The following is a 230,686-nucleotide window of genomic DNA, read 5'->3' as shown; positions in this document are numbered from 1 at the left end:
TGATGGTTCAGGTAATTCTAAGTATTCTCAGGTATTTGTAAATGGTACAAAGGATTGGGATAGGTATGAAACTACATTTACTCTTCCAGCTGATAGTACAAACAATAATGTATGGATAGGAGTTGCCATCACAGATAATACTGGTACTGCATACTTTGATGCGTTACAACTTGAGGAAGGAAGTGTTGCAAATAAATATAATTTAGTTGAAAACAACAGCTTTACCTATGGTGGAGATATGCCTGATTTCTGGGCTGGTGACAGCACTGATTCAAATGATAAGGCTATTTCTACAGAAGCAGCGCCTTATCCTGTTTCGCTTGGAGATAGAGCCTTTAAAATCAATGGAAATGCCAGTCTTTCAAAGAATATACATCAACTGATTAATGTTTCTGGAAAACAAGGCGATGCCTTTGTAGCTGGAGGATGGGCTAAAGGTCAGTCTGTTCCTGATAATGGAAACGGAAGGTTTTCTGTAATTGTAGGTTTTAAAAAGACTTCAGACAGTACCTTTGAGTGGCATCAAGTAGATTTTAATAGAAGTTTTACAGACTGGCAGTTTATTTCTCAGAAATTGATAGCCAATGCTGATTATTCGCAGATAAGAGTTGAAGTAAATTATTATACAAATGTTAATCAGGCTTACTTTGATGGAATTCAGCTTTATAAGGAAGAGTTTGGCACTAGCTATCAATATGATTCAAAAGGTAATGTTACATCAACTGTTGACCTAGTTAAACAGCAGTCTCAATTCCAATATAGTTCAAATAATGATTTGGTTAAGTTAATAGATGCTAAGGGTAGTGAGTTTAACTACGAGTATGATAACAATGATAGTAGTGCTAAAAAGCACAATATTACAAAGGCTACATCTGCTGGTAACGATGCTACCAATACTCTGCTAGAAGGAAGTAAGACATTTTCTGGAGCCACTTCCGATTATGTTAACTTAGGAGCAACGAATTATTCATATTCAAACGGGTTTGCTATTTCTTTTAAAGCTAGATGGGACTCTTTAAATGCTTGGTCAAGAATTCTTGATTTCGGTAACGGTGGAGGACAAGACAACATTATTATTTCTAATGAAGGCACAAGTACTACTTTGTCAATTAGGATTAGAAAAAGTGGAGTTGAGTATAAATTAGCCGTAGCTAATGCTATTACTATTGGAGAAAATGCTTTTTGGTCTATTGAGGTAGATAGTAAGGGCTATACTAAGATGTATAAAAACTACAATCTAGTTGGAGAGAATCAGCTTCAACTACCTGATAGTATACCTAGAGCTAACAGTTATGTAGCTAAGAGTAACTGGACTGCAGACGGGATGTATAAAGGATTAATACAAGACTTACAAATTCAATCTTTTACACCTATGGTATATGGTTTTGAATATGATTCCTATGGAAATCCTAAAACCTCAACTGTAGGACAAGGTTCCTTAACAAGCAGAACGTCTGCTGTTTATACTGCTAGCGGAAACTATTTAAACACCTTAACAGACAGTTCTGGAAACACTGTAACTTATAACTACAATGAAACAAAAGGTGTTCTTGATAACCTTGTTGATGCAAACGGGAAGGTTACAAACTACCAGTATGATGATAACGACAGACTTACAACTGTATCAAAGAGTGTAGATGGAAGAAGCATAACAAATGGTTATACTTATGAAAATGATAGGATAAAAGTTATCACTCATAATGGCTTTAGTTATAACTTTGGATATGATTCTCTAGGTAATAACAAAACTGTGGATGTTGGTAGTCAAAGACTTATAACAAATAATTATGATACTAGAACAGGACAACTTAATGATTCTACTTATGGAAATGGACAAAAAGTATCGAGTACCTATGATGATCTATATAGAGTTATAGCAAAAAGCTTTAATGATCAAGTAAGGTTTAGTTATCAATATGATGGATCAGGAAACCTTGGCTTTAAAGAAGATAAAGTTAATGGCGTGAAATATAGATACATATATGATCTGTCAGATAGACTTGTGAAGGTAAGTGATTCTACTGGAAATACAACAAAGTTTGATTTTGACTTAAACGATAATGTAAGCAAACTTACAGATATTATAGGAAGTAATAGTTATACAACCATGTACTCCTATGATCGTGATAGAAAACCAACAAAGGTTAATTTAAATAGTGGAAACTCCCTAAGTATCCAATATGATGCAATAGGAAGAATTTCAAGTAAAAGTATTAATACAACTACTGCGTATAACACAAACTATACTTATATACCTGGAACAGATGGAAATACTACCTTTAAGGTAGGGACAGTAAGCAACAACGGAAGTAATATAACCTATGCCTATGATAAGTCTGGGAATATAGATACTATCACTCAGTCTGGAGGTAATATAAAGTATTACTACAACGAACTTAATGAGCTTATAAGAGAAGATAATCAGAGTTCAGGTAAAACTATTGTATATAGCTATGATGATGGAGGAAACATAAAGAGTAAGACGGAATATGGATATACATCCCTTACTCCAGCAAACCCAGTAAATAGTATAAATTATAGCTATGACGATGCAAACTGGAAGGATAAGCTAACGTCCTATAATGGAAAAGCTATAACCTATGACGAGATAGGTAACCCATTAACTTATGATGGAAATACCTATACATGGGAAGAAGGACGCCAGTTAAGTACCATTTCAAACGGTAGCCAAACAATATCATACAAATATGATGATGCAGGGATACGTACAGAGAAAAAAGTAAATGGAGTAGTAACTAAGTATCATTTAGTAGGAGATAAGGTAACCTACGAAACTAATGGAACAGATAAAATCTACTACAGCTATGACAGCAGTAATGACCTAGTTAGCATGAACCTAAACGGTACAGAATACTTCTACATCCGAAACGGACAAGGAGATATAATAGGTCTTATTGACGGTAGCGGAACACAGGTAGTAAGCTATAGTTATGATTCTTGGGGAAAACTTTTATCTATAACGGGAACTTTAAAGGATACAATAGGAGTGAAGAATCCTTATAGATATAGAGGATATAGGTATGATACCGAGACAGGGTTATATTATCTACAATCAAGATATTATAGTCCTGAGTGGGGAAGATTTGTTAATGCTGATACCATAACAGGAAGCACTGGTGAGTTATTAACTGCTAATATGTTTGCTTACTGTCTTAATGACCCAATTAACAGAGAAGACCAAGATGGACTTTGGTCATTTAAGTCAGCTATAAAGCTCATAAAAGCTGTAGGAGAATTTACAGCTGGAGTTGCAATGGTCGCTGGTGCGGTTTCAACCGGAAACCCAATTATCATCGTTGGTGCTGCTATATATGGAGCAAATCATATAGTTTCAGGAGCTATGGATGCATATAACATAGTTAGAGGAAGAGAAAACAATGTTGGTAAAAATAATTTAATAAAAAATCAAATGCAAAAAGCTTATGGTAAAAAGGTTGGAGGAATAGTTTATGGAGTTTGTGATTTTTCTGTTGGTTTATCATCTGGTTTAGCTGCAGGAGATTATTCAGCTTCAAAGTTTATAAACAAACGAACATATACATATAAAAATGGTGTGCTTAATAAAAATCCTGTTACATGGAAAGGTATAAATGGTGTTAAGAATATATTCACCAAAGGATATAACATAAAAAAATATAAGACATTTAAGACCATAAAGAGCAATATAAGCGGAATAAAGGATATATTTTACTAAATAAAATAATAAAATATGTAAACTTATTTCAAGTTACTATGTAGGAGTGATAGAAATGGATTTACTCAAACGTCTAATGCAATTCTTATTATGTACAATTGGCTCGCTGATTTTTTTTGAGGGCTGGATGTATTTATTAAGCAGAAGTAATAATGAGCCTTTTAGTACAAATGTTCCAGTACTTATAGGGATATCATTGGGTATGGGATGGGCACTATTCCAAGTAGTATTTGTAAGATATCATGGGATAAGGGAGCAAGGCAGAATAGCATTTCTTGATCTAATAATATTATCGACCCAATCAACGTTGATTACAATTATAGTTATGCTCATACTAATGTTTGCGGAAAAAGGTTTTGATATTATTTAAATTTATTTATAAGAATATATTGGTAAAGATTGTATGGAAGCTCATTAATAGTGTGCTCAACAGATGTATTTACTATTTTTTAAATGGTATTAAAGTAAGAGCAAGACTACTAAATCCTAATAGACTAATTAATTTCAATATGTATATAACAGTCAAAGAAGCAAATGATGAATTTAATTTGGTGACTGAAAATGATACGTATGAGATTACATATTTGTACTCTTCAAAAAAATTAAATATATAATACTGTAGTAACATTTAGGGTTAACGTTCAAATCGTTACCCTTTTTCTTTTTCAAAAAGTAAGTAAAAGGAAGGAGAAAATATAAATAGAAAAAAGTTTTCATCTGCAATTATTTTTTAAAGTAAGCACTGTAAGCAACAACGGAAGTAATATAACCTATACCTATGATAAGTCTGGGAATATAGATACTATCACTCAATCTGGAAGCATTATAAAGTATTACTACAACGAACTTAATGAGCTTATAAGAGAAGATAATCAGCTTTCAAGCAAGACTATAGTATATAGCTATGATGATGGAGGAAACATAAAGAGTAAGACGGAATATGGATATACATCCCTTACTCCAGCAAACCCATTAAATACTATAAACTATGGCTATGACGATGCAAACTGGAAGGATAAGCTAACATCCTATAATGGAAAAGCTATAACCTATGACGAGATAGGTAACCCATTAACTTATGATGGAAATACCTATACATGGGAAGAAGGACGCCAGTTAAGTACCATTTCAAACGGCAGCCAAACTATATCCTATAAATACGATGATGCAGGGATACGTACAGAGAAAAAAGTAAATGGAGTAGTAACTAAGTATCATTTAGTTGGAGATAAGGTAACCTACGAAACTAATGGGACAGATAAAATCTACTACACATATGACAGCAGTAACGACTTAGTTAGTATGAACCTAAACGGTACAGAATACTTCTACATCCGAAACGGACAGGGAGATATAATAGGTATTGTTGACGGTAGCGGAACACAAGTAGTAAGCTATAGTTATGATACTTGGGGAAAACTAGTATCTATAACGGGAAGTCTTAAGGATACTGTAGGAGTGAAGAATCCTTATAGATATAGAGGCTATAGGTATGATAGTGAGACAGGACTTTATTATCTACAAAGTAGATACTATAATCCTGATTGGGGAAGGTTTGTTAATGCAGATACCATAACAGGAAGTACTGGTGAGTTATTAACTGCTAATATGTTTGCTTACTGTAGGAATAATCCTGTGAATCATGCTGATCTTGATGGGGACTGGATATTAGATGCTTTATTTATGGCAGCAGATGTAGCTGAATTTGTAGCATCTCCTTCAGTCGCTAAATTTGGATGGGTACTTCTGTATGCAGTTAGTTTTGCAGATCCAACTGGCATAGGTTCAACTGTAGCTCATGGAATTAAGGCTGCTCATGTTATGGAAGAAACTGTTCATGTTGTTCGAGAAGCTGCAAGAGCTGGAGAGTTAATTGGACGTTATCATAAGGTCAAGGCTGCGGTTAAAGGAATGGGATTGGAGACACATCATTTAGTTGAAAAAATATTTGCTAGGACGTTAGGTGTAAAACCAAGAAGAATGTTGTCAGTTGCGTTAACAAAAGAGCAACATAGAATTTATACAAATAGGTGGGCCCGTGAAATACCACATGGTTCTAGGTCTGTAGGTGTTCATCATATTGAAAAAGCTATTCATAATGTTTATCATGATAACGAAGTGTTAAAACATGCAACATTAAAGTGGTTACATGATGTTAAGAATACAATGAGATAATATTATAATCATTTAAGAGGTGATAATAAGTGAGAAATATTTCTAAGATTCATATATATATATTGCAAATTGGTTTCTACAATCTAACACATAGCCTGTCTATTGTTTGAGTAGGAACCTTATTTATGTTACTTATAAACTTTTGAATTGCAGTTCTAACTTGTGGCAGAGATTTATAAAAGACATTGTTAATAACAGATGCCTTTAGCCATCCCCATAACCCCTCTATAAGATTCATTTCTGGACTATACGGTGGTAAAAACATCAATTCAAGCCTATCTTTAACTCTATTAAGAAATGGCTGAATCAGCTTTGCATGATGAATCTTAGCATTGTCTAATACCACAACAATTTTTCCTTTTGGATACTGCTTAAGTACGTTTTCTAAAAAGTCATTAAATATCTTAGCGTCATATCTTTCATGTTCCTCGCAATATACGTTACCAGTCTCGTAATCCAATATTCCCATAAGTTTAACACCTGCATTTTTACCGAACGTAGGAATTTTCCTTTGTTGTCCTCTTATAAACCAGCTCTTTTGAATTGCTTGATAATCTCTAATCATTGATTCATCTTCAAATAAGATGGTATCAACTAAGCCATTGAGGCATTTTTTTAAAGCTTTAAAGTCACTTTTAAAAATTTCTTGCTTTTCTTTATCAGCTTTCGCTAAGACGTAAGTAGGTCTAGTATAACTTAAATTTAATCTATGAAGTACATATGCTATTCCTCTATGTGACATATTTATATTAAATTCTTTAATAACCCATTGCCTCACTAATTCAATAGTCCAATTCATTTTAGATTCGAAGCCTACATCTTCTGGAGTTTTTGTAGTTATAGTTTCTACAATGAGCTTCTCTTGAAGTGAATTGATTTTCTTTGCGCTCCGCCGCCGTGGCCAATATTTAATCCATCTATTCCTTTTGATTTATAATTTTTTATATATGTAGAAACAGTATGTTCTTCTAGATTCTCCATTTCAGCTATTTTTCTATTTGTAAATCCATCAAAATGCTTAAGTAAAACAGAATATCTTTTATATAACCTTGTGTTTTTAGTCTTTTTTAAAGCTGATTTTAACTCGTTTATATCATCTTCATGCCCAGCAATCTTATTAAGAATCAAAATATCCATATTTAAAACCTCGCTATAATTTTTATTTTATATTCTAGTTTGGATATTTTAGTTATCTTATATTAATGGATGTTCTTACCTAAATATCATATCGAAATTTTCATCTTGCAACATATATACCTCAGGAATTAAATTATTATGGTAAGAATTACATGGAAACTATAATTGATAAGTCCAAATCAGTGTTTAAGAAATTCGAAATAAAATTCGGATATTCATATATATATGTTTATACAGAGTCTCAAGCTTATAAAGAGGTCATTGAATACTTGGATAATAACTGTATATATTATTCGGAGATAATATCGGTTGAATACTCAAAAAAAGATTTGGATAACGCTGACTATTTACAGTTATGGCCTAAATTCGAATCGTTAAATCCATATGAAGGGGAATGGAATATGTATTTTGATGAGTATGCTCCATCCTGTGGATTTTATACAAAGCAACACTCGAATTTAATGATTAGAAAAAAAGAAATTGTAAATAAAGATATTATAAGATCTTATGAAGGTGAAATACTAGTTTCAACTAAATTAAAAAATATAATGGAAGATGAGAATCTTAGTGGAGTGATGTTTAGGCCTGTATTTACAAAACAAGAGGCTGAGCCAGTTGCATATCAGCTTGTAATTGAAAACAAGTTATCAAATATACATCCATCAACTCAGTTAACAGATGCTATTAAGTATAAACAGAATGAATTTCAAAGCTATACTGTAGATGATGATTCTATATTATACTACTCAAAAAACACTTTCTTGAGAGGTAAAGATTTTAATACAACTTTAGAGTATTTTGGTGATGGTGTTTATCCTAGACCTTTTGTAATTGTATCTCAAAGAGTTAGAGAGTTACTATTAAAAAATAAGATTAAAGGATTAAAGTTTTTTCCTATATATCTGGTAGAGTAAGACTTATTATTAGTTATAATTTAAATAATGTATTTAGCATTAGTTATAATGATTAAAAATGTGTACTAGTAATGAATATTGAGCACTAAAGATGGCGAAAAGGGCACCAAATAATATATTACTAATTTCTGAAAACACTGTAACTTATAATTATAATGAAACAAAAGATGTTCTTGATAACCTTGTTGATGCAAACGGGAAGACTACAAAATATCAATATGATGATAACGACAGACTATTTTGCAGAGTGCTTCGTAGGTGAGTTTAGTACAATTAAATGGGGATTTGTTTCAAAGCCAAATAGTCTGGCTTATGTAAATAAACCTGTACTGTTAGGATTCAAAACAGGAGTGGAACTCGATGCAACTAATATTGTAAGAAATCTTACTTTAAAGGTAGCGAGTGGAGAAAAGGATTATCAAGCACTACTAAAACTTTTTAGGGTTTGGGCGGAAAGTGTTTAGTTAATAATCTTACTCAATAATTTTGACTAAACCAAATAGTACATTAAGATTAGGCAACGCTAACACTTCGGCGAAGATATTTCAAAAACACCTACTATAGGATTAGAATTCAGAAGTTAGAGGAATTACCCTTTCGGCTGAATCAAAAGAAAAATCAAGCATATATTATAATCATAGTAACATTAAAGAGTTAACGTTCAGTTTAGAGTGTTAACTCTTTTCTTTTGTTGAAAAACAAGTAAAAGAAGAATAGAATTGGCAACAGATTTTGTTGAGAAATTCAAGAGATATTTGAATGAGGATGGAAAGAGCCAAAAGACTATTGAAAGCTATGTTGGAAATATTGCTGTGTTTGTAGCCTACTTTGAAAACATTGATGCAAAATTCTAAGGAGAACTCAGGAGGTTCTATGTCACAAGTTTGCATTTGGCTCTGAAAAGCAGGTGGAAGTGTTTTCGGGGAAGCAAGTGGATTGGATGCTATTCTATACCTAAGATGAGGACAAAGTAAACAGAAGGGATAGAATGATAATCCTGATGCTGATTTACACTGGTATAAGAGTTAGTGAACTTTGTGATATCAGATTGAGTAACATAGACTTTCTCACCAGCTATTTGAAAATCTACGGCAGGGGGAAAACAGAGGGAATTCACTAAAGCCGAAGTTGGTTGAAGCAATTAAGGAATATCTAGTGGAGCGTGTTGAAAGTCAATTCAGTGATTCAGTATATCTCATTCTTGGACAAAGAGGAGTATTAAAAAAAGAGGCCATAAACACACTTCTGGAGAAATACACGAAAGAACTGGAACTTGGAACCAAGTTGAAGCCACATACATTCAGGCATACCTTCTGTACAAGACTTATGGAAGTATCATAATCTATACCTATGATAAATCTGGGAATATAGACAGTATTACGCATCCTGGAGGTATAATAAAGTATTACTACAACGAACTGAATGAGCTTATAAGAGAAGATAATCAGCTTTCAAGCAAGACTATAGTATATAGCTATGATGATGCAAACTGGAAGGATAAGCTAACATCCTATAATGGAAAAGCTATAACCTATGATGAGATAGGTAACCCATTAACTTATGATGGAAGCACCTATACATGGGAAGAAGGACGTCAGTTAAGCAGTATTTCAAATGGCAGCCAAACCATATCTTATAAATATGATGATGCAGGGATACGTACAGAGAAAAAAGTAAATGGAGTAGTAACTAAGTATCATTTAGTTGGAGATAAGGTAACTTACGAAACTAATGGAACAGATAAAATCTACTACAGCTACGATAGCAGTAATGACCTAGTTAGCATGAATCTAAACGGTACAGAATACTTCTATATCCGAAACGGACAGGGAGATATAATAGGTATTGTTGACGGCAGCGGAACCCAAGTAGTAAGCTATAGTTATGATACTTGGGGAAAACTTGTATCTATAACGGGAAGTCTTAAAGATACAGTAGGAGTGAAGAATCCTTATAGATATAGAGGATATAGGTATGATACGGAGACAGGACTTTACTATCTACAAAGTAGATACTATAATCCTGATTGGGGCAGGTTTGTTAATGCAGATGCTACTTCCATATTACAATCGGCTAAGGGGGAGTTACTTGGACACAATCTTTTTGCATATTGCACTAATGACCCTGTAAATCACTCTGATGATAGTGGATATTGGAAGTTACCAAATTGGGCAAAAATTTCTATAGGAGTTGCTGCAATTGGAATAGCGGTAGTAGCAACAGTTGCTACTGGTGGTGCAGCAGCACCAGCATTAATAGGAGCTTTACAAGTTGCAGGTGCATCGGCAGCAATTGGTGCAGGTATAGGTGGAATTTCTGGATATATATCTGGTGGAAGAAGTGGTGCAATACATGGGGCAATAGATGGAGCCGCTGATGGATTTATGTGGGGCGGTATTGGAGCTGCTGGAAGTTCACTTGCTAGAGCCTCTACCAAATTCGTATTTAACGGAAGAGGTGGGTACGGGTACAAAATAGGCAAACATATAGAAGTAATGTATAAAAATCCAAATGTTGATGGTGGCACAATATCTTCATATAGTAATAAGGCTAAAAAGTTGAAGTTTAGGTTAGATTATGATGCTATTCATAGTTTGCATTATCATAAGGGAGTTGGAAAGGTTGGAAAAGTTCACAGAAGTCTAGCTCCATGGAAATTTGGAAAGCCATTATAAAATGAAGGAGTGATTCAATTGAACTTACTACAGAAAAATATTGATGATAATGTGAATATGCTAATAATAAATGATATAGATGTAGATGAATATAAAACTTTAGAGGATCTCAAACTTATAATAAGATATTTAACAAATGGAGATAAATTTTACTTTAAATTCAATAGAGAAGATAATGATTTCTTAACTGATGATGAAATTGTAAAATATAGAAATGATATACCTAAATATTTTATAGAGAATGGAGATTATAAAGTTAAAGAAAAGATTGATAATGAACGTTTTGAAAGTATTGGTTATCTTAAGGTAAAAGAAGATACATATGATGAGATTGGGGTATTGTGGAAATATTTTTATGCAATGATGTTTTTTAATCCTAATACGTTGTTAACATGGGAAAAATACAACAATATTTATAATAAGATTGAGCCTAAAAAATATGGAATTGGCATTATAAAGAATAAATACGCAAAGTCTATATTTATAAAAGGTCATGATGGAGATAACTTAATATTTGTGTATGACAATAGCATTAAGCAACCAGTTATAAATGAAGTTATTACAATGATAAAGAATTTATAAAACCATGTAATTGAGAAAATGTTGTTGTAAAAAGTTCTATATGTGTAAATTTAACTGATAAAATATATGTTCTAAATTAAAATGTTGCTTATTTATTGAGATAGTCTGAATAAAATTAGATTGATATATTTGACTTGTATTAAGAAATTTATAATCAAATTTAATAATGTAAGCAGATAAAATATGGTGAAAGTTTGGATTGTGACCTAAATTTCTATAATATAACTCCTAGAATTATGTTTATACGTCTTGTATGAATTGGTTAAAATACTGCTAATATAAGATTAAATTTTGAGCTAACGTTCACAACGTTAGCTTTTTTCTTTAAAAGTTACTGAGTGGACAAAACATAACCTATGATGCAATAGGAAATCCACTAACCTATAATGGATGCACATATACTTGGGAAGAAGGAAGACAACTTTCAGGAATAAGTGGAAATGGTGTAACTGCAGGCTATAAATATAATGATGCAGGTATAAGAACCTCTAAGACCGTAAATGGAGTTACAACAAATTATCACCTAGTAGGAGATAAGGTAACTTACGAAACAGATGGAACCAATAAAATATATTATACTTATGACGGATCAAACAAATTAATAAGTATGAACCTTAACGGAAGTGAGTATTACTATATAAGAAATGCTCAAGGAGACATTATTGGTTTAATTGATAACACAGGTACGCAAGTGGTAAGCTATACTTATGATACTTGGGGAAAAATTATATCCACAACAGGCATATTAGGAAGTACTGTTGGAGCTAAAAATCCTTATAGATATAGAGGGTATAGGTATGATACGGAGACAGGACTATATTATCTACAATCAAGATACTATAACCCTGATTGGGGAAGAGTTATAAATGCGGATGATACTGACCAGTTAAACAATACTAATGAAGATTTATTAGATTATAGCATGTTTGCTTATTGCAACAATAATCCAGTAAATAAAATTGATAGTGATGGGAGATTTGCATTTGCATTGGGTATATATGCTATTCCAGGAATAGGAGAGGTTGCATTAGGTATAACTGTAAGTGGCATGGCATTATATGGTGCTTATAGAGCAGGTACATGGGTCAGACATAAGATAAATTCTTATAGTATAAAGTATTCAAAGACAAAGGAGCCTGCTAGTTCTGGTAGTTTACAAAAAGAGGTTGAAAAATGGCAAGCACCAAGAGAGGTTGATAGGGTAGATAAACCTCATGTTTCAGGACAAAAACCACATGTTCATTTTAAGGATGGAACTTTCTTAAATAATGATGGAACAATACATGATGCTCATAAAGGAACGCCCAAACCAAATAATAAAACTAAAAAATGGTTAAATAAAAAAGGATGGCAAGTGAGGTAGTACTTTTGAAATTATTTGGATATGAAAAGGAAAGTGAAGATTTAATAGAGCTAGAAGAGGTCTCTTTTGAATGCAATATTGAAGAATTAGATAAAATAATTAAGTTTTTGCAGTATGTAAAATGTGAACATAGTAAAATAAGTTCTGAATCTGGACTTTGTCATTCACATTTTCGTGATTGGGATGTTGAATGGAAGCATGAATCAGCAGATATTATTATTGTAACAAATTATAATGATGAGCAATAAATTAAAGTGAAATTTAGTAGGAAAATAGATTGTTTAAATGCAAGTAACTGGAAGTTTAATTTAGGTGCAAACTACATAATTAAAATTCAGTAGTGAGAGGCAACAATGAGAAAGGTCAACTGGTATTATAAATACTTGTTGGCTTTTCTTTATATGAAAATCAGTGCTAAAATTAAGAAAGAAGTATAACCAGTAGCTCGACATTATAAAAATAAATGAGAGACAGTAGAGACATATCTCAAACGTTTGGGAAATACTAGAGATAATTAAAATCTAATGAAGCAACAAGCTTTGGAAATCATTGTAGATACTAATCTGATTTGACAACAGCTTTTGAAAGGGATGGTTCTAAGTTAATTAGTTTTAACAATGATGTACTGTATATAGTCTAGCTAAGTCGGTAATGTCAATGTATTTCAGGTTTGAGAAAATTCGATAGATATCAAGATTTAAGTGTTTAGGTATAGGGGTGTACTACTTAAATTCAGGATATTATAATACTGAGTGGGGAAGTTTTATCAATACCGATGATGTTGGTATATTAGAGGCAGATGGCGAACTCTTAGGAAACAATCTATTAGTATATCGTATGAATAACCATGTAAATCACTCTGATGATGATGGCATTTGGAAATTGCCAACCTGGGCAAAGGTTTCGGTTGGTGTTGTAGCTATTGGAGTATGTGTAACGGCAACAGTTGCAGATGTACCTGCTTTAATAGGCGCTTTACAAGTAGCTGGATCCTCTACAGCTATTAATTCAGGTATAGGAAAAAGAAATAAGAAAAAAGTTGAATTTTCTTTCGGTATTAAAGAAATTAATCTAGGTTATGTTAACGAATAGTGTTGATGATATAGCATATAATAATGGAACTCCTTTTGAAGAGTTCCATTGTTTCTTAATTTCTCAATATAGTGCAAGTAAATAAGATTTATTGTGTTTGCTTTTTATTAATAATCGATACAGCTATAATAACAAACCATAACACTAAAATCCAAAATTCGTTATACTCTATTAAAAAAACATATGAAGTCAGTGAGATAAACATAATAATTCTTACAAATATATATAAATTCTTATTCTTATAGTTTTCTTTAGTAGTTATAAGTCTATTAGAAAAAATACAATATGCAATGCAGAAAACAATTGTTAATAAAACAAATATAATTAGGGGGGCATTAGTAAATGGTAAATGCAAGTAAACAGACCAAGAAATATAAGTAAACATCAAGAGCGTTAAATAAAAACACACTTCACCTAAAAACTTTCTCAATTAAAATTTCCTCCATTCATTAATTTGCTTCGTTTTAATATACAATTGTCCATTTGTTTAAGTATATACTATATAACTACAAATATTCAAATATTTAGTATGATTATGTATAAGTTGCTTCTATAAATCTAAAGTCCTTCAAGTTTGTGTCAGAATGACATGTATGAGATTGTATTGGTAAATTATTACTTTTAAGAATATCTTTCTCTGTATTTAACATTTATAAAGCATTATCTTTTAAACAGAAATCACAGAATACACTATACTACCATAACTTTGAGGAGGAGTAAAATGAAATTAACTTTATATGATTTATGGAATCATTTAGAAGAGTATCATGAAGATAGTTATGAAGTAATATATAACATACTACAGTGCTTTATAGATAATAGCGAGAAGATATTATTCTCTGTACAAAAAGAATTTGTAGATGATAATTGCATAAATAAGAAGTTTATTCAAGATAAAACTGTTTGTGTAAGCAGTGAATGGATGTATAACTTTCCTATTTCTTCACTACCCGCACCTGAAATTGTATGGTTTGAAGTAAGTAATTTGGAAGAAATAGAAAAGTCATTAGAGATTGATTATTTATTTAATTGTGTGATTATAAAACATGGGGCGGAGATTAGAGATGCAGAATATATCATAAACTCTAATGAAGATTTGGAATACAATAGCCTAAGCATAAGGGAAAAATATAAAGGAAATTTTGCGAATAATGTTGTACCGAAGCTTAGGAAGATTCTTGTAAATGATTTAGAGATAGTAGACAAAAGAAATAATTAAAAATAAATTGGATGGGTTTATAGGCTTATTAGCTAATTAAAATATATTATACTTATTATAGTTTAATTAACTAACCTCAACTACATGAAGTCTAATAAGTGCAGTAGTAGCAAAGAATCCATACTTGTATAGAAGATGGAGTAGTATCATTTGTATGTATGGTTAGTGTAAATATGTATAGCTAACAACAAAATTCTTTGAAACTTCCATCTTTCCATTACCTCTTGCTATAGAATATATATCTTCAAAAATTACTCCTATAAATAAGAGGATTTTTGAAAATATATAGCTAAGTTATGCATCTTTAATTATTGCATTAAATTATACATTTTGGTAAATACTACTCTCAAATGTATAAGGGTGGTATTTATGATAAGAATGAAAGACTTTGAATATATGAATGCATACAATATTCAGGGCAAAAGGATAGGGGCAATTAAGGAAGTTTATCTGGACTTTTTTGGTGGAAAGCTTAGAGGGATTGAGGTTAGCAGGAAAGGTTTTAAAAAGGAGAACTTTATCAGCAGAGAAAGTATAATAACCATCAATAAAAGTTTGATATTTGATAAGTTTAGCAAAAGTGAAGGGTTACCTTTTTCAAAAATTAAAAGTATGGATGTAATTGATAAATGCGGCGCTATAATAGGGGTAGTGGAGGATATGCTTATAGACCTTACGGATTATAGCATTAAAGGCTTTATAATTTCCTCTGGCTTTATTCATAAAATATTAAAAGGGAAAAATATAATATTGATAAATCAGGTTATCCTTGGAGAGAAATTTATCCTTTATTATGGAAAGTATAATATAATGCTGAAATCAATGCCTCATAGGTTAACTAAAGGAGAATGTTATGAAGAAACCTAGTAAAAAGCACATTGTTAACCTGATTTTAGCTCTGCTATTTTTATCAGTAATTATACTATATATTAGGTCTAAAATAATAAGGGAAGTAGTTTATATAATAATATTTTCCTTTATAGTATCATATACATTGAAACCTTTGCTAACTTTATTAGTGGATAAAAGCAAAATAAATAAGAAGCTAGGATCAGCTTTAATAATCATAGCTGTTTTTAGTTTTGTCGTAATTATAGCAGTTGTTTTAATTCCATCTCTTTTTAATGAAAGCTCTAATATAGAAAATATAATGAACTCTCTAGACAGGCTAATGGGGTATCTTAACTCAAAGGCCAATATAAAAGGCTACGGGATCTTAGATACCTTAGGAGAGCAACTAAATGAGAAGTTTAACATAGCATTGAAAAACTTTTCGGAAAAAGCTTTTGATAGCTTGATAAATTTTAGTGAAAATCTTCTTTCGCTAGCAGTTGTCCCAGTGGTAAGTTATTACTTTTTAAGTGAAGGGGATATTATAGAAAATAAGCTTTTGCTTATGGTTCCAATCAATAAAAGATCAGTAATAAAAAAAATTTTAGCTGATATAGATAAAGCCTTAGGAAGATACATATTTAGTCAATTTATATTATGCCTTATAGTCGGCGTATTAACTTTTTTTGTATTAGTGTTTTTAAAAGTTCAGTTTCCCATTTTGCTTTCAATCTTTAATGCGGTTATCAATATCGTGCCCTACTTTGGTCCTCTTATAGGTGCTATTCCAGCCATAATTGTGGCACTACTTCAATCACCTACTAAAGCACTTTATACCACACTTTTTTTATTCTTGATTCAGCAGGTTGAAGGCAATTTGCTGTCACCTCAGATAACAGCTTCAAGTATAAAAATGCATCCACTACTAATAATAATTTTACTTTTGATTGGAGAAAAGATAGGTGGTTTCTTTGGAATGATTTTGGCTATACCTATTGGGGTAATAATTAAGGTTGTTTATGAAGATATTGATTATCACATGTACTAAAAGAATATACGAAGCTGTACCACTACTGCTTTTATGAGTATTTGTTTTTATTAAAAGGTGGTATATATAGGTATCCTTTACTAAAGCTTAATAGTTGAAGTTGGAAGCCTAAAATTGTGATTAATCACACTTTTAATTTATAAGATTATTGAGTAAATTAACACATATTTATATAAATATTGACATAAATAAAACATTATCTTATAATTTGCCTATATGATTAATATCGGTGTGATGATAAGAATAAGTAGATTATTTATGGCTATAAAGAGAAGAAGTGGTTGGTGAAAACTTCCTAGCATAGTAGTTGAAAGCTATCTTTGAGCACTTTTCTTAAGTGATGTATTTTAGCAAGTACATAATTAGGGTGGTACCGCGGAAGTATAGCTTTCGTCCCTTGCTAGGGATGGGGGCTTTTTTTATTCTTAAGCATATTATACCTCATATAAAGTTGAGGATAAGAATGCATAGGAAGCTTAAATACAGTTGTAGGCGTAAGAATAAAAAAATGTGTGCAAAGAAATGGAGGAAATAAACATGAAGTACATGGGAGCAAATGAATTAAGAGATGCTTATTTAAAGTTTTTTGAAAGTAAAGGACATCTAGTGATGCCTTCATTTTCATTAGTACCAAAGAATGACAAGAGTTTATTATTAATAAATGCTGGTATGGCACCGTTAAAGCCATATTTTACTGGGGTTGAAGAACCTCCAAGAAAAAGAGTGGCTACTTGCCAAAAGTGTATTAGAACTGGTGATATAGAGAACGTAGGAAAGACTTCTAGACATGGTACTTTCTTTGAGATGTTAGGAAACTTTTCTTTCGGAGATTATTTTAAGAATGAGATAATTCCATGGGCTTGGGAGTTCATAACTGAAACACTTTCAATTCCAAAGGATAAACTATATGTTACTATATATTTAGAAGATGATGAAGCTTTTGATATATGGACTTCAAAAACAGATGTAGACCCAAGCAGAATATTTAGACTTGGTAAGGATGACAACTTCTGGGAAATAGGTGTAGGACCATGTGGGCCTTGTACAGAAATTCACTTTGACAGAGGCGATGGAAAAATAACTACTGTTGAGGAATTTGTAAAGGCTGCTGATGAAGATAGAGTAGTAGAATTCTGGAATCTAGTATTTACTCAATTTGATAAAGATGAGGAAGGAAACTATAATAGATTAGCTAATCCAAACATAGATACAGGAATGGGTCTTGAAAGAATAACTACAATTATGCAAGGTGTAGAGAATATTTTCGAGATTGACACAGTAAAGAATATATTAGGAACAGTTAGTAAGATAGCTGGTGTTGAATATAAAACAGATGCAGATAAAGACGTTTCATTAAGAATTGTAACAGATCACGTAAAAGGCGTAACTATGCTTATATGTGATGGCGTTCAACCTTCAAATGAAGGAAGAGGATATGTTTTAAGAAGACTTCTAAGAAGAGCTGCAAGACATGGTAGACTTCTAGGAATTAAAGAGCTTTTCTTAACTAAAATAGTAGATTCAGTTATTGAAAACTATGGTTCAGCATATCCAGAACTTGTAGAAAAAGCAGCTTATATAAAGAAGGTTGTTTCTTTAGAAGAAGAAAGATTTAATGAGACTATAGACAGTGGTATGGATATATTAAAGTCATATATTAAAGAGTTAGAAGAGTCTAATTTAAATGTCCTTTCAGGAGAAAAAGTATTTAAGTTATATGATACTTATGGATTCCCTCTAGAATTGACAGAAGAAATATTAGAAGAAAAATCTATGAAGGTTGATCTTGAAGGCTTTAACAAAGAAATGAAAGAACAAAGAGAAAGAGCTAGAGCAGCAAGAGCAACTACAAGCTATATGGGTAGTGACGAAATTCCTGTAAACAAGATAGAAGCAACTCTAAATACAAGTTTTGATGGCTATGGAAATACAAAGCATGAAGCTACAGTGGTTATATTAGCTGACAGTGCAGAATTTAGAGAAGAGCTTTCAGAAGGCGAAGAAGGATTCCTAGTGGTTGACAATACACCATTCTATGCTGAAATGGGTGGTCAAGTAGGTGATACTGGTATAATTACAGGAGATAATTTTAAAGCTGAAGTTATAGACTGTAAGAAGAATCCAGGTGGTAAGATATATCATGTAATCAAAGTAGTTCAAGGAACTATAACAGCAAATGATATAGTTACCCTTGAAGTTGATAATATAAGAAGAAATAACATATGTAAGAATCACACTGCAACTCATATGCTTCACGAAGCTTTAAGAGAAGTTCTTGGAGAACATGTAAATCAGTCTGGTTCCTATGTTGACAGCGAAAGATTAAGATTTGACTTTACTCATTTCTCAGCATTATCTGCAGAAGAATTAGATAAGGTTGAAACTTTAGTAAATGAAAAGATCATGGAAGCTTATTCAGTTTGTACAGATATAATGACTATAGATGAGGCAAAAAATAGCGGTGCTATGGCTTTATTTGATGACAAGTACAGCGATGAAGTAAGAGTAGTTTCTATAGGTAACTTCTCAAAAGAACTTTGTGGAGGTACACATGTAAGTAATTCAGGACAAATAGGCTTGTTCAAGATAGTGAGTGAAACTGGTGTTGCAGCTGGAATAAGAAGAATAGAAGCTTTAACAGGGTTTAATGCAATAAAGCACTTTGAAAATAAAAATGAAATAATAAAAGAAGTTACGTCAACTTTAAAATGCAATGAAAAAGATATCTTAAGAAAACTTCATTCACAAACTGCAGAGCTTAAGGAAAAAGAAAAAGAAATTCAAGAACTTAAGATGAAGATGGTTCAGGGCTCAGAGGACGAGATACTAAACAGTGTTAAGGAAATCAAGGGCGTGAAGGTTATTGCATCCACAGTAGAAGGCCTTGATGGAAATGCTTTAAGAGACTTAGCAGATAAGCTAAGAGACAAGATTGGTAACGGTGTTGTTGTACTAGGAAGTGGATCAGAAGGAAAAGTTAATTTAGTAGCTATGGCAACTAGAGACTCTTTAGAAAAAGGAGTTCACTGTGGAAAGATCATTAAAGAGGTTGCTGCAATCACTGGAGGCGGTGGTGGTGGTAGACCAGACATGGCTCAAGCAGGTGGTAAAAACCCAGAAAAATTAGGGGATGCTTTAGAAAAAGTGTATGAATTAGTAGAATTGTTGGTAAAATAGTGTACATTTCCATAAATATCATTTATAATTATATTAATGATAAAACAGAATAAACAATTGTTAGTAGGTTAATACTAATTTTATATGATATTTAAATATTTTTTCATGTGAACCGGTAAGGGGGTGAAGCTGCGACTTTAAGCAGCAAACTTATGGCAAATAATTTAGATCATACAATGCAATTTGACTTTACAAAAAATAAAGAAGACTTGACAAAGGCAATTTTAAACGAGGTTTATAATTCCTTAAAGGAAAAAGGCTATAATCCTGTAAATCAACTTGTAGGATATTTAATTTCAGGAGACCCTACTTACATCACAAATTACAATGGTGCAAGGGCTTTGGTAAGAAAACTTGAAAGAGATGAAATTCTTGAAGAGGTAATAAAATCTTATCTAGAGATAAAATAAAGGGTGCCCATTTGGGTACCCTTTAATTCTTATAAGCATATTAGATCTTCTCTTAATGAAGGCATATTGATTAAAAAGGTTAGAAAAAATATTTTATCAGGACAGCGGACAAAAGGTTTAATTTAATAAGGCTATTATTTGTTTTATAGGGCAAAATAATATTTAAATAAGTATTATATAATCTAATATGTTTTAGGTTATACAAGGTACTTATAAACAGTAGCTATTGTATCGCTTTGATTTGAATAGTTAGGTAGTTATATCAGTTTAAAGTAAAATATTTATTTATAATAAAGCTTGGTAAATAGTTAGTGAAATTATAAACTTATTTATAAAGAGTATAAATGTGGTATATTTATCAAAGCAAATAAACTACTTTAAATTTACTGTAAAAGTAAATAACTTTACGAACCTAGGAAGCTTTACGTTGATAGCTTTCTTAAGATAGTTATTTATGATATGGTGAAAGTACGATTGAAGTTTAAAAATAGGACTATATCAGAGTAACAGTTGTGTTTTTATATTATTCTCCCTAATAAATAAATTTTATTTACACAATATATAGATAAGTAAAGAATATAAACTGGTAGTTTTGCAATCTTAAATTTAAGTATTGAGAATTCTGGTTGTTGATTTCAGAATTTTCACAGTTGTTTATAAAGATGAACTAGCTGCATATGAAACATGTTTTAAAAACTATCATGTAGCCTGGCAGTTAGTGCATCTATATGATTAATTAAATAAAACCCTGTAGGAGATTAGAATGCGTATAATTGGATTGGATTTAGGACAAAAAACTATTGGGGTGGCAGTTTCAGATCCGTTAGGATTTACTGCACAAGGTATTACAACCATTAAGAGAAAAAGCTTCAAGTATGATCTTGAAGAAGTTAAAAAAATCTTTGATGAGTACAATGCAGATCTCATCGTTATAGGACTACCTAAAAATATGAATGGAACAATAGGTCCTTCAGGTGAAATGGCTCAGGATTTTGGTAAAAGGCTTGTTGAGTTATTTAATCCAAAAATAGAATTTTGGGATGAAAGACTTACTACTGTTGCGGCTCATCGTGCAATGCTAGAAGCGGATTTATCGAGAAGTAAGAGAAAAAAGATAGTTGATAAAGTTGCGGCTACCTATATACTTCAAGGGTTTCTTGATAGATTGGCAAGCAATAATTGACTTTCATTATCAATGAAAACAAAATATAATTAAAAGGGAGTGTTTTTAATGGATAACAATATTGATACAATAGTGTTGCTGGATGAAGATGGAGTTGAAACTGAGTTTGAGGTTATAACAAAGCTTGATATTGAGGAAAATGAATATGTAATCGTAGCACCTGTAGATGGGTCAGAAGACGATGCGATTGCATTAAAAATTGTAACAGATGAAGAGGGAAATGATGCTCTAGTAACTGTGGAAGATGAGGAAGAATTTGCAATGGTTGCTGAAGCATATGAAACTCTTTTTGCTGATGACTTAAATTAATAAAGAGAGGTTTTAGCATGTCACAGGTATCATCAAAAGATTATAATCAATTAAAAGAAGATTTGAAAAAAAAAGGTTACAAATTGACTCCTCAAAGAAGAGCAATTGTGGACACTATTTTAATAAATAAAGGCAAGCATCTTACAGCAGAGGAAATTTACGATGAAGTAAAGGTAAGCTGTCCAGAGATAGGCTTGGCTACTGTATATAGAACTATTTTACTTTTAGAAGAAATGGGCATAATATACAGACTTGACCTAAATGATGGTAGTGCAAGATACGAAATGGCTCATGATGATGAGCATCATAGGCATCACCATTTAGTTTGTAACAACTGTGGCAAAGTTATAGAGGTTGAAGCAGATTTACTTGATGATTTGGAACACTTAATTGAGAATAAACATAGCTTCAAAATAATGGATCACAGTGTAAAATTCTATGGCTTATGTAGCGAATGTGTTGAAAAAGACATATAGAGCTTTATAAATAAAAATAAAATAAAATAAATCTAAAGGAGGGGAAGTATGAAACGTGAAAAACTAAAGGCGAAAATCATTCCTTTAGGTGGCACTAATGAAATTGGAAAAAACATGACTGCCATTGAATTTAAAGATGATATAATCGTCATAGACAGCGGATTAAAGTTTCCTGAAGAAGACATGTTTGGTATAGATATCGTAATTCCAGACATAACGTATTTGATAAAGAATAAAGAGAAGGTTAAGGGTATATTCCTAACCCATGGACATGAAGACCATATTGGTGCGTTACCGTACGTGCTTAAGCAGCTTAATGTGCCTATATATGGAACGAAATTAACCCTTGGAATAGTTGAAAGCAAGCTGAAAGAACATGGCCTTCTTAGTACTACAGAACGTATTATAGTTAAGCCTAAGGATGTTGTTAAGTTAGATTCTGTTTCAGTGGAGTTTATAAAAACTAATCACAGTATAGCGGATTCGGTAGCTATAGCAATTCATACTCCAATGGGAGTAATACTTCATACTGGTGATTTTAAAATTGACTATACTCCAATTGACGGAGAAGTAATTGATTTAGCTAGATTTGCAGAACTCGGCAAAAAAGGTGTACTTGCGATGATGGCTGATAGTACTAATGTTGAGAGACCAGGTTATACAATGTCTGAAAGCGTAGTAGGAGATAACTTTTTAAAGATGTTCTCTAAAGCTAAAGGGAGAATACTAGTTGCTACCTTCGCTTCAAATATACACAGAATCCAGCAAATAATCACTGCAGCACAAGAGTATGATAGAAAAGTTGCAGTATCAGGCAGAAGTATGGAAAATATAGTTCAAGTAGCAATAGAACTAGGATATTTGCAGATTGATAAGGAAGTATTAATAAGTTTAGATAATATAAATAAGTACCCTAATGATAAACTTGTTATAATAACTACTGGAAGCCAAGGCGAGCCAATGTCTGCACTAGCAAGAATGGCATCATCAGAGCATAAGAAGATTAATATAATAGAAGGGGACTTAGTTGTTATATCAGCTACTCCTATACCTGGTAATGAAAAGTTTGTATCAAGAATAGTTAACCAGCTATTTAAGAAGGGTGCAGAAGTAATATATGAGTCTGCAGCAGGAGTCCATGTGTCTGGTCATGCTTGTCAAGAAGAATTAAAGCTTATGCATACATTAGCAAAACCAAGATTCTTTATTCCTGTACATGGAGAATACAGACATCTTAAACAACATGGAGAGTTAGCTGTAAGACTTGGATTGCCACCTAAAAACTTTTTGATTCCTGAAAATGGTGACGTTATAGAAATTACTAGAGATAGTGTAAGAAAGAACGGTACAGTAATTTCAGGAAATGTATTTGTTGATGGTTTAGGTGTTGGTGATGTAGGAAACATTGTTCTTAGAGATAGAAAGCATTTATCTCAAGATGGTATACTAACAGTTGTGGTTACTATCGAAAAAGAAAGCGGTAATGTAATTGCTGGACCAGATATAATATCAAGAGGATTTGTCTATGTTAGAGAATCAGAAGATCTTATGGATCAAGCAAAGGAAATAGTAAAGTCAGTGCTTAGACAATGTGAAGAAAATAAAATCTCTGACTGGGCTACTATGAAGTCAAGCATGAAGAACGAGTTAAGAATGTTCTTATATGAAAAGACTAAGAGAAAGCCTATGATATTACCGATAATAATGGAAATATAATTCTGGGGGAGAAATTATGACTAATATATATGATAAAGCACATGAGTTTGCAGATGTGTTGAAAGATATTCCTGAAGTAGTAGCTTACAGGGAATCTTCAAAAAAAATATCTGAAAACCCAGAACTAAAGAAAATGGTTGCTGATTTTAGAAAGATTCAAATAGAAGCTTATAATGAACAAATGCAAACTGGCACTATAAGCGATGCAACCAAAGAAAAAATGCAGAAAGTTGGCGGAGTAGTAATGATAAATCCTACTGTAGCTGCATACCTTCAAAGTGAAGCTCAATTTGCAGTTATTTGGGAAGATTTGTTAAAAATATTAAATGAAGCAATTGGTGTGGATATAATTGCACCTAATTCCTAGTATTATAGTTGACTTTTTTGCTAAGTAAGATTAGAATTAACTTGTTGAAATTGGATACAACGGTATCCAATTTTATTTTGTGGTTAAACATAATGGAGGATGAATATGGAATTAATAACAAGAAATGATATAAGAAATATAGCAATAATTGCTCACGTTGACCATGGTAAGACTACTTTGGTTGATGCGCTATTAAGACAAAGTAATATATTCAGAGTAAATGAAAAAGTAGAAGAGAGAGTTATGGACTCCAATGACCTAGAAAAAGAAAGAGGAATAACTATACTTTCAAAAAATACTGCAGTTACATACAATGACATAAAGATTAATATTATAGATACTCCAGGACATGCTGACTTCGGTGGAGAAGTAGAAAGAGTTCTGAAGATGGTTGATAGCGTTCTTTTAGTAGTTGACTCTTATGAAGGACCTATGCCTCAGACTAAATTCGTTCTTAAAAAAGCTTTAGAGCTTGGTTTAAATCCTATAGTTGTAATAAATAAGATTGATAAACCAAATGCAAGACCAACAGAAGTTATAGACGAAGTTTTTGAACTGTTCTTAGAACTTGGAGCAAATGATAGACAACTTGATTTTCCAATAGTATATGCTTCTGCTAGAGAAGGAATTGCAAAGCTTGATGTTGAAGATGAAAGTTCAAATATGGAACCATTGTTCAATACAATCATTGAGCATGTAGAACCACCTAAGGGTTACTTAGATGCTCCTTTCCAGATGCTTGTAACTACAATAGACACAAGTGAATATGTAGGTAAGATTGTAATTGGTAAGGTTGTTCGTGGTACTGTAAACAAGAACCAAAATGTTGCTGTTGTAAGAAAAGATGGATCAACTTCAAACTATAAGGTTTCAAGTCTTTATACATACAATGGATTAAAGAGAGAAGAAGCAAATGAAGCTTCACTTGGAGATATAATTGCAATAAGTGGTATATTAGAAGCAAATATTGGAGAAACTATAGCAGATGCACAAAATCCAGAAGCATTACCATTTGTAGACATAGACGAGCCTACTTTAAACATGAACTTTATGGTAAATGATTCTCCATTTGCAGGACGTGAAGGAGATTTCGTTACTTCAAGACATTTAAGAGACAGACTTCTTAGAGAACTAGAAACTAACGTAAGTTTAAAGATTAAAGAACTTTCACCAGATTGTTTCGAAGTTAGTGGTAGAGGAGAATTACATCTTTCAATTCTTATAGAAACTATGAGAAGAGAAGGGTATGAATTCCAAGTTTCTAAGCCAAATGTTATATTTAAAGAAGAAAATGGTAAGAAGCTTGAACCAATAGAATACTTAACAATAGATGTTCCAGAAGAATTTATGGGACCAGTAATGGAAAAACTAGGACCTAGAAAAGCTGAGATGGTAAACATGACTTCTGCAGTAAATGGATATACAAGACTAGAATTCAAGGTTCCAGCTAGAGGACTTATAGGTTTCAGAAGTGAATTCATGACTGATACTAAGGGTAATGGTATAATGAACCATGTATTTGATGGATATGAACAATATAAGGGCGAAATACCAGGAAGAAGCAGAGGATCACTTGTTGCATTTGAAGCTGGTGACGCTATTGCTTATGGATTGTTCAATGCTCAAGAAAGAGGTACTTTATTCATAGAGCCAGGTACTGAGGTTTATTCAGGAATGGTTTGTGGAGTATGTTCTAGAGCAGAAGATATAGAAGTTAATGTTTGTAAGAAGAAACATCAGTCAAATACTAGAGCTTCAGGTTCAGATGATTCTTTAAGACTTGTTCCAGCTAAATTAATGTCCTTAGAAGAATGTTTAGAATTTATTAATCCTGACGAATTAGTAGAAGTTACACCTAAGAACATTAGAATGAGAAAGAGATTATTAGATTCTAATGAGAGAAAGAGAGCTGCAAGAAAATAATTTATTTACTTGTATAAAAATAGTATAATTTAGTAAATAGCCTTTTTGGCTATTTACTTTTGTATATAAAGGGGTTTTAATATTTATAGATCAAACTTAAATTATACTTGTTTGACAATTAAGCAGCACTGTTGTTGTGGGAAAAGTATAGTTTAATAATTGATTTTTGTGAACTTATATATAAATATAATATACATATAGAAAAAAATAGGGGGACTTTATGAGAAACTTTAAAAAGCCTTTAATTTTTATTTCTTCCTTTATAGTTATAGCTCTTATCGTTGCTACTTTTGTGTATATAAAATATTTAAGAGCTATCAATGCTCCGCTTCAAGGAAAGGGCAGTACTGTAACTGTTGTGGTAAAGCAAGGGGAAAGCCTTTACGACGTATTTGAAAGTCTTGATAAAGAAAACTCACTTAAGAGTTTATTTGCAACAAAGTACTACATAAAGAAAAATAAAATTGGTGGAGACATTCAACCTGGTACATATGAAATATTGATCGGAACTTCCTTAGATAAAATTATAAATTTGCTAAGAGAAGGTGGACATAACATAAAGTTGACGATCCCAGAAGGATTAAACGTAGAAGAAATCGCGGCAAGGGTTGAAAAAACAGGCTTAACCACTAAAGATGAATTTTTGGCGGAGTTGAAGAAGTATCCTTTACCTGATTTCGTAAAAGAAAATAAAGATAAGAGATATCAGTTAGAAGGTTTTTTATTTCCAGATACATACTTCTTTAAGAAAACTGACAAATCTGAGGATATAATATTAACTATGCTTATAAGATTCCAACAGGTGATGAATCAAATTAAAAAAGAAACCAACATTTCTTTTGATGATAGTCAGTACGAGGATATTATAAATAAGGCATCAATGATAGAGAAGGAAGCTAGGGTGGATTCTGATAGACCTTTAATTGCATCTGTTATTGAAAATAGACTGAAGATAAATAAAAAACTTGAGATTGATTCAACAGTATTATATGCAATAGGTCAACATAAGGATGTTGTGACTTATAAGGATTTAGAAGTTAAATCACCATATAATACCTATCAAATTAAGGGGCTACCAGTGGGGCCAATTTGTAATCCAGGTGAAAAATCAATAGTAGCAGCTGTAAAACCTGAAGAGACTAAATTTTTATACTATATTCTTCAAAAAAATAATGAGCATTATTTTACTGCTGATTACAATGATTTCTTAAAAATGAAAAAACAATTAGGATATTAAGTATTATCCAAAGCTATTGGAGGAAAATATGAGTGGAATTACACATGACTACATGGAGGAATATCTTAGAGGTCTCATTGGAGACAGAGAAGATGAACTATATGAGTTAGAGAAATATGCAGAAGAAAATGCTGTTCCTATAGTACAGAAAGAAGCTGGAAAGTTCTTAGAATTTATGGTTTCTATGAAGAAGCCTAAAAAAATATTAGAACTTGGTACAGCTATAGGTTATTCTGCTATTCTCATGAGTAAAGCTGCCAATGGAAATGCAGATATAACATCCATTGAACGTGACGAAAATATGGTATCTATTGCAGAGAATAATATTTCAAAGTATAATTTTAATGATAAAATTAAGGTCATCCAAGGTGATTGTTTAGAAATATTAGAAAAATTAGATGGCAAATTTGATTTGATTTTTATGGATGCAGGTAAAGGGCATTACAATCATTTTTTACCACACTGCCTAAGACTTTTAGCTGAGGAAGGAATAATTATTTCTGATAATGTTCTTTTTAGAGGTATGGTTGCTACAAATGATTTGGTTAAGAGAAGAAAGATAACTATAGTTAAGAGAATGAGAGATTATCTTGAGACAATATCTAAGGATAAAGATTTAATCACTACTATTATTCCTATGGGGGATGGAATAGCTGTGACAAAGAGGAGGTAATTTTAATGAGAAAACCAGAGATACTAGCTCCTGCAGGAAGTCTAGAAAAGTTAAAAACAGCTATTGATTTTGGGGCGGATGCTGTATATATAGGTGGAAGTAAGCTTAATTTGAGAGCTTTTGCTGATAATTTCACTAACGAAGAAATAAGTGAAGGTGTAAAGTATGCCCATGAAAGAGGAAAGAAAGTATATGTAACTATGAACGTGTTTCCTCACAACGGAGATTTAGTTGGGGTAGAAGATTATTTAAGAAATCTACAGGATTTAGGTATTGATGCTATTATAGTTGCTGACTTAGCCATATTCTCTATAGCTAGAGAGGTAGTTCCAGACATGGAAATACATATAAGTACTCAGGCTAACAATGTTAACTGGAGGTCTGCAAAGTTCTGGTATGATCAAGGTGCTAAAAGAGTGGTTCTAGCAAGAGAATTATCCATGCAAGAAATAGAAAGCATAACCTCAAAAATACCAGAAGATTGTGATATCGAGGCCTTTGTTCATGGATCAATGTGTATGTCTTATTCAGGAAGATGCTTAATTTCAAATTACATGACAGGTAGAGATTCTAATAGAGGAGCTTGCGCTCAGCCATGTAGATATAAATATTATTTGGTTGAAGAAAAGAGACCAGGAGAATACTTCCCTGTATTTGAAGATGAAAAAGGTACTTATATAATGAACTCTAAGGATTTATGTATGATAGAACATATTCCAGAGCTTGTAAAGAGCGGTATTTACTCCTTTAAAATAGAAGGAAGAATGAAGAGTTCTTATTATGTAGCTGCTGTTGTAAAAGCATATAGACAGGCGTTAGATGCATACTGGGCAGATCCAGAAAACTATGAATTTAAGCAAGAATGGCTTGACATTGTTACTAAGGTTAGCCATAGAAGCTATCATACTGGATTCTATTTTGGAGAAAAGAATAAGCAAGTATATGATACTTCTTCTTATGTAAGGGATTATGATATAGTTGGTGTAGTTAAAGCTTATGATAAGGAAACTAAGATAGCTACTATAGAACAAAAGAACAGGGTTTTTGAAAATGATGTAGTTGAAGTGCTTAGACCAGTAGGTGATGGTTTTGAAGTATCATTACTTGATATGAAGGATGAAGCAGGCAACAAGATTGAAGTTGCTCCTAGGGCACAAATGATATTTACCATAACTTCAGAAACAGAGCTAAAAGAAAAGGATATGCTTATAAAGAGTAAGGGGGCAAACTAATGTCTAAGCCGATTTTAATTGGAATTACAGGTGGAACAGGTTCTGGTAAAAGCACAATTGCTAAAGAAATTTACAACAAATTTGATCAAACCTGTATTGCGATGATAGAGCAAGACTCGTATTATAAAGATCAAAGTTATTTATCTATGGAAGATAGACAAAAAACTAACTATGATCATCCGGATGCTTTTGATAATGATTTACTAGTGGAACATCTAAAAGATCTTATTGAAGGAAAAAGCATAGAAAAACCTAGATATGATTTTTCTATTCATAATAGAGTAACAGAGACGGTTACTGTAGACTCAAAGGATATAATAATAGTCGAGGGGATTCTTGTTCTAGAAGATAGCAGAATAAGAGATCTATTAGATATTAAAATTTATGTAGATACGGATTCAGATGTTAGAATAATACGTAGACTTCAAAGGGATATAACTGAGAGAGAGAGAACTGTAGATTCAGTTATAAACCAATATTTAAGTGTTGTTAGACCTATGCATCTTCAGTTTACTGAACCTACGAAAAGATATGCAGATTTAATAATACCAGAAGGTGGACATAATAAGGTTGCTATAGATATACTTGTAGCAAAGATAAAACAAATTTTACTTAAATAAAAATATTATTGAATAAAACACCCCCCTAATGGCTAGAATTCAGCAGAGGGGTGTTTTTATGTTAAGTAAAAAAAGATTTATTGTAGTAGTAGATATTGTAATAGTTGCCTTTATAGTTTTAGTATTTAGACTTTTTTATGTAGGAAGCAAGTATAATCCTAGTGCTGTAGAAAATGATTATAATCATAATGTACAAGTTGATAGCACTTCCGATAGCAAATTCAATCTTCTTGATGAAAATAGTAAGAACTTACTTTCCTATAATAAAAAATATGTTGTAGTTATTGATGCAATGGTATTTAAGTTAAATAGTACTGAAAATAACCTTAGAAATCTTTTAGCCTTAAGTTATATTATGAAAAATGAAGTTAAGAATTTCTCTTATAAAGATATATTAAAGACTACTGGAAAGATATATTACACAGTAAGTGAAGATAGTTATAATAAAGTGAAAGAATTAAAATCAATGAAGGGTCTATATTGGTATACAACCTCCAGTGTAGATAGAACTGAGGCTTGGAAGATAGAGAATATAATATCAGATTTAAATAAAACTGATAGCAAACAGTTAAAGGATTCAGGTACTTTAGAGCATTTGATATATGATTATACCAAAAATAATAAGGTTCCATCTGTATATAATTTACTCAATAGTAATGGTATATATTCCTTAAAGAACTATGATGCACCAAGCACAAATGTAAATGTTAAACTCACCTTGAATAAGGATTGGCAGGATTCCATAAGAAAAGTTCTAAATAGTGATAAATATAAGGATGTGCCTAATATTGGTATAGCGCTTATAGAAGCTAAAACCGGAAAGGTTAAAGCTCTGGCTCAGAAAGATGAGTCTCAGCCTAATATTACTATAGGTATTCAAAATCAAAGTTTTGAACCAGGGTCTACTTTTAAAATCATAACCGAGGAATCTGGATATACTTACGGAGATCTAAAAAAAGATGATACTTTCTTATGTGATGGAAGATACTGCTTTAAAGAGGGGAAGAACTATCCTCATGGATTACTTACAGCCCATGATGCATTTTTAGAGTCTTGTAATACTGTTTTTAGAAAGATAGGTTTTAAGGTAGGCTTCATACCATTGATTGAAATGGCAAAAAAGCAAGGGTTGTTTTCCAAAGTATTAAACTTACAATATGAAGGTAAAGGAATAGAACCAAAAGAGGAAAATGGAATAGGTAATGTTTCCATGGGGCAGACCTTGAATGTAACTCCATTACAGATGGCAGCAGTAGTGGCTACAGCTGCTAATAATGGTACTTATAATAAACCATATATAGTAGATGAGTTTGTTCAAAACGATGGTACTATAGTTCAAAAATTTATGCCAGAGGGAACTCAGGTCATAAAACCAGATATAGCTAAAACTGTTTTGGCTGATATGAGAGGCGTAGTAACTGAAAATAAAGGAACAGGATCTAATGCTAGAATAGATGGAATTGAGACTGGTGGTAAGACAGGTACTGCAGAAGGTGAAAATGATAAGAATCATGGTTGGTTTGCAGGATATTTTAAACTTAATGGAAATTACTACTCATTAGTAGTTATGGTACCATATATAAATCAAAACAGCAGTATTGGAAAGAATGGTAATGCCAGTGCTGCACCAGTATTTAAGGACATAGTTTTAAGTTTAGCTAAAACTGATAAGTAGCATGTATATCGATAGTTGAGTATTCCTAGTATGTTATTTTATACAAGGAATACTTTTTTACTATATAGTAAGAATAAAAATTTTTTTTTAATCTATGATATCAAGAGTTTATAATAGCTTGTTAGAAAATACGTAAAAAAGTTGAATTTAGTCGCCTGCCAGAATTTCTTCACATACGTTCAGAAAAGGCAGATGCGCAAAAAAAAGCTCACTGAAGAAAGGCGCTTCAGTGACTTTTTTATACTATATAGTAAGAATAAAAATTTTTTTTAATCTATGATATCAAGAGTTTATAATAGCTTGTTAGAAAATACGTAAAAAAGTTGAATTTAGTCGCCTGCCAGAATTTCTTCACATACGTTCAGAAAAGGCAGATGCGCAAAAAAAAAGCTCACTGAAGAAAGGCGCTTCAGTGACTTTTTTATACTATATAGTAAGAATAAAAATTTTTTTTTAATCTATGATATCAAGAGTTTATAATAGCTTGTTAGAAAATACGTAAAAAAGTTGAATTTAGTCGCCTGCCAGAATTTCTTCACATACGTTCAGAAAAGGCAGATGCGCAAAAAAAAGCTCACTGAAGAAAGGCGCTTCAGTGAGCTTTTTTACTATTAAACATTTAATCAGGGGATAAATTATTCTTGAGTTTAATGATATAATAGATATTATAATTAGCAGGACAAGTAGTTTACTAGATTTGCCATATGTTAAGGTTTTGTTTAACAGAGGACTGATAGCATTGGCCTCAATAAATCCATTAAAGGAGAGATAATTATGTACAATGTTGATATAAATTGCGATATGGGAGAAAGTTTTGGCGCTTATAAGCTTGGAAATGATAAGGAAATTATTAAGTTTATTTCTTCTGCCAATATTGCTTGTGGCTTTCATGCTGGTGATCCATCTATAATGAGAAAAACAGTAGAAATGGCTCTTGAAAATAATGTAGCTATAGGTGCTCATCCAGGTTTTCAAGACTTATCAGGTTTTGGAAGAAGAAATATAATTATTTCTCCGGAAGAAGTTTACGATTTAATGGTTTATCAAATAGGAGCATTATATGGATTTGTAAAAGCCGAAGGAGGAAGAATGAATCACGTTAAGCCACATGGAGCATTATATAACATGGCTGCTAAGGATAGGGCTTTAGCTGAATCTATAGCTAAAGCAGTATATGACGTGGATTCGGAGCTTATACTATTTGGATTATCTGGTAGTGAGATGATAAAAGCAGGTCAAACCGTAGGGATTAGAACTGCCAGTGAAGTTTTTGCTGATAGAACTTATCAAAACGATGGTTCACTAACTCCAAGAAGTAACCCTAAGGCTCTAATTTCTTCAGATAAAAATGCTATAAAGCAGGTTATAAAAATGATAACTGAAGGTAAAGTTGCATCACTTCAAGGTGAAGAAATATCAATTGAGGCCCATACGGTTTGCATTCATGGAGATGGAGAAAAAGCTTTGATATTTGCAAAGGAAATTAACGAGGCTTTATCTATGTCAGGCGTACAGGTTAAAAGTCTAAGATAATAGGAGAAAATATTTTATGAGAAGAGAGTATATTGATTTTTCTACAGGAATACCGGTAAATGTAGAACTTGCCACTGTAGAGGAATACCCCCTTCATTGGCATAACTATATAGAAGTTTTATATGTACTTAAAGGAAGTATATCAGTAAATATAAATGCAGGAACTTATGAACTAGTAGAAAATGAAGTTGAGATTGTAAATGTTGATGAAGCTCACCGTATATTTTCAAAGGATAAAGATAATAGGGTTTTAATTTTTCATATAGATCCTTATTTTTTTGAAAAATATTATAATGATATTAAAAACATGTTCTTCTACACAAACTCTAGTGAAGAAGGCGCACAAGAAAGTGAGGAGTATGATGAACTTAGAACCTTCTTGAGTATACTGCTTTGTGAATTAGTTCAAAAAAGTGATAACTATGATGAAGAGATAGAAAATACATTGGTAGAACTTTTATATCATCTAATTAATAATTTCCACTACCTTATGCATGAGCAAGAAGAGCTAAGAGAGAATGACGAGCAATTGGATAGATATCATAGAATTTCAAAGTATATCTATAACAATTATATAAATTTCAATAATAAAAATTCATAGTAGAATATTACCAAATATATAAATCGCAAATAAGTGCAAAATAATTACAATAATATTTAAAAGGTTGTGATTTATATGGATAATATTTATTCAAATAATACATTAGAATTAAATGAAAAAATTAATGAATTAAAGTCAATTATGAAGGAAACTAAAAATGTACGAATGTATAAAAGATACCTAGTAATATTAAGGCACTTGGAAGGTGCTTCAAATGTTGATATTGCTAAAATGGTTTCTTTAGATCAACATACAGTCGGAGACTACATTAAAAACTACAAAGCTAAAGGATTGCTAGGCTTAGTAATGAAGCATAGTACAGGAGCTCCCAGAAAATTGAGTAAAGACCAAGAAGCCATGATAGTTGAAATTGTAACAAATAAAACTCCTGACGAAGTCGGGTTTGAATCTAGAAAAACTGGACTATTGAAATAATTAGGCAGTGGGTGATTAAAACATTTTGTATAACCATGAGTCACAGGGGAATCCATGAAATTTTGCATAGATTAAATCTAAGCTATACAAGACCAACCTACGTACTAAAAAAAGCTGATAAAGAAAAGCAAGAAGAATTTAAGGTAACTTTTGAAGACCTAAAAAAACTAATTAATGGGGAGCTAGCGCATCTTCTGTTCGAAGATGAATCCATGATAAGAGACTATCAAGCTATACAGAAAACTTGGTTTAAGAAAGGTCAGCGACGTAAAATCCCAACCTACGGTAAAAATGCTGGAGTAAAATTAATAGGGATATTGGATTATGGTACAGGAAAAGTATATTGTGAAGAGCATGAGAGGTATGATGCAGTTGTATTTGAAAGATTCTTAAAGTGTATACTAGAACAATACCCTACGGGTAAAATCGTAATGATACTAGATAATGCAAGAATACATCATGCAAAACTACTTGAGCCCTTTTTATATGAGAATAAAAATAGATTAGAGTTAGTATTTTTACCACCATATAGTCCAGAACTTAATTTGATAGAGGGGTTATGGGGGTGGCTTAAGTCAAGAATAATTAATAATGCATTCTATCCTACCTTATCTAGGGTAAGCGAAGCAGTGCAAAGGTTTATTACACATATAAATAAAACCCCTACAGAAATCATAGACAGGCTATGCATTAAAATGTAGAAGTTTTATTGAAATATATATACAATAATAATATAACTCTTCAAGATATAGCTGATAAGGAGTTTTTAAGTACCCATTATTTATCCCATGAAATAAAGTACTCTACTGGTTATAGCTTTACTGAATTAATAAATCTTACAAGGGTTGAGGAGTCTGTGAAGCTTCTTTTGGATAGTGATAAGACAATATCCGAAATATCAGAAGAAGTTGGTTTTTCTCATACTAGGTATTATAATAAAAACTTTAAATTGTATTATAAAACTACACCATTAAATTATCGAAAGAAGTATAAAGCCGATGAGGAGACCTTAGATAAGCATAAAAAAATAAAATATCATGATTTGAAAGATGCAATAGAATACGTTATGTATTACCTTGAAGATTATGATAGATTCAACTATGAAGATAAAATTAACAAAATTAATATAGATGTAAGTGAAGAAATTGGTGAGTTCGAGAAGGACTTTAAGAATGTAATAAATGTAGGAAATGCCTTTGAGCTCCTTTTAGAAGATAATAAGGATATTTTTGAAGAGATACAATATGAGATAGGATTTAAATATGCAAGATTGCAAAATATATTTTCTGCTGATATGGGTATTTTCCCAAAAGCAAAATTCTATAACTGGAGTAGAACTGTATCAGTGTTAGAATATTTAGATGGTATAGGTGTTAGACCGTTAATAGTGCTTGATGATAAGGAAGTCACAAAAGAGGAGTTTTTAGATGGGTTACACTCCTTCTTAGATTTTTTCTCAAAGTTTGAAGGTTTAAACCTTCAAGACTTTGCTTTTCAATTCGTCTCAAGTACCTTAATAGAGAACCTAGAAGAAGCTGAAAAAATATTGGTTGAAGAGTTTGAACTAGAGGTTATAAAAGAGCTATATAACGATGAAATGAGCGTTGACCCAATATATGATACGTCCTATATGCTCCCTTTCATAATACAAAATCAATTAAATAACAATAGTAAACAAAATAGTTTAAGAGCTTTTGATGTGTTGGATAGTCAACCTCACTTAACTAATGAGGTATTCTTTGGATATCCAGGAATGGTAAATGATAAAGGTATACGAAAGGCTTCCTTCTATTCCTACTATCTTCTTAACAAGCTTGGAGATACTATTGTGGCTAAGGATAATGGATATATAGTAACAAAAAAGGAAGGAGAGTATCAAATCCTATTATATAGTTATAACGAAGAGATATCTAACCTTATTCAATTAAAAAGATACTCAAAGCTTAGAGGACTAAAGAATTCAACGGAAAAGAAGTTTTCTTTAAACCTTATGAAGATACCTTCTGCAACTAGAATAACTTCTTATTTGATAGATGAAGAGGTTGGATCTTCATATAACTACTGGCTAGACATGGGAAAGCCGGTTAGACTTAATAAAGAAGAGAAGGAGATACTTTTAAAGACATCTTTTCCTCAAATTGAGTTTAAATTCGCTAAGAAAAGTGCAGTTTTAAATCTACAGGCTAAGCTTCAAGGTTATGGAGCTATACTAATAATGATAAAAGAAGTACAAAAACACCTTAAGTAAGGTGTTTTTGTGCTTTTCCTAGATAAAGTTCATTTTGTTATAAAACCTTAAATGTACCTTTAACCAAGCAGTTAAGTGAGTTAAAAAATCCCTGTAAATGGCTTATAATCTAAGTATAAAGAAAAAGAGGTGAGTCCATTGGGATAAATGAAAAGATCTATAATGACGGAAAAGTAAGTAAGGTGCTATTAAAGTTTGCACTTCCAGCGATTATTTCGCTACTAGTATTAGAGCTATATAATATGGTTGATACAGTGTTTGTTGGAAGATATGTTGGAGCTGATGCCATAGGTGGTTTAACCATAGCCTTTCCTATACAGAGACTTATGATAGCTATAGGCATGTTAATAGCTATAGGAGCTTCTACTTCAGTATCTAGAGGTTTAGGAGAAAAGAACCTTGAACACTTAAGACAAACAATAATAAATGCTATAGTTTTAACTACCGTATCTTTGACATTAGTTATACTAATAGTATTCCTATTTAAATCCTCCATAATAAATGCACTAGGTGCTAGCAGCAATACCTTTTCCTCAGCAGATCAATATATATCAATAATACTAATTGGCGGAATCTTTCAATGCCTTTCTACAGTGCTATGCTATATCATGAATGCTCTCGGAAATACGAGAATATCTCTATATTCTAACATTCTAGGTTCTTTAATCAATATAGCAATAAATTATCTTTTAGTAGTTTTACTAAACTATGGAGTAAAAGGAGCTGCTATAGCTACTGTTATATCTCAAATAGTTGCATTTGCTTTTACTTTATATAAATTTAGAAGTGTTAAAGAAAATTTTAAAATAGATTTTTCCTTTAAATATATAAAAAATTCTATAACAAAAGAAGTGATATTGAGCATAGTGACTATAGGTTTCTCCACATTTATAATAGAAATATCTGATGCAGTGGTATCAGTAATTTTAAACAATCTTCTGGTATCTCATGGTGGAGATAGTGCTATTATAATTGTTGGTGTCATAACTAAAATATCAATGTTTATGTTTATTACTATAATAGGTATAAGTTCTGCTATGCAACCAATAGTAGCCTATAATTACGGAGCTGGAAACCATAAGAAAATGAAAGAGGCACTTAAAACGGCCATAATAGCGGTAATAATAGCATCCATAAGTTTCTGGATTGTCTTAATGACTATGGCAAGTTCTCTAATAGGATTCTTTTTAAAGGACGGAGAACTATTAAAACAAGCGGTAATGGCTTTTAGAATATGCATATCCATAATACCAACCATAGGCATATATTATATATGTATATATTACTATCAAGCTATAGATGAAGCTAAAAGGTCTTTCTTACTATCTATATATAGACAATTAGTTATTTTTATACCTATATCAATACTATTTGTTCAATTATTTGGTATAGTAGGAGCGTGGATTGCGTATCCTGTTTCGGATATTATATCTGCAATTACTTCAATACACTTTATAAAGAAAGCAACTTCTGAAGAGCATAAGACTGTATTTGTTCCAGCAGCTTTACTAGTAACTTTGAAAAAATAAAATATATATAAATAATGTCTCTTATTGGTTAATAAAAAATGAATAACATTATAATGATATATTATTGGTGAATAGAAAAGATGAGCAAATAAGCTTATCTTTTTTTTATGTCTAGTAAATTTGAAAATTTTTCTTAGCTGAACCTAGCTATATCAATGTCCCTTCAGCGACTTTTTTATTTAATTTCGAATTAGTATATGTATGAGATTGCCTTGGAAATTAATGGAGTATAAAGGATAGCACATATATTTTAGAACTATTTTTGAATTAATTACAATAACAAAATATTATCTTCAGTAGGAAACAAGTACATACTTTTCTCATAATATATTAATAAGCACTAATAGGAGGAGCATCTGTGTTTATTTTTAGTTATTTCATTGATGTGATTGGCAACATAGTTCTGATGTCTGGTTATATAACCGGGAATACTACATTTCCACAACCGCTAGATGAAAAAGAAGAGGAAATGTATATAGAAAAGCTAAAAAGTGGAGATTCTAATGCTAAGAACATATTGGTAGAAAGAAATTTAAGGCTTGTTGCACACATTGTAAAAAAGTACTCATTTCAAAATAAAGATTTAGATGATCTAATTTCTATTGGAACAGTGGGACTCATTAAAGCTATAGATTCTTACGATTCTTCCAAGGGAACTAGACTTGCTACTTATGCAGCACGATGCATTGAGAATGAAATCTTAATGCTTTTTAGAAATAATAAGAAAGTAAAAGGAGAGGTTTTCTTGCAAGATCCCATAGGGGTTGATAAAGAAGGAAATGAAATATGCCTCATTGATGTCTTAAGTAGTGAAAATGATTCAGTTTTAGAAACTGTTGAAAGTAATCTGCAGATTAGATCACTTTATACCAAGATGAATTCTGTACTGTCTACAAGAGAAAAGGAAATAATCGAGATGAGGTATGGTCTTATCGACGGTCATTCAAAAACCCAGAGAGAGATTGCAGGATTGTTAGGGATATCGAGGTCTTATGTTTCAAGAATTGAAAAGAAAGCCCTTAAAAAACTATTTAAGGAACTTAATAGCAAAAAGTAGACATTTGGCTAAATTCTTCTGAAATATTTAGAGGAGTTTAGCCGATTTTATCGAATTAGTAAACTTATGATGAAACTAAAGATTTCAAAATTTATATGTTTTGATTTATACACGGTTAATTTGTATAATTAAAGATATACTTATTTATAAATGACATGAGGAGGATAAGCAGTGATAACATTAAAGGAATTATTATCAAAAACAATCGAGGAAGGCGCATCTGATCTTCATCTTACAGTAGGTATACCTCCGACTATAAGAGTAAATGGCAATTTGGTTAAGATAGCTCAAAACAAATTGATGCCAAATGACACAGAAGCTTATGCAAGAGAGATATTAGAAGATAGCTTTGATAGATATGATGAAGCTGGAGAATTTGATACTTCTTATTCAATTGCAGGCCTTGGGCGTTTTAGAGTAAATGTATTTAAGCAAAGAAATAGTCATGCTCTTGCAATCAGAGTTATTGCACTAAGAATTCCTACTCTAAATGAACTTGGGCACCCAGGTCTTCTAAAAGAACTTTGTCAAAGAAAAAGAGGTTTAGTTCTGGTTACTGGTCCAACTGGAAGCGGTAAGAGTACTACATTAGCAGCTATGATAAATGAAATAAATCAAACAAGAGAAGCGCACGTAATAACTTTAGAAGATCCAATAGAATTTTTACATAAACATAATAAGTGTATTATAAATCAAAGAGAAATAGGTAAAGATAGTAAATCATATGATAATGCACTTAGAGCTATTTTAAGAGAGGATCCAGATGTAATTCTTGTAGGAGAGATGAGAGATCTTGAGACTATTGCAATAGCAATAACTGCAGCAGAAACTGGTCATCTAGTTCTTTCGACTTTACATACCATAGGAGCTGCCAAAACAATTGATAGAATAGTTGATGTTTTTCCTCCACATCAACAGCAACAAATTAGAATACAGCTTTCGGCAGTATTACAGGGAATCGTTTCTCAACAGTTAGTTCCTACAAATCAAGGTGGAAGAACTGCAGCTTTAGAGACTATGGTGACAACTCCTGCTATCCAAAATCTAATAAGAGAAGGTAAGACTCATCAGATTGAATCTTCAGTTCAAACTGGTGGTAAGTACGGAATGAAGACTATGGATATGATGCTTGCAGAATTATATAGAAAAGGTGTTATAAGTGAAGAGACTGCTTTAAGTTTTTCAGTAGATAGGGAAATGATAAGTAGGTTAATGATGATGTAATCAAAGGCAACTCTCATAGAGTTGCCTTTGATTTTATTTTTTAAGAGATTATATCTACAGTGGATAAGTATGCAGAAAAAATATGCGGATGAACGGTTTATTAATTTGCCGAGATCATAAAAGAAAATAAAAAAAATATTTTCGGAAATGATAGAGTTAGAGTCTTGTATATGTTCAGTCTAATAAGACATATAATCAAGAAATTTTATACAATAATTATGCAGTTCTTGCTCATAATTATTCGAAATGGATTCTATTAATTTTAAAATTAAATCCCTTTTCATGATAAATCCTCCTTAATATACTAAGATTTTTAATAAAAATACTTAGCCAAAGGATTCATCAAATCTGTGAAATAGAGAGCTTTTAAATCCCTTTTCACAAGCTCACAACATATTAAGACCTCCTTGCTGAATTTTCTGATAATATTATATCATATTATTGTATAAATATAAAGTTTGTCTATAGGCCGCAAAGTGCCTCTATTAGCGATTAATGGCATTATATTGTAAAAAATATATAATTTTATTAATAAATGCTCAATATAATAAATAAATGAATGAATAGGCCTTGAATTACACTTCTTAGAAGTATAATATATGTATGGAAACTAGTGGTATCATTATGGATATTAAAAATAATTAAATTTAATGAGCACATATAGTATTTAAAGTTATTTTATGCTAAAATAACTATGAACTAGGGGGGAATATTAATGGATATTATAAAAAGTTCGTTTGAAGTATTTTTAGGAATCTTTTCAAATGTAGTATTTGTATTAACAATGTATTACTTAGTGCTCTCGTTATTTGGTATTATAAGAATTAAAAAGAAAGATAATATAAAACCCCAAAAAACTTTTGCATTAGTTGTTGCAGCACACAATGAAGAAACTGTAATAGGAGATATTATACAAAGTTTAAGTGAATTAAACTATCCAAAAGAGATGTATGATGTTTTCGTAATTGCAGATAATTGTACTGATAAAACAGCAGAAAAAGTAAGAAAACTTGGGGCAAATGTATTTGAGAGATTTGACAAAGAAAAAAGAGGAAAAGGCTACGCTTTAGAGTGGATGTTTGATAATATTTTTAAGATGGAAAAGAAATATGATGCTGTAGCGGTTTTTGATGCTGATAATTTAGTATCTAAAAATTTCTTGACTGAAATGAATAGGATGTTTTTAAAAGGATATAAAGTTGTTCAAGGATTCTTAGATAGTAAAAATCCTAAAGATACTTGGATAACAGGAAGTTACTCTATTTCATTCTGGTCTTCTAACAGAATGTTTCAGCTTTCAAGAAGTAATTTAGGGCTATCAAATCAATTAGGCGGTACAGGTTTTTGTATAGAAACAGAAGCTTTAAGAACTTTAGGTTGGGGGGCAACTTGTCTTACTGAAGACTTAGAATTTACTTGTAAGCTAGTGCTAAACGGACATAAGGTTGGTTGGGCTCACGAGGCAGTGGTTTATGATGAAAAACCATTAACCTTAGCGCAGTCTTGGGCTCAAAGAAAGAGATGGATGCAAGGTTTTGCAGATGTTTCTTCAAGATATTTCTGGAAACTTGTAAAGAAAGCTATAAAGGATCGTAGTTTTATTGCCTTTGATTGTGCTTTGTATAGTATACAGCCTATAGTGATTATACTTTTAGGTGTAGCTATGATAATTAATATAGTACCTAACATACTAGATTTTTCAAGTAAAGCAATAGACTTATTCCATACTATTAATTCAGTTAATGCAAGTTTACACTCTATATTACTTACTGTGGGAGCATTGCTTTTCATATTGATTCAATTTATATACACACCATTTTTATTATTGTTAGACGGTAAGTTATCGCCAAAGATATTCTTATATTACCTTATATACCCTATATTTAGCATAACTTGGCTACCTATATGTATTCAAGGAATTGCAAATAAAAACAATAAGGAATGGTCACATACCGTTCATACAAGAAGCATAAACATAAATGATCTAGAAAAAGCAAATTAAAACTCTGCGGCTGCAGAGTTTTTTTACTATATAAGGCGCAAATTAACGGCGAAAAACCCTTGCCATAATTTACTACTATTTTTTTTTATGAGATAAAAAGGAAAATATATATTTGTGTTGAATAAATAAATAGAAACCTATACTAAGGAGGGAAGACGGAAGATAAATGCAAAGGACAATCGTAGGTATTGATATTGGAAACGATAATATAAGTGCAAGTGTTGCTAAAGTAAATGGAGATGACTTTGAGGTAATAAGCAGTATATTTGTTCCATCAAAAGGTCTATCTAAAGGTAAAGTTGTAAACTTAAATCATTTGACTGAAAGTTTAAAAGATTGTATTGATCAGATTAAAAAGGATACTAACATAGATTTTAAATCAGTTTTTGTAGGTATAAGTTCTTTTGGTACTAGGCTCGTGAGAAGTAAAGGCCTGTCTGTAATGGATTCTAGACTAAATATAATAACTCCTTCAGAGGTAAAAGAAGCATTATCCGATGCTCAAAATATAAAATTGGATACTGATGAGATTATTGTTGATGTTGTACCAGAATCTTTTTTGATAGACGATAATGTTATTGTTGAAGATCCTCTAGCGATGAAAGCATCAAAGCTACAGGTAAATTGTGCTATTGTTGTTGGTAAGAGAGAATTAATAAATAGTTACAGGAATGCATTTAGCCTTTCAGGATTAGAAATAGAGGGTGTATACATTAATAGCTTGGAACTAAGAAAGATAATTTTAAATAAGAAGACTAAAGATGAGGGAATTCTTATAGTAGACGCAGGATCAGATACAACTGAAATCACACTCTATAAAGGAAATGAGCTAAGCTATATGGTAAGTTTACCTGTAGGTGGGTATAATATTACAAAAGATATTTCTATATGCTTACAAGTTCCTGAGGATCAAGCAGAAGTAGTAAAATATAGCTTTAGTGAAAATTACAAGACTTTATATAGAGAGCATAGTATAGGAACTCTTAAAGATAATACTCTAGGTATAGATATAAAGCTATTTAAGGACGTAATTGAGTCAAGAATTGATGAAATTGTTACATTAATTTATAAAGATATAAAGGAATCAGGGTATCTGGACGAAATTAGTAATATATATATTTTTGGAAATGGACTTTCTATGTTCCAAGATGTAAAATATTTTTTTGAAGACAGGATGCGTAAAAAAACAGTTATTGTGACAAAAAATCAACTTGAATTACAAAATTCTTGTATAATTAATTCAATTGGTATTGTGAAAGATGCCTCTGATAGGTTAAAATTAATCTATGAGCATCCATTGAACAATGAAAGTAATGCAAACCAAGATGATGAAATTAATAATAAAAAAAAGAAAAGTGGACTTATTCGTAATTTTAAAAGATTAATTGACGATTTTTTCTAAAGGAGGAATTATTTTGTTAGACTTTGATGTTGATATGCAGGAATTTGCAAATATAAAGGTAGTTGGTTGTGGCGGTGGCGGAAGCAACGCTGTAAATAGAATGATTGTTGAAGGATTAAAGAATGTTGAGTTTATAACAATAAATACTGATAAGCAAGCACTTATGCTTTCTCATGCGAACCAAAAAATTCAAATTGGTGAGAAGCTAACTAAGGGTTTAGGAGCAGGTGCCAATCCTGAAATAGGAAAAAAGGCTGCTGAGGAAAGTAAGGACGAGATAGCTGAATCTATAAAGGGTTCAGACATGGTATTTATCACTGCTGGAATGGGTGGTGGAACAGGAACAGGAGCAGCTCCAGTGGTTGCAGAAATCGCTAAATCTATGGGTATACTTACAGTAGGTGTAGTAACAAAACCTTTCCCTTTTGAAGGAAGGAGAAGAATGAAACATGCTGAAATGGGTATAGAAAGCTTGAAGCAAAGAGTTGATACTCTTGTAACTATACCTAATGAAAGACTACTTACTATGGTAGATAAGAAAACTACATTGTTAGATTCTTTCAAGTTAGCAGATGATGTTTTAAGACAAGGTGTACAAGGTATATCTGACTTAATAACAATCCCTGGTTTAGTTAACTTAGACTTTGCAGACGTCAGAGCTGTAATGGTAGATAAGGGATTAGCTCACATGGGCGTAGGACATGGTAGTGGCGATAATAGAGCTCAAGAGGCTGCAAAACAAGCTATATCATCACCTCTTCTTGAAACTTCTATAGTAGGTGCTACAGGAGTATTATTAAATGTTACTGGTGGCGCAGATTTAGGTTTGTTAGAAATTAATGAAGCTGCTGAAATTGTTCAAGAAGCTGCAGATCCAGATGCAAATATCATATTTGGTGCTGTAATAGATGAAAATCTTAAGGATGAAATAAGAATTACTGTTATTGCTACAGGTTTCGAAAAGATTTCTAGAGATGTTGAACCTCCAAAAGAGGATAATGCCACTGTAGCTGAAGCAAATCCTTCAAAGGAAGAAGCAGCAGCAACTGTTACTAACACTCAAAGTTTTGGTGATGAGCTAGACATACCAGCATTTTTAAGAAGAACAAAAAGATAGTATATATAATTAGTTTTGAGAGTTTCTTTTAGTGGTCTATTTATAGAACTTAGATAATTTAGATACATAATAAAGAAATACTTAAATAAGACATGCTTTGGCATGTCTTATTTTTTTTAGTTTTCATAAGTTAAATCTAAAATCTTGCAAAAGAATATTAACTAGCATGTCTTTTTTTATAAATCCATATGAAAGCTAAGCCTCTAGAAGGTTTAATAAAAAAGCTTGTATTTTCGTAGAAAATTATATTTTAGATAAAGTTGCGGATAATTATCAGTGGACTACTTGAAAGTATTATAGAAGAGAAAATGAAAAAATTATGATCAATATACTCATTATGATATAACTCATATGACTAAAAAACATATAATGCGATATTTATAGAAAAAATGACTTACGGTGGGAGTTCTTAACAGGTTTGAAAGAGTGCAGATTTCTAAGGAAAATCACTAGATAAATTTGATTTATAGGGGTATTTATGTATATGAATGATACTGTGAATCACTTGAAAAAGAAAAATAACAAAATATATGGAATAAATTGTAAAATATAACCATATAAAAAAAATTACTAGTCATTACATTATGACAAAATTTTAGAAAACTTAGTTTTATAATGTTTTTGAGGAGTGAGTTTATGAAGGTATATGTAGATGTGATCTTAGTTGAAAATTTTATAATCAATCTATTTCTCATTACAGTAACTTTCCAGACTATAAGAGTTAAATTTTCGTTTTCTAGAGCAGCATTAGGAAGTATTGTAGGTGCCTTCTATACATTACTATATTTCTTTCCGAGTCTAAGTTTAGCTGTTTCTTTGCCTATTAGAGTAGTATTTCCTTTAATTATGTTGTACATAACTTTAGGGAAATTTAGATTGTCAGTTTTAATAAAAAGTACGGGGATTTTTCTTCTTTGGTCAATTCTACTTTGTGGCTTTATATTTGCCTTTTCACTTATGAATAATCCATACGATTTTTCTTCAGCTTTTAAGCTTAATAATATCTATTTAAAGTATATGCTGATTGCCTTTATGATTATTTATGTTTTTGCTTACAGAGCCATAATTTTTATTAGGGATAGAAAGATAATAACTGATTTCTTTTATGAAATTGAATTCTCTGATAACTGTAACGACTATAGGATAAAAGCATTTTTAGATTCTGGAAATGAGCTTACAGAGCCAGCTACTACCTTACCAGTAATACTTATTAACAAAAATTATTTAGAAGGCTTTAATGAAGAAGGTAAGAATTCCTTTGTTGTACCATATAAGGTTATAAACGGAGGTAAGGGCAGTTTAGAAGGCTTTAGAATAAATCAAGTAAGATTATATAAGGATAACAAACTACTTTCCACTAAGGATGCAGTTATATGCTTATGTAAAGATCAGTTTAGTCCATATGATGATTATGGTGCGCTATTATCTAGAGGAGTATTATAGAGGGGTGTTATTTGCATGATTAATATTAGCGTTTTGATTAACAGAGTTTTAACTAAAATGAAGTTGTTTGTAAAGAATATATATTATGTTGGGGGGAACGATGCGCTTCCACCACCATTGACTAAAGAAGAAGAAGAAAACCTAGTTCTTAAACTTATTGCTGGAGACAATTCAATAAGAAGTATACTTATTGAAAGGAATCTTAGGTTAGTAGTGTATATAGCAAGAAAATTTGAAAATACAGGAGTTGGGGTCGAGGATTTAATCTCAGTTGGCACCATAGGACTTATAAAGGCTGTTAATACCTTCAATCCTGAAAAGAAGATTAAACTAGCTACATATGCATCTAGATGTATTGAAAATGAAATACTTATGTATTTAAGGCGTAATAGTAAAGTGAAAGCAGAGATTTCTTTTTATGAACCTCTAAATATTGATTGGGATGGAAATGAGCTTCTTCTATCTGATATTTTAGGGACTGACAATGATATAGTATATAATCTTATTGAAGATGAGGTTGATAAACAACTACTTTTTATGGCAATGAAAAACTTAAGTGAAAGAGAAAAAGAAATTGTAAAGCTAAGATTTGGACTCTATGGTGCAAGAGAAAAAACTCAAAAAGAAGTTGCAGATATGTTAGGCATATCACAGTCCTATATTTCTAGGCTTGAAAAGAAGATAATTAAAAGGCTTAAGAAGGAAATTAATAGGATGGTATAATGTTTTTGGTTAATCTTCTCTTAGTGTATAGAATAGTTATCTTAAATTATACTCCTATAAAAATAAAAAAAATTTTTTATTTTTGTAAGTCCGCAATCTTAGGATTATAGCAATTCTTGGTTAATTGACAGCTGCTTTGACTTGATTATAAATTATTACAATCGTATAAAAAAAGCCCCCATAGGAAATAATTTTTAATGCAGTAGTTTTTATTACTAATAAGGGGTTGATTACACATGATAATCAATAAAGTCGAAATATGCGGAGTCAATACCTCTAAACTTCCTGTCTTGAGGGAAAAAGAGATGAAGGCATTACTCATTCAGATGAAGGAAGGCCAAAAGGGAGCTAGAGAGAAATTTATTAATGGAAATCTAAGATTAGTTTTAAGTGTTATTCAAAGATTTAATAATAGAGGCGAAAATGTAGATGATTTGTTTCAGGTAGGATGTATTGGATTGATGAAAGCTATAGATAACTTTGATTTATCTCAAAACGTAAAGTTTTCTACATATGCAGTCCCAATGATAATAGGTGAGATAAGACGTTATTTGAGAGATAATAATGCTATAAGAGTAAGTAGATCATTGAGGGATATAGCATATCGAGCATTACTTGTAAGAGATAAACTAGTTAATGATAATAATAAAGAGCCTACTATATCGCAAATAGCAAAAGAATTAAAAATACCTAGAGAAGAAGTAGTATTTGCTTTGGATGCTATACAAGATCCGGTTTCCTTATTTGAACCAATTTATCATGATGGAGGGGATGCCATTTTCGTAATGGATCAAATCTCAGATAGCAAAAATCAAGATGATAATTGGTTAGAAAATATATCTATAAAGGAAGCTATGAAAAAACTAAATGATAGAGAAAAGCTCATACTTACACTTAGATTTTTTAATGGAAGAACTCAAATGGAAGTAGCTGATGAGATAGGAATATCACAAGCACAGGTATCAAGATTAGAGAAAACTGCATTGAAGCATATGAGAAAATATGTTTAGAGCTCATTTGAGCTCTATTTTTACTGTTAAAAATCTCTTACATAATGTAGATTACCAATATAGTATGACTTTTTACTCAGTAGTCATTTTTTTAGATACTAATCATTTTATCAAAGACTATTTCATATATTTTTATATGGAGGGATGTAAGATGGAGTTAAGTATGCATTCGTTAAACAATTTGAGGGTAATGGAGGTAGTTGATGTAAATCTTGGTGCCAAATTAGGGTATATAAGAGATTTAAAAATTGATTGTGATGAAAGTAGGATAGTATCAATACTTATACCGGTTCAGAAGAATAATTGGTTTGGAAAAATGGACATGCTAGAAATTCCATGGGAAGACGTTGTAAAGATAGGTGTAGATGTTATATTGGTTGATAGTAAAGAAAAAACAGTATCTGATATGTAGAAAAATTACTGATTAATGTGTATAATATAAATAATTATAAGTATTACAAGTTTTTCTATAAATCAATGAATATGTGAAAAAATTTAATTTAAGAAATCATACTAAGTAGATTAAGACAGTTGCGTTTAGGAAAGGACGTGAAAAATTTGAGATGTCCATACTGCTCATACGAAGAAAGTAAGGTTGTAGATTCAAGATCAACTGAAGACTATACTGCTATCAGACGTAGAAGGGAATGCTTAAAATGTGGTAAAAGATATACTACTTATGAGAAGGTTGAAGACATTCCAACTTTGGTTATAAAGAAGGATTCTACCAGAGAAAACTTTAACAAGGAAAAGTTAATAAATGGCTTAATAAAGGCATGTCAAAAAAGGCCAGTATCAAGAAGGCAAATAGAGGACATAGCTGATGATATAGAGAAGACTATAAGCAATAAGATGCTTACTGAAGTCAGCACTGACTACATAGGTGAGATGGTAATGGATAGATTGAAGAATATTGATGAAGTATCCTATGTTAGATTTGCATCAGTATATAGACAGTTTAAAGATATAAATACATTTATGGAAGAAATAAAAAATTTAATGGGATTATCAGAAGAACTACATAAAAAGTAGTTCTTTTTAACTGTATAGGAAAACTTATTAGCATATAGAGTAGAAAGAAAACTTATAAAACGGTCTGAGATTCTTCATATACCTTCAGAAAAGGCAGGTGCGCAAAAAAAGTTTGGAGAATCTGTGCTACATATTTAAAGACAAGATTAACCATTGGCATAAGTTTAGAAAGGAACGCATTGGCAACAAAATTATTAGCTAAATATGTAAAGTACTGTTATTTAACTGTTAAATGTTAGTTAAAATAACTTTGCTTTTGTTTGATTTATGTAATGTTAATGTTAAAATTATAATTGTATAAATGTTAAGTTTAAATATAGGTATATTATTTAAATAATTTATATTGTTAAAGCATGGCGTTGAAATTGTGGTTTTGCACATGCGATGCTTTGACTAGCTTATGTAAAGATATTTGTACATATTAATATAATAATGCAAAGGAATTGATTTATGAATAGAGTAATGTTAAATAATCTAGAAGTTATGATTCATGAAGATTCATTTATTAAGATGGGAGTAACTACTGCCTTAAATAAAACAAATTTTAAGTTTGATACAGAAGAAGGAAAAAGTAACTTAAAACTTCTTAAAGAAAGCTTAGGAGTAAACAGGATTTCCTATCTTAAGCAGATCCATAGTGACAAGATAATTGTTGCTGATAATAGTAACGAATTAAGTGGTCTGATTGAAGGTGATGCACTGATAACTTCTTGTGGGGACACATTAATTGGAGTTTTTACTGCAGATTGTGTTCCAGTATTAATATATGATATTAATATGAAAGTTATTGCCGCTGTTCATAGTGGTTGGAAGGGAACCTACAATTCTATAGTGATGAAGACCGTTGAAACCATGATAAATGATTTTCAGTGCACAGCTAATTCTATTAAAGTCTTCATAGGACCACACATTAAACAGTGCTGTTATGAAGTTAGTGAAGAGCTTATAGATAAATTTAAAGCGGAAAAGTTATATTCGGATAAAAACATAAATAGTGGCAGATATTTAAGTCTTGAAAAGTGTATAGAAGCACAATTAATTAACATAGGAGTTGATAAAGCTAATATATTAAGAAGTGATCTATGTACCTTATGCGAGGAAAAAGTAAATCTACATTCTTATAGAAAAGACGGGGAGCATTCTGGAAGAATGTTTACCTATATTTATTTTAAATAATGGAGGAACATTATGGCTGATGAAAAAATTCTTATAGTGGATGATGAAGAACATATAGTTGAACTTATAAAATTCAACTTAGAGAATGCAGGGTATAAAATAATAACTGCATACAATGGTATTGATGCAATAAAGCTGGCAAAGTCAGAACATCCACGTCTAGTACTTCTTGATTTAATGCTTCCTGGATTAGATGGATTTGATGTTTGCAAAGAAATAAGAAGAGACTCTTTAACTGCTAATATTCCAATAATAATGACTACAGCAAAGGGAGAAGAGTTAGATAAGATACTGGGGTTAGAATTAGGCGCAGATGATTATATAACAAAACCATTTTCCATCAGAGAGCTTGTAGCAAGAGTAAAAGCTGTGTTAAGAAGAACTGTGAGTACTCCATCCTTTGAAAAATCCTTTAATCTAGGTAATCTAACTATCGATTTTTTAAAGCATGATGTGTTAAGAAATGGTGAAAAGATTGACTTAACCTTAAAAGAATTTGAACTTTTGGAAACTTTGGTTCAAAACAGAGGTAAGGTACTTACTAGAGACATGCTTTTAGATAAGATTTGGGGGTACGAATATATTGGAGAAACAAGAACTGTTGACGTTCATATAAGACATCTTAGAAAGAAAATCGAAGATGATGACAAAAATCCTAGATATATAGAGACAATAAGAGGAATAGGATATAGATTTTCTAGCGGGGAATAAGATATGAAGAAAAAAATAATGTTTTCTGTAATTATTACAATAATATTTTCATTAGTTGTAGTAACATCTTCATTTATTGCCATATCTAATTATCAGTATTTGGAAAATTCAAAAGCAAACTTGAAGCATTATAATGATTTACTGGCTACGTTAATATTAAGTAATGATTCAGATAAGATAAGCAAGTTAAATCAAGTAAAAGCCTTAGATAGAGAAATTAGATTTACCTATATAAGCAAAACTGGAGTAGTGGAATTTGATACGGATAAAAAGTTAGAGGATCTTGACAATCATCTCACTAGAGTTGAGATAGCAGCAGCAATAAAGACTGGAGAGGGCTCCAGTGTTAGATATAGTAAAAGTTTAAATAAGAACTTGGTATATTATGCTACTAAACTTGATGATGGAAGTATTGTAAGAACTTCTATTCCTCTAGACAACGTTAAAATATTTCAAGATACCAATATCAAATACTATATAGTGACCTTAGTATTTGTATTGATTTTATCTGTAGTATTATCTTTAAAGCTTACAAGGTTTATAGTTGATCCTGTAAAAGAATTAGAGTTTATAACTGCTAGGATAGCAAGAGGTGAACTGGATCGTAGGGTAAGGGTAAGCTCAATAGATGAGCTTGGAAGTCTAGGTATGACATTTAATGAGATGGCAGATAAGCTGGAGTCTACAATGGATGAGTTAATTGATAAGCAAAACAGGCTTGAAGCTATTCTTAAGAGTATGGATAGTGGAGTTATAGCCGTGGATAGACTCCATAAGGTTATAATGATAAATCCATATGCAAAAAAGATTTTTGGTATCGATAAGGATATCATCGGAGAAACCCTTATGGACCATATAAGAGATTTTGAGTTTGACAATGTTTTTGAGAATGCAGATACCTATAAGGAAATCAAAATCATATGGCCAGAAGAGAAAGAGCTAAGGATAAGAACTGCTGAGATCATAAATGGAACTGAACACATAGGAACCGTTGCTGTGGTTCAGGATATTACAGATATAAAGAAGCTTGAGAATATGAGATCACAGTTTGTTGCTAATGTATCTCATGAGTTAAAAACACCGCTTACATCGATTAAGGGGTTTGCGGAAACTCTAAAGTATGTAGAAGATGAGAATAATAGAGAAAAATTCCTAAATATTATAAACGAAGAGGCTGAAAGACTAACAAGACTCATTAATGATATTCTTACATTATCCAATATTGAGCAAAATATAGAATGCATTAAGAAGAGGTTTAATGGTGACAGGATAATTGAAGATGTTTATACTCTTATGAGGATAGAAGCTGAAAAGAAAAATATAAATCTTACAGTGGATTTGAAAAATAAGCTTGATTTATTAGGTGATCCTGATAGATTTAAGCAGATGATGATAAATCTTATAGATAATGCTATAAAGTACTCTGAAGATGGAGATACGGTGTTAATAACTTCGAAAAATAAAGATGAGGTTGTTACCTATACCGTAGAAGATACTGGTATAGGAATTCCTAAGAAGGATATTAATAGGTTGTTTGAAAGATTCTATAGAGTAGATAAGGCAAGATCAAGATCTAAAGGCGGTACAGGGCTTGGGCTTGCTATAGTAAAGCATATAATAAAAACCTTCAACGGAACCATTGATGTAGATAGTCAGCTTGGCATAGGAACTAAGTTTACTATTAAGTTAAAAGGTATAAGAGAATAATTAGAGTAGGGAGCACACAAAAAGCTTACAGGTTAGCTTTTTGTGTGCTTTTTCGTTACACCTTCACAAGTTGTATTGGTGCCTCTTTAAATACTAAAATTCAAAGTTACATGATTTTACCTATACTTAACATAGCTTCATATTAGCTTAATAAAAATTAATCAGAGCTTAATATTGTTTATGTAAAATGTAGATTGTACTATTGAGCCTATAAGCTATTAAAGATGCACCGCTTCGATACAGAATCTATTATCAAAAGTACTCTGGTTTATGAGAGGAGAAATTGAAAATATAAATTTGATTACGAAGTAGTTCATCTTCACAATGCTTAAAAGACAAAAGAATAATCAATTAAAACTTGAAGGAGAGTATTTTCATGAAAAAGAGGAAGATATCAATCAAAATCGTAACAGCTATTAGTCTTTTCCTTATATTATTCACCGTAGTCACAAATTTCTGCATCTATAGGATAGAAAGTAATAAGATAATGAAATCAAATTATGACAATATGAAAATCATAACTAGTGAGATAGGTAATAGCTTTAGGTCTTCCATTGCATATCAGATTGAAAATTTAAAAAGTGTAAGTAAGGAGAGTGTAGTTGCTGACTACTACAGCAATAACTTAAGCGAAGAGAAGCAAAAGACTCTAAGTGATAGGTTAAAGAAGGTTTCTTCAAACTATGATGAGGCAATCTTTGTTACAGACAAGAATGGAGTAATAAAAGCAAGTTCAAATGATCAATATACAGGTCTATCACTATCTTCAAAAAGCTATTTTAAAGATACTACAGGAGGTAAAGAAGGAATAGGATCTGTAGAAAGCTCAGTAATAACAGGCAAATTTATTGTTTACTTTCTAGTACCAGTAGAAGATCAATATGGCACAATAGTAGGAGCAGTAGGTAAAGTATTGGATAGCAGCTATTTTTCAGAAAGATTTAATAGTTTTAAATTTTTAAATACAGGCTATGTATTTATGATAGATAGTTCAAAGAAATTAGTATATCATCCTGATTTACATAAAATAAACAAGCCTATAATGATAAAGGAAATTGCAAATCTGTTAAAAGATTCTCAATACATAACTAAGAGCAATAGCGATGTTAAGGCTTATGAGGAAAATGGAAAGTCAATGGTAGCTGAGACGCTTACTATACCAGAACTTAAGATGATGGTGGTACTTACCGCTGACAAAAGTGAAATCCTTGAGGCTTCAACTTACATGGGTAAACTACTAATAATATTTGGAATAGTTGAACAAGCTATTTTAATTCCTTTGATTTTAGTAATGATAAACTCAGTTTTAAAACCACTTAAGAGACTCACAAGCAATACAAAGCAGATATCGGAAGGTGATCTGACAGTTTTAAGTAAAGTTGATAGCAAGGATGAACTTGGAGAATTATCAAGAAATTTTGATTTTATGATAGGAAACATAAAAATATTGATAAATGAAATAAAAGGTTCTGCCAACGATCTTTTAAATATAAATGAATGTTTTTCAGTGGTTCAACAGGAAAATCATGAAGGTATGACTTTTATAAAAGAGTCATCACAGGTGATGGTGGATGAAACCAGAAACATAGATGAAGCAATTAAATGGTGTATTGAGGGTTTTGAAAGGTATGAGGAAAAATTAAATGCCATTAATGTTAAGTCAGAAAAGATGTTTAAGCATGCTAATTCAATAAGAACTGTTAATAGTGAGGGAATGGAATCAATTTATGAACTTAGAGATATAGGAAATAGCGCAGGCAAAAACTTTAATGCCATAAATGACAGCATTAAAAAACTAATAACAAATTTAAACAGTATAAATACTATTGCAAAAGGAGTAACTAATATATCAAATCAAACTAATATTCTTTCATTGAATGCATCTATAGAAGCAGCAAAGGCTGGGGAGTTTGGAAAAAGCTTTTCTGTTGTCGCAGAAGAAATAGGCAAGCTGTCTAACTCTATTGAAAGTGAAATGAAATCTATAAATAATCTTATAAAAGTTATCAATAATAATATAAATGAGACAACTGAAAGTATGGATGAATTAAATAAGTTCTTTAATTTGCAAGTAGATGTATTAAATGTAAGTGTAGATAAATTTAACACAATAATAAAGAGCACAGACAAGATTATAGGTTATATTCAGGAAGTTAATTCAAATATAACTACAATTAATAGTGAAAAGAATGAAATGAATAAAAGATTATCAGATGTTAACACTACTTTTGAGGAATTTAACAAAGGTATTGAAGAAGTATCAGCTTCCGTTAACAAACAGTATGAGGATTCTGCAATGTTGGATGAAATAAAAAACTCCATGAATCACACAGTATCAAATCTTCAAAGCTCTATATCAAATTTCAAAATTGATTAATTAGAATTATATAAATTATGCGTTTGTTAAATTAAATTTACATTTATATATTATTACTTAACAAACAGCTAATACTTACTTAACTTTAGGAAACTATAATTTGATATGTAAGGTAAATAAATAACAACTAAGAAAAAATAGTAAATAAAATTTGGAGGTTATCAAATATGAATAAAAGAAGTTTAAAATTTGGTGTAATAGCTTTAGCATTAACGATGGTTACAGCGTCATTTGTAGGATGTGCTTCAAAGAGTGATGATAAGGCAAGTACTAACAATAATGATAAGAAACAAGAAACTACTGTTGCAGGTTCAATAACATTATCTGGATCAACTGCGCTTCAGCCATTAGCAGATAAAGCAGGAGCAAACTTCACAGCTAAGAATAAAGATGCAGTAATAAATGTACAAGGTGGAGGAAGCGGAACAGGATTAACTCAAGTGCTACAAGGTGCTGTTGAAATAGGAAACTCAGATGTAACTGCTGAAGAAAAGTTAAAACCAGAAGAAGCTAGCCAATTAGTAGATCATAAGGTTGCAGCTATAGGTTTTGCTTTAACAGTGAGCAAGGATGTCCCGGTAACTTCATTAACTAAGGCTCAAATAGCAGATATATTCTCAGGAAAGACTACAAACTGGAAGGATATAGATGGAAAAACTGATCTTCCAATAACTGTTGTTCACAGACCAGCTTCTTCAGGAACAAGAGCAACTTTTATAAAGACAGTTTTAGATAAGAAGAAAGAACTTGAAAATGATAAGATTGGTGTTACTCAAGATGCCAACGGTTCAGTTAAGACAGCTCTAGAAAGCACAAAGGGATCAATCAGCTATGTTGCTCTTTCATACTTGCTAGATGCAGAAGCTAAGAAGTCTTTAAAGACAATAGCAATTGATGGTGTTGAACCAACAAAAGAAAACATAACTTCAGGAAAATATATATTCTGGTCATGGGAACATATGTATACAAAGGGTGAAGCTAAGGATTTAGCTAAAGCGTATATAGATTATGTTATGAGTGATGACAACAAGAAAACAGCTAGTGATCTTGGATTTATAACAGTTGGAGAAATGAAGGTTCAATAGTCAAGGTAATGACTTTTAAGGCTGGCTTAATGCCAGTCTTAAGCTGTTTAGAAAGAAAAGTTACAGTTTTGTGTAGTAATTGGTTTATTTGTAAAAAGTTTTTGGCTTAAAAATATACAAATTTAAATAAATATTATGAGGGAAGAGTTATGGAGAAAAGAAGTTTTTGGCAAAAAATGAAATCTGAATATATAGGCAGAGGCTTTGCTGTATGCTGTGGACTATTTATAGTGGTTTTGACTCTATCCATTATATTTTTTATAGCTTCAAAGGGAATTTCTACGTTCACAAAAGATGGATACTCAGTTTTTAAGTTTTTATTTAGCACAGACTGGTCTCCAAATTCGGATGTACCAAGATTTGGTGCTTTAACACTTATTTTAGGTTCGACAGCAGTTTCTATAGGAGCTGTAATTGTTAGTACTCCTATAGCAATATCACTTGCAATTTTTATGAATATGATATCAACTAAATACGGTAAAAAGTTACTTCAACCAGCTTTAGAATTATTTGTTGGTATTCCTTCTGTAGTTTATGGTTGGATTGGATTAAGCGTTCTTGTACCAATAATAAGAAATAGCTTTGGAGGAGATGGCTCTAGCCTTTTAGCCGGTATTTTAGTTTTAAGCGTTATGGTTTTGCCTACTATAGCATCTTTAGCTTCCGATGCAATAAAAACTATACCACAGGACTATATTGAAGCAGCTTATGGACTAGGTTCTACAAGATGGCAGACAATTTATAAGGTTGTCGTACCAGCTGCAAAGGGAGGAATACTTACAGGTATTGTTCTTGGGCTTGCAAGAGCCTTTGGAGAAGCACTAGCAGTACAAATGGTTATAGGTAACACCTTAAAGTTACCAAGCAGCCTATTAAAGTCTACTACAACCTTAACAAGTGTTCTTACTATGGATATGGCAAATACTGCCTTTGGCTCAGCTTGGAATGATGCCCTATGGTCATTAGCTTTAATATTGTTAATAATATCATTTATATTTATAGTTATTGTTAGAAAAATCGGAAATAGAGGTGAAGCATAATGAAGGCAAAAACCGTAGATAAGATAGCAACTACCATATTATATTTAATCTCTTTATCAATTGTTTTGCTTCTAGCAGCCTTCTTATTGTATATTATATATAAGGGTGCTGGAAAGATAAGTATTGACTTCTTATTTGGTAAGTCAAAGAGCGGAGAAGCTGGAGGAGGTATAGGGCCTCAACTGTTTAACTCCTTTTACATGTTGATCGTATCTCTTATTATAACCGTTCCTATAGGACTTGGTGCAGGGATTTACCTTTCTGAGTACGCAGGACAAGGAAGATTTGTAAACTTCTTAAGATTATGTATTGAAACTATGTCTTCACTTCCATCAATAGTAGTTGGTCTTTTTGGACTTTTAGTTTTTGTTACTCTTTTAGGATGGAAATACTCTGTTTTAGCTGGTGCTTTATCCGTTAGTATATTGAATCTTCCATCTATGACTAGAGTAAGTGAAAATGCCATAAGGGAAGCTTCAAAAAAGGTTAAAGAAGCAAGCATTGGACTTGGAGCTACAAAGTTTCAAACTATAAGAAAGATTACACTTCCATATGCAATGCCTCAAATACTAACTGGAATAATATTAGCTGCAGGTAGAATATTTGGTGAGGCAGCTGCATTCCTATATACAGCTGGTATGAGTGCACCTTTGTTTAAATTTAATAGATTTTCTCTTTTCGGCATGAGTTCTGCAGATAAATTGTCGGCTTTTGATTTATTTAGACCAGCAGAAACCCTTGCAGTTCATATATGGAAGCTAAAATCAGAGGGCTCAGTTCCAGATGCTACTGCAATAGCCAATGGTGCTTCAGCAGTATTGATAATAATGGTATTATTGTTCAACATAATTTCTAGAATAGTGGGAAATGCACTTTATAAGTCTTATAGTGGTAAGTAGGAGGATATAACATGTCAATAATTTCAACGAATAAATTAAATTTATATTATGGAAGCACTCATGCGCTTAAGGATATAAGCCTTGATATAGATCAAAATTCAGTTACAGCGCTTATCGGACCTTCAGGTTGTGGTAAGTCAACATTTTTAAGAACTTTGAATAGAATGAATGATCTGATAGATTCAGTTAAGATTGAGGGAGAGGTTCTGTTCGAAGGGAAAAATATATATAGTGATTACGATGAAATAGAATTAAGAAAGAGAGTAGGTATGGTGTTCCAAAAGCCTAATCCATTTCCTATGTCTATTTATGATAACATAGCCTATGGCCCAAGAATTCATGGTATAAAGAATAAGGCTAAGCTTGATGAGATAATAGAGAAGAGTCTTAAAGGCGCAGCCCTATGGGATGAGGTAAAGGACAGACTTAAGAAGAGTGCATTAGGCTTATCTGGAGGTCAGCAGCAAAGACTTTGCATAGCTAGAACCTTAGCAGTAGAACCAGAAGTTCTTTTAATGGATGAACCAACTTCCGCTCTTGATCCTATCTCAACGAATAAAATAGAAGAATTAATGGATACACTAAAAAAGACATATACTGTTATAATAGTTACTCATAATATGCAGCAAGCTGGAAGAATAGCTGACAACACAGCATTTTTCTTAACTGGAGAAGTAGTAGAGTATGGAAAGACAGATGATATATTCTACAAACCAAGGGACAAGAGAACAGAAGATTATATAACAGGTAGATTCGGTTAAAAAACTTTATGAGGTGATATAAATGACAAGAACATCTTTCGATTATGGTTTACAACTATTGCACGATGATTTAGTAAAAATGGGTAGTATAGTAGAAAAACAAATACACGGTTCAGTTGAGTCTTTGGTAAACCAAGATGTAGAACTAGCGGAGAAGATAATAAAAGGTGATGATCTAGTAGATGATCTTCAAAGAGAGATTGAAGACAAATGTATAAAGCTTATTGGTAGAGAGCAGCCTTTAGCTAAGGATTTGAGGAATATATTTACTACTACTAAGATAGTAACAGATCTTGAGAGAATGGCTGACCATGCGGTTGATATAGCTAAGATAACAAGAAGACTTAAAGACGAGAAGTATATTAAAAAACTAATAGACATACCTAAGATAGCAACAGTTGTACAAGAAATGATTAAACTATCTATTGACGCATATATAGAAGGTGATTCAGATAGAGCATACGAAATATGTAAGATGGATGATGAAGTAGACGCTATTTATAAAAAAATATTTACAGAATTATTAGCTTATATGGACGATCATCACGAGACAGTAGCTCAAGCAAGTCAATTATTATTTGTATGTAAGTACTTAGAAAGAATAGCTGACCACGTTACTAATATCTGCGAATGGACTATCTATCTTGTTACTGGAAACTTTGTAGACTTAAATGAATAAATAGGGTATTATAATAAGGTAAATGCAATCAACTAGAGAGTGAATGAGATTTTATTTAATATGTTAATAATATTAGATATAAAAATAGCTTGAAATCATTAAGGATTCAGGCTATTTTTTACTGTTAAGGAAAGTATAAAGCTTCTTTCTAGCTAAACCTACTAAATTTTTAGTGCTTATGACAGCTATTTATGGTAAACAGTAAAAAAGTATGTAACTTGTCAAAATTTCTTAACATACGTTCATAAAAGGCAGATGTGCAAAATTGTGAAATTTTTATTTAATATTGATATTTAACTATATAAAGGTAAGGTGCCACCGTTAATTGTTGACTACTAAAGTCGAATAGGGTATATTACATATTGAAGTATTTTTCAGGAGTGAATAAAATGAAAAACAAAATTGTAAAGATTCTTCCTGGTGGAATTGCAGAAGAATTAGGAATTGAAGTTGGAGATTATCTTATTTCAATAAATGAAACAGAAGTTAATGATGTTATAGACTACAAGTTCTTAATGGCAGAAGAGTATTTAGATGTAGAAGTAGAAAAACCAGACGGTGAAGTTTGGGTTTATGAGATAGAAAAAGAATATGATGAGGATTTAGGGGTAGAGTTTGAGGCATCTATAATGGATAAAGCTAAAAGCTGTTCTAACAAATGCATATTCTGTTTTATAGATCAATTACCTAATGGCATGAGAGATACTTTATATTTTAAGGATGATGACTCAAGACTTTCATTTCTTCAAGGTAACTTTGTAACCTTAACAAATATGAAAGATTGTGATATTGATAGAATAATAAGGTATAGAATTAGTCCTATAAATGTATCTGTGCATACAACTAATCCTGAGCTGAGAGTAAAGATGCTTAACAATAGATTTGCAGGTAATATCTATGATAGGCTCAAGAGACTTGCTGAGGCAGGTATAGAGATGAATGCTCAAATAGTTGTTGTGCCAGGGGTTAATAATGGTGAGGAGCTAAAGAAGACCATATTAGATCTTTATGCCTTATATCCATCTATTCAGAATGTGGCTGCGGTTCCTATTGGAATAACTAAGCACAGAGAAGGCCTTGCAAAGCTTGATATTTTTGATGGAGACAGCGCAAGAAAAGAAATAGAAATGGTAGAGGAACTCCAAGATAGATTTGTAAAAGAGATTGGAACACCTTTTGTGAGACTTTCTGATGAGTTTTATGTTTTAAGTGATTACGAGATACCACATGAGGACTTTTATGATGGATATCATCAAATAGAAGATGGTGTGGGTGTAATAAGAATGCTTAGAAATACAATTTCTAGAGATATTACAGAGCTAAAGAGCAATATAACAGGCCATTTCGCTATTGCTACAGGCGTTTCTGCCTATGAGGAAGTAAAAAAAGTAGCAGATAGCATTATGAATAAAAATAAAAATATAAAAATTGATGTTTATAAAGTTATAAATCATTTCTTTGGAGAAACTATTACAGTAAATGGACTTTTAACTGGTAAAGATATTATAAATCAGCTAAAAGATGATCTTAAGGCCCCATATCTCCTAATGGCTGACAATATGTTCAGAAAAGGTTATGAGTTGGGAAGCGTAGAAGATAAGATAATGCTTGATGATCTAAGGATAAAAGATGTTGAAGAGCAGTTAGATGTGAAAGTCATTGTATGTGATTACACTGGAGAAGACTTGATAGAAATTATAAACGCATATTGTGAGGAGGAATAAACATGGGAAAGCCAATAGTTGCTATAGTTGGACGTCCTAATGTAGGAAAGTCTACATTGTTTAATAAGCTAGCAGGAAGAAGAATATCTATAGTACAAGATACACCAGGAGTTACTAGAGATAGAGTTTATGCAGAAGCAGAGTGGCTAAGCTACAAATTTACTATGATAGATACAGGTGGTATTGAGCCTGAAAGCGAAGATGTTATAGTAAAGCAAATGAGAAGACAGGCGCAGATGGCCATAGAAACTGCTGATGTTATAGTATTTATCGTTGATGGTAAAGAAGGACTTACAGCAGCAGATGGAGAAGTTGCTCAAATGCTTAGAAAGAGCAAAAAGCCAGTTGTTCTTGTAGTAAATAAGATAGATTCCTTAAAAGATGAACCAAATGCTTTTGAGTTCTATAATCTTGGTATAGGTGAACCTATAACAATATCAGCTACACAAGGTCTTGCTCTTGGAGATATGCTTGATAGAGTGGTAGAGCACTTTAAAGAACTTGGAACTGAAGATGAAGAAGATGAATATGTAAGAATAGCTATGGTTGGTAAGCCAAACGTAGGTAAATCATCTCTTATAAACAAATTATTAGGTGAAGAAAGAGTAATAGTTAGTGACGTTCCAGGAACTACTAGAGACTCTATAGATAGCTATGTTGAAACTAAGGAAGGTAAGTTTATATTAGTGGATACAGCTGGTCTTAGAAGAAAGAGCAAAGTTAAAGAGGAGATTGAAAGATACAGCGTAATAAGAACTTATGCTGCAATTGAAAGAGCCGATGTTGTTATACTTATGCTAGATGCTCAAGAGGGAGTTACAGATCAAGATGAAAAAATCATAGGTTTTGCTCACGAAATGAACAAGGCTATAATGGTTATAGTTAATAAGTGGGATCTTGTAGAAAAAGATGATAAGACAATGATTAAATATCAAAAGGATATTCAAGCAAATCTTAACTTCTTATCATATGCTCCATACTTATTTATATCAGCACTTACAGGTCAAAGAGTACACAAGGTACTAGAAATCGCTAAGGGCTGCTATGATAACTACTCAAAGAGAATATCAACAGGTATATTAAATGATGTTATAAATAAAGCAGTACTTATGAAGGAACCTCCAGTAGTTGGTCTTAAGAGACTTAAGATCTACTATGCTACTCAGGTTGCTAACAAACCACCTAAATTTATATTCTTTGTAAATGACAGTAATGCACTGCATTTTTCTTACGGAAGATACCTAGAAAATCAGCTTAGAGAGAGTTTTGATTTCAAGGGAACAGGAATAGAAATAGAGTATAGAGAAAGGAAGGAATAAGTATGAATAAGGTGACTTTTTTAGGAGGAGGAAGCTTTGGTACAGCTTTGTCTATCCTACTAGCTAAAAAGGGTGTAACAGTATCTATCTGGGACAGAGATAAAGAGGTTGTTGACGAGATTAACAACGAAAGAAAAAATGATAGATACATCAAGGATTTACACATTCCTGAAAATGTCACTGCTTATTACGATTTAGATGATGCTTTAAAAGGTACTGAATGTTTAGTACTTGCAGTTCCATCACATGTTATAAGAAATGCTTGCAAATCATTAAAAGGAAAACTTCCTGAAGATATAATTGTTGTAAGTATAGCAAAAGGAATTGAGGAAGGTACTGATTTAAGGTTATCAGAAGTAATAGAGCAGGAGCTTAATAATCCAATAGTAGTTTTATCTGGACCTTCTCATGCAGAAGAAGTTGCCTTAGAGTACCCAACTACTTTAGTAGCAAGCTCTAGAAATATGGCTTGTGCTGAAAAAGTACAGGACTTATTTATGGCTCCCCACCTAAGAATCTATACAAATGATGATCTAGTAGGAGTAGAAATAGGTGGAGCAGTAAAGAACATCATAGCCTTAGCAGCAGGAGTTTGTGATGGAATAGGCTATGGAGACAATGCTAAAGCAGCACTGATGACTAGAGGTATGAAGGAAATCAGTAGAGTGGGCTTAGAGCTTGGAGGAAAGATGGAGACCTTCTTCGGACTTACAGGAATGGGAGATCTTATCGTAACTTGCACTAGCATGCACTCAAGAAACAGGAGAGCCGGCATACTTATAGGTCAAGGAAAAAGTCTAGCAGAAGCAGAGAAAGAAGTGGGAATGGTAGTTGAAGGTGTGAAAGCTTGCAGAGCCTTCTACGAACTAAAAGAAAAGCTAAAGGTTGAAATGCCTATAACAGATATTCTACATAGAATTCTTTTTGATGGACTAAACCCACAAGAAGCAGTTAGCGGACTTATGGAAAGAAACAAAAAGGCTGAGAGTTATTAATCTATAATAACCGTATATTAAAGGGTTATTGAAATTAAGTGTGCAATCTTCAGATATTTGAATGAGCTTATGCAAAATATTAATATAATATATAAAAAAACACTAAACTATTTATATTGTTTGGTGTTTTTTGTTTTTTACTATTGACTATAACCATACAGTATATTTTATATTGCGTTATGATGTGATCTATATGAGAATTAATGAAGTTATGAAGGTTTTAATGATATTGTTAATGAAAATTATGAAAAGTGGAGCGTCTATAATTAGGATGCTTCACTTTTTTACTGTTAAGGAAAGCATGAAACTCATCGCTATCTAAACCTAGCAGCATCAAGTATTTAGGATAGATATTGGGGTAAACAGTAAAAAAACATGTCACTTGCCCAATGTCATTAAGTTAAGAAATAAATATTATAGTTATGGAACAGAGTATGTTTACAAATACATACCTGTTCTTTTTTGTGTGCCCAGCATGGGCAACAACTTGGCGGTGAAAGTCCGCTGTGGGCTTGGTAGTGGGAACCACTAGCTAAGGGCAAGGGTGTCCATCGTGAGGTGGAATCTGAAGGAAGCCTAAGGCAAAATCTCGGTCTGAGGGATACGAACTACATATAAGGCTTACTAGGGACGGACGAGTTTGCAAAACAAAACAAAGTCCTACACTATCCCAAATTTCTAGGAGTAAATGTAGCAGATATATGAGATGAAGGTTGTTGTTCTTACCTGGGGAGGTCTGATAGATACATTGCTGATAAGATGAATTTCTAAAGCGATAACCTACATAGTGATATGTAATTGAACTATCAGAAGTCAGCAGAAGTCATAGTAACTCCGCTAATCGCGATAGCGGATGAAGGACTGAACTTTAAGGAGGTTTTCAAGTTTGAAAGTTTCGCAGAGTACTCAAAGATTGCAGAAAACTAAATATTTAGGCTCTAGTGCCCAAGATAGAGTGGAACTCGAAGATAAGCAAAGAGTGCATAGAGAATTCTCGGCAACTCCAAAGGAGAAAATCAGTGGATTTGAATATGGCTCACTAGAAAGGATATTATCCAAGGATAATATGAACTTGGCTCTTAAAAGAGTAATATCTAATAAAGGTAGCCATGGCGTGGACGGAATGACAGTTTATGAACTTAAACAATTTCTGAAAACAAACTGGGTATCTATTAGAGAGTATTCTTAATGGTGAGTATAGACCAATGCCAGTTAGAAGAGTAGAAATACCAAAACCTAATGGTGGTACTAGACTCTTAGGTATACCTACAGTTTTGGATAGACTTATCCAACAAGCTATTGCTCAAGAATTAAATAGTATCTATGATAGAAGATTTTCTGAAAGTAGCTTTGGTTTCCGCCCTCAAAGAGGTGCTAAAGACGCAATTAAGAAAGCAGAGCAATATATCAATGATGGCTATAGGTGGGTTGTTGATATGGACTTAGAGAAATTCTTTGATAAGGTTAACCATGATATCTTAATGTATAAATTATCAAGAAGCATTAAGGATAAGAGAGTATTATCCCTAATAAGGAAATACCTTCAGTCAGGAATAATGATAAATGGTGTAGTGGTAAGAAATGAAGAAGGAACTCCACAAGGAGGACCGTTGAGTCCATTGTTATCTAACATAATGCTAGATGAACTAGATAAAGAGTTAGAAATGAGAGGTCATAAATTCTGTCGCTACGCGGACGACTGTAATATCTATGTTAAAAGTGAGAGAGCAGGTAAAAGAGTCATGGAGAACATAACTGCTTTTATTGAAGGCAAGCTCAAACTTAAAGTAAATAGACAGAAGAGTGCAGTAGATAGACCTTGGAGAAGAAAATTTCTAGGATTTACATTAAACCTAATGTATGGAAAAGCATATGCATCTATATCAAAGCAATCACTGAGTCGACATAAAGATAAAATCAAAGAGATACTATCTAGGTCAAAACCGATGACTTTGGAACAAAGAATAGAGAAGCTTAACTTAATTAATGTTGGGTGGATTAACTATTATGGAATAGCCAAATGCAAAGGAATAGTAGAACACATAGATATTTGGATAAGGCAAAGATTAAGAATGTGTATATGGAAACAGTGGAAGAAAGTTAGAACTAGATATAAAAACCTTAAGAAGCTGGGACTTGAACACTATCAAGCTATAAAGTTTGCCAATACCCGTAAAGGATACTGGCGAGTAGCAAATAGTGCGATTTTAAACACAACTCTTACAAATCAATTCTTCTCGGACATAGGATTGAAAAGCCTAGTGCGTCAATATATTAAAATTCAATCAACTTAAGGAACCGCCGTGTACCAGACCGGTACGCACGGTGGTGTGAGAGGACGCTGAATAAAATAATTATTCAGCTCCTACTCGATTATAACAATTTACGTATAATAATTTTTATCAAAACATTAGAAAAAGCTTGACAAATAGTTAGAAAAATGTGGCGAAGCCCCTTAAATATAATGTTTTTTAGGAGGTTCGCTCATGAACGAATATGCAGATTTTATAAAGAATAAATTAGATACGGTATTAAAGGAAATGCATGAATACTCATGGTTATTTGTCAACGACCCCGATAAGGATTTCACTAGAAATCGAAAATTGAATTTCAAAGAGATGCTAAATATTTTACTTTCTATTGGAGGCAGTAGCTTAAATCTTGAGCTTCTAAAATACTTTTCGTATGATACTGAATCAGCCACTTGCTCCGCGTTCGTTCAGCGGCCGCAAAAGATTCTCCCTGAAGCACTTAACTATCTTTTTAGTAAGTTTACATCATTAGCAGTAAGCCCTAAATATTATGATGGCTATCGATTATTGGCAGTTGATGGTTCAGATTTATGTATTGCACATAATCCTAAAGATGAAAAAAATCATTTTCAAGCTACTGAAAATTCAAAAGGATATAACCTTCTTCACTTAAATGCTATGTATGATTTATGTAGTAGAACATATATGGATGCAGTTATTCAATCAGGTAGAGAAGAAAATGAATTTCAGGCATTAATTGACATGGTAGATCGCTCTAATATTAATGATAAAACTATAATAATAGCCGACCGTGGATACGAAAGTTATAATGTCTTTGAACATATCATAAAGAAAAATTGGAATTATGTTATAAGAGTTAAAGATATACATAGTAATGGAATAGTATCAGGTATATCTATACCTAATGATGAAACATTTGATATAGAGCATAGTATTTTGCTGACTAGACGTCAAACTAAGGATATAAAGGCACATCCTGAAAAATATAAGTTTATGCCTGCTAATCAAAGGTTTGATTATCTTCCGGTTAAAGATAAAGGAACCTATCCAGTAAACTTTAGAGTTGTTCGATTTCCAATATCAGACAACACTTACGAAGTTATTATTACTAATCTTAGCAAAGAAGAGTTTTCAATAGAGAAGCTTAAAGAAATATACCACATGCGTTGGGGCATTGAGACATCATTTAGAGAATTGAAGTATGCCATTGGGTTAACAAGTTTTCATTCTAAAAAGGCGGACTACATCATACAAGAGATATTTGCAAGACTTACCATGTATAACTTTTGCGAAATAATAACAACACAGGTAGTTGTACAACAGAAAAACAGAAAATACAGCTATCAGGTTAATTTCACTATGGCCATAGCAGTTTGTATGCAATATTTCAGATGTATCAATGTAGCTTCACCGCCTAATGTTGAAGCACTAATTAAAAGAAATATATTACCTGTTCGAAATGGCAGAAAAGACCCTCGCAAAGTCAAAACCAAATCGGCAGTTAGCTTCATATATAGAGTAGCATAAATTTATGCTAATATAAATTTTTTTTTGCAGAGATTTAACTCTGTCTTATTTGCATGCAAAAAAATATACAATATAAAAGAGAAAAGCCAATTGAAAGCATATACACTTTCAATTGACTTTAATTTTGCTGTGGCAAAACATTAACTTAATGACATTGGTCACTTGCCAGTACTTTTTCATGTATGACTTGCTCTTATAGTATGGTATGTAAAATATATACAAATATTAGCTTTTCATATATAATAAACTTAGTTTTATATGAGTTTCTAATGAAATCTATAAATTAATTAAGATATTATGGATAGTGAAAATGATTGTTAGATCATTGTAATGATAGTTTTAGCATAATTTGGAGGATATAAGAGTGAATTTAATAGGTATAAGCTTAATTACAAAAGATGTCCTTGCTTTGACAGATTTTTATTCTGAAGTTCTTGGTGTTAGGTTTGAAGGAAATTCTACTCATATGGAGAGTAGTGGTGAAAGAGTAAGTTTATCCATATTTTCTGAGCAGAGTATGGAGCAATTATCTCCAGGTTCTATGTTTGATTATGGTAGTGGAAATACTGTAATAAACTTTGAGGTGAAAAATGTGGATGAGGAATATGAAAAGCTAAGAAAGACAGATATTGAATTTATTAAATTACCAACAACTCATCCATGGGGAGCTAGATCCATGTGGTTTAGAGATCTGGACGGTAATATAGTTAATTTTGTTACTAGGGCAAAAAATTGATAAATTTACATTAATAAATCTGTAAGAAGGTGGAATATGCAAAATGTAATTTCTAATGAAGTTTATACGAAAAAGAAAAGACTATTCTTCTTGGACAACCTTAAGATATTTCTTACTATACTTGTTATAGTTCATCATGTTGGTCAAGCTTATGGACATACAGGTGGCTTCTGGGAGTATAAGAGCAGTTTACATGAAAATATAAATGCTTTAGGTTACTTTTTTGCTGTAAATGCAGGCTTTTTCATGGGACTATTTTTTATGATTTCAGGATATTTTGTGCCAGGTTCTTATGATAAAAAGGGAAGAAGTTGGTTTGTAAAAGATAGATTAATAAGACTTGGCATACCGGCCTTATTTGTATTTTTTACTATTCAGCCTGCTGAGATGTACTTCTATAACGTTAATTATGTTGCAAACAAGCCATCGGGATTCTTTAGTTATTACTTCACTAGATACCTAGGTTTTGGCAAAGATATGAGTTTTGGACACTTATGGTTTGCTGAAAACCTTCTGTTTTTTACGTTGGTGTACGTACTCTTTAGAGTTATAATACCTAAGTTTAGAATTAAAAGCGATAATAATATAAATATACTATCTTTTATATTTATTACAGGACTAAGCATAGCGCTTATATCTCTAGTAGTGCGTATATGGTATCCCATAGATAAATGGATTGGAGTATTTTTCATAATTCAATCTGAAGTTGCTCATCTACCTCAATACGTAATTTTGTTTGTAGTAGGAATAATCTCTTATAGAAAGAACTTGTTTTTAAAACTTGGCAATAAAACCGGATATTTTTGTATCGTAATTGCTGTCATAATGGCTATGATAGTTCACTTACATTTCCTTATTCCGTCAGTTATTATTAACTTCATATTTGACAAATGGGCCATATATGAATCTTTCATGGCTGTATTTATATGCTGGGGCTTAATATTCTTTTTTAGACAATTTCTTAATCATACTTCAAAGTTTGTTAGTAAAATTGCAGAGACTAGCTTCGCTGCTTATATCTTTCATTTTCCAATAGTCCTTGCAGTGCAATTTAGTTTGGATAAAGTTAATATATATGGGGCTGTAGGAAAGTTTTTTACAGTGAGCATAATCTCTATAATAGCTACCTTCTTACTAAGTTATCTCATAAGGAAAATCCCATATGTGAATAGAGTTATATAGACTAGTTTCAATATAGGTATAGAAAGAGTTTAGATTTTTGTAGAATGAATAGGTGATTTATTAGTGAGCATATTGCAGAAGATCATAACTCAAGCAAGGTCTTTAAATTTCTTGGAATAGCTGAGTACCATTGGTTTATTCCAAGTAGGTTTACTTTGTGTTTTAATTCTGATGATAAATTATTTAAAGGATGTCCCTCTAATAAAAGGTTAGTTTCTTCTTCTGTAAAAGATATATTTTCAATTATATTGTCTTTTTGAGTGTGATTCATAGGACATATGATCTGACATTTTAGACAGTCGTATAGAGTGTGGTGGGATTGTACTGGTATCCAAGCTGGGAATTCACCAGGGACTTCATTTATGAAGGATAAGCATTTTGTATTGTCTATTAAAAATCTATCTTTCCTTATAGCGCCAGTAGGACAGTTATTAATGCATAAAGAACAATTGGTGCAGGCTTTGGCGTTTTGCAGCTCTCCCCAAGTATCTTCTTCACATAGTAGATCTGTGAAATATGCCTTATATGAAAAATTGCTGCCTAAACCATTTATATAGGTTATATTGTTTCTGCCATAACAGGCTAGACCGCTGTGAACAGCTAATCTTTTAAGAGGGAGATTTTTTGCCTCAACTATAGAACAGTTATTTTCTTCAGTATATCTCTTAATGTAAGCTTCTGTTGTATTAAAATCAGAGACTACTAAACTTAAAAAAGTTTTCTCCACTCCTTCTTTAGTGAATTTAACCTTTGCATAGAAAGGATGCTGTATGGCAACAAGAATTATAGAATTAACCTGAAAAGGTTGTTTTGGTATGTCTAGTTGATATAATTCATTTACTATCCACTTCTGAAAATCATTGAGATCCTCATTAGCTTTAAAATCATTGAAGATGTTCTCTAAATCTTCTAGGTGAATTGATGGAATGATTTTTAAGCTGTCTCCATTTTCTATGGCTATTCGTTCTAAATTATCTTTCATATTACTCCTCCATTTTATTTTTAAATTTATATTTTATCTTTGTTAAAGTGATGTATTGAAATTAAGAGGCCATTCATCCGTTGCTTTAATAACCACTTAATTTTAATAATATTCTTAAACATAACTTACATTTTTAGGTTATTCTCTCAGAGAGTGAGAAGATCTAAAAGTAGACTTTGGATAGAAGCTGCACATATTTATAATTAAATAAGAAACTATGATACTGAAAATCTATTAGGATATTGGAGTCTTAGTGTATTTAATAATTATATCACTTTTATGGGATAAATTAACATGTACATGGAGAAATTATACACAAGTATATAACAATGCTACTAGTAAGAAGATGTTGTATAATTACTAAAAGTTTATTAATATACAAATTTGTGAAAGTTTACTATAATGTACTTATTGGAGGATTGAATATGGATACTGAGAAGAGAGTGTATGAAACACTGGATTTATTAGAAATTAAATATTATAAGCATGAACATATTCCTGTATATACCATTGAAGATGCTGATAAATTGGAGATTGACTTAAAAGGAATGCTGTGTAAGAACTTATTCCTTAGAAATAGAAAAGGCGACATTCATTATCTTATAATATTAGATGAGAACAAAAGGCTTGATTTGAAAGAGCTAGCAAAGCAAATTGGTAGTTCAAGTTTATCTTTTGCTTCAGAGTATAGGTTATTTAGGTATTTAGGGTTAGCACCAGGCTCTGTAAGTCCTTTTGGTTTGATAAATGATAAAGAAAAAGAAGTTATTGTTTTGATGGATAGAGACATAGCTAGCGCAGAGATAGTGAATTTTCATCCTAATGTAAACAATGTAACCTTAGAGCTTTCTTATGATGACTTTGAAAAGTTTATAAGATGGCAAAAGAATCAATATTCTTTTGTTGATATATAAGAAGAGTTTTTACTTATTTTAGTTATAAATATTCAGTTTAAGAGATGAGGATAGATTATGTTATTGGATGATAAAATAAAAAAATGTGAATTAGAGTATACAAAAGTTTTTTGTACCATGTATGAAAAGAAAAACGTAATTAGATTTAGAGATGATTACTTAAAGGACATGTATTATCATAATTACACCTACCTAAATAATGATATTACTCCTTACGAACTCAAGCCGATTATAGATGAAGAGATTTTGTTTAGAAAAGAAGAAAGATGTAACTATTGCAACTTTATAATGGATTTAACAATTGATAGTTCTATGGAAAATCTATTAGAAATTAAGCCTTCAATATCAAGAAATGGATATTACCTTTTTGACGTAGCTTCTTTTGAAGCGTTGAAAGATCGAAAGGACTGTATTATAAAAAAGGTGATAAATCAACCATTGGTTGAAGATAATTTGTTCTGTGATTTACAGCATGATGAGGAGGCACTAGGAAGAGATTTCTGCGAAAGAAGAGATTACAGAAGAGGTAAGATATATGTTTCAGCGGAAGGGGTTAATTCATATAACTGTTATCATGATGGTACTATAGTAGGAAAGTGTGATATGTTTATTCATGATGGAGTAGCAAAGATAGAAGACTTTGCTGTTATACCGATATATCAGCGTAAAGGGTATGGTACAACTATACTTAAATATCTGATTAATGTAGCAATAGAGGCACAGTGTCACACAATATATTTAGTTGCAGATGAGGAAGATACTCCTAAAGAAATGTACTTAAGAATAGGTTTTACAAAAGTAGGGGATAGGACTGATCTTTTATTTAGGTTTTGATGTGAGATAGTTTTAATAGACTTTTTTCATAGTGAAATAAACTCAATAATGGACATAAAACTTTCCGTTTAATAATAGTAGAAGGTGGTTTTTTTGGCATATATTATAGAAACTTGTTCAAGTTGTGGAAATCAAGTAAATATGAGTGTTGCTCAAACTTTTTGGAAAGGGAGAGTTGATACACATGCAAGCTACTTTTGTGGTAAATGTGGAAATTTAACTGAAATTGATTGGATGAATGATGAACCTGAACAAAAAATAAAGAGAGCTATATTGGCTCAAGATGGAGTTTGGTCGCTAGAAATAAGAAATCAAGATAAAAATAGAGTTTTAATTATAAGAACATTAAAAGCTGAGTTAAATCTAGGGATGGATAAAATAAAGAACATTCTACAAAATTTTGATAACCTCAAGTTAAATGGGACACATGCAGAAATGGAAAAAATGGCGTATGTTTTTTCAAAGTGTGGTGTAATGACATACATAGAAAGAATACAATGAGTGGCATAAAGAATACTATATGATGTAATAAAGGCAACCTATGTTGGGTTGCCTTTTAATTTTACAATATGTTTAAGAATACTGATGAAGTTAAGTTTTATGCAGTAGATGACATATTAATTCTTTGTTTAGGTACACTAAAGTATGAGATGGCTAACAATTATCTCAATATACTAATGCAATTTGTATGATTTTAATATAAAGTGCAAAATTCTCACTATACTACTTTAAAATATAGGAAACCAACTGCTCAAAGACTTCTGTTCTTTAAACCCTCTTTTAATGTACATGTTGTAGGCCAAGGTATTTTTAGTAATAACTATTAATCCTATTTCATCTGCATTTTTCTTGTTTAAAAAATCTATAGCAGTTTCTAAAAGCATTTTTCCATAGCCCTTTCCTCGGTAGCTTTTTTTTAATCCTAGGTCAAAGAGTGCCTTCCCATCTTTGACTTCAAACAAAAGGAATCCAGCAGCTTGTCCGTCTACTTCGGCTATGAAGTAACAATTATTATCGTCAGCATTTCTTATATATTCATCAACTTCTTCGATATATGTGGTTTTCCCATTAGGCGCCTCACTGAAGGCCTCATTATCAATATCTAAAAATACTTCTTTATTTTCTTCACAGAGAGGGATTAAATTTAGTGTTGGATAAAGAATTGATATGTCTTCTAAAACCATTTTTATTGCATAATAATCTTCAAAATAATTTAGTGAATTTAGTAGATTTACTATTTCAGAGTCTGCTATACCTAGGTAGAATTCTTTAGCCTTGTGAAGCTTTGCTAAAGTTTTTGCTGCTTCCACAATTTCCTTGATTGCTGAGGTTTTATCTTCAATATGATTGGAAACTGATAATTCAAAGCCGTAAGCTATAAATTTTATAGGACATTCCTTTAATAATACATTTAAGCTACTACAAATATCATTGTTTTTAAAGTTAAAAAGTATCCCTTCTCCAAAGTTGAAAAGGTCAGATTTGAAGGCTTTATCCATTTCTTCTATAGTTGAATATTTAATCTTATCCTTGTTTTGATATTCATAAACTCTTTTTATCTCTCGTTCGCTAAGTTCTAAATAATTTTTAATCATAAATACTGCTCCTTAATATTGTTAATAAGTTAATTTAATTGATAGTTATATAGGTATAAGGAACCAACCTCAACTATTAATTTATACATGCCTGATAATCCCCAGAAGCCGAGATTACCGAACATGCATAAATTAAGTTTTCGTAATGGAAACCTATATATGCCAATCCAAAGATCAGGAAAGATAGTATTAATAGTTAAAATGATTTCTGATATTTTTAGATTATAGAACTGGAATATCTGCAATAACAATATGTTTTTATAAAAACACAATCACATATATTATTTTATGGACAAATTATTATTTTGTCCACAAATAATTGGATTTTACTTCTAAATATTTATAAAGTTATCCGGCGAGGAGTGGGCGTGAATGGAGGTTTGAAAATATACCTAGAAAGTTATCAAAGAAAAAATAATTAAAGTAGATTTATAGGCATATTTATTGAAGTCACATATTAATATTAATAAGACACTAGAATTTATTTAAGATAGATGGCTTTATATTAACTTCATAATGAAAGTAAGAAGATAAATATTATGAACTACAAAGAAACCATGTATATTTTAAGTATTTTTTCAATATATATGTAGTGTTAATAATATATATAGGAGGGTATATCTTGGACAGCTTTAATATATATAAGGATATAGCTGAAAGAACCCAAGGAGACATTTACGTTGGTGTTGTTGGGCCTGTAAGAACTGGTAAGTCTACTTTCATTAAAAGATTCATGGATCTTATGGTAATACCAAAGATAGAAAATTCATATAAAAAAGAAAGGGCAAAGGATGAACTGCCACAGTCAGGTTCTGGAAAGAGTATTCATACCACTGAACCTAAATTCATACCAAATGAAGCTATAGAAATATCATTGGATGAAGGCTTAAAGTTTAAGGTAAGAATGGTTGATTGCGTAGGATACATCGTAAAGGGAGCTTTGGGCTACATGGAAGGTGAGCAACCTAAGATGGTTACTACTCCATGGTTTGATTACGAGATTCCTTTCGAAGATGCGGCAGAGATAGGAACAAGGAAGGTAATAACAGATCATTCCACAATAGGGCTTGTTATAACTACTGATGGAAGTATAACAGGAATACCTAGGGATGACTATGTTGAAGCTGAGGAAAGAGTAATTCAAGAATTAAAAACAATAGATAAGCCTTTTATAATTGTACTTAATACAACTAAGGTAAATGCCCCAGAGACTAAGGAGCTTAAGCTTCAACTTGAAGCAAAGTATAGTGTACCAGTTCAGATTATGGATGTATTATCCATGAAGGAAGAGGACATAACCAATTTATTCAAAAAAGTACTTAAGGAATTCCCAGTGAAAGAAATAAACATAGATATGCCAGAATGGATAGAAAAGTTAGATCCAGCTCACTGGTTGAAAGAGAATTTCTTAAACATAGTTAAGGATATGTGTAAAAACATATTTAAAGTTAGAGACATAAAGACTTGCTTGGATGGATATAGGGACGAGGATTTCATGGGAGTAACTGATATTGACGAAATGAACCTAGGCGATGGAACAGCAAGGATAAAGCTTAATCCAAAGCATGGTATTTTCTATAAGATACTTAGTGAACTATGCGGACATGATATAGCATCAGAAAGTGAACTTATGACTTTAATGAAAGACCTTAATGAAGCTAAGGTAGAATATGATAAAGTTTCAGATGCTTTGAAAGAAGTAAAAGAAACTGGTTATGGACTTGTTGCTCCTCAATTATCAGAGATGAAGTTTGAAGATCCAGAGTTTGTAAAGCAAGGTGGTAAGTACGTTGTTAAGCTTAAGGCTAGTGCTCCAAGCCTTCACTTTATAAAAGCAGATATTGAAACAGAGATTTCTCCTATAATGGGAACAGAAAAAGAAACAGAAGAGTTGTTCAAGTCTCTACTGGAACAGTTTGAAAGTGATCCAACAAAGCTATGGCAGAGTAACATGTTTGGTAAGTCTCTTGAAGTTCTTGTGAAAGAAGGTCTACAGAACAAGCTTTACAAGATGCCAGAAGATGTTCAGGTTAAGATTCAAAAGACCCTTCAGAAGATAATAAATGAAGGAAATGGCGGTCTTATCTGCATTATTCTATAGTTGAAAATTATAACCGATTACATTATTGAAGAGGTAATGTAATTGGTTATTTTTTCTTTAAACTAGATTATGAGAATTAGCCTTGTTAAAGCTCCTTTTGAAATCAGGTGACCAATTATAATAAAAGTTAAGGTTTGATTATAATTATAAATCTACTATTCCAAAACATATTATTTTTGTGATAAGTTTTATAAGTTGTTCTGAAGAAATTTTTATACCAGACTTTATCCAATATTGAATTATGCCAATCTGTCCAGAAATAAAATATTCTATAACGTACTGTTGCAACTCTCCTAAGTTATTATTTTTCAGTATAAATCTTCTGGTAAGGTTAGCTTTCATAAGGTTGCTAAGCTCGTCTTTAAAAGTTGGACGACTAAATTCTCCAAGTAAAGCAAGGAAATAGGTATAATTATTTTCAATGTACTCAAAAATAGGTCGGATTAGGATTGATAGTTCTTCAGGAGTTATAGTTAAAGTTTGTTCTGGTAATTTATTTGTCATTCCAGTTAAGTGGGAAATTATCTCATATTCAATTTCATCAAGCATTGAGTAAATATTCTCATAATAAATATAAAAGGTTCCTCTGTTTAAGTTTGCCGAGGAAGTTATTTCTTTTACACTTATTAAATCAAGTGGTTTTGTTTTATAAATTTCAATAAATGCTTGTCTTATTTTTCTTTTAGTAGTATTGCTTTCTTCAATAGTGATTCTACTCATAGTCAATTACCTCATTAGTTAATAATAAATATTTGATCAAAATATGTAATTATGTTAAAAGTATAACGATTTTTTATTAATATAACTTATTCCTGGAGATAAAATTTTGAAGTTAAATGTAAGTAAAACATCTCTTTAAAACGAATTGTAGTCTTAATGATAAAATTTATACTAAAATTCAACAAATTATATTAAAGATTAACAAAAGTTAGGTAAGTGTTCATTGTTAATCATAATCAGTATTGTATAATTATAGACATTGTATTTATTATACCAAATTTTATTTTTTATAGTAAACGACTTTATAATGATATTTTTATAACAAAGGGGAGATATTAATGAGTTTACCAAAGAAAATTTCTTTAATTTTTAACAGCTTGCTGATAGTAATCTTATTTTCTTGTTTAAGTTTTGTTTACATTACAAACAAAACTACGATGATTAAGCAAGAAGAGAGTAAGAGTTTGGCTGTAATACAGGCTATAGAGGCCTCGTTATATAAAGATGAGCCTACAGAAAATATTCAAAGAACATTGGATAATATAAAAAAATCAGACAATGACATAAAGGACTTTGATATTTATGACATAGATGGAGATTCTACTGACGTGGCCGCAATTGATAAAGGAAAGATAGGAAAAAAGGCAGATCCAGAAGATATAAAAGCCGCAAAAGAGGATAGGACTGTAACAATAGTAGAAGATGGAGTGATTGATGTTACTACACCAGTACATATAGATGGAAAAGTTAAATACGTTGCGGGAATTCAATTTTCATTGGATGATGAACTTGAAAATATTCATTCAATGCTTTTGAATCTTGTACTTATTGGCATTGGCTTTAATCTTTTTGGATACATAGTTATTTCAATTGTCACTAGAAAGTTTATATCTAAACCACTTAAAAAACTAGTTTCATTGTCAGACGAAATTGGCAGAGGCAATTTAGATGTTTCTTTTGGAAGAGAAGTAAATAGAAAAGACGAAATTGGAGATTTATCTAATTCCTTAAAAAATTCAGCGAATAATACAAGAGTTTTGGTAGAAGAAATCATAAGCAATTCTTCTGAATTAAATAGTGGTAGCTCGGAACTTGCTTATTCTGTGGGAAAAGTTGCTGAGGATTTAAAGGTAATAAACAGTTCTGTTAAGCAGATATCTGAGGTGATTGAAGAAAACAGTGCAGCAACAGAAGAGGCAAATAGTTATACTGAGGAGGTGGAATCAACTTCCTATGAAATATATGAAAAGGTTAAGAGTGGAAGCGAATCTGCAACAGAAATAAGAGAAAGAGCATTAAAGGTAAAGTCGCTTGCAACTGAATCTAAAAAAGAACTTGAAGTATTGTATAAGGAAAAGAGTAATCAGATAGTGAAGGCCATGGAAAATGTTAAGGTACTAGAGGAAATAGTACTAATGGCTGACACCATATCTTCTATAGCTAGTCAGACTAATCTTTTGGCACTAAATGCAGCTATCGAAGCAGCGAGAGCAGGAGAAGCTGGTAGGGGGTTTGCTGTGGTAGCAGATGAAGTAAGAAAACTTGCTGAGCAGTCTTCAGAAAGTGTATCTACGATACATAAGACCATTACAGATGTTAGAGAAGCCTTTGATAATTTATCGTTAAATACTGAGGATATATTAAAATTTATAAATGATAAGATTACTCCTGATTACGAAATGTTAGTTAACGTAGGGAATCAATATGAAGAGGATGCAGAACAGATCTTTAACCTATATGATTACTTATCAACTAGTATTAAACAGATTGTAGAGGCGGTACAGCAGACATCAAATACTATACAAGCAGTAGCCGCGTCTTCACAGCAAAGTGCTGAAAGTTCACAAGACATACTAAAAGTTATGAACGAAATATCTGCTTCTACGGATATAGTTGCGGAAACCTCTACTAAACAAGTGAAAATGGCAGAAAACTTAAGTGATATGGTTGGGAAGTTTAAAATATAAATGTGTAAAAATGCATTCTTTACAAAAGGATGCATTTTTAATTTTTCCGAAAACAATAATATATATTTGATTTAGGTATTCTTTGAAGTTATACCAGTTTAGTATGAAATCTATTTTGAATACTCATCTGTGTGGGGGGGAGGAGTATTTGAAAATGTAAGTTTTAGCGTTAAGTGGTGCATATGTATAGATTCTTAATAATATTCTACGTTAATAGCATAATTTAAAGGTATGTTTAGTTATGAAAAATAAAGCTAATAACTTGAGAATGGATAAATTTAATATTATAATTTCTAGAATAAGCTAAAAAGAAAGGCAGTGAATAGTGGCATATATGTAATAGATAGGAGTATCATATGCATATTTGCAGGTTACTTTTTCACAATATAGAGATATGAAGATAAATAATATAAGAGGAAATACATACTATATCGATACAGGAAGAACTTATATACCTTTTTATAAGGTAAATGAAAATGAAGTCATTTTGATGGATTCAGGTCTAGCAAATAGAGAAGGAAGGAATATAGATAAGATTCTAGAAGAAAGTCATTTTAAGGTTGTGGGTATCATATGTACGCATGCTCATTCTGATCATGTTGGAAACAATGATTATTTTAAAAGAAAATACAATAGTATCATCGCAATGCCTTCTTATGAAGCACTTATATGTAGTTCTTTGATAAATTTAAAGAGTTACTACAGCAATTTGACTTTTGAAGAGACTAAGGAAAGTTATTCCAATATGATTTGCCATACAGATATACTTATTTCAGAAGAAGATTCAGAGGTTGAAATCTGTGGAATTAGATTTAATATATATCATACTCCAGGCCATAGCGCTGAACATGTATGTATTATTACCCCTGATGACGTAGCTTATCTTGGAGATTGTCTTATAAGCTATGAACTTATGAGAGCTTCAAAGCTACCATACGCGTATATATTAAGTGAAGATTTGAAGAGTAAAGAAAAACTGTATTCTTTAAAAAGTAGCATTTATATCATAGCACATAAAGGAACTTATGAGGATATTTCTGAACTAATAGAAGCTAATATAGATTTTTATAAAAGTAAAGCAAATAAGATCTATGAAATTATAGAAGATAACATGTCACAAGAAGATATTTTAGAAGCTGTAATAAGAGAATTTAATATTACTATAAACAACAGGTATAAGTACGCTTTGATTGAAAGATTAACAAAGTCTTATATTGAATATCTATCAGAGCAGAAACTGATTAGTCCTATTCTTAAAGGTAATAGACTTGTTTTTATTCATTAGAAACTTATACTTTATATAAAGTTGGATATAAAGATGCTTGGATGGCTTAGATACATATGTAGAGGAAAGAATATTTAACTGATAAAGTAATGATATTTTAATAGGAAGTGGTAGATGTGAGTAAAGTTGTAAAAAGAGGTTATGTTCCTAGTGATGAAAAAGAATTTAGTATAGAAGCTATAGAAAAGTTAAATAAAGGAGCTAGAGATCTGTATTACCTTATTAACCAGGGGTATAATACAAAATCAGCATCAGTATTTGTGGGAAACCATTATTTGTTTTCAGAGAGACAAAGGATGGCATTAGCTAGGGCTATTTCCCCTAAAGAAAGTATAAATATTAGAAAAGACAAGGAAGTTTTAACTAATTTAAAAGGAGCTTCGGTTAATGCTGATGGTTTCAATACAATAATAACACTAGAGGTGGCTTTATCAGATTCCACTATAATCAAATGCATGGATGGAACCTTTAGAGATTTGGCTGGTCTAAGAGGAACCTATAGATTAATTGATAAAACAGAGCTTGCAATTGATCTAATAGGAGAAGCACTTGAAAATTTAGGTATAGCAAAAGTAAGCTTTTATCTAGATAGTCAGGTTTCAAATTCAGGCAAGCTAAAATTGAAAATATTAGAGTTATTAGACAAGTATAGTTTTGAAGTAGTGGTTGAAAATATAAATAATGTAGATTCAACCCTAGAAAAATTAGATTATGTTATTACCACAGATGCAATAATCCTTGATAAGTGCAGCAGCTGGATTAATTTGAACAAAAGAATTATAGAAGAAAACATAAAAACTGGATATATTATTGATTTTAGTAAGATAAGAGACTTAGAGTAGTTAGTAGAAGGTGTATTACTAATAAGGTTAAAAGAGCTACTTTTGAAATCATAGGATTGTTGAAAATAGCTTTTATATTTAATGGGGACAACTTTAAAAAGTGTACATTGTTAAATTTATAGTAAAATAAATTTTATCTATTTAAATATGAGCATATAATATGTTAAAGTAGTATTGTCGAAAAATAATACATAAAATTGTCATTTTAATAATAAGAGGAGTAGGTAAAATGTTTGAATGGAAATCAGAGTATGAACTTGGAATGGAAAAAATAGATGCTGAGCATAGAAAGCTTTTTGATATAGCCAACAAAGGTTATGAGCTTTTAGTGAACGACTTCTATGTAGACAAGTACGATAGAATAATGGACATAATAATTGAGCTTAAGGACTATGCACAGTTTCATTTCACTGCTGAAGAAGAGTATCTTGCAAGCATAGGCTATAAGAAATTATTTAGCCATAAGATTGAGCATGATTCTTTTATACAAAAGGTAAGTAACGTTAACTTAAACGATGTTGACTCAAATCAAGACAAATATGTACAAGACTTATTAGACTTCATAGTTATGTGGATAAAAGAACATATAATGGAGAAAGATAGAGAATACGTAAACGCAAAATAACATATTGTAATAATATTACTGATGACAAGATATTAAGTACTAAACTAATATATGAAAATACATATTACATATTATTAGGTGAATTTAGAATAAAAAACGCTAATGAAAATATCGTTAACGTCTTTTATTCTTAATGAACCGCAGGTTAAAATATAGTATTAGAATTAAGTGTTTAATCAGTTTATGCTCAAGCTTAAGTAAAAAATTAAGATGATATCTTTCTTATGCCATGGCTAAGAATGTAAACTAATTAGGCTATAACGGTACAGTTTTGATCTTTATTATACATATGTGTTTTATGAATCCTATATGTTTCAATTCTAGAAAAATAGAAAAGGGTATTCCAATAAAGAGTAAATATAGAGAATACGATGCCTATCAGAATTTCTTCACTTACCTTCAGAAAAGGCAGATGAGCAAAAAATTACTAATGAAGAACGTATTAGTAATTTTTAAAGCCATTCCATCTGAAAAATCATTTGATTCTAATAGCTTGCTCATAGTGCAGCTCCTTCATAACCACTTAATTTCAACAATATCCTTAATCATAGACATTATATTAAATAAGAGACTGCAAGCAATTTAAATTATATATGTATAATTAAACACTTAAAAACGCAGCTAATCAAAAAGCTCTAAAATAGATAATTAGTATTGGGGCAATTAAATCTTTTTATATCTTACATGATCAGCATCTTCGTTAACGACCACTATATTAGTATATAATCCTTCTTCAACTTCTTTATTAAATATAGCACCATCCTTTGCATGGTCGCTATTAGGTAATGTAGCTGATACTACATCTCTAAACTCAAAATGTTCTCCTTCATGTATTCCATTTAATTTCTCCATATCAACATGACTTTTTTGCATAGTTTCTTACCTCCATAATTTCTAGATACTTTCTTAGTTTGTCTATAATATGGGCTATATATGTATAAATGATGTATGATGTTTATGATGCTTTGGTTTAGATAAGTAGGTCTTTAAATAGTTAGCTTTAGATCTAAGTCTATTTATTATATAAAGATAAGTTAGGTTATAGGGATGATAATTAGTAAAAGTATAGTTCTACAATTAAACATAAACTATTAGCTCCCTATTGAAATTTATATTATCAAAAAGTCTCTGAAAAATTTATAAAGAGTAGCATGAAATTTGCAGAAAAATATGACTAGTCAATTATTATATGATAACATAACCAAGTGTATCAATTAGCGTAAAATCTCGAAATTCAGAGGAAAAGTAACTAATGGACAAGTATTTACCTCTTACAATACATTAGATTTATATTGAAGAATAGATATATGATATTATTAGTCATGTCGCTGGAACAGAAAGCGACAAAGCACAGAAATTTAAATTTAAGTTTTAAATTAAGATTTAAAAATAAATTTAAAAAGTATGTTGACAAAGAAATCTTACGGTGGTAAGATAAATGAGCTGTCAGAAATGCAGCAAAACAACTTGGTCTTTGAAAATTAAACAGAGTAAAATAAACAAAGTCTAAAACTAGACTTAAACCAGCAATTCTTTTGAAAAAAGACTTACTAAGTAAGTAAGCTATGATTGAACTTTAAATTGAGAGTTTGATCCTGGCTCAGGACGAACGCTGGCGGCGTGCCTAACACATGCAAGTCGAGCGGAGAAAGTTCTTCGGAACTTTCTTAGCGGCGGACGGGTGAGTAACACGTGGGTAACCTGCCTTATAGAGGGGGATAGCCTTCCGAAAGGAAGATTAATACCGCATAATATTTTCGTTTCGCATGAAATGAAAATCAAAGGAGCAATCCGCTATAAGATGGACCCGCGGCGCATTAGCTAGTTGGTGAGGTAATGGCTCACCAAGGCGACGATGCGTAGCCGACCTGAGAGGGTGATCGGCCACATTGGAACTGAGATACGGTCCAGACTCCTACGGGAGGCAGCAGTGGGGAATATTGCACAATGGGGAAACCCTGATGCGGCAACGCCGCGTGAGTGATGAAGGCCTTCGGGTTGTAAAGCTCTGTCTTTGGGGACGATAATGACGGTACCCAAGGAGGAAGCCACGGCTAACTACGTGCCAGCAGCCGCGGTAATACGTAGGTGGCAAGCGTTGTCCGGATTTACTGGGCGTAAAGGGAGCGTAGGTGGATGTTTAAGTGGGATGTGAAATACCTGGGCTTAACTTGGGTGCTGCATTCCAAACTGGATATCTAGAGTGCAGGAGAGGAAAGTGGAATTCCTAGTGTAGCGGTGAAATGCGTAGAGATTAGGAAGAACACCAGTGGCGAAGGCGACTTTCTGGACTGTAACTGACACTGAGGCTCGAAAGCGTGGGGAGCAAACAGGATTAGATACCCTGGTAGTCCACGCCGTAAACGATGGATACTAGGTGTGGGGGTTTCGATACCTCCGTGCCGCCGTTAACACAATAAGTATCCCGCCTGGGGAGTACGGTCGCAAGATTAAAACTCAAAGGAATTGACGGGGGCCCGCACAAGCAGCGGAGCATGTGGTTTAATTCGAAGCAACGCGAAGAACCTTACCTAGACTTGACATCTCCTGAATTACCCTTAATCGGGGAAGTCGGTACCTTTGGTATCGACAGGAAGACAGGTGGTGCATGGTTGTCGTCAGCTCGTGTCGTGAGATGTTGGGTTAAGTCCCGCAACGAGCGCAACCCTTATTGTTAGTTGCTACCATTTAGTTGAGCACTCTAGCGAGACTGCCCGGGTTAACCGGGAGGAAGGTGGGGATGACGTCAAATCATCATGCCCCCTTATGTCTAGGGGCTACACACGTGCTACAATGGCAAGTACAAAGAGACGCAAGACCGTGAGGTGGAGCAAATCTCAAAAACTTGTCCCAATTCGGATTGTAGGCTGAAACTCGCCTACATGAAGCCGGAGTTGCTAGTAATCGCGAATCAGCATGTCGCGGTGAATACGTTCCCGGGCCTTGTACACACCGCCCGTCACACCATGAGAGTTGGCAATACCCGAAGTCTGTGAGCTAACCCGTAAGGGAGGCAGCAGCCGAAGGTAGGGTCAGCGATTGGGGTGAAGTCGTAACAAGGTAGCCGTAGGAGAACCTGCGGCTGGATCACCTCCTTTCTATGGAGAAATTATTAAGCACTGATGCATTTCAGACTTAATATACACGAATTCTGGTTGTTATTTACTCTGTTTAATTTTGAGATACCAAGTATCTCAGATTGTTCTTTGAAAATTGCACATAAGTTAAAGTAAAGATATTTACTAATTCTTTGTAATATAACTACTGACAAACAATGCACGCTAGTATTGAAGTCAGTATCCGGTTTGTTCAAATGCAAAATATGCGGTTAATCTATATAGTACAAACGCACAAGTGCGAACAGTACATATATAAGTCAGACGCAAAATTTGCGAAGCAAATTGGAGTGGCATTAGAACCAAGCAGTACGAGGAACCGACGAACGAGCCGCGGAGCTTACTTCAGGTAAGTGAGCAGCGTAGTGAGGAAGGTGACGAAGTAATGCGCCGGTTATAATGACACGACATAGGTTAAGTTAGAAAGGGCGCATGGTGAATGCCTTGGCATCAAGAGCCGAAGAAGGACGTGACAAGCTGCGATAAGCTTTGGGTAGGCGCAAATAGCCTGTGATCCAAAGATCTCCGAATGAGGAAACTCACGTAGGTAACCCTACGTATCTTATAGTGAATACATAGCTATAGGAGGGTAAACCTAGGGAACTGAAACATCTAAGTACCTAGAGGAAGAGAAAGAAAAATCGATTCCGTCAGTAGCGGCGAGCGAAATCGGAAGAGCCCAAACCAAAGATTTATCTTTGGGGTTGCGGACAGAACATAAGGTGAAGTTATTATTAATTGAAGATATCTGGAAAGATATACCGTAGAAGGTAATAGTCCTGTAAGTGAAAATAATAATAAACTAGTTCTGCTCCAGAGTACCACGAGACACGTGAAACCTTGTGGGAAGCAGGGAGGACCACCTCCCAAGGCTAAATACTACTTGATGACCGATAGTGAAGAAGTACCGTGAGGGAAAGGTGAAAAGAACCCCGGGAGGGGAGTGAAATAGAACCTGAAACCGTGTGCCTACAACCGATCAGAGCACCATATGTGTGTGATGATGTGCTTTTGTAGAACGAGCCAACGAGTTACGGTATGTAGCGAGGTTAAGTACTTAAGGTACGGAGCCGAAGGGAAACCGAGTCTGAATAGGGCGAATAGTTGCATGCCGTAGACCCGAAACCGGGTGACCTATCCATGGCCAGGTTGAAGCGAAGGTAAAACTTCGTGGAGGACCGAACCACGTTGGTGTTGAAAACCATGGGATGAGCTGTGGATAGCGGAGAAATTCCAATCGAACTCGGAGATAGCTGGTTCTCCCCGAAATAGCTTTAGGGCTAGCGTCGGATATGACTAATGGAGGTAGAGCACTGAATGGGCTAGGGGGCATATCGCTTACTGAACCTTATCAAACTCCGAATGCCATATAGTATTAGTCCGGCAGTCAGACTGCGAATGATAAGATCCGTAGTCAAAAGGGAAACAGCCCAGATCGTCAGCTAAGGTCCCAAAGTATAAGTTAAGTGGAAAGGATGTGGGATTTCTAAGACAACTAGGATGTTGGCTTAGAAGCAGCCACTCATTAAAAGAGTGCGTAATAGCTCACTAGTCGAGAGATCCTGCGCCGAAGATGTTCGGGGCTCAAACTTATCACCGAAGCTACGGCTAGTAGATTATTCTACTGGGGTAGGGGGAGCGTCGTAATCGGGCTGAAGTCACCGTAAGGAGCGGTGGACTGATTACGAGTGAGTATGTTGGCATTAGTAGCGAGAACTAGGTGAGAATCCTAGTGGCCGAAAACCTAAGGTTTCCTCAGGAAGGCTCGTCCGCTGAGGGTTAGTCGGGACCTAAGCCGAGGCCGAAAGGCGTAGGTGATGGACAATCGGTTGATATTCCGATACCACTGCAAATCGTTATTACCGATGGAGTGACGCAGGAAGATAGAGTGTGCTAGCTATTGGATGCTAGTCTAAGCACTTAGGTATACAGTTAGGCAAATCCGGCTGTATTAGCTGAGGTGTGATGGGGAAGGCTCTTGTGGCTGAAGTACTTGATTCTACGCTGCCAAGAAAAGCTTCTAGGGAGAAATGTAGTGCCCGTACCGCAAACCGACACAGGTAGGTGAGGAGAGAATCCTAAGGCCGGCGGAAGAATTACAGTTAAGGAACTCGGCAAATTGACCCCGTAACTTCGGGAGAAGGGGTGCCTACGAGAGTAGGTCGCAGAGAATAGGCCCAAGCAACTGTTTAGCAAAAACACAGGTCTCTGCTAAAGCGAAAGCTGATGTATAGGGGCTGACGCCTGCCCGGTGCTGGAAGGTTAAGGGGAATCGTTAGCGGTAACGCGAAGCGGTGAACTTAAGCCCCAGTAAACGGCGGCCGTAACTATAACGGTCCTAAGGTAGCGAAATTCCTTGTCAGGTAAGTTCTGACCCGCACGAATGGCGTAATGACTTGGGCACTGTCTCAACTGTAAATCCGGCGAAGTTGTAGTGCAAGTGAAGATGCTTGCTACCCGCGATTGGACGGAAAGACCCCGTAGAGCTTTACTGTAGCTTAGCATTGAGTTTCGGTATTGTCTGTACAGGATAGGTGGGAGACTGGGAAACATCCTCGTTAGGGGATGTGGAGTCGACCTTGGGATACCACCCTGACAGTACTGGGATTCTAACCGGGCACCATGAAGCTGGTGACGGGACATTGTTAGGTGGGCAGTTTGACTGGGGCGGTCGCCTCCAAAAAAGTAACGGAGGCGCCCAAAGGTTCCCCTCAGAACGGTCGGAAATCGTTCGTAGAGTGCAAAGGCAGAAGGGAGCCTGACTGCGACACTTACAAGTGGAGCAGGGACGAAAGTCGGGCTTAGTGATCCGGTGGTACCTCGTGGGAGGGCCATCGCTCAACGGATAAAAGCTACCTCGGGGATAACAGGCTGATCTCCCCAAGAGTCCACATCGACGGGGAGGTTTGGCACCTCGATGTCGGCTCGTCGCATCCTGGGGCTGAAGTAGGTCCCAAGGGTTGGGCTGTTCGCCCATTAAAGCGGCACGCGAGCTGGGTTCAGAACGTCGTGAGACAGTTCGGTCCCTATCCGTCGCGGGCGTAGGAAATTTGAGAGGAGCTGTCCTTAGTACGAGAGGACCGGGATGGACTGACCTCTGGTGCACCAGTTGTTCCGCCAGGAGCATAGCTGGGTAGCTACGTCGGGAAGGGATAAACGCTGAAGGCATCTAAGCGTGAAGCCCACCTCAAGATTAGATTTCCCATAGCGTAAGCTAGTAAGATCCCTCGAAGAACACGAGGTTGATAGGTCGGAGGTGTAAGCATGGTAACATGTTCAGCTGACCGATACTAATAGATCGAGGGCTTAACCAAAATAAATATTACAAAGTAAACTTAAGTGCAATTTTGAAAGAATAATCTTTCAATATCTAGTGATGATGCGTTCATGGGTTACACCCGTACCCATACCGAACACGAAGGTTAAGACATGAACGGCTGATGGTACTGCATGGGCGACTGTGTGGGAGAGTAAGTGGTCGCTAGGTGAATAAAATACCTTGATGGTATAAAAAAAGACTTCACATTTTGTGAAGTCTTTTTTTGTTTTTATATTTGGCTATGTTTTAATATAATGTTAAAATATAGCCTTAAAAATTATATAGGTAGTAAAACAGATGGTATGTACCCATTGTAAATCTAATAATAACAAATCCTTTTTCGCTTGACCAATCTTCAGGCTTTTCAACTAAAGGTTGAAATTCTTTTCCAATCTCACAAACTCTATTATTGTCATATCCAATACATTCAATTTCAAAAGTCTTGTAACACTCATATGATTTACATAATAGCCGTCCTTTAGGAGTATCATTGGTTAGTTGATGTAAAAAGTTTGTAATTATGCAATTATATGATATATAATTAATTGTAACTAATTCTGTATTGGGGGGATTCGATTGGAGAGAAGATTTAGCCTCTTATTTGGGATAATCGGAGGTTTTTTTCTTACACAAATAAATGGACTATTTCAATTACAAATGGCTTTTGGAAGCATGAATGGCTACGTTATAGATGTTATATTTAGGATGCTTTCAATAATAGGGCTTATATGTATTATTTATTTTAGCAGTTTATTGATTATTGACACTATTAAGACAGTACATAAAAAGTAATAATGACTTTATTATTATGACATAATCTTCTTAAGAGGTCTAAGATTAAATCTTTAGAAGCAAATATTTCAGCTGGTGGAGCAGATTATGGATTTTCATTTTGCTTTAGATGACCCTTGATGGCAAAAGCTTTTCAATGGTAATATTAAGTGAAAAGGTAATGAGGTAAGCTTGATATGTTATTAAAAAATATTAAGAAGATAATATCTCCATTTTTAAAACCGTATGGGTACTACTATAAGCCTAGCAATTTGCAAAGCGTAGGCGTATATCAATATGAAAAAGAAGAAGATGGTGTGACTAAATATATAATTGTAGATAAGGTAAGGTTAGGAAATACAATAAGGCTTCTTTTTAGAACATCTTTAATGGCTCCAATGAGAGACTATCAGCTTTACCTTATAGATAAGAAATTTAAAGATAAATTTTTCTGGCACTATAATAGTGAAAGTGAACTTCAAGATATTCTTAAAGAGTTTTGCCAGCACATAAAAAAATATGGCTTAGAAACCTTAGAGATTTTATCAAAGGAATATTTAAAGCCTGATAAATCGTTGTTTGATGCTTTATCAGTAGAAACAAAAGCTAAATCAGAAAGCTTTGCAAAAAGATATGATTTAGTTTTTGAAAATCCTAAGGAACAATTAGATAAACTTGTTAAGATAATAGAAGCTGAAAAAGTTAAGTCTTCTGAGCCTAACAGTAATTATATAATTGATATAGCAACTTATTATGGCGAGTTAATTATTAATAATCTAGGCGGAAGTTGGCAGCTTGATAACTATAAGGGGGAGGAGTATATAGTTTCACGAGTTGGTGGAAAGAATATTGATGTATCACCAATTGATGATATAAATGATTATTGGTTCAAAGGAACACTGTATTGTCATGATTTGAAGGTAGTTTATGATTCTTTAGAGAGAAGAGTTAAAAATTCTGAAATGCAGTAAGATTACCCTAAAAGTAGATAAAGGCCAATTGCAACTTATCATTGGGGTAAAAGATATTAAAATCGGGCAATAGCATTTTAGTTCTAACATGAATGAGGCTATTGACTATTTTTTTATTCTTTAGAGAATCATAATTCAATTGAATCTATAGATAAGTCACAGTAACAGGCTTGAAAAATAATATAAGTTAAAGATTATATTATTTGCAATATTAAAGTAGTGTATTGGTGTTAGTATATATAGTGAACATTTATGAAAACTTAATTTATACTTGTTATAAAATCCTATCTTTTGGGAAGTTTGTGGCGTTTATAAATTAATAGTTGAAGTTGGATACCTATAGATGTTGTAAAGAAGTGATAATTTAAGAAAAGTCACTGAAGGAATCTTCAGTGACTTCGTATATTAAATAAAGACGTAGAACTTTTCAATAAAATTTATATTCCAAATAGGAGGGGAAAATATATTTTGAATTAAAGTTATACATCTTAATATGGACTACTTCAATACAATATTTAAATTAAAGGCTCATAAGAATTAATAAGTTTTTATTTAAAGTAATCAAAACACAAAAGAGCCTGTCTATTACGCAATTAATAATAAGTTTATTTTTCTGGTGTGAAAGGACAATATCCTATTTCATCACTCTTATCTTTCATATCTTTCCACAAGTCAGTATCTTTAATTGCATCTATAGCAGTAGGATATAATATATAGTTTTCTTTATAAATATGATCTCTAAGATTAAAGACAAGATACTTAGACAATTCATCTATTTGATTTTTGCACTGAGCAAAATCTACAGTACAAGCATTTTGAGCTGCTTCTTTTAGTAGTCTCTTTTTCATCCTTAAATCTTCATGTTCCATTCTCATAATTCTTGTTGGCCCAGTGATATTTCTTTTTTCTAATTCAGGAAATAGAACATCTTCTTCTCTTTTGTGGTGGTTCTCAGCATCTAAAATATTTTGAGCCAATGTTTCTAATATTACAAATAGCTCAGAATTTTCAGTGTAGCTATTTAACTTTTGAATTTTAAGATTCAATTCTTCTAATTCAGTAAGAAAATCTTTTATTTTATCATGCTCGATTATAAGAGTATCTAACATATGACCAGGCTCAATCTTTTTTCTAAGTTTAACTAACTCATCGCTTAAAACTTCCATATGAATCTCGCATAGATTTCTGAGTTCTTGTGGATCCATCCCTTGTTCAATAAGGCTTTGCTCTGCAATGGATAATTCAATAGGATCTATATTAGCAACTATATTTAAAGCCTCTCTTCTAGTTTCATCATTTACACCTTCGGTATTAAGCCTTTTTAAAACTTCTGTAAGTTTTTTTATTCTATCTTGATTAGCAATAAACATATTTATTCCTCCTAGTTATTTTCGTTGTTCAATTAGTTTATGTGCTAATTTTACTACTGAAGTTTATTAATTACTGTGATTTAAATCAAATTTAATTACAATTTTATATTCTAAATTTAAGAAAAATAAGTAACTATACATGTAGTTGAAAATTATAACTCGATAAATTGCAATAACAAATTGAACTAATTTCTATTTATGATCTAAATGCTTGTATTTACTTAGAGTCCATAGATTTGATCTAGGTGTGCTTCAAACAGTTCTTCAGGAGTTTTGTAGTTAAGAATTCTCCTAGGAAGAGTATTCATCCATTCTTCTATGAAAGCAATGTCATCAGAAGTATAGTTTGAAATACGGTTACCCTTCGGGATAAAACGACGTATCAGACCATTATGACGCTCATTAGTCCCCTTTTCAAAAGATGAGTATGGGTGAGTAAAGTACACCTTTGTATCAGTTTCATTTTCAAGTGTGGATAAGTTAGCAAACTCTGAACCATTATCTCCAGTTATAGTTTTAAAAACTTGGCTAAACTGGTCGCCAAACAAGCTGCGTACTCTATTAAGAGCATCAGTAACATCTTCAGCGGTTTTAGATGCAATATCTACAACCATAGCATATCTAGTTTTACGCTCAACAATAGTAAGAAGTACGTTATCATTATTGGATTTTTCACCAATAACAGTGTCTATCTCCCAGTGCCCAAACTCATTACGAGCGTTTATCTCTACTGGGCGATCTGATATGCTAGAACCAAGTTTCTTCTTGTGTTCTTTAACTCTAGTAGACTTTGTATTTCTACGTAGCTTCATTGGTAAATCAGCGTTCTTTACTTCTAATAAACCAAGATCTATATAGTTATACAATGTTTTTGTGCAGACCATTTGAGATCGCACAAATCTACCGTTAGCGATAGCTTCGCCAACACAAGCATCTGGTGACCATGAATGATTTTTTATTTTATCCACAGTATAGTTGATAAAATCGGAGCATTCTAATCGCTTAAAAGTACTACAGCAGTTTATGCGATTCTTTTTATATACAGCTTCGCCAGTATCGGCAAGGTATACTTTAAGACATTTTCCTTGCTTAATTTGAGTGGTAGTTCCACGACGAATTTCATTTAAAATAGTGTTGATTGGGCGTTCTAGCTTTTTTGCTATCTTATAAGCTGAAAAACCATCTTTTAGATGAAGCTCAATAAGCACACGTTCTTTAAAATTCAAATGTTTATTTTTACGTGATTCTGTGTTATTATTTTGATAGTCCATAGTGATTATCCTCGTGTTCTATTTTCTTTAGCGATTAAATCATAACACAGAATAATCCACTATGGATTTTTTTTATTAGTTCAATTTGATTTTACAACAAGTCAAAATTATAACTCCTTGAATTATAATAATTAATATAAATGGGTATTTATGTAATAATACACTTGCAGCTAAAGGATAGATTCTGTAGTATATAGGCTAATGTAGAAGCAATACATACATTCCGTTTAATATATCTGGGTATGGCGCAGATGGTAGCGCGCTAGAATGGGGTTCTAGAGGTCGCAGGTTCAAATCCTGTTACCCAGACCAAGTAAAATTAATGTTTTTGGAGAGAATACTATAAAAAAGTACGGGATTGAATTTGATTTCATAATCCCGTACTTTTTACCATTAACTATATGAGAGGGATTTTTATGGCTTTATTTGATGAGTGTCTAGAAGCTCTTGATAAAGATAAAATTGTGCAGTCTGAAGAAAAAACAAGCGAAGTGATTAAAGCTTTTATGGCAACATTTCCAGTAGCGATATGTGGAGCAATCGATTGGACTTTAGTACAAAATAAATATCGGGCAAGAAAGTTACATGATATAGTAGAGGTTATTAAAAAAAGAAAAAATAAATTAAGATAGAAGAGCTTTTATTTTTTTGGATAATAGAATACAGTTTGAAAAAAATAATTACAGTATCTTATTATAAATCTATAGTATGAAAGAACGCTTTTTAATTTTACTTTTAGTAATTCATAAAAGTTGAGGTGGATAATATGGCAATAATAACGTGGCATTCTGGCAATGTTCCATCACATATTGAAATAAAGCAGGTATATGGGATTATATTCACAAATGATGGTCGTATACTGCTTCGAATAGAGGATGGGGAGTACCAATTAACTGGAGGAAAGCCAGAAGCTTTCGATAAGGATATGGAAGAAACTCTAAAGAGAGAACTGATGGAGGAGATAAATATCTCTATTAGTAAAGCTTATATTGTTGGATATCAGCTTGTGGATGAGGAAGATGGAACTGAATTATATGCACAAGTTAGAATGACAGCACTGCTTAAATCTATAGGGGAACAGCGACCAGATCCAGACAATGGGCTTATATATGGGAGATATTTGACTACTCCGTTAAAAGCTACTAGCTTGTTAGGTTGGGGACAAGTTGGAGAAAATCAAATATTTGAGGCCCTAGAGATAGCAAAGAAAATGTTTAGTCTGACTTGTTTTTCAAAGGAGAATACTGTTTTAGATCCAGAAATCAAGCAGAAAGTTCACTGAAGAGGTAGCTGGGCGACTTTTTTATTTTTGAGGAACCGATTATAAAAGTAGGATATTCACAATGTATAATGAAAAGATTATCTTTTTATTAGAAAATTATATTTTAGATAAAACTTTCTTAAATTAAAAAGCGTATTATTAATAAGGACTATAACAGAAATTATCCACATAATAAAGTATTTTCAGTAGAATGAGCCCTTCTAGCATAAAGAAGTACAAGTTAAGTTATGAGATAACTCAGATAATATTAATTAAAGGGAGATATCAATGAAAGTAAATTCAAATTTGAGAAGAGTACTATGTACTTTTGTTGTATATATATTTCAATAAAACTTCTACATTTTAATGCATAGCCTGTCTATGATTTCTGTAGGGGTTTTATTTATATGTGTAATAAACCTTTGCACTGCTTCGCTTACCCTAGATAAGGTAGGATAGAATGCATTATTAATTATTCTTGACTTAAGCCACCCCCATAACCCCTCTATCAAATTAAGTTCTGGACTATATGGTGGTAAAAATACTAACTCTAATCTATTTTTATTCTCATATAAAAAGGGCTCAAGTAGTTTTGCATGATGTATTCTTGCATTATCTAGTATCATTACGATTTTACCCGTAGGGTATTGTTCTAGTATACACTTTAAGAATCTTTCAAATACAACTGCATCATACCTCTCATGCTCTTCACAATATACTTTTCCTGTACCATAATCCAATATCCCTATTAATTTTACTCCAGCATTTTTACCGTAGGTTGGGATTTTACGCTGCTGACCTTTCTTAAACCAAGTTTTCTGTATAGCTTGATAGTCTCTTATCATGGATTCATCTTCGAACAGAAGATGCGCTAGCTCCCCATTAATTAGTTTTTTTTTAGGTCTTCAAAAGTTACCTTAAATTCTTCTTGCTTTTCTTTATCAGCTTTTTTTAGTACGTAGGTTGGTCTTGTATAGCTTAGATTTAATCTATGCAAAATTTCATGGATTCCCCTGTGACTCATGGTTATACAAAATGTTTTAATCACCCACTGCCTAATTATTTCAATAGTCCAGTTTTTTCTAGATTCAAACCCGACTTCGTCAGGAGTTTTATTTGTTACAATTTCAACTATCATGGCTTCTTGGTCTTTACTCAATTTTCTGGGAGCTCCTGTACTATGCTTCATTACTAAGCCTAGCAATCCTTTAGCTTTGTAGTTTTTAATGTAGTCTCCGACTGTATGTTGATCTAAAGAAACCATTTTAGCAATATCAACATTTGAAGCACCTTCCAAGTGCCTTAATATTACTAGGTATCTTTTATACATTCGTACATTTTTAGTTTCCTTCATAATTGACTTTAATTCATTAATTTTTTCATTTAATTCTAATGTATTATTTGAATAAATATTATCCATATAAATCACAACCTTTTAAATATTATTGTAATTATTTTGCACTTATTTGCGATTTATATATTTGGTAATATTCTACTATGAATTTTTATTATTGAAATTTATATACTATTATTTGTTTCAATATTGATAGTAACAGGTAATAGGTTCATCGACAATACGATGAATAATAAAATTGATAAAAACCTTCGGCCAGAGCAGGTAATAGAGAAATATTTTGAATTCTATAATAAAAAGGATAGCAAAAAGGTATTATCAACTATGACTGATTTTAATAAAGGAACAAGATTTTTTGAGTTTGACAAATTAAAGTATGTTAAGCTTAAGAATATAGAAGATGTTAGCTATAAACAAAGCAAAGATTATATGACCTATGGAAGAGGAAAGGTAAATGGAATTAAAGAAGATAACGTGAGGGTTTACAAGGTTGATTTCAACTGTAGATATAACAAGGACACGTCCGATTATAAATCAGGCGATATGGATGAATATTTTACATTAGTGAGGGAAAATCAATCGTCACCTTGGTTAATTGATGAGGTCGGAGAGTAGAAATACTGATTATTACAATATAAAGTGCTAAAGAGTATTAAATTCTAAAGTAATACTTTTTAGCACTTTGTATTTCAGGTTCTTAACATTTTTGTTGCTAATTATAAAATAGTGAAAATATTTAACTAGTGCTTATTTTCAAAACTGGAAGAACCATACCTAATAGTAGCATATAGTTGCTTTCCATCAGTATTAAGATGTCCTATTGTAATTGGCAAAAGATTAAAAAGAACCATCGCTGAATTTATGCTTAGTAAAATATTGAGATATAGGGAAAAATGGCGGGTATGTTGTAATAAGAAGATACAAATAATGCACAAAAAGAAATTGAATAAAACACCTCCAATATGTATAAAACATCTTGACATTTTATTATTAACCTTTAAATCGTTGTATAGGCAGAGCCCTTTCCAGAAGAAGATGAACCTAATTTGGAAAATACCAAAAGATGCAATTTTTCTACCGAATCCTAATTCTATAGTTATTATTTTACCACCAAAAATCTTGGCGAAAAATCCATGTCCTAACTCATGAAATAATGTTGAGAGAGTTATAATTATCAATATATATAGCAGTGTCACAGATAAATATAAAAATAGCATTTTTCCTCCAAATAACTTATTGAATTTATTATAGTAAAATTATACCATTATACTATGATTATGCTACATAACGATTAATTATATTTTATTAAATTCTGAATTTATCTAAAAACAAAAGTCACTATTAAAAGTATGTATAAGCTTAAAGTTTTAAAATATAAAATATACTTATGCTTTCAGTTGACGAAATTTGTAGTATAATTATCTTTATGAATTTTATTTTTATATTTCTAGATGGTAGCTTTCGTATATAAATTAATTAACACAAGAAGGGGGATAATATGGATCTAGAAAAGAAGCTTACAGGCAAAATTACTCTACTGGTAGTTGTGGCAATTTTGCTATATATGTGGTTCAATTATTGGCATGGGATAATGGGAGTATTAGGTTCAGTATATGGGCTGTTATTTCCATTTATATTAGGAGGATGCATAGCATTTATTTTAAATATTCCAGTAACGTTTTTCTCAAATAATTTGTCTAGGATTAAAGTAAAGGGTATAAGAAGGGTTATTGGAAAGTTTAATACTATGATTAGTATAGCTCTTTCCTGTGTGTTGATAATAGGGGTTTTAGTTTTGGTATCTTATATAATTATTCCTAATATTATAGATACTATAAAGGTTTTACCGCAAGCTTTTGATAATTCTACAACTATGCTACAAAGCTGGATTAACAGTAAGTCATGGTTATCTACTAATATAATGAACTTGATTAATAATTTAGGGATAAACTGGGATAGTATAATTAACAGTGCTAAAAATACGGTTTTTAACTGGGCAAGCTCTGTGCTGCTATCAACCTTAGGGGTAGCTACTGGTTTTGCTAGCGCTATTGTTGAGTTTGTATTAGCCTTTATGTTTTCTATATACATATTGACACAAAAGAAAAAATTAGGAGTACAATTTAAAAAAATAATTTTTGCATTTCTACCTCAAGGTAAGGCAGATTCAATATTGGAGGTAATAACACTTACAGCTCAAACTTTTTCAAACTTCATTACAGGGCAATGTATAGAGTCAGCCATATTAGGATTCATGTTTTTTGTCACATTAATTATATTAAAGTTTCCCTATGCCTTAGTTATTAGCATATTAATTGGCTTTACGGCAGTTATACCTGTGTTAGGGTCATTTATTGGATTTGCTGTTGCTACATTTTTGATTGTAATGGTTGATCCTATGAAAGCTGGTATATTTATAATAGTATTTTTAGTCCTTAAACAGATAGAGGATAATATCATTTATCCTAAGATAGTAGGCAATTCAGTTGGACTTCCTTCCATATGGGTACTTGTTGCTATTACAGTAGGCGGAAAGACACTTGGAGTAGCTGGAATGATAATATTTATACCATTATTTTCTGTAGCATATGTACTATTCCGCAGAGAAGTTTATAGTAGATTAAAGAAAAAGAAGTTAGAAATAAAATAATAATAGAAGTATCTACAAATTTTAAAAGCTTAATTTTGTAGATACTTTTTAGTTTACTTAGACTCTTGAGTAAAATTCGAAAACTTTTATAGGCCTAACGTCTATTGGAACTTCCTCTAAAAGAGGTAGCCTCACAAGTGTACCAGAGAAATTAGCACTGTCTTTTGACATGTAGGGAACCATTACTGGTATAGATGTAAAGTTAGAAACGAACTCCTCTATTTTTCTAGACTTCTCTTTAAGAGATATAAGGTCATTTACATTTACTCTATAGGATGGTATATCTACTTTATTGCCATTAACTAAAATATGACCATGGTTTACCATCTGCCTTGCCATTCTTAGAGTAGGGGCAAAGCCTAATCTATAAGTTATTGAGTCTAATCTTCTTTCTAGGTTTTGAATTAATAATTGCTCAGGTCTCTCCTTTGCAGATAAAGATTCTCTAACATATCTTCTAAATTGTTTTTCCATAACTCCATAGTAAGCTTTTAACTTTTGTTTTTCTAATAGCTGTTCTCCATATTCAGATAGCTTATGTTTTTTTATTCCACGGTTTAAAGCTTTTGGGTGATTAAATACATTCACACCGAGATGCCTAGAAAGTTTAAAACGTGGGGTTCTAGGTCTTGCCATAAAGTACCTCCTATAAGTTATAATATTTTAACAAGTTTCTTGAATTAATTTATTAATGTTAAGTATAAGATGTTTTTATAATAACGTGCCTGCAATGCCTATACTTATGTTTAAAATAAATATAAAGGATCAAGCTAATTATGCTACTAAGTCATTTACATTTTAATTAAATAGACTATTTGTATAACTTGTATTAAGTAAATCTTGAAACCTTTGAAAATATAAATTAATAGTTGAAGTTGATTCCCTATAGTTTAGTTTTTCTTCTGTATTTAAATATATCCTATGATAAATAAGAGAGTTTAGTATATTTAAACCACTTACTCGGCAAAAACAGTACCAAGTGTATCAATTAGTGAAAAATGTCGAAAAGAATAGATATACAGATTAAAAGACAAGTATTTACTGCTCACAATACCTTAGATTTATATTGAAGAAGAACTATATGATATTATAAGTCATGTCGCTGGAACAGAAAGCGACAAAGCACAGAAATTTAAATTTAAGTTTTAAATTAAGATTTAAAAATAAATTTAAAAAGTATGTTGACAAAGAAATCTTACGGTGGTAAGATAAATGAGCTGTCAGAAATGCAGCAAAATAAACTTGGTCTTTGAAAATTAAACAGAGTAAAATAAACAAAGTCTAAAACTAGACTTAAACCAGCAATTCTTTTGAAAAAAGACTTACTAAGTAAGTAAGCTATGATTAAACTTTAAATTGAGAGTTTGATCCTGGCTCAGGACGAACGCTGGCGGCGTGCCTAACACATGCAAGTCGAGCGGAGAAAGTTCTTCGGAGCTTTCTTAGCGGCGGACGGGTGAGTAACACGTGGGTAACCTGCCTTATAGAGGGGGATAGCCTTCCGAAAGGAAGATTAATACCGCATAACATTTTCGTTTCGCATGAAATGAAAATCAAAGGAGCAATCCGCTATAAGATGGACCCGCGGCGCATTAGCTAGTTGGTGAGGTAATGGCTCACCATGACGATGCGTAGCCGACCTGAGAGGGTGATCGGCCACATTGGAACTGAGATACGGTCCAGACTCCTACGGGAGGCGACAGTGGGGAATATTGCACAATGGGGAAACCCTGATGTAGCAACGCCGCGTGAGTGATGAAGGCCTTCGGGTTGTAAAAGCTCTGTCTTTGGGGACGATAATGACGGTACCCAAGGAGGAAGCCACGGCTAACTACGTGCCAGCGTACCGCGGTAATACGTAGGTGGCAAGCGTTGTCCGGATTTACTGGGCGTAAAGGGAGCGTAGGTGGATGTTTAAGTGGGATGTGAAATACCCTGGGCTTAACTTAAAAATGTGCATTCCAAACTGGATATCTAGAGTGCAGGAGAGGAAAGTGGAATTCCTAGTGTAGCGGTGAAATGCGTAGAGATTAGGAAGAACACCAGTGGCGAAGGCGACTTTCTGGACTGTAACTGACACTGAGGCTCGAAAGCGTGGGGAGCAAACAGGATTAGATACCCCGGTAGTCCACGCCGTAAACGATGGATACTAGGTGTGGGGTTTCGATACCTCCGTGCCGCCGTTAACACAATAAGTATCCCGCCTGGGGAGTACGGTCGCAAGATTAAAACTCAAAGGAATTGACGGGGGCCCGCACAAGCAGCGGAGCATGTGGTTTAATTCGAAGCAACGCGAAGAACCTTACCTAGACTTGACATCTCCTGAATTACCCTTAACCGGGGAAGTCGGTACCTTTGGTATCGACAGGAAGACAGGTGGTGCATGGTTGTCGTCAGCTCGTGTCGTGAGATGTTGGGTTAAGTCCCGCAACGAGCGCAACCCTTATTGTTAGTTGCTACCATTTAGTTGAGCACTCTAGCGAGACTGCCCGGGTTAACCGGGAGGAAGGTGGGGATGACGTCAAATCATCATGCCCCTTATGTCTAGGGCTACACACGTGCTACAATGGCAAGTACAAAGAGACGCAAGACCGTGAGGTGGAGCAAATCTCAAAACTTGTCCCAGTTCGGATTGTAGGCTGAAACTCGCCTACATGAAGCCGGAGTTGCTAGTAATCGCGAATCAGCATGTCGCGGTGAATACGTTCCCGGGCCTTGTACACACCGCCCGTCACACCATGAGAGTTGGCAATACCCGAAGTCTGTGAGCTAACCCGTAAGGGAGGCGTGCCAAATGAAGGTAGGGTCAAAGGATTGGGGTGAAGTCGTAACAAGGTAGCCGTAGGAGAACCTGCGGCTGGATCACCTCCTTTCTATGGAGAAATTATTAAGTACTGATGCATTTCAGTCTTAATATACACGAATTCTGGTTGTTATTTACTCTGTTTAATTTTGAGATACCAAGTATCTCAGATTGTTCTTTGAAAATTGCACATAAGTTAAAGTAAAGATATTTACTAATTCTTTGTAATATAACTACTGACTAAACAATGCACGCTAGTATTGAAGTCAGTAATGAATTTGCGAACTATTACTTCTTAAAACTAACCATTTTACTAAGTAGTTCTACTAGTTCAACGCATCTATGCAATGAATTATACCTAGTACAAACGCACACCAGTGTGAACAGTACATCTATAAGTCATACGCAGAATTTGCGAAGCAAATTCGGAGTGGCATTAGAATCAAGCAATACGAGGAAGCGACCGAACGAGGAGCGGAGCTTGTTTCAAACAAGTGAGCACCGCAGTGACCGAGCTGACGAAGTAGTGCGCAGATTATAATGACACGACATAGGTTAAGTTAGAAAGGGCGCATGGTGAATGCCTTGGCATCAAGAGCCGAAGAAGGACGTGACAAGCTGCGATAAGCTTTGGGTAGGCGCAAATAGCCTGTGATCCAAAGATCTCCGAATGAGGAAACTCACGTAGGTAACCCTACGTATCTTATAGTGAATACATAGCTATAGGAGGGTAAACCTAGGGAACTGAAACATCTAAGTACCTAGAGGAAGAGAAAGAAAAATCGATTCCGTCAGTAGCGGCGAGCGAAATCGGAAGAGCCCAAACCAAAGATTTATCTTTGGGGTTGCGGACAGAACATAAATGTGGTGGCTATTGTAATTGAAGATATCTGGAAAGATACACCGTAGAAGGTAATAGTCCTGTAAGTGAAACAAGAAGACCATAGTTCTGCTCCAGAGTACCACGAGACACGTGAAACCTTGTGGGAAGTAGGGAGGACCACCTCCCAAGGCTAAATACTACTTGATGACCGATAGTGAAGAAGTACCGTGAGGGAAAGGTGAAAAGAACCCCGGGAGGGGGAGTGAAATAGAACCTGAAACCGTGTGCCTACAACCGATCATCAGAGCACCATATGTGTGTGATGATGTGCTTTTTGTAGAACGAGCCAACGAGTTACGGTATGTAGCGAGGTTAAGTACTTAAGGTACGGAGCCGAAGGGAAACCGAGTCTGAATAGGGCGAATAGTTGCATGCCGTAGACCCGAAACCGGGTGACCTATCCATGGCCAGGGTTGAAGCGAAGGTAAAACTTCGTGGAGGACCGAACCACGTTGGTGTTGAAAAACCATGGGATGAGCTGTGGATAGCGGAGAAATTCCAATCGAACTCGGAGATAGCTGGTTCTCCCCGAAATAGCTTTAGGGCTAGCGTCGGATATGACTAATGGAGGTAGAGCACTGAATGGGCTAGGGGGCATATCGCTTACTGAACCTTATCAAACTCCGAATGCCATATAGTATTAGTCCGGCAGTCAGACTGCGAATGATAAGATCCGTAGTCAAAAGGGAAACAGCCCAGATCGTCAGCTAAGGTCCCAAAGTATAAGTTAAGTGGAAAAGGATGTGGGATTTCTAAGACAACTAGGATGTTGGCTTAGAAGCAGCCACTCATTAAAAGAGTGCGTAATAGCTCACTAGTCGAGAGATCCTGCGCCGAAGATGTTCGGGGCTCAAACTTATCACCGAAGCTACGGCTAGTAGATTATTCTACTGGGGTAGGGGAGCGTCGTAATCGGGCTGAAGTCGTACCGTAAGGAGCGGTGGACTGATTACGAGTGAGTATGTTGGCATTAGTAGCGAGAACTAGGTGAGAATCCTAGTGGCCGAAAACCTAAGGTTTCCTCAGGAAGGCTCGTCCGCTGAGGGTTAGTCGGGACCTAAGCCGAGGCCGAAAGGCGTAGGTGATGGACAATCGGTTGATATTCCGATACCACTGCAAATCGTTATTACCGATGGAGTGACGCAGGAAGATAGAGTGTGCTAGCTATTGGATGCTAGTCTAAGCACTTAGACATGCAAGTAGGCAAATCCGCTTGCTAAGTTAAGGTGTGATGGGAAGGCCCTTGTGGCTGAAGTACTTGATTCTACGTCGCCAAGAAAAGCTTCTAGGGAGAAATGTAGTGCCCGTACCGCAAACCGACACAGGTAGGTGAGGAGAGAATCCTAAGGCCGGCGGAAGAATTACAGTTAAGGAACTCGGCAAATTGACCCCGTAACTTCGGGAGAAGGGGTGCCTACGAGAGTAGGTCGCAGAGAATAGGCCCAAGCAACTGTTTAGCAAAAACACAGGTCTCTGCTAAAGCGAAAGCTGATGTATAGGGGCTGACGCCCGCCCGGTGCTGGAAGGTTAAGGGGAATCGTTAGCGGTAACGCGAAGCGGTGAACTTAAGCCCCAGTAAACGGCGGCCGTAACTATAACGGTCCTAAGGTAGCGAAATTCCTTGTCAGGTAAGTTCTGACCCGCACGAATGGCGTAATGACTTGGGCACTGTCTCAACTGTAAATCCGGCGAAGTTGTAGTGCAAGTGAAGATGCTTGCTACCCGCGATTGGACGGAAAGACCCCGTAGAGCTTTACTGTAGCTTAGCATTGAGTTTCGGTATTGTCTGTACAGGATAGGTGGGAGACTGGGAAACATCCTCGTTAGGGGATGTGGAGTCGACCTTGGGATACCACCCCTGACAGTACTGGGATTCTAACCGGGCACCATGAAGCTGGTGACGGGACATTGTTAGGTGGGCAGTTTGACTGGGGCGGTCGCCTCCAAAAAAGTAACGGAGGCGCCCAAAGGTTCCCCTCAGAACGGTCGGAAATCGTTCGTAGAGTGCAAAGGCAGAAGGGAGCCTGACTGCGACACTTACAAGTGGAGCAGGGACGAAAGTCGGGCTTAGTGATCCGGTGGTACCTCGTGGGAGGGCCATCGCTCAACGGATAAAAAGCTACCTCGGGGATAACAGGCTGATCTCCCCAAGAGTCCACATCGACGGGGAGGTTTGGCACCTCGATGTCGGCTCGTCGCATCCTGGGGCTGAAGTAGGTCCCAAGGGTTGGGCTGTTCGCCCATTAAAGCGGCACGCGAGCTGGGTTCAGAACGTCGTGAGACAGTTCGGTCCCTATCCGTCGCGGGCGTAGGAAATTTGAGAGGAGCTGTCCTTAGTACGAGAGGACCGGGATGGACTGACCTCTGGTGCACCAGTTGTTCCGCCAGGAGCATAGCTGGGTAGCTACGTCGGGAAGGGATAAACGCTGAAGGTATCTAAGCGTGAAGCCCACCTCAAGATTAGATTTCCCATAGCATAAGCTAGTAAGATCCCTTGAAGAACACGAGGTTGATAGGTCGGAGGTGTAAGCATGGTAACATGTTCAGCTGACCGATACTAATAGATCGAGGGCTTAACCAAAACAATATTACAAAGTAAACTTAAGTGCAATTTTGAAAGAATAATCTTTCAATATCTAGTGATAATGCGTTCATGGGTTACACTCGTACCCATACTGTTCAAATGCATGTTATGCATTTGAAGGGTAATTTAGCATTCGATAGAAGGCGTTAAAAATTACCCCGAAGCCAGTTTGACTTCATAGTTTTAAAATGCATAATCATAAATAAGATATTATATCTAGTGATAATGCGTCTAAGGGTTACACCCGTACCCATACCGAACACGAAGGTTAAGACTTAGACGGCTGATGGTACTGCACGGGCGACTGTGTGGGAGAGTAAGTGGTCGCTAGGTGAATAAATACCTTGATGGTATAGAAAAAGACTTCACATTTTGTGAAGTTTTTTTTGCGTTTAAAATGGGACACGGGGACGGAGCGAAACCACTGAAAAACATATTATAAATATTTGAAAATATGTAAAATAAATCAGAATAAAGTAGAATAAAATACAAAAAACCCCCTTAAAATGGTATAATGGAATTGCGACAACCATAACCAAAAAGGGGGGTTCAACCATATGTTAAGAAATCAATCAAAACAATACAGTCTATATTCTATATTATACCACAAAATTCCCGATAATCATATATTGAAACTAATTGATCAAGCTGTGGATTTTAGTTTTGTTAATAAACTTCTTGAAAGTTCTTATTGCAAATATTATGGCCGTCCCGCAAAGGAACCGGAAATGATGATAAGATTGTTGATTTTACAATATTTATATAATTTATCGGATGAAAAAATAATAGAAGAAACTTCTTTAAATCTTGCATCCATGTGGTTTGTTGGCTTAAACCCAGAAGAGGAACTTCCGCATCCAAGTCTTCTTGCTAAATTTAGAGTTCATAGACTACAAGAAGTTACAATGGATGAAATCATAAAAGAAGTTGTAAAACAATGCGTTGAAAAAGGAATTATAAAAAGGACATAGTATAAGCATTGATGCTACTCATACACATGCTAATACAGGTAAGTTAGTTCCTGAGAGAGTATTAAAACACTTAGCTAAAAAAATCCTAAAGAACCTAGAAGAAGAAAGAGGGTCAATACCTGAGGGTGTTGATGCAAACATTCCTGATTATAAAGCAATCGACGATCACAAAGTAGCCAAAGAAACAATGAAAGCATACTTGGAAGATCTTATGGAGAAAGCAGAAAATCATATAGAAAATCCTGATACTTCTGCTACCGCAGCGGTTATTAAGAATGCTCGTGAAATCATATCCGATGAGAAATTTATTCAACAAAAAGGAGTACGTTCATTAGTAGACCAAGATGCAAGAGTGGGAAACAAAAGTAAAACTGATAGTTTTTTTGGATACAAGACAGAATTTATAATGACTACAGGTTCAGAACGTATAATCACTGCGGTAGCAGTACATGATGGAGCTTATGTTGACGGAACAGGTTTTAAAGAATTATACGAGCTAACGAAGGCAGCAGGGATTGAAGCGGAAGAAGTTTATGGTGATAAAGCATACTTTAGAAAACCCATTTTAGACTTAATTAAAGAAGATCAAGCAGAAGCTTATATACCTGTTAGTGAATCTGTATATCGTATCGATGAGAGTAAATTTAATTATAATAAAGACTCCGACCAATGGTATTGTAAATATGGAAACAATACAGTAAAAAAGAAAGCAAAAATCAATAAAAGTGGTAAAAAAAGTTTTAGATATACTTTTGACAAAGAAATATGTAAAGATTGTCCACACCGTTCTGAATGTATTAATGGTAAAGTGTCAGCAAGAACTTTAGAAGTTGGAGTAAATGCACATGAGTACTACGAGTATAGTCAACGTGCAAAGACTCAAGATTTTCTAGAAAAATATAAAAATCGTTCCTGTAATGAGTGGAAAAATGGTGAAATGAAGAGATTTCATGGGTTAGATCGTGCCAAAGGGTATGGTCTAAGAAGCATGGGCATGCAAGCCCGGTTAACGGCATTAGCGGTAAATTTGAAGATGATAGCCAAGCTGGTATCCTCCTTTTTATTAGATATACTGAAGTTTTTTACAAATAAAGGATGTTTAATCTATTTTTATTGAAGAAGCCGTTTTTTATTGTCTAAAAGATGCTACTTTTTCAGTGGTTTCGGACGGAGCTTCTGTCCCAAAATACAAGTCATATCTTTAAAACATATATAAGTTATTTAGTTAAAGATATATCGGTTATAATGAAGTATTATATTTATGATATATTAAATCCAAATAACTTAGGAATATAAATTATACTTGGTATTGGTAATATATATTAAAGATATTGTCAAAAAAGGCAAAATGAAATTCAATGGGAAAGGGTTACTTTGTAAGAATATATTGACAAAACACTGAAAATAAGTTGATAATTTAATAGTATTATTAAGATGGATATAATTGTATTTATGAGAGGATAAGTTTAAGTATGAAAAAAGTTTTTTGTGTAACAAGTTCCTGTATATTACTTGCTACAGTTATTAGTTCCTGTTCAATAGGAACTAAAAAAGCATATTATAGTGAAGACAAGATAAAAGGAGATATACCATCATATGTAGGTCATGGCCTATTAAGTAAAAGTGATATAGAAATAAAAAAAAGACTAGAAATTGGTGAAGTAAAGTATATCTTATTTGAAGCTAATAAAAAAATTGGAGATGCAGAGGTAATTCATGGTATTAATGCTAATGGTGATGAATACTATTCATTAGATTCAGTAGGATACAATAATAATTATTTTTTTAGTACGGTGGTTAGTAATAAAAGTGATAAATACATAATCGTCGAGGGGAAAAACTTCGATAAAAAAATTGCATATATAGAATGTACACTTGATAATGTAGAATATAAAATACATATACCAAAGGAAGATTATTTTATAGAAAGCGCTAAGATTAATGGACAAATAGATGCGTCAGATAAAAATTGTAATAATATAAAATTTTATGATGATAATGATATTGATATAACTAATAATGTAAGTAAAGAGTTATTTAAGGAGTAATTTTTATTGGAGAAGAATCTGCAATAGTACTGCAAAATAAGATAAAGTAATGCTATTTCTATATGATTCAAGGAGATGGATATATGGATGGTTTAATGATTATAATTACTGGTGCCTCAGCTACTGGCAAAACAGTATTAAGTAAGAAGTTAGGAAGTAAATTAAAACTATCAGTTATTAATAAAGATGAAATTAAAGAATTATTATTCGATAACTTAGGAGTTAAGGATGAAAGTTGGGCAGGAAAACTTGGAGTTACAAGTTTTGAGCTATGTTACATGTTTGCAGAGAAATTATGTAATACAGGAAAGTCCTTTATCCTAGAGGGGAACTTTGAAAACAGATATGCCTCTAAAATTTTTTCGCGGTTAAAGGAAAATTATAAGTATAGGATTTTACAAATATACTGCTACGGTCAAGTGGAAGTTTTGTATGATAGATATATTAGTAGAGATAATTCAGGAGAAAGACATCCAGGGCATATTATAAGTATACAAAATCTAGAACAATATAAAGAAAGAGTTAACAATAAAGACTTTAAGTTAGATATAGATGATGGCAAGAGAATAGATTTAGATACAACCAATTTTGAATTAATAGACATTGAAGCAATTTATGAGATGATAAATCTTAATTATAGGTAATGAGTATAAAGAACGGATGCTGAGATTGATATTATATAGATTAGGAGGTCGCATATGAGAAAATTAAATAATTATATTAAAGTTGGAATGGTATTAAATGCCTTTAGTTTATTCTTTAGTCGCTTTACTATTATTCCAGATTTTATTTTAGGAGTATGCTTAGGGGCTGGTATTTCACTTATGTTATTAGGCATATATGCAGAAAAACATGATATAAGCAAATTAAGAAGTTATAAATTAGCTTTAATTAATAAAGTAAGAAAGAGATAGGATGCTATAGTCAACTTAATAGCTTTGATTTTAATAGGAAAATTAGACGCTGTTAAAGTACTGGTGGGAATATAACCAGAGTTTAATAAAGAAAGTTTATAAGTTTTCCAATTATTTAAGTGATTTATGAAATTTTCATAAATCACTTTTTGTGTGCCCAGCATGGGCAACAACTTGGCGGTGAAAGTCCGCTGTGGGCTTGGTAGTGGGAACCACTAGCTAAGGGCAAGGGTGTCCATCGTGAGGTGGAATCTGAAGGAAGCCTAAGGCAAAATCTCGGTCTGAGGGATACGAACTACATATAAGGCTTACTAGGGACGGACGAGTTTGCAAAACAAAACAAAGTCCTACACTATCCCAAATTTCTAGGAGTAAATGTAGCAGATATATGAGATGAAGGTTGTTGTTCTTACCTGGGGAGGTCTGATAGATACATTGCTGATAAGATGAATTTCTAAAGCGATAACCTACATAGTGATATGTAATTGAACTATCAGAAGTCAGCAGAAGTCATAGTAACTCCGCTAATCGCGATAGCGGATGAAGGACTGAACTTTAAGGAGGTTTTCAAGTTTGAAAGTTTCGCAGAGTACTCAAAGATTGCAGAAAACTAAATATTTAGGCTCTAGTGCCCAAGATAGAGTGGAACTCGAAGATAAGCAAAGAGTGCATAGAGAATTCTCGGCAACTCCAAAGGAGAAAATCAGTGGATTTGAATATGGCTCACTAGAAAGGATATTATCCAAGGATAATATGAACTTGGCTCTTAAAAGAGTAATATCTAATAAAGGTAGCCATGGCGTGGACGGAATGACAGTTTATGAACTTAAACAATTTCTGAAAACAAACTGGGTATCTATTAGAGAGAGTATTCTTAATGGTGAGTATAGACCAATGCCAGTTAGAAGAGTAGAAATACCAAAACCTAATGGTGGTACTAGACTCTTAGGTATACCTACAGTTTTGGATAGACTTATCCAACAAGCTATTGCTCAAGAATTAAATAGTATCTATGATAGAAGATTTTCTGAAAGTAGCTTTGGTTTCCGCCCTCAAAGAGGTGCTAAAGACGCAATTAAGAAAGCAGAGCAATATATCAATGATGGCTATAGGTGGGTTGTTGATATGGACTTAGAGAAATTCTTTGATAAGGTTAACCATGATATCTTAATGTATAAATTATCAAGAAGCATTAAGGATAAGAGAGTATTATCCCTAATAAGGAAATACCTTCAGTCAGGAATAATGATAAATGGTGTAGTGGTAAGAAATGAAGAAGGAACTCCACAAGGAGGACCGTTGAGTCCATTGTTATCTAACATAATGCTAGATGAACTAGATAAAGAGTTAGAAATGAGAGGTCATAAATTCTGTCGCTACGCGGACGACTGTAATATCTATGTTAAAAGTGAGAGAGCAGGTAAAAGAGTCATGGAGAACATAACTGCTTTTATTGAAGGCAAGCTCAAACTTAAAGTAAATAGACAGAAGAGTGCAGTAGATAGACCTTGGAGAAGAAAATTTCTAGGATTTACATTAAACCTAATGTATGGAAAAGCATATGCATCTATATCAAAGCAATCACTGAGTCGACATAAAGATAAAAATCAAAGAGATACTATCTAGGTCAAAACCGATGACTTTGGAACAAAGAATAGAGAAGCTTAACTTAATTAATGTTGGGTGGATTAACTATTATGGAATAGCCAAATGCAAAGGAATAGTAGAACACATAGATATTTGGATAAGGCAAAGATTAAGAATGTGTATATGGAAACAGTGGAAGAAAGTTAGAACTAGATATAAAAACCTTAAGAAGCTGGGACTTGAACACTATCAAGCTATAAAGTTTGCCAATACCCGTAAAGGATACTGGCGAGTAGCAAATAGTGCGATTTTAAACACAACTCTTACAAATCAATTCTTCTCGGACATAGGATTGAAAAGCCTAGTGCGTCAATATATTAAAATTCAATCAACTTAAGGAACCGCCGTGTACCAGACCGGTACGCACGGTGGTGTGAGAGGACGCTGAATAAAATAATTATTCAGCTCCTACTCGATTTAGTGTGCCCAGCATGGGCAACAACTTGGCGGTGAAAGTCCGCTGTGGGCTTGGTAGTGGGAACCACTAGCTAAGGGCAAGGGTGTCCATCGTGAGGTGGAATCTGAAGGAAGCCTAAGGCAAAGTCTCGGTCTGAGGGACACGAACTACATATAAGGCTTACTAGGGACGGACGAGTTTGCTAAACAAAACGAAGTCCTACACTATCCCAATTCCTAGGAGTAAATGTAGCAGATATATGAGATGAAGGTTGTTGTTCTTACCTGGGGAGGTCTGATAGATACATCGCTAACAAAGATGAATTTCTAAGCGGTAACCTACATAGCGATATGTAACTGAACTATCAGAAGTCAGCAGAAGTCATAGTAACTCCGCTAATCGCGATAGCGGATGAAGGACTGAACTTTAAGGAGGTTTTTCAAGTTTGAAAGTTTCGCAGAATACTCAAAGATTGCAGAAAACTAAATATTTAGGCTCTAGTGCCCAAGATAGAGTGGAACTCGAAGATAAGCAAAGAGTGCATAGAGAATTCTCGGCAACTCCAAAGGAGAAAATCAGTGGATTTGAATATGGCTCACTAGAAAGGATATTATCCAAGGATAATATGAACTTGGCTCTTAAAAGAGTAATTTCTAATAAAGGTAGCCACGGCGTGGACGGAATGACAGTTTATAAACTTAAACAATTTTTGAAAACAAACTGGATATCTATTAGAGAAAGTATTCTTAATGGTGAGTATAGACCAATGCCAGTTAGAAGAGTAGAAATTCCAAAACCTAATGGTGGAACTAGGCTCTTAGGTATACCTACAGTTTTGGATAGACTTATCCAACAAGCTATTGCTCAAGAATTAAATAGTATCTATGATAGAAGATTTTCTGAAAGTAGCTTTGGTTTCCGCCCTCAAAGAGGTGCTAAAGACGCAATTAAGAAAGCAGAGCAATATATCAATGATGGCTATAGGTGGGTTGTTGATATGGACTTAGAGAAATTCTTTGATAAGGTTAACCATGATATCTTAATGTATAAATTATCAAGAAGCATTAAGGATAAGAGAGTATTATCCCTAATAAGGAAATACCTTCAGTCAGGAATAATGATAAATGGTGTAGTGGTAAGAAATGAAGAAGGAACTCCACAAGGAGGACCGTTGAGTCCATTGTTATCTAACATAATGCTAGATGAACTAGATAAAGAGTTAGAAATGAGAGGTCATAAATTCTGTCGCTACATGGACGACTGTAATATCTATGTTAAAAGTGAGAGAGCAGGTAAAAGAGTCATGGAGAACATAACTGCTTTTATTGAAGGCAAGCTCAAACTTAAAGTAAATAGACAGAAGAGTGCAGTAGATAGACCTTGGAGAAGAAAATTTCTAGGATTTACATTAAACCTAATGTATGGAAAAGCATATGCATCTATATCAAAGCAATCACTGAGTCGACATAAAGATAAAATCAAAGAGATACTATCTAGGTCAAAACCGATGACTTTGGAACAAAGAATAGAGAAGCTTAACTTAATTAATGTTGGGTGGATTAACTATTATGGAATAGCCAAGTGCAAAGGAATAGTAGAACACATAGATATTTGGATAAGGCAAAGATTAAGAATGTGTATATGGAAACAGTGGAAGAAAGTTAGAACTAGATATAAAAACCTTAAGAAGCTGGGACTTGAACACTATCAAGCTATAAAGTTTGCCAATACCCGTAAAGGATACTGGCGAGTAGCAAATAGTGCAATATTAAACACAACTCTTACAAATAAATTCTTCTCGGACTTAGGCTTAAAAAGCCTAACGCATCAATATATTAAAATTCATTCAACTTAAAGAACCGCCGTGTACCAGACCGGTATGCACGGTGGTGTGAGAGGACGCTGAATAAAATAATTATTCAGCTCCTACTCGATCTGTCTAGAAAGCTATCATGAAATCTAAATACCCACCAAGTATAATTAAAAAGGGTGTCTTTTTCGTAGGAAAGTATAAAAGTTTTTATCAGCTAAACCTAGTAAATTACCTAAGCTAGAAATTCAATGCAAAATAGTTATAACTAATATATGGGATATAAAATTAAAAAATGGATAGAAGATGAAAAAGAATGGGAAAAGTGTTACAATAAGTTAAATGGAAAAAGAACGTGTATACTACAGAATCAGGAAGTGCAATAACTTTAGATGGTGGACAAATAACATCATTAGGTAAAGCACAAATTTATAGACTTTAGAGATGTACTCAATGGTGACAGAGAGTTACTACTAAAAATTAATTTGAGTACATAGGAGACAAAATGCAAAACATATTTCTTTTTATTTCTACCTTAATAGCTTATTTTACTAAAAGTATAACTGGGTTTGGGAATACTCTGGTTATGGGATCTTTATTTTCCTTTCTTGTATCCAATAGAGTAACAACCCCTGTGGATCTTATTCTGAGTATTCCAACTAACAGTTATATAGTTTGGAGAGAAAGAAAAAATATTTCCCTTAAAGTTGTAATACCATTATCTATTATGCTATTAGCAGGTATAGTTCCAGGGACCTTTTTATTAAGAATAGGCAGTGATTGGATGCTAAAATCCTTGCTAGGAGTTGTAGTTGTAGGTATGGCAGTAGAAATGTGGACAAGAAAGCCTAGCAAAGCTTCAGAAAAGAAAAACAATCCTTTATTTCTTGTAATAATTGGAGTTCTTTCAGGTATTTTGGCAGGACTGTATGGCATTGGGGCACTTTTAGTAGCTTACATAAGTAGAACCACAGATAACAGAAGTGAATTTCGTGCTAATATCTGTTGTGTTTTTTTAGTTGATAATATATTTAGATTCTTTCTATATTTATATACTGGAATATTAAATAAGTCTGTAATCTCTACAGCAGTATTTCTTGCACCTGCAGTTATTATAGGTATGTATATAGGCTTTAAGGTAGACTCAAAGCTTAATGAAGAAACGGTAAAAAAATCAGTTATATTTTTATTAATAGCAAGTGGATTAGTTCTACTGGTTAAAAGTATTTTTGTTCATTAATTTTTTAAGATATTATGAAAACGTAGAGGAGAATTTATGAGAGCTATATATGTATATGATAAATTAGAAAAAGACTTTATATCAAAGGATCTAAGTGACGATTGGGCTAGATTTATGGGAGAAGTAGAAGAATATATTTCTGATAATTTCAAGGAAAGGAGTATGGGGCTAGTATGTGACTTCACAAAGGAGATAAAGTCAGTTTATTGTGCTGTATTTCCAACAAATGAGGTTATGGAAAAGCTTATAGAGGATAATGTTAAAGATGCAATGCTGTTTTTACATCATCCTTCTAACTGGGATATTAGAAGAAGTCAGCTTTTTTATCAGATGGATAGAGAACTACTAGAAAAGTTTAAAATCAATAGAATTCCTATATATATATTGCATGTACCATTAGATAACTATAGCGAATATTCAACTAGTAAGACCTTAGCCGATGCCTTAGATATAGTAGTTGAAAAGCCTTTTAAAAAATATTTTGGATCATTAAGTGGAGTTATCGGAAAAACCCAATGTAGCACTATAGAGGAGCTTCAAGATAGGTATTCACAGGTGCTAGGACACAAAACAAAACTGTATTGTTATGGTAAAAGTGATATATTAGCTGGAAAAGTGGCTATAGTAGCAGGCGGAGGAAACAGCATAGATACAGTCTCTGAGATGCTAGAAGAAGATGTTAAGGTTCTTATAACAGGAATATCTACTGATATTGAAAGATATTCAGAAGTTCATAAATTTGAGAAAGATAATAAGGTAAATGTTCTAGGTGGTACTCACTACTCTAGTGAAAAATTTGCTTGTCTTAAGATGTGTACTTACTTCGAGAAGCTTGGATTATCTTCCACCTTTATTCATGGAGAACCAGTATATGAGGATATGTAATAGAACTTAATTGTAATAAAATCGCTGATATCATCTAACAGAGATAATACTTTAATGCTTAAAGTTAAAATAAAGCTTTTCATGAATTTACGAAGCTCTATTTTAACATATTTAATTTTGATTTGAAGTAGGATAGTTATAGTATAAAGATATACTAATTTAATATTTAGACTTAAAATGAAGCTATTTATAAATATACAAAGCTATATCTTGATAGGTTTATTTATAAAGTAATAGGTCTATTAATTAAGCTACAAGATATTAAGTAAAAATTAATAATAACCTTAGATAATCATAGAAGGAGAGAGTTATGAAAAATGAATTGATAAAGATAGGACCAATTACGATCTACGGATATGGGCTGATGATTGCACTTGGAATATTAGCGGCATATGTATTGACAGAATACAGAGCAAAAAAGTTGAAGTTGGAATCAGAGAAGATTTCTTACTTAGCTATTTGGGGTGTAGGGGGAGGCATACTAGGTGCTAAGCTATTATATTACATAACAGAGATAAAGGAAATAGTAGCTAACCCTAAAGTTCTATTAAATATATCAGATGGTTTCGTGGTTTTTGGAGGAATTATAGGAGGTATTTTAGGAGGGTATCTGTACTGTAAGAGATCAAATTTAAAGTTTCTAAAGTACTTTGATTTAATAATGCCGGCTGTTGCATTAGCTCAAGGCTTTGGGCGAATAGGATGTTTTTTAGCTGGTTGTTGTTATGGTGAAGAAACCACAAGTAGCATTGGAGTAGTATTTAAGCAATCTAATTTTGCGCCTAATGGTGTTAAATTAATTCCTACACAATTGATATCTAGTGGTTTAGATTTTCTCAATTTTCTTGTGCTATTGTATATTGCTAAGAATAAAAAGGTAGATGGTCAAGTTGCTGGATTTTACCTTGTATTTTATAGTGCAGGGAGATTTGTTTTAGAATTCTTTAGAGGAGATTTAGTTCGTGGTACAGTAGGCATTATGTCTACCTCTCAGTTCATATCAATTTTTACGTTTATTATGGGGATGATTTTGGTACTTGTAACTGGTAACAGACACTTACATGAAGCTGCTCAGTAGATTGACAAGATTATAAAAATATAAATTGATGTTAAATTTTTTCATAGAATCCAATATTACTTTGAAAGGTAGTTTTGTATATGAGAACTCCAGTATTAGAAACAGAGAGATTAGGCTTGCGTCCTTTTTGTATTGATGATGCAAAGCAGGTATTTGAATGTTGGGAAAGTGATAAGGATGTTGCAAAGTACATGTTTTGGGAAAGCCATGAGGATATAAATAAAACTGTGGCTTGGGTGAAAACTGAATTAAGTAAGGTAGAATCAAATGAGTGGTATCGATGGGCTGTAACATTAAAGGAATCAGGAGAGTTGGTTGGTACAGCTCTTATATACTTAGAAGAAGAGTACGGAAAATTTGAGATTGCTTATAACTTTGGTAAAAGCTTTTGGGGCCATGGCTATGCAACTGAAACCATGAATAAAGTAATATCATTTATAAAAGAGCAATTAGATATTAAAGAAATCATGGGAAGGCATGCTAAAGAAAATCCTGCATCTGGTAAGGTTTTGGAAAAGTTAGGCTTTGAATATATTAGAGATATACCATATGAATGCAATAGAGGTAAAAATCTTTATCAAGGAAAAGAATATATACTGAGGTTATAGAATTTTAAAAAAGTTAATTACCTAGTGAAACCCGCATAAATACTATATATTTATATGATTTTATAAATATATAAAGTTATGATTATATAAATATAAGAATTTTTATAATCTTAAACAGAAAAAGTATAAAATTATGTTATATATGACCGCGTATTAATAAAATGTATATTTTGAAATCCTTCGTATAGGAGCCACAATAGTTTTGAAAATATATTTAGCATCAAGGTGTTATATATAACAACATTTTTTTAATACATTACCATAGGTAGTGTAAATTACACTATACATATATGGTTGAAGATTATTTAATTATTTCTATATATTAGTATAAAATTTAAAATGACAATGGATTATAAAAGTATAATATTTAAAGGAGAGTTTTATGGAAGATAATATGAAATTTTGGAATGCGTTGGACACTCTTGTAGCACAGTCAGAAATTATCATTGATAGGCCGAAAGGAACCAGTCATCCTAAATATCCTAAGTTTATATATGAAGTAGATTATGGATATTTAAAGAATACTACATCAATGGATGGTAGTGGAGTAGATATATGGAGAGGAACAGATGTAAATCAAAAAATAGATGCTATAATGTGCACAGTTGATTTAAATAAAAAAGACTCTGAGATAAAGATACTAATTGGATGTACTGAAGCAGAAATAGAAAAGATTTATAGAACTCATAATGATTCTTCCAATATGAAGGGAATATTGATTAGAAGAGGATAGAATACTGTATATTAAACATACTCATAAGAGATAAATAGTTCAAGTAGTTCACATTTATATATTGAAGAATGTGAACTACTTGGACTTATTTTTAGGTTATAATTAAGATTTACTTCATATAAGCAAAAAATCCAAGGATGAGCCTATTTAGTTCTCTAATTGCAGTTCAACATGAAGAACAATTTATATAACTTGTAAGGTTGTAAATCTATGTATAAAATTGACAGTAAAAGTAAGAAAATTATTAAAATTTATAGAAGAATTTGGATAATTGTGTGATTGAATGTTATAATAACAACATATGGTTTATAAAAAATAAAATTTACAAGTTGGGGGACAATAATGAATAATGTAACTTCCTTAAAGCAGAATGATGGACTAGCTTACATTGTTTTAAATAATGGGGCTGTTACTGATATAAGTAAGTCTTTTTTGGAAATCACTAGATTTAAATATAATGAATTAATAGATAATAGTATTGCGGAAATATTTGAACTTTTAAGAGTTGGACCATATGTTAACTATGAACATATAGATGAGGTTACTGACTATTTCTTATTTACTAAAGAGCTTGAAGCAAAGATAGTAAATATTAAGCTTATTAGAAACAAGGAAGAAAGAATTTATATTTTTAATGAAAAGCCTAATTCTAAGCTTGAAAGTAGATTACCTTTAGCCAATGCCTTGTGTTTAGAAGAATATCGGGGGATAGCTATTTTTAGTGTACCAGACATGATTTTGCTTAAAGCCAATGATAAGTATATAAGTTTCTTTGATAAAGCTTTTAATTTGAGAGAAAACTGCATAGGAAGGCCTATTCGTGAACTTATAACTTGTTTCAAAGGAAGTACTCATGAAGAGGCTCTTAATAATGTTCTTAAGACAGGAAAAGTATATAATGTAGATGAATATGTTTACGAGGGTTTTAATAGGGGCACTACATATTGGCAGTTTACTATAGTACCAGTCTATGACGAAGATAAGATAAAATATTGCGTAGTAATGGCCACTGAAATAACTGATAAGATATTACATAAAAATAAAATTGAGGATCAAGCCAAAATTATAAGAGATCAAGCTGACATATTGAGGTGGCAAGCAGCACTTTTAAATCTATCTAAAGAATCAATTTTTGCGTGGGAATTAGATGGCGGCATACTATATTGGAATAAGGGTGCAGAAGAAAATTATGGCTATAAAAAAGAAGAAGCACTTGGACGAGTAAGTCATCAGTTACTAAAGACAACCCATAAGGAAGGTTTTTCAATAATAAAAAGTAAGATTTTACATCAAGGAATTTGGAATGGTGAGATTGAGCACATAAAAAAAGATGGAACTAAGATAGTGGTTGAATCAAGTCATCAACTAATAGTAGATGAAAATGGCCGTAAAATTATCTTAGAAATAAATCGAGATATAACAGAAAGACGAAAAGTTGAAGAAGATCTAATAAATCAAAGGAATCAACTTGAAGAGATAATTCAGAGTATAGATGATGCTATATTTATTTATAATACAGATAAAAAAACATACCTAACCAATAATGTCGCAAAGAAATATTTTAAAGGTGCAGAAATTGACTGGCTAGGTGAAGAGCTTATTGATACTAAGTTCTATGACTTGAAAGGGAACGAAATTAGTATAGAGCATATAGTAATATCAAGAGTTTTGGATGGAGCAGTTTTAATTAATAATAGAATTATCATGAAAGATGAAGCTTGTATAAAATACCTTAGTATAAATGGAAGACCAATTTATGATAAAGAGGGTAAAGTAAAGTTCGCAATAATTAGTTGTCGAGACATTACCCAAGACATTGAAGCAAATAAGATAATAGAACAGCAGAAAAGGGAACTAGAACTGATCTTAGATAACATAAATGATGTATTAGTGATAGTTGACAAAGAAAGAAATTATATCAGGTCAAATAAAAGGCTCAGAGAATGGATTAAAGCTTGTGATAACGATGAGTTAAGAGAAAAACTAAAGTCTGTTAAATATTATGATATAAATGGCAAACCGATTGCACAGGATGAATTACCTTCTTCGAGAATTTTAAAGGGAGAAATTTTAGATCAGTACAATATAGTGGTGAAGCTAGGTGAGATAGAGAGATATTTAAGTTTAAGTGGAAGACCAATCTATGATGAGAATGGAAGCGTAGCTATGGGAGTATTCAGTTCTAGAAATATAACTGAAATGTTAAAGCAGTCTACTATAATTAGAGAACAAAAAGAAGAGCTTGAAGCGATAATTGATAATATAACAGAAGAGCTTTATATTATTGATAAAGATAGAAATTATTTGATGCTAAATAAAGCTGCTAGAGATAGAAATAAGTATTTCAAATTTAATAATTCTAGTGAATATGTGGACAATTGCAGAATATACGAATTGTCAGGTGAAGAGGTTAACTTTAATGATACACCTGTAGCAAGACTGGCACGAGGAGAAGTAGTAACTGATGAGGTTTTTATACTATATGATCCAGAAAAGAGATATATATTGGTAAACTGCAAGCCCATTCTTGATGACAGTGGTAAGTTAAAAGTTGGCATAATGTTATCTCAAGATATTACAACTAGAATTTTACAGGAACAGCAGATTAAGCACCAAAACATTCAATTAAAAGCAATATTAGAGAGTATGCCAGATGCTTTAATTCTAATTGATGAGAAAAGACAAATAAAGTTTTTAAATGAAGCTTCTAAACCTTATTTTTTGAAGAAGTATGATAATTTCACAGTTGGAGAATTCTTAAAAACATCTAAATGCTATTATGGCATTGATGGCGAATTAATACCAGAAGAAGAACTACCAGTATTTAATGCCATGAGGAATGGGAGTTTTGAAAATTGTATAATAACTATACAGCTGCCAGGTAAAAAGATGTATGCAAGTATTAATGGAAGTACAATCATCAGTGATTGTGCAAAAGAAGCTATTCTATCAGTTAGAGACATAACTGATCAAGTAATGCAAGAAAAGTCAGTACAGCATCACCAATATATAGCATTGCAAGCGGAAAAGGAAAAGAACGAGGCTTTAGAAAAATCAATTGAGATGAAGGATGAATTCTTATCAATAATCTCCCATGAGTTTAGGACACCACTTAATGTTATTAGTTCCGCTGTACAAGCTATAAATTATCTATGTGAAAATGAATTGTCAGATAAATCAAAGAAATATTTAAGTATAATAAGACAGAATACATTTAGACAATTAAGATTGGTAAATAATTTGCTGGATATCACTCGGGCAGATGCTGGAAGAATAAAGCTTCACAAAAGAAATGTAGATATTGTATTCTTGACTAAAGCAATTATAGAATCTGTTAATGTATATTCTTCGCAAAAAGGTGTAAAGGTAGACTTTACTTCTTGCTATGAGGAGAAGATAATAGCAATGGATGAAGAGAAATATGAAAGAATACTACTAAATATTTTATCTAATGCTACAAAATTCACTCCGTCTGGTAAGCTAGTATCAGTAAAATTAAGAAAGTATAGGAATCGCGTGTATATTGATATAAAAGATGACGGGATTGGTATTCCTAAAGACAAGCTCAATATAATATTTGAAAGATTTGGTCAGGTAGATAGTTCCTTATCCCGTCAGGCAGAGGGGGCTGGTATAGGGTTATCTCTTGTAAAAAAGCTGATAGATGCATTGGAAGGAACAATAACAGTTAAAAGTAAGGTAGATAAAGGCAGTACTTTTACTATTAGTTTTCCAGATGAAAAGATTACTGAAGATTATGAGTTGTCGCCTGTTATTGATTTGTTAGAAAACCGTTTAGTAGAGATAACAAAAGTTGAATTTTCAGATATATACTTGTAATATGGTGGTGGAAATATGATAATTGAAAGTAAAGTAATTCAAGGAAAAAAGTTGATTTTCAACTTCAGATCTGCAAAAAAAGAAGATGCAAGTAATCTATCAGTGCTAAGATTAAAGATTGATGAAGAAACAGAGTTTTTAGATAGAGAACCTGGAGAAAATTTCTTATCGCCACTGGATTTTGAAAAGCTTATTTATGAAGATTCCATTTCAGAAAAAAATATATTTTTAGTAGCTGAAATTGATGATAAACTAGTTGGTTTTGCACGGCTTCAGGGAAATAACTTAAGTAGATTTAGACATAAGGCAGAGTTTGGTATATGTATATTGAAGGACTATTGGGGATTTGGTATAGGAAATAGTATGTTGGAAAGCATACTAATGGTTGCAGACTCTAATGGAATAGAAAAAGTTTCATTATATGTTGTAGAAACTAATACAAAAGCAATAGAGCTTTATGAGAAATACGGATTTAAAAGGGAAGGTCTACTTGAAAAAGACCGTATCCATAAAGATGGAAAGTATTATAACACAGTTCTAATGGGGAGATTGGCTAATAAATTGAAAAGTCAATAAACTTGGATTATTTATGCTATAGCATTAGAATAGAACTAGAATTACAAACTTAGGAGGAAAAATGAAAAAATACAAATACTCAGATGCCTACTTATCAGAAATAGAGTCACCAAAATGTGATAATGATGGAGTTCCTATATTTTTATCTGATGAAACTATGATAGAAAGAAAAAATAAGATTTTGAAGTTGATGAAGGAGCAAGCTCTTGACTGTATTATTGTATATAATGACCTTGAGCATGGTTCTAATTTTGAATACCTAACCGGTTTCCTTACTAGATTTGAGGAAGGATTATTAGTACTTCATAAGGATGAGAAAGCTTATCTAATCCTAGGAAATGAAAATACTAAGATGGTCAATTACTCCAGAATTCCTGCAGAGCTTATTCATTCACCATATTTTTCACTTCCAAATCAGCCTATGGAAAATGAATTAAACATGAAAGAAGTATTTAAAAAAGCAGGGATAAATCAGGAGATGAAGGTTGGCTTAGTTGGGTGGAAGAACTTCACAAGTAAGTATCTTGATAATAGAAAAATATTTGATATACCATATTACATTGTAGAAGCTGTTAAAGAGATTGTAGGAGAATATAATATTAGTAATGAGTCCCATATATTCATAAATTCAGATTATGGAGCGAGAGCTACAAACAATGCTAATGAAATAGCTCATTATGAATTTGGGTCTTCTTTGGCTTCTGATTGTGTACTAAATGCAATGGATGCACTTGAATTAGGAAAAACAGAAATGGACATTGGAAGTGTTCTAAAAATATATGGTCAGCCCAACAATGTAGTTTCCATAAGTTCTACTGGAAACCGGTTTGAAAAGGCAAATTTATATCCTATAAATAAAAAGATTGAGTTAGGAGATAAAATATCTTTAACAACAGGGTTCAAGGGCGGACTAGCAAGTAGAGCAGGGTATGCTGTAAAGGAAACTAATGAGCTTTCAGAGCAGGTAAAGGACTATATTAATGTTATAGCAGCACCGTATTTTACATCTATAGTCGCTTGGCTTGAGAATATCCATATTGGCATCACTGGAGGAGCAATGTATGAATTGGTAGACAAGGTATTGCCAAGGAAGCAATTCAATTGGTCACTGAATCCTGGACACCTGACTGCGGATGAAGAATGGATGTGTTCTCCTATTTATCCTAATTCTAAAGAGACTCTAAAAAGTGGAATGCTGCTTCAAATTGATATAATTCCGTCAATTCCTGGCTACGGAGGAGTTGGAGCAGAAAATGGTATAGCCTTAGCTGATAAAACTTTAAGAGAGGATATTAAAAGAAACTACCCTGAGCTTTGGATGCGAATTGAAAGTAGAAGAAAGTACATAGTTAATGTACTTGGAATTAAATTAAGTGAAGAGGTTTTACCTTTATCAAGCACCGTTGGCTATTTTAGGCCATATCTTTTAAACAAGAAAAGCGCCTTTGTGTATAGGAATGAGGAATAACTAGATTATTTATCAACAATATAAAGAAAATAGCAGATATAATTGGATTTGACAATGTATTAAAATAGTGCTTTATTCAAATATAAACTACTTATATGAAACTATCTATGTACCACTTTACATAGAAGCTATGTCATCAAATCTTCTGATAATAATCTGGGAGGATTTTAGATGTAGTTTTCTGTTTAAAGTGGTATATTTTTATATAATAATCCTTTACTTAATCTCATTAAATCATGAGAATATTATATAGGTATCCAACTTCAACTATTAATTTATATATGCCCGATGATCCCCAGAAGCCGGGATCATACATAAATTAAGTTTTCGTAAAGGATACTTATATTTATTAACTAAATACTTAAAAAATATTATGAAAAAGTTTACTTAAATCTATTGACGGAACATAAAAGAGGAAGTACAATAAACTTAATAAATAACATTTAAAAAGTAATTTTAAATGTTAGTCAAAAAGATGTGCAAATAGTGAAAAAGTAAATATGGGGGATTGAGAATGAGGTATTTATTAGGTTTAGACATTGGAACTTCTGGAACTAAGACAGCTTTATTTGATGAGAATGGTAATACAGTAAAGACAGCAACTTATGGCTATGATTTGTTTCAACCACAGGTTGGATGGGCTGAACAAAACCCTGACGATTGGTGGGAAGCCTGTGTTAATGGAATAAGAGATGTTATTGATAAAAGTGGTGTACAAGCTTCTGACATAAAAGGTATAGGATTAAGTGGACAGATGCATGGACTTGTTCTAGTAGATAAGGACTATAAGGTTATCAGAAACTCTATAATTTGGTGTGATCAAAGAACTGAAAAAGAATGCGATTACATGATAGAGGTTATAGGCAAAGAAAGACTCATAAAGATAACTGGCAATCCAGCCTTAACAGGTTTTACTCTTTCTAAGTTATTATGGGTAAGAAACAATGAGCCTGACAATTATAGCAAGATATATAAGATACTTCTTCCAAAGGATTATATAAGATTGAAACTTACAAATGTATTTGCAACAGAGGTTTCAGATGCCAGCGGAATGCAGATGTTAGATATAAATACTAGAAACTGGAGTGAAGAGCTTCTAAGAGACTTAAACATAGATAAGAACATATTAGCAGAGGTTTATGAATCTGTAGTAGTTAGCGGTCATGTCACTGAAGAAGCAGCTAAGCTAACAAAGCTTGCAGTAGGTACCCCAGTTGTGGGTGGAGCAGGAGATCAAGCTGCAGGGGCAATAGGTAATGGAATAGTAAGTGAAGGAATTATCTCAACAGTAATAGGTACTTCAGGAGTTGTGTTTGCTGCAACAGATACACCAAGATTTGATAAATTAGGAAGAGTTCATACTTTATGTCATGCCGTTCCTAATAAGTGGCACATAATGGGAGTAACTCAAGGTGCAGGTTTATCTTTAAATTGGTTTAAGAGAACCTTCTGTGCAAAGGAAGTGGAAGAAAGCGAAAAATTAGGTGTTGATATATATGATCTGTTAACAGAAAGAGCATCAAAATCAAAACCAGGAGCAAATGGCATAGTTTATCTTCCATATCTTATGGGAGAAAGAACACCACATATAGATCCAAATGTAAAAGGTGCTTTCTTAGGTGTATCACTTATAAATAATCATGATGATTTTGTAAGAAGTATTCTAGAAGGTGTAAGCTTTAGCTTAAAAAACTGTCTTGATCTTATAGAGGATATGAAAGTTAAGATTGATGAGATTAGAGTTACTGGTGGTGGAGCTGAAAGCAGTATTTGGAGACAAATCTTAGCAGATATTTTCCAACATGGGTTAACCACAGTAAAGGCCTCTGAAGGAGGAGCTTTAGGTGTAGCTATATTAGCTGGAGTAGGAGCAGGAATCTATGAATCTGTAGAGGATGCTTGCCAAAAGATAGTAAAGGGTAACTCTAAGGTCGAACCTAATGTTGAGTTAAAAGAAGTATACGAAAAAGTATATGAGGCTTATAATTCTGCTTATCCAAGAATAAAAGGTTTTTAAATTTATTACAGCTTCTAAGCAGCAGTAATAAGTTCGGCATAAATAAGAACTCGGTTTTTGCTGCTTAACTTAAGTAGCTGCTATAAATCCTTGATATTGTTAAGTTTTACTAGTAAACAAATTATACTTTCATATAAAGTAAAAGTACTTTAACAAAGTTTTCAACAATGGTATTATTTAAGAAACTAATATTTGAAACATCTAAAGATGTACCAGTTCTCTTTAAAGTTATTTTCAAAAGTCCTTTGGTTTCTCACAGGAGAATTTAGAAATACCAATTTTAAAATGAAGAGGTACATCTCTAAAGGTTAAAAATTTAAATTTTTAAACCTTTATATGTGAAAGGAGTATTTTCAGAATTGATAGAAGTTAACCACAGCAAAATCAAAGAAACTAATAGAAAAAAGATTATATCATTATTATTAGAAAAAAATGAAATAACAAAGCTTGATATTTCCAGAATATTAGATATAAGCATCACAACTGTATCTACAAATATCAATGAACTAAAGAGTGAGGGTATTGCAGAGGATGTTAGATCTTTAGAGTCTACCGGAGGAAGAAAGGCTATTGCTATCAAGCTCAATGAAAATTGTAGATACTCTATTGGGGTAGCACTTACTCCAAATCATATAAAGATATCTCTAGTTAACTTAAAGAGAGAAATTGTTGAAAATATAAGAGTAAGACATAAAAATGATGGAATTGAAGAGTTAATATTGATTATTAACAATAGTATAGATTTATTAATTAAAAAGTATGATTTAAATGAAGAAAAGTTATTAGGTGTAGCATTTTCTATACCTGGAACTGTGGATTTTAAAGAGGGGATAGTTAAGTATTCTTATCTGATTGGAATAAAGAATTTTAATTTTAAGGAGAGATTTGAATACTTAAAGGTTCCAATATATGTTGATAATGAAGCTAATCTATCGGCATATTATGAGTTTTTAAATAGAAAAGATGTATTAGAAAATCTTCTGTATGTATCAATAACAGAGGGGTTAGGCCTTGGTATAATAATTAATAAAAAGATATATAGAGGTGATAATAATTCCTCAGGAGAGCTTGGTCATATTAAGATAGCAATCAATGGTAAAAGGTGCAAATGCGGAGCAGAGGGATGTCTTGAAGCTTACACTTCTATGAATTCTTTAACTGAAGGCTATAATGAGATATCAGAAAAAGTTATATCAGACATAAATGAATTTGAAGAAAAATATAATGAAAAGGATCCAATTGCCATTAGTGTTTTGGAGCAATACTTAAAGCTATTGTCAGTTGGTATATCAAATTTAATTATGATCTTAGACCCAAGCAGTATAGTAATTGGTGGAGACATAAACAATCTTTTAATTGATAAGCTAGAGGTTCTAAAAAAGAACATATATAAAGATAATTCTTTTACTGATGAAAACAACTGCAGCATAAGTATAGCTGACTTTAAAGAGTCGTATCTTTTAGGAGCAGCAATGCTTCCAATTGAAGAGTTTCTAGAGATTAAATAAGTAGCAGCTAAGGATGTACTACTTCAGTCAGAGCTCCTCTGGGTTCTGCTAGGGGGAATCTGAAAATATAAATTTTAGTATGAAGTGATACATTTATATAATAGAGTAGTTTATTTCTACTTTATTATTTTACATACTTATTAAATAAATTTTCAAAAGTAGTTATATAAGTGGGAAGAGGAGAGGTTAAAATGAAGTTTTTTTTAGACACAGCAAATGTAGAACATATTAGACAAGCAAATAGAATGGGAGTTATTTGTGGAGTTACAACAAACCCATCACTAATTGCTAAAGAAGGAAGAGACTTTAATGAGGTTATAAAAGAAATAACAGAAATAGTTGATGGACCAATAAGTGGAGAAGTTATAAGCGAAGATGCAGATGGAATGATAAGAGAAGGGAGAGAAATAGCTGCAATTCATAAGAATATGATAGTTAAGATACCTATGACTGAAGAGGGGTTAGCTGCTACAAAAGTACTGTCAAGGGAAGGAATAAAGACAAATGTAACTTTAATATTTTCAGCCACTCAAGCGTTACTTGCAGCCAATGCAGGGGCAACTTATGTAAGCCCATTTCTAGGAAGAATAGATGATATATCCATGGATGGTATGGATTTGGTTAGATCTATAGCTGAAATATTTGACATACATGGTATAGAAACAGAGATAATTGCTGCTAGCGTAAGAAACCCAATTCATGTTATAGAGGCAGCTAAGGCAGGAGCTCACATAGCTACAGTTCCTCATAGTCTAGTGCTTCAAATGGTTAAGCATCCATTGACAACTCAGGGGTTAGAAAAGTTTAAAGCAGACTGGGCACAAGCTTTTGGAAAGTAGGGGACAGAGAGAATGAGTAGAGATTTAGATAAGCTATCTATAAACGCAATAAGAGTACTATCAGCAGATGCAATAGAAAAGTCCAAATCAGGTCATCCAGGCTTACCTTTAGGTGCCGCAACTATGGCTTTCACCTTATGGGCTAAGATGAATCATAATGGAAAAAATCCGAACTGGGATAATAGAGATAGGTTTGTATTGTCTGCAGGACATGGATCAATGCTTGAATATTCTTTATTACATTTATTTGGATATGGGTTAACTATAGAGGATATTAAAAACTTTAGACAAGTAGGAAGCTTAACACCAGGACATCCTGAGTATGGCCACACTAAAGGCGTTGAGATTACCACAGGACCTCTTGGCCAAGGTATATGTAATGCAGTGGGGATGGCTATAGCGGAAGCACATCTTGCAGAAAAATTCAATAAACCAGATTTCAATGTGGTTGATCATCATACCTATGCCATAGTGGGAGATGGCTGTCTCATGGAGGGAATTTCAGGAGAAGCATCTTCGCTTGCAGGAACTCTAGGTCTAGGAAAACTAGTAGTTTTATATGATTCTAATAATATTTCCATCGAAGGAAATACAGATATAGCTTTCAGAGAAGACGTAGCAAAGAGATACGAAGCTTATGGTTGGCAGGTTTTAAAAGTAGCTGACGGCAATGATATAGAAGCTATTGAAAGTGCTTTTGAAGAGGCTAAGAAAGAAAGCTCAAAGCCATCAATCATAATAGTCAAAAATCAAATAGGTTTTGGTTGTCCTGCAAAGCAAGGAAAGCCTTCTGCTCATGGAGAACCTTTAGGTGCGGAAAATGTTACTGCTATGAAAGAAAACTTAGGCTGGAAGGTTGAACCTGCATTTTATGTTCCTGATGAAGTTTATTCAAATATGAATGAATATATAGAAAGAGGAATGGAAAAGGAAGAAGCTTGGAATAACTTATTTAAAGCTTATGAAGAAGCTTACCCTGAGCTAGCAAAAGAATATATAAAATGGATCAATGGAGAATTAGATAAAGAACTTCTACTAAATAATGAAGAGTTTTGGAACTTTGATAAATCAATGGCTACTAGAGAATCCTCAGGAATAGTTATAAATAGATTAGCAAATATAATTCCTAACCTTATTGGTGGATCAGCAGATCTAGCTCCATCTAATAAGACATATATGGCTGGCAAGGGATATTTCTCTGCTGAAGATAGAAGTGGACAAAACCTTCACTTTGGTGTTAGAGAGCATGCAATGGCAGCCATAGCAAATGGTATATATGCACATGGTGGATTAAAGGTATTCTGCTCAACCTTCTTTGTATTTAGTGATTACATGAAGGGTGCTATGAGATTATCTTCGCTTATGAAGCTTCCGGTAGCATATGTATTAACCCACGACAGCATTGGAGTAGGTGAAGATGGCCCAACTCATCAGCCTATAGAGCAGTTAGCTGTACTTAGAAGTATGCCAAACATGGCAGTATTTAGACCTTCTGATTCCAAGGAAACCGCAGCTGCTTGGTATTATGCCATGACAAATGGTACAACTCCTACATCACTAGTGCTTACAAGACAAAAGCTTCCATTGTATGATGGTTGTGCTAAGAGAGCATTAAAGGGTGGATATATACTTAGAGATTGTAAAAAAGAAAATCCAGATGTACTTCTAATGGCATCAGGTTCAGAAGTTGAACTTATATATAAAGCTGCAGAAGAGTTAGAAGTTAAAGGAATAGCTGCAAGAGTAATAAGCATTCCAAGCTTCGAAGTATTTGAAGCACAAGATGAGGCTTATAAAGAGTCAGTAATTCCAAGAAACATTAGGGCTAGAGTAGCTGTTGAAGCATTAACCTCCTTCGGATGGCATAAATACATTGGCATAGATGGAGAAATAATCTCCCTTGATACCTTTGGAGCATCAGGAAATGCAGAGGCATTATTTGAACAGTTTGGGTTTACCGTAGAAAATGTTGTGGAAAAAGCTGTGGCAGTGGTAAATAAGGGCATAGAAGTTAGTTATAAGAACTAAGCTAGTTTTCACCTAGTGAAAGTAATGTTTTTAGAAGGATAGCTTACGTACTTATTATTGGTATAGGTGCGTTGGAGCTTATGGAAAGTCATGTTTTTAGCAGCCTAAGGTTATGTATTTAATAATTGTGGGTGATGTATACACTCTAACTTAGGCTGCAATTAGTATAAGATTTTTATTTAGAATATATTCAACACAATACTTTTATAGAGGCTTTAACTAGAACAAACTTATAACAACATTTTTTAAATACATAACTATATGTAACATAAATACTATTAACTATACCTTATGTATTTGTATTATAAAACTGAAACAAGTCAATATAAATGGCTTAAAATATTAAAAAATTATTGTTAAATAAAAAGGGAGGATTACTTATATGGTTATCAAAAATGTCAACGACAAAGCCTTTAAGAAATATGGACAGGTACTTAAAAACTATGATTGCAAAGAGATTATTGAAAAAATGGAAAGTACGCCACTTCCTCAAGATGTAATCTATGAACCTTCAATAAAAGAACTTGAAGAACTAGATATAGCTAAAGAGTTAAGAAATAGAGAATATGGTGAGCTTCCAATACAAATAGGCTATTGCAATGGTAATAATTATATGCTAAATGCTGTTGAATATCATCGTTCATCAGAAATAAATATAGCAGTGACAGATCTGATCTTACTTATAGGAAGTCAGCAAGATATTGAAGACGATTACTCTTATGATACATCTAATATAGAAGCATTCTTAGTACCAAAAGGAACTATCATTGAAGTATATGCTACAACACTACATTATGCACCTTGTAATGTAGAAGAAAGCGGCTTTAGGTGCGTTGTTGTATTGCCAAAGGATACTAATCAGCCTTTAGAGAATAAATTTGAAAAAGTTGGAGAAGATGCTTTGCTATTTGCAAAAAATAAATGGTTAATAGGCCATAAGGATACTGACTTAGGATCACAAGGAGCATTTATAGGATTAGTTGGAGAAAATATTTCTTTAAAATAAGTAAATTAAGTTTTCATATAACAACCCTTTAGGGGAAAGTTACGAAAAATTAATAGTTTAAGTTGGAACCATGTGGTGACGTACAACTTCAATGAGAAAGTTATTTTTAAAATTTATATGGGCTTTGAGAGGATAATTTAAAAATATAAGCTGTAGTATGAAGCAGTACATCTACAAATAAAAACGGTATATAGAAAAATTAAAATAAATAATTATATAAAATGGAGGAGTCAAAATGAATAATACACCAAAAGTAAAATTAGGAATAGTAGCTGTAAGCAGAGATTGCTTCCCAATGGAGCTGTCAGAAGATAGAAGGAAAGCTGTAGTAGAAGCTTTCGATGGAGAAATCTTTGAATGTTTAACAACAGTAGAAAATGAAAAGGACATGAGAAAAGCTTTAGCAGAAGTTAAAGAAGCAGGCGTAAATGCATTAGTTGTTTACCTTGGAAACTTTGGTCCAGAAACTTCAGAAACTTTACTTGCAAAAGAATTTGATGGACCAGTGATGTTTGCAGCGGCTTCAGAAGAAAGTGGAGACAATCTAATTGGAGGACGTGGAGATGCATATTGTGGAATGCTAAATGCAAGCTATAATTTAGCTCTTCGTAACATAAAGGCATATATTCCTGAATACCCAGTAGGTACAGCACCAGAAGTAGCAGATATGATAAAGGAATTTGTACCTGTTGCTAATGCAATACTTGGTTTAAAGAACTTAAAGATAATATCTTTTGGGCCAAGACCTCAAGACTTCTTAGCATGTAATGCTCCAATAAAGCAACTATACAATTTAGGAGTTGAAATAGAAGAGAATTCAGAGCTTGATTTATTCGCAGCTTTCAATGAACATGCAAATGACCCAAGAATTCCTGAAGTAATAGCTAGTATGGAAAAAGAACTAGGCGAAGGAAATAAGATGCCTGGTATACTACCTAAGCTTGCTCAATATGAAATTACATTATTAGACTGGATGGAAGCACATAAAGGATCAAGAGAATATGTAGTGTTTGCCAATAAGTGCTGGCCTTCCTTCCAAACACAATTTGGTTTTGTACCATGTTACGTAAACAGCCGTTTAACTGCTATGGGTATTCCAGTATCTTGCGAAGTTGATATCTATGGAGCATTAAGCGAATATATTGGAACTTGCATAAGCCAAGACGTTGTAACTTTACTTGATATAAATAACACAGTACCAGCAGATATGTATGAATCAGAAATAAAAGGAAAGTTTGACTATACTTTAAAGGATACCTTTATGGCTTTCCACTGTGGTAATACTGCTTCTTGCAAGCTTACTTGCGGTACAATGAAAAACCAAATGATAATGGCTAGAGCTTTAGAGCCAAACCAAGAACCAAACATAACAAGAGGAACTTTAGAAGGAGATATAATACCTGGAGATATAACTTTCTTCCGTCTTCAAAGCAATGCTGATGCTGAACTTACAGCTTATGTGGCTCAGGGAGAAGTTTTACCAGTTGCTACTCGTTCCTTCGGAGCTATAGGTGTATTTGCAATTCCTGAAATGGGAAGATTTTATAGACATGTTTTAATAGAAGGAAGATACCCACATCATGGTGCAGTTGCTTTCGGTCATTTTGGAAAGGCAATCTACAATTTATTTAGATACCTAGGTGTTAAAGAAGTAGGCTTCAATCAACCAAAAACAATGCTTTATAAATCAGAAAATCCTTTCTGCTAGAAGTAGCATATAGATATATAAAGAAACTGTTGAAAAAGAAATAAGATTTTTAAATATAGAAACCATGCATAAAGAGAAAATTTTCTTATGCATGGCTTTTAGTGTGCCCAGCATGGGCAACAACTTGGCGGTGAAAGTCCGCTGTGGGCTTGGTAGTGGGAACCCAATGTCATCAACTTAACAGAGAATTTGATTTTTTGCTTAAACTTACCTCGCTAGGGGAGGGAGGCGGCATGAAAATTATTGCATAGCAAATAAGCTATTCAATAATTAAATTTTTGAATAGTCCATATTCTTCATGCAGATCTCTAACTATTACGTCGAATGTTTAATCTAGCCTTATTTCTACCTTTATAAAAAGTTCTAGGAAAGGTTCTCCCAGGCCTTATAGGAACTAAGTTTTCCATAATTTCTCCTAACATGTATTCATACAATTGCTTACGTTTTAAATCATCATCCTCTACTGCAATTTTTATAATGTACTCTTTAAATGTTCCTATTAGAATGTTCATATTCACCTTATATTCATACTTAAGGTCCTTATTCTTGTTTTCCTCAAGTTGTTTATTTGCATCATTTTTTAAGTCTTCTACCATATTAAACAATAGTATTTGTGCATAAAAATCTTGTTCAATTATCACCTTTTTTCTGCCTGAGATATTTTCTATATGCAACTTATTCTTGATAACGTCATAGGCAGTTTCTATACCCCATCGTTTAAAAGTATAATTGACCTATCTCTTTAGTATCCATTAGATCATATGGTATGTTGGTAATTAAGTATTCTACTTCACCTGTTGACAATACTACCCGTACTAGCCTTGTGTCTATTCCTCCAGCCTGTTTGGCCTTCATTTTAAGCTCTTCATCCATAAAGTTTTTTAGTCTGTCTTTTTGTAATCTTTAAATTCACTATTTCATCATCATTCTTCATTGAATTCTTTTCTTGCGCATATATGTCACTTTGCAATCTAAATAAATAGAGAATTGGCATATGCTTTAGGTGAAATAGTATGTCAAGTGATGCATAACCTCTATCAAATATAGTTATTATTTTTTTATCATTTCCAACTATTCTAAGCATATTTTCAATATTTTTCTTAGCCAAAGGTCTTTCTTGTGCACTATATTTTCTAGTATTGCGTCAATCATTATGTTGTTTTCTACATCATAAATACCAGAGGCCTTCGCACGAGCACTTTTTTCTAGTATTTTTAGATGTTGGCGACTGACACTCATATTCTTTTTGAAGTTCTTTCGTATTTGGTATTTCTAAAACTGTACCATCAACAGCTGTAATAATATATCCTTTGTAGGTCTTATATTCACTCCCTTTATATATAGCTTCCACATACTCACGATTTAACTGTTTAAACACCTCAGGATTTAAGCGACAGCGCCGCTACAAAAGGCTTGTTTTGTGACTCGATTCTCTCGTCTGTTTACTTCTTTGAAATAGTTATTGATTTCCATTGTTATTGTTTTACCTTTCTGACTTAATATATATCTTAGTATGTCTGCAAAAGGCATTTTCCTTTCCCTAATGAAATCTTTCTTTTCTAATCTACCAATTTCTTTGATTCTTTCAGTAGTAAATTTTTCAAAAGTCTCTAGTATTCGCTCGTAGGCTTTCATCTTTAGTTCCTATTCTGAAGATATCCTTTCTATATTTTTTACAAAATATCGTAAGCTGTAAATCCCTTCAGTGCAATGAAAAACCCTTGGAATTACAGTGTATAAATTCCAAAGGAGATGCTATTAGTATTAAATTTATATTTAATACTCTTAAGTTGATGACATTGAGTGGGAACCACTAGCTAAGGGCAAGGGTGTCCATCGTGAGGTGGAATCTGAAGGAAGCCTAAGGCAAAGTCTCGGTCTGAGGGACACGAACTACATATAAGGCTTACTAGGGACGGACGAGTTTGCTAAACAAAACGAAGTCCTACACTATCCCAATTCCTAGGAGTAAATGTAGCAGATATATGAGATGAAGGTTGTTGTTCTTACCTGGGGAGGTCTGATAGATACATCGCTAACAAAGATGAATTTCTAAGCGGTAACCTACATAGCGATATGTAACTGAACTATCAGAAGTCAGCAGAAGTCATAGTAACTCCGCTAATCGCGATAGCGGATGAAGGACTGAACTTTAGGGAGGTTTTTCAAGTTTGAAAGTTTCATAGAATACTCAAAGATTGCAGAAAACTAAATATTTAGGCTCTAGTGCCCAAGATAGAGTGGAACTCGAAGATAAGCAAAGAGTGCATAGAGAATTCTCGGCAACTCCAAAGGAGAAAATCAGTGGATTTGAATATGGCTCACTAGAAAGGATATTATCCAAGGATAATATGAACTTGGCTCTTAAAAGAGTAATTTCTAATAAAGGTAGCCACGGCGTGGACGGAATGACAGTTTATGAACTTAAACAATTTTTGAAAACAAACTGGATATCTATTAGAGAAAGTATTCTTAATGGTGAGTATAGACCAATGCCAGTTAGAAGAGTAGAAATTCCAAAACCTAATGGTGGAACTAGGCTCTTAGGTATACCTACAGTTTTGGATAGACTTATCCAACAAGCTATTGCTCAAGAATTAAATAGTATTTATGATAGAAGATTCTCTGAAAGTAGCTTTGGCTTCCGCCCTCAAAGAGGAGCTAAAGATGCAATTAAGAAAGCAGAACAGTATATCAATGATGGCTATAGGTGGGTTGTTGATATGGACTTAGAGAAATTCTTTGATAAGGTTAACCATGATATCTTAATGCATAAATTATCAAGAAGCATTAAGGATAAGAGAGTATTATCCCTAATAAGGAAATATCTTCAGTCAGGAATAATGATAAATGGTGTAGTGGTCAGAAATGAAGAAGGAACCCCACAAGGAGGACCGTTGAGTCCACTATTATCTAACATAATGCTAGATGAACTAGATAAAGAGTTAGAAATGAGAGGTCATAAATTTTGTCGCTACGCGGACGACTGTAATATCTATGTTAAAAGTGAGAGAGCTGGGAAAAGAGTAATGGAAAATATAACAAGTTTCATTGAAGGCAAACTCAAATTGAAGGTGAACAGAGATAAAAGTGCAGTAGATAGACCTTGGAAGAGAAAGTTTCTAGGATTCACGCTAAACCTAATGTTTGGTAAAGCATACTCATCTATATCAAAGCAATCATTAAAGAGATACAAAGATAAAATCAGAGAAGTCCTATCTAGATCAAAACCGATAACTTTGGAACAAAGAATAGAAAAATTGAACCAAATTAATATTGGTTGGATTAACTATTATGGAATAGCCAAATGCAAAGGAATAGTGGAGCATTTAGATATTTGGATAAGGAAAAGATTAAGAATGTGTATATGGAAACAGTGGAAGAAAGTTAGAACTAGATATAAAAACCTTAAGAAGCTGGGACTTGAACACTACGAAGCTATAAAGTTTGCCAATACCCGCAAAGGATACTGGCGAGTAGCAAATAGTGCAATATTAAACACAACTCTTACAAATAAATTCTTCTCGGACTTAGGCTTAAAAAGCCTAACGCATCAATATATTAAAATTCATTCAACTTAAAGAACCGCCGTGTACCAGACCGGTATGCACGGTGGTGTGAGAGGACGCTGAATAAAATAATTATTCAGCTCCTACTCGATTTATGGGCTTTAGTGTTTGAGAAAAACAACTACAAATAAGTAATTAGAGCTCAAATAATCTATAAGTACCGGCTTAAAAATATCTTTGTAGATATTTAGTTTATCATTTCTCAAAGACTAGCAGAATCTTCAGGAGGATTTACCTTTTTATATTTATCAATGCACAATAGAGTTAAAGCTATTAAAAAAAGACCTCCTTCTATGACTTCAATTATTAATCCAGGAGTTGTCCTTATGTAAGCCTCTAGGAAAGATAATCTTATAGCCTCAACACCGAAAAATACTCCAAATAAAGCAAGATAAGGTTTTTTATTTTTATGAGACAGAGATATACAGTATGTAATTATACATAAGTATGAAATTAATTGAAGAATTTTATGTAACATATATAAGCCCTCATTTACTAATTAAAGTTTATTATAATTAGCTTATAGAACTCTAAACTAAATATAATATGTATACTGATTATAACATAAGGCTGTAAAAATTGGAATATTTGTGATGGATAAGGAAGAAAGAAGCTATAATATATAAAGAAATGCCAAATCATCTAAGGATTATGATATAATTATACTGTCATTTTAAATATATATAATTAAGCTTCTAGGAGAACGGATGATGAAAGAAAAATTGCAATTATATTTTATGTCCCTATTAACCTCTGTGTTGGCACTATTGGTTTTAGGAATCATGCTGTTACTTTATGGAGAAAGTTTATATTTCCAATTAAAGGTATGCTCTATAGCTGCAATAATAGTTATTTTTATTCTTATTATTTATGTAGTTTACAATATTATAAAAATCACCAGCATGAAACGAGAATAGAGGCTTGGGAGATAATAAAACTTTCGCATGACAAAAATTAATATTAAAGTTATAAAAAACTGTACTAGGATAGTTGCAGGTAATTATCCATAGTGCAGTTTTTTATTCATTATAGGATAGTTTAAAATCACTTTTGCATCACAGGCTCTTCTTTGTAATTCATGGAGCTATATAGATTCTTTAAATCATCTATAAGGTTAGAATCTGTGCACTTATAGACGGCTTTAATTGTATTTGTACCACTAAATTTATAGACGTATACTATATTCTTATATATGTTTATTGAGTAAAGGTACTCCTTTGACTGTTCAGTATTTGAGATCAACGCAATTACAAAATCAGGGGCCTTATCCTTCTCGCTACTCTGAATGCAAGACAATGACTTTATGTATTTCATCATAGTTTGAATATCTTGGCTTTTTGTAATCAGCTTACTCCTAGCTATTTCTTTCTCACCGCTTGTTAGTCTTAGGTTATCAAACTCCACCCTTTTAACTAAATCTGAAGATATGTTTTCAAAAGGTTTTACTGTAGGTTTTTCTTGACTTTTTGTGCAACCTGTACAAAATAATAAGAGACAGGTAATAGCTGCTATTGTAAAGCTTTTTAATCTCAAGACATCATCTCCTTAGAATTTGCTAAACAGATTATTGAATAATGCATTTATTTTATCATCGACTTCAAATTCTGCATTAATTCTATTGAATATATATTGTATATCATCTTCAAAATTATTATTATACTCTAAGTCATTTATATGTAAAGAAAATAGATTCTCTTTAATTTCTTCTAATAAATTATAGGATGTATCAATTTTGTTGGAGAGATATTTTATCACTGCTCTATGTATTAACCTAAGGGTTTTGTACCAATTAGGTTTTTCTAATATATAGTTAAGTAAAAAAGCTCTATTCTTAGATAAATTTTTATCTACTATAAAGTTTGTGCTGTATTTCAAAAGAACTAAACTATCTTTTAAATCATCCTCAGAAATAGCATTTCTAATATCTAAATCAACAGTTATATTATTGTTATGAACTAAGATTAATATGTCTTTAGGATTTTCAGTGAGATTAGTCATAACCGGATTGCCATAAATAGTGATGAGGTCATCAATAATAAAGTTATCAACCTCACCTAATATGATTAGATCAATATCAGAAAATTTAGTGGCAGTACCTTTAGCCAAAGAACCTTTCAAGATTAAGGAAAGTCTGTTGCTTTTACAGAATTTATATATAGCTTCTATATAGTTTTTATGTTCTTGTGTTGGATAGGTTATTTCAAAATTAAATAAAATATTTTCCTTAAAATAGTTTTTAAATTGTGTTCCAATCTTTCTTACTTCATCCATAACCACATTTATTCCTATTTCTGAAGTGAACCAATTATCTTTTCTAATTCCTTGAACGTCGCAAGGACATATGATGAGTTCTACATGAGGGAATGCCCATTGATAATACATATAGCATCGTCTAGCATGGGAACTCTTGCAGACTATAATTGCCCTATTTATATGTAATCCAAGGTTGTCTGTTATTTCGCGAGACTTAAAAGCATTTTCATAAGTGCTTTCAGCAGTATCTTCTCGAAAAATTGCACTTTTATCAACCCCATTTTTATATAATACGTCATTACAAAATTCCCATTCAGTGTTATAATGACTACCATAATTATCAGTTTTCACTGAAGGATTGGAAAATAACTTTTCATGTGGATTATGTCTTCCTGAAGGTAAGATAAGTGGAGCATATTTATCGTGCCATAGCTTGGCCGCTTTTTCTCCTAATTCAGCATAGGAGCCTCCTGGTATGAAAATAATATCAGAAGCTTTAGGTTCACCTTCGATAAATATATAGTTTGTTATGTCAGTTATATTATTCATATTGCCTCCATATAGCTAAGGATATTCTAAGAATTAATCATTAAAATTCCACTCATAAATACATTTTTGTCGTTCGCCTTCTAAGTACATGTCGTTATGAGGTGGTAAGTCCACCACTTCTTTAAGGCTGAGGCCTGCTTTTTCACAGGTCTTACGTGAAGGAAAATTATCAGGATTGCAGGTGATTATTATTTTGTCCATTTTATGCCCTAAAGCTACTTGTTTAATAATATTACATGCCTTTGCTGCAAAGTGATTTCCTCTAAAATTTTCATCAATTTCATAACCAATATTACCACCGTAATAAGAGTTTTCGTTATATCCTATTCGGATATCTATATTACCTATAGGGTCTAAGGAATTATGTAAATTAATTTTGTAGGCATATCTAGGAAGATAACCTTTTTCATCGTCAGCAGGAGTTTTTGCTTTTATATTTAAATCAATTTCACCATCTGTTAAAAAATCGAAGCTTTTAAATTGAAACAATATGGCTCACCTCATTCTTGTATGTTATTATATTTGTAGAACATATTATAACATAATTGGGTGTATTTTCAATAAAGGTTAGATAAAAAGATAATAGAAAGAATTGAAAATAGACTGTCCTTAAGAATTAAGGTATAAGTATGTCTATAATCATTGTAATAGCAATTGAACAAAGATATAATTACATTTAATAATTTACTTAGTATAAAAGAAAGCGGTGAGATAATGCCAAAAAGAAGGTGGACAAAGGATGAAATTGAGGATTATAGAAGAACTCATGGAAATTTCTTTTATTTTAATAAAGAAGATGCAAATCTTTTAATTCCAAAAGCTTTAGGTATAGGGAGGAGCTTTAATTGGGCCAATCCGATTTCTTGGGTGGTTACTATAGCCTTAATTATAATAATAATAATACGTGTAGTATATAAAAGTTAAAAAAGTAAATTCCAAAGTTAGAAAATATTTATTTTTTAAATATACTTCAAATCAGAAAAGCATAAAGATGCACAATTACAATTCTTAGACTAAAAATAAAGCGTTTGACCAATCTAACAAGTTTTACTTTGATAAATTTCATAATGAAGTAGTATGTCTACATAGGGTATCAATTTATTAAAATTATAATATTATAGTACTGAACAATTGATGGAGGCATACAACAGTTTTAAAACACCTACTAAAACACACTAAAATATATTGGAATATTGTTAGTTTTATGTTGTCATAATATGTGTAAAGAGGTGATAGCATGAAGTATTATACAATTGGTCAATTCTCAAAATTAGTGGGAAAAAGTATTCAAACTTTAAGATTGTGGGATAATGAAGGAAAGTTAAAACCACATCATATAACAGAAGGTGGACACCGTTATTATTCTGAACAACAAATTAATCAAGTTTTGCAAGTGCCACTTGTTAAGACAACTAAAAAAGTAATTGGATATTGTAGAGTATCAAGTAATAAACAAAAAGATGATTTAGCAAGACAAGTTGAAAATGTTAAAACATACATGATTGCTAAAGGGTACTCATTTGATGTTATTACTGATATAGGAAGTGGAATAAATTACGATAAAAAAGGATTAAATCAATTGGTGGATATGATAACCAATTCAGAAGTTGAAAAGATAGTAATTCTATATAAAGATAGGTTGCTGAGATTTGGGTTTGAAATAATAGAAAATCTATGTAATAAGTATGGGACTGATATCGAAATCATAGATAACACTGAAAAAACAGAAGAACAGGAATTAGTTGAGGATTTAATTCAAATTGTTACAGCTTTTAGTTGTAGGTTGCAAGGCAAAAGAGCCAATAAAGCAAAGAAAATGATTAAGGAGCTGTTAGAGAATGATACTGGCGAAGAAAGTTAGAATTATTCCGAATATAGAGCAAGAAAAAAAATTATGGCAATCAGTTGGGACTGCAAGATATATTTATAATTGGACACTTGCAAGACAAGAAGAAAATCACAAAAATGGTGGCAAGTTTATAAAAGATGGAGATTTAAGAAAAAAATTAACTATTTTAAAGAAATCAGAACTTAACTGGCTTAATGAAGTATCTAATAATGTAGCAAAACAGGCTGTAAAAGATGGTTGTAATGCTTATAAAAATTTCTTTAAAGGGTTAGCTGATAAACCAAGATTTAAGAGCAGAAGAAAAAGCAAACCTTCATTCTATAATGATACAGATAAACTAAAGGTTAAAGAAAATTTAGTATTAATTGAAAAAGTAGGTTGGATTATAACAGTAGAGCAAATACCTTCAGATAATAAATATATTAATCCAAGAATAAGTTTTGACGGTAAGTTTTGGTATATATCTATAGGCATAGAAAAAGAAGAAACTATATCAGAAAATACAGATATATCAATAGGTGTGGATTTGGGATTAAAAGATTTAGCAATAGTTTCAAATATAGATAAACCATTTAAAAATATTAATAAAGCTAAAGAAGTGAAAAGACTAAAAAAGAAGTTAAAAAGAAAGCAGAAACAAGTTTCAAGAAAATATGAAGATGGAAAAATTCGAATAGGAAAGGAAGGTGAAAACCGTTATAAATTTACTAAAACTAATAATATTAAAAAACTCGAAAGAGAATTAAAACTTATTCAAAGAAGGCTTTCAAATATACGTTTAAATCATATTCATCAAACAACAACTGCAATAGTGAAAACCAAGCCAAGCAGAATAGTTGTTGAGGATTTAAATGTAAAGGGGATGCTTAAAAATAGACACTTATCAAAGGCTATACAAGAACAATGTTTCCATAAGTTTATTAGTATCTTAGAATATAAAAGTAAATTTAATGGCATTGAATTCGTAAAAGCAGATAGGTTTTATCCTTCAAGCAAAACTTGTTCTTGTTGTGGAGCAATAAAGAAAGATTTAAAACTTAAAGACAGAGTTTTTGTTTGTCCATCATGTAATGCTCGGATGGATAGGGACAAAAATGCATCAATAAATCTTTCAAGGTATAAAAAATCAGCATAATATCACTAACAAGATAGTGCTGATATGTACTGTGCGTTACGCAGGATTTTAAGCCTTTGGAGCAACATATCAAACTGGAGTAGTCTTATGACAAAACAGGTTGCGTTGAATAAGGAATAAATCTCTAAATATTAGATTTTAGTAGATTTTATGTAACGGTACTATTATTGAAAGATGATAAATGGAAGACTCTTGTGGTAATACTGGTAGGATCATTTATGACTACCTTGGATATTAACATAGTCAATGTAGCCTTGCCTAAGATGGCGGCTTCGCTTTATGTTGACTTAGGTACAATACAATGGGTAGTTACAAGCTACCTTTTAGTTATTTCAACTCTTGTACTTATGTTTGGAAGGCTAGCAGATATAAAAGGGAAAAGAATAATATATCAAAACGGCTTTCTTGTATTTTCAGTAGGTTCGCTACTATGTGCACTTTCAAAAACTATGTATTTTTTAATTGGTGCTAGATTGATACAAGGTCTAGGAGCTTCAATGATGATGGCTTGTAATTTTGGAATTATAACCATGATATTTCCATTAAAGGAGAGGGGAAGAGCCACTGGGATACTGGGAACTGTAGTTGCAATTGGAACAATGGCTGGGCCGCCGCTAGGTGGTTTTCTAGTAGGAAACTTTAGTTGGCAGTCAATATTCTTAATAAACATACCTATAGGAGTCTGTGCTTATCTGGCAGGGGTTAAGCTTCTTCCTCATGACAAGATTTTAGATAGCAATAAAAACTTTGACTTTAAGGGAATGATTACTTTCGTAATATCTGTACTAGCACTGTTCCTTTCACTGTTAAATGGAGAAGCTTTTGGGTGGAGAAGTATACCTATTTTAATAGGCTTTCTTTTATTTATTGTAAGCTTTATAACCTTCTGTATTATAGAAATAAACACTGAAGTACCTATGCTAGATTTCAGGCTTTTTAAAAACAAGTTTTTTTCCGCAGGGATACTATGCGCATTTATATCCTACTGTGTTATCTATTTTACAAATATAATACAACCTTTTTATCTACAGCATATTCTAAGCTTTTCACCACAGAAGGCTGGATTTATAATGATGGTTTATCCTGTTACTGCAGCTATAATGGCTCCGATCAGTGGTGTTTTGTGTGATAAGATAGGATATAGAATTCCAACCTTTGTAGGACTTGCTTTTACTTGTATCGGAATATTTACTATGTCTTACTTGAAATTAGATTCTTCATATCTGGCAATAATGATAAGCATGACAATTTTAGGCTGTGGTTATGGCTTGTTTCAGTCTCCTAATAATGCAGGGGTTATGTCCTCGGTTCCTAAAGATAAGCTTGGGATATCTGGAAGTATGAACTCCTTGATTAGAAATCTAGGAATGACTAGCGGCATATCTATTTCTGTGGCTATATTTTATAGTTACATGGGAGGAAAACTGGGAAGTCATGTATCAGCACTTTCCTCAGGAAATCCTGAACTTTTTGTAACTTCAATGAGCTTAACCTATAAAGTAGGCTCAGTAATTGCTATAGCTGGGATTATAGTTGCATTCATGAGACTTTTAAGGAAAACAGAATTAGAAGAGTAGAAAAATATAGTTTCTTTACAGAAAAATATGCTTGTTCGAAGACAGGGAAAGCTTAAAGTCTTTGAACAAGCTTTTTTATCTTTTTGCATAGGCTACATTTGATAATATTTTTGAAAATGCATACTTTAGGATAGCCTATTTTCAATTAGTTATTTTATAAATAGAGCTTGGTCTAGTTTATTTTTAAGATCATCAGTAAGCGATGGAACAAATACCGTCATGTAAATAGACCTTTAATTTGATATGCTTTAGTAAAGCAATCAGATTGGAGGTTTTAATATTATATCTAAGAATGAAAATTATACTCTCTGGGAGCAGAGAATAAATGAAAAAAATAAAAGCGGTCTAACAATCAAAGAGTGGTGCGAAAAGAATGGAATCAGTAGACATAAGTACAATTACTGGAATCACCTATTGATAAAGAGAAATGAAAAACCTGTTGAAGAGACGACCTTTACTGAAGTTACAACAATTCTTTCAAAACCTGATAATACAAATTCAAACCCAAGTAAATCTGATGATTTTCAGATACTTTATAAAAATATACAAGTTACTGTTCCTAGTAACTTTAATCAAGATTCTTTAGCAGGACTGATGAAGGTTCTGCAAGACTTATGATGAATCATATCGCCGATGGGGCGGAGCACATCTATCTTGCACTCGGTGCCACCGACTTCCGCAAGCAACAAAATGGACTTGCCGCATTGGTTTCATTAAAATTTAATCTTAATCCTTACTCTGGCACAAGTGTTTTCTTATTTTGCAATAAAAGACATAGCTGTCTTAGAGCACTTCGATGGGATAAAAATGGCTTTATATTAGTTACAAAATTTCTTTGCGATGACATGAAATTTCAATGGCCTAAAACAGAAGGAGAAGTACGTGATATAACAAAACGGCAAATGGAATGGCTTCTAGATGGTTTACAAATTGATCAGAAAAAAGCACATCGAGAAAGTATTGATACTGCAAAAATGATTTTTTAAAAACAGCTTAAAAGGTAGTAAAATAGCCATTTTTCTGGTATAATATAAGTAGTTAATTAACCAGAAAGGAGCCTTGAATCATGCAGTTTTTAGATAGTAAAGATTTACGAATTAAAGAACTTGAAAATACAAATAGAAAACTGCAGGAAAAGGTAAATATGCTAGAGCATGATGTTGAACTTCTTACTCAAGCAGTTTTACATGCATCAAAACAACGTTTCGGAGCATCAAGTGAAAAAACGCCTCGAATAGAAGGACAATATTCTTTTCTGGATGAAATAATTGATCCTATTATAGATGAGACCAAAGTTATTAATATAAAAGAACATAAACGACCTGTAAGAAAAAAAGGTGATAGAGAAAAATTGATTAAATCATTATCACATGAAATAGTTGAATGCGTTATTAATGAAGAAGCAACAGTATGTAAAATATGTGGAAGTAATCTTAAAGTGATTGGTAAGAAAAAAGTAAGATCTGAAATGGAATATATTCCAGCAAAGCTTATAATCAAAGACTATGTTCAATATGTTTATAAATGTACTGAATGTGGAAAAAATGACGTTAATCCATATGATTCTATATATTGTGCACCTGTGCCAGCTCCCGTGCTTACGCATTCCGTAGCATCGCCTTCGATTACAGCGTGGATAATGTATCAAAAGTATATGATGTCAGTACCTTTATACCGCCAAGAAAAAGACTTTAAAAGAATGGGTGCTGACCTTAAAAGAGATATGATGGCAAATTGGATAATACGAAGCGCTGAATATTGGCTAAAACCTCTATATGAAAAGATGCATGAACAATTATTAAAGTGTAGTATTATTATGAGTGATGAAACTACTTGGCAGGTAAACAAAGAGAACGGTAAGAAGGCATCTAGCAATTCATATATATGGATACATAGAAGTGGAAACTGCGAAGGCTTACCGGTAATTTTATACCAATATACTAGAAGTCGTTCAGGTGAACATGCAAAAAAATTTCTTGAGGGATTTGAAGGTTATCATGTTTCAGACGCATATGCTGGATATGAAAAGGTTGAAGGAATTACTAGATGCTTATGCTTTAGTCACCTACGAAGATACTATCTGGAAGCTATTCCGTTAGATTCTAGAAAAAAAGAGATTCCAAGCTCTGGCGGAGCGGTCGGCAGGGCTTATTGTGATAAACTCTTTAAACTAGAAAGAAAGTGGAAACAGCTATCTCCAGATGAAAGAAAACAGAATAGACTTATATATAGTGTCCCTATACTGGATGCCTTTTTTGCATGGGCAGAAAAAACATTTACAACACAAGATATGTTGAGAAAGGCTTTGAATTATACACTGAATCACAAAAAGTATTTTACTAACTTCTTGCTAGATGGAAGAATACCTTTATCAAATAATTTATCAGAAATTGCTGTAAAGCCTGTAGCAATTACAAGGAAAAACTCACTGTTTTCCGATTCGGTAGCCGGGGCGGAAGCATCCGCAATTATATTTAGCATTATAAATACAGCAGCAGCTAATAACATAGATCCATATAAATATCTACATTATATTTTTTGTCAGTTACCAAATATTAATTTTGCATCGAATCCATGTTTACTTGAGGAATATTTACCATGGTCGGAGAGAGTACAGCTTCAATGCAAAGCAACTACAACAGAAGCTACACCAAAGGAGGAAAAAAATAGTGAGTCAGCCTAATATAGATTTTATGATGACTATGACCAAGAACTTTCTAGGCGGAAAAATAGATGAAATAGCTTATACGCTTGACTTTCCATATGAACTTGAAAAAAGATACAAGAAAATGCACAAGGAAGATGATGATTATGCAGAATTGATTTATGAATGCCTTTATGAAGAAGGCATATGCTTTTTCAATGACCTATCAGATTCGGAATTTAAGAAACTCATTCGAAAACAATATAACTATATAAAGCAAATTGCAAAAGAAGGATTTTATTAAAATATAAGCTTCACAAGGTTTTGTGAAGCTTATATTTTTCAATACGGTATATGTTCCACCGCTTACAGATCATCAGTTATTGTTGTTAGAGGCAGTCTTACCTCATCGGAATCTATAAGACCTTCTCTTTTTAAACAATATTTTAGAGGTGCAGGATTAGGTTCTTCAAATAACATAGGAACAAATTTATATAAATCCTTCCACTTTTCAAGTGCTAACTTATGATTGTTAGACTTAACAGCGTTATATACCTCTACGAATCTTTCAGTTTCTAAATGAGCAGAAGCCAAGATGCCGCCATCAGCTCCCAAGGCAAGCACCGTATAAAATAAGGCATCATCGCCAGTAAGAATAGAAAAGTTTTCAGGTGGGTTCAAAAGTAGGTTTGTTGTCTGCTTTATATCTCCACAGGAATCCTTTATTCCAATCATATTCTTCAGTTCTGCTAATTTATATATAGTATCATTTTCAATATTTCTACCGGTTCTATAAGGAATGTTATATATCACAATATCTAAATCGGTAGCTTCAGAAATTCTAAGAAAGTGTTCGTAAATACCTCTTTGGTCAGGCCTGCTATAATATGGACATACAGATAATATTCCATCAACCTTATACTTTTCAGCCAGTTTTAGATTTTTGACTACCTTCCTAGTATCATTGCCTCCAATACCAACAAAGACAGGAACTTTTCCAGCAGCGTATTCCATAGTTTTTTTAATTATTTCCTCGTATTCATGCTCTGAAATAGTAGGGCTTTCTCCAGTAGTACCTAAAGGAATTAGGCCGCTAATATTTTTACTTAAATAGTGATCTATAAGCCTTTTATAGGATTTAAAATCTACCTTATCATCTATAAAAGGTGTAATAAGTGGTACATATACTCCTTGAAGCTTCATATGATCTTACCTCCAAATTTATATTTTTAGTTTTGATATAGATTTATAATTTCAATCTGGAATGGATTTTCAAAACTCATCTGTTTTTAAGAAACCCAACACTCAAATTTTTATTGGTAAGGTATAGATATAATAATTAGAAAAAGTGATAGTATAATTATACTATATTTCCTAAATAGTGGTTAAGCATAAATGAGTTTTGTATAATACTTGGACAACGCTATTGTGCTTTTTATAAGTTTTTCTAGAGATGAAATACTTAAAATTAATTGTTCTAAAGTATATCTATAAAATTGTAGTAGCTACAATATATTAATATTTATATGCCTATCTCTATGTATTAAAGAATTGATGTTGATGATATATAGGGAAACAACTTCAACTATTAATTTATACATGCCACAAAATCGCCAGAAGCCACGAATTTATAACAAGTATAAATTAAGTTTTCGTAAAGATTCCCTATAGAAACATATAATTATGAGAATTTAACTTAATTTATCAAAGAAGTTTAATGGTATTTCAATATGGATTAGTATGAATATATATCAATGTATTAAATAAATGTTGGTGATAAAATGTGCTTATATACAAAATTATCCATGCAATATATAATATAGCTTATTGATAAGCAAAATATATGCAAAGCATGAATTTGTATATCTAATATAGAAAGGGATGATATTGTGAGTAAAAGTCCATTTGAACAGTTTCCACATATTACATCAGATGAAATTACTTTAAGAAAAATTACAGACTCCGACCTTGATAGTATTTTCGAAATTTATAGTAACGAAAAGCTTTTTCAACATTCACCTGTAATGCATACGAATAATAAAAATACTGTTGCCAATAAGATAGGGCACTTTGAAAGAGATTTTTGTAAAAAGAAGTGTATATTTCTTGGAATTTCTTTAAATAGTGAACCTAATAAGGTGGTTGGTATAGCAGAAATATTTGACTACTCAAGTGAAGTAAATATGATAACCATAGGTTACAGATTGAACGACAGATTTTGGGGTAAAGGAATTGCTACAGAAGCTGTTAAGCTAATCACTGATTACATATTTGACAACTTAGAAATTAACCGTATACAAGCTTTTGTTATGCCTGGTAATATAAAATCTCAAGAGGTATTAAAAAGAAATGGTTTTATCAAAGAGGGAGTAATTCGTCAAGGACACGTGTGGAAAGGTCATGGTGTTGTTGATTTAATATTGTATTCTTTATTAAAGTCTGACCATAAAAAGTAAGTTCTTTTAAGTGAATGAGAAAGTTATTGCTTAATGAGAGAGGATTTGAAGGTTTTTATGAGAAAAAAATTATTGGTATTTATATTAGTTATTATTGTTGCCATTTCCGGAAGTATGTTATTTAGCTATTCAAGAGTTTCTAAAGGATATGAATTAAATAAAATAGGTAGTAATACGAAGGTTATAGGTGAATTAATAAAAGACCATCAATATAAATTTCATTCTAATATTGTATTGGGTAATGATGGTGCTTTGGCAGCTTCAATATTAGACTTAAGTCTTTGTGCAGACATTGAGTTTGATGCATCTACTAATAACTACCTGTTAAAGAACCCAAAACTCCAGATTACTCCAATTGGCTGTGAACAGTATGATAAAGAAGGTGAATACTTAACATCAACATCATGTTCAGCAAACTACAAATTCGGTATGAAACCAAATCAGGCATTTAAGCAAACTATAGATGTCGGTTACGCCAAATTATTGCTAGATAATAAAAACATTAAGATTACTAACATCAGAAGTGAAGATCCTAAGATAAATATAAACTCTATAAGTGATCTAAAAAGGTTCAAGGATAATAATGCTGATATATTAATCCAATATAATACTTTGCAACAGTACTTTACTCAATGGTACAACATTAAGTTTAATCTTACTTCAGATAAAGAAGGAGTGTTTAGTATAAACTGATTACTTTAAACACTCATGAAGAGCTTCCTTTCTATTTTGATAAAAGGAAAACATTATAAATAATAGTTCTCAAGTTATCACCCTTAAGTTCTATATCTATAATAAGCCACCAACATTTATTTAACACATGCAAATATAGTACAATAAATATTAAATACACAAGTTACTATAAGAAAGGAGATTAAAAATGGAGTATATATTAATGATTTTATTGGCACTCATATTAATTTTTATTGCTGTTGTTATATTTAGAGCCATAATGTTTAAGCCTAAAACTCAAGAAAAGGTTGAAGCTAGGATTGTGGAGATTGATGAAAATAAGGTTGCAGAACATCTAGCTGAGATGATTCGTTGCAAAACTGTATCTAGATATGATAGTAAGCTTATAGATGAAGCTGAATTTGATAAATTTAGAGCGTTACTTCCTAAACTCTATCCTAATGTATTCAATAATTGTTCCTATGAGAGAGTAGGAAGTACAGGTATATTGATAAAATGGACCGGAAAGGCTTCACTTAAGCCAACTGTATTAATGTCTCACTATGATGTGGTACCTGTTATCGAAGATAAGTGGAAGAAGCCACCTTTTGAAGGAGTTATAGAAGATGGAGTGCTTTGGGGAAGAGGAACTTTAGACACAAAGGGAACTTTGTGTGGAGTAATGGAATCCGTAGAACACCTAATAGAGAAAGGTTTTATCCCCGAAAATGATGTGTATCTTGCTTTCTCAGGGGATGAAGAAGTAAATGGGCCAAGTGCACCGGCAATTGTAGAAGAATTAAAGACAAGAGGAATACAGCCAGCTTTAGTACTTGATGAAGGAGGAGCTGTTGTAGAGGGTGTCTTTCCAGGGCTTAAGCAACCTTGTGCTTTAATCGGAATAGGTGAAAAAGGACCTATGAATTTAGAACTTTCAGCTAAAGGAAATGGAGGACACGCTTCTGCACCGCCACCACATACTCTTGTAGGGCTTTTGGCTAAAGCAGTTGTAAATATAGAAAAACATCCATTTAAGGCCCAACTAACGAAGCCAGCAGCTGAGATGTTTGACACCCTTGGTAGATATTCTAGTTTTGCATTTAAGATTATTTTTGCAAACTTATGGTGTTTTAAGCCGTTATTAGATCTATTATGTAAGAAAAAAGGTGGAGAACTTAACAATGTCATTAAGTTAAGAAATAAATATTATAGTTATGGAACAGAGTATGTTTACAAATACATACCTGTTCTTTTTTTGTATAACAATTTACATATACTAATTTTTATCAAAATATTAGAAAAAGCTTGACAAATAGTTAGAAAAATGTGGCGAAGCCCCTTAAATATAATGTTTTTTAGGAGGTTCGCTCATGAACGAATATGCAGATTTTATAAAGAATAAATTAGATACGGTATTAAAGGAAATGCATGAATACTCATGGTTATTTGTCAACGACCCCGATAAGGATTTCACTAGAAATAGAAAGTTGAATTTTAAAGAGATGCTAAATATTTTACTTTCTATTGGAGGCAGTAGCTTAAACCTTGAGCTTCTAAAATACTTTTCATATGATACTGAATCAGCCACTTGCTCCGCGTTCGTTCAGCGACGCAAAAGATTCTCCCTGAAGCACTTAATTATCTTTTTAGTAAGTTTACATCATTAGCAGTAAGCCCTAAATATTATAATGGCTATCGATTATTGGCAGTTGATGGTTCAGATTTATGTATTGCACATAATCCTAAAGATGAAAAAAATCATTTTCAAGCTACTGAAAATTCAAAAGGATATAACCTTCTTCACTTAAATGCTATGTATGATTTATGTAGTAGAACATATATGGATGCAGTTATTCAATCAGGTAGAGAAGAAAATGAATTTCAGGCATTAATTGACATGGTAGATCGCTCTAATATTAATGATAAAACTATAATAATAGCCGACCGTGGATACGAAAGTTATAATGTCTTTGAACATATCATAAAGAAAAATTGGAATTATGTTATAAGAGTTAAAGATATACATAGTAATGGAATAGTATCAGGAATATCTATACCTAATGATGAAACATTTGATATAGAGCATAGTATTTTGCTGACTAGACGTCAAACTAATGATATAAAGGCACATCCTGAAAATATAAGTTTATGCCTGCTAATCAAAGGTTTGATTATCTTCCAGTTAAAGATAAAGGAACTTATCCGGTAAACTTTAGAGTTGTTCGATTTCCAATATCAGACAACACTTACGAAGTTATTATTACTAATCTTAGCAAAGAAGAGTTTTCAATAGAGAATCTTAAAGAAATATACCACATGCGTTGGGGAATTGAGACATCATTTAGAGAATTAAAGTATGCCATTGGGTTAACAAGTTTTCATTCTAAAAGGCGGACTACATCATACAAGAGATATTTGCAAGACTCACCATGTATAACTTTTGTGAAATAATAACAACACAGGTAGTTGTACAACAGAAAAACAGAAAATACAGCTATCAAGTTAATTTCACTATGGCCATAGCAGTTTGTATGCAATATTTCAGATGTAGTAATGTAGCTTCACCTCCTAATGTTGAAGCACTAATTAAAAGAAATATATTACCTGTTCGAAATGGCAGAAAAGACCCTCGCAAAGTCAAAACCAAATCGGCAGTTAGCTTCATATATAGAGTAGCATAAATTTATGCTAATATAAATTTTTTTTTTACAGAGATTTTACTCTGTCTTATTTGCATGCAAAAAAATATACAATACAAAAGAAAAAAGCCAGTTGAAAGCATATACACTTTCAATTGACTTTAATTTTGCTGTGGCAAAACATTAACTTAATGACATTGGGAGAACTTAATGCTTTGATGAGAACCACCTGTGCACCAACAATGATGGAAGGAAGCAGTGCACCTAATGTTCTTGCTCCACAGGCAAAGGTAGTTGCCAATTTAAGACTTATAGGTAAAGATACTCCAGAAACAGCAGTTGATTACTTAAAGAAGGTTATAAGAGATGATAATATTGAGCTAAAAATTATGGATGCCATGAATCCATCGCCTTACTCTGAAACTGAAGGCGAGAGCTGGGAGAAGCTAAGTAAGGCTATCAAACAGACCTGGCCAAGCGCAATTGTAGCTCCTTATCTTATGGTAGCCTGCAGCGATTCTAGACATTATTGTAGGATTAGTGAAAATGTCTACCGCTTCTCAGCCATGGCCTTAAGTAAAGAGGAACGTGCTATGATACATGGACACAACGAGAGAGTTCCTGTAAATACTATTGGCACAACAGTTAAGTTTTATATTAGATTGGTAAGTCAGCTATAAAATTCCAATAGTAGATTTTGAGAAGAGCGTCTTAAAATAATAGTACCTTAACAGATTTTTGCTACTATTTATTAGAAAATGAATAGTAGCAAAAGATCATATCATTTACCGTTGATAAGTACACATTAAAACTTTTATATTTTCTGTTATAACATTGTTGTTAAAATAACAAATATAAGTAACATTAAATTTGCAAATAGTGTTTACAAAATGCTATTTAAATTATATAATAAATGTATAATTTAGTTAAACATTCCGTAAATGACAGTTTATAAAAACTAATGGTGTAATAAAAGTGCTAGTAGCTTATAAACACACTTCTATGAATTATTCCTTAAAAAACGCAAAATTCATTTTAACTCCTAAATATATATCACTTTAATCCAAAATATATAAAAAATCCTCTGTATTCTGAGAGGATAGTTTAAATATATAAATTTTAATAGGAAGCGATATGCCAATAAAATACCTATATAATTTTTTGTTTATAAAAAGAACTAAATATGAATACAAGCCTAATTTTTAAAAACTCATCTGGTATATACATCTATACATATACACCAAGCATAAGTAATATCTCAATAATTAAATTACATTCTGCTGTGTACAAACCTATAAATTTATTAGCTAAAAAAATTTCATTAAAAAGTACTTTCTAAAAATGACATAAATAAAAATTTGAAAGGAGTTTTTTTATGAAAAGAAAGCTTAAATTAATCTCAACACTTCTTGCGGTAATGGTAATTACTCTATTAGCATTGCCATCCTTTAGTACCTCTGCAACACCAGTTCTAAACAGCAGACTTCTTGTGGGTTACTGGCATAATTTTGACAATAGTACAGGCGTAATAAGGCTTAAAAATGTATCGACAAAATGGGACGTTGTAAATGTTGCTTTTGCAAGTTCAGCCGTTGACAACAGTACCATGAATTTTGAACCAGTTACAGGAACTGACTCAGACTTTAAGTCAGACATTGCTTATTTAAATAGTATAGGAAAGAAAGTAGTACTTTCAATTGGTGGACAAAATGGAGTAGTTATATTACCTGATAGCGCTGCAAAGACTAGATTCGTTAATTCTATGATATCTATAATCGATAAATATGGCTTTAATGGAATCGATATAGATCTTGAAACTGGTATGTCTCTAAATAATGGGGACAGTGACTTTAAAAATCCAACTACACCGCAGATAGTAAATTTAATAGCAGCAATTAAAGAGATATACAATCACTACGGTTCTAATTTTATTGTAAGCATGGCACCAGAAACTGCTTATGTTCAGGGCGGTTTCGGAACTTATGGTGGCATATGGGGAGCATATCTTCCAGTTATATATGGAGTAAAAGATATATTAACCTATATACATGTGCAGCATTATAATTCAGGCTCATGCTATGGATTGGATGGTAAAGTATATACTCAGGGAACTGCGGATTTTGAAGTAGCTTTAGCAGAAATGCTATTGCATGGCTTCCCGGTGGCAGGAAATTCAAATAACTTATTCCCAGCGTTAAGACAGGAGCAAGTAATGATTGGATTACCTGCAAGTTCAGGGGCAGCACCAAGCGGAGGGTATATAAACCCTACAGAAATGAAAAAAGCTCTTGATTATTTAATTAAAGGACAATCTTACGGCGGAACTTACAAGCTTGTCAATTCTCAAGGATATGCTAACTTTAGAGGATTAATGGCTTGGTCAATAAACTGGGATGCATATACAGGATACGAATTTAGTAATAACTATCGTACCTATTTTGATGGGTTGATTACAAATCCTGTGACACCAACAACACCAAACGGATTAGCAGCGTCAGCAGCAAGCACATCACAAATAAATGTTTCCTGGAATACCGTAGTGAATGCAACTAGCTACGAGCTTGAGATAGATGGAAGTCTAGTAACAAATGTTACAAGTCCTTATGAACACAAAAATTTGGCACCAGGGTCTACTCATACTTATAGAGTAAGAGCAGTAAATTCAGTTGGAGCAAGTGCTTGGAGCAATGCTATATCAGCAAAAACATTAACTACAACTACGGTACCAGCAGTGCCGACTGGATTAGCAGCCTCTGCTACAAGCACATCACAAATTAAGATTTCTTGGAATACAGTGGCAAATGCAAGTAGCTATGATCTTGAAATAGATGGAACTATAATGTCTAATGTTTCAAATCCATATATAAATGCAAATTTAGCTGCAGGCTCCACTCATACCTATAGAGTAAGGGCTGTAAATTCAAGTGGAGTTAGCACATGGAGTACATCGGTATCAGCAAAAACTCAAACCTCAACAGGAATAACTGCATGGGCACCAAATACTTACTACGCGGTTGGAACCTTAGTTACCTATAATGGAATAACTTATATTTGCCGACAAAGTCATACTTCACAGATAGGATGGGAGCCACCGGTAGTACCTGCACTTTGGCTAGCACAATAATAGAGGATAATTGAAAGGAGTTAAAGTATGAAGAAAATATCTATAAAGAAGATTATTTCAATTGCTGTTTCTTTATCTATTGCCATTCCTGCCCTAGCAGGGGGCAAGGTTTCAGCTACTACTAATTCCAGACTCATTACACAAGCTGCTGACACTAAAAGGTTTGTCGTTTATTTTCCTAATTGGGCTATGTACAACGTTGCACACAATAGCATGTCTGTTGATAATATTCCTTGGGATAAAGTTACAGTTGTAAATCATGCTTTCTTTACTGTAGATTCAAATTATAAAATAGCAAGTACCGATGAGTATGCTGATTATCAAGCGGCTTTTCCACACTCTGGTGGATGGAATCCTGGTGAATTAAGAGGACATTTTGGAGAATATAAATACTATAAATCACTATACCCAAATGTAAAGCTACTTGTTTCAATTGGTGGTTGGACAAGAGGAGAAAATTTTCACGCTATGGCAAGTTCATCGGCTAATAGAGCAACATTTATTAATAGTGTAATTTCTTTTTTAAAACAATATCCGTTTATTGATGGTATTGATATAGACTGGGAATATCCAGGAGTTGATAGGTCTAAGGATCCAAATGATCAATACGATAGAGGATGTCCAGGTGGACCAGAGGACAAGGAAAACTATACAGCTTTAATGCACGAAATTAGGCAAGCTTATAACAGCAGCGGACTATCAGGCAAGCTACTAACTATAGCAGCTCCAGGAGGATATGATAAAGTGGATCTAACTCAGCCGGATCAATATAGTCAATATCTAGATTGGATAAATGTTATGACCTATGATATCCATGGGGCATTTGAAAACACTACTAATCATCAATCAGCTATTTATGCTAATCCCAATGATCCCTCGCCTACAACACCTGTAGATATTAAGAATAAGTACAACACAGATTATATAATGAAATACTTTGTTAATAAGTACCAGGTGCCAGCAAACAAATTAAATGCTGGCTCACCATTCTACTCAAGAGGCTGGAAAAACGTTGATAAGACTACTGGAACAAATGGCTTGTTTGCTAAAGCAAGCGGCGCTCCAGTAGGTAATCTTGATGATCCTAGTAACCCAGGCGGTCAAAACTCTTATGGGCAAATGCTTCAGTTAGAAAATACTACTGGGTATGTAAAGTATAGAGATAGTTACTCTAAAGTTCCATGGTTATATAATTCTTCGTTGGGAGTAATGTATACCTATGAAGATGCTATATCTGCAGCAGCAAGGTGTGATTATGTTATAAATAATGGCTTTGGAGGAATAATTGCCTGGGATATATCTGATGATGCCAGTGGCTTGCCTCTAACAAATACCATCTCTAGTAAGCTCGGTATAGGAAGTACAGTAAATCCAACAGAACCAGCGGTGCCAGAATTAGTAAGTGCAGTAGCATTAGGGACTTCTCAAGTTAATGTAACTTGGAACTCAGTATCAAATGCAACTAGCTATGATATTGAAATAGATGGTGCTGTGGTAACTAACGTAAATAGTCCTTACTCACATAAGGGGTTAGCTGCGGGTTCTACACATTCTTATAGAGTTAGGGCTATAAACTCAGTTGGCACAAGTGCATGGAGTAGTTATGTATCAGCAAAAACTCAAACTTCTACTGGTGTTACTGCTTGGGCACCTAATACCTATTATGCGGTAGGTACTTTAGTAACTTATAATGGACTAACTTATGTCTGCCTTCAAAGTCATACTTCACAAATAGGATGGGAACCATCAGCTGTACCAGCATTGTGGAAACTTCAATAAAGTAGAATAAACAAGCAAAGTTATATTTATCAATTCTTATCACAGAGTTTATAAGAGTTTTGAAAATAAATTTTGGATTTTATTGATGTACCATTTAGAAAAGTAAAATTAAAAAAAGTAAATTTCTATATAAAAATTGTTGAAAAAATACATTTAATTTGTTAATATGTAAATCACATACTAAAAATCGATGAAGAGAAGAGTACTTTTTTATGAGTTTTACAGCGAGCAAAGGTTGATGAGAGCTTTGCAAATAATAAAGAAAGAAGAGAGCCTCTGAGATGCTGCCTGAATTAAGTAGGGATGGCCGCTGACTGCGTTATGGTTTCAAGTGGATTAAAAGGCTGTATAGCTTAAGTAATATATTTCCTGATACTAAAGAAATGTTTTCTTATAGCCATATAGCTTAGCATAAATTTTATTAATATGTTAATCAAAAAGAGTGGTACCACGGTATCCCCGTCTCTTTATAGGAGACGGGGATTTTTTATGTCTAAGAAGCCACAATGAAGGCTAGAGCTACACAAAGTATAATGCAAAAGTTTGCCTTTTCGTAGAGGCTTCTATTCTTTATAAGTATGTGCAGATTGCTTAAATGTGGTTGTCTTTATCTAATTTCTGAGAATTGCTTTTAGCTAGACTTATTGCTCCCAAGGAACTAAGACAGCTTATTAATGTGTAAAAATCAATTAGTGTATTTCAATTAATTATATGGGGGGAATTAACATGAATAAAATTGTAACAATTATAAGTAGCATAGTAGAGTCAGCTTTTGTAGAGTGCGGATACGATAGCTGTTATGGAAATGTCACAGTATCAAATCGTCCTGATTTATGCCAATACCAGTGCAACGGTGCAATGGCCGCTGCAAAAGTTTATAAGAAAAGACCTAGTGAAATCGCTAGTGAAGTTATAGAGAAACTTAAGGCTAGCGAGATTTTTAGTGAAGTTACTATAGTAAATCCAGGCTTCATAAATATGAATTTAAAAGATGAGTTTATTTCAGAATATATTAATAAGATTAACTCTTGCCATTCTTATGGAGTAGAAATTACAGATAACCCTAAGAAGATAATTATAGATTACGGTGGGGCAAATATATCAAAACCACTTCATGTAGGACATTTAAGAACTGCAATAATTGGAGAAGCTTTGAAGCGAATGGGAAGATTTCTTGGCAATGAAGTCATAGGTGATGTTCATTTGGGGGATTGGGGACTTCCAATGGGTATGGTAATAAGTGAGATTAAGAGCAGGAATCCTAACTTACCGTATTTTTCTCATAAGGAACTTGACGAATATTCTAGCAAAGCGCCATTTACTATATCTGATCTTGAAGAAATATATCCTACTGCCAGCAAAAAAGCTAAAGAAGATAGTGTATTTATGGAAGAAGCCAAAATGGCTACATTTTATCTACAGAATGGTAAGAAAGGCTATTTAGCTTTATGGAGACACATTTTAAAGATATCAACTGAAGATTTGAAGAAAAACTATGGCAAGCTAAATGTGGAGTTTGACTTATGGAAGGGCGAAAGTGATTGTCATAAATATATAGATAAACTTACTTCATACTTAAAAGAGCATAATTATGCTTATGAAAGCGAAGGTGCCTTAATCATAGATGTGGCAGAACCAGAGGATAAAAAGCCAATACCACCATTTATACTTCTTAAGTCAGATGGTGCTGTACTGTATAGTACTACAGATTTAGCTACTATTTACGAAAGGGTAATGCTTTATAAACCAGACTTAATTATGTATGTTGTAGATAAGCGACAAAGCCTCCATTTTGAACAAGTGTTTAGATGTGCTAAAAAGACAGGAATAGCAGGGGAAGCTTTAAACCTTCAATTTATAGGTTATGGAACTATGAATGGGAAAGATGGCAAGCCGTTTAAGACAAGAGACGGAGGAACTATGAGACTTGAAGAGCTTATAAAGCAAGTTCAACAGAAGGTTAAAGAAAAGATAACCATGAATAATAGTGATTTAGACATGGATGAGATAGAGGATATTTCAAGAATAGTAGGATTGTCTTCTCTAAAATATGGAGATTTATCAAATCAAATTAGTAAAGATTATATTTTTGATATAGATAAATTCACCTCCTTTGAAGGAAAGACTGGACCTTATATTTTGTATACAATTGTAAGGATAAAATCAATACTGAGAAAAGCAGCTGAAAGAAAACTACCTGTCTCTTCAAGCATTGGTAAGCCACAAAGCAATACAGAAAGAGATATTATGCTGAAACTTAGCTTGTTTAGTGATATAGTAGAAACTAGCTTCGAGGAAAAAGTTACTCATAAGCTATGTGAATATATGTTTGAACTATCCAACTTATTTAATAAGTTCTATCAAGAGAATAAGATATTAACAGAACAGAATTTGGAACTTCAAGGTTCTTGGTTAAGTTTACTAAGCCTAATAAAAGGAGTTTTAGAAACCTGTTGTTCTCTGCTAGCTATTGAAGTACCTGAAAGGATGTAGAAAATCATATGAGTAAAAATAGTGAAATCAAGAAATTTGAAGATAGATTTGAAGACGAGGTTGTAGATGTAGTTGCCATCACGGGACCGTCTGGAGTTGGGGCAGGAAAGGCAGGTGGGGCTATATTATGGGAAGCTTCTATAAATATTATCGCATGGAGGACTTTAGAAGATTCAAAGCAAATAAATGATGAAGAAGTAAGATTATGTTGGTTAGTTGATGATGAAGAACTTACAAAATCCAGAGATATTCTTAAGCCAAATAGTATTGTGAGCTTAAAGGTACGAAGAGGGAAGAATTCTATGATGCTAATTGGGGTTACATCCCAAAGCCCTAAAGATGAAGAACTTGAAAATATACTTGAAGAATCAATGAAACCAGTTTTTTATAAGGATGAAGTGTTAGGACAGTTTGAACTTAATAAGAGCATAAAAATATTTGATAAGAAAATTCAATGGAATGGAGAAGAGGGAAGTTTAAGCTTTGATTTGGATGAGGAAGATAATATGAAAGCCTCTTTAGAAACTGCGCGTGTACTTTTTAAAGATCAAAAGCAATGGGATGATAAGATAAGAGGCTATGCAGCAGATAAGCTACTTGATCTAGCAAATGAGTGGCTTCAGGACAATGATGAAGCTGATATAGATGAGATAACAAAGGAAATGTTCGTTAATTTTATGGCGCTTGAAAGCATAACTGTATACCCAGATGGCAAATTTGATATGTTTTTCTTTGATGGAGATATGTTCTGGGGACACTGCATTATTGTTACTGGAAATATTAATGGTGAGTTCGATTCAGCAGAAATTGCTGGTTAATACCTTACTTGCTTGAAGTTAGTACTTATGATATTATAGACATACTACTTCAAAATGGAATCTATCAAAATAAAGCTTCGTAGATTCATCGAAAGCTTCATTTTGAGTCCAAGGAATGAAGTAGTATGTCTGTTCAGAGGAATAGATATTCCAATTCTATAATCTTGAAAAAGTCTAGAAATAATTTTAACTATTATTATTATTTTTGTTGATTTATATATTTGACTTTGAACTGGTATATCTATATATAACTTTATAAACTAAATATTTACTTAACACAGGGGTGTTGGATAGGCCAACTGAGATTAAGATCCGTAAATCTTTGACCCTAAAACCTGAACTGGGTAATGCCAGCGTAGGAAGTTGTTTATCTGAAAGATTATTTAAGCACAAATCCTATGGATTTGTGCTTTTTTTATACTGCCTATGAAAGTTAAAAATGCTAACTGAAACTAGTAAATTCAATAGCTTAGAGTAGTTGCTGAGGATAGACAATAATAAAATAAAACTTATTCGCCTGCCATATTTTCCTCATATAAATTGGGAAAGGCAGATGGACAAAAAAGCTCACAATATAACATAAGAATTAATTAACTTGGAGGTAGATCATATTATGGAAATAAATAAGAAAATAGCAGAGGCTTTGAATAGTGTAAGAGAAAGAAATCCTTTAGTTCATCATATAACAAACTATGTTACAGTAAATGACTGTGCAAACATAACCTTGGCCTTGGGTGGATCGCCAGTTATGGCAGATGATATCAATGAGGTTTGTGATATGGTGTCATTAGCATCAGCCTTCGTAATAAATATAGGTACCTTAAATAGCAGAACAGTTGAGGCAATGATTGAGGGAGGCAAAAGAGCTAATGATTTAAATATTCCTGTAATATTAGATCCTGTTGGAGCTGGAGCAACTGCCTATAGAACAGAAGTAGCTAAGAGAATAATAGGTGAAGTTAAGCTAGCAGTTGTTAGAGGAAATTTATCAGAAGTAAAAACTTTGTATGGCATAGAAGTGCAAACTAAAGGTGTTGATTCAGGGGAAATAATAGACGGCAATGCAGATGAATTTACCATTGCGAAGGAAATTGCAAAAGATTTTGCTAATAAATTAGATGCGGTAGTTGCTATAACAGGAGCTGTAGATATTATAACTGATGGAAATACCTTGTACACAGCACACAATGGACATAAAATTATGGCTAAAATTACAGGTACAGGCTGTATGTGTACATCTATTATAGGTTCTTATTTAGGTTCTGTAGATAACAAGTTACTAGCTGCTTTAGCAGGCATTACTTCAATGAGTATTGCTGGAGAGGTAGCTTACGATAATCTAGATAAGACTAAGGAAGGAACGGGGACTTTAAAATCTAAGATTATAGATGCTATTTACAATTTAGATGATAAAGTAATAATCGAAAGAGGAAAAATAAATGAAGAGTAACATTGATTACAAATTATACCTGGTTACAGATAGAGGAGTCTTAAAAGGAAGAGACTTAGCTGCTGCTGTAGAGTCTGCCATAAAAGGTGGTGTAACCCTTGTTCAGCTAAGGGAAAAGGATATAAGTACTTTAGATTTTCATAAGGTTGCTTTGGATGTAAAAGCTATAACAAGAAAATATAATATTCCATTGATAATAAACGATAGAATTGATATAGCTTTATCTGTGGATGCTGAGGGGATTCATGTTGGACAAGATGATATGCCCTGCACTGTAACAAGAGAGTTAATAGGTGAAAATAAGATAGTTGGAGTATCTGTTTCCACTTTAGAAGAAGCTATACAAGCAGAGAAAGATGGAGCAGACTACATTGGAGTTGGAGCTATATTTCCAACAAGTTCAAAGGATGATGCTAAGTCGGTTTCTATTGAAGTTCTTAAGAAAATAAAAGAAACAATTTCAATTCCTGTAGTAGCCATTGGTGGAATTTCTTCTAAAAATGTGTCACTTTTGAAGCCAGCAAATATAGAAGGGGTAGCGGTAATTTCGGATATATTATCTAAGGAAGACATTACAAAGGCTGCCAAAGAGCTTAAAGAACTTATATAAAGCTTAGACTTTACTAAAACATTGTATCGAAATTAAACATAGTCAAAAAAATAAAGTCCTCTACAATTCTTAATGTAGAGGATTTTTTGAGGTCTAGAAATACATCATTAATGTTAAGGTTTTTGCAAAGTATAATGAAAAAGGTTAGTTCTTCATAAGAAAGTATAAAATTTTTTATTAGCTAAACCTAGCAATAGCAAGGACTTAGATTAGCTTTTTGGGATAAAGAGTAAAAAAGAAATCTTATTCGACTGTAGGATTCTTATGTGAATTGATGTATAATATTACCTAAATTCCAAATAAGAGGAGGAAATGAGGGTGTTAACTCATAAGGGGACACAGAAGATAGAAACAGAAAGACTTATTTTGCGTAGATTCGAAATAAAAGATGCAGAGGATATGTTTAGAAATTGGGCTAATGATGAAGAAGTTTGCAGATTCTTAAGTTGGAATCCCCATACTAACATAAGTGAGACTAAACAAATAGTTGATAGTTGGATAAATTCCTATGAAGCTAGTTACTATAATTGGGCCATTGAGCTAAAGGAGATTAGTCAAGTTATAGGACAGATTTCTTTAGTAGGAATCAATGAAAAATATTCCTCTTGTATGCCTGGATATAATATAGGAAGAAGTTTTTGGGGGAAGGGCTTTATGACAGAGGCCTTAAGAGCTGTCATTAGATATATGCTTAAAGATGTTGGGATGAACAGGATAGAGGCAAGACACAACACTCTTAATATAGCATCTGGAATGGTTATGAAAAAGTCAGGAATGCAGTTTGAAGGCATTTTAAGACAGGTAAAAGTGGATAAGCGTGGAGACTTTTATGATCTTGCAGTTTATTCTATATTAAGGTCTGATATGGAATAGATATTTCAGTTATATAATTTAAAAAAATACTAGAAATAATTTTATATATTAATTACATGTTTATTGATTTATATATTTTTCTTTGAAATGGTATATCTAAATAGTAAAAATGGGCAATGAATAGAAGAGTCTTAGCACTACTTTGAGTATATAGATATGTATTAAAAAAATGTTGCTAACTACCAGAAGTAGGATATAAGAATATTGACCATAAGTGTGCTTTTTTACATTCTAAAATATTTTCTACAGCTTTTCGGAAGCAACAACATTTTTTTAATACATTCATATAGGTAACGTATCCATCAATATAGGTAATTTATATGAGAAAATTTCTTCATAAAGGAATCTGAAGGCTTTTTTTCTGAAATTAAGTAATCAATGTCTGTAACGGTAGCAACCTTATATGGAGCAATAGATTCGAAACGACTGAATGGGCATAGAAATATTATTTCCTTTGAATGAGACATCATCATTTTACGGATTGTTGTCTCATTTTCGTTTGTATCTGTGATAATTCCATCTTCTGATAAGGCGGCAGAAGTGAAGAATAGCATATCTACATATATATTGCTCAGCATTTCTAGTGCAAAAGAGCCAGTGGTTATCACATCATTACAGTCTGAAACTAAGCCACCTACACAATAGGTAGTAATATGCTTTGAGGCAAGTAGATGAGCTAAGCTGATATTATTTGTAAATACAGTGAGGTTCATATCAGGTGTTAAAAAGTTGGAAAAATTAAGTGCTGTGGTAGAGCTATCAATGAAAATGGAAGAACCAGGCTTTATTAATTTTGAAGCCATCTTCACTATAGTAATTTTTTCACGTTTATTTTCTTGAATTCTCATTGCAAAAGGAGCTGTACCAGGCTGAGCAGAAAGCAGAGATACACCCCCATGACTTCTCTTTACTAGGCCTTTATTTTCAAGCTTAGTTAAATCTCTTCTTATACTAGATGGACTTATAAAGAGTTTCTCTGCTAGATACTCCACTGTTGCGTAATTGTTTTCTTTTAATATATCAAGGATTTCTTTTTCTCTTTGTACAATGCTCATTTAAGGTGCTCCTTTTCTCATTTACAGTGCTCATTGTTGGTTATTTGTCATTATTAACGCCAAGTATTGACCATATGAGCATTATTTAATATTATACTCTCATAAATAAGAAATATGAAGGAGGTTTATATGATAAAAAACATAATTTTTGATGTTGACGGTACTTTGTGGGATACAACAGAGGTCGTAGCTAGGGCTTGGAATAAAGCTATTGAAATGGTTGGGGGAACAAAGGCAGTGATAACCTCCGATGTATTAAAGAAGGAATTCGGAAAAACTATGGATGTTATAGCCAATAACTTGTTTTTTGATGCTAATGAGGATAAGAAAAAAGAGCTATTGAAGAAGTGTTGTGAATGTGAGCATGAATTTCTAGAGGATAACAAAGAGAATCTTCTGTTTCCTAAGGTTAGAGAAACTATAGAAAAGCTGTCAAAAGAGTGCAACCTCTATATTGTTAGCAATTGTCAGTGCGGATACATAGAACTTTTTATGAGAAAAACAGGTATAGAACGTTATATAAAGGATCATGAGTGTTTTGGAAATACTGGTAAAAGCAAAGGGGATAACATAAAACTTGTGGTGGAGAGAAATCATCTAGAAGACGTTGTCTATATAGGAGATACTCAAGGGGATTATGAAGCGACTGTAGTTGCTAAAGTTCCATTTGTTTATGCAAGATATGGCTTTGGTAATGTGGAAGGTTATGATTTCGCTATAGATAGCATGGAGGAGATGCTGAATTTATTATAGTTGTATTTTATTATTAACTATATAAATATAATACTATGTTTAATTTCAACACGGTACTGTAACATAGACAAATATAAAGCTTTTAGAAGATAGTTTAATCTTTTAATTTCAAAAGTTTAGCTGTTTTTTTTGAACAGATATTGAGAATATAAAATTTATCACTAGGTGTTATATGTAATTTGAGGATATGAGAAGAAAATTTATAGATATGGGGGAAGGGTAAAATGAAGGTAGATTTAGGAAGGTTTTTAGGTACTTGCAGTTGTGGACGACCTCATAATATTTCTGTTAAAGAAATATATATTGAAGCTAAAGCAACCAGATACTTAAAAGAGCTTTTGCAAGGGTATGAAAATCCAGTTTTTGTTTGTGACACTAATACTAAGAGAGCTTCAGAAGAGGTACTTTCCGAATATTTTAGACAATATAAAGTTGTTGAGTTGACAGGAGAAAATATACATGCTGACAATGTTAATGTAGAAAAATTGTCTAATAAGCTAGAAGCTAAAGTGGACATATTTATTGCTGTTGGTTCAGGAACTATTCATGATCTGACTAGGTATGTGGCCTTTGAGAGAAATATACCATTTATTTCTGTTCCAACTGCAGCAAGTGTAGATGGTTTTGTGTCAACAGTAGCTGCCATGACTTGGAAGGGAATGAAAAAGACTTTTCCTTCTAAGGCACCAATATATGTACTAGCAGACACAGATATTTTTGGCAAAGCACCTTATAGACTTACTGCCTCTGGAATATCAGATCTTATGGGAAAATACACAGCTTTAGCAGATTGGAAAATATCTAATATTCTTACTGATGAATATTTCTGTGAAAATATATATGACTTAGAAATGGAAGCGGTTAAAGAAGTAGAAAGCATATTAGACAAAATCAAGCTAGGTGATACAGATTCTATGGAGAAACTCATGTATGCACTAATACTTTCTGGACTAGCAATGCAGATGATTGGCAATTCTAGACCTGCTTCTGGCGCAGAACATCATATATCTCATTTGTGGGAAATGGCGGTAATAAATGAACCTATTGATGCACTTCATGGTGAAAAAGTTTCAGTAGGTCTAATCTTAAGCTTGCAAAAGTATGGCGAAGTACTAGAAGCTATTGAAAGCGGAAATATTGAAGTTATTGATAATTCAGACCTTGAAATAGAACTTCTTAAAGACACCTTTGGTAAAAAAGGATTGTATGAAGAAGTACTAGAGGAGAATGGAGAAAGTTTATTAAAAGCTGTTGACCTTGTTAAGTTAAAGGATCACTTTAAAGCTATTGCCTTAGAGCTTCATAAACTCCCCAAAGCTTGCGATATGAAGATGCTACTAAAGAAAGCTGGCTGTATAGTCTCCATGGATCAGTTAAACTTACCAAATATTAAAGAGCTTACATTAGTATTAAGTCCATATGTACGTAGAAGGTTGACCTTTATGAGAGTAACTAAGCTGTTAAGGCTATAAGTCTACTATAGATATTGTAGCTCCAAATAAAAGTCATAAATATATAATGCTTTGGTTTGAAAATATATACCACTTAAATTTAAAGTCTATTTTGAAAACTCCTCTGGTTTTGAGAGGAGAATTTGCAAATATAAATTTTAATATGAGGATTGAAGTGGTACATCCATTGATTAAAGATTAGGTTAGTCACGAATTTGAGCTGTGATTATTCTAAAATAAAAAACAATAAAGAAAAAATACGGCATTGAAAGATGAATTGCTAGATAGAAAGAGGAAGGTTATGGCTGCAAAATATATACAAGATATGACGGAAGGAAATGAGACTTCATTACTTATAAGGTTTTCACTTCCTATGTTGGTGGGAAATATTTTTCAACAGTTTTACAATTTAATTGATTCGATAATAGTAGGAAAATTTATAGGCGCTAATGCTCTTGCAGCAGTAGGGGCAACAGGCTCCTTAAGTTTTTTGTTTTTTTCTATATGTTTAGGGCTATCAATTGGCATAGGTATTATAATAGCACAATACTTTGGTGCTAAAAAAGATTCACAGGTAAAGAGAACTATAGCTAACGGAGTTTATGTGATTGGAGTATCTGGATTGATAATGAGCATAATAGCTGCTGTATTTGCGCGTCCTATACTACAGCTAGTACAGACACCACCAGAAATTTTAAATGATGCAGTTACATTTTTGAGGATAGTATCTGGAGGAATGATAGCTGTTGCGGCCTACAATGCCATAGCAGCTATACTTAGGGCGTTAGGAGACTCAAAGACACCTTTGGTATTCTTAGTTATATCTTGCATAATAAATGTGGTTTTAGATCTGATTTTCGTACTTAAGTTTGGATTTGGGGTAGCTGGAACAGCCTATGCTACAGTTTTTTCACAAGCTTCAGCTGCAGTAGGATGTATAATTTTTGCTTTACTTAAGAATCCTTACTTTAAGCTAAAGAGGGAACATTTAAAAGTTAACTGGCCTATTATAAATAAATGTATAAGAATAGGATTACCAGTAGCAGCACAAAATTCAATGATAGCCTTATCGTTAGTAGCTTTGCAACGTGTTGTAAACGGCTTTGGAGAAACAGCAGTAGCAGCTTTTACTGCAACCAGTAGAATTGAACAACTTATTCAACAACCATTCAATTCTTTAGGTGCAGCTCTTTCTACTTTTTCTGGACAAAACATGGGAGCTAATAAATTAGAAAGAGTAAAAAAGGGATATCGTAAGAGTATTTTAATAGTTGCAGGGTTTAGTCTTTTAGCACTTTTAGCTGCTCAACTAGGTGGAAGAGCTATAATGGAAGTCTTTGTAAAGGATGAAGCAGTAATAGATCTTGGAGCAAAGGCTATAAAGCTTACTAGTTTAATGTATTTTCCACTAGGAATGATTCATATTACAAGAGGATTGCTCAACGGTACTGGTGATGCTTTCTATGCCATGATTAACGGAATGGTTGAGGTTATAGGAAGAGTTGGTTTTTCCAGTGGATTAGCGGCATTCCCTGCATTTGGTGTATGGAGCGTATGGATAACAACTGGTCTCACTTGGTTTATTACAGCTATTGCAAGTGTCATTCGTTATAGACAGGGAAAGTGGAAAGAGAAGTCTTTAGTAAAACAGCAGAAGTAGTAAAGCTTTGCTATGAAATTTAACTTAGGATATTAAAACTTTGACTTATTTAGAAGTAATATATTCTTAACTAAGATGATAAAGTAAGCTAACTTATATGCTTTATAGGATTAATTTGTATAATTTCTAAGCCTAATTATTAAAAATACAAAGAACGAAAATAATAAAATGAAATTTGTTCAAATAAAAAAATAACAATTTATTAAAAATTAGCACTATAAAATAGAATAACAATAATAGAAAAGGATTAGACCCTTCAAATAGAGATTGTTAGTTAATATGGTTTTGTCGAAAAAAGTAAAGTATTTACAAAACACGACGAGTTATTAATATATAGATAGATTTACTAGTTGAGTAATTTAGTGGAGGGGAATTGTATGAAGAGCATAAAAGTTAAATTAATGTTATTCTTAGGTGTGTTGATAGGGGTAATATGTATAGGGTTAGGAATATTGGCTTATTTTGATTCTTCAAGATCATTAAAATCAAATATAGGAAAAACTTTGCCTTCTATCGCAGAGCAAGCAGCTAATACTATACAAGGGGAACTTGATGGAAAATTAGGTGCTTTGGAAGTACTTGCATCAAGAGATGATATAAAAGACTTAAGTATTCCATATGAGAATAAATTACCTATTCTTTTACAGGAAGTTAAGAGAAGCGGAAGTGTAAGAATAGGTATAGCAGATAAAGATGGAAATTTAAAGTATAGTGATGGAAAATCCTCAAATGTAAAAGATAGGGATTATTTTAAGAAGGCAATAGCAGGGACGAGTAATGTTTCTGATCCATTAGTGAGTAAGATGGATGGATCTATAGTTGTAAACTTCGCAGTGCCAATAAAGAATAAAGATGAAGTTGTTGGTGTTTTAGTTTCTTCAAATAATGGTAATAAATTAAGTGACTTAACTAATCAAGTCAAATTTGGAAAAACAGGTACAGCTTTCATGATAAAGAAAGATGGAGTAACCATTGCCCATACTGACAAAGATATGGTTCTAAAAATGTATAATGCTATAGAGGAAGCAAAAAAAGATTCTAAATTAGCTCCGTTGGCTAATATTGAAAAAGCTATGGCAGAAGGAAACAAAGATGCTAGTGAGTACATATTTCAAGGACAAGATAAGTATATAGGTTATGCTCCTGTAAAAGGTACAGAGTGGTCGCTAGCAGTAACGGTTTCAACCAGTGAAGTATTGTCTGAGTTAAATACTATGAAGGTTATGGTCGTAGCATCATCTATAGTTTTCTTAGCTTTGGGATTAGGATTAGCTTATATTATAACAAACAGTATTACTAAAGGAATAAAGTCAACTTCAAATCACTTAGGATTATTGGCACAAGGAAATCTAACAGAAGAAGTTTCTCCTAAATATCTGAAGTTAGAGGATGAAATTGGAGAAATGACTAAGTCAATGGATAAAATGCAGAATTCACTTAGAGAGATGATAAATAAAATAAAGGATAATTCTTCAAATATAGATTCGCAGGCTTTAAATTTATCTGCAGTTGCTGAAGAGATAGCTGGTTCTTCTCAGAATGTGGCTGAAGCGATAAACGAAATTGCAGAAGGTACTGGAAGTCAATCTAGTGATCTACTAAGCGTAATTGAAGTTCTTGAAGACTTTAGCAATAAGCTATCAGAAATGGTTAGTGAAATACAAGTTGTAGATTCGAACTCTAGGGAAATAAGCTCTATGGCTGAGATTAGTAGTGGAGATATGAATGACTTAAATAAATCAGTTGTAAAGATTAGTGATTCCTTTAAGTTGTTCAATGATAAAATTCTTCAGCTTGGAAAAGCTATAAACGAGATAAATGAGATAACTAACTTGATAAATGACATTTCAGAACAAACCAATTTATTAGCACTGAATGCAGCTATTGAAGCTGCAAGAGCAGGGGAATCAGGCAGAGGCTTTGCGGTTGTTGCAGATGAGATAAGACAGCTGGCAGAACAATCTAAGGATTCTTCATTGAATATCAGTAAGTTAATCACTGAAATATCTCAGGATACAGATATTATTGTTAATGATTCTAGAGTAATGGACAATGAACTTATCAGTCAAGTTGATATTATAAACAGTGCGATAGATTCGTTTAATAAGATAATCAAAGCTGTTAATGAAGTAATTCCTAAAATAGAAGCTGTTAAAGATTCAGCAGAAAAGATAGAAGAAGATAAAAATGTAATATTAGGCAGAGTTGACGGTGTTTCTTCAGTTTCACTTGAAGTTTCAGCATCTGCTGAGGAAATAGCTGCTTCTTCAGAGGAAATGAATGCATCTACAGAAGAGGTAGCAGCTGCCGCACAAATGCTTAGCAGTATGACTAACGATATGATGGAAGAAGTAAACAAGTTTAAAATATAGCTGGTACTATATTTTGATTTTATAAAAGAGGCTAATACAAAAGTTATAAAACCAATCTAAAAGAGAAAAGTCATGTGTAAAAGGTAAAGTTAATTCCTTTTATGCATGGCTTTTCTTACTGTCTATACCAATATGAAATAGTAATATGAAAGGTTTTCTTTAAGAAGTAATTTGAATTTCAAATTTAAATTACCTTTTATCAATATTGTGCTAGAAATAGGTGATTTAGTTAAAGAATTAGATTGAAAATATTAATATAATACAATTATAGCTGGAAAATATATTCTTAACAGCAAGTATAGATTTATACAGTAGTTGAAATTTTTACTAAGGAGGTCTAAATATGATATTGGAAGAATCTAAGTCTGCAATAGACTTAAATATGAATAATAGAATAGAAAAGTATGGTTACAAGTCCATTTCTGTTCCTGGAGGCGGTTTTGTTACTGGCTTTGTATTTCATCAAGCAGTACCAAATATTTTATACTGTAGAACTGATATTGGCGGGTGCTATAGATATGATTTCGAAAATAATTATTGGGTATCGTTAATTGATCATGCTACTGGTGACAATGCTTGGGAAACATATCCATTGGCTATTGCACTCGATATGCAGAATCCTAGTTATGTATATACAATGGTTGGTGATTTTCGAGTTAATAAAATTGGGTTTTCTGAGGATTTCGGTGCTCATTGGATTTATTATGATGCACCAATAATTGATGAGAATGGAAATGCAGCAGCAATACATGGCAACGCTTCAGGAAGATCCACTGGTGAAAGGTTGGTAGTTGATCCTAAAAATCCTAAAGTTTTATATTTAGGAACAATGAAGCATGGCCTTTGGAAAACCATAGATGGGTGCAGAACTTGGACAAGATTGCAGGTTGCATATCCTGAGAAAGACTCTGAGGATAATATATGTTTTGTGGAAATTGATCCGAAAAGCGAAGTGGTTAGTGGTTCCTCAAAAAGAATTATAGTTGCCACTAATGGCAAGAAAGGATCTCTTGGTGATGATATCAGGGGTCAAAGTGTTTATATAAGTAATGATGGTGGGGTAAACTTTAATCCTCTAAAAGGAGAGCCTGAACCTGTTCTTGGAGGGGGCAGGGATTATCCAGGATATGTGGCTCAGAGAGCATCTTTTATGGGAAAGTATTTATTTATATCCTATGCTGCCTACAATGTTGGAAACTCAAATTGGGATACCTATGGCTGTGATTTTGGCAGATGCTATGATGGGGCTCTTTATCGCTATGAGCTTGATGAAGAAGGAGAAGTTATACAGGCATTAGATATAACTCCTGAAAACCTTATAGATCCAGATTTTTATGATAAAAATTCTAAGAGAAGACTAGGTTATGGAATAAGTGGTATATGTGCAGATTCTCAAAGTGAAGGAACCTTGATATGCTCTACTATTTTGGCAAAGCCTGATACTATTTACAGATCCACTGACTATGGTATTAGGTGGGAACCTATACTTTCAGGACTTACTGTAGGAAATATAGATTTCAATGTTTCTTATCAAAGACCAGAATATAATGGTAATGCTTCTCTGATACATTGGATGTCAGATATTAAGATAAATCCCTTTGATAGAAATATGGCATTGTTTAATACCGGTGCAGGAATATTTATGACTAAAAACCTAACAAAGTCAGAGCAAGGAGAAGCTGTTACGTGGGGTTGCTGTGATGATGGAGTAGAAGAAAATGTACATCTTAACGTATATTCGCCCCCCTCAGGAGAAGTTAAAGTTATTGATATAATTGGTGACTACGGTGGATTTGTATTTAAAGATTTGGATAAGCCAGCAGAAAACACTTTTGCAAATCACAATAAAGATAGGTGGATAACAGCAATGAATGCAGATTATCCAGATAATTACTCTAATATAATCGTAGTTGCCCCAAGAGGTAACTGGACTGGAAAGACAAAAGGAGGAATTATAGCATCCTTTGACCGAGGAGAAAACTGGCAACAGTTAAGTGATCCATTTGGAATTACAGAGGAAATAGATGAAGTGGTTAAGTCTTTGAAGAAACCAAATGTAACTGCTGGGTGGGTGGCTATATCATCTGATGGAAAAGCTATACTTTGGGCTATTGGAGATCCTCTATATTTCTCCAGACTTGTATACACTGAGGATTTTGGGAACACATGGTTTAAGGTAAAGGTATTTGATACTAAGGGCGATCTTATTTCCAAGGAGAAAGTTCCTTTAAAGGTCATGGCTGATAGAGTTAACTCGGAAATCTTCTTTGGCTTTGGAGATAACATAAATGGAAAGGGGTTCTACGTAAGTAGAGATAAAGGAAAGAGCTTTCATCAAATAGAATCACCAAATGGTTTCCCAGAAGTTAATCTTGCAGGGATAGATGGAAAGCAGATCTACGAAATTAGAGTAGAAGCTGAAAATGAAGGTGTCATATGGATGGCCATGGAACAGTATGGTCTTTGGAAAGTTATATATGACAATAAGCTTAATGTTTTTAATGGAGTTAAGACTTCTAAACCCAATGATTTCATAAAAGGAATAGGTGTTGGAAAGCCTGCTGTAGGCAGCAACTTCAAATCATTGTACACTAGTGGAACTATAAACGGACAGTATGGATTTTACAGATCTGATGACGAAGGAAATCACTGGATTAGGATAAATGATGATAAGCACCAATATGGTGATATTCGATCTATATCTGGAGATCCTAGAGTCTTTGGAAGGATTTATTTAGCTACTGGTACTAGAGGGTTAGTTTATGGTGATAGGATTTGAAGATAATTAGTTTGTATTAATTTAGAGCTTATTTACACACTGTATACATGGATATTCTTCGCTAGAAAATAAGCTTAAACACTAATCAAGCTACTCCATAAAATTATTTTAAATTAAGGATATCTTCAAGAATTTACTTTAACAGAGCTAGAATTAAATAACTCAAAATAAAGGTTTCATAGCTTAAGCGAAACCTTTGTTTTGACCATGATGATTAAATTAATAGTTGAAGTTGGATACCTATAGGAAACCTTTATGAAAACTTAAGTTATACTTGTTATAAAATCGCGGCTTCTAGCGATTTTGTGGCATGTATAACTTAATAGTTGAAGTTGGTTCCCTATAAGTTGCTTGTAAATTGTATAGTTGAGAATTATTATTGCAAAGGTGATTGGAAATTGTGAGCTTGTTGCTCTTTTATGTTTTGCTTTCCCTTTTCAGTACTTTCAATTTCTTTTGGACATATAATATATAACAGTTGTTGCAATTCACCTACATGTCTTCTTTCTTCATCAGCGATATGGTAGAAAATTTTTTTAGCTCGTTCATCATTTGTAGCCATGGCATGAGCTTCATATCCAATAATAGCTTCAAGTTCTCCAGCTATATCCACTCTAATAGCTTGAGCAAGTTCTTCATTAGACATTTGCCTAGGGATATTAGCTACAAAGGGATTTCCTAATAACGCCATAAAAACACATCCTTTCTCAAAACTTATCTTCTCACGGATTACTAATCAGTATACTGATTTTAAGTAAGAATGAAAAATTATTCACCCTCTATAATTTCTTCACATAGGTTCCAGAAAGGTAGATATGCCAAAAGTAGCTAGAGAAAGATTGCTTTAGCTACTTTTTATTTAAAAATGGTTGGTTAATACTTTTTCTGAGTTTTTTTGGAACTTTATGAAAAGTTAATTGACATAGTGGGTGTAATTGCTTACACACGAAACACTATTATACAGTATTCGACAGTTGGGCTGGTTGTTTTAAGAAAAATATTAACATATATATAATGTTATTAAAAAAGTGGACGAAAATATAAAAGATGAAATGATATCATTTATTATATAAGGATTTTTATCAAAGAAAACTATTAATAAGGGGGTACTTATGAAATTTACCAGATCGCTGAGATTTAAACTTATGGCCACACTACTTTGTGTGTCATTAATACCAATGCTTTCTCTTTCTATATTTCAACTTGCTAGATTTAAATCTGTAATAGTGGAAAATATAAAGGATCAAGAGGTGGCAGTTGCAAACTCTACAGTCAGCTCTATGAACAATTGGCTAGATGGTAAAGTGTCACAACTTACAGAACTTTACAAGTCTCATCCGGAATTTAAGAATGGAGATGCTGCGTCTATTTCAGCTGTATTAAATCCAGTTAATGAAAGTGATAAAGAAGTGGAGCTGTTAGTGTTCGCCAATAAAGATGGTATGATTGGCACTACTAATGTAAGCGATAGGCAATACTTTACTAAAGCAAGAGATACTAAAAAAATTGCTTATACTGATATAATTGAAAATAAAAGCAACAAAAACATGGATATACCAATAGCTATTCCTATATTAGATGATAGCAACAACTTTAAGGGAGTAGTAGCAAGTTTGGTAAGTGTAGAAGCAATAAAAAATTATGTTGGTAAGGTTAAGTTAGCAAGTACTGGATTTGCCTTTATGTTATCAAGCACTGGAGACTTTATATATCATCCTAATTCAGATTATGTAAGTAAATCTTATACTGATGTAATAAAGAGTACTGAGTTAAAAGGAATAATAAAAAATGAAATGCTAGCTAAGAAATCTGGGTATGTAAAGTATGTGGATGATAAGGGAATAGAAAAAATAGCCTCTTTTGCAACCGTTGACAATACCGGATGGAAGGTTATAGTTACAGTACCTACCTCAGAGGTTTATAGTCAAGTAAATAGTTCTGTTACCATATCAACAATATTTATAATACTTGCAGTAATAGCTGTATTAATTGTATCATTCATCATGGCTACCATAACGGTAAAGCCTATAAAATTGACAGCGGATTACTTAGGGCACTTGGCGAATGCCGACTTTACAAAGGATATACCTGAAGAGTCTAAGAAGCGTTCTGATGAGATCGGAATGCTTGCTAAATCTATGTCCATAATGTTTAATTCAATAAAGTCGCTTATAGGCGATATTATAAATGAATCCAATAGTGTTAAAGACAATATAGATGTGTCAACAAATAATATTTTAGAGCTTTCCAGAGAAATGGAGCATGTATCATCAACTACTCAGGAGATGTCAGCAGGTATTGAAGAGACCGCTGCAGCTACAAAGCTTATGAGTGATTCTTCTAGTAATATAGAGAATGCGATTGAAAGTATATCAAGTAAGGCTCAGAATGGAACTAAAATAGCGGAAGAAATTAGTGAACGTGCTCAAAAACTTAAAGAAAAAGCTATATCATCTCAAAGAGATGCACAAGATGTACGTAATACTATAGATGCAGATACTAGAGAAGCTATTGTTCAGTCAAATGCTGTTGAAAAGATAAATGTGCTTTCAGAATCTATCCTGCAGATAACTTCTCAAACCAATCTTCTTGCACTAAACGCAGCAATTGAGGCAGCAAGAGCAGGAGAAGCAGGAAAGGGATTTGCTGTTGTTGCTGATGAAATACGTAAATTAGCAGAAATATCAAAGGATACAGTTAACGAAATTCAAGATATAACGAAGCTTGTGGTAGAAGCTGTTACTAATTTAAAGACAAGTTCTGAAAAAGCCCTTAATTTTATTGATACTGCAGTAATAACAGACTATAAGGTAATGGTGGATACAGGAGAGCAGTACTTTAAGGATTCAGAAGCTGTTGCACATTTAGTTAATGACTTTAGTTCAACTGCAACAGATTTATCAAAATCTATAAATGAGATGATAAGAGCAATTAATGATGTGTCTACTTCTAATAATGAAAGCGCACAAGGTGCTCAAGGAATTTCAGAAAAAGCCTTTACCGTAATGCAAAGTGCAAATGAAGTTACTAACTTTATGAAGGTTACCGAAAGCAATGCTCAGAAGCTTATGGAGATCGTAAGTAAATTTAAAATTTAATAGAGTTTATTTGTACCAAGAACAGTGATTTATACTTTTCTATATTATTGATAGACTTTCCTATTACTAGGAAAGTCTATTTTTTCGCATTCCAGAGTTTCTTCACATATGGTCAGAAAAGGCAGATGCACAAAAAGATTCACTAAAGAAAGGCGCTTTAGTGAAATCTATATTCTTTAGAAAATTATGTTTTAGATAAAGATATGGATAGGTATGAGTGAATTTCTAATCAGAGCCACTTAAAGTCTTCTGGGGATAATCATAGTATTTCATAACCCTATAGGAGATAAATATATTAGATATTTCCTCAATTTTCGAAAAATCTATGTGGGTCAAGGCTACAATCTTCTTTATTTTATATCTTACTGTGTTGCGATGGATGTATAGATCTTTAGCAGTATTTTGTATATTACCATCATTTAGAATATAGCTATATAAGGTACTATATAAATCAGAACTATGGTTTTTATCATATTCTAATAAGGTAATAAGGGCAGGATGACAATATTCTAAGGGGTTCTTAACCATGTCGTGACTAGGGAGCAGGGTGTAATACTGGATGTCATGATAGTAGATAATATTTCTTTCAGGGTTGATCATACGACCTATACTTAAGGCTGTATGAGCCTGAAGATAATGTTTTCTACACTGAAGGACATCAGTAAAATCTTTGCTGATACCTAGAAAAATATTGTCTATTACCAAGTATTTATTAATGCTACTGGTTATATTTTCAATATTTTTTTTATCAGCTATGGCAATAATAGCATTATTGTAGTAGACAGAGTTAAATATATTAAAATAATTTAATTTACTTTGTAGGTTATCTGAAAGCTCTGTACCATCGTAACTGGAGATATCAAATTCAAGAATACATAAATGCTTTGGGAGAGATATGCCAGCAATTTTCATATGCTCACTAAGCTCATTAATATCCTTATATTTTCTCTCCAGCAAGTCATAAATAAAACTTTCTCTAATTACTTCCTTAGAACTAGTGCAAATAGTCTTTTTATTTAATATAAGACTTATTATTTTCGAAACTATAGCTATTAGTTCATAATCAATATTTTTAATTTTAGATGTTGGACTTATTAATAAAATATTTCCAACATATCTATTATCAGCTTTTATTTTATGAATTAGCTTTTCGTTGTCACTTTCTGGACAGGGTACAACATAAGCACCATCTCTTTCTTTACCAAGTCGTACACTATGAAGACTGTTAACTTTGGCAATAAATTCGTAAGGGCAATAGCCTTTCTCTAAATATTCTATCCATATTTTATCATTAATCTGTACGCTTTTTGAATAAGCTAATACCTTATAGCTTAAATCGATTACTATTATAGGTCTTTCCATAAGTGAAGCTGAAAGATTTACTATGCTGTCCAAGCTTTTACCGGATATAAATGCCTGAAATAACTGGGAGGTTATATGGTCAATTAAAGAAGTTTCTTCTATGTTATATGTCATACAAATCACCTCAAGAAAATTATAGTGCATCAAGCACTAAGGGAGCAATTATTTTTGACATTAATGAATGTATTTTTTTACTAAATTAGTAATTATAATAAAAGTGGAGGTGGGAAAAATATGAAATATAATAATTTGTTTTCTAGAGGGAAGATAGGAAACCTAGAACTAAAAAATAGAATTGTCATGCCTGCTATGGGGACTTCTCTTGCATCAGCTACTGGAGAGGCTTCAGATGAAATTATAAGATACTATGAAGAAAGGGCAGAAGGGGGTTGCGGTCTTATAATAACAGAGATAGCAAGAATTGATGATGTTACTGGAATTGGAACACCATGCCAGTTATGTGTAAACGATTTGAAGTTTATACCTAGATTAGAAAAACTAGCTAGAGCTGTACATAGACATGATACAAAAATCTTTATACAGCTTCATCACCCAGGTAGAGAAAATCATGCAAGACTAATTGGGGGCAGGCAAATAGTAGGCCCAAGTGCAGTAATGTCCTCAGCTATTGGAGAAATGCCAAGAGAGCTTACCACTGAAGAGGTTGAGAATCTAGTAAAACAATTTGTATTTGGAGCATATGTAGCTAAGAGTTCAGGTATGGATGGTGTAGAGATTCATGGAGCTCACGGCTATCTAGTAGGCCAATTTCTTAGTCCATTATCCAACTTAAGAACTGACAAGTATGGAGGAAGCTTTGAAGGAAGATTAAGATTTTTGACAGAGATTGTTATTGGAATAAAGAATACCTGTGGTAAGCAGTTTCCAATCTCAGTTAGAATAGATGGCGATGAGTTTTTACCAGGAGGATTTGATTTAGAGCAAGCTGTAAGTACAGCTAAGTATTTAGAGTCATTAGGAGTTGATGCAATCAATGTTAGTGCAGGAACCTATGAAACCGTAAATACAATAATTGAGCCTATAGCTTATCCTCAAGGTTGGAAAAAACATTTATCAGCAGCAATTAAAAAAGCAGTTTCTATACCAGTAATAGCTTGCGATGTAATTAGAAAGCCAGATTTTGCTGAAGCCTTATTGGAAGAGGGAAACTTAGACTTTGTAGCAGTAGGAAGAGGACAGCTTGCAGATCCACAGTGGGGCCTGAAGGCTCAAAGTGGTAGAGAAAAAGATATAAGACCATGCATATCCTGCCTTTATTGTATTGAAAATGTTCTTGAATGTAAGGTTATAAAATGTGCAGTAAATGCAAGAACAGGAAGAGAGTCAGAGTTTACTGATTTCAATATTAATGGACAGGGAAGAGTTGTTGCTGTTTTAGGAGGTGGTCCTGCAGGAATGGAAGCTGCTAGAGTGCTTGCCATTAGAGGCTTTAAGCCGGTTATCTTTGAAAAAGAAAATTATTTAGGAGGTAATGTAAGAGTTGGTTCTATGCCTCCATTAAAGGATAAATTGACATGGTTTTTAGAAAATCTAATCTATCAGCTAGAAGAACTTAAAGTAGAAGTGAGCCTAGGCTGGAATTTTGATATAGAAGAACTTAAAAAGTTAAATCCATACTCTGTTTTTGTTGCTACAGGAGGAAGTAATTTAGTTCCTAAGCTTCCTGGCATAGAAGATTCTAAGGTTTATTCTGTTGATCAGGTATTGTTAGGACAAACTTCATTAGAAGGAAAGAATGTTACAGTGATTGGGTCAGGAATGACAGGCTTAGAGACAGCAGAATATCTGGCAGATAAAAATAACAAAGTAACAGTTATAGAAATGCTAGAAAAAATTGGACCAGGTGCATATCTTCCCAACCTAATAGATGTTGTAACACGACTAAAAAAATATGGAGTTGAGCTTATTCCAGGTACTAAACTATTAGAAATCACTGAAAATGGAATCAAGGTTGAGGATATAAAAACAGCTACTGTTAGAGAGCTTAAGGCAGATGCAGTAGTACTTTCTGTAGGCGTGAAAAATGATCCTGGATTTGTAGATTCTATAAGAGAACAATTTGAAAATGTTAAGGTTGTTGGGGATGCAGCTAAAGTTGGTAGAATAGGTCAAGCAATACAAACTGGCTTTGAATATGCATATTATTTATAGAGCTTAGAGAGCTGTGTAATTGTATTCTAAATGCCTATGGGTATGTGTTAAATAAATGTGGGTGGCAACTTTATGATAGCCAATTTGCCTTAGTTAAAGCATAATAGTACATTTTATTATGTTAAAATCCATCAAATTTGGATTCTCTTAGTATCTTTTTGACCAAGCAGGTGGTTATAGAGTGAAATATAAAATATGAGTCTATGCTAATGTATTCAAAAATTGTGGGTAATGATTTTTTAACTAAAGTTGTACTGCTTTAACCCAATGTTATTTTACAAACACCTTTGGTTTCTGAGAGGAGAATTTGGAGATATAAACTTTGTTACGAGGTAGTAAATCTATATTATTCTGAACAGACATAATACTTCAATCCCTAGTCTCAGAATATAACTTTCATAAATCTACGAAGCTTTTTAAATAGATTTTAATGGATTTTAATAGATTTTAATAGGAACTAGTATGACTATCTGAGTCGTAAAATACTGAAGAGTTACCATACTTACTTAACTAAAAGTGATAACAACATTTTTTAAATACATTCAGATATACAGCTAAAACTTTAATACAACAGGGTAAGGCACAACCAAAATTATACAAATCATTTGCACAAGATAATTAAAACATCTGATGAATTACCGCTTAATTTAAACACAATACTTTAAAAGAGACAATATTGAAAATATGAAAGGGGAAAATTGTATGGGAAGTTTTGTTAAAAGCTTGGATCAACTAAAAGCTATGGGAGGAACACCAACTACCTTTTTTGACGCAGAGATGTTAACTGTATATTGGGAGACTAAACCTGAAATAATTGAACGAATATTACCTAAGCCTTTAAAACCAGGTCCTGTACCTCTTGTAAATGCTTTTATAGCAAATTATCCTAGAACAAGTTTTTGTCCACCCTATAAGGAAGCTGGTTTGTTTATATTAGCAGAGAATAATGGAGTACTTGGTAACTACTGTCTATCAATGCCTATAACTGACGGCCAGGCTATGGCAATGGGGCGTGAAATATGTGGATTGCCAAAGAAAATGGCTGATATAACAATGAAGGTTGAGAACGGAGTTTTTACTGGAGCCATTGCTAGAAATGGAATAGAATTTGTATCTTTAGAAGGCAATATTACAGGAAGTATGAATGAGGAAGATGGTAGAGAGGTAATAGAAAAATATATTGGCACAGGAATACCAATGTACAATATAAAATATTCTAAGAATGTGGAAGGAAGTGGATTTGATTTACTACCTACGCTGGTAAGACAAAAACTAGACTATCACAACAAGATTGAAGGTTTCAGCGAATGTGATATCAAACTAGTAGATTCTCCTCATGATCCATGGGCTGAATTGCAGATCGTGCGAATGCTAGGGGGAATATATACCGTAGGTGATAATGTTTTGAGGCAAGGGGAAACCTTAGAAAAAATTAATCCAATGGAATTTGTTCCGTATTCATTCCTTAAATGGGACTGGTGGTTAAAGTAATTCTAATTTATGAAGGGGAGATGTAAAATGAAGAATTTATTTGATTTAACAGGAAAAGTTGCAATTGTCAGTGGAGCATCAAGTGGAATTGGTGTTCAATTTGCCAAGGTTCTAGCTTCCCAAGGAGCTAATTTAGTAATATTGGCTAGAAGATATGAAAAGTTAGTAGAGGTTGCTAAAGATATTGAAAGTGAATATGAAGTAAAGGTATTACCAATAAAATGTGATGTAACCGTTGAAAAAGAGGTTATAGCTGCAGTTGATAAAACTATTGAGGTCTTTGGAAAAATAGATATTTCGATGAATAATGCTGGAGTAGTTGATGCGGTTCCTGTCCATATGTTAGAAGAAGAAGCTTGGGACAAAGTAATAAATGCAGATGTTAAAAGTGTATTTTTGATGTCAAAGCATGTTTTAAAGCATATGCTTAATGCGAAGTACGGAAGAATAATAAATACTGCATCAATGCTTGGAGCAGGTGGATCAGCTAATATACCAACCCATTCTTATAATGCTGCTAAAGCCGCTGTAATAAATCTAACAAGAGGTATGGCTGCTTCTTATGCTAAGCATGGGATAACAGTTAATGCAATTGGACCAAGCTTATTTTATAGTGAGATGACTGCAAATACGCTTTTTAAAGAACCAATACTTTCATATTATAATAATACTTGCCCTATGGGTAGACCAGGAAATCCAGGAGAGTTGGATGGAGCAGTATTGTATTTTGCTTCTGATGCATCAAGCTATACCACCGGACAAACTTTATTCGTAGATGGAGGCTGGACTGCAGTTTAGCAACTAAGTATTTAAAATTATTACTTCTATAAATTTTATTACGAATTGGTAAGGTATAGGTATCTTTTACGGAAACTTAATTCATAAATGTTCTATAATCCAGGCTTCTGGGCATTATCGGCCATATATAGATTAATAGTTGAGTTAGGAACCCAATATAGGGAACCTTTATGAAAACTTAATTTATGCATGTCTGAAAATCGTAGGTTCTGAGTATTTTTGCAACATGCATAACTTAATAGTTGAAGTTGATTCACTATATAAGAACTTTAATAAAATTAATTTGATGGAGATTAATATCAAAGATAAAATTTGTGAATAAATATGTGTAGACTACTTAAATGTAGAAATGGTATAGAAAATAAAAAAGAGCAATTGAGTCGCCTGATAGGTTTCCTTCATATTAATTTAGAAAGCCAGATGCACAAAAAATTCATTAAATAAGATCACTCTAGCAAACTTTTATATTAAAATAGGAAATTCATAAAGTTAAAGCCTTCTCTAAAATTAAGAGAAGGCCTTTGCATGCTTTAAATTTTCCTATGGTTTCTGAGAGGAAAACTTGAAAATATAAATCTTAGTATGAAGTTGTAAATTTATAGAAATGTTACTTTCTTGAATACATTAGTCTTGTTATACTAAACATAATAAATGAGTAATTTTATTATTAAATATTATATAAAGCATTAGGTAATTATATATTATTTAAGTATAAGAAATGGAGGATAATATGGAAGAGAGAGAAGTTATAAATATAAAGGCTACAGTAGATGCACCAATAGAAAAGGTCTGGAAGTGCTGGACAGAACCAGAGCACATAAAGAAATGGAACAATGCATCAGAGGATTGGCACACTACAGTTGCTGAAAATGATTTAAAAGTAGGTGGAAAATTTCTTTCAAGAATGGAAGCTAAAGACGGAAGTATGGGCTTTGACTTTTGGGGAATATATGATGAAGTAGATAAGTATGAACTCATCTCTTACACTTTAGGAGACGAAAGAAAGGTTAAAGTTCAGTTTAAAGCTGAAGGAGAAAAAACAATAATAGACCAGTCCTTTGAAGCTGAAAGTGAAAATCCTATTGAAATGCAGAAAGCTGGTTGGCAGTCAATATTAAATAACTTTAAAAGTTATGCTGAAAAAGCAGATGTTTAAGAAGTTTACTTGATTGGAAAACTAAATTTAGATATGTGACACTTTTATATAATTACGTTCAGGTATGATATAAAAAGTATAAGTATATTTTAAGGCATAATCTAGTAAAGGTAGTAAAATAGGTTTATTTAATTAAAGTTGCAGTAGCATAGAAATAATGAATCACGCTAAAGAATCATATATATAGGAGGATGTACTATGGGAAAAATAGTACCTTATTTATGGTTTAATAATCAAGCAGAAGAAGCTGTTAAGTTATATACATCTATTTTTAACAATTCAAAAATATCCAATATAAGTTATTATGAAGATGCTGGTGAAGAGGTATCAGGTATGAAAAGCGGTTCTGTAATGTCGCTGGATTTTGAAATTGATGGACAAGAATTTATTGCCTTGAATGGTGGGCCTGTATTCTCTTTTACTCCAGCTATATCTTTTTTCATTAACTGTGGCACTAAAGAAGAGGTGGACTATCTTTGGCATAAGCTTTCTTATGGTGGTTCTGTTCTTATGGAGTTAGATGAGTATGCTTTTAGTAAGCGATTTGGCTGGCTGCAGGATAAGTTTGGAGTTAACTGGCAATTAAGTCTTGGAAGCGGAAATCAAAAAATAAATACTTTCTTTATGTTTACTGGGGATAATTACGGAAAAGCAGAAGAAGCCATGAAGTTTTACACATCTATATTTAAAAATTCTACTATAAGAGAGATACATAGATATGAAGAAGGTGATGAATCCTTAAAAGGAAAAGTTAACAGAGCAATTTTTTCTCTACAGGGTCAAGATTTTATGATTATAGACAGTAACTTTAATCATAATTTCAACTTTACTGAAGCTATATCACTATTTGTAAAATGTGAAGATCAAGCAGAAGTGGATGAATTGTGGGATAGACTTACTGAGGATGGAGAAGAGATTCAATGTGGATGGCTTAAGGATAAGTATGGCATATCATGGCAGATAGTTCCTACACTTTTAGGGCAATTGCTAGACAGTGATGATTCAGTGAGATCAAATAGAGTGCTAAAAGAAATGTTCAAAATGAAGAAAATTGAAATCGCTAAACTTCAACAAGCATATGACAATGAGGAATAATTGATATTCTGTTGCCATGATTTTGAAGAATGCTAGTAAAAACTATTTACTTTTCAGGGTATCTTTGTTGATTTATATATATTATCTGCAAGGGCTACATCTTTACCAGCAAAAAGTTTACTCAGCGGCAAAGTTCTATTTTTTATATGCTGAAAGACAGATTTTCAATTCAATTAATTATAGTATAGGGTTTGGGATAAATTAGGCTGCGAATTAAGTAAAAAATATATGGACTACCAGGTTATGCTCATATAAATTCGAAAAGGTATATGGGAAAAAGCTTACTGAAGAAGGTTGATATGCTCCCTTTATATAAGCAGTTTTATTATTTTAACTGTCTACTATAAATGAAGTATATCAGGTCACTTCAGTGATTTTTTTGAAATTTATGTTTCTAAAGTGTTTTTTACATAAAAAAATTTTGCATTATAGTATTACGTATAATTTGATGTTAGGAGAAGTTCTGAATGTATAATACAATTGATGAGTACATTATTCAATTTCCACTAGAAGTTCAAGAAACACTTAAGGATCTAAGGAATGTTATAAAACAGGCTGCACCAGACGCAGAAGAAAAAATAAGCTATAAGATGCCAGCATTTTCTTTGTACGGAAGCCTAGTATATTTTGCTGCATATAAAAATCATATTGGCTTTTATCCTACAGCTAGCGGAATAGAAGTGTTTAAAGATGAATTAGCTACATATAAAAGCTCAAAGGGAGCTGTACAGTTCACTTTAGGCAAGCCGTTACCTTATGAGCTTATAAGCAGAATAGTAAAGTATAGAGTGGCTGAAAATATAAGAAGAGCTGAAGAAAAGAAAAAATAACAGAAAGATATGATTTATATATAAGGGGGAAATAATGTGGAAGAAATAATAATTGCTGTTAGAGAATTGAAAGTAAGGGAAGAATTCCTACAAGCTTTTCCTGTAATGAAGCAACTTAGAAATGATTTAGATGAGGAAAAATACTTAAGCTTGCTTGAACATATGAAAAAAGAAGGTTACAAGATGTTTGCACTCTACTATGAAGATGCTATAGTAGCTGTTGCTGGTGTTATTACACTTACAAACCTATATTATGGGAAGCATGTATGGGTTAATGATTTAGTTACAGATTCAAAACAAAGATCTAAAAATTATGGACAAAGACTTCTAGATTTTATAAGCCAGTGGGCAAAAGAAAATGGTTGTGAAGTAGTGGCGCTATCATCAGGACTACAGAGAACTGAAGCCCATAAGTTTTACGAATATAAAATGGGGTTTGACAAGACAAGCTATGTTTTCAAGAAACAGATAAAGCAAAAATAAAAGCTTGTAGAAAAATTAATTGCAATTTTGGGAGTAGGGGATGAGATTAGCATTTTTCATACCTATAACTATGTACTAAAAAAATGTTGTTATAGGGTTTTTTATTGATTATAATCAAGCTGCAATTCTTATAGGAAAATTAATGTTTTGAGTTATTTGGTAATGATACATCTTTTAACTATTGGATTGAAGGCTTGGCTTAGCATTTGAAGTTTGCTGCTCAATGGTAGGTTAAAATTGCTATTTTTGATACTGTCCAATTAGCTTAATTCAGAACTAAAGGTATCAGCAACATTTTTTTAATACATTCATATAGACTAATAAAACTTGACAATCAAAAGTAGTATTTATAAAGATTTCAAAGATAAACTATCGCAAGGAAGTTAAAAACGTAACAATACATTATTGCAATTGAATTTGTTATTAGATTTATTAGGTGATGATTAAATAATGATGATTAATAAATGCGCTAAGAAAAATAATAACAACATTTTTTAAATACATTCCCATATAGAGTTAAAATATATTTATATATAGCTGTACAACTTCATATTAAAATTTATATTTTCCATTTCTTCACTCAGAAATCATAGCAGATTTGAAACTAAAATTCCCATTGGAGTGGTACAGCTTTATATATACTAGTCCAAAATAAAATTATAAATCAAAAAAGTACCGATAATAGTTAAAATGCTTGCTATTACATTTAGTAATTATATACATATCACACTTTACGCTAAATTTATTTAACTGGTTTTCACAAATTTTTAAATTCATTTTCAAACATGAATACATAACTTTAACGAAGGGAAAAATGAGTGAGAAAAATTAAAAAGAGGTGATACAAATGAAAAAAGTTGCTGTGGAAAAGGGTTTATCTATGGTTGCCGATTACTTAACTTCTCAAGGCTTTTCTGTGGAGCTGATAAGCGAAGAACTTGAAAGTAATGCTGCTAAGTTTAATGGATTTGATGCAATTGTTACAGCAGATTACAACACAAATGTTATGGGCTTCAGCGATACAGCTACAGAAATTCCAGTAATAAATGCAAGTGGACTAACAGCAGAAGAAGTTAAAAATATGATCGATGAACAAACTAAATAACTAATTAATTATACCTTAAGTATGAAAAAGTAAAATCCCCCTTATTATTTTAATAATCTAAGTTAATAAGGGGGATATATCTTTGCTGTAAAATAATATCTCATGAAATCTAAGATTTCATAAATTTTAAGTTAGTGCTATCAATAGAAGGATAAAAGGATATATTTCTCCCCGATATTTTGCCGTATGAAGGATAACTTGCAAAGCTATCCTTTATTTTTGTGCTGTACTTTAAGGATATACAGTTATCAGAAATAGAATATTCACCATCTGTGGATATAAAGTCTTTATTTAAAGTGTTATATAATTCAAAGCTGTTGTCTGTTTTTAAGATTAATAGAATATTGGAATTACTGGTACAATAATATCTGCCTGAATAGTCAGTAGGACTATTATAGAAAAACACTGATAATAAAATAACAATAGATATAAGTGATAATAATAGTTTTCTTTTCATACTAAAACCTCCTTAAAGTTTTAATTGCTTCTAAAGTCACGTCTATAAGATTGTGCCAAGAACATCTACTTTTAATAGTGGCATTACTTGTAAAACTTAATTGTGTATCTGAAACACTGATATTTGCTTGTTTGGAATAACCACCATGAATGATTGTCTAATTAGATTATAAACTACTTAAAGTTTAAGTTTAAATCTTTAGTAATACTACTATGTAAGTTATTGATAGCACTAAGGAGTATGGATTTAAATGAAACTCTAGATTCGTATATTATCTCAAATTTACTGTAAAATATGGACTTAAGCAAAATTATAGGGATAAAGGTTTCAAATTTTATAAAAAACGTTACTTTGCACTGTTAAAATTGTAAAATATGCATTAAAACTTAAATTAACGCATTGATAAAATGTAAAAGATATAATTAGATATTTGTTTACGATTTCAAATAATAATTAGATAATTATCAATAAAATTGTTAAAAAAATATTGAAGTAGTATTTAACGCGTGTTATATTGTTATTAAATTACAGCAATGTAATTTAAACGAATATTTAGGAGGTATTAATAATGAGACAAGTGGCTATTTATGGGAAAGGTGGAATAGGTAAATCTACAACTACTCAAAACTTAACTGCAGGTCTAGCTACAATGGGGAAACAAATAATGGTGGTTGGCTGTGATCCAAAGGCTGACTCAACTAGACTTTTACTTGGAGGATTAGCTCAAAAATCTGTTCTAGACACATTAAGAGAAGAAGGGGAAGATGTAGATCTAGACGATATACTTAAAGAAGGTTTTGCTGGAATAAGATGTGTTGAATCTGGTGGGCCTGAACCAGGGGTAGGTTGTGCTGGTAGAGGTATAATCACATCAATAAATATGCTTGAAAGCTTAGGGGCATATACTGAAGATTTAGATTATGTATTTTACGATGTATTAGGAGACGTTGTTTGTGGTGGTTTTGCTATGCCAATTCGTGAAGGTAAGGCACAGGAAATCTATATTGTTGCCAGTGGGGAAATGATGGCTTTATATGCTGCTAACAATATTGCCAAAGGTATTCAAAAATATGCATTATCTGGTGGTGTTAGATTAGGCGGAATAATATGCAATAGCAGAAAGGTTGATAGAGAACTTGATTTGTTGCAAGCCTTTGCAAAGGAATTAGGCAGTCAGCTTATACATTTTGTACCACGTGATAATATGGTTCAAAGAGCAGAGATACACAAGCAAACTGTAATACAATATGAGCCAGAAGCAGAGCAAGCTGATGAATACAGAGCTTTGGCTAAGGCTATTGATGGAAATAAAATGTTTGTTATACCAAAGCCTATGACCCAAGATAGATTGGAAGAGATATTGATGGAATATGGTCTTATGGACATATAAAAGCACTATTCATTCTGCCAAATGAATAGTGCAGCAGGATAAAAAAATCCTGCTTGAATAAGTATTCGAGAATAATTATAGCATCGAGAATGGAGGATGTAAACATTTATGGTAATGATTAAGGCAATTATAAGACCAGAAAGGGTTACTACAGTTTTAAGTGAGCTTTGTGATGCTGGTTTCCCAGCAGTTACTAAGTTTGATGTAGTAGGAAGAGGTAAGCAAAGAGGAGTTAAGGTTGGAGATATATATTATGATGAGATACCTAAAGAAATGCTTATGTTAGTTGTAAAAGATGAAGATAAGGATGATGTTATAAAGGTTATAATGAGAAACTCCAAAACTGGAACAAAGGGTGCTTACGGAGACGGAAAAATATTCGTAATGCCTGTAGAAGAGACTTACACAATAAGCTCCAATTCAAAAGAATTGTAAGAGGAGGGCTAATGTGAGGGAAGTAGTTGCGATAATAAGAATGAATATGGTCAATAAGACAAAGGAAGCTCTTTTAAAAGAAGGAATTGCTGCTGTTACCTGTAGAAAGGTTGTAGGACGAGGAAGAAAAAAAGTGGACTTTTCTATAATAGGCGGCATAATAGATGATGGTTCTATTGAAAGCAGTAATGTTGGGGAAAATATATCTGAGATCCATAGATTGATTCCTAAGAGAATGCTAGAGCTCTTTGTAAAGGATGAGGATGTAGAAAAAGTTATAAATACCATTATGGAGATTAATAGCCATGGAAATCCTGGAGATGGAAAGATATTCGTGATGAATGTTTTTGAAGCTGTAAGGATAAGGACTGGCGAAATTGGGACAGACGCAATATAAGACATCTTGAAAATTAATAAAGAGGTGAATAGCATGAAGAATGTAGTTGATAAGGTTCTAGAAAAATATCCTGCAAAAACCTATAAAAATAGAAAGCAACATATTGTAATTAAAACAGATGAATCACCTAATCCAGTAATTCAAGCTAATGTTAGAACTGTTCCTGGAGTAATAACAAGTAGAGGTTGCTGTTATGCAGGTTGTAAAGGTGTTGTTATGGGACCAATTAAAGATATGATTCATATAACTCATGGTCCTATAGGCTGTTCTTACTATACTTGGAATGTTAGAAGAAACAAGGCTAAGGGAGAAGAAGGCGAACAAAACTTTATAGGTTATGTATTTTCAACAGATATGCAGGAAAGTGATATTGTTTTTGGTGGTGTAAACAAATTAAGAGCAGCAATAAAAGAAGCAGTAGAAATATTTCATCCTAAAGCAATAGGAATTTATGCAACTTGTCCAGTAGGACTTATAGGAGACGATATAAATGCTGTGGCTGCTGAGGCGCAGAAAAAATATGGCATAGATGTTCTGGCTTTTAACTGTGAAGGTTATAAGGGAGTATCCCAATCAGCTGGTCACCATATAGCTAACAATATAGTTATGGAAAGAATCATAGGTCGTGGAACTAGACCCAAAAAGAAGTATTCTGTAGCAGTACTTGGTGAATACAACATAGGTGGAGATGCATGGGAAATTGACAGAATACTCAGTAAAATAGGCTATGAGGTGGTTGCAACTCTAAGTGGTGATGCAAGTTATGAAAAAGTTCAAAATGCTCACTTAGCAGAGGTAAATCTAGTACAGTGTCATAGGTCTATCAATTATATAGCAGAGATGATGGAAACAAAGTATGGTACTCCATGGATTAAGGCTAATTTTATAGGGGTTTCCGGTACTATAAAAACCTTAAGAAACCTAGCTAAATGTTTTGATGATCCTTATATTTATGAAAGAACAGAGCAGGTAATTGCAGAAGAATTAGATGAAATAGATGGTGAAATGACTTACTACAAGGATAAGCTTAAGGGAAAAACAGCATGTCTATACGTAGGAGGCTCAAGAGCTCATCACTACCAAACCTTGTTAAAGGATATAGGAGTGAGAACAATTCTTGCTGGTTATGAGTTTGGTCATCGCGATGACTATGAAGGTAGAGAGGTTATACCTACCATAAAAACGGATGCAGATAGTAAGAACATTCCAGAGATAACTGTATATAAGGATGAAAATAACTATCGCGTAATAATACCTAAGGAAAAGTATGAGGAGCTAAAGAAGCAAGGAGTACCTTTGTCTTACTATGGTGGTATGGTTAAGGATATGGAAGATGGAACCCTTATGGTAGATGATCTAAATCATCATGAAACTGATGAGTTTATAAAGCTTCTAAATCCAGATATGTTCTTATCTGGTGTAAAGGAAAAGTATGCAATTCAGAAGATGGGAGTTTTATCAAGACAGCTCCATTCTTATGATTATACTGGCCCATACGCAGGATTTAAAGGCGCAGTGGTATTTGCCAGAGAACTAGCAGCAGGGGTATATACTCCAGCGTGGAAGTATGTAACTCCACCATGGAAGGTTGAACCAATGCTTGATGGAATAGTAGTAGGAGGTGAAGTGTAATGTTAGAAGCAACACCAAAGGAAATTGCGGAAAGAAAATCGTTAAGAATTAATCCAGCTAAGACTTGTCAGCCAATAGGTGCAATGTATGCAGCACTTGGTATTCACAATTGTCTTCCTCACAGCCATGGTTCACAAGGCTGCTGCTCTTTTCACAGAATGCAGCTTGCAAGAACTTTTAAAGAACCAATTATGGCATCAACTAGCTCTTTTACAGAAGGTGCCAGTGTTTTTGGAGGAGGAGCTAATCTAAAAACCGCAATAAAGAATGTTTTTGCTTTATATAATCCAGATATCATAGCAGTTCATACTACTTGCTTATCTGAGACCATAGGCGATGACCTTCCAACCTATATATCACAAGCAGAAATACCAGAAGGAAAGTGGGTTATTCATGCTAATACTCCAAGTTATGTAGGTTCTCATGTTACTGGTTTTGCAAACATGGTTAAAGGTATGGTTAACTACCTTTCAAAAAAATCAGATAAACCAAATGGTAAGGTTAATATAATTCCAGGATATGTAGGGCCAGCAGATATGAAGGAAGTAAAAAGAATTTTTGATCTTATTGGAATCAAAAACATTCTTTTTCCAGATACCAGTGGAGTGGTAGATACTCCAACTACAGGTAAGTACAACATGTTTCCTAAAGGAGGAGCAAAGATAGAAGACATTATAGATTCAGGCAATTCAAAGCTTACCATAGCTCTTGGAAGCTATTCTTCAGTACCTGGAGCAAAGGTACTAGAGAAAAAATGCAATATTCCTTTTAAGACTTTAAGTGTGCCAATTGGTATTGATGCAACAGATGAACTAATGATGACTTTAGCAAAAGAATTAGGTGTTGAAATACCAGAGATTCTTGAAGAAGAAAGAGGACAATTAGTTGATTTAATGCTGGATAGTTACCAATATTTCCATGGAAAGAAAGTGGCTATCTTTGGAGATCCTGACATAGTTATACCTCTAACTCAATTTGTTATTTCCTTAGGTATGATACCTAAATATGTAATTACAGGAACACCAGGAGAAGAATTTGAACTTGTAATTAAGGATATGATGCAAAAAGCAGGCGTAGAAGGAAAAGTTAAAGCTGCAAGTGATTTGTTTGAGCTTCAACAATGGATAAAAAATGAGCCTGTGGATGTACTAATAGGAAATACACATGGTAAACATATTGCAAGAGCAGAAAATATAGCTTTTGTAAGGTTCGGCTTCCCTATTATGGACAGGTATGGTTATCACTACTGGCCAGTAGTAGGCTACAAAGGTGGAATAAGACTGGTGGAAATGATATGTAATGCTATCTTAGACAAGATGGATACGGATTGTTCAGATGAGGAGTTTGAACTAGTAAGATAGTTATTGTTTATTCAGGAGACCTTTATTTTAAGAAGATATAAAAGGGCTCCTGAATAATTTTAAATTGAGATCGGAGGTGTACTTGTGGAATATAGCAAAGTTGAACTAATAGAACATGAAGAAAAAACTAACCTAGTAAAACATGAAGAGGAAACTGAAATATTAAAAGCAAGGGAAGCCTTTGTTTGTATAAATTCTAAGGACAAAAATAACAGTTTAAGATGTGATGCAGAAAGTGTTTCTGGTTCTGTAAGCCAAAGAGCCTGTGTTTATTGTGGTGCTAGAGTTGTACTAAATCCAATAACCGATGCATATCACATTGTTCATGGACCAATAGGCTGCGCTAGCTATACTTGGGATATTAGAGGTAGTTTAAGCAGTGGAGAGGAAATCTATCGAAATAGCTTTTCTACAGATCTTAGAGAAAAGGATGTTATCTTTGGAGGAGAAAAAAAGTTAGCTGCTGCTATAGATGAAATAGTAGAAAGACACAAGGTTAAGGTCATTTTTATATATGCTACCTGTATAGTTGGTGTCATAGGTGATGATATTGATGCAGTGTGCAGAGCAGCGGAAAAGAAACATAATATAAGAGCAATCCCAGTTAAGTCTCCAGGCTTTGCAGGACATAAATCCATGGGGTATAAAGCCGCCTGCAATGCTTTGATTGAACTTATGGGCAAAGAAAAGCCTAAGGCTAAGAAAGAAAAAGCCATTAACTACTTAGGAGATTTTAATCTAGCGGGAGAGGCTTGGATTATCAATAATTATCTAAAGGAATTAGGAATAGATGTAGCTGCAAAAATCACTGGAGATGGAAGATGCGAAGAAATCATGAATGCAAAGAGTTCTAGCCTTAACATAGTACAATGTGCTGGTTCTATGACTTATCTAGCAAAGCTTATGGAAGAGCTTTATGACATACCATACTTAAAGATAAGCTTCTTTGGTGTAGAAGATACAAAGTTATCTTTGCTTAAAATAGCAGATTTTCTTGGAGATAAGGAAATGGAGAAAAGGGCTAGAGATTTTGTTTATAGAGAAGAAAAAAAGATAGAAAGAGAGTTAACGTATTATAGGAAAAGACTAGAAGGAAAGAGAGCAGCTATATACGTTGGTGGAGGCTTTAAGGCTATCTCACTTATAAAACAGTTCAAGGACTTAGGCATGGATACTGTAATGGTTGGAACTCAGACCGGTAAAAAAGAAGATTACGATGTCATAAGAAGCTTATGCAATGAAGGAACTGTAATCCTTGACGATGCCAATCCTGCAGAGCTTGAAAAATTTATGCTGGAAAAAGGTGCAGATATTTTAGTGGGTGGTGTAAAAGAAAGACCTCTAGCCTTCAAGCTAGGTGTAGCCTTCTGTGATCATAATCATGAAAGGAAAGAAGCCCTATGTGGTTTTGTCGGAGCAGTTAATTTCGCTAAAGAAATAGATTTGACCATAAACAGTCCTATATGGAATTATTTAAAGCTGGAGGTGTAGCTATATGAGTAGTAGAAATTTTGTTAATTTAAACATAAATCCTTGTAAGATGTGCATGCCAATGGGAGCAGTTCTTGCTTTTAAGGGAATTGAAAAAAATATGGTCATACTCCATGGCTCTCAAGGCTGCAGCACTTATATCAGAAGACATATGGCAACTCATTATAATGAGCCTATTGATATAGCCTCTTCATCTTTAACAGAAAACGGCACAGTATATGGTGGTAGTAGTAATCTAAAAAACGGCCTTAAAAATATGATAAAACTGTACAATCCAACTACTATTGGAGTTATGACCACCTGCTTAGCTGAAACCATAGGAGAGGATATAAAAAGGATTATCTCTGAATTTTACGAAGAGGAAGGCTCTGAACTTAGAAATAGGTTGAAGATTATACCAGTTCCAACTCCAGGCTATGGCGGTACTCATGAAGAAGGGTATTATAGAGCTTTAAGAGCTATTGTCGAAAATCTATGTGAAAAGAAAGAATCTTCCAATGGAAAAATAAATATTATCTGCGGAAATCTTAATCCAGGAGATGTAAGAAATATTAAAGAGACTTTAAAAAAGTTTTCTATCCAGTATGTTATGCTTCCAGATGTTTCGCTGAATTTAGATATGCCATACATGAAGGAATATAGCAGATTAAATCCTGGAGGAACTAAAATTGAAGATATCGAAGATATGGCAAATTGCATAGCGACAATAGAAATGGGACTTACCGTGGAAGATTCATTATCTCCAGGAGTATATTTAAGAGATGAATTTAATGTTCCACTTTTTAAGTGTGGCATCCCAATTGGACTTAGGAATAGTGATAAATTTCTAAAATTATTATCTGAAATCAGTGGGAGGAAAATCCCTGAGGAATTAATTGAAGATAGAGGTCGTCATCTGGATTATATGATAGATAACCACAAGCACAATGGAGAGGCTAGGGCAGCTATTTATGGAGAAGCTGAACTAGCTTTGTCATTATTAAAAATATGTATGGAAAATGGTATTGAGCCAAAAATCATAGCCACTGGTGCAAAAAACTCTCTATTTATTGACAAAGTTAGAGAGGAACTTAAAACCAATTCAAAGGAATGTCTATTATTAGATGATACGGATTTTGAAACCATAGAGAAGCATTGTAAAGAGCTTGAGGTAAATGTAATGCTTGGAAACTCTGATGGTAGAAGAATAGCAGAAAAACTTCATATAGATATAGTTAGAGTAGGTTTCCCCGTTCATGATAGAGTAGGAGCTCAAAGAAAAATAACAACCTTATATAATGGATCATCAAATTTAATAGATGACATAGCAAATGTTGTCTTGGCTAGTAAAGAGCATAACTTCAGAAAGTTTGCTTATGACAATTTTTATAAAGGAGATGAGCATATGGAAGTAGCAGATTCTAATGCGGATTGCAATGATAATGCATTATTTAATAGTTCAGCTAAAGAGTTATATGAAAAAAATAACTTTAAAAATACTCCGGAAGGTAATTTGAAAAGTAACTTAGATAATAAAGCAGTAAAATATTCAAAGGATGGATTACAAAATATTTCAACCAATAAAACTCTAAGCAGCTTTCAAGACAAGTTACTGGATATACAAACAAACAACTTTTGTGATAGCTTAACCAATAATCAGTTCAATAAATCAATTAATGAAGGGTCAGATATTATATCAACTAATGAATCAAACCTATCTAGTAAAGAAGAAAGGTTGATACCTTCAAATAAAGAAAAGACTTTAACTCACCCCTGCTACAACCAAGGGGCTCATGAGTATGCAAGAATGCATATTCCAGTAGCACCTAAATGCAATATAACCTGCAATTATTGTAGCAGAAAGTACGACTGCCCAAATGAAAGCAGGCCAGGAGTAACCAGTGAAGTTCTCACTCCAGAAGAAGCTTTACTTAAGTTTAAAGCAGTTAAAGCTAAATTACCAAACCTCAAGGTATTAGGTATAGCCGGGCCAGGAGATGCCTTAGCTAATTTTGAAGAAACTAGAAAATCTATAGAACTAATTAAAAGTGAATTCCCAGATGTAACTATATGCTTATCTACCAATGGACTTATGCTTCCTTTCTACGCAAATGATCTTTTAAAACTCGGAGTATCTCATTTAACCATAACCATAAATGCTGTTGATCCTAAAATAGGAGGAAAAATCTATAAGAACGTAAATTTTTTAGGTACTACTTATACTGGTGAAGAAGGGGCTAAAATACTTCTCAATAATCAGCTTATGGGACTAAAGTATCTTGCATCAAAAGGAATGGTTTGTAAGATTAATACTGTTATGATTAAGGGTATAAATGACAAACACATAGAGGAAGTAGTAAAAAAAGTTAAAGAGTATGGTGCTTTTATAACAAACATAATGCAATTAATACCTGTTAAAGGCAGTGCCTTTGAAGATCTTCCACTAGTCAGCAACATAGAGCTAAATGCGATGAGGAAAAAATGTGAGAGCCACTTAAAACAAATGTATCATTGCAAGCAATGCAGAGCTGATGCAATAGGTACTCTTTCTCTAGATAGGTCTCTTGAATTTAGAAATATTGGAAGTTGTTCATCAGCTTCAGGCTGTGGTTCATCTGTATGTGGTAGCGGCGAAACCGATAAAGAAGGATGTGGTTCCTTAATCTACCTAAAGCATGAAACTTCAACAGAAATATCTGATCCTTCATTCCATGGAAATAATGATGAAATTGATGAAGAATGCAATACTTCAATGGATGAAAATAATGAAGCTTTAAAAGCATATGATATCCCTCAAGCCTATGATAATAATTTGGCTTTCAAAGAAGATATGAAAGAGGCTATGAAAAAAGACGTCAAACAATATTCAAGAGAAGAGAATTCATCTTCAAGTTTTGAATATAATGAAAAATTAAAAGAAGTTTCCGATGTTTCAAAGGTTATAGTTATGGAAGATCACAAGGAAACACCAGTTAGCGCTAGATACAGATTTGCCATAGCTACAAAGTCAGGAATAAATGTAGATCAGCATTTTGGACATGCAACTGAATTTCATATATATGAATACAAAGATGGAGATATAAGCTTTGTGGAATTAAGAAATATAGAAAAGTATTGCACAGGAATTGAAGAGTGCGATGATCATGAGGATAAAATAAACAGAACTATAAGAACAATAGAGGACTGTTCTGCAGTATTAGCTATGAGAGCAGGAGATGCTCCTATAAAGAAGTTAGCTGAAAAGGGGATAGAAGTATTTCAAATGTACGACGGCATAAGAAGTGGAATAAACAAGGCTATTGAAAGTCTAAAAAGCAACAGTAAAGTCGCTCAAATTTAATGATTATAATGATACCTATTTGGCCAAAAACGTAAAATCACTACGTTCGAATCTACAGTTTTACTCTTTATTTAACTATTCACTTATATAAATCTTAAGTATATTAAGAATGATATTAAAATAAAGAGTAAAAAGAAATAATATGTCGCCTACCAGAATTTCTTCGCATATGTTTAGAAAAGGCAGGTGGCAAAAAACACGAATAAAGAACGTATTATTGATTTTTAAAGCCATTCCATCTGAAAAAATATTTAATTCTAATAGCTTGCTCATATAAAACCTCCTGTATAACCACTTAATTTCAACAATATTATTTAAATATTATAATAATAGGACAGCTATTATATCAGAATTTATATATATTCAAAGCAATAATGCCATTTAGTATTAAAAATAAAGAATGTTGAGTGATACTAATAATAAATTAAATTTTTGAAGGATGTGGAAAAATGAAATGTAAAAAGATAGTAATACCGATTTTAGCAGTATTGGTTGCATTAAGTGCCGTAGGATGTGCGGCAAAAGGAAAGGAAAGTAAAGCGGCTGCCCTAGAAAAAAAAGAAATAACAGTTTTTGCAGCAGCTAGCTTAACAGAGTCCTTTACTGAAATGGCAAAAAACTTTGAAAAACAAAAAAATATAAAAATTAAGTTCAACTTTGCAGGAAGTCAAGACCTTGCAAGCTCTATAAAGGCAGGAGCAGGAGCTGATATATTTGCCTCAGCAAATAAAAAATACATGGATGATTTAACCAAAGAAAATCTTATATCTAAAAGCAATACCTTTACCAAAAATACATTAGTAGTATGCAAAAGTAAAAAGTCTTCTAAAGATATTAAGGATTTAAAAGACCTTGATAAGGACGGGGTTAAGATTATTGTAGGTGATAAGTCAGTTCCATGCGGAAGCTACTTTTACACAGCCCTTGATTCAGCAGTAAAGGGAGGCATGCTAAAAGCCGAGGAGAAAGATAAGATATTAAAGAATGTAAAGAGTCAAGAGTTAAATGTTAAAGACATAGTAGCAAAGGTTCAGTTAGGTGATGGAGATGTAGGAATAGTATATAAAAGTGATATAACTGAAGCTAATAAGAAAGATTTAGATATGATCAAAATAGATGAATTTTCAAAACTTAATGTAGAGTACCCTATAGGTATAATTAAGAGCTCAAAAAATAGTTCTGAAGCAGAAACTTTTGTGGATTATGTAAATAGCCAAGAAGGAAAAACTATTTTAGACAAATATGGATTTGATACAGGAAAGTAAAGATAAAGTTGGCTTATTTATAATTGGAATTGTATACAAAATTTATATATAAGTGTGTTATATCTAATAAAGCTTTGTTAAAAGGGGGCCAAGCGATATGGTGGAAAGTAAAGTTAAGGTAGGCTCAAAAGAGTGCAGCAAATTGGGCTTTAATAAAATCTTTCTTAATGCTGGCAATGAATTAATCTCAGTTATTACAATTATAATTGTATTTGGCTTTATAATAGCACTGTCGCTGCCAGCACTATCACTTCTAAAATATTCAGGATTTACTGGCTTAATAGATATATTAAAGCAAGAAGATACGAAAAACTGTATACTCCTTAGCTTGCAAACATCATTTTTGTCCTTACTTCTAATATTTTTACTAGGAACCGCTACTGTATTTTATCTTCATCAGATTAAAAATCAGGTGCTCTATAAAATATTAGACATACTTATAGAGATACCAATTGTATTTCCACCAGCAGTTGCTGGATTGGGATTACTTATGACTTTTGGACAAAGTGGAGTAATAGGAAGATTTGCTAATTCATACGGATTTACTATAGTATTTACTCAAACCGCAGTTGTTATTGCTCAACTATTTGTCTCCTCATCTTATTACATCAGAATTGTAAGCAATGCTTTAAATGAAGTGCCTGTAGAGCTATTTGAAGCAAGCTATGTATTTGGAGCAGGAAAGCGAAAAACTATGTTTTTTATAATAATACCAATGATAAAAAAATACATAGTATCTGGCCTTATTCTAGCATGGATAAGGGCTTTAGGGGAATTCGGTGCAACTATGATGTTTGCAGGAAATGTTCAAGGTATTACGAGAACAATACCTCTACAGATTTATTCTTATATGCAAACAGACTTAAGCAAGGCTACTGCTCTTGCCGCTCTTATGTATATTCTATCCTTTACTATGCTGATTTTTGTAAGATTCATAACTAAAGAGGCTGACCAATAGAAGAGTATATTTTATAATCATAGAACTGTGGGTATATTCCTAATAGTAATTGCAATGCTTCAATACGATATTTATTTTCAAAATTCCCTGTTTTCTGAGAGTAAAATTTTAAAATACAAGTTTTACTATGAAGCAGCACTACATCTATATATAAAACACCTAATATATGAATTGAATATATAATCTTATTTTAAGAAAAACTATTAAAAAAATAAACATGAGGTGATAACATATGAAAAAAATTGGAGTAGAAAGAGGAGCAGCAATGATTGCAGGTTATCTTATGTCTAAAGGCTTTTCTGTTGAGATTTTAAGTGATGACCTTGAAAGTAGTGCTGCTGATTTAGATAGATTCGATGCAATACTGACTGCAGGTCACAATACAGATTTAATGGGCATTAGTGATACCTCAACAAAGGTGCCTATAATTAATATTAGTGGATTAACCCAAGATGAAATAAGAAATACTATAAAACAAAGAACATACACATCATAAAAGTTTCGAAGTATTTATATTTTCTATATATAAACTAAAGAATATTTCTTTTTCTTTGATGACGCTGACTTTTAAGAAGCGAATTCATAGCAAATAGAAATATTTTTTTGTACTTAAAGTTTCTCCGTAAATATGTTTAATCTTTTCAAAATGAGCATTTCAGTGAGCTTTGGCGATTAGCAGTTAAAGTGAGAATACCTAAGTAATATAGGGTGAAGTATATAGTTTTAACTCTATATGTGAATGTATTAAAAAAATGTGTGTCATGGTATTTTGAGATTATTTTAGTCAATTAGACTGCAATCAATTAATAAAAATTAGAAACATATCGTTATCACAGATCTTTTTAAGATTAAATAAGATACATCTTGTAAACATATATAGGTTCAGGCTTTGCAACGATACTTTTCATTCCCTAACACTGATTTAATATGAATAATTATTTATACAGAAACTTTTTATAGTAAAAAATAAGGTTATAACTAACGGTAATGAATACCTGGGTGGAGATATATTACACATGCCTATATGAATGTAGTAAAAAAATGTTGGTAGTATTTATTGGGAAAATGGATTAAAACATAAGTCAGTTGTCAAGAATTTTAATAGAGTGTTACAGCAAGGTTTTAATATAAACGACTTTATATACATTCTAGGAATACTTATTAATTTGCATTGGAGAGTGTTTCATGGTGAAGGAAAAAAGTGGATTCAACAATGATAAATCCAACAATAGATACACTTCAAAAGAAGATTATTACAGAAATCGAAAAGTTGAATGTTGTCCACAGTGTAGTAGCAAAGCTTTTAGTAAACATGGATTTTATAATCATATTCAAAGATATAAGTGTAGTAATTGCCATAAGACTTTCTCAAATGCTACTAGTTCCTTATGGAGTTATTCTAAAAAGGATATAAAATTATGGAATAAATTTACTAAGTTAACTTTAGAAAAGAAGTCCCTAAGATTCGCAGCTAAGAAATTAAAAATAAGTCTAACTACTGCTTTTTATTGGAGGCATAAAATCCTTCATAGCTTGACTTTACAAATAAAGACTGAAGTTTTAGATGGGATTGTTCATGCAGGAAAAGTGTTTTTTAAAGAAAACTTTAAAGGGTGCAGAGATATAAAAAGCAAAGAAATAAAGGAAAGTAAATGGAACATGTGGGATCTGAGAAACCCAAGGAAAAGCATTTGGGTCTTTAGTGCCATTTCAGATAACAACAGCATGTTTGCAACTTCAGTTGAACCTCATATAAAAATGAAATTCGTTAAAGAAAAGATATTCTCAAGAGTCGATAAGAAAGCCTACATAGTGCCATATCACCAAGATGGTTGCGTGTTTAGTATCGCTAAAGAATACAATGGGGAGAGAGTTATTGAAGTAGAAAGAGATCCTAGAATGCTATATTTAAGAAGAAATATCATGGGTTTTATAGGTATTTTCCGAGGCATTGCTACTAAATACTTACAAAGGTATCTCGAACTTTATGTGCTATCAAATACAAAAGGTGCTTCAATTTATTTGAAACTAATGAATGAAGACTTGTTGAAAGAGAATAATTTTATAAAAACTGATATTATAAGGGATTCACAAGGCTATATAAAAGATCCTAGGTAATTAATAATGCATAATTTTTGAGTGCAGTATAAGCATTAATTTAGTTTTATACTAATTTAATATTAACTTCATATACATATATGAATGTATCAAAAAAATGTGGGTGAAAATTTATTAATTATAGTAAAAACAACACTATTTTAATTAGTATTTTCTATAATCAAAGTTTTATATATTACAATTATGGTATATTTGCCATATATCGAGCAATGTGTAGGCTATTATTTAAAAATGTAGGATTATTTCAACATGGATCTCTTATTTATAAAATGCTCAATTATTCTAGCGTGATATATTAAATGAAGTTCATCATTAACATTGAGAGGCATATATGTTAGCCTGCCTTTAGGTATAGCATTATTTAATTTTCATATGAGTAATGGATATAAAATATATATGCGGAGGCTCAATGTCAATGGTTAATATATCTACTTTGGAATTTTGTGCATTTCTATCTTGGAGTTTTTCTACATTTTTATGTTGCTATGTACATAATGTAATGAAATAACTATCTAATTATGAAAGTAATTTACATAAAGTACTGATTATACTGCAATAATACGATTAGTCTCTTTTAAATTTAGCAACATTATTTTAATACATTCCCATATGCAGTTAAAGCACAAAGGTATATATACCTAACTATATATTGAAGTTTAATAAGTTTAGCTGCTTTTACTTAATAAAATTATGCTGATTCTACATAGCGCAGTGTAATTTTAAGACTTATTTAATAAATAAAAAATGGTTACCAACATTTCTTGAATACATTCGCATATACAGTGGAAAATATATCACTACACCTATTGATGGTGACTAAAAAGGCCAGTGTTATAAGCAAAATAAAGGAACAGAGGCAATAATTATAAAATTTTAATAGACATTAATCATAGCAAAGCGTCTAGTTTCATAAAGAAACTAGGCGTTTTGTTACGGTCTAGGAATCCTCCATGAAGGGAGCTTTAGCGACTTTTTAAAGGAATTTAGAAAGTTATAACGAATAAAGATGTACCAATTTATTCAGAAATCTATTTTCAAAGGTCTTCTAGCTTTCGGAGGAAAAAGGATGAAAATATGAATTTTCTAGAGAATAAAAAATAATTTGAACATTTTGTGCAAGTAGTGCATCTAACCTATATAAGAGTACTTAGCTAAGACTTTTACAAAGCAGTGAGGAGGAGATAATTTGGAATTTATCTCAACAATAAGAGAAACAGAAACTTCAGAGCTAGATGTAAGGCTAGCAAAGAAAGGGGATAAAGAGGCCTTTGGTAGATTAATAGAGGAATACAAGGTTTCTTTATATAGAATAGCACTTACCATGCTTACAGAAAAACAAGATATAGAAGATGCAATGCAAAATACAATAATAAAAGCTTATGAGGGGATAATTTATTTAAAGAAGAACGAGTTTTTTAAAACCTGGCTTCTAAAAATATTAATAAATGAGTGTAGATCAATACTAAGAAAATATAAAAGAGTGGCGCCTATAGAGCAAGTAAATGTGGATATTGGTGTTAGAGATGATTACAGCAATATTGAGATACAACAGGCTGTTAATTTACTTGATGATGATCTGAAAATTGTTACTCGAAGTGCAACAAGATAAAACTTTGATTTATTATGAATGCACAAAGTTTTTGCCGGCTTTAGGACCTTATGGGCTGATAATAAAGGATGAAAGTGGAAAAGAATATGATTTGGGAAAAGACTCTGTGAAAGATTTAGGTGACAATAAGTTTGTTGCTGAAATGAAGCCATTAGATAAAGCTAAAAAGTATATGATAATGGCAGTGGATTTTGAGAAGATGTATGATGTTAGGGATGATTTGAAATTTACTATTAATGTTAAGTAAGCTAACCAGTAAGTTTTTAGTAAGTTATCAGTAGAGTGCTCTAAGAGTCACAACTTCTGCTGCCTTTTTAGGACATGATGAAAGTCTTATAGTATTTTTAGGAGAAGATGATGAACGCCAATATCTATACCCAGAAGAATTTAATAGATAGACCTGCTACAAAAAGTAGTGGGTTTATTTTATTAAAAGATTGCCTAATTATACTTGGTTTCCTAACAAACGTTTTTATAGGCTATGCTTTATAGGTGAAATTTTATATTTGGTATCTTGTAATGAATAGTACTGAGTGATATACTGTAGATAAAGTATACAGAAAAAGGAAAGACAAAATTAAATGAATACTCAACTAAAAAAAGGCATATTAGAGTTATGTGTTCTATCTATGCTTTCAGAAAGAGACTGCTATGGTTATGAACTAGTAAATGAAATATCAAAAAATATAGCAATTTCTGATGGAGCTATTTATCCTGTATTGAGGAGAATGAATAATGAAGGATACTTAGAATCTTATTTGAAGGAATCTCAAGAGGGACCTCCAAGAAAGTATTATAGACTAACAAAACTTGGCGAAGAAACAAAAGAAGAATTATTAAATGAATGGGTTGAATTTGTGGATGGAGTCAATAATATAATAAAGGGGATTTAGATATGGATAAAAAAGATTTTATGAGGGCTATGGAAAAAGCTTTAAATAAAGTGCCAGAAGCAGAACGTAATGATATACTTTATGACTACGAAGAACACTTTATTATAGGAAAAGAAAATGGTAAGACTGAAGAGGAAATTTGTTTAGAACTTGGCAAGCCAAATGAAATTGCAGAAAGTTATAATTTAAGGTCAAAACAGACAGTAGGTAAAACCAATAAATTAATTGAGCCAAGTGAAAATTCCTTTAGTGAATATAGAGAAAAGAAACTAAATATAGGTAGTTCTCCTAGCAAATACGATAACGGCACAAGGGTATTAATTGGAGGATTTTCCTTAGCAGCGGGACTACTATTAATTTTTATGTTAACAAATTCTTTATTTTCAAATCATCGTATTTCTAACACTATTAATAAAGAAGTTAATGTTGGCGGAATGCAAATTGATAGTTCTGGTATTCATGGTGATGGAATTGATATCGGAAGGGATGGTATTATTACAGCAGAAGTTGGAAGTGATGATAAGTCTACAAGCTCACAGCAAGTTAATGTGGATTCAAATAGAATAAGTACACCAGAAGTAAATATAAATGAAAAGGAAATAGTTACTCCAGATGTTAAGATTGATGAAGATGGAATAACTACTCCAGATATGAAGATTGATAACAATGGCATAAGCGAACCAGGAATGAAAATTGATAAAGATGGTATAAGTATGCCTGGAGTAAAGATTGATAAGAATGGCATAAGTCTTCCTGGTATAAATATAGATAAAAATGGAATAAGAAAGTAATATATAGCGTCTAGAGATTAATTTTAAATTAAAGTGAGTTTTAAGGGTGGTATTGGAAAGTTATTTAGAAAAATGATTTTCCAGTACCATTCTTTTTCATAAAAGAATATGAAGAAGAAATTATTAAGAAATATGAAGGGTTAAAGAACTGATTTTAACTAAAAGATTCAATTTTTGTGTAATACTAATGGATTATTTGAAAAAAATGAAGTAATAGAGTATTATATAAAGTGTAGTTTATTCCATTATTTAGGTAAGGTGAGAGAATGAGTAAAAAAAGTAGTTATAAGAGAAAAATGGATGAATATAAGAATGCAAGTAATAACATAAGAAGATATGAACCGCAAATACAGACATCACTGGATATTATTAAAAATACTATTAGAGGATTTGAGGTAGTTTATAGTCAATCAGGTTCCTTCTATGGTGATGTAGCAGATAATTTTGAACATAAATCCCAGGAGGTTAATGACAGGCTAAACAGCATTGTTAATCGCTGTAGTGACTACTATAGAAACATAGAGGACAATGAAAGAAAATCAAATAGGTTATATGACCATTATAGGGAGCTATATAGAGAAGCTTGCAGACATAAGGATGATGATTAAAGTTATGGAGGATTGTTATGCAATACAGGGTATTTACTCAAATAAACCAAGATCTTATGCAATTGAGTAGCGGCAATAGTAGCCTAGAAGAAGCTCTAGAAATAGTAAAGAAAAGTATAGATAAGATTGAAAATGGCACATGGCAGGGGAAAAGTAAAGATGCAGCCATGAGCATGATACTTATTTTAAAGGAGTACAACGAAAAACTTTTAGAAATAGCTAAAGAAGAACTTAAGATAAAATCACAACTAAGAGTAGAATCTGATAATTATATGATTAATGGAGATATACCAAATGAGTGGAGATAGTATGGTTAGCGCTAGAGAGATTTATTATTTTAATAGTCTTCTAGGAGAACAAAAGGTTTACGGTGTAGATGAAATTAATAATTTAATTGAAAACTTAAATTCTGAAAAGAGCATACCAGAATCATTGATAGAAAAAAAACTTTTAGATGAAGGTGAATTTATAAATGAAAATTCACTTGAGTTAATACAGAATCTAGAAGAATATAATAAATCTAATTCATATCTTACAATTAATTCTCTTCTAATATCACTTAATAAAGAAAATAATTGTATTGTATTGAATAAGATAAATAATAATGACTTTAGTTTAAAGAAAAGTTTGAAAAAAATTATTATAGTGAGTTTAATGAAGGATTATCCGTTTTTATGTAAAAATAGAGAGAGTTCTAGCAGTAGATGTAAAGCTGATCTAGGATACATAATTGTAGACAAGATTATACAAAAAGATGATAACCAGTGGTTTTATATAAAGAAGGAAAAGTATGATAAACTGACTTATTTTGCGATATATTTTGAAGATCAAGATGCTGTGTTTAAATATGACTTATTAACAGAGGATTTGAGAGAAGTAAATCCACAGGATTTAAGGGTTGAACTTGGAAAGATTTTTGAATTGGAGTGATATATTATGGCAGACGGTACTATAAATATTGATGAATCTTTACTTGATATAGCTATGGATATGTATAAGGCTCAAGAAAAAGTTAAGGAGTCCATAGGATTTTATGACAGTGGACTTAAAAGCTTTTTAGGTTACTACAAAGGAAAATCAGAGGCCTTAGATAATACTTACTATGAATATTGGTTGAAAAAGTTAGAGACTTTAGAATTATTATATGGACAGGCGTGCTGTTTTGTAAATTACTGTTATGAACATCTAAATGAGGAAGACAGGGTTTTAGCAGCATGCGATGGAAACGTAATTTAGTGGGATTTAATGAAGAAACAAGCTGTTAGATAAACAGGCATGATGAATTCAAAGAAGTTAGAGTATAGTTGAAATAATAGAATTACAATAATTTCCTATAAGGCTTAAATCAACCAGCTGAAATCTGTAAGCTAGTCCATTTAAGCCTTTTAGGAATGTTACGTGAAGGGATAAAGCCACGAGAAGATATTTTTATATCTTTTCCGCTATCAACTGATCAACTGCAGGAATATCAGCAGGAGCCCATCTTAATGAAATAAGGTTATCTCTTTTTAGCCATATCAGTTTGGAGTGTTCCAATGCTTTAGGAGTTCCAGAAAGCAGTTTGCATTTCACTGTTATAAGGTTAACAATAAAAGGATCGTATTCATGAGTAGTGTCATTAAAAACCTCTAAGAACTCAACACCACAATCTAATTCCTCCCGGATTTCTCTTTCAATAGCTTCTTTAAAGCTTTCACCGTTTTCTAGTTTACCGCCAGGAAACTCCCAAAGATTTGGCATATTCATATTAGGTGAGCGAAGGGCACAAAGTATCTCATGGTTTTCATTCTCTATGATGGCCCCAACAACCTTTATTAGTTTTTTCATTACTATCATCTCCATTTTATAAAATAAGCTTAACTACAAAGCAACGTCTTCTAGCAAGTTTTACCTAATAAAAGTTTAACATACATTTTCTAAGTAAATACAAGTGTTTAGGTCATAAATAGAAATTAGTTCAATTTGTTATTGCAATTTGTCAAAATATAAAAATATAAAAATATAAAAACATAGCAATATAACAATATAAGAATATGAGAATATGAGAATATAAGAATAAAACAATATAAGAATTTATTGCAAACATGCGGGTTAGAAGCAAATTCAGTTTATTTACTTAGCTATATTTGAGTAGTAGTATTCATAATTAAAATGTGATAAATTGCTATTATTAAGGATATTAAAGAAATTAATGCATAATATTTTTTCATGAGGTGATTCTATTGGCAGACACTATATATAAAATAATACCAGAAAGTCATAATTTTTTTCCTAGTGACACCAAAGCTATTGATGGAGCAGTGAATATACTAAAGACATATATTAAAGCGGATAGTATATCCTGGGAGGGTTTTGAAAATACAACATTTATTGATTGCGGTAGTAATTTTGAGTTAGTTAAATGTTCACATTGTGGAGCTAATATTAGCGAAGAGCTTTGGCAAGAAATGATGAGCAGATGCTATGCAGAAAGTCGATTTGACAATTTGAATATTTATCTTCAATGTTGTAAGAAAACATCTACATTAAATGAACTACAATACATAATGGACTGTGTTTTTTCTAAGTTTGTAATTGAAATCTTGAATCCTGTTGAGCCACCATGCAATCATGATGTTTATGAAGCAAGTAAATGCTTTGACAAATTGAAACTAAAAATGATTACGGCTAGGTACTAAGAATTTAACACTTGAATTTGGTCCCATTATTATTCTTTAGTATATAATATACGAAAGATTAGGGTTTTAATGTTTTTTATTAGAAAATTATAATTTAAGGAACAGCTATACTAAATGAGATAAGCTTAGAATTAAACCTCAAGGAATAAAACTAAGCTTATGACTCTATTAATCTAAATTCTCCCCATGTGTTGCAATTACATTCTTGTACCAATAGAAGCTGTCCTTTTTGCTTCTCTCCAAGGTACCATTTCCTTGATCATCACGATCTACATAAACAAAACCATAACGTTTCTTCATTTCTCCTGTTCCGGCAGATACCAAATCAATGCAGCCCCACATGGTATATCCCATTAAGTCAACACCGTCAACATTGATGGCATCTCTCATGGAGGCAATATTTTTACGTAAATAATCTATACGGTAAGTATCATGTACACTTCCATCAGCCTCTTTTTTATCTTCCCAGCCTATACCGTTTTCTACAATCCATAATGGTTTGTGGTAGCGATCGTATAATGTGTTCAATGCGATTCTTAAACAAGCAGGATCAGTTGCCCAGCCCCAAGCGTTTGTTGCTAAGTATGGATTCTTGATTCCCATCATAAGATTTCCGCTAGTCTTACTAACATCGTCATGAGTTGTGATAGTAGTAGAACCATAACAAGAGAAACTTAAAAAGTCAGCTGAATATTTTTCTAGAAGTTCAAAGTCTTCAGGTTCTGTATTAAGTACAATCCCTTCTCTTTCATATTTCTTTAATCTATAAGCAGGGTAGTGGCCACCGGTCTGTACATCAGCATAGAATAGGCTGGTTTGAGCTGCTTCCATAACCATTAATTGATCATTAGGATCACAGGTATAAGCATACAGCGGCATATATGCTAGCATTTGGCCTACTTTTATTGATTCATTAATTTCATGGGCAGCCTTTACTGCCTTTGCACTGGCTATAAATTGATTGTGAGCAGCTTGTGCTTTGTTTTGAGGAGAGGGATCAGATAAACCGCCTGCAACAAATGGGGCAAACTCCATACAGTTAATCTCATTAAAGGTTAACCAGTACTTAACTTTTCCTTCATAATACTTAAAAACTGTTTTTGCATAGGTTTCAAAGAAGTCTATGCATTTTCTATTTGACCAGCCGCCATATTTGATTGTTAAATTAATTGGAGTTTCATAATGAGATAAGGTTACTAAAGGTTCAATACCATATTTTGCGCATTCATCAAAGACTGCAGCATAGAAAATTAATCCGTTTTCATTAGGTTCTTTATCATCACCGTTTGGAAAAATACGTGCCCAGTTCATGCTTAGACGAAAGGTCTTAAAGCCCATCTCACCCATGTATGCAATATCTTCTTTATAATGATGATAGAAGTCAGTTGCAATATGGCTTGGATAGTATTCGCCATCTATAACTGCAGGAATACAATCTTTTGGAAGTTTCATATTTGGTCCAAAACCAGTTAGAGAACCTGTTTCACCAGTGTTTATATTTTTATAAGTTACTCGGCGAGGAACGGTGTGAGAACCAGCAGTCATTACATCTGAAGTGTTGATACCTTTTCCTCCTTCATTCCATCCGCCTTCATATTGATTGGCAGCTGTTGCGCCGCCCCATAAAAAATCCTTAGGAAAACCTTTCATTTATTTTACCTCCATCTATAATTTTTAATATTTTACTTAATCACTTCTTTATACCAATAGACATAATAAATTCAGATTAATAAGGGAAAACAGCTGTGATGTCAGGGATCTTATAAGTAGGAATATCATAGGCCCAATATTACTGAGAGAAAATCCATAATATTTCGCTTTCTAGTAATCTTAAAAAGTACCAGCTTTTAGACTCACACCATTCATTACTAAAGATATATTTTCAATTTATCGCTCAAAAACCTGAGGATTATGAAAATAATCTTGTATTTGAAGGGGTATATCCTGATTCGCTGGCACTTATTCAAATTTTATAAACTTTTACTATACTTCAACTAATGCTGCCTGTTCTTTAGCAATTAATTGCTTTTCATAAATCTTAAAGAATGGGTACCAAATAATAGCAGCAGGTATTAACATCAAATAATCCCAAATTGCATTTTGCCATCTAAGAGTGGATAAATATTGGCCAAAGCCCATTGGAAGCAAGGCTGAAATAGAGATCCATGCTGGTTGTAAGAAGCCGAATTTATAGCCTAGATAGGTACATATCATAACAAATGGAATATTTAATACATAAGGTATACAAAGGATAGGATTATACATAATTGGCATACCAAAGGTCATAGGTTCGTTAATTCCAAACCATCCAGGAACTGCAGAGATTTTTGCAACTGCATTGATTTGTTTTGATTTGGAGCGTAGTCCCATAAGTGCAAGCGGTAGAGTATTACCTGTCCCTCCGCAAATAGCCATTGCACCAAAGAGTGCTACTGGATAGAATACGAGTGGCTTACCAGCTGCATGGGCTGCACCATTGGCAACTGCGGCTTGGATACCTAAAGGCATGATAATTGGAACTAAAATCATAGTACCATGAATACCAAAGCACCATAACAGTGCACCAAAAATACAAAGAATGAACATACCTGGAACTGATGTTAAAGCATTTAATGGAACACCTAATAAGGCCATAAAGCCTGAGCAAACATTATAAGCTCCTCCTGTACCTACAGATACAGCGGTAGAAATAGCTAAGAAAATAATAGCACTGAATAGTAAGGGCAAAATTGATGAAAAACCATCTTGTAAGAATGGAGGAACCACATCTGGCATTTTGATACGTATGTTTCTATCCGCACAGAATTTTTCAATGTGAACAGACATAAATACAACGAGAAAGCCAATAAACATACCTTGAGCTCCAAGATAAGTCATGTTAATAGATGTAACTCCTGCTTCACTTGTAGTTAAAGCTCCAGCTACTAATAAGAAGCAAACCAAGGCATCAACTGCATTCATAATAGGAGACTTCATCTTTAAATTTTTTGCATAGTTGAAGGCAAATAATGCAACAACCCATAAAGATAAGGAATTCATTGTAAATTGATAAGGTAAATAGAAGATTGCATAAATTTTACTCTTTGAAGAAAATAGATTTAACATGGTTTCGCTGCCTATTGAGCAAATAATTTGTGATATGGCACCAACCATTATGATACCCATTAAGGACATCATAGCAGCCTGCAAGGCAGATAGGAATTTGTTACTGCCTAGCTTTTGACCAAAGTCTTGTAGTTTGATCATAAATTTACTTTCAAATAACTGTTCCATTTTACCTCTCCTTATTCTATTATTTTTCAGCGTATAGCTTTTGAGCTAACTTCATGATATTAGGACAATTTGCAACAGCGTAATCAAAGGATTGAATTGCAGCACAGGGAAGTCCGGTATTTTCCTTTACTTCTTTTAAACGATAGGATACTTGAGGACCTACCATAACAATGTCATAATTTTGGTATACATCTTGGTACTCAGCTAAGCCTACTGCCTTAATATCAAGCTCTTCTCCAGCTTCCTTCCAGAAGCTCTCCATTTTTTTCATTAGAATACTTGTTGACATTCCACCAGCACATACTAATAAGATTTTCATATATTCCATCCCCCTAATTTATTTGTTTTTGTATAATAAAATAATTTCTTTAATAAGCTCATTGGCAAGCATGCTTGTCATTAAATGATCTTGAGAATGAACAAGTAATACGTTAATATCTTGCTTATAGCCATTGGCTTCTTTGAACAATAATTCTGTTTGGGCTTTATGAGCTAGACTTGCTGATTCATCAGATTTGGCTAAGAGCTCCTCTGCTTTTTCAAAGTTTCCTGTCTTAGCTTCCTCCAAAGCTTGAAATGCAAAAGAACGTGCATCACCTGAATTGGCGATAATTGTCATTGATACTAAATCATTTTCTTCGTCCACAGGATATTCCTCCTTTTCCTTTTTGTGTATTTTTGTTCTTGGATTGATTTCATTTTAGTGTATAAAAAAACTGTTGTCAAAACGATTACATGAAGGCCTGTAAACACTTTTATACAGTATTTATTTAGTATATTTATAGAAATACACTTGTTTTTAATAAAATTAAGCTTAATCTTGAAATTGGCGATTTAGTGTATAATATTTTATTGCTTTTTTTATATAGTGTATAATTGGTCTATTTATAACGTATAATTTTTTACATTTTTGTAATTTCGTAAAAATATAATTTTTAGGATATACCAATTGTATAATATAGTAAGTCTTAAATATGAAAATTTTCTTAATCTGAAAATTAATTTTAATATGGAAATATAATGTTTTTATTTTCCAGATGCTATGCTATAATGTGTCCATGAAACTAACAAGAATATTAAAAATAAATGAAAAAGAATTTTATGATTTTCTTGAAAACGATCTCTTATCTAATATTTATCAATCTTCGGGTAAGGAACTAAGCGTAGAAGATATAAAGAAAGGACTGAGATATTCAAAATATGATAACAACGCCCATACTCGTATTGATATAACCATATTAGAGTATAAAAGAGGGGAGTTTTACAAGGCACAAATCAAATCCTTGATGGACACAATTACAATTTCCTATGAAACTGAAGTAGTAGACGAAGGCTTAAGAATCATATTTAATCAGAATATTGAAAGCTTTGAGAAGGAAAAACATAACAAGATAATGAGGATGTTTAGTGAAGCAGTTTACTACGGAAGGATGACAGATACTCTCTATGATATTGAAAAAAAGATAACCAATCTTAGAGAAGGAATAGTAGAACCTGTTAAACCAAAGCCATTAGAGCATCAGCAGCTAACAAATTTATTTTCAAAGAAATCAGATAGGGTTTAAGAAACTTCAAAGGCCTCCTGTACAAGCTTCAGGAGGCCTTTCTTTTTGCTAAATTTATTAGCATTTTGGATATGTTTAATAATATTATTGAAATTAAAAATCCTTATATTTTCTTTATAATCATGATAATGGTTGCAATTTCATTGTCGTCTATTATGACTTTGAAGGTCTTTTCTAAGTTCTTTAAGACTTTTACAACCGTTTGATAGTCCTCTGTAAATACAGAAATAATCTTGCTTCTGTCAGTGTTGTTACTAACTGATTTACCATCCAGGAGTCTTTCAACCAAGCAAGCGAGATGCATGAATAGTCCAACTCGTTGATCTTCAGTGAAGGAATAGAGCAGGCTGAACTCATCAATAATATTTGGAAGCACAGTTTTTAGCTTAGAAATTGAGGTGTATTTGAACTGTTCTCCTAGATATTTATATACATGGTTGTAATCCATGGAACGAGAAGTTACAGGCTCAAACATCAATATACGGTCTAAGTCCTCTTTAGAACTTTCAAAAATTTTCTGAATAGATATGAAGGGAATACCAAATAACTTTGGATCATATGCACCAACAAAACTATGAATATTATAAGTTTTTTGAAGAGCGAGGACTTCTTTTAGTAGTTCATTCCGTGAAGATATTGCTAGAGCTATGGTTTTCATACCTAGCTTTGAGTATTGATCGATATACAGCTTTAACTGTGCTGCACCACCTTCACCGGTATGACAAAGTGTTACAATAACGTTATTATGCTTTTCAAAGTTCTTCATGTTATTAATTTCTAGGTTGGCCATATGATATACATAATCTATATCACTTTCCATAGAACATTTTCTTGCTACATCAATGCCTATAAGAGTAACAGGAATATTGATACATCTTATCTTTACATCTAGTTCTTCTGAAATGGTTTCAACCATTGTCTTTATAGAGCCCATATCATATATAACAATAACACCTTTTCCTCCATCAATTTTCTCAATAAGAGCTTTAATCTCTTCCATAGCTTGTCTTGTTCCGACATCCAAAGCAAGGTCGTAACTATATGCATTATGGCAATGGGTTAAACTATTTGTAACATCCTTTAAAGATGAAGCAGTATGACTTCCATGCATGATATAGAGTAGTACAGGGTGATCTTCCTCGTTATTATCATCTGATTCAATTAAAAACATAGCAATCAGCACAGTTTCATGAATTGGTAGGTTTAAACCAAACACTTCCTTTAAAACCGTTGCAAACTGAACACTTGCAGCATATTCTTTTGGATAGTCTTGAACAATCTTTATGACTTGATTATTGTCTATTCTTTGTTCCGATAGGTTTAAGGTTAGTAAGGAATTAATATGTAGACAAAGCCCATAAAATATATTTGATTTGTAGTTTATTCCTAGCTCTTTTTTGCAGGTATCCAAAAAAACATTAACCATTTCAATGATTCTTGAATCTACAATTCTTGAAAGCTGCTCTAAATTATTCGAATCATCAAAGCCGTTATAATAGCGATACTTTTTAAATAAATTGCTGATGTGAGTATTCATAACGTTTTCGATTCCGCTGTCAGTAATGCCTAGGTTAGACAACTCATCATACTGCTTCTTTATTTCAGAATACATGTCAACTGTATAATGTGTATCATAATATCCTTGATTAGCAATATTTTTATCATAAATAATAGAATCTCTATTTCCTATGAGCATATCAATTTTATTATTGTAACTTTTTAGATTTAGTATGCTCTTTTTTATTTGAGTCTTAAAGTCATTGACACATACACAAATATTCTGCTCGGATTCATTAACTACTCGAACATAAGCATTTGCACAAGCGGCTTTAATATCCAGTTCTAAGCCCTTAACGTTATAATTAAAATCTGATAGTAATAAGGCTTTAATGGAGTCGGAGGTTACTTCTATGCAATGGTCTGAGTTTGAGGCTTCAACCTGAAAAAAGTGATTTATAAGATCGAAGCGCTCCTCAAGAGAACGATCTTTTAATTCAGGAAGCTCTATTGTAACAGGAATAATACGATTGATTTGTAAACCGCTTTGTGGGGCGCAGGCTAATACTAAGAATAGATCATTACAATCTAAGGATTTTAATTTGTCTTCTGAGTAAATCTTACCTGAATCCAGGAACCTAAAAAGACAGCTTTGCTGTTTAGCATCTAGTAAATCAACATTATCTATAAAAAGCATTCCTCCTTGAGCTTTTGCAAAGCAGCTACTACTTAAATCATCTTTGGCGCCAAAGAGTTCATCGTCTAATACAGATACATTTTTAGAATAATGACGGCAATCAATTTTTACATAAGGAGCATTTTTAGATAGAATTTTCTTTTCTTTAGCAAATTCAAACATTAATGAAGCAAAATAAGTAGTTCCACAGCCTGTTTTAGAAGAAAGTAAAACATTTAAACTGGAGCGTGGATAAAGGATAGCAGCTTGCGCTAGTTGAATGGCATTTCTTAAGCTGCCATTATAGCCAATCAATTGAGTAAAGCAAGACTTTTCTGTACCTTGATAAATTTGCTCAGGAGGCTTGTAATAAACCGGTCTCGTTGTTGTTTTCGCCAGTTTTCCTTCCTTTACTAACTCGTTTAATAAAGCACTTACATTAGAACGATGCAAACCTAAAGATTCTGCAATGGTCTTGGTTTGTAAGCCATTTCTATTTTCATCTTTACTAAAAACTTCTTGCTCTATGAATTCGTATACAGTTTCTTTTAAAGTTTTCAATTCTATGCCTCCTTTATCATCATCTTTACTGTTTATTTACGTAAGATACAAAAAATAACATGATATCATTATAAATTTAAAATCATTGATTTACAACGATTACTGCATCATTTTAAATGTAGGCAAGGTATTAATAGGCAATAATGTACAGTTTGAACCCAATGTGGCTATATACATAGCAGGTAACCCTTTTACGTTCCAATGATATCAAATGGAACAGTATGTGTCTTACAAAGAGCAATAAATTCTTTTGCAGAGGTAGTGAGAAATTTATTTTTATGGTAGATAATGTGGAACTTGCGGTTCAGTGATAAAGCTTTAATTTTAATCTGTTTCACAATTCCTGATTCTAAGTCTTTCTTTACTAGAAGGTAAGGAAGGACAGAAAGCCCCAAGCCAGCGCTTACAGCTTTGATAATTGCTTGGTTGCTAACACTTTCCCAAATTGGCTTAACCTCCATGCCATGCAGCAGCATAGTACTATCGAAGAGTTCTCTTCCTCCGCTTCCTTTTTCCCGAAGAATAAATTCATACTCCTTAAGCATTTCAATTTCAACTTCATTAAAGCTAGACAATGGGTGATTGACACCACAGATTAACACAAGTTCATCCTCCATAAAGGTGTGACTGTTAATATGCGGATTATGTACTACACCTTCAATTAAGCCAAAATCAATGTGATTTGCCATTATATTTTGTTCTATTTTTTCAGAGTTATCGATGATAACCTGCATTTTGATGTTTGGATATTTTTCTTTAAATATTTGAATATACTCAGGTAATAAGTAGTTACCAATAGTTATGCTTGAGCCTATCCTTAATATGCCAGCTGAATCCCAATCTTTTATTTCGCATTCCATTTCATCAAAGAGAGATACTATGTGATTGGCATAATTTAAAAGTTGTTTTCCTGGTTCTGTTAAATACATTTTTTTAGAGATTCTATCAAACAACTTTACACAATAATGTTCTTCTAACTCTCTTATTGCCAGGCTTACAGAGGGTTGAGCAAGGTAAAGTTTTTCAGCAGCAGCAGTTACACTATTGCAATTGCATACAGTTACAAATATTCTTAAATGTTTTAGTGTCATTTTAGCACCTTCTTCTATAATAAAAACCTTATATATATTATAAAATAATAATATTTTACTTATATAATCTTAACATATAAAATTAAAGTGTAGGGTGTTTAGTCACAAAAACTAATATACGGATTTTCAATAGTTTAATTATCTAAGGAAGAAGGTTTTATTATGATACAATTTTTATGGTTAACACCATTAGGCTTTTTAGTAGGTACATTTGGAACATTAATAGGAGCTGGTGGAGGATTTATATTAACCCCTATACTATTACTTTTATACCCTGATAAAACACCTGAAACCATAACAAGTATATCTCTTGCTGTTGTGTTTTTTAATGCGTTATCTGGAAGTACGGCTTATTCTAAAATGAAGCGAATTGATTACAAATCAGGAATAATTTTTGCAATAGCTACCATTCCTGGTTCTATACTTGGAGCTATTACTACTTCGTATATTCCAAGACATATCTTCAATGGTTTATTTGGAATATTACTAATAGCTGCTTCAATTTTTTTAATTGTTAAAACTAAAAACGAAAAAAGTGATAAAGAAAATGTTATTAAGAAAGGTTTTGTTACAAGAACTCTTGTAGATGCAGAAGGAATAAAATATGTATTTTCATATAATCCAATCTTAGGTGTAGTAATAAGTATATTTGTTGGATATATATCCAGTCTATTAGGAATAGGGGGAGGTATTATACATGTGCCTGTTCTTGTTAATATATTAAATTATCCTGTGCATATTGCAACTGCAACTTCCCATTTTGTTCTTGCGGTTATGTCCTTATCTGGAACCATTGTACATATATCAGCTGGTGTACTTCAACCAGGTATAATTCAAACCGTAGCATTAGCACTAGGAGTTATATTTGGAGCACAACTTGGAGCAAAGCTTTCCAAAAAAATCCATGGAGTAGCAATCATAAAAAGCCTTGCTGTTGCACTAGCACTGGTTGGTATAAGAATATTCTTTATGGCTTTTTAGATTGATTACAAAATGTACTGGCTTGCAAGATTTCTCCCATGTACATTTGTAGAGGCACATTCGCAAAAATAAGCTCATTGAAGGACATTGCTTCAGCGGCTTTTTTATAGCAAGATATATTTAGAATGAATGCATCTGACTTAATTATGGAAATATAGAAAATCATGTCGTATAATAGAGTTGCATCGGATTTATTCTGATGTGATTTTTTTACTTATGGAGAGTATGTAATTTATATATCTAAGGAGAAGTATTAAAATGAATAAACCAGAACTTTTAGCACCGGCAGGAAATTTAGAAAAACTGAAAACAGCTATAGACTTTGGGGCTGATGCAGTATATCTTGGGGGAAATAGATTAAACCTAAGGGCTTCGGCAGATAATTTTACAATAGATGAATTAAAAGAAGGTCTTGAGTATGCTCATTCAAGAAATAGAAAAGTTCACGTTACTTTAAATGTAATACCTCATGATGAAGATCTAGTAGGTATTGAGCAATACATAACTGAATTGTATGAAGTAGGGGTTGATGCTGTGCTCATTGCTGATCCAGGAATCTTTAGCATAGCACGGGAAGTGGCACCAGAGCTAGAAATACATTTAAGTACACAAGCTAGCAATCTAAACTATAAATCAGCTTTATTCTGGCATAAGGCTGGAATTAAAAGAATTGTAGCAGCAAGAGAAATGAGCCTTGAAGATCTGAAGACTATGAGAAAAGAGTTGCCTGAAACTTGTGATATAGAAGCTTTCGTTCACGGAGCTATGTGCATGGGCTACTCGGGTAAGTGCTTATTATCCAATTATATAAATGGAAGAGATTCAAATAGAGGCACATGCACACAACCTTGCAGATTTAAATATAATCTATATGAAGAAAAAGCCCCAGGAACTTATGAAAAAGTTAATGATAATGGCATGTATTTTATGAATTCTAAGGATTTATGTATGATAGAGCATATTCCAGAGCTTATTGAAGCTGGCATAAATTCTTTTAAAATCGAAGGTAGAATAAAGAGCTCATATTATGTAGCCTCTGTAGTTAAGGCGTACAGACAGGCCATTGATAAATACTTTGAAGACCCTAAAAATTATAAATATGATCCAAAATGGTTGCAAGAGCTTGAAAAGCCTAGTCATAGACCATATACCACAGGCTTCTATTTTGATGAAGAAGTAAGGCAAAATTATGAAACCTCAGCTTACATACATAACTATGATATGGTCGGTATTGTAATTGAATATAATGAAGAAACTCATATTGCAACAATACAACAAAGAAACAAGGTTAACAATGGTGATTTGGTAGAGGTTTTAGCTATATCAGGAGATAATAAAACTATTAAGCTTGAAGATATGAGAAAAGAAAATGGAGAATCTATAGAAACTGCCAACCGTCCACAAATGATTTTTACGGTACAATGTAATAATAATTTAAGACATGGAGATATACTTGTTAAGAGCAGAGATTCTTAAGAACCTTTGGTTAGGAGAGCATATCGTAGATAAATAATGATTCAGTCACTTTTACAAGAATATTTGCAACAAAAAACCTATGCTTTAACTTCGGTTTTAGCATAGGTTTTAGTATGTAATTCGTTGTTGATAAACAATATGAATTAATGAATTTTCAATCAACCTTTTTAAACTTTGGATAAAAACCCATTGTTTTAATTGCAAAAATCATAACTATAGTAGGAATAATATAATATGCTATTCTTTCGTTTATATAGATGTGCCAAATAGTCATTCCTAAAAAAAACATTAAGAAAAACCACGCATTAATCCCTGCGAGTGTATATTTTATTCTTTTTTGTTTGCTACAAAATCCCCAGATACTTAAAAACAAAATGATTGCACCCAAAATAATCACAAACATAATAATATATGTACTTCTCACACAAATTCATTCCTTTTCATAAATTTTAATAGTCCTTTGCACAGTATTTTACTATTGTTTATCTATATTATAAACTATTTTTTCATCCTTTACCAATATAGTGCAACAAATAAGCATCAAGAAAAATATATTATCTCCTATTAAAAATTATTACATCAATATGAGGCAAGAGTTCCTAACCCAATCATTGATTTATGCATGCTGGAGAATCCAGAGAAACGGAAATCTTTAAACAAGTATAAATTGAGTTTCTTTTTAGGAACTCTTTAGCATTATCAAATTGTATTGCATTTATAGGACCACTATATTCACAAATGGCAAAATACCAAGAATTCTGAGGTGTTTACAAAGTATACTTAAAAACAGTCTTACCTATGTTCCAATATATATTTAACTCTATATAGGTATGTATTCAATAAATGTTGGTGTCATTTTTATATAGTTCATCATTGAAAATTCATTCTAACCTGGAAATTAATTTTGTTTAGAATAGTGTTTCATATGATTACAGTTTTTGGATTTAATGTTAAAATTAAATTGATTAACTTAAAATATTTTTGTAAATTATTAAGGGAGATAAGGATGGAGAGTGTTGTAACTTCATTAGTATTTAAAGGTGTATTATTAGTGCTATTATTGGTAGCAGCATATTTTATTGTAAAGAGGTTAAAAAAGAGTGTATCTGGTATCAAGGGTATGCTTTTAGGTATAAATATAACTTTATTTGGAGGTGTTGTTGCATTAGATCCTCATTCCAATATTGGAGGTGGATATATAATAGCGCTTATAGGTATTATTCTTTCTTTCAAGTGCGCTATAGCTAATGACTAGATTAAATATTTATGGGAAATAGATATACAATTAATAAAGAGAACTATAAGGAAAATATAAATTAACTTAAGTGATTGGAGAATGTTCCTATGGTTGAAATAGGCTGTTTAGCAAGGTTTAACAATCCCTATGAAGAAGAAGTAGAGTTTGCTCTGAAGAATAATTTTAAAATAATGCAGGTATGGTACGATAAAGATGGAATCAGAAACTACGAACAGGAAGAGAACAGACTTAATAAAATCATTAGTTATGGATTTCCTACGATCATTCATGCTGTTTTAGATATTAATGAGATGGAAGAACATGCTGTGAAATTGATAGGTATATTGAATAAACTTAAGCATAAGGAACTGATAATTCATCCTGTATGTCATAGTGAGAATATTGAAGAAGCCACAATTTATAAGCTTTCAGATGTAATTGGAAGAGTGTTGGGGCTGCTGAAACCCAATGGTATAACACTTTATCTTGAGAACAATAGCAAAATCGACCCAATATTCTCTACATCAAAAGAGATAGAAATAATGTTTGCCAATAATCCTGACTTAGAATTTTTGTTAGATATTGCTCACATATATAGTTATGAGCACCTAAAAGAAATGGTATCTATTAAGATGCCCAAAATTCTTCATATTACTGATAAATATTTTAATATTATACATGAGCATCTACCATTGGGACAAGGAGAAATTGACTTTAAGTACATATTCGATGAAATACTTTATAATTATGATGGGAAAATTATTCTTGAGATAACTAAGGAAGATGAAGATATTATAAGATCGAAAGAAATAGTAGAGGAATTGTTGAGATATAATCAATAGGCATGCAGTACCTTTTATTTAATAGGACAGATCCTTGTGAAACACATAATTATAAATTTTAATAAACAAGAGTCATAGATAACAAGTGAGAGAACTACAGTAGAAGTCTACCAAAAGTAAGCTTTTAATGTGAGCTGTATTAATTTAAACTACTATATATGAATGTATTAAAAAAATGTGGGCGGATACTTTTTTAACATTGAAGTAGTGAAAGGTTTATTTAGGGCTATGCAGTTTAGTAGTGACATACTAAGTAATTTCACATTAAAGATCGATATATAAGAACATAGCACTTAGATTTAAAATCTATTTTCAAAGCTCCTATTATTCTGTCATGAGGGGTTGATAATATAAAGTTTATTATGAAGTAGTATTGCTATATCTATAGGTATACTTTACGGAAACTTAATTTATGTATGTTCGATGATCCCGGCTTCTGGAGATTATAGGGCATATATAAATTAATAGTTGAAGTTGGATATCTATAGAATTGTAACAACATTTATTTAATACATACATATAGGGAGTTAGATCTATCCTAAGAAGGTAGACAGAGAAGAAAAAATTATGGTTAAGTGGATAAACTATAAGTTTAGTGAAGATAATCTATTAATAAAGGAATAAGAAACGGAGGAAATATAAATGTTTAAAAGTGGAACTATAACTATCGTAGTATCTGACATAAAAAAAGCAGTACAGTTTTATGTTGATACTCTTGAATTAAAATTGCAAGCACAAGTTGATGGGCATTTGGCGCAAGTGGAAGCACCAGGACTTTCAATTACTTTACTTAACCCAAATGGTGATCAAAATATTCAAATTAAAAAGTCTGAGAGTATTTCAATTGGGTTTGAAGTGGATAACTTAGATTCAACAATGGAGCTATTAAAATCTAGAGGAATTGAGTTTGAAGCAGTTAATGATGGCAACGCTGCTAGATTAGCATATTTTAATGATCCAGAAGGTAATTCATTATACTTAATTGAGGTAAAGCCTCAATCGTTCTAAGTTTAGTTGACTTTCAAAATAAATTAATAGTACACATTTATATCAATGAGAATATTATATAAATAGGAATACTACTTATTTAATCAGCTAGCTATAAAGATAAATAATAAAGATATACAACTTCTAAAGTATAGTATATTTGCAAAGCGCTTTTTGTCTCTAAATTAAGGGTTTAGTTTGAAAGTTTCTCCCCTTAAAAATCTAGATGAAGGTGGCTCATCTAAAAATATGAACGTTACTAAGAAATGGTACGTTTATAGACGCCAATGCCGTAATAATTAAGAGCAAATTTTACGGCATTTTTACTTTTATATAAATCTAGGAAACTGCAGATATGTAAATCATAGAGAAAAAAGCTCTCTGCCAAAGAAAAAGTAGATAATAGATATTTTACTTACTAGTCAAGGAATTTTATAGGAGTGGAGTTACTTTGATAAAAAGGTGTTTATATTATTTAGCAGCTTTATTAATAGTCTTAGGAGTTTTTTGTGTACTATGCTTCATTTACAATGAAAACAGAAATGCTTTCATAACCAATGATATAAAGAATGTGAAAGCAGAAAAGATTTTTTAGTTTAGGAGCAGATAAGGCTTAAAGTTATGATACTAGAAATTTTAAGGATACAAAAGTGCTTAATGGTACTGTTGATTATCTATAATTAAGGAAAAAGCAATAGTATTGAAAAAATATACACCGCATTTCAATTGCAGCTTTAGTAGATATGTATAAAATTAAGGTTGAGAGAATTTAGTAACCTCCAACCTTAATAAGTCCGAAAATTACTGAGACAAGTTACTTTCGGGCATGAATAAATTAGTAGTTTATTTAGAAATGCCATAATTATTTATTTATAACCAAGTAATAAAAGGCAAGAAAAAGGAACAATATAACGATAATAGATAGACCTAGCTTCTGCTTGGTTTTTCTATAACTATCAAATGCAGAAATATTGAGATAAAACTTAGAATTATTGCACTTAATAAAAATTTTGTTTGCAACCATCCTATCGAATACATAACTTCCTGTTATGCCAACTTCATTAAGAGAAATAGCGTGTTCAGCATCTAATGCTCCTAATTCTTTAAATTTTTCAACATATTTCTTTTGCTTACGTGTCACAGAAGCGGCACTACTCATACTTAATCAACCTCCTTATATAGGTACTTTATGAAAACTCAAGTTATACATGTTCAAAAATCCAGGGTTCCATGGGGTATATAATCCAGGCTACTTAGGATCATCATGAATAGATTACTTAATAGTTAAAGTTAGATATAGGTATCTTTATTAAAACTTAATTGATGGATATTCGATAAAACTGGCTTCTGGGATTATCTGGCATATACGAATTAATAGTTGAAGTTGGATACCTATACTATAGGAAAACTTTATGAAGACTTAATTTATACATTCACGGAAGTGGCCATTTTTGGTGCTTTTGGAGAATGTGTAAATTAACAGTTGAGTTAGACTATAGTATTTGATAATAAGATTTAATTAATCTACTTTCTCATTTTACGATTAATGTACAATTCATAAGTAATATTTTTAGTTATATTCCTAATATTAAAATATATGCAATAAAGTTACAAGTGGTATATAATAATGGGGTGACTTTTTATAGTAAAATTATAGATACATTTATGAGTTTATTTCATAAGTATGAGGTATATATGTTGCGAGAGTAACTCTATGTAACAATATTTATAGGACTAAGTCAAAGCCGAAAGATGTACCACTTCAATCTGATATATAAATATGAAAATTCAATTGCAATATATATAAATATCACAAATAAGTTGCTGACTTTAATCTGCGAGGTGATGATGTTGGAAAAACAACTAGAGAAGAGAGAATTGCTTAAGTTATATTTTTGGACCCTAAGCTATTTTAAACCTTTTATAATACAAACCTTTGTTTATGTATTATGTGGTGGTGCATTGATCTTTGGAGAATTAATGATTCCTCGACGTATGGGATATTTAATTGACAAGGTTATTCCATTAAAAAATATTTCACTATTGATAAATCAAGTGTTGTTTTTATGCGGTATTGTTATGTTGATATTAATTGTAAAATCAATTTTTAACTTACTGGAACAAATCATAGCTAATAAAATTACTAAGAATCAGCAAACTGACTTAATGGTGAAGCTGCAAAAGCTAGGCTTTTCTTACTATGAAAAAGTACCTACAGGACAGATCTTATCTTTATTTGAAAACGCTGTAAAAGAAACCCAAGAAACCTATACCTTCTTATTTCCTAATTTTATTTATTGTCTGGCTCAGTTTGTAGTGCCATCGATTATTTTGATTTTTGGACAACCTATATTCTTTTTTGCAGCAATGCTTGGAAATGTTATCTATGTATTTCTTAATAGGTTTGCAAATAAAAGAATACATTATTACTTAGGGATTGAAACAAAAGCAGCTCAGGTATCCCAGCAGTCCTTATATGATTCTATTGTAGCTAGAAGTGAATTGAAGGCTATGGGAAGCAAAGATTGGTTTATAGAAAAAACTATAAAAGATTTTGATGAATATAGGATAGCAAGAATGTGGTCAATATTTTGGCGGCATTTTCGATTTACTACTGTTGGTTTGACCCTAACCATCTCTACGGTACTGTTTTATTATTATGGATTGAATTTAATACAAAGCGGTAAGTTACTCACTGGAGAGTTCATTGGTTATAGTTTTCTAATGGGCCTTGTTTCTCGCGGCTTTTCAGTATTCTTTTATATTATTCCAGCTCAGCTCCATGCACTTAATTATGCAAAATATTTATATGAATTTTTGAACTTAAAACCAGATGTTATAGAGGATAAAAGTAGCCTTAAAGTAGATATTGATAAATTTGATATTAAGTTTAATAAGGTTTCCTTTTCTTATAATGATGATAAACCTATCTTAAAGGATCTATCTTTTACCATTCCAGCAGGGAAAAAGACAGCCATAGTTGGTGAAAGCGGTAGTGGAAAGTCAACTATATTAAAACTAATAGGAAGGTTTTATGATGTTACAGATGGTGAAATTTTAATAGGAGGACATGATGTAAGAAAGTTAAAGCTTGATAGCTTGAGGCAAAACTTTGGCTATGTATTTCAAGATACTTACTTATTCAATATGTCTATTAAAGATAATATTAGGTTTGGCAATCCTCATGCAACAGATGAAGAGGTTATAGAGGTAGCTAAAAGTGCCAGTGCGCATGAATTTATCATGGACACAGAAGAAGGCTATGATACCTTAGTAGGTGAACGGGGAGTTCGTTTGTCTGGTGGTCAAAAACAACGTATATCCATAGCTAGGATGATGCTTAAAAAGCCTAAAATTATCCTATTAGATGAAGCGACCTCAGCGCTGGACAATGTAACAGAATCTGCTATTAAGAAATCCTTAGAGCAGTTGTCAGTTGGGCGAACAGTTGTTACCGTAGCTCATAGGCTTTCTACCATTAGCGAATATGATTCAATTATAGTGTTGGAGAATGGCAATATTGCTGAACAGGGCAGCTATAATGAGTTGATGGACAAGAAAGGGCTGTTCTATGGGATTGTGATGAGAGGTGTTGAAAATGTCGTCTAGTATGATATTTATGGTTAAATATATAGATAAGAAGCGCTGGCTTATATTGGGGTATTTTGCACTTTTTCTAGAAAGTATTACAGGAATTGTGGCAATCCTATTGCAGCGTGACTTAATTGATGAGGTTTTCACTGGAAAGCAGTATGATAAATTTCCTATGTTACTAGCACTTTTTGCTGTTTTCTTCTTTGGTCCTAAGCTATGGTTTACCGTTAGAAAGGTTGCATTTTTTCATATAGGCTACCAGGTACAAAGGTCTTTAACAAAGGATTTTTTGCTAAAAATCTATGATATGCCAACTGGAAGCTTTAATAAAGAACATGTGGGTAAGCTATTAAACCATATGAGAAGTGATATAGCTGATGCCAGTGACTTAGCCATCAATCAGTTACTTTCAGAAGCAGTTAAAAATGTGCTTACTATCATATTTTTATCATATTCAGTAGCACATATCAGCTTTATAATGCTGTTTGTGGTAATAATAGTGGCGATTATTTATTATGTATTACTACATAAATTTGGTGAGAAAACTAAAAAGTTTGCACAGTGTGTTAGACAAGAAAAAGCTAAAGTTTCTATTACTGTTGAAGAAAGCATTTCATCAGTGAGAGAAATAGTAGCATATAACCGCCAAGGTTGGCAGCTTAAGAAATATGAAGAAAAATTCTCAGATTACTTTAAAGCTATATTAAAACAGGGAATATTTAAAAGTAAGCTTTTATTTGTAAGTGAACCTTTTCTTTTTGGAACAAAACTTGTAGCAATTTTCTTTGGTGCTGTCAGTGTTATTTATAATAAGATTTCATTAGGTGATTTTGTTGCAGGTTTCGCTCTTGTAGACCAGTTAGTGACAGAATTAGGACAGTTTTTTGATCAAGCTTTCACAGGCAAAAGATTAGTAGCATCCGTTGAATGTATCCAATCTGTAATGATGAAGGATAGTATTAAGTTTGGTTCAAAGGATTTTAACTGCGATATTGCTTCAATAAAATTTAAAGAAGTAACCTTTAGTTATTCTGAAGAAGCTACTCCAGTTCTCAATGACTTAACAATAGATTTTCCAATTGGTAAGAAGATTGCAATTGTAGGGGAAAGCGGTAGTGGAAAGTCAACCATAGCACAATTACTACTGAGAGCTTATTCACCAGATAAAGGAGAAGTTTTAATTAATGATGTTCCTATAAACTTTTATGGGAAACATTATACAGATAAAGTTTCAGCGGTTTTTCAACAACCACATTTTCTTCCTTCTTCCATTAGAGAAAACCTAGTATTTGATAAAGAATACGATGATATAGAACTTAAAAAGGTATGTAAAGAAATGCTTTGTTACGACTTTATTACAGAATTTCCTAGGGAATATGAAACCGAAGTTGGTGAGCGTGGTACTACCTTATCCGGTGGACAAAAGCAGCGGCTGGCCTTAGCAAGAGCACTTCTAAAAAATACTGAAGTACTTATACTAGATGAAGCAACTTCAGCCTTAGACACAGAAACGGAATATTGGGTTCAAAAGAATATTGATAAATTAAGACAAGGAAAGACAACCATTATAATAGCTCATAGGATATCAACTATTCAAAATGCTGATATTATCTACGTTTTACACAAAGGTAAGGTCGCAGCTAAAGGAACCCATGAAAGTTTAATGAAAGAAAGTCCTGTTTATAAGAAGCTATATGCTGTTCAACAGATTTGTTAGGGGCCTACAAACCTTCAAACCCGCATTTTATCAATAAATTCTTAACAAGTTATAAATATTTATTTTTAACAATATAACTTCTTTACATCTTTAGAAGTTAAGAAGCAGTGAATTTAAAGTAAAAAAACTCAGTTAGTATGTAAAGTATTGATGTAAGTTATTGTATACAAACAGGTCTTATAGGTATGAGATAATTAAGGTGATTATTTTGAAGAGTGAGTCATTTGTTTTGAATAATATTTTAAATTATAAAAAAGGAGAAAAATATGGATTACATTATTGTAGCTAAAGAACTTCTTGCACTATATTCTATTTCTACTCCAGAAGTTCAATTTATCAGGCATAATGAAAATATTACGTTTAAAATAACTGATGGTGTGAACAATAAGAATTATTTACTACGTATACATAAACCTAGTACAGAAGGTTTATTTGGTCTGCAACATACATTGGAAGGTATAAAGTCTGAGATTAAGATTCTACAAGAGCTTAACCATAAAGGCTTGCTTGATGCGCAAAAGCCTATCGTTAATAATATAGGAGATTATATAACTGAATGTAAGCTGGATAATTTTAATCATCCTTGTTATGCTACGGTTTTAGAATGGATAGAAGGTGATACTCTCACTCTTAAAGAGGATAATATTAAAGAAATTGCTTTTAAACTTGGACAGAATCTTGCACTATTCCATAGTGGCTTAAAAGAATTTAAGCCATCAAAAGATTTCATAAGACCAATATATGACATTGATAGAATTGATTCTGCTATTGATGAACTGAAATATTGTGTTGAGAGCAATCTATTTAGTATGGAACATTATGAAATTATTAAAAGAGTTTTGAATTTAGTTAAGAATCAAATAGAAGAACTGAATTCAAGAGGAGATGCATTTGGTATAATTCATGCGGACTTTCAATTGGGAAATATCGTGGTTAACAACAATAACCCTTGTTTAATAGATTTGGGATTCTGTGGATTTGGATACTATACATTCGATTTAGGTAGTGCTGCCACTATTTTCCCTGGTGAATTAAGAAAAATCTTTTTACAAGGATATTCAACAAAAGCTTTATTTTCTTTTGATGATCTAAAATATGTAGAAGGACAAATATTCATGGATACCTTTATAAGTTATGTATTATTTATGAAAGATAATCAAAGAAACTCATGGATTAAAACTAGTGCATTAGAACTATGCGACAAGCTCTGCAAAGATTTTTTAGAGGGAAAAGAAGTATTCTATTTACTTTAAAAATATAAGCTATCTTTATTCAAGGAATCTATTAATACTGGTTTAGAACATTTTGTTAATTTAAAGCAATCCAACCTATAAGTCTTATTGTAGATACTAGGAACAAGATTGCTGTGCAGGAAATGTTTTAGAGCTTCTCGATATATAAAAAGTTTTATGAAAAGTCTCTCTACCTACCTTGTGAATATATATTTGGTTCCCTATTACTATGTATTAAATAAATGTTGTTATGTATTTCAATAGATGATCTCAATTTATGAAGCCATTGAAGTTATTGTGTAATATAGGGAACCAACTTCAACTATTAATTTATACATGCCACAAAATCCCCAGAAGCCGGGATTTTATAACAAGTATAAATTAAGTTTTCATGTAGGTTCCCTATATAGAGTTACATTACGAAGACTTAAGTTATGCATTTTCGAAAATATCATATTCTGTTGATTATCGAACATGTATAAATTAATAGTTGATTTACAAACTCTATATCAAAATAAATATAACTTATAGATTCAATATCTTAGAGCTATAATCTAGGATAATACAGTATAATTCATACTAAACAAGCTATCTTTAAGTATGGTTTTCATTTCTACAGTTATAAAGAAAATAGCCACCCACATTTATTAAATACATTCGTGTATACTAGTTTCAATTAATATAGTCATTATTGATTAATGCAGTTAGCGGTAAAAGAAAGGTTTATAGTATATGGAGAATATGGCAAAAGAAAATATAACCCAATAATATCAAACCATATGGTTTAAGAAGAGTAGGTTTATTAAATGGCATACGTGGTATATAGTTAAAGTAAAAGGATTTATGGAGGTGCAATCTTATGCTTAAAGGGCTATTAGACCCAAAGGTAGATTTCGTATTCAAAAACATATTTGGTTCAGATAAAAACCCAGAGATACTTATATCCTTCTTAAATGCGATCTTAAAGCCCAAGGATAAGATTACAGCAGTTGAGATAAAAGGAAATGATATAGAAAAGCAATTTATCGAAGATAAGTACTCTAGATTAGATATTAAAGCAACTACTAGCAACAATGAAATAGTTAACATAGAAATACACCTTAAGAATGAATATAATATGGTAAAAAGGAGTCTCTATTATCTAAGTAAGATGCAGGAAGAGCAACTTACTGAAGGGGAAGACTACTCTAAGCTATGCAGGACCATATGTATAAATATTTTAAACTTCAAATATCTAAATACAGAAAGCTTTCACACTGGCTATAGGCTAAAGGAAATAGAAACTAACGAAGAGCTGACAGATATAATCGAAATGCACTTTATAGAGATTCCAAAGCTTAAAGATAATACCGATGAGAAGGATATGTTAGTAGCATGGACGGAATTCTTAAAAAAACCTGAGAGTGAAAAGGTAAGAAGCTTAGAACTCACAGTGGAAGAGATAAGGCAGGCAAAAGATAAGCTGATAGAGATGAGTAACGACTCAGTGCAAAGAGAAATATATGAGATGAGAGCAAAAATACTAAAAGATAAGGTTAGTGCCCTTAATAAAGCTAAAGAGGAAGGTATACAGCAAGGAATACAGAAAGGCCTTGAGCAAGGTGAGAAAAATAAAGCTATAGCAATCGCTAAAAATCTATTAGATGTTTTAGATGATGAAACCATTTCATTAAAAACTGGCTTGTTAATAGAAGAGGTTGAAAAGCTTAGAAAATAATAAATAACATAATAGTTTAATTGAGTCTGTTTTAAGTAGAATAGTATATAGCTATCCTAGAAAAATCGGAGAATATACACTGTTAAGAAATTGCATTAGATTTATTCTAGTGTAATTTTTTATTTCTGAACTAATGATTTACTAAGTAAAAAAAGATGCTAAGTTCACCTTAAATGTAGGTTAAAAGCGTGGTGCATCTTTAATAGAAAGGAGTTTATATGAAACTTTTATTGAAAAGTAAAATCTTTATAACAATAATTTTAATTTTTATAGTTCTAGCGGTTTGTATAATATTTTATCGATACAAGGATAATGAAAGTTATAGAAGTAGTGAAGTTTCAAACCTAATAATAAATAAATTAGCACAAAATTCACCTAAAACTATAATAGATACTTGGAATTTTAAGGACAAGAAACACATAGCTAGATTTATAAATGCATTTAACTCTAAGAAAAGGTTAAATGTGAAATTTGATATTAGAACGCCAGACTACTCAATAACTATAGTTCTTACTAATAATCATGAAGAAAACTATAATCTATGGCTCGATGATACTAGTGAAGGGCTTATTATGAATGATAATAAGGTGTGGCAACTATCTAAAAGTTCAACTGAATCAATGCGAAAGCTATTAAAGTAGTAGTTAGATAGATTAGAGAAATATATGGGGAATTATTTTTATATAAATTATTTTGATTCATAATTACTGGGATTATAATCCATATATTATGTATAATAAGAAGATAAAGTAGTGAATAACCTTAAATTATGAAGAGCTAAACTAAAGGTTATATTAAGAGAAAAAGAAAGGAGCATATAATTGGATAATACATTAATCTATGTTACAGGTAACAGTGTTAAATTTGAGGTGGCTTTAAATGCTTTTAATAATACTGGTGTAAATATCATTCAAATGAAATTGGATACACCTGAAATTCAGAGCAAAAGTGTACAAGAGGTAGCAATGTATTCTGCTCGTTGGGCCAGTAAGCAAACAAGTAAATCTGTTATTGTAACAGATGCTGGATTTTATATAGAGGCACTAAATGGGTTTCCAGGTCCTTTCATCAAGTATGTAAATGAATGGTTCTCTGCTGATGATTTTATAAACTTAGTTAAAGGTAAAAGTGATCGTTCTATCTTTATTCAGGATTGTTTAGCATATTGCCATCCAGATTCAGAACCTATTACTTTCACTGGAACATATAGGGGAAGATTGGCTACTCAACCAAGTCTTAATCAGGGGACTTCAATAGAAAAAGTTTTTATTCCAGAAGGTTTTGATGTACCTATTTCTGATATACCACCTGAAGAAATGATTTCTTACTGGAGTAATGGTGAGATAATGAGCAAATTTAAGGACTACATTATTAAAAATCAAATAATATAAATTAAATAGTTAAATGACTAATATATAATTTACATATTGGTAGCACTAACGATGAAAGTAGACAACTCATATTGTCTACTTTTATTTATATAATTTATCAATACCGGTTTAGAAAAGACTTTTATTTAAAAGAATCCACCCAGTAAATAAGCATCTGAATTGCAATATGCATCGCATTTTGATATATATTTATTGCAAAACAATAAATAGTGTTATATACTTTAGATATATACAATAAAAAATATTAGGTCAAATTAAGGTGGGGTGGATATGAAAGCTTTGTTAAAACCATTTGCTCAAATCATATCAATTATTTCTATATGTATATTTTTCTTTTTTGCAGAACTATGGGTTACTAACGATCAATTATTGCATGAAACAAAAGGCTTCATAATATGGGTACTATCTATACTTATTGGTGGCTCTGTTGCGCTGATTATGAAGAAATATAATATTTCTAAT

Annotated in this window: 196 protein-coding genes, 1 tRNA gene, 6 rRNA genes, 5 pseudogenes, 1 riboswitch and 2 other annotated features (2 of these 211 running past the window's edge); of the genes and pseudogenes, 176 read left to right on the top strand and 32 right to left on the bottom strand. The window is 32.6% G+C overall.

Translation table 11 applies throughout. From position 1 onward, the window contains the following. The 3 genes from C1I91_RS20220 to C1I91_RS29945 all read left to right on the top strand — a co-directional run. Nucleotides 1-3,715, top strand: partial view of a DNRLRE domain-containing protein gene (locus tag C1I91_RS20220; protein WP_128214494.1) — the 3' portion only. Its footprint begins 2,171 nt before the window's first position; 3,715 of the gene's 5,886 nt are visible here — the last part of the coding sequence; its start codon lies off the left edge, out of view; it ends in the stop codon at nt 3,713-3,715. 55 nt (nt 3,716-3,770) lie between these two features. Continuing rightward, a complete protein-coding gene (locus C1I91_RS20215) occupies nt 3,771-4,085 on the top strand; it encodes a hypothetical protein (RefSeq protein ID WP_128214493.1) in 315 nt (104 codons plus the stop codon). Between the two features lie 329 nt (nt 4,086-4,414). Beyond that, nucleotides 4,415-5,890 (top strand): RHS repeat domain-containing protein, encoded by a 1,476-nt coding sequence (locus C1I91_RS29945; protein WP_476695908.1) that lies wholly within the window; start codon nt 4,415-4,417, stop codon nt 5,888-5,890. Nucleotides 5,891-5,966: 76 nt separating this feature from the next. On the opposite strand, the gene C1I91_RS20205 is transcribed toward C1I91_RS29945, so the two are convergent. Next, nucleotides 5,967-7,027, bottom strand: a protein-coding gene (locus C1I91_RS20205) for an IS630 family transposase (protein ID WP_128211767.1) whose coding sequence is annotated in 2 segments (ribosomal slippage) — nt 5,967-6,775 and nt 6,775-7,027 — 1,062 coding nt in all. Because the reading frame shifts where the segments join, the coding sequence is not laid out codon by codon here. Between the two features lie 152 nt (nt 7,028-7,179). On the opposite strand from C1I91_RS20205, the gene C1I91_RS20200 reads away from it, so the two are divergent. From C1I91_RS20200 to C1I91_RS19920, 57 genes and pseudogenes are all read left to right on the top strand, one after another. After that, nucleotides 7,180-7,941: a hypothetical protein gene (locus C1I91_RS20200; protein WP_128214491.1), complete on the top strand. Its 762-nt coding sequence runs from the start codon at nt 7,180-7,182 to the stop codon at nt 7,939-7,941. Nucleotides 7,942-8,096: 155 nt separating this feature from the next. Continuing rightward, a complete protein-coding gene (locus tag C1I91_RS28335; RefSeq protein ID WP_238475851.1) occupies nt 8,097-8,405 on the top strand; it encodes a hypothetical protein in 309 nt (102 codons plus the stop codon). A gap of 255 nt (nt 8,406-8,660) precedes the next feature. Continuing rightward, nucleotides 8,661-8,795 (top strand): phage integrase SAM-like domain-containing protein, encoded by a 135-nt coding sequence (locus tag C1I91_RS29470; protein ID WP_275051632.1) that lies wholly within the window; start codon nt 8,661-8,663, stop codon nt 8,793-8,795. A gap of 134 nt (nt 8,796-8,929) precedes the next feature. Beyond that, a pseudogene (locus C1I91_RS29860) lies at nt 8,930-9,282 on the top strand (tyrosine-type recombinase/integrase). After that, a complete protein-coding gene (locus tag C1I91_RS29940; protein ID WP_476695907.1) occupies nt 9,195-10,616 on the top strand; it encodes an RHS repeat domain-containing protein in 1,422 nt (473 codons plus the stop codon). The pseudogene C1I91_RS29860 and the gene C1I91_RS29940 overlap by 88 nt, the downstream one beginning before the upstream one ends. An 18-nt stretch (nt 10,617-10,634) precedes the next feature. Then, the gene (locus tag C1I91_RS20175) at nt 10,635-11,198 is read left to right on the top strand and encodes a hypothetical protein (RefSeq protein ID WP_128214486.1); all 564 of its coding nucleotides are present in this window, start codon (nt 10,635-10,637) and stop codon (nt 11,196-11,198) included. Between the two features lie 334 nt (nt 11,199-11,532). After that, the gene (locus C1I91_RS20170) at nt 11,533-12,561 is read left to right on the top strand and encodes an RHS repeat-associated core domain-containing protein (RefSeq protein ID WP_476695906.1); all 1,029 of its coding nucleotides are present in this window, start codon (nt 11,533-11,535) and stop codon (nt 12,559-12,561) included. Nucleotides 12,562-12,566: 5 nt separating this feature from the next. After that, entirely contained in the window at nt 12,567-12,809 is a 243-nt protein-coding gene (locus C1I91_RS20165) for a hypothetical protein (RefSeq protein ID WP_128214484.1), read from the top strand. A 469-nt stretch (nt 12,810-13,278) separates the two neighbouring features. After that, on the top strand, nt 13,279-13,653 hold the full coding sequence (locus C1I91_RS20160) for an RHS repeat-associated core domain-containing protein (RefSeq protein ID WP_128214483.1): 375 nt from the start codon (nt 13,279-13,281) through the stop codon (nt 13,651-13,653). Between the two features lie 721 nt (nt 13,654-14,374). Then, a complete protein-coding gene (locus C1I91_RS20155; protein ID WP_128214482.1) occupies nt 14,375-14,872 on the top strand; it encodes a hypothetical protein in 498 nt (165 codons plus the stop codon). A gap of 369 nt (nt 14,873-15,241) precedes the next feature. Further along, the gene (locus C1I91_RS20150; RefSeq protein WP_128214481.1) at nt 15,242-15,739 is read left to right on the top strand and encodes a PRC-barrel domain-containing protein; all 498 of its coding nucleotides are present in this window, start codon (nt 15,242-15,244) and stop codon (nt 15,737-15,739) included. Then, entirely contained in the window at nt 15,726-16,751 is a 1,026-nt protein-coding gene (locus C1I91_RS20145) for an AI-2E family transporter (protein WP_128214480.1), read from the top strand. Before C1I91_RS20150 ends, C1I91_RS20145 begins: the two co-directional genes overlap by 14 nt. A 225-nt stretch (nt 16,752-16,976) precedes the next feature. Beyond that, nucleotides 16,977-17,152, top strand: a binding site (T-box leader). 136 nt (nt 17,153-17,288) lie between these two features. Beyond that, a complete protein-coding gene (gene alaS / locus C1I91_RS20140) occupies nt 17,289-19,928 on the top strand; it encodes an alanine--tRNA ligase (protein ID WP_128214479.1) in 2,640 nt (879 codons plus the stop codon). A gap of 152 nt (nt 19,929-20,080) precedes the next feature. Beyond that, a complete protein-coding gene (locus C1I91_RS20135) occupies nt 20,081-20,338 on the top strand; it encodes an IreB family regulatory phosphoprotein (RefSeq protein WP_128214478.1) in 258 nt (85 codons plus the stop codon). A gap of 763 nt (nt 20,339-21,101) precedes the next feature. Beyond that, entirely contained in the window at nt 21,102-21,521 is a 420-nt protein-coding gene (gene ruvX, locus C1I91_RS20130) for a Holliday junction resolvase RuvX (protein WP_128214477.1), read from the top strand. Nucleotides 21,522-21,569: 48 nt separating this feature from the next. Further along, nucleotides 21,570-21,830, top strand: a complete 261-nt coding sequence (locus C1I91_RS20125; protein WP_128214476.1) for a DUF1292 domain-containing protein — start codon at nt 21,570-21,572, stop codon at nt 21,828-21,830. Between the two features lie 17 nt (nt 21,831-21,847). Then, nucleotides 21,848-22,306, top strand: coding sequence for a Fur family transcriptional regulator (locus tag C1I91_RS20120; RefSeq protein WP_128214475.1), 459 nt, complete (start codon nt 21,848-21,850; stop codon nt 22,304-22,306). 48 nt (nt 22,307-22,354) lie between these two features. After that, a complete protein-coding gene (locus tag C1I91_RS20115; protein WP_128214474.1) occupies nt 22,355-24,022 on the top strand; it encodes a ribonuclease J in 1,668 nt (555 codons plus the stop codon). A gap of 16 nt (nt 24,023-24,038) precedes the next feature. Then, the gene (locus C1I91_RS20110; protein ID WP_128214473.1) at nt 24,039-24,389 is read left to right on the top strand and encodes a YlbF family regulator; all 351 of its coding nucleotides are present in this window, start codon (nt 24,039-24,041) and stop codon (nt 24,387-24,389) included. Nucleotides 24,390-24,494: 105 nt separating this feature from the next. Continuing rightward, complete coding sequence (typA, locus tag C1I91_RS20105; RefSeq protein ID WP_128214472.1) at nt 24,495-26,312, top strand: translational GTPase TypA; 1,818 nt, start codon at nt 24,495-24,497, stop codon at nt 26,310-26,312. Between the two features lie 220 nt (nt 26,313-26,532). After that, nucleotides 26,533-27,549, top strand: a complete 1,017-nt coding sequence (mltG, locus tag C1I91_RS20100) for an endolytic transglycosylase MltG (RefSeq protein ID WP_128214471.1) — start codon at nt 26,533-26,535, stop codon at nt 27,547-27,549. Between the two features lie 28 nt (nt 27,550-27,577). Continuing rightward, nucleotides 27,578-28,222 (top strand): O-methyltransferase, encoded by a 645-nt coding sequence (locus tag C1I91_RS20095; protein WP_128214470.1) that lies wholly within the window; start codon nt 27,578-27,580, stop codon nt 28,220-28,222. 5 nt (nt 28,223-28,227) lie between these two features. Further along, entirely contained in the window at nt 28,228-29,454 is a 1,227-nt protein-coding gene (locus C1I91_RS20090) for a peptidase U32 family protein (protein ID WP_128214469.1), read from the top strand. Further along, entirely contained in the window at nt 29,454-30,074 is a 621-nt protein-coding gene (udk, locus tag C1I91_RS20085) for a uridine kinase (protein WP_128214468.1), read from the top strand. The genes C1I91_RS20090 and udk overlap by 1 nt, the downstream gene beginning before the upstream one ends. 58 nt (nt 30,075-30,132) lie before the next feature. Further along, nucleotides 30,133-31,749: a penicillin-binding transpeptidase domain-containing protein gene (locus C1I91_RS20080; RefSeq protein ID WP_164880601.1), complete on the top strand. Its 1,617-nt coding sequence runs from the start codon at nt 30,133-30,135 to the stop codon at nt 31,747-31,749. Nucleotides 31,750-32,523: 774 nt separating this feature from the next. After that, on the top strand, nt 32,524-33,282 hold the full coding sequence (locus C1I91_RS20075; protein WP_128214466.1) for a LamB/YcsF family protein: 759 nt from the start codon (nt 32,524-32,526) through the stop codon (nt 33,280-33,282). 16 nt (nt 33,283-33,298) lie between these two features. Then, nucleotides 33,299-33,877, top strand: a pseudogene (locus C1I91_RS20070) (cupin domain-containing protein); the annotation flags it as partial. An 81-nt stretch (nt 33,878-33,958) separates the two neighbouring features. Beyond that, a protein-coding gene (locus C1I91_RS20065) for an IS630 family transposase (protein WP_128212147.1) occupies nt 33,959-35,019 on the top strand; the annotation gives its coding sequence in 2 pieces (ribosomal slippage) (nt 33,959-34,298 and nt 34,298-35,019; 1,062 coding nt in all). A gap of 8 nt (nt 35,020-35,027) precedes the next feature. Further along, nucleotides 35,028-36,566 carry a helix-turn-helix domain-containing protein gene (locus C1I91_RS20060; protein ID WP_128214464.1) on the top strand — a complete coding sequence of 513 codons (1,539 nt, stop codon included), beginning with the start codon at nt 35,028-35,030 and terminating at the stop codon, nt 36,564-36,566. Nucleotides 36,567-36,748: 182 nt separating this feature from the next. After that, nucleotides 36,749-38,095 (top strand): MATE family efflux transporter, encoded by a 1,347-nt coding sequence (locus tag C1I91_RS20055; protein WP_275051631.1) that lies wholly within the window; start codon nt 36,749-36,751, stop codon nt 38,093-38,095. A 406-nt stretch (nt 38,096-38,501) separates the two neighbouring features. Continuing rightward, a complete protein-coding gene (sigK, locus tag C1I91_RS20050) occupies nt 38,502-39,152 on the top strand; it encodes an RNA polymerase sporulation sigma factor SigK (RefSeq protein ID WP_420808484.1) in 651 nt (216 codons plus the stop codon). A 171-nt stretch (nt 39,153-39,323) separates the two neighbouring features. Continuing rightward, nucleotides 39,324-40,376, top strand: coding sequence for a type IV pilus twitching motility protein PilT (locus tag C1I91_RS20045; protein WP_128214461.1), 1,053 nt, complete (start codon nt 39,324-39,326; stop codon nt 40,374-40,376). Nucleotides 40,377-41,160: 784 nt separating this feature from the next. Further along, entirely contained in the window at nt 41,161-42,378 is a 1,218-nt protein-coding gene (locus C1I91_RS20040; protein WP_420808483.1) for a glycosyltransferase family 2 protein, read from the top strand. Nucleotides 42,379-42,544: 166 nt separating this feature from the next. Continuing rightward, nucleotides 42,545-43,780, top strand: coding sequence for a cell division protein FtsA (gene ftsA, locus C1I91_RS20035; protein WP_128214459.1), 1,236 nt, complete (start codon nt 42,545-42,547; stop codon nt 43,778-43,780). A 13-nt stretch (nt 43,781-43,793) separates the two neighbouring features. Next, nucleotides 43,794-44,897 carry a cell division protein FtsZ gene (ftsZ, locus tag C1I91_RS20030; protein ID WP_128214458.1) on the top strand — a complete coding sequence of 368 codons (1,104 nt, stop codon included), beginning with the start codon at nt 43,794-43,796 and terminating at the stop codon, nt 44,895-44,897. Between the two features lie 636 nt (nt 44,898-45,533). Beyond that, the gene (locus C1I91_RS20025) at nt 45,534-46,340 is read left to right on the top strand and encodes a sigma-E processing peptidase SpoIIGA (protein WP_164880600.1); all 807 of its coding nucleotides are present in this window, start codon (nt 45,534-45,536) and stop codon (nt 46,338-46,340) included. A 15-nt stretch (nt 46,341-46,355) separates the two neighbouring features. Then, nucleotides 46,356-47,063, top strand: a complete 708-nt coding sequence (gene sigE, locus C1I91_RS20020; RefSeq protein ID WP_128214456.1) for an RNA polymerase sporulation sigma factor SigE — start codon at nt 46,356-46,358, stop codon at nt 47,061-47,063. 236 nt (nt 47,064-47,299) lie between these two features. Beyond that, a complete protein-coding gene (sigG, locus tag C1I91_RS20015) occupies nt 47,300-48,073 on the top strand; it encodes an RNA polymerase sporulation sigma factor SigG (RefSeq protein WP_128214455.1) in 774 nt (257 codons plus the stop codon). Between the two features lie 151 nt (nt 48,074-48,224). Next, nucleotides 48,225-48,485: a YlmC/YmxH family sporulation protein gene (locus C1I91_RS20010; RefSeq protein ID WP_128214454.1), complete on the top strand. Its 261-nt coding sequence runs from the start codon at nt 48,225-48,227 to the stop codon at nt 48,483-48,485. 146 nt (nt 48,486-48,631) lie between these two features. Beyond that, entirely contained in the window at nt 48,632-49,105 is a 474-nt protein-coding gene (gene nrdR, locus C1I91_RS20005; RefSeq protein ID WP_128216053.1) for a transcriptional regulator NrdR, read from the top strand. Nucleotides 49,106-49,555: 450 nt separating this feature from the next. Then, a complete protein-coding gene (pgeF, locus tag C1I91_RS20000) occupies nt 49,556-50,281 on the top strand; it encodes a peptidoglycan editing factor PgeF (protein ID WP_128214453.1) in 726 nt (241 codons plus the stop codon). 12 nt (nt 50,282-50,293) lie between these two features. After that, nucleotides 50,294-50,992, top strand: a complete 699-nt coding sequence (locus C1I91_RS19995) for a response regulator transcription factor (RefSeq protein WP_128214452.1) — start codon at nt 50,294-50,296, stop codon at nt 50,990-50,992. Nucleotides 50,993-50,995: 3 nt separating this feature from the next. After that, nucleotides 50,996-52,699: a two-component system histidine kinase PnpS gene (gene pnpS / locus C1I91_RS19990; protein WP_128214451.1), complete on the top strand. Its 1,704-nt coding sequence runs from the start codon at nt 50,996-50,998 to the stop codon at nt 52,697-52,699. A 376-nt stretch (nt 52,700-53,075) separates the two neighbouring features. Next, a complete protein-coding gene (locus tag C1I91_RS19985) occupies nt 53,076-55,076 on the top strand; it encodes a methyl-accepting chemotaxis protein (protein ID WP_128214450.1) in 2,001 nt (666 codons plus the stop codon). Nucleotides 55,077-55,243: 167 nt separating this feature from the next. Continuing rightward, nucleotides 55,244-56,161, top strand: a complete 918-nt coding sequence (locus C1I91_RS19980; protein ID WP_128214449.1) for a phosphate ABC transporter substrate-binding protein — start codon at nt 55,244-55,246, stop codon at nt 56,159-56,161. A gap of 149 nt (nt 56,162-56,310) precedes the next feature. Further along, nucleotides 56,311-57,201: a phosphate ABC transporter permease subunit PstC gene (gene pstC, locus C1I91_RS19975; protein WP_128214448.1), complete on the top strand. Its 891-nt coding sequence runs from the start codon at nt 56,311-56,313 to the stop codon at nt 57,199-57,201. Beyond that, nucleotides 57,201-58,100 (top strand): phosphate ABC transporter permease PstA, encoded by a 900-nt coding sequence (gene pstA, locus C1I91_RS19970; protein WP_128214447.1) that lies wholly within the window; start codon nt 57,201-57,203, stop codon nt 58,098-58,100. Before pstC ends, pstA begins: the two co-directional genes overlap by 1 nt. 11 nt (nt 58,101-58,111) lie before the next feature. Beyond that, entirely contained in the window at nt 58,112-58,861 is a 750-nt protein-coding gene (gene pstB, locus C1I91_RS19965) for a phosphate ABC transporter ATP-binding protein PstB (RefSeq protein ID WP_128214446.1), read from the top strand. A 22-nt stretch (nt 58,862-58,883) separates the two neighbouring features. Beyond that, entirely contained in the window at nt 58,884-59,540 is a 657-nt protein-coding gene (gene phoU, locus C1I91_RS19960) for a phosphate signaling complex protein PhoU (RefSeq protein WP_128214445.1), read from the top strand. A 389-nt stretch (nt 59,541-59,929) separates the two neighbouring features. Continuing rightward, complete coding sequence (locus C1I91_RS19955; RefSeq protein ID WP_128214444.1) at nt 59,930-61,264, top strand: DUF512 domain-containing protein; 1,335 nt, start codon at nt 59,930-59,932, stop codon at nt 61,262-61,264. A 2-nt stretch (nt 61,265-61,266) separates the two neighbouring features. Then, nucleotides 61,267-62,583 carry a ribosome biogenesis GTPase Der gene (gene der / locus C1I91_RS19950; RefSeq protein ID WP_128214443.1) on the top strand — a complete coding sequence of 439 codons (1,317 nt, stop codon included), beginning with the start codon at nt 61,267-61,269 and terminating at the stop codon, nt 62,581-62,583. 2 nt (nt 62,584-62,585) lie between these two features. After that, on the top strand, nt 62,586-63,578 hold the full coding sequence (locus C1I91_RS19945) for an NAD(P)H-dependent glycerol-3-phosphate dehydrogenase (RefSeq protein WP_128214442.1): 993 nt from the start codon (nt 62,586-62,588) through the stop codon (nt 63,576-63,578). 886 nt (nt 63,579-64,464) lie between these two features. Beyond that, the gene (locus tag C1I91_RS29615) at nt 64,465-64,767 is read left to right on the top strand and encodes a hypothetical protein (protein WP_338032566.1); all 303 of its coding nucleotides are present in this window, start codon (nt 64,465-64,467) and stop codon (nt 64,765-64,767) included. Between the two features lie 16 nt (nt 64,768-64,783). After that, entirely contained in the window at nt 64,784-65,872 is a 1,089-nt protein-coding gene (ltrA, locus tag C1I91_RS19935) for a group II intron reverse transcriptase/maturase (protein WP_338032565.1), read from the top strand. Between the two features lie 192 nt (nt 65,873-66,064). Further along, the gene (locus tag C1I91_RS19930; RefSeq protein ID WP_128214441.1) at nt 66,065-67,378 is read left to right on the top strand and encodes an IS4 family transposase; all 1,314 of its coding nucleotides are present in this window, start codon (nt 66,065-66,067) and stop codon (nt 67,376-67,378) included. 364 nt (nt 67,379-67,742) lie between these two features. After that, on the top strand, nt 67,743-68,114 hold the full coding sequence (locus C1I91_RS19925; RefSeq protein ID WP_164880599.1) for a VOC family protein: 372 nt from the start codon (nt 67,743-67,745) through the stop codon (nt 68,112-68,114). A gap of 36 nt (nt 68,115-68,150) precedes the next feature. Continuing rightward, the gene (locus C1I91_RS19920) at nt 68,151-69,296 is read left to right on the top strand and encodes an acyltransferase family protein (RefSeq protein WP_128214439.1); all 1,146 of its coding nucleotides are present in this window, start codon (nt 68,151-68,153) and stop codon (nt 69,294-69,296) included. Between the two features lie 82 nt (nt 69,297-69,378). On the opposite strand, the gene C1I91_RS19915 is transcribed toward C1I91_RS19920, so the two are convergent. Further along, nucleotides 69,379-70,278 (bottom strand): 4Fe-4S double cluster binding domain-containing protein, encoded by a 900-nt coding sequence (locus C1I91_RS19915; RefSeq protein WP_128214438.1) that lies wholly within the window; start codon nt 70,276-70,278, stop codon nt 69,379-69,381. Nucleotides 70,279-70,697: 419 nt separating this feature from the next. Here C1I91_RS19915 and C1I91_RS19910 point away from each other — a divergent pair, with 419 nt between their 5' ends. The 4 genes from C1I91_RS19910 to C1I91_RS29465 all read left to right on the top strand — a co-directional run bounded on the left by C1I91_RS19910 (nt 70,698) and on the right by C1I91_RS29465 (nt 72,718). After that, a complete protein-coding gene (locus C1I91_RS19910) occupies nt 70,698-71,192 on the top strand; it encodes a prolyl-tRNA synthetase associated domain-containing protein (RefSeq protein ID WP_128216052.1) in 495 nt (164 codons plus the stop codon). Nucleotides 71,193-71,249: 57 nt separating this feature from the next. Then, on the top strand, nt 71,250-72,026 hold the full coding sequence (locus C1I91_RS19905; protein ID WP_128214437.1) for a GNAT family N-acetyltransferase: 777 nt from the start codon (nt 71,250-71,252) through the stop codon (nt 72,024-72,026). Between the two features lie 93 nt (nt 72,027-72,119). Beyond that, on the top strand, nt 72,120-72,527 hold the full coding sequence (locus C1I91_RS19900; protein ID WP_128214436.1) for a hypothetical protein: 408 nt from the start codon (nt 72,120-72,122) through the stop codon (nt 72,525-72,527). A gap of 68 nt (nt 72,528-72,595) precedes the next feature. Then, nucleotides 72,596-72,718, top strand: a complete 123-nt coding sequence (locus C1I91_RS29465; RefSeq protein WP_275051630.1) for a hypothetical protein — start codon at nt 72,596-72,598, stop codon at nt 72,716-72,718. A gap of 36 nt (nt 72,719-72,754) precedes the next feature. Here the strand turns inward: C1I91_RS29465 and C1I91_RS19895 are convergent, their stop codons facing one another. Next, complete coding sequence (locus tag C1I91_RS19895) at nt 72,755-73,621, bottom strand: GNAT family N-acetyltransferase (RefSeq protein ID WP_128214435.1); 867 nt, start codon at nt 73,619-73,621, stop codon at nt 72,755-72,757. 622 nt (nt 73,622-74,243) lie between these two features. Here C1I91_RS19895 and spoIVA point away from each other — a divergent pair. After that, nucleotides 74,244-75,722 (top strand): stage IV sporulation protein A, encoded by a 1,479-nt coding sequence (gene spoIVA, locus C1I91_RS19890; protein WP_128214434.1) that lies wholly within the window; start codon nt 74,244-74,246, stop codon nt 75,720-75,722. Nucleotides 75,723-75,866: 144 nt separating this feature from the next. On the opposite strand, the gene C1I91_RS19885 is transcribed toward spoIVA, so the two are convergent. After that, the gene (locus C1I91_RS19885; protein WP_128214433.1) at nt 75,867-76,442 is read right to left on the bottom strand and encodes a TetR-like C-terminal domain-containing protein; all 576 of its coding nucleotides are present in this window, start codon (nt 76,440-76,442) and stop codon (nt 75,867-75,869) included. Between the two features lie 338 nt (nt 76,443-76,780). On the opposite strand from C1I91_RS19885, the gene C1I91_RS19880 reads away from it, so the two are divergent. The 5 genes from C1I91_RS19880 to C1I91_RS19860 all read left to right on the top strand — a co-directional run bounded on the left by C1I91_RS19880 (nt 76,781) and on the right by C1I91_RS19860 (nt 81,747). Then, entirely contained in the window at nt 76,781-78,409 is a 1,629-nt protein-coding gene (locus C1I91_RS19880) for a methyl-accepting chemotaxis protein (RefSeq protein WP_128214432.1), read from the top strand. Nucleotides 78,410-78,803: 394 nt separating this feature from the next. After that, a complete protein-coding gene (locus C1I91_RS19875) occupies nt 78,804-79,694 on the top strand; it encodes an MBL fold metallo-hydrolase (protein WP_128214431.1) in 891 nt (296 codons plus the stop codon). 116 nt (nt 79,695-79,810) lie between these two features. Beyond that, nucleotides 79,811-80,536 carry a DUF434 domain-containing protein gene (locus C1I91_RS19870; RefSeq protein WP_128214430.1) on the top strand — a complete coding sequence of 242 codons (726 nt, stop codon included), beginning with the start codon at nt 79,811-79,813 and terminating at the stop codon, nt 80,534-80,536. Nucleotides 80,537-80,765: 229 nt separating this feature from the next. Further along, on the top strand, nt 80,766-81,161 hold the full coding sequence (locus tag C1I91_RS19865; RefSeq protein WP_128214429.1) for a bacteriohemerythrin: 396 nt from the start codon (nt 80,766-80,768) through the stop codon (nt 81,159-81,161). A 289-nt stretch (nt 81,162-81,450) separates the two neighbouring features. Then, nucleotides 81,451-81,747 carry a hypothetical protein gene (locus C1I91_RS19860; RefSeq protein WP_128214428.1) on the top strand — a complete coding sequence of 99 codons (297 nt, stop codon included), beginning with the start codon at nt 81,451-81,453 and terminating at the stop codon, nt 81,745-81,747. A gap of 77 nt (nt 81,748-81,824) precedes the next feature. Here the strand turns inward: C1I91_RS19860 and C1I91_RS19855 are convergent, their stop codons facing one another. Beyond that, entirely contained in the window at nt 81,825-82,034 is a 210-nt protein-coding gene (locus C1I91_RS19855) for a hypothetical protein (RefSeq protein WP_128214427.1), read from the bottom strand. Nucleotides 82,035-82,738: 704 nt separating this feature from the next. Here C1I91_RS19855 and C1I91_RS19850 point away from each other — a divergent pair. The 5 genes from C1I91_RS19850 to C1I91_RS19830 all read left to right on the top strand — a co-directional run bounded on the left by C1I91_RS19850 (nt 82,739) and on the right by C1I91_RS19830 (nt 89,338). Beyond that, nucleotides 82,739-84,259: ribosomal RNA gene (locus C1I91_RS19850) — 16S ribosomal RNA — on the top strand. Nucleotides 84,260-84,689: 430 nt separating this feature from the next. Continuing rightward, nucleotides 84,690-87,591 (top strand): 23S ribosomal RNA (locus C1I91_RS19845). 55 nt (nt 87,592-87,646) lie between these two features. After that, a 5S ribosomal RNA gene (gene rrf / locus C1I91_RS19840) occupies nt 87,647-87,764 on the top strand. The 16S, 23S and 5S rRNA genes sit together here, the layout of an rRNA operon. A gap of 408 nt (nt 87,765-88,172) precedes the next feature. After that, nucleotides 88,173-88,388, top strand: a complete 216-nt coding sequence (locus tag C1I91_RS19835; protein ID WP_128214426.1) for a hypothetical protein — start codon at nt 88,173-88,175, stop codon at nt 88,386-88,388. Nucleotides 88,389-88,564: 176 nt separating this feature from the next. Next, the gene (locus tag C1I91_RS19830; RefSeq protein ID WP_128214425.1) at nt 88,565-89,338 is read left to right on the top strand and encodes a hypothetical protein; all 774 of its coding nucleotides are present in this window, start codon (nt 88,565-88,567) and stop codon (nt 89,336-89,338) included. 605 nt (nt 89,339-89,943) lie between these two features. Here C1I91_RS19830 and C1I91_RS19825 read toward each other — a convergent pair. Together C1I91_RS19825 and C1I91_RS19820 are read right to left on the bottom strand one after the other, a co-directional pair. Continuing rightward, nucleotides 89,944-90,708, bottom strand: a complete 765-nt coding sequence (locus C1I91_RS19825) for a DUF438 domain-containing protein (RefSeq protein ID WP_128214424.1) — start codon at nt 90,706-90,708, stop codon at nt 89,944-89,946. Between the two features lie 221 nt (nt 90,709-90,929). Next, a complete protein-coding gene (locus C1I91_RS19820; RefSeq protein ID WP_128214423.1) occupies nt 90,930-91,979 on the bottom strand; it encodes an IS30 family transposase in 1,050 nt (349 codons plus the stop codon). 236 nt (nt 91,980-92,215) lie between these two features. On the opposite strand from C1I91_RS19820, the gene C1I91_RS19815 reads away from it, so the two are divergent. From C1I91_RS19815 to C1I91_RS19805, 3 genes are all read left to right on the top strand, one after another. Beyond that, nucleotides 92,216-92,291: transfer RNA gene (locus C1I91_RS19815), tRNA-Pro, on the top strand. Nucleotides 92,292-92,395: 104 nt separating this feature from the next. Beyond that, nucleotides 92,396-92,611 carry a CDI toxin immunity protein gene (locus C1I91_RS19810; RefSeq protein WP_128214422.1) on the top strand — a complete coding sequence of 72 codons (216 nt, stop codon included), beginning with the start codon at nt 92,396-92,398 and terminating at the stop codon, nt 92,609-92,611. Nucleotides 92,612-92,745: 134 nt separating this feature from the next. Beyond that, nucleotides 92,746-93,261: an NUDIX hydrolase gene (locus C1I91_RS19805; RefSeq protein ID WP_128214421.1), complete on the top strand. Its 516-nt coding sequence runs from the start codon at nt 92,746-92,748 to the stop codon at nt 93,259-93,261. Between the two features lie 335 nt (nt 93,262-93,596). Here C1I91_RS19805 and C1I91_RS19800 read toward each other — a convergent pair. Continuing rightward, nucleotides 93,597-94,660, bottom strand: a protein-coding gene (locus C1I91_RS19800) for an IS630 family transposase (protein WP_238475849.1) whose coding sequence is annotated in 2 segments (ribosomal slippage) — nt 93,597-94,136 and nt 94,139-94,660 — 1,062 coding nt in all. Because the reading frame shifts where the segments join, the coding sequence is not laid out codon by codon here. A 159-nt stretch (nt 94,661-94,819) separates the two neighbouring features. Here C1I91_RS19800 and C1I91_RS19795 point away from each other — a divergent pair. Continuing rightward, on the top strand, nt 94,820-95,209 hold the full coding sequence (locus C1I91_RS19795) for a DUF4829 domain-containing protein (protein ID WP_128214420.1): 390 nt from the start codon (nt 94,820-94,822) through the stop codon (nt 95,207-95,209). Between the two features lie 125 nt (nt 95,210-95,334). Here C1I91_RS19795 and C1I91_RS29855 read toward each other — a convergent pair whose 3' ends face one another. Next, entirely contained in the window at nt 95,335-95,811 is a 477-nt protein-coding gene (locus C1I91_RS29855) for a M50 family metallopeptidase (RefSeq protein WP_128214419.1), read from the bottom strand. Nucleotides 95,812-96,092: 281 nt separating this feature from the next. Here C1I91_RS29855 and C1I91_RS19785 point away from each other — a divergent pair, with 281 nt between their 5' ends. Next, entirely contained in the window at nt 96,093-97,244 is a 1,152-nt protein-coding gene (locus tag C1I91_RS19785) for an AI-2E family transporter (RefSeq protein WP_128214418.1), read from the top strand. 57 nt (nt 97,245-97,301) lie between these two features. Here the strand turns inward: C1I91_RS19785 and rpsD are convergent, their stop codons facing one another. Further along, nucleotides 97,302-97,880, bottom strand: coding sequence for a 30S ribosomal protein S4 (rpsD, locus tag C1I91_RS19780; RefSeq protein ID WP_128214417.1), 579 nt, complete (start codon nt 97,878-97,880; stop codon nt 97,302-97,304). A gap of 716 nt (nt 97,881-98,596) precedes the next feature. Between rpsD and C1I91_RS19775 the strand changes: the two genes are divergently transcribed. From C1I91_RS19775 to C1I91_RS19655, 23 genes and pseudogenes are all read left to right on the top strand, one after another. Next, nucleotides 98,597-100,117 (top strand): 16S ribosomal RNA (locus C1I91_RS19775). A 483-nt stretch (nt 100,118-100,600) separates the two neighbouring features. Next, a 23S ribosomal RNA gene (locus C1I91_RS19770) occupies nt 100,601-103,511 on the top strand. A 218-nt stretch (nt 103,512-103,729) separates the two neighbouring features. Then, nucleotides 103,730-103,847: ribosomal RNA gene (gene rrf / locus C1I91_RS19765) — 5S ribosomal RNA — on the top strand. 224 nt (nt 103,848-104,071) lie between these two features. Further along, nucleotides 104,072-105,602: pseudogene (locus C1I91_RS19760) on the top strand (IS1182 family transposase). Nucleotides 105,603-105,957: 355 nt separating this feature from the next. Continuing rightward, nucleotides 105,958-106,533 carry a hypothetical protein gene (locus C1I91_RS19755; RefSeq protein ID WP_128214416.1) on the top strand — a complete coding sequence of 192 codons (576 nt, stop codon included), beginning with the start codon at nt 105,958-105,960 and terminating at the stop codon, nt 106,531-106,533. 83 nt (nt 106,534-106,616) lie between these two features. Then, nucleotides 106,617-107,177, top strand: coding sequence for an AAA family ATPase (locus C1I91_RS19750; RefSeq protein WP_164880597.1), 561 nt, complete (start codon nt 106,617-106,619; stop codon nt 107,175-107,177). Between the two features lie 54 nt (nt 107,178-107,231). After that, complete coding sequence (locus C1I91_RS19745; protein WP_128214414.1) at nt 107,232-107,447, top strand: hypothetical protein; 216 nt, start codon at nt 107,232-107,234, stop codon at nt 107,445-107,447. 573 nt (nt 107,448-108,020) lie between these two features. Further along, nucleotides 108,021-109,431, top strand: a pseudogene (gene ltrA / locus C1I91_RS19735) (group II intron reverse transcriptase/maturase). A 505-nt stretch (nt 109,432-109,936) separates the two neighbouring features. Beyond that, on the top strand, nt 109,937-111,346 hold the full coding sequence (gene ltrA, locus C1I91_RS19725; protein WP_205694238.1) for a group II intron reverse transcriptase/maturase: 1,410 nt from the start codon (nt 109,937-109,939) through the stop codon (nt 111,344-111,346). Between the two features lie 460 nt (nt 111,347-111,806). Then, complete coding sequence (locus C1I91_RS19720) at nt 111,807-112,541, top strand: sulfite exporter TauE/SafE family protein (protein ID WP_128214413.1); 735 nt, start codon at nt 111,807-111,809, stop codon at nt 112,539-112,541. A 36-nt stretch (nt 112,542-112,577) separates the two neighbouring features. After that, a complete protein-coding gene (locus tag C1I91_RS19715) occupies nt 112,578-113,426 on the top strand; it encodes a Nif3-like dinuclear metal center hexameric protein (RefSeq protein WP_128214412.1) in 849 nt (282 codons plus the stop codon). Nucleotides 113,427-113,736: 310 nt separating this feature from the next. Next, complete coding sequence (locus tag C1I91_RS19710; protein ID WP_128214411.1) at nt 113,737-114,504, top strand: prolipoprotein diacylglyceryl transferase; 768 nt, start codon at nt 113,737-113,739, stop codon at nt 114,502-114,504. An 80-nt stretch (nt 114,505-114,584) separates the two neighbouring features. Further along, on the top strand, nt 114,585-115,112 hold the full coding sequence (locus C1I91_RS19705) for a GNAT family N-acetyltransferase (protein WP_128214410.1): 528 nt from the start codon (nt 114,585-114,587) through the stop codon (nt 115,110-115,112). A 382-nt stretch (nt 115,113-115,494) separates the two neighbouring features. Next, a complete protein-coding gene (locus C1I91_RS19700) occupies nt 115,495-115,845 on the top strand; it encodes an inorganic pyrophosphatase (RefSeq protein WP_128214409.1) in 351 nt (116 codons plus the stop codon). 342 nt (nt 115,846-116,187) lie between these two features. Next, on the top strand, nt 116,188-119,685 hold the full coding sequence (locus C1I91_RS19695) for a sensor histidine kinase (RefSeq protein WP_128214408.1): 3,498 nt from the start codon (nt 116,188-116,190) through the stop codon (nt 119,683-119,685). 15 nt (nt 119,686-119,700) lie between these two features. Then, complete coding sequence (locus C1I91_RS19690) at nt 119,701-120,261, top strand: GNAT family N-acetyltransferase (protein ID WP_128214407.1); 561 nt, start codon at nt 119,701-119,703, stop codon at nt 120,259-120,261. 61 nt (nt 120,262-120,322) lie between these two features. Continuing rightward, entirely contained in the window at nt 120,323-121,729 is a 1,407-nt protein-coding gene (locus tag C1I91_RS19685; RefSeq protein WP_128214406.1) for a M24 family metallopeptidase, read from the top strand. 514 nt (nt 121,730-122,243) lie between these two features. Further along, nucleotides 122,244-123,746 (top strand): xylulokinase, encoded by a 1,503-nt coding sequence (gene xylB, locus C1I91_RS19680; protein WP_128214405.1) that lies wholly within the window; start codon nt 122,244-122,246, stop codon nt 123,744-123,746. 359 nt (nt 123,747-124,105) lie between these two features. Then, nucleotides 124,106-125,254 (top strand): ROK family transcriptional regulator, encoded by a 1,149-nt coding sequence (locus C1I91_RS19675; protein ID WP_128216050.1) that lies wholly within the window; start codon nt 124,106-124,108, stop codon nt 125,252-125,254. Nucleotides 125,255-125,445: 191 nt separating this feature from the next. Further along, a complete protein-coding gene (fsa, locus tag C1I91_RS19670) occupies nt 125,446-126,093 on the top strand; it encodes a fructose-6-phosphate aldolase (protein WP_128214404.1) in 648 nt (215 codons plus the stop codon). Nucleotides 126,094-126,105: 12 nt separating this feature from the next. Further along, on the top strand, nt 126,106-128,121 hold the full coding sequence (gene tkt, locus C1I91_RS19665; protein ID WP_128214403.1) for a transketolase: 2,016 nt from the start codon (nt 126,106-126,108) through the stop codon (nt 128,119-128,121). A gap of 382 nt (nt 128,122-128,503) precedes the next feature. After that, nucleotides 128,504-129,127, top strand: a complete 624-nt coding sequence (locus C1I91_RS19660; RefSeq protein ID WP_128214402.1) for a DUF4867 family protein — start codon at nt 128,504-128,506, stop codon at nt 129,125-129,127. Nucleotides 129,128-129,362: 235 nt separating this feature from the next. Further along, a complete protein-coding gene (locus C1I91_RS19655; RefSeq protein ID WP_128214401.1) occupies nt 129,363-130,835 on the top strand; it encodes an L-fucose/L-arabinose isomerase family protein in 1,473 nt (490 codons plus the stop codon). Between the two features lie 308 nt (nt 130,836-131,143). Here C1I91_RS19655 and C1I91_RS19650 read toward each other — a convergent pair whose 3' ends face one another. The 4 genes from C1I91_RS19650 to C1I91_RS19635 all read right to left on the bottom strand — a co-directional run bounded on the left by C1I91_RS19650 (nt 131,144) and on the right by C1I91_RS19635 (nt 132,470). Beyond that, nucleotides 131,144-131,509: a hypothetical protein gene (locus tag C1I91_RS19650; RefSeq protein WP_128214400.1), complete on the bottom strand. Its 366-nt coding sequence runs from the start codon at nt 131,507-131,509 to the stop codon at nt 131,144-131,146. A 43-nt stretch (nt 131,510-131,552) separates the two neighbouring features. Beyond that, on the bottom strand, nt 131,553-131,708 hold the full coding sequence (locus tag C1I91_RS28330; protein ID WP_164880596.1) for a hypothetical protein: 156 nt from the start codon (nt 131,706-131,708) through the stop codon (nt 131,553-131,555). Then, nucleotides 131,701-131,919: a hypothetical protein gene (locus C1I91_RS19645; RefSeq protein ID WP_164880595.1), complete on the bottom strand. Its 219-nt coding sequence runs from the start codon at nt 131,917-131,919 to the stop codon at nt 131,701-131,703. Before C1I91_RS19645 ends, C1I91_RS28330 begins: the two co-directional genes overlap by 8 nt. A 302-nt stretch (nt 131,920-132,221) precedes the next feature. Continuing rightward, nucleotides 132,222-132,470, bottom strand: coding sequence for a hypothetical protein (locus C1I91_RS19635; RefSeq protein ID WP_128214397.1), 249 nt, complete (start codon nt 132,468-132,470; stop codon nt 132,222-132,224). A gap of 563 nt (nt 132,471-133,033) precedes the next feature. On the opposite strand from C1I91_RS19635, the gene ltrA (C1I91_RS19630) reads away from it, so the two are divergent. Further along, nucleotides 133,034-134,416, top strand: a complete 1,383-nt coding sequence (gene ltrA / locus C1I91_RS19630; RefSeq protein ID WP_238475848.1) for a group II intron reverse transcriptase/maturase — start codon at nt 133,034-133,036, stop codon at nt 134,414-134,416. Between the two features lie 190 nt (nt 134,417-134,606). Here ltrA (C1I91_RS19630) and C1I91_RS19625 read toward each other — a convergent pair whose 3' ends face one another. Beyond that, complete coding sequence (locus C1I91_RS19625) at nt 134,607-134,882, bottom strand: hypothetical protein (protein ID WP_128214396.1); 276 nt, start codon at nt 134,880-134,882, stop codon at nt 134,607-134,609. 232 nt (nt 134,883-135,114) lie between these two features. On the opposite strand from C1I91_RS19625, the gene C1I91_RS19620 reads away from it, so the two are divergent. Then, on the top strand, nt 135,115-135,321 hold the full coding sequence (locus C1I91_RS19620) for a hypothetical protein (RefSeq protein WP_128214395.1): 207 nt from the start codon (nt 135,115-135,117) through the stop codon (nt 135,319-135,321). Nucleotides 135,322-135,448: 127 nt separating this feature from the next. Here the strand turns inward: C1I91_RS19620 and C1I91_RS19615 are convergent, their stop codons facing one another. The 3 genes from C1I91_RS19615 to C1I91_RS19605 are packed head-to-tail and all read right to left on the bottom strand — an operon-like array spanning nt 135,449 to nt 137,695. After that, a complete protein-coding gene (locus C1I91_RS19615) occupies nt 135,449-135,937 on the bottom strand; it encodes a hypothetical protein (protein ID WP_128214394.1) in 489 nt (162 codons plus the stop codon). Between the two features lie 12 nt (nt 135,938-135,949). Further along, entirely contained in the window at nt 135,950-137,206 is a 1,257-nt protein-coding gene (locus C1I91_RS29185; protein ID WP_238475847.1) for an ElyC/SanA/YdcF family protein, read from the bottom strand. A gap of 33 nt (nt 137,207-137,239) precedes the next feature. Next, nucleotides 137,240-137,695 carry a GNAT family N-acetyltransferase gene (locus tag C1I91_RS19605; RefSeq protein WP_128214393.1) on the bottom strand — a complete coding sequence of 152 codons (456 nt, stop codon included), beginning with the start codon at nt 137,693-137,695 and terminating at the stop codon, nt 137,240-137,242. Nucleotides 137,696-137,860: 165 nt separating this feature from the next. Here C1I91_RS19605 and C1I91_RS19600 point away from each other — a divergent pair, with 165 nt between their 5' ends. From C1I91_RS19600 to C1I91_RS19565, 8 genes are all read left to right on the top strand, one after another. Next, complete coding sequence (locus tag C1I91_RS19600) at nt 137,861-138,130, top strand: DUF5808 domain-containing protein (protein WP_128214392.1); 270 nt, start codon at nt 137,861-137,863, stop codon at nt 138,128-138,130. A gap of 313 nt (nt 138,131-138,443) precedes the next feature. Further along, on the top strand, nt 138,444-139,067 hold the full coding sequence (locus C1I91_RS19595; protein ID WP_128214391.1) for an IS607 family transposase: 624 nt from the start codon (nt 138,444-138,446) through the stop codon (nt 139,065-139,067). Further along, nucleotides 139,045-140,190 carry an RNA-guided endonuclease InsQ/TnpB family protein gene (locus C1I91_RS19590; protein WP_128214390.1) on the top strand — a complete coding sequence of 382 codons (1,146 nt, stop codon included), beginning with the start codon at nt 139,045-139,047 and terminating at the stop codon, nt 140,188-140,190. Before C1I91_RS19595 ends, C1I91_RS19590 begins: the two co-directional genes overlap by 23 nt. Before the next feature lie 167 nt (nt 140,191-140,357). Further along, the gene (locus C1I91_RS19585) at nt 140,358-141,767 is read left to right on the top strand and encodes an MFS transporter (protein ID WP_128214389.1); all 1,410 of its coding nucleotides are present in this window, start codon (nt 140,358-140,360) and stop codon (nt 141,765-141,767) included. A gap of 264 nt (nt 141,768-142,031) precedes the next feature. After that, nucleotides 142,032-142,385, top strand: coding sequence for an IS66 family insertion sequence element accessory protein TnpA (tnpA, locus tag C1I91_RS29850; protein ID WP_420808470.1), 354 nt, complete (start codon nt 142,032-142,034; stop codon nt 142,383-142,385). Further along, nucleotides 142,382-142,753, top strand: a complete 372-nt coding sequence (tnpB, locus tag C1I91_RS19575; protein ID WP_128214388.1) for an IS66 family insertion sequence element accessory protein TnpB — start codon at nt 142,382-142,384, stop codon at nt 142,751-142,753. Before tnpA ends, tnpB begins: the two co-directional genes overlap by 4 nt. An 80-nt stretch (nt 142,754-142,833) precedes the next feature. Beyond that, nucleotides 142,834-144,450 carry an IS66 family transposase gene (tnpC, locus tag C1I91_RS19570; protein WP_128214387.1) on the top strand — a complete coding sequence of 539 codons (1,617 nt, stop codon included), beginning with the start codon at nt 142,834-142,836 and terminating at the stop codon, nt 144,448-144,450. After that, complete coding sequence (locus tag C1I91_RS19565) at nt 144,437-144,715, top strand: hypothetical protein (protein WP_128211607.1); 279 nt, start codon at nt 144,437-144,439, stop codon at nt 144,713-144,715. The genes tnpC and C1I91_RS19565 overlap by 14 nt, the downstream gene beginning before the upstream one ends. Nucleotides 144,716-144,777: 62 nt before the next feature. Here the strand turns inward: C1I91_RS19565 and dapA are convergent, their stop codons facing one another. Continuing rightward, on the bottom strand, nt 144,778-145,614 hold the full coding sequence (dapA, locus tag C1I91_RS19560) for a 4-hydroxy-tetrahydrodipicolinate synthase (RefSeq protein ID WP_128214386.1): 837 nt from the start codon (nt 145,612-145,614) through the stop codon (nt 144,778-144,780). A gap of 686 nt (nt 145,615-146,300) precedes the next feature. On the opposite strand from dapA, the gene C1I91_RS19555 reads away from it, so the two are divergent. The 15 genes from C1I91_RS19555 (at nt 146,301) to C1I91_RS19495 (ending at nt 161,325) form a co-directional block, all read left to right on the top strand. Next, the gene (locus tag C1I91_RS19555) at nt 146,301-146,867 is read left to right on the top strand and encodes a GNAT family N-acetyltransferase (RefSeq protein WP_128214385.1); all 567 of its coding nucleotides are present in this window, start codon (nt 146,301-146,303) and stop codon (nt 146,865-146,867) included. A gap of 57 nt (nt 146,868-146,924) precedes the next feature. After that, nucleotides 146,925-147,560, top strand: a complete 636-nt coding sequence (locus C1I91_RS19550) for a hypothetical protein (protein WP_128214384.1) — start codon at nt 146,925-146,927, stop codon at nt 147,558-147,560. Between the two features lie 187 nt (nt 147,561-147,747). Next, nucleotides 147,748-148,848, top strand: a complete 1,101-nt coding sequence (locus tag C1I91_RS19545) for a M20/M25/M40 family metallo-hydrolase (protein WP_128214383.1) — start codon at nt 147,748-147,750, stop codon at nt 148,846-148,848. Nucleotides 148,849-148,909: 61 nt separating this feature from the next. Further along, the gene (locus C1I91_RS29175; RefSeq protein WP_238475846.1) at nt 148,910-149,206 is read left to right on the top strand and encodes a hypothetical protein; all 297 of its coding nucleotides are present in this window, start codon (nt 148,910-148,912) and stop codon (nt 149,204-149,206) included. A gap of 35 nt (nt 149,207-149,241) precedes the next feature. Beyond that, entirely contained in the window at nt 149,242-149,748 is a 507-nt protein-coding gene (locus C1I91_RS29170; protein ID WP_238475845.1) for a transposase, read from the top strand. Beyond that, nucleotides 149,688-149,990, top strand: coding sequence for a transposase (locus C1I91_RS29845; RefSeq protein ID WP_238475844.1), 303 nt, complete (start codon nt 149,688-149,690; stop codon nt 149,988-149,990). The genes C1I91_RS29170 and C1I91_RS29845 overlap by 61 nt, the downstream gene beginning before the upstream one ends. Next, nucleotides 149,969-150,220, top strand: a complete 252-nt coding sequence (locus C1I91_RS29160) for a hypothetical protein (protein ID WP_238475843.1) — start codon at nt 149,969-149,971, stop codon at nt 150,218-150,220. Before C1I91_RS29845 ends, C1I91_RS29160 begins: the two co-directional genes overlap by 22 nt. Before the next feature lie 149 nt (nt 150,221-150,369). Continuing rightward, a complete protein-coding gene (locus C1I91_RS19535; protein WP_128214382.1) occupies nt 150,370-150,858 on the top strand; it encodes a M20/M25/M40 family metallo-hydrolase in 489 nt (162 codons plus the stop codon). A gap of 695 nt (nt 150,859-151,553) precedes the next feature. Further along, nucleotides 151,554-153,302, top strand: coding sequence for a carbohydrate-binding protein (locus C1I91_RS29605; RefSeq protein ID WP_238475842.1), 1,749 nt, complete (start codon nt 151,554-151,556; stop codon nt 153,300-153,302). 27 nt (nt 153,303-153,329) lie between these two features. Next, the gene (locus C1I91_RS19520) at nt 153,330-155,081 is read left to right on the top strand and encodes a glycosyl hydrolase family 18 protein (RefSeq protein ID WP_128214381.1); all 1,752 of its coding nucleotides are present in this window, start codon (nt 153,330-153,332) and stop codon (nt 155,079-155,081) included. A gap of 181 nt (nt 155,082-155,262) precedes the next feature. After that, nucleotides 155,263-155,551 (top strand) — a binding site (T-box leader). 256 nt (nt 155,552-155,807) lie between these two features. Continuing rightward, nucleotides 155,808-157,574 carry an arginine--tRNA ligase gene (gene argS, locus C1I91_RS19515; RefSeq protein WP_128214380.1) on the top strand — a complete coding sequence of 589 codons (1,767 nt, stop codon included), beginning with the start codon at nt 155,808-155,810 and terminating at the stop codon, nt 157,572-157,574. Nucleotides 157,575-157,582: 8 nt separating this feature from the next. Further along, nucleotides 157,583-158,392, top strand: a complete 810-nt coding sequence (locus C1I91_RS19510) for a DUF2262 domain-containing protein (RefSeq protein ID WP_128214379.1) — start codon at nt 157,583-157,585, stop codon at nt 158,390-158,392. A 269-nt stretch (nt 158,393-158,661) separates the two neighbouring features. Then, nucleotides 158,662-158,772, top strand: a riboswitch (TPP riboswitch). 230 nt (nt 158,773-159,002) lie between these two features. Then, nucleotides 159,003-159,842 carry a hydroxyethylthiazole kinase gene (gene thiM, locus C1I91_RS19505; protein ID WP_338032625.1) on the top strand — a complete coding sequence of 280 codons (840 nt, stop codon included), beginning with the start codon at nt 159,003-159,005 and terminating at the stop codon, nt 159,840-159,842. After that, nucleotides 159,832-160,452, top strand: coding sequence for a thiamine phosphate synthase (gene thiE / locus C1I91_RS19500; RefSeq protein ID WP_128214377.1), 621 nt, complete (start codon nt 159,832-159,834; stop codon nt 160,450-160,452). The genes thiM and thiE overlap by 11 nt, the downstream gene beginning before the upstream one ends. Nucleotides 160,453-160,770: 318 nt before the next feature. Then, the gene (locus tag C1I91_RS19495) at nt 160,771-161,325 is read left to right on the top strand and encodes a GNAT family N-acetyltransferase (RefSeq protein ID WP_128214376.1); all 555 of its coding nucleotides are present in this window, start codon (nt 160,771-160,773) and stop codon (nt 161,323-161,325) included. A gap of 302 nt (nt 161,326-161,627) precedes the next feature. On the opposite strand, the gene C1I91_RS19490 is transcribed toward C1I91_RS19495, so the two are convergent. Further along, nucleotides 161,628-162,380: a DeoR/GlpR family DNA-binding transcription regulator gene (locus C1I91_RS19490; protein ID WP_128214375.1), complete on the bottom strand. Its 753-nt coding sequence runs from the start codon at nt 162,378-162,380 to the stop codon at nt 161,628-161,630. Between the two features lie 129 nt (nt 162,381-162,509). On the opposite strand from C1I91_RS19490, the gene C1I91_RS19485 reads away from it, so the two are divergent. From C1I91_RS19485 to C1I91_RS19465, 5 genes are all read left to right on the top strand, one after another. Then, nucleotides 162,510-163,133, top strand: a complete 624-nt coding sequence (locus C1I91_RS19485) for an HAD family hydrolase (RefSeq protein WP_128214374.1) — start codon at nt 162,510-162,512, stop codon at nt 163,131-163,133. A gap of 224 nt (nt 163,134-163,357) precedes the next feature. After that, nucleotides 163,358-164,605, top strand: a complete 1,248-nt coding sequence (locus C1I91_RS19480) for a sn-glycerol-1-phosphate dehydrogenase (protein WP_128214373.1) — start codon at nt 163,358-163,360, stop codon at nt 164,603-164,605. Between the two features lie 280 nt (nt 164,606-164,885). Beyond that, nucleotides 164,886-166,244, top strand: a complete 1,359-nt coding sequence (locus tag C1I91_RS19475) for an MATE family efflux transporter (protein WP_128214372.1) — start codon at nt 164,886-164,888, stop codon at nt 166,242-166,244. A gap of 377 nt (nt 166,245-166,621) precedes the next feature. Continuing rightward, nucleotides 166,622-168,616 carry a methyl-accepting chemotaxis protein gene (locus C1I91_RS19470; RefSeq protein ID WP_128214371.1) on the top strand — a complete coding sequence of 665 codons (1,995 nt, stop codon included), beginning with the start codon at nt 166,622-166,624 and terminating at the stop codon, nt 168,614-168,616. A gap of 343 nt (nt 168,617-168,959) precedes the next feature. Next, nucleotides 168,960-171,395, top strand: a complete 2,436-nt coding sequence (locus C1I91_RS19465; protein ID WP_128214370.1) for a sialidase family protein — start codon at nt 168,960-168,962, stop codon at nt 171,393-171,395. Nucleotides 171,396-171,771: 376 nt separating this feature from the next. On the opposite strand, the gene C1I91_RS19460 is transcribed toward C1I91_RS19465, so the two are convergent. Further along, nucleotides 171,772-172,086, bottom strand: a complete 315-nt coding sequence (locus C1I91_RS19460; RefSeq protein WP_128214369.1) for a demethoxyubiquinone hydroxylase family protein — start codon at nt 172,084-172,086, stop codon at nt 171,772-171,774. Nucleotides 172,087-172,507: 421 nt separating this feature from the next. Here C1I91_RS19460 and C1I91_RS19455 point away from each other — a divergent pair, with 421 nt between their 5' ends. After that, nucleotides 172,508-174,493 (top strand): methyl-accepting chemotaxis protein, encoded by a 1,986-nt coding sequence (locus C1I91_RS19455; RefSeq protein WP_128214368.1) that lies wholly within the window; start codon nt 172,508-172,510, stop codon nt 174,491-174,493. Between the two features lie 225 nt (nt 174,494-174,718). On the opposite strand, the gene C1I91_RS19450 is transcribed toward C1I91_RS19455, so the two are convergent. Further along, nucleotides 174,719-175,969: a PucR family transcriptional regulator gene (locus C1I91_RS19450; RefSeq protein ID WP_164880594.1), complete on the bottom strand. Its 1,251-nt coding sequence runs from the start codon at nt 175,967-175,969 to the stop codon at nt 174,719-174,721. Nucleotides 175,970-176,089: 120 nt separating this feature from the next. Here C1I91_RS19450 and C1I91_RS19445 point away from each other — a divergent pair, with 120 nt between their 5' ends. From C1I91_RS19445 to C1I91_RS19410, 8 genes are all read left to right on the top strand, one after another. Continuing rightward, a complete protein-coding gene (locus tag C1I91_RS19445) occupies nt 176,090-178,027 on the top strand; it encodes an NAD(P)/FAD-dependent oxidoreductase (protein ID WP_128214366.1) in 1,938 nt (645 codons plus the stop codon). 702 nt (nt 178,028-178,729) lie between these two features. Then, a complete protein-coding gene (locus C1I91_RS19440; protein WP_164880593.1) occupies nt 178,730-179,518 on the top strand; it encodes an acetoacetate decarboxylase family protein in 789 nt (262 codons plus the stop codon). Nucleotides 179,519-179,545: 27 nt separating this feature from the next. Further along, nucleotides 179,546-180,316 carry an SDR family NAD(P)-dependent oxidoreductase gene (locus C1I91_RS19435; RefSeq protein WP_128214364.1) on the top strand — a complete coding sequence of 257 codons (771 nt, stop codon included), beginning with the start codon at nt 179,546-179,548 and terminating at the stop codon, nt 180,314-180,316. A gap of 730 nt (nt 180,317-181,046) precedes the next feature. Continuing rightward, a complete protein-coding gene (locus tag C1I91_RS19430; protein WP_128214363.1) occupies nt 181,047-181,472 on the top strand; it encodes an SRPBCC family protein in 426 nt (141 codons plus the stop codon). Between the two features lie 198 nt (nt 181,473-181,670). Continuing rightward, entirely contained in the window at nt 181,671-182,567 is an 897-nt protein-coding gene (locus C1I91_RS19425) for a VOC family protein (RefSeq protein ID WP_128214362.1), read from the top strand. Between the two features lie 467 nt (nt 182,568-183,034). Continuing rightward, a complete protein-coding gene (locus tag C1I91_RS19420; protein ID WP_128214361.1) occupies nt 183,035-183,397 on the top strand; it encodes an iron chaperone in 363 nt (120 codons plus the stop codon). A gap of 36 nt (nt 183,398-183,433) precedes the next feature. After that, nucleotides 183,434-183,880 carry a GNAT family N-acetyltransferase gene (locus tag C1I91_RS19415; RefSeq protein WP_205694237.1) on the top strand — a complete coding sequence of 149 codons (447 nt, stop codon included), beginning with the start codon at nt 183,434-183,436 and terminating at the stop codon, nt 183,878-183,880. Nucleotides 183,881-184,727: 847 nt separating this feature from the next. After that, complete coding sequence (locus C1I91_RS19410; RefSeq protein WP_128214360.1) at nt 184,728-184,985, top strand: YkuS family protein; 258 nt, start codon at nt 184,728-184,730, stop codon at nt 184,983-184,985. Nucleotides 184,986-185,094: 109 nt separating this feature from the next. Here the strand turns inward: C1I91_RS19410 and C1I91_RS19405 are convergent, their stop codons facing one another. Next, nucleotides 185,095-185,442: a hypothetical protein gene (locus tag C1I91_RS19405; protein ID WP_128214359.1), complete on the bottom strand. Its 348-nt coding sequence runs from the start codon at nt 185,440-185,442 to the stop codon at nt 185,095-185,097. A 568-nt stretch (nt 185,443-186,010) separates the two neighbouring features. Here C1I91_RS19405 and nifH point away from each other — a divergent pair. The 7 genes from nifH to nifB all read left to right on the top strand — a co-directional run bounded on the left by nifH (nt 186,011) and on the right by nifB (nt 195,467). Further along, on the top strand, nt 186,011-186,832 hold the full coding sequence (nifH, locus tag C1I91_RS19400; RefSeq protein ID WP_128214358.1) for a nitrogenase iron protein: 822 nt from the start codon (nt 186,011-186,013) through the stop codon (nt 186,830-186,832). A 108-nt stretch (nt 186,833-186,940) separates the two neighbouring features. Beyond that, nucleotides 186,941-187,267 (top strand): P-II family nitrogen regulator, encoded by a 327-nt coding sequence (locus C1I91_RS19395; protein WP_128214357.1) that lies wholly within the window; start codon nt 186,941-186,943, stop codon nt 187,265-187,267. A 13-nt stretch (nt 187,268-187,280) separates the two neighbouring features. Further along, complete coding sequence (locus tag C1I91_RS19390) at nt 187,281-187,664, top strand: P-II family nitrogen regulator (protein ID WP_128214356.1); 384 nt, start codon at nt 187,281-187,283, stop codon at nt 187,662-187,664. A 33-nt stretch (nt 187,665-187,697) separates the two neighbouring features. Continuing rightward, a complete protein-coding gene (gene nifD, locus C1I91_RS19385) occupies nt 187,698-189,296 on the top strand; it encodes a nitrogenase molybdenum-iron protein alpha chain (RefSeq protein WP_128214355.1) in 1,599 nt (532 codons plus the stop codon). After that, nucleotides 189,296-190,657: a nitrogenase molybdenum-iron protein subunit beta gene (nifK, locus tag C1I91_RS19380; protein ID WP_128214354.1), complete on the top strand. Its 1,362-nt coding sequence runs from the start codon at nt 189,296-189,298 to the stop codon at nt 190,655-190,657. The genes nifD and nifK overlap by 1 nt, the downstream gene beginning before the upstream one ends. A 108-nt stretch (nt 190,658-190,765) precedes the next feature. Then, nucleotides 190,766-192,148, top strand: coding sequence for a nitrogenase iron-molybdenum cofactor biosynthesis protein NifE (nifE, locus tag C1I91_RS19375; protein WP_164880708.1), 1,383 nt, complete (start codon nt 190,766-190,768; stop codon nt 192,146-192,148). 4 nt (nt 192,149-192,152) lie between these two features. Next, on the top strand, nt 192,153-195,467 hold the full coding sequence (gene nifB / locus C1I91_RS29155) for a nitrogenase cofactor biosynthesis protein NifB (protein ID WP_238475841.1): 3,315 nt from the start codon (nt 192,153-192,155) through the stop codon (nt 195,465-195,467). A 75-nt stretch (nt 195,468-195,542) separates the two neighbouring features. Here nifB and C1I91_RS19360 read toward each other — a convergent pair whose 3' ends face one another. Beyond that, nucleotides 195,543-195,740 (bottom strand): hypothetical protein, encoded by a 198-nt coding sequence (locus C1I91_RS19360; RefSeq protein WP_128214352.1) that lies wholly within the window; start codon nt 195,738-195,740, stop codon nt 195,543-195,545. A 176-nt stretch (nt 195,741-195,916) separates the two neighbouring features. On the opposite strand from C1I91_RS19360, the gene modA reads away from it, so the two are divergent. From modA to C1I91_RS19300, 12 genes are all read left to right on the top strand, one after another. Then, nucleotides 195,917-196,732 (top strand): molybdate ABC transporter substrate-binding protein, encoded by an 816-nt coding sequence (modA, locus tag C1I91_RS19355; protein WP_128214351.1) that lies wholly within the window; start codon nt 195,917-195,919, stop codon nt 196,730-196,732. 97 nt (nt 196,733-196,829) lie between these two features. Continuing rightward, nucleotides 196,830-197,690 carry an ABC transporter permease gene (locus C1I91_RS19350; RefSeq protein ID WP_128214350.1) on the top strand — a complete coding sequence of 287 codons (861 nt, stop codon included), beginning with the start codon at nt 196,830-196,832 and terminating at the stop codon, nt 197,688-197,690. A 232-nt stretch (nt 197,691-197,922) separates the two neighbouring features. Beyond that, complete coding sequence (locus tag C1I91_RS19345) at nt 197,923-198,186, top strand: YkuS family protein (protein WP_128214349.1); 264 nt, start codon at nt 197,923-197,925, stop codon at nt 198,184-198,186. Nucleotides 198,187-198,875: 689 nt separating this feature from the next. Next, complete coding sequence (locus tag C1I91_RS19340; protein ID WP_128214348.1) at nt 198,876-199,808, top strand: IS1 family transposase; 933 nt, start codon at nt 198,876-198,878, stop codon at nt 199,806-199,808. 1,186 nt (nt 199,809-200,994) lie between these two features. Beyond that, nucleotides 200,995-201,417, top strand: a complete 423-nt coding sequence (locus C1I91_RS19335) for a sigma factor (RefSeq protein WP_128214347.1) — start codon at nt 200,995-200,997, stop codon at nt 201,415-201,417. Continuing rightward, nucleotides 201,404-201,664, top strand: a complete 261-nt coding sequence (locus tag C1I91_RS19330; RefSeq protein ID WP_128214346.1) for a hypothetical protein — start codon at nt 201,404-201,406, stop codon at nt 201,662-201,664. Before C1I91_RS19335 ends, C1I91_RS19330 begins: the two co-directional genes overlap by 14 nt. Before the next feature lie 334 nt (nt 201,665-201,998). Beyond that, nucleotides 201,999-202,310, top strand: coding sequence for a PadR family transcriptional regulator (locus tag C1I91_RS19325; RefSeq protein ID WP_128214345.1), 312 nt, complete (start codon nt 201,999-202,001; stop codon nt 202,308-202,310). A gap of 2 nt (nt 202,311-202,312) precedes the next feature. After that, entirely contained in the window at nt 202,313-203,101 is a 789-nt protein-coding gene (locus C1I91_RS19320; RefSeq protein WP_128214344.1) for a DUF1700 domain-containing protein, read from the top strand. A 266-nt stretch (nt 203,102-203,367) separates the two neighbouring features. Then, on the top strand, nt 203,368-203,709 hold the full coding sequence (locus C1I91_RS19315; RefSeq protein WP_128214343.1) for a hypothetical protein: 342 nt from the start codon (nt 203,368-203,370) through the stop codon (nt 203,707-203,709). Between the two features lie 17 nt (nt 203,710-203,726). Next, nucleotides 203,727-204,017 (top strand): hypothetical protein, encoded by a 291-nt coding sequence (locus C1I91_RS19310; protein WP_128214342.1) that lies wholly within the window; start codon nt 203,727-203,729, stop codon nt 204,015-204,017. Then, the gene (locus tag C1I91_RS19305) at nt 204,004-204,639 is read left to right on the top strand and encodes a DUF5081 family protein (protein ID WP_164880592.1); all 636 of its coding nucleotides are present in this window, start codon (nt 204,004-204,006) and stop codon (nt 204,637-204,639) included. Before C1I91_RS19310 ends, C1I91_RS19305 begins: the two co-directional genes overlap by 14 nt. Nucleotides 204,640-204,645: 6 nt before the next feature. Next, nucleotides 204,646-204,945, top strand: coding sequence for a hypothetical protein (locus C1I91_RS19300; protein ID WP_128214340.1), 300 nt, complete (start codon nt 204,646-204,648; stop codon nt 204,943-204,945). A gap of 192 nt (nt 204,946-205,137) precedes the next feature. On the opposite strand, the gene C1I91_RS19295 is transcribed toward C1I91_RS19300, so the two are convergent. Next, nucleotides 205,138-205,536, bottom strand: coding sequence for a (deoxy)nucleoside triphosphate pyrophosphohydrolase (locus C1I91_RS19295; RefSeq protein ID WP_128214339.1), 399 nt, complete (start codon nt 205,534-205,536; stop codon nt 205,138-205,140). A 395-nt stretch (nt 205,537-205,931) separates the two neighbouring features. On the opposite strand from C1I91_RS19295, the gene C1I91_RS19290 reads away from it, so the two are divergent. Next, nucleotides 205,932-206,387, top strand: coding sequence for a hypothetical protein (locus C1I91_RS19290; RefSeq protein WP_128214338.1), 456 nt, complete (start codon nt 205,932-205,934; stop codon nt 206,385-206,387). Nucleotides 206,388-206,555: 168 nt separating this feature from the next. On the opposite strand, the gene C1I91_RS19285 is transcribed toward C1I91_RS19290, so the two are convergent. The 4 genes from C1I91_RS19285 to C1I91_RS19270 form a co-directional block, all read right to left on the bottom strand. Beyond that, nucleotides 206,556-208,037 (bottom strand): family 1 glycosylhydrolase, encoded by a 1,482-nt coding sequence (locus C1I91_RS19285; protein WP_128214337.1) that lies wholly within the window; start codon nt 208,035-208,037, stop codon nt 206,556-206,558. 333 nt (nt 208,038-208,370) lie between these two features. Then, nucleotides 208,371-209,660: a PTS sugar transporter subunit IIC gene (locus C1I91_RS19280; protein ID WP_128214336.1), complete on the bottom strand. Its 1,290-nt coding sequence runs from the start codon at nt 209,658-209,660 to the stop codon at nt 208,371-208,373. 19 nt (nt 209,661-209,679) lie between these two features. Beyond that, on the bottom strand, nt 209,680-209,979 hold the full coding sequence (locus C1I91_RS19275) for a PTS sugar transporter subunit IIB (protein ID WP_128214335.1): 300 nt from the start codon (nt 209,977-209,979) through the stop codon (nt 209,680-209,682). Between the two features lie 18 nt (nt 209,980-209,997). Then, complete coding sequence (locus C1I91_RS19270; RefSeq protein ID WP_128214334.1) at nt 209,998-210,306, bottom strand: PTS sugar transporter subunit IIA; 309 nt, start codon at nt 210,304-210,306, stop codon at nt 209,998-210,000. Nucleotides 210,307-210,718: 412 nt separating this feature from the next. Between C1I91_RS19270 and C1I91_RS19265 the strand changes: the two genes are divergently transcribed. Then, nucleotides 210,719-211,225: a DUF3284 domain-containing protein gene (locus tag C1I91_RS19265; RefSeq protein ID WP_128214333.1), complete on the top strand. Its 507-nt coding sequence runs from the start codon at nt 210,719-210,721 to the stop codon at nt 211,223-211,225. Nucleotides 211,226-211,328: 103 nt separating this feature from the next. Here C1I91_RS19265 and C1I91_RS19260 read toward each other — a convergent pair whose 3' ends face one another. Further along, nucleotides 211,329-213,959: a PRD domain-containing protein gene (locus tag C1I91_RS19260; protein ID WP_128214332.1), complete on the bottom strand. Its 2,631-nt coding sequence runs from the start codon at nt 213,957-213,959 to the stop codon at nt 211,329-211,331. A gap of 94 nt (nt 213,960-214,053) precedes the next feature. Between C1I91_RS19260 and C1I91_RS29150 the strand changes: the two are divergent. After that, nucleotides 214,054-214,149, top strand: a pseudogene (locus C1I91_RS29150) (sugar O-acetyltransferase); the annotation flags it as partial. A 1-nt stretch (nt 214,150) separates the two neighbouring features. On the opposite strand, the gene C1I91_RS19250 reads toward C1I91_RS29150, so the two are convergent. Next, the gene (locus C1I91_RS19250) at nt 214,151-215,050 is read right to left on the bottom strand and encodes a LysR family transcriptional regulator (protein ID WP_128214331.1); all 900 of its coding nucleotides are present in this window, start codon (nt 215,048-215,050) and stop codon (nt 214,151-214,153) included. Nucleotides 215,051-215,212: 162 nt separating this feature from the next. Between C1I91_RS19250 and C1I91_RS19245 the strand changes: the two genes are divergently transcribed. From C1I91_RS19245 to C1I91_RS19225, 5 genes are all read left to right on the top strand, one after another. Then, a complete protein-coding gene (locus C1I91_RS19245) occupies nt 215,213-216,031 on the top strand; it encodes a sulfite exporter TauE/SafE family protein (protein ID WP_128214330.1) in 819 nt (272 codons plus the stop codon). 258 nt (nt 216,032-216,289) lie between these two features. Further along, on the top strand, nt 216,290-217,507 hold the full coding sequence (locus C1I91_RS19240) for a peptidase U32 family protein (protein WP_128214329.1): 1,218 nt from the start codon (nt 216,290-216,292) through the stop codon (nt 217,505-217,507). 1,006 nt (nt 217,508-218,513) lie between these two features. Beyond that, nucleotides 218,514-218,762: a hypothetical protein gene (locus tag C1I91_RS19235; protein ID WP_128214328.1), complete on the top strand. Its 249-nt coding sequence runs from the start codon at nt 218,514-218,516 to the stop codon at nt 218,760-218,762. 89 nt (nt 218,763-218,851) lie between these two features. Then, nucleotides 218,852-219,586, top strand: a complete 735-nt coding sequence (locus C1I91_RS19230) for a sugar phosphate isomerase/epimerase family protein (protein WP_128214327.1) — start codon at nt 218,852-218,854, stop codon at nt 219,584-219,586. A gap of 642 nt (nt 219,587-220,228) precedes the next feature. Next, nucleotides 220,229-220,594 carry a VOC family protein gene (locus C1I91_RS19225; RefSeq protein ID WP_128214326.1) on the top strand — a complete coding sequence of 122 codons (366 nt, stop codon included), beginning with the start codon at nt 220,229-220,231 and terminating at the stop codon, nt 220,592-220,594. Nucleotides 220,595-221,435: 841 nt separating this feature from the next. Here C1I91_RS19225 and C1I91_RS19220 read toward each other — a convergent pair. After that, nucleotides 221,436-221,732 carry a hypothetical protein gene (locus tag C1I91_RS19220; RefSeq protein WP_128214325.1) on the bottom strand — a complete coding sequence of 99 codons (297 nt, stop codon included), beginning with the start codon at nt 221,730-221,732 and terminating at the stop codon, nt 221,436-221,438. Nucleotides 221,733-222,424: 692 nt separating this feature from the next. Between C1I91_RS19220 and C1I91_RS19215 the strand changes: the two genes are divergently transcribed. The 7 genes from C1I91_RS19215 to C1I91_RS19185 form a co-directional block, all read left to right on the top strand. Further along, a complete protein-coding gene (locus tag C1I91_RS19215; protein ID WP_128214324.1) occupies nt 222,425-224,182 on the top strand; it encodes an ABC transporter ATP-binding protein in 1,758 nt (585 codons plus the stop codon). Further along, nucleotides 224,172-225,884, top strand: coding sequence for an ABC transporter ATP-binding protein (locus tag C1I91_RS19210; RefSeq protein ID WP_128214323.1), 1,713 nt, complete (start codon nt 224,172-224,174; stop codon nt 225,882-225,884). The genes C1I91_RS19215 and C1I91_RS19210 overlap by 11 nt, the downstream gene beginning before the upstream one ends. Before the next feature lie 266 nt (nt 225,885-226,150). Next, nucleotides 226,151-227,137, top strand: a complete 987-nt coding sequence (locus C1I91_RS19205; RefSeq protein WP_128214322.1) for a phosphotransferase enzyme family protein — start codon at nt 226,151-226,153, stop codon at nt 227,135-227,137. Between the two features lie 838 nt (nt 227,138-227,975). After that, nucleotides 227,976-228,833: an Rpn family recombination-promoting nuclease/putative transposase gene (locus tag C1I91_RS19200; RefSeq protein ID WP_128214321.1), complete on the top strand. Its 858-nt coding sequence runs from the start codon at nt 227,976-227,978 to the stop codon at nt 228,831-228,833. Between the two features lie 218 nt (nt 228,834-229,051). After that, nucleotides 229,052-229,474 (top strand): YhfM domain-containing protein, encoded by a 423-nt coding sequence (locus tag C1I91_RS19195; RefSeq protein ID WP_128214320.1) that lies wholly within the window; start codon nt 229,052-229,054, stop codon nt 229,472-229,474. 180 nt (nt 229,475-229,654) lie between these two features. Continuing rightward, the gene (locus C1I91_RS19190; protein WP_128214319.1) at nt 229,655-230,224 is read left to right on the top strand and encodes a non-canonical purine NTP pyrophosphatase; all 570 of its coding nucleotides are present in this window, start codon (nt 229,655-229,657) and stop codon (nt 230,222-230,224) included. A gap of 270 nt (nt 230,225-230,494) precedes the next feature. Next, on the top strand, nt 230,495-230,686 hold the 5' portion of the coding sequence (locus C1I91_RS19185) for a hypothetical protein (protein WP_128214318.1). 96 nt of this gene lie beyond the right edge of the window; only the first 192 of its 288 coding nucleotides appear in the window; it begins with the start codon at nt 230,495-230,497; the stop codon falls past the right edge of the window.

The sequence above is a fragment of the Clostridium manihotivorum genome (genome assembly GCF_004015185.1).
GTDB classification, from domain to species: Bacteria; Bacillota; Clostridia; order Clostridiales; family Clostridiaceae; genus Clostridium_AR; species Clostridium_AR manihotivorum.
The sequence above is the reverse complement of the archived record's forward strand: the minus strand, read 5'-3'. Positions and strand labels throughout refer to the sequence as shown.

Bases quoted from the DNA above. Each gene is read 5' to 3' on its own strand.
- C1I91_RS19345 (WP_128214349.1), top strand. From the start codon at position 197,923: ATGAAAAAAATTGGAGTAGAAAGAGGAGCAGCAATGATTGCAGGTTAT.
- C1I91_RS19745 (WP_128214414.1), top strand. From the start codon at position 107,232: ATGAGAAAATTAAATAATTATATTAAAGTTGGAATGGTATTAAATGCC.
- phoU (WP_128214445.1), top strand. From the start codon at position 58,884: ATGACAAGAACATCTTTCGATTATGGTTTACAACTATTGCACGATGAT.
- C1I91_RS19310 (WP_128214342.1), top strand. From the start codon at position 203,727: ATGCAATACAGGGTATTTACTCAAATAAACCAAGATCTTATGCAATTG.
- tkt (WP_128214403.1), top strand. From the start codon at position 126,106: ATGAGTAGAGATTTAGATAAGCTATCTATAAACGCAATAAGAGTACTA.
- C1I91_RS19860 (WP_128214428.1), top strand. From the start codon at position 81,451: ATGTGTTTTATGAATCCTATATGTTTCAATTCTAGAAAAATAGAAAAG.
- C1I91_RS19855 (WP_128214427.1), bottom strand. From the start codon at position 82,034: ATGCAAAAAAGTCATGTTGATATGGAGAAATTAAATGGAATACATGAA.
- C1I91_RS19455 (WP_128214368.1), top strand. From the start codon at position 172,508: ATGAAATTTACCAGATCGCTGAGATTTAAACTTATGGCCACACTACTT.
- C1I91_RS20040 (WP_420808483.1), top strand. From the start codon at position 41,161: ATGTATTACTTAGTGCTCTCGTTATTTGGTATTATAAGAATTAAAAAG.
- ltrA (WP_338032565.1), top strand. From the start codon at position 64,784: ATGCCAGTTAGAAGAGTAGAAATACCAAAACCTAATGGTGGTACTAGA.
- C1I91_RS19825 (WP_128214424.1), bottom strand. From the start codon at position 90,708: ATGTTTATTGCTAATCAAGATAGAATAAAAAAACTTACAGAAGTTTTA.
- C1I91_RS20150 (WP_128214481.1), top strand. From the start codon at position 15,242: ATGATAAGAATGAAAGACTTTGAATATATGAATGCATACAATATTCAG.
- C1I91_RS19520 (WP_128214381.1), top strand. From the start codon at position 153,330: ATGAAGAAAATATCTATAAAGAAGATTATTTCAATTGCTGTTTCTTTA.
- nifD (WP_128214355.1), top strand. From the start codon at position 187,698: ATGAAGAATGTAGTTGATAAGGTTCTAGAAAAATATCCTGCAAAAACC.
- C1I91_RS19620 (WP_128214395.1), top strand. From the start codon at position 135,115: ATGAAAGAAAAATTGCAATTATATTTTATGTCCCTATTAACCTCTGTG.
- sigK (WP_420808484.1), top strand. From the start codon at position 38,502: ATGTCTGGTTATATAACCGGGAATACTACATTTCCACAACCGCTAGAT.
- C1I91_RS19235 (WP_128214328.1), top strand. From the start codon at position 218,514: ATGGAGAGTGTTGTAACTTCATTAGTATTTAAAGGTGTATTATTAGTG.
- C1I91_RS19795 (WP_128214420.1), top strand. From the start codon at position 94,820: ATGAATAATAAAATTGATAAAAACCTTCGGCCAGAGCAGGTAATAGAG.
- C1I91_RS19205 (WP_128214322.1), top strand. From the start codon at position 226,151: ATGGATTACATTATTGTAGCTAAAGAACTTCTTGCACTATATTCTATT.
- pstA (WP_128214447.1), top strand. From the start codon at position 57,201: ATGAAGGCAAAAACCGTAGATAAGATAGCAACTACCATATTATATTTA.
- xylB (WP_128214405.1), top strand. From the start codon at position 122,244: ATGAGGTATTTATTAGGTTTAGACATTGGAACTTCTGGAACTAAGACA.
- C1I91_RS20155 (WP_128214482.1), top strand. From the start codon at position 14,375: ATGAAATTAACTTTATATGATTTATGGAATCATTTAGAAGAGTATCAT.
- C1I91_RS28330 (WP_164880596.1), bottom strand. From the start codon at position 131,708: ATGGATGAAGAGCTTAAAATGAAGGCCAAACAGGCTGGAGGAATAGAC.
- C1I91_RS19445 (WP_128214366.1), top strand. From the start codon at position 176,090: ATGAAATATAATAATTTGTTTTCTAGAGGGAAGATAGGAAACCTAGAA.
- fsa (WP_128214404.1), top strand. From the start codon at position 125,446: ATGAAGTTTTTTTTAGACACAGCAAATGTAGAACATATTAGACAAGCA.
- nifB (WP_238475841.1), top strand. From the start codon at position 192,153: ATGAGTAGTAGAAATTTTGTTAATTTAAACATAAATCCTTGTAAGATG.
- C1I91_RS19820 (WP_128214423.1), bottom strand. From the start codon at position 91,979: ATGGACTATCAAAATAATAACACAGAATCACGTAAAAATAAACATTTG.
- C1I91_RS19200 (WP_128214321.1), top strand. From the start codon at position 227,976: ATGCTTAAAGGGCTATTAGACCCAAAGGTAGATTTCGTATTCAAAAAC.
- sigG (WP_128214455.1), top strand. From the start codon at position 47,300: ATGATAATCAATAAAGTCGAAATATGCGGAGTCAATACCTCTAAACTT.
- C1I91_RS20090 (WP_128214469.1), top strand. From the start codon at position 28,228: ATGAGAAAACCAGAGATACTAGCTCCTGCAGGAAGTCTAGAAAAGTTA.
- pstC (WP_128214448.1), top strand. From the start codon at position 56,311: ATGGAGAAAAGAAGTTTTTGGCAAAAAATGAAATCTGAATATATAGGC.
- C1I91_RS19930 (WP_128214441.1), top strand. From the start codon at position 66,065: ATGAACGAATATGCAGATTTTATAAAGAATAAATTAGATACGGTATTA.
- C1I91_RS19705 (WP_128214410.1), top strand. From the start codon at position 114,585: ATGAGAACTCCAGTATTAGAAACAGAGAGATTAGGCTTGCGTCCTTTT.
- C1I91_RS29605 (WP_238475842.1), top strand. From the start codon at position 151,554: ATGAAAAGAAAGCTTAAATTAATCTCAACACTTCTTGCGGTAATGGTA.
- C1I91_RS19590 (WP_128214390.1), top strand. From the start codon at position 139,045: ATGATACTGGCGAAGAAAGTTAGAATTATTCCGAATATAGAGCAAGAA.
- C1I91_RS19655 (WP_128214401.1), top strand. From the start codon at position 129,363: ATGAATAATACACCAAAAGTAAAATTAGGAATAGTAGCTGTAAGCAGA.
- C1I91_RS19360 (WP_128214352.1), bottom strand. From the start codon at position 195,740: ATGAGCAAGCTATTAGAATTAAATATTTTTTCAGATGGAATGGCTTTA.
- C1I91_RS20125 (WP_128214476.1), top strand. From the start codon at position 21,570: ATGGATAACAATATTGATACAATAGTGTTGCTGGATGAAGATGGAGTT.
- C1I91_RS19440 (WP_164880593.1), top strand. From the start codon at position 178,730: ATGGGAAGTTTTGTTAAAAGCTTGGATCAACTAAAAGCTATGGGAGGA.
- mltG (WP_128214471.1), top strand. From the start codon at position 26,533: ATGAGAAACTTTAAAAAGCCTTTAATTTTTATTTCTTCCTTTATAGTT.
- C1I91_RS19475 (WP_128214372.1), top strand. From the start codon at position 164,886: ATGGCTGCAAAATATATACAAGATATGACGGAAGGAAATGAGACTTCA.
- C1I91_RS19240 (WP_128214329.1), top strand. From the start codon at position 216,290: ATGAATAAACCAGAACTTTTAGCACCGGCAGGAAATTTAGAAAAACTG.
- C1I91_RS19550 (WP_128214384.1), top strand. From the start codon at position 146,925: ATGAGAAAAAAATTATTGGTATTTATATTAGTTATTATTGTTGCCATT.
- sigE (WP_128214456.1), top strand. From the start codon at position 46,356: ATGATTAATATTAGCGTTTTGATTAACAGAGTTTTAACTAAAATGAAG.
- C1I91_RS19625 (WP_128214396.1), bottom strand. From the start codon at position 134,882: ATGTTACATAAAATTCTTCAATTAATTTCATACTTATGTATAATTACA.
- C1I91_RS19535 (WP_128214382.1), top strand. From the start codon at position 150,370: ATGACATTGGGAGAACTTAATGCTTTGATGAGAACCACCTGTGCACCA.
- C1I91_RS19715 (WP_128214412.1), top strand. From the start codon at position 112,578: ATGAGAGCTATATATGTATATGATAAATTAGAAAAAGACTTTATATCA.
- C1I91_RS19325 (WP_128214345.1), top strand. From the start codon at position 201,999: ATGAATACTCAACTAAAAAAAGGCATATTAGAGTTATGTGTTCTATCT.
- C1I91_RS29175 (WP_238475846.1), top strand. From the start codon at position 148,910: ATGAACGAATATGCAGATTTTATAAAGAATAAATTAGATACGGTATTA.
- modA (WP_128214351.1), top strand. From the start codon at position 195,917: ATGAAATGTAAAAAGATAGTAATACCGATTTTAGCAGTATTGGTTGCA.
- C1I91_RS20135 (WP_128214478.1), top strand. From the start codon at position 20,081: ATGGCAAATAATTTAGATCATACAATGCAATTTGACTTTACAAAAAAT.
- argS (WP_128214380.1), top strand. From the start codon at position 155,808: ATGAATAAAATTGTAACAATTATAAGTAGCATAGTAGAGTCAGCTTTT.
- C1I91_RS19225 (WP_128214326.1), top strand. From the start codon at position 220,229: ATGTTTAAAAGTGGAACTATAACTATCGTAGTATCTGACATAAAAAAA.
- C1I91_RS19645 (WP_164880595.1), bottom strand. From the start codon at position 131,919: ATGCTTAGAATAGTTGGAAATGATAAAAAAATAATAACTATATTTGAT.
- C1I91_RS19220 (WP_128214325.1), bottom strand. From the start codon at position 221,732: ATGAGTAGTGCCGCTTCTGTGACACGTAAGCAAAAGAAATATGTTGAA.
- C1I91_RS19315 (WP_128214343.1), top strand. From the start codon at position 203,368: ATGAGTAAAAAAAGTAGTTATAAGAGAAAAATGGATGAATATAAGAAT.
- C1I91_RS20025 (WP_164880600.1), top strand. From the start codon at position 45,534: ATGAAGGTATATGTAGATGTGATCTTAGTTGAAAATTTTATAATCAAT.
- C1I91_RS29160 (WP_238475843.1), top strand. From the start codon at position 149,969: ATGTATAACTTTTGTGAAATAATAACAACACAGGTAGTTGTACAACAG.
- C1I91_RS19695 (WP_128214408.1), top strand. From the start codon at position 116,188: ATGAATAATGTAACTTCCTTAAAGCAGAATGATGGACTAGCTTACATT.
- C1I91_RS19785 (WP_128214418.1), top strand. From the start codon at position 96,093: ATGGATCTAGAAAAGAAGCTTACAGGCAAAATTACTCTACTGGTAGTT.
- C1I91_RS19275 (WP_128214335.1), bottom strand. From the start codon at position 209,979: ATGAAAATCTTATTAGTATGTGCTGGTGGAATGTCAACAAGTATTCTA.
- pgeF (WP_128214453.1), top strand. From the start codon at position 49,556: ATGAATAGAGTAATGTTAAATAATCTAGAAGTTATGATTCATGAAGAT.
- C1I91_RS19425 (WP_128214362.1), top strand. From the start codon at position 181,671: ATGGGAAAAATAGTACCTTATTTATGGTTTAATAATCAAGCAGAAGAA.
- C1I91_RS19660 (WP_128214402.1), top strand. From the start codon at position 128,504: ATGGTTATCAAAAATGTCAACGACAAAGCCTTTAAGAAATATGGACAG.
- C1I91_RS19265 (WP_128214333.1), top strand. From the start codon at position 210,719: ATGAAACTAACAAGAATATTAAAAATAAATGAAAAAGAATTTTATGAT.
- C1I91_RS20215 (WP_128214493.1), top strand. From the start codon at position 3,771: ATGGATTTACTCAAACGTCTAATGCAATTCTTATTATGTACAATTGGC.
- C1I91_RS19920 (WP_128214439.1), top strand. From the start codon at position 68,151: ATGCAAAATGTAATTTCTAATGAAGTTTATACGAAAAAGAAAAGACTA.
- C1I91_RS19750 (WP_164880597.1), top strand. From the start codon at position 106,617: ATGGATGGTTTAATGATTATAATTACTGGTGCCTCAGCTACTGGCAAA.
- der (WP_128214443.1), top strand. From the start codon at position 61,267: ATGGGAAAGCCAATAGTTGCTATAGTTGGACGTCCTAATGTAGGAAAG.
- C1I91_RS29465 (WP_275051630.1), top strand. From the start codon at position 72,596: ATGTTTAAGAATACTGATGAAGTTAAGTTTTATGCAGTAGATGACATA.
- thiE (WP_128214377.1), top strand. From the start codon at position 159,832: ATGAAGAGTAACATTGATTACAAATTATACCTGGTTACAGATAGAGGA.
- C1I91_RS20115 (WP_128214474.1), top strand. From the start codon at position 22,355: ATGAAACGTGAAAAACTAAAGGCGAAAATCATTCCTTTAGGTGGCACT.
- pstB (WP_128214446.1), top strand. From the start codon at position 58,112: ATGTCAATAATTTCAACGAATAAATTAAATTTATATTATGGAAGCACT.
- C1I91_RS19485 (WP_128214374.1), top strand. From the start codon at position 162,510: ATGATAAAAAACATAATTTTTGATGTTGACGGTACTTTGTGGGATACA.
- C1I91_RS19435 (WP_128214364.1), top strand. From the start codon at position 179,546: ATGAAGAATTTATTTGATTTAACAGGAAAAGTTGCAATTGTCAGTGGA.
- C1I91_RS19350 (WP_128214350.1), top strand. From the start codon at position 196,830: ATGGTGGAAAGTAAAGTTAAGGTAGGCTCAAAAGAGTGCAGCAAATTG.
- C1I91_RS19995 (WP_128214452.1), top strand. From the start codon at position 50,294: ATGGCTGATGAAAAAATTCTTATAGTGGATGATGAAGAACATATAGTT.
- C1I91_RS19340 (WP_128214348.1), top strand. From the start codon at position 198,876: ATGGTGAAGGAAAAAAGTGGATTCAACAATGATAAATCCAACAATAGA.
- rpsD (WP_128214417.1), bottom strand. From the start codon at position 97,880: ATGGCAAGACCTAGAACCCCACGTTTTAAACTTTCTAGGCATCTCGGT.
- pnpS (WP_128214451.1), top strand. From the start codon at position 50,996: ATGAAGAAAAAAATAATGTTTTCTGTAATTATTACAATAATATTTTCA.
- C1I91_RS19895 (WP_128214435.1), bottom strand. From the start codon at position 73,621: ATGATTAAAAATTATTTAGAACTTAGCGAACGAGAGATAAAAAGAGTT.
- C1I91_RS19195 (WP_128214320.1), top strand. From the start codon at position 229,052: ATGAAACTTTTATTGAAAAGTAAAATCTTTATAACAATAATTTTAATT.
- C1I91_RS19810 (WP_128214422.1), top strand. From the start codon at position 92,396: ATGGCTTTATTTGATGAGTGTCTAGAAGCTCTTGATAAAGATAAAATT.
- C1I91_RS19805 (WP_128214421.1), top strand. From the start codon at position 92,746: ATGGCAATAATAACGTGGCATTCTGGCAATGTTCCATCACATATTGAA.
- C1I91_RS19635 (WP_128214397.1), bottom strand. From the start codon at position 132,470: ATGAAAGCCTACGAGCGAATACTAGAGACTTTTGAAAAATTTACTACT.
- C1I91_RS20110 (WP_128214473.1), top strand. From the start codon at position 24,039: ATGACTAATATATATGATAAAGCACATGAGTTTGCAGATGTGTTGAAA.
- udk (WP_128214468.1), top strand. From the start codon at position 29,454: ATGTCTAAGCCGATTTTAATTGGAATTACAGGTGGAACAGGTTCTGGT.
- ftsA (WP_128214459.1), top strand. From the start codon at position 42,545: ATGCAAAGGACAATCGTAGGTATTGATATTGGAAACGATAATATAAGT.
- C1I91_RS20145 (WP_128214480.1), top strand. From the start codon at position 15,726: ATGAAGAAACCTAGTAAAAAGCACATTGTTAACCTGATTTTAGCTCTG.
- C1I91_RS19980 (WP_128214449.1), top strand. From the start codon at position 55,244: ATGAATAAAAGAAGTTTAAAATTTGGTGTAATAGCTTTAGCATTAACG.
- tnpB (WP_128214388.1), top strand. From the start codon at position 142,382: ATGATGAATCATATCGCCGATGGGGCGGAGCACATCTATCTTGCACTC.
- C1I91_RS19280 (WP_128214336.1), bottom strand. From the start codon at position 209,660: ATGGAACAGTTATTTGAAAGTAAATTTATGATCAAACTACAAGACTTT.
- C1I91_RS19710 (WP_128214411.1), top strand. From the start codon at position 113,737: ATGAAAAATGAATTGATAAAGATAGGACCAATTACGATCTACGGATAT.
- C1I91_RS19410 (WP_128214360.1), top strand. From the start codon at position 184,728: ATGAAAAAAGTTGCTGTGGAAAAGGGTTTATCTATGGTTGCCGATTAC.
- C1I91_RS19510 (WP_128214379.1), top strand. From the start codon at position 157,583: ATGAGTAAAAATAGTGAAATCAAGAAATTTGAAGATAGATTTGAAGAC.
- C1I91_RS19395 (WP_128214357.1), top strand. From the start codon at position 186,941: ATGGTAATGATTAAGGCAATTATAAGACCAGAAAGGGTTACTACAGTT.
- C1I91_RS19985 (WP_128214450.1), top strand. From the start codon at position 53,076: ATGAAAAAGAGGAAGATATCAATCAAAATCGTAACAGCTATTAGTCTT.
- C1I91_RS29185 (WP_238475847.1), bottom strand. From the start codon at position 137,206: ATGAATAATATAACTGACATAACAAACTATATATTTATCGAAGGTGAA.
- C1I91_RS19300 (WP_128214340.1), top strand. From the start codon at position 204,646: ATGGCAGACGGTACTATAAATATTGATGAATCTTTACTTGATATAGCT.
- C1I91_RS19320 (WP_128214344.1), top strand. From the start codon at position 202,313: ATGGATAAAAAAGATTTTATGAGGGCTATGGAAAAAGCTTTAAATAAA.
- C1I91_RS19595 (WP_128214391.1), top strand. From the start codon at position 138,444: ATGAAGTATTATACAATTGGTCAATTCTCAAAATTAGTGGGAAAAAGT.
- C1I91_RS19545 (WP_128214383.1), top strand. From the start codon at position 147,748: ATGGAGTATATATTAATGATTTTATTGGCACTCATATTAATTTTTATT.
- nifH (WP_128214358.1), top strand. From the start codon at position 186,011: ATGAGACAAGTGGCTATTTATGGGAAAGGTGGAATAGGTAAATCTACA.
- C1I91_RS19880 (WP_128214432.1), top strand. From the start codon at position 76,781: ATGAGTTTACCAAAGAAAATTTCTTTAATTTTTAACAGCTTGCTGATA.
- C1I91_RS19465 (WP_128214370.1), top strand. From the start codon at position 168,960: ATGATATTGGAAGAATCTAAGTCTGCAATAGACTTAAATATGAATAAT.
- C1I91_RS19700 (WP_128214409.1), top strand. From the start codon at position 115,495: ATGGAAGATAATATGAAATTTTGGAATGCGTTGGACACTCTTGTAGCA.
- ruvX (WP_128214477.1), top strand. From the start codon at position 21,102: ATGCGTATAATTGGATTGGATTTAGGACAAAAAACTATTGGGGTGGCA.
- nifK (WP_128214354.1), top strand. From the start codon at position 189,296: ATGTTAGAAGCAACACCAAAGGAAATTGCGGAAAGAAAATCGTTAAGA.
- C1I91_RS19955 (WP_128214444.1), top strand. From the start codon at position 59,930: ATGAAAAACAAAATTGTAAAGATTCTTCCTGGTGGAATTGCAGAAGAA.
- C1I91_RS19875 (WP_128214431.1), top strand. From the start codon at position 78,804: ATGAAGATAAATAATATAAGAGGAAATACATACTATATCGATACAGGA.
- C1I91_RS19420 (WP_128214361.1), top strand. From the start codon at position 183,035: ATGTATAATACAATTGATGAGTACATTATTCAATTTCCACTAGAAGTT.
- typA (WP_128214472.1), top strand. From the start codon at position 24,495: ATGGAATTAATAACAAGAAATGATATAAGAAATATAGCAATAATTGCT.
- C1I91_RS19905 (WP_128214437.1), top strand. From the start codon at position 71,250: ATGTTATTGGATGATAAAATAAAAAAATGTGAATTAGAGTATACAAAA.
- C1I91_RS28335 (WP_238475851.1), top strand. From the start codon at position 8,097: ATGAAACAAAAGATGTTCTTGATAACCTTGTTGATGCAAACGGGAAGA.
- C1I91_RS20095 (WP_128214470.1), top strand. From the start codon at position 27,578: ATGAGTGGAATTACACATGACTACATGGAGGAATATCTTAGAGGTCTC.
- C1I91_RS19285 (WP_128214337.1), bottom strand. From the start codon at position 208,037: ATGAAAGGTTTTCCTAAGGATTTTTTATGGGGCGGCGCAACAGCTGCC.
- C1I91_RS19450 (WP_164880594.1), bottom strand. From the start codon at position 175,969: ATGACATATAACATAGAAGAAACTTCTTTAATTGACCATATAACCTCC.
- C1I91_RS19405 (WP_128214359.1), bottom strand. From the start codon at position 185,442: ATGAAAAGAAAACTATTATTATCACTTATATCTATTGTTATTTTATTA.
- C1I91_RS19685 (WP_128214406.1), top strand. From the start codon at position 120,323: ATGAAAAAATACAAATACTCAGATGCCTACTTATCAGAAATAGAGTCA.
- C1I91_RS29855 (WP_128214419.1), bottom strand. From the start codon at position 95,811: ATGCTATTTTTATATTTATCTGTGACACTGCTATATATATTGATAATT.
- C1I91_RS19250 (WP_128214331.1), bottom strand. From the start codon at position 215,050: ATGACACTAAAACATTTAAGAATATTTGTAACTGTATGCAATTGCAAT.
- C1I91_RS19230 (WP_128214327.1), top strand. From the start codon at position 218,852: ATGGTTGAAATAGGCTGTTTAGCAAGGTTTAACAATCCCTATGAAGAA.
- C1I91_RS19945 (WP_128214442.1), top strand. From the start codon at position 62,586: ATGAATAAGGTGACTTTTTTAGGAGGAGGAAGCTTTGGTACAGCTTTG.
- C1I91_RS19915 (WP_128214438.1), bottom strand. From the start codon at position 70,278: ATGAAAGATAATTTAGAACGAATAGCCATAGAAAATGGAGACAGCTTA.
- C1I91_RS19720 (WP_128214413.1), top strand. From the start codon at position 111,807: ATGCAAAACATATTTCTTTTTATTTCTACCTTAATAGCTTATTTTACT.
- C1I91_RS19460 (WP_128214369.1), bottom strand. From the start codon at position 172,086: ATGGCGTTATTAGGAAATCCCTTTGTAGCTAATATCCCTAGGCAAATG.
- C1I91_RS19210 (WP_128214323.1), top strand. From the start codon at position 224,172: ATGTCGTCTAGTATGATATTTATGGTTAAATATATAGATAAGAAGCGC.
- tnpC (WP_128214387.1), top strand. From the start codon at position 142,834: ATGCAGTTTTTAGATAGTAAAGATTTACGAATTAAAGAACTTGAAAAT.
- C1I91_RS19480 (WP_128214373.1), top strand. From the start codon at position 163,358: ATGAAGGTAGATTTAGGAAGGTTTTTAGGTACTTGCAGTTGTGGACGA.
- C1I91_RS19865 (WP_128214429.1), top strand. From the start codon at position 80,766: ATGTTTGAATGGAAATCAGAGTATGAACTTGGAATGGAAAAAATAGAT.
- C1I91_RS20010 (WP_128214454.1), top strand. From the start codon at position 48,225: ATGGAGTTAAGTATGCATTCGTTAAACAATTTGAGGGTAATGGAGGTA.
- alaS (WP_128214479.1), top strand. From the start codon at position 17,289: ATGAAGTACATGGGAGCAAATGAATTAAGAGATGCTTATTTAAAGTTT.
- dapA (WP_128214386.1), bottom strand. From the start codon at position 145,614: ATGAAGCTTCAAGGAGTATATGTACCACTTATTACACCTTTTATAGAT.
- C1I91_RS19690 (WP_128214407.1), top strand. From the start codon at position 119,701: ATGATAATTGAAAGTAAAGTAATTCAAGGAAAAAAGTTGATTTTCAAC.
- C1I91_RS20120 (WP_128214475.1), top strand. From the start codon at position 21,848: ATGTCACAGGTATCATCAAAAGATTATAATCAATTAAAAGAAGATTTG.
- C1I91_RS19755 (WP_128214416.1), top strand. From the start codon at position 105,958: ATGAAAAAAGTTTTTTGTGTAACAAGTTCCTGTATATTACTTGCTACA.
- C1I91_RS19830 (WP_128214425.1), top strand. From the start codon at position 88,565: ATGTTATTAAAAAATATTAAGAAGATAATATCTCCATTTTTAAAACCG.
- C1I91_RS19295 (WP_128214339.1), bottom strand. From the start codon at position 205,536: ATGAAAAAACTAATAAAGGTTGTTGGGGCCATCATAGAGAATGAAAAC.
- C1I91_RS19245 (WP_128214330.1), top strand. From the start codon at position 215,213: ATGATACAATTTTTATGGTTAACACCATTAGGCTTTTTAGTAGGTACA.
- C1I91_RS29845 (WP_238475844.1), top strand. From the start codon at position 149,688: ATGCCTGCTAATCAAAGGTTTGATTATCTTCCAGTTAAAGATAAAGGA.
- C1I91_RS19490 (WP_128214375.1), bottom strand. From the start codon at position 162,380: ATGAGCATTGTACAAAGAGAAAAAGAAATCCTTGATATATTAAAAGAA.
- C1I91_RS19430 (WP_128214363.1), top strand. From the start codon at position 181,047: ATGGAAGAGAGAGAAGTTATAAATATAAAGGCTACAGTAGATGCACCA.
- C1I91_RS19885 (WP_128214433.1), bottom strand. From the start codon at position 76,442: ATGAGTAGAATCACTATTGAAGAAAGCAATACTACTAAAAGAAAAATA.
- C1I91_RS19305 (WP_164880592.1), top strand. From the start codon at position 204,004: ATGAGTGGAGATAGTATGGTTAGCGCTAGAGAGATTTATTATTTTAAT.
- C1I91_RS19470 (WP_128214371.1), top strand. From the start codon at position 166,622: ATGAAGAGCATAAAAGTTAAATTAATGTTATTCTTAGGTGTGTTGATA.
- C1I91_RS20200 (WP_128214491.1), top strand. From the start codon at position 7,180: ATGGAAACTATAATTGATAAGTCCAAATCAGTGTTTAAGAAATTCGAA.
- C1I91_RS20080 (WP_164880601.1), top strand. From the start codon at position 30,133: ATGTTAAGTAAAAAAAGATTTATTGTAGTAGTAGATATTGTAATAGTT.
- C1I91_RS20075 (WP_128214466.1), top strand. From the start codon at position 32,524: ATGTACAATGTTGATATAAATTGCGATATGGGAGAAAGTTTTGGCGCT.